The sequence below is a fragment of the Rudaeicoccus suwonensis genome (assembly GCF_007829035.1).
Taxonomy (GTDB): domain Bacteria; phylum Actinomycetota; class Actinomycetes; order Actinomycetales; family Dermatophilaceae; genus Rudaeicoccus; species Rudaeicoccus suwonensis.
In genome coordinates, this window is record NZ_VIVQ01000001.1 from 169444 (window position 1) to 395960 (window position 226517).

The following is a 226517-nucleotide window of genomic DNA, read 5'->3' on the forward strand; positions in this document are numbered from 1 at the left end:
CGGCGAGTTGTGCGTGGGTGCCGGACATAAGTCGCCGATGCGGCGAGCAGCGTCGTACAGCTCTGTCGCTCACACCTTGCACGCGCGAAGGCCCGCCACCCCGAAACGGGACGGCGGGCCTTCGCGTTGCGCTACGGGTGGGTCATTCGCCCTTCGCGGCAGCCTTCAGCTTGCTGCCGGCGGTCACCTTGGCGGCGTTGGAGGCAGGGATCTGGATCTCGGCGCCGGTCTGCGGGTTGCGGCCGGTGCGGGCCGCGCGCTCGACACGCTCGATGGTGAGCAGGCCCGGGAGCTGGACCTTCTCGCCACGGCCGATGGCCTCCAGGATGACGTCGTTGAGTCCGGTGATGACAGCGGTGGCGTCCTTGACGCTGACGCCGGTGCGCTGCGCAATCGTGCTCGCGAGGTCAGTGCGGTTCATGAATGGTCCTGTTCGTTATCTCGTATGCCGCGGCGCGATGCCGCAGCCCCGTCGAAGTGGCAACTCCGTCGGTTGGCCGACAGATTGTCAGGTGACTCCAGGTCCGACGATTTCCGCGTCATTGCTGGGGTGTCTCCCGTCATTACGGTAGACGCCAACGTGGCGAAGGTCCAAGACACCCCGCACTCGGCGCGTTCAGTGTCGCGGCGAGGCCGGCTGATCGAGGACGTCGTCGTGCTGGCGCCGCGCGCTGGCCGACGTCGTGTCGTAGGACGCGCCGTCGGCGATGGTGCCCTGCACGACGGGGCCGGGCTTGGTGCCTACAGCAGCCTGAAAACCAGCAACCACAGCGCTTTTCGCTGCTTGACCCGCCCCGCGGACGGCGGCCTGGCCGGCCGCTGCAGCGACTTCGGGGCCCTTCTGTTTGATCTGTTCGGTGGTCCTGGCGCGCTGCGCGACCACTGCCGGGTTGTTCCACGCCTGCCCCGCCAACTGCTTGATCTGCTCGTAGCGATCGCGGCCGGCGCGGGCGCCGATCACGTAGCCGGCGGCGACGCCGACGATGAGGCCCAACTTGCTCATCGTGTGTTCCTTCCGTGTATGACGTTGCCGCCGACCATACCCGCGCGCTCGACGAGGGACCTGTCGTGCAGGGATGCGGTTGTGCTGGGCACTTTCCGCAGCGCCGTAGGATGTGTGCTCGCCCGGGCTTCTGCCGGGCCAGGAGGGCTCGCATAGTGGCCTAGTGCGGCGGTCTTGAAAACCGCTATGCGTTCACGCGCATCGTGGGTTCGAATCCCACGCCCTCCGCCATCCGACGGCATGCGCTCGCCTGTTCGGGTTTCCGAGGTGCCCGTCGGTGACGAGCCGTACGCCGAAGGGTGCCGCTTCGGCAGGACCCTCGCGGACAGTCACAGATTCTCCACATCCGTCGACTGCTAGTCACCAATCGTTCACTGCGCCCGTGCTACCGTCGTCGTGGTTGCAGTTGCAGTTCCTCGTTTGGACATGCCGATGCCCGCCCCGTGCGGGCGTTTGTGTTTGTGAGCAGACGTTTCACCCTCCTGGGGGGCATGCCGCAGCACCCACGCAGCGTTCGTAAAGTGCGGCGCGGCGTAGCCAGGAAACAAACAGATTGAGAGTTACCCCCCATGGCACAGGGAACCGTCAAGTGGTTCAACGCTGAAAAGGGCTTCGGCTTCATTGCTCAGGACGGCGGCGGCCCGGACGTTTTTGTCCACTTCTCCGCGATCCAGACGCAGGGCTACCGCAGCCTTGAAGAAGCGCAGCGAGTCGAGTTCGAGATCACCCAGGGCGACAAGGGGCCGCAGGCCACCAACGTTCAGCCGGTCTGATTTCGCGGTTCAGACTTTGATGATCGGGCGCTGAAGCCCGATCAGCACACAACCCCGGCACCTGTGCCGGGGTTGTGTGTGTTCACGGCAGGTGTAGGTGCGGGGAATTCGCCCGCCCAGGTGACGCGGCTGCGGCATACGTCGTGCTTGGCTCGTGTCCATGGTCAACGTGACGCGCAGCTTCCCTGTCCGAGTCGATCACGAGCGGGCGCTGAACTACCTGCGCGACTTCGGGAATGCCACCCAGTGGGATCCCGGCACCGTCAGCTGCGATCGCATCGGCGATGCGACTGCTCCGGTCGAGATCGGCTCGCGGTGGCACAACACTTCGAAGCTGCTGTTCGTCACGACGGAACTGACGTACGAACTGCGCGAGGAGTCACCGACACGCCTGCTGTTCGTCGGCACCAACAAGACCGCCACGTCGTATGACGACATCACCGTCGAGCCGTCCGGCTCCGGCACATCGCGCGTCACCTATCACGCGAAGGTCGAATTCAACGGTGCCGCCAAACTGAGCGACCCGCTCATGGCGCTCATCTTTCGCAAACTCGCAAAGGAAACCGTCGCCAAGCTCACCGCGACGCTGGAGGGCCTGACCTGACCCGCCCTGAGTGCTCGAGTTGATCCACGACGTGCGGCTGTGTGTCGACGACACCGGAGGCCACAGGTCGAAGGAGCGCTGCCGTCGTCAGCAGCGCCCCTTCGCGTGTGACGCGGTTCGAGTGACCCGCCGGTCAGCAGGAGTCGGAGGTGTTGGTGATCGAGTTCTCCGACGGGGCGGACGAGCCGGAGCCCGACGGAGCCGACGACGGTGCCGCGGCGGCGGCTGACGAACCGGTCTTACCGGGGGTCGGGCCCTTCGCGTCGTGCGGCTGCGCCAACGCCTTGGCGACCGTTGCGCGGATCGCCGCATAGTCCGGGTTGTTGTTGCTCACCGGGTTGGAGATGTCGACGCTGCGCAGGTTGCCGTTCTTCATCGTCTCGGCGAGGCTGGCGAATGCCGGCAGGTCGTCCTGGGGTATGTCGAGCGTGATGTTCTTCTTGGCCACGCTCATCAGATCGGTGAACTTGGTGACCATCTGCACCGGATTCGCCTGGGCGATCAGCGAGTTGATCATGCACCGTTGCCGCAGCATGCGCCGGTCGTCGCCGTTGGCCGCACCGACGCGGCTGCGGGAGTACCACAGCGCCTGGTAACCGTTGAGCTTCTGATAACCGGGCTTGATCAGGCCGGTGACGCTGCCGGGCACGATCTGCCCGTTGACGATCCTGCCGCCGATCGGGATGCCGTTGTAGCTGGAGTTGGGGTCCGGCTGGACGTTGACGTAGACCCCGCCCATCGCGTCGACCAGCTGCTGGAAGCCGTCGAGGTCGATGACGGTGCTGTAGTCGATCTTGAGTCCGGTGATCGCCGAGACCACGTCACGGGTGGTGTCGAGGCCGGGGTTCTGCTCGTCGGTCGGGAACAGGTTGCGGTGCGTCGTGGCCGCCTGCTGCCAGACCGCGTCCATGATGCACTGGCCGTCGGCGCAGGTGAATCCGTTCGGGTAGACCTTCGACAGTGGGTTCGACGCCGGGAACGGCACGTGGCCGAGGTTGCGCGGGATGCTGATGAGCGTGGTGTCACCGGTCTTGGTGTTGATGCTGGCCACGATGAGGGAGTCGGTGCGGATCCCGGTGCGATCGGCTCCGGCATCCGATCCGACCAGCATGATGTTGACCCTGGGGACCTTGGCCCATGGGTTCGAGCCGCCGCCGGGTGTGGCCGCCGCAGCACCACGTCCGTCATACCGCTGGGTGAAGATCGTGTTGAAGGTGTCCTTGGTGACCCAGACGTAGCGGGTGGCCTCAGCCGCCGGCGCGGCGACGATCAGGCACATCGCGGCGGCAAAAACACGATGCAGCCACCGCGTCTGTTCCGGCCAGCGGAAATTTCCCGTCGTCGATGCGGTGAGGACGATGCCGGCCAGCCACCACAGACCACCGCCGACGCTCAGCACGAGCAGCAACACCAGCCCCTTGTGGGTCAGCAGTCGGGCGGCACCCTCCACGACTCCACCGCTGAGCACGATGATGCCGAGGATGATTGCCGCGAGGGCGGCGACGCCCACAAAGATGAACCCGAGGTTGCGGCGTTTTGTCCACAGCAGGCCGAGGCCGGGCCAGATGACACTCACAGCGGTCAGGGCCAACGCCCTGCGCACCTGTTGCGCCTGACTCATCCGGCCGACTCGTAGAGCACGCCGCGAGGGCGCTGTTGTGCCACGGGGACGCTCGGCCGGCCGGGCTTGCGCGCCCAGCGGTGTTCCCGCGGTGACCGGCGAAGCGGACCGCGCCCCCGGCGACGGGACGGGCCGGCGACCGTTCTGCGGGCGACCGGACGGCAATGGGTGCCGTGCCGGGGGTCCGTCGGGGTCGAATCGGCCCGTCATACGCCTGCCTTCGTGGTGAGGTTGATCGGTGGGACTGCGCGAGATGATGTTGTCCGGGGCGGCCGGGTCCTCGTTATCGACCCGTGACCTGAATGGAATGTTCTCATGGAATTTTATGGATGGTGTGCACCTGGGCACCGATCCTCGGACCCCGCGGGGCGAAGTCGCCGTCGCGATTCACTGACACAGCCGCCGTCCGCCGCCGCGACATCGAGTGCGCCAGGGCGCTCTCGCACCGGCACGCCGACCGAGACGGCACCCGTTTTGGTGTCGGCCCTGCCGGTTGGGTAGCCTTGCGTCGCTTCACCATGGTGCAACGTCGGGTCGGCAGATTTCAAAATCTGTCTCCCGCGCCCGACCGATCTGGTGGATCTGGAGGCGTCGCCTAGTCCGGTCTATGGCGCCCGCCTGCTAAGCGGGTTTGGGGATAAAACCCCATCGAGGGTTCAAATCCCTCCGCCTCCGCGTACGTCCGCAGCCGCGGCGCCCCGACTCAGGGGTGCCGCGGCTGCCGTCGTTGGAGGGAATCCGAGATGTATGTCGCAGGCGTCGTGCCGCTACTCCGCCTGATGCCGCGCGCTGGTCTGGCGGACGGCCTCGTCTACGGAGTCGACAGCGGGGTCGGTGACGCCGCCGGTGTGCACTCGGCTCAGCTCTGTCGGCAGCGCGTCTGCGGCAGCTTCGTCGATCGACATCGCGGGGGCGAACCACTTGCGCAGCAGCACGAACCGGATCACCGTGGCGATCACATTGCCGCCGAGCTGCACCACCGACTGCATCGCGTGCGAGGAGTGCGGGTCGTGGCGGGTCAGCAGCCAGAGGGCCCCGGCGGTGCACGCCCAGGTGATGACCAGCAACACGAGACTCTGCAACTGCACCTTGGTGGCGCCTTCACGCGTCTTCACTCCGAAGGTGAATCGCCGGTTGGCCGCGGTGTTGACCGCGGTGCAGATGATCAGCGCCAGGATGTTGGCGATCTGCTCACCCATGGCAAGGTTGAAGCCGAAGAAGAGCACGACATTCAGCACGGTGCTGGCGACGCCGACAGCCGCGAACTTCACCAGCTGACCGCCCAGTTGGCGGCGCGAGGTGGGTGGCGACGTCATACGGAAACCTTTCCTGCAGATTGATCGGGCCCCGTGGAGTGTGCACCTGAAACGTCCGCAGCGTTCTCAGGAATCTCGGCGCTCTCGGCGAGTTGCCGATCCGGCAGCCAGATGGCGAAGACGGTGTCACCGGGCTGGGAGGTGACCCTGACGGTTCCGTGATGTGCGGTGACGACGGCGTGCACGATCGACAACCCCAGTCCGGTCGACCCCTCGGTGCGGGTGCGGGCGCTGTCGCCGCGGGTGAACCGCTCGAAGATGTGCGGCACCAGCTCCGGCGGTATGCCGGGGCCGTTGTCGCGCACCAGAAACAGCACGCCGGCACCTTCGCGGCGCACCGACGTCGTGACGACCGTGCCTTCCGGCGTGTGACGCCGCGCGTTGGCCAGCAGGTTGATGAGCACCTGGCGGATGCGCGCCTCGTCACCCTCCACCTCGAGTGCCTCGTCCGGCAGATCCAGATCCCAGCTGTGATCACGGCCGGCAGCGTGCGCATCGCTGACGGTCTCGATGACCAGCGAGGTCACCTCGACAGGCTTGCGCTCCAGGGGCCGGCCGGAGTCGAGTCGCGCAAGCAACAGCAGGTCCTCGACGAGCGCGGTGATCCGAATCGCCTCGGATTCGATGCGGCCGAGCGAATGCACGACGCCCTCGGGGATCGGCTCACGCTCGCGGCGGGAAAGCTCGGCATACCCGCGGATCGAGGCCAGGGGAGTGCGCAACTCGTGGGAGGCATCGGCGACGAACTGCCGCACCTGCATCTCGCTCGCCTGCCGCGCGGTGAGCGCCTTGTCGATGTGATCGAGCATGCCGTTCAGTGCCGCGCCGACCTGGCCGACCTCGGTGCCCTCGTCAGTGTCGCGGGGCTGGACCCGCTCGGTCATCTCGACCTCGCCGGCGGACAACGGCAGCTTGGACACGCGCGTCGCGGTCGCGGCCACCCGTCGCAGCGGCTCGAGATTGCGCCGGATGATGTATGCCGCGAGAGTGCCGACCAGCACCACTCCGGCGCCGCTGAGCAACGCGATGGCGATGGCGGTCTGCTGGATGGTTTTGTTGTTGGTGCCCAGCGGCACACCGATCACGGTCACGACCGGGGTGGTCGACGGCAGCGCCGAGAACGCGCCGGTCGCGAGGTTCTCTTGCTGGGGCTGTCCGGTGGGGGATGTCGCGTATGCCGGCTGGAGGGCGATGAGGCGATACTCGCCGAGAGAGCCGCCGAGGTCGACGCTGCGGGGGGTGCGCCCGATTCCTGCCGTGTTGATCTGCTCGACGATCGACGCGCTCAGGACGTGCCCACGTCCGCCTTCGATGGCATACGCCATTGGTGACGGCGAACCTTCGAACTGGTCATAGAGCACGGTCGAAGGACCGGTGAGATCGACTCGGAGGTAGTCGCCACCGGCGCCGAGGCCGCCACCACCGAAGCCGCGCGCGGCAGCATTGCCCGGGCCGCCTCGCTGCGCCTGCATACCGGTGGCGGATGCCAGTAGCTGGCCGTCGGTCTGACGCAACAGCACGCGGTTGAGTTCGACGACGGTCAGACCGCCGACCGCGAGGCTGACCGCAAGGAAGAGCAGCAGCACCCAGGCGACGAGCTTGGTGCGCAGTGTCCACCGCGAGGGGTGGAGCAACGCAGACATCAGCAGACCTCCGGCATACGCCCGCGGGGACGTCAGTTGGCCGGCTTCAACACGTAACCCGCGCCGCGCATGGTGTGGATCATCGGCTCACGGCCGGCGTCGATCTTCTTGCGCAGGTAGGAGATGTAGAGCTCGACGACATTGGCCTGCCCGCCGAAGTCGTAGTGCCACACGCGGTCGAGGATCTGTGCCTTGGACAGCACTCGGCGTGGGTTGCGCATGAGATAGCGCAGCAACTCGAATTCCGTTGCGGTGAGCGAGATCTCGGTACCGTCACGCATGACCTCGTGGCTGTCCTCGTCGAGGGTGAGGTCACCGACGGTCAGCATCGAGGAGGACGACTCGGTCAGCGCCACCGAGCGCCGCAGCAGCGCGCGCACCCGGGCCACGACCTCCTCCAGCGAGAACGGCTTGGTGACGTAGTCGTCGCCACCGGCGGTCAGTCCGGCGACGCGGTCCTCGACGGCGTCGCGCGCGGTCAGGAAGAGCACCGGCAGCGTCGGGTCGTCGTCACGCAGCCGGCGCAGCACCTCCATACCGTCGAAATCGGGCAGCATCATGTCGAGCACGACGGCATCCGGCTTGAATTCCTTGGCGGTGCGCACGGCACTGGAGCCGGTGCCGGCGCTCTTGATGTCCCAGCCTTCGTAACGCAGGGCCATCGACAGGAGTTCGGTCAGATTGCTCTCGTCATCGACGACGAGAACGCGCACGGATGATCCGTCAGGCCGCTTGAGGCCGGGTGCAGTGCTCATGGTCCGCAAGTGAACTCGCACCTCCTATGTGGGTGCCAGGGCGATTCTGTGAAGTGGCTGTCTGATTCTTGTACGACCCGTTCAGTATGTCGCAGCTGCCGCCGCACGTCATCTGCGTGGCTGCGGTCCGCGCGCGGGAGGTTGGGGGCGCACCCCGGACGTCATACCGGCCGCGAACCTCCCGCGGCCCGAGCGCGGGAGGCTGGGGGATCAGATCGGGTGGATCACGTCGTGGCGGTCACATCGCGCAGGCCCTTGCGCATCTCGGGTGCCTGCAAGCGCGCAGCGTCGCTGTCCGAATCGTTGTCGAGCTCCTGGGAAGCGCGCTCGGCGGCGACGCGCTCGGCATACAGCTCGATCTCCTTGCGCTTGGTCTCCGCATCCCAGCCGAGCACCTCGCCCATGAGGTCGGCGGCGTCCTGCGCAGCGTCGACCCCGCGGTGCTTGGTCTCGATCGACATGCGGGTGCGCCGGGCCAGGACGTCGGTGAGGTGCAGTGCGCCCTCGTGCGATGCGGCGTACTTCAACTCCACCCGGAGGTACTCCTCCGCGGACTTCACCGGTTCGAGCAGCGACGCGTCGTCGTCGGCCAAGGACAGCAACTCGTGCAGTTTGGAGCCGTAGCGGTTGAGCAGATGCTCGATCCGCCACTCCGGCAGGCCGGTCTCGCGCGCGATCTCGTGCTTCAGATTGCGCATTGCGGCATACCCGTCGGCGCCGACGAGTGGCACATGCTCGGTGACCGACTCCTTGATCTCGCCGAGATCCTCGGCCGCCGCGTCGATCGCGTCCTTGGCCATCACGCGGTAAGTCGTGTACTTGCCGCCGGCGATCGAGATCAGACCCGGGCGCGGGCGAGCCACTGCGTGCTCGCGCGACAGCTGGCTGGTGTCCTCGCTCTCGCCGGCCAGCAACGGCCGAAGACCTGCATAGACGCCGAGGATGTCGTCCTTGGTCAGCGGCACCGCGAGCACCGAATTCGCATGCTCCAGAAGGTATTCGATGTCCGAGGCCGTCGCGGCGGGGTGTGCGAGGTCGAGGCTCCAGTCGGTGTCGGTGGTGCCGATGATCCAGTGCTGACCCCACGGAATGACGAAGAGCACGGACTTCTCGGTGCGCAGGATCAGGCCGACCTCTCCGGCGATGCGGTCACGCGGCACAAGGATGTGCACGCCCTTGGAGGCACGCACACGGAACCGGCCGCGACCGCCGCTCATCCGCTGCACGTCGTCGGTCCAGACGCCGGTGGCGTTGATGACGACCTTGGCCTTGACGGTCGTGGTCTCGTCGGTTTCGACGTCACGCACGACGGCACCGGTGACCCGGTCCGCCTCACGCAGGATCTCGATCACCTCGGCCGAGGCAAGCACCGTTGCGCCGTAATAGGCGGCGGTGCGGGCGACCGTCATCGTATGGCGCGCGTCGTCGGCCTGGGCGTCGTAGTAACGCACCGCGCCGACCATGGCGTCGTGCTTGAGGCCGGGGAACAGCTTGAGGGCGCCGCCGCGTGTGAGGTGCTTCTGGCGCGGCACCGAGCGGGCACCGCCCATCTGGTCGTACATCGCCAAACCCGTTGCGACGTAAGGGCGTTCCCATCCGCGATGCGACAGCGGGTAAAGGAAGGAGACGGGGTGCACCAGGTGCGGGGCGATGGTCGTGAGCATCAGTTCGCGTTCCTTGAGCGCCTCTGCGACAAGGCTGAAGTTCATCTGCTCGAGGTAGCGCAGTCCTCCGTGGAACAACTTGCTGCTGCGGGAGGACGTGCCGCTGGCGAAGTCGCGAGCCTCGACCATGGCGGTGCGCAGACCGCGGGTGGTCGCGTCGAGGGCGGCGCCCGCGCCGGTGACGCCGCCGCCGATGACCAGCACGTCGAATTCGCCTCGGCTCAATTCGGCCCAGGCTTTGCTGCGCTCCTGCGGCCCAAGCTTCGCGCTGAACGGCTGCATGACCATGGACGGCTCCTTCGGGGCGACGGGATGTGGCTTCAGCTTAGTTTCGTCCGGCTCGTGTTCTGCAACACGCAGTGTCCTCAGGGGAACTAGCGGTTGCGGCGGTTGCGGCGGGCGCCAGCACGGGACATCTGGGACTGCAGCATCGCCGATACATGGGGGTGTCGGGCGAGTTTCACGATACGCGTGGAGCGTCCGGCGGCGCGCCCAGCAGCCATAGACAATCTAAGGTTTCCTGAAAATTTGTCTCGAATTTCAACGACAACCGTGCACGATGTTATGAGATAGGTCACACTAAGTTTTCAGCCCACAGGGGCTCCCAGCACACGCTCCCAGTTCCCACAGAGAGGCCAGTCGACACTATGAGTTTGGGTTCCATCTTCTTCAGCGAGCTGATTGGTACAGCCATCCTGATCCTGCTCGGCGTGGGTGTCGTCGCCAACGCAGTGTTCCCCAAGAACAACGGCTTCGGCGGCGGCAACCTGATGATCAACTTCGGTTGGGGCTTCGGCGTCATGGCCGGTGTCTATGCCGCCTACAAGTCGGGTGGCCAACTGAATCCTGCTGTCACGCTTGGCATCTGGGCCTCCGGCGCGAAGACCTTCGTGCCGGGTGTCGACGTCAATGCCGGCTCGATCGCCGTCTACATCTCGGCCCAGCTCATCGGCGCCTTCATCGGAGCCGTGCTGTGCTGGCTGGCATACAAGAAGCAGTTCGACGATCGCGGAGACGCCCCGTCGCTGATCTTCTCGACCGGCCCGCAGATCAAGAGCACCCCGTGGAACCTGGTCACCGAGATCCTGGCGACCTTCGTGCTGATGTTCGGCGCCCTGTCGTTCGGCGCGTGGAACGGTGGCAAGGGCACGATTCTCGAAGCTTTGCCGGTGGCCTTCCTGGTCGTCGGTATCGGTGCCAGCCTCGGCGGCCCGACGGGATACGCCATCAACCCAGCCCGTGACCTTGGTCCTCGCATCGCCCACGCGATCCTGCCGATCCCCAACAAGGACTCCAGCAACTGGGCCTACGCGTGGATCCCGGTCGTCGGCCCGATCATCGGCGGCATCCTCGGCGGTCTGATCTTCCACTGGTACCACGGCTGATCGTTGGTTCAGGCCGCCAGTTGCGGCCTGGACCAACGGCATTCGTCATGACCTTGACCCGGCGTTGATCGCGATCTGACTGCCGGTTCAGAGAACGACGCGGTGGCGCCCGAACGTTGTCACCGGTGAGTGTTCAACGAGTTCCAACCACAGGAGTGAATGAAGTGAGCAAGTACGTTGCAGCGATCGACCAGGGCACCACGAGCACCAGGTGCATGATCTTCGATCAGGATGGCGCTGTCGTCGCCGTCGCGCAGACCGAGCACGACCAGATCTTCCCCAAGGCCGGGTGGGTCGAGCACAACGCCATACAGATCTGGGACAACACCCGCAAGGTCTGCGCCGAGGCCATGGCCCACGGCGACATCTCGACCTCCGACGTAGCGGCCATCGGCATCACCAACCAGCGTGAGACGACGGTGGTCTGGGACAAGACGACGGGCCAGCCGGTCTACAACGCCATCGTGTGGCAGGACACCCGCACGGACAAGATTTGCCAGCAACTGGCCGGCGACGAAGGTGCCGACCGGTTCAAGGCCAAGGTCGGATTGCCGCTGGCGACATACTTCGCCGGGCCCAAGGCGCGGTGGGTGCTCGACAACGTCGAGGGCGCTCGGGAGAAGGCTGAGGCGGGCGACCTGCTGTTCGGCACCATGGACACCTGGCTGATGTGGAATCTCACCGGTGGTGTCGACGGCGGCATCCACGTCACCGATGTCACCAACGCGTCCCGCACGCTGATGATGGATCTGGCGACCCTCGACTGGGACGACGACATCGTCGCCGAGATGGGCCTGCCGAAGTCGATGCTGCCCGAGATCAAGTCCTCCTCGGAGGTTTACGCCAACGCGCGTGATAAGGGCGTGTTCGCGGGCGTGCCGCTCGGCGGCATTCTCGGCGACCAGCAGGCCGCGACCTTCGGGCAGGTTTGCTTCGAGCCGGGCATGGCCAAGAACACCTATGGCACGGGCAACTTCGTGCTGCTCAACACCGGTGAGGAGCAGGTGCTGAGCAAGAACGGACTGCTCACCACGGTCTGCTACAAGATCGGCGACAGCAAGCCCATCTACGCGCTCGAAGGCTCGATCGCGGTGACCGGGTCGCTCGTGCAGTGGCTGCGCGACAACCTGCAGATCATCAAGGCCGCTCCCGAGGTCGAAGACCTCGCCAGGTCGGTGGAGGACAACGGCGACGTGTATGTCGTGCCTGCGTTCTCCGGTCTGTTCGCGCCGCACTGGCGGTCGGACGCCCGCGGAGCGATCGTCGGCCTGACCCGGTTCGCGAACAAGGGTCACATCGCTCGTGCGGCCCTGGAAGCGGTGGCCTTCCAGTCCAAGGAGGTCGTCGATGCAATGAATGCCGACTCTGGTGTCGACCTGACCGAGCTGAAGGTCGACGGCGGCATGGTCGTCAATGACACGCTGATGCAGTTCCAGGCGGACCTGCTCGGCGTGCCGGTGGTCCGGCCGAAGATCACCGAGACCACTGCGCTGGGTGCGGCATACGCGGCGGGTCTGGCGGTCGGCTTCTGGAAGGACGAGTCCGACCTCACCAAGCAGTGGGCCGAGGACAAGCGTTGGGAGCCGCAGATGGACGGCGCCGAGCGTGACCGTCTGGTGCGTAAGTGGAACAAGGCAGTGCAGCGCACGCTGGACTGGGTCGAGGACGAGGACTGACTCGGCGCAGAGGCCTGATCTGACGACAAAGGATCGTCATACGTGCTCGGAAGCGAGCCGTATGACGATCCTTTCGTCGTCCGGGGCAACCGCGGGGTCGGGTTTCAGCACCGTGCCGTGGGGACGACGATCGTCCGTCAGCGGTAGGCCACGGTGATGTGGTGAAGCGTGTCGTTCTCCTCGGTCACCGCGAAGTGCCCGGTCGGGTCGGCCCACGTGGTGGTTCCACCCGGAGTCGTGACCGTTTCTTCGGCCCAACCGAGACTGGTGAACACGCGTGACCAGTACGCATCGAGCGCCGCTACCTGTGCCTGCGGGACGGTGAACGTGGTGCTCGTGATCGGGGTCCAGGGCATGCCGGCAGGCATCGGGATCTGCCAGAACGTGCCGTCGGAATCCTCGACCGGCAGCGGGCCGGTGTAGCTGACGCCAGGCGTGAAGTTCGGCGGAGTCGCCCATGCGACGAGGCCGCTCGTCGGTGTCGTGATGGGATTTGATCCGGCGCCAGGGCGAGAGCCGGGTGTCTGTTTCGAGCCACCCGCGGAATCGCCGGGGGAGGTCGAGGCTGTTGCACGAGGCGTGCCGGTCGGCGTGACGATGGAGGAGCCGTTGGGCACCTCTGAACCTGCCGCCGCGCCGTTCTGCTGCTGGGTTGCCTCGGCGTGCGCGCCCGCCGTCGCGGTGCCGGGTTCTGCGGTGCGGCCCGGCTGCCAGGCGACATAGCCTGCGGTGCAGATCACCGCTGCTACCGCCGCCGCGGATGTCGTGACACGGAGCCATCGAGCATGGCGACCGCGCTCGCGTGGCGACGACGGCGTGGATCCGTGTGTGGATCCGGGTGTGGCCGCTGCTGTCGACGCGGGCGCAGACGTGGACTCCGGCGTCGACATACGTCGGGTGAATTGCTCCGCGCGGGTCTCGTCGAGGATCTCCGGCGTGATCTGGTCGGCCTTGGCGGCGAAGGCGGCACGCAACCGAGCTTCGAGGTCGACGTCATGGTCGTCAGGTGTCATTGCGCACCTCCTTCGAGCAGCGTTGTCAGGGTGGCCATGGCACGGCTGGCCTGTGATTTGACGGTTCCTTTGCTGATGCCGAGCGCGTCGGCGATCTGCGACTCGGACAGGTCCGACCAGTACCTCAGCACCAGCACCTCACGCTGGCGTGGCGGGAGTTGCCGCACTGCGCGCAATACCTGCTGGTGTTCCTCGGCGAGCAGGACGTCGCTGTCCGCCGGCGGGCTGATGTCGGGTTCTGCGACCTTGAGATGTGCTCGAACGGTGCGCCGTCGACGCAGCGTGGAGCGGGCCTGGTTGACGACCGACCGTCGGAGATAGCCCACGGCAGCGGCCGGATCGCGCAGCGATGCCTGGTGCCGGTGCATCCCCAGGAAGGCGTCTTGAACCACGTCTTCGGCAGTGGCGAGATCGTCGACGAGCAGGCGGGCCAGCCGCACCATCGGCAACTGATGGGTGCGATAGAGCTCAGTGAGGTCGAGCGCGTCGGACATCGGCGCGGTTGCATCGCGATCCGCTGAACTGCGGGCCACCGCCCCTCCCCGGTTCGTTCCGACGTGCCACCCGATGGTGGTCCCGTAGACGGCAGTCACCGGGGCCGACCTTGCAACGACGATAACCGAGATCCACGCGCGGCAGACACGTCATCGGCCGATGCCGTATGACGCTCAGCGATGCTCGCGCGGTAGTCCCTCATATGGTGATGGACGCCCGAAGCCGGTGGAGGTTGCATCCGGATCCGGCCAGATCACTGCCCTCACCGCGTTGTATCGCGCACGCTCAGCGGACATCAGCTCGTCGGTCGACGGACGCTCTGCAGCGCCCCGTGTCCCCGGGGCACTGCGGAGCACCGCCCATCCGGCCCTCTGCGCTGCCCCGCGTGCTGGGGCAGAGCAGAGTGAGTCGGTGATGTCCGCGTGAGTTGGTGATGTCCGCCGCGAGGGCGTCTCCGCACGCAATCGGTCGTCGACCGGGGCGACTGATGAGAGATGGGCCCCGTCGCTGGTGCCGCAGGCCGCAGGCCGCAGTTTCAGTTCGCAGTCCGCAGCTCTTAGCGCTCAGTGCGCTTGCGAGCCGTCGTCCGCTTCGCGGCGGTCTTCTTTGCCGCAGTCTTCTTGGCGGCCGTCTTCGCAGCCGTCTTCTTTGCGGTGGCCCGGGTTGCGCCGGCTGGAGCGGTCGTCCGAGCGTGACGGCCGGTCGACGACGCTGCAGCTGAGGTGCGCTTGGCTGCCGAGGTCCGCTTGGCTGCGGGCGTTCGTTTCGCTGTGGACTTGCTGGTGGAGGTTTTGCGAGCGGCCCCCCGTTCGGTGCGGGCGTCCTCGCCTGCGATCTCGCCGTACTCGTCTTCGAGGTGCGCACGAACGAACCACTGGAACTTCTCAAGTTGGCCGGTGTGGCCGATCATCATGTCCTCACTGATGGGATCGAGATCGCCGAGCTCTTCGATCACGGAGCGGTTGGTCTCGACGACTCCGTCATACACCTTGTTGAGCGCCGCGAGGTGGGCGATGGCGGTGCTTCGGCCGAGGGAGTAGTCGTCCCAGTCGCGCAGGGCGATGATGTCGCTGGCGCGACCTCCCGGTGCTGCGCCCATGGCGGCGATGCGCTCGGCCACTTCGTCGGCATACCCGCGGACGAGGTCGACCTGAGGGTCGATCATCTCGTGGACTCCGATGAAGTTGCGGCCCACGACGTTCCAGTGCACGTGCTTCAGCGTCAGATGCAGGTCGTTGTAGCACGCGAGGCGAGCTTGCAGCAGGTCGACGACACGATCGTTGTCGCGCCGGGAGAGCCCAGGAACGGAGTATGTCGGGGAGGCCATGGTTACCTTTCGATGGACGTGCTGATCGCGATGAACGTTCTGATCAGAAATTCGCCTGATCGGAAGTTCCACCTTATGCACGGCGCGATGGCGGCAGCCGGTTCCGGCGCCAGCAAATCCGCTGTGCCGGCGGCACAATCCATGCGATGTAACGGCCTTCGCGGATCGCATCGCCTGTTGGTGCTGATATGAGCGCAATTCGGAGATCACGGGTTGCGTCGTGGAGGGCTGCGTGTCGCAGTTGAGTTACCCGTGATCTTCGATCAACAGCGCGTCGGCGAGATCGCGAGTCTCGTTGATGAGTAGGGCGTTTCGTTCATCACTGCCCAGGGCGTGTGCTCGCGCATCTTCGGGTGTGCGACCGAAACGCTCGTGGCGCGCCGTCAGTCTGGCGCGTCGGACGTCCGAAGGCAGATCGACAAACCAGACCTGGTCGAGCAGTCCGCGCACCTGACGCCACGGTTCGTCGGGATGCAGCAGGTAGTTGCCCTCGGTGATGATCAGTTCGGCGCCAGGAGGGATCTCGATTGCGCCGGCGATCGGCTCCTCGAGTGATCTGTCGAACGCCGGAGCCCAGATCGATCTAGCCGCGACACTTTGCTTATCACGACGCGAAAAACGCTGTGGATAAGGCGTTTTCGGGAAATCGCCATTGAACTGATCCTCGCTGAGGGGCACGGCGGGTTGTCGCAGCCGGTGCAGAAGCGCGACGTATCCGTCGGCGTCGAAGGTCTCCGGTGCGCCTTTCACCGATGCGAGCCCGCGCTCGTCGAGACGTGCCTGGGCCAAGTGGAAGCCGTCCATCGGTACGACCACCGTTGCGATGCCGACTCGGTTTGAGGCGTCCGAAAGGTGTTGCGCCAGAGTCGATTTGCCGGATCCCGGAGGTCCCGTCAGACCGATGATCATGCGCCGAAACGGTGTTGGCAACTCGTGCGCGACGTGAGCAGGCGCGTGCCCATGAGGCTGAGACTGACCAAGCGCTGGCTGAGCCGGAGCCGCAGATGAGAGCAGTTCGCTGATGCGCTCCACCGCCGTGGAAACAGTGAGTGAGCGCATCCGTCCAGCCTGGCGATCGGATGATCGAATGTCCATGCAGCGTGGGACGCGGCTTGCCGACACTGTCCACCTGTCGGGCGCGTGGCCTGCGTCGGATGCTGGGCGAACCTTTGACCAGGCCGGCAGACGAGACCAAACCTGGGGGCTGCAACGAACGTGAATTGGTCAGGCCGTGCGGCGGTGAATTGCGATTGATGAGGTCGAGCTCGCTTGCGGCGTCAATTGGTTACGCGGCGCGGGGGTGGGTGATGTGGTGTGTCATTCGGCCGGGGGTGAGGTCCCAGGTGACGGTGTGGTTGGTGGCGTGGGCGGTGAGGTTGTCGCGGTGGACGATGGTGTGGTGGCGGGGGCATAGGAGTGCGGTGTTGGTGAGGGTGGTGTGTCCGCCGGCCCACCAGGGGTGGATGTGGTGGGCGTGGCACCACTGGGGTGGTCGGTCGCAGCCGGGGAAGGTGCAGTGGCGGTCGCGGATGATGACGGCGGTGCGCAGGCCTGCGGTGACTAGGCGTTTGTGGCGTCCGACGTTTAGTGGTTCGGATCTGCTGCCGAGGACGACGGGGATCAGGTCGGCGTCGCAGGCGAGTTGTCTGGCGGTGGTGGGGTCGATGATGTCGCCGGAGCGGGTGGGGAAGAGGCCGTGTCGGGTGTCGGGTGTGGTGCGCTGGTGGTGGTGAGGGCTTCTTTGACGATCGCTGCGTGTGCTGGTGACAGGTCAGCGATGAGTCGGATCATGCCGGTGGGAAGTTCTTGCCAGGTCAGGGTTTCGACCTGCTGGTGATGGTCTTCGTCGTCGGAGAGGGTGTGTTCACCGAATGCGGCGATGACGCGCCGGGTGAGCGTGCGCAATGTGTGGGGTGTCGGGTCGTCCAGGGCGAGGTACCAGGAGTGGATCTGCGAGCGTTCGACGGTGGGGAACAGTGGCGTGATCTTGGCGGCTTCGCGCAGCGCGGTCGCTGCTGTCGTGACGGACACGGCACCCTCACGCACGGCTGTGGTGATCGCACTGTTGCGGTTGTCCCGTGCGGCGCCGGCGAGTTCGGCGATCGCGCGGGCTTGGTGACGATTGATGCCGGGGTGAGTGCACGGACCTAGTGTGTGATCGACGCAGCAGTCGATTGGGCGATCGTGCCCCGCTCGGCTGCGTCGATGGTGGCGACTGCCGTGATGGTCTCGGCGCGGCGGCTCAGGTGCAGCATCACCGCCGCCAGCGCGCTCAGATCGGCATCGCCGAGGTGGTGCATCGCCGCCGGCCACGCATCCAGCGACTGCAGGAACGCTTGCGCTGACGCGAGAAGATCACCAGCCGTACCTGGGGCTGCTGGTGCGGCATCCGCGGCTGACGCTGGCAGGGGAGTTTCCGGCAATGACGGGACGTGGTCGATGGTCATGTCCGGTCTCCTTTCCTTGGTGTGCGACTACGTCTATTAGAACAAACGTTCGAGTCAAATACAAGAGGCGAGGAGCACGAATGCCATTTGTTTTCAGGTATTTTCGAGCACTGCTATCCACAGCGTGAACTGCGAGAGCGAGTTATCCACACGGTGGCGAGTCAGGCCTTCCGGCCGTCGTCGACGCGGTGATACAACGCGCGCACACGTGGAGCGCTGTGCTCGGGTGTCCGAGCTTTTTCGTTGTAGGACGATCACGCCAAGCGGGATGCTGGTGTTGGAGAGGCTGCGTCCCCGTGCTGGTAGGTAGGTGGACCCCAGGTCGGCCCCGATGTCACCGAGCACATGAGGGTGTCGGTGCGCCCTCGTGGTCACGTGATCACGTGTCGTTGAAAACTGAAGTGGTCTGTCGCTCGTGCGGGCCCAGCGAAGCGGACACCGACTCAAGGACTAACGCGAGGAGTTGGCTACTTCGGTCGGGTGAGGTCGAAACGCTGGTCGGCCGAGATCCCGAAGTATGCCGTGGGCCCTCCGGCCCGCATGGCGGGGTCGGCCGCTGCGGTATCGAATATGCCTTCCACCAGAAGAGATTCATCGATGTGCACCCCGACGACCTCACCGACGACGAACCAGGATCCGACAGCGTCTCCCGCGACATCGGTGAGTTGCACGATCTGCGCCACCCGGCACTCGAAGTTCACCGGCGACGCCGCAACCCGCGGCGCGCCGACGACCTGCGATGCCGCCTCCTCGAGCCCGGACGCCTCGAACTCATCGACGTCGGCCGTCGTCGACGTCGCATTCATCTGTTCCGCGAGACCGCGGGTGACGAGATTCCAGGTGAACTCGCCGGTGGCCTCGCAGTTGGCCACGCTGCCCTTCCAGCCGTTGCTGGAGAAGCCGATGAGCGGAGGCCGGTAGTTCAGCGCCGTGAAGAACGAGTATGGCGCGAGGTTTCGTCGACCGTTTGCGTCGTGGCTGCCGATCCACCCGATCGGCCGCGGCGCGATGATCGAGTTGAACGGATCGTGCGGCAGCCGATGGCCTTCCGAGGGCCGGTAGAAATGCACCCGCTCACATCTCCTCGTGGGTCAGCGGGTCGCCACCGAACAGCCGCCCGTCGGGTCGGCCGAGAGCGGTGATGGCCTTCAACTCCGTTGCAGTCAGCTCAAATTCAAAGATGTCGAGATTAGCGCTCTGGCGTTCGGGGGTCGCCGACTTCGGCAGTGGCAACGACCCGAGCTGGTGATGCCACCGCAGGATCACCTGTCCCGGCGTGACGCCGTGAGCACGCGCAGCCTCAGCGACCGGCGGTTCGTCGAAGGGAGCCTGCCGCTTGCCCATCGGGCTCCACGCTTGTGTCTGAATCCCCAGCTCCGCATGAACTTTTCGCATCTCCTCCTGTGGGAAATACGGGTGCAGCTCGATCTGGTTGACCGTCGGCGTCACACCGCTGTCGTCAATGATGCGTCGCAGGAATTCGTCCGTGAAGTTCGAGACACCGATCGAGCGGACCAGCCCGTCGTTTCGGGCGGTGACCAATGCACGCCAGGTCTCGACGAAGCGGTCCACACTCGGGTTCGGCCAATGGATCAGCTGAACATCCAGATACTCCAGGCCGAGCCGATCGAGCGACCCGCGGATCGACGCCAGTGCCTCGTCATACCCGTGGTCACGCCCGGGGATCTTGGACTGGATCTGCACGTCGTCCCGCGGCACGCCGGAACGGCGCAACGCCTCACCGACCTCGGTTTCGTTCTCGTAGTTCACCGCCGTGTCGAGCAGCCGGTAACCGGCTTGAATCGCACTGGTGATGGCGACGATGCCGTCCTCGCCGCGCAACGGGTACGTTCCGAATCCGACGGCGGGCAGAGTGTTCGAGTCGTTGAGCACGTATGTCGGGACCATGTCGCCACGCTACGCGCCGGACGTGCTGGCTGGTGGTGTCGGCTGCCCCGGAACGGCACTGCACGCGGTACCGCCGGCCCCGAATGGCATTGGCCCCGACGGGCTTTGGCCGACGGCGTGGCACCGGGCCCGGGGCGCCGCTGCGGCGTTCCCGGGCCCGGCAAGGCGAACGATCTAGTCGCCGAGGCGAGCTTTCAACCCATCCAGCTCGACCTGCAACTGCGTCGGCAGGGCGTCGCCGAACTTGGCGAACCATTCTTCGATCTGCGGGATCTCGGCGCGCCATTCCTGCGGGTCGACGCGCAGGGCGGCCTCGACCTGCTCGGGCGTCATGTCGAGACCGTCGATGTCGAGCGACTCGGGAGTGGGGACGTGGCCGATCGGTGTCTCGACGGCAGCGGCCTTGCCCTCGATGCGCTCGATGACCCACTTCAGCACGCGGGAGTTCTCGCCGAAGCCCGGCCACAGGAACCCGCCGTCCTCGTCGCGACGGAACCAGTTGACGTAGAAGATCTTGGGCAGCTTGCTGGCGTCGGCGTCCTTGCCGACGTTGATCCAGTGCCCGAAGTAGTCGCCGGCGTTGTAACCGATGAACGGCAGCATCGCCATGGGGTCGCGGCGCACGACGCCAACCTGACCGACCGCCGCAGCAGTCGTCTCGGAGGACAACGTGGCGCCCATGAACGTGCCGTGCACCCAGTCGCGGGCCTCGGTGACGAGTGGCACGGTGGTCTTGCGGCGACCACCGAACAGGATCGCCGAGATCGGCACACCACGCGGATCGTCATACTCGTCGGCCAGGATCGGGCACTGGTCGATCGGGGTGCAGTAGCGCGAATTCGGGTGCGACGACAGCTCGCCGGAGTCAGGCGTCCAGTCCTCGCCCTTCCAGGACGTCGCGTGTTGCGGCTCGTTCTCCAGGCCCTCCCACCAGACGCCGCCGTCGTCGGTGAGTGCGACATTGGTGTACACCGAGTTGCCCTTGGCGAGAGTGCGGATGGCGTTGGGGTTGGTCTTCTCGTTGGTGCCGGGCGCGACTCCGAACAAGCCGAACTCGGGATTGACCGCATACAGCCGGCCGTCGTCGCCGAAGCGCATCCAGGCGATGTCGTCACCCAGCGTTTCGACCCGCCAGCCGGGGATGGTCGGCTCGAGCATCGCCAGATTGGTCTTGCCGCAGGCGCTGGGGAAGGCGGCCGCGACGTAGTAGGTCTGCTGCTCGGGCGAGATGAGCTTGAGGATGAGCATGTGCTCGGCCAGCCAGCCCTCGTCACGGGCCATCGCCGAGGCGATGCGCAGCGAGTAGCACTTCTTGCCGAGCAGCGCATTGCCGCCGTATCCCGAGCCGTACGACCAGATCGTGCGCTCTTCGGGGAACTGCACGATGTACTTCGTCTGGTTGCACGGCCAGGCGACGTCCTTCTCACCCGGCTGCAGCGGCGCGCCCAGCGAGTGCAACGCCGGCACGTAGCGCGCGGACTCGCCGAGCTCCTCGATGCGGTCGAGCACCTTCGAGCCGCAACGGGCCATCACACGCATCGACGCGACGACATACTCGCTGTCGGTGATCTCGACGCCGAACATCGGCTTTTCGGCGTTCAGGTGCCCCATCACGAACGGTATGACGTACATCGTGCGTCCGGTCATGCAGCCTCGGTAGAGGTCGGTCATGATGGCCTTCATCTCGTCCGGCGCCATCCAGTTGTTGGTCGGCCCGCAGTCCTTCTCGTCGACCGAGCAGATGAACGTGCGGTCCTCCACGCGTGCGACGTCGGTGGGGTCGGACGCGGCGTAGAAACTGTTCGGGTGGGTCTGCTCGTTGAGCCTGGTGAACGTGCCCGCGGCGACGAGCTTGTCGGTGACCTCGGTCCACTCCTGCGGCGATCCGGTGATCCACTGGACGCGGTCGGGCGTCGTCAGGGCGGCGACCTCGTCGACCCAGGCGGCGAGTGCGGCGTGAGTTGTGCCACCAGTGGCGGTTGCGGCGGGTGTGTCTGTGGTCATCGGGTGGATCCGTCCTGAAGGTGTGGCCCGGAACGCGGGCGCGGAAAAGGCGTGTCGAGCGCTGTATGGCGGGCGACTGCTTGCGAACGTACGCCGTGCCACACAGTCCCCCAGTGCTGCGGCCGGATCGGAATTGTGATCCAAGTCACACAAACTGTGGGGTTTGTGCGTTTGGTGGTGACAGTTGTTGAGGTGAGGCGCCGTGGCGCCGATCCGGGCGACAAAACCGAACAGGCCGAGACGTGCAGGCCCGGTCGGCGACCGTCAGGAGTGCGGGCGCGAACCGCACGGCGCGGCCTCGCGTCGGCCCGACTGTCCGAGCTGTATGACGAAGTTGAGCCCTCCCGCGGTGACCGGCCGTGACCGTGAACAGGAAGAATGACGTGATGAGCACACCGGATTCGGCACAGTCCACCTGGACCAGGTGGACCACGATCGCGCCGATCGTGGCACTCGTACCGCTTCCGTTCACGTGGGGGCGCAGTCTCGGGACGATCTGGATCGTCATCGTCGCGGTGCTCCTCGCCGCTGCGGTGCTCGCTGCGGTGCACCACGCCGAGGTCGTGGCGCACCGTGTGGGCGAGCCGCTCGGATCGTTGGTGCTCGCTGTCGCGGTGACCGTCATCGAGGTCGCACTCATCGTGACGCTGATGGTCTCTGGTGGTTCCGAGGCATCCACGCTTGCACGGGACACGGTGTTCGCCGCTGTGATGATCACGTGCAACGGCATCGTCGGCATCTCGTTGTTCGTCGGCGCGATGCGGCATCACACCGTCACCTTCAACGCCGAGGGCACGGGAGCTGCCCTGGCCTGCGTGATCACGCTGGCCGCTGTGTGCCTCGTGCTGCCGTCGTTCACCTCGAGCGTCTCCGGGCCGGAGTACTCCGGATCGCAGTTGACGTTCGCGGCGATCGCGTCGTTGTGCCTGTACGGCTTGTTCGTGGTCACGCAGACGGTTCGCCACCGAGACTTTTTTCTGCCGGTCGACCGGGCCGACTACCGGCCCCTGGCGAGGGCGAATAGTGGCCAGGAGGGCGTGGAGCAGGCAGCTGCGAGCGCGGACGACCCGCTCACCCAGGAGGACGACGGAGAGCACGCCATGCCTCCGTCCGGGCGCGAGGCCACGTTGGCGTTGGTGTTGCTGCTGATCTCGTTGGTCGCCGTTGTCGCACTGGCGAAGGTCGAGTCCAAGCCGATCGAGAAGGGCGTCGAATCCCTCGGCCTGCCGCACGCTTTCGTCGGTGTCATCATCGCGCTGTTGGTGCTGTTGCCCGAGACCCTCGCCGCAGTGAAAGCCGCACGACGTGACCGGGTGCAGATCAGCCTGAACCTCGGTCTCGGATCGGCGATGGCGTCCATCGGCCTGACCATCCCGGCGATCGCACTCGCGTCGATCTGGCTGCCGACCGACCTGCACCTCGGGCTGGGGCCGACCCAGCTGGTTCTCCTCGCCATCACCGCCGTTGTGGGGGTCCTGACGGTGGTGCCCGGTCGCGCGACGCGACTCCAAGGCGGCATACATCTGGTGTTGCTTGCCGCATTCATCTTCCTGGCGGCGAATCCCTGAGTCCGGGCGGTGGGCGGCGTCACCTGTGCCCGGCCGCACAACGACGGCTGGGCCGCTGCGGGGGCTGTTGCTATGCGATGACTCGGAGGATGGTTGCGGCGGAGGAGAACAGAAACTCCTCCGCCGCAACTCTTTCGGCACGAGCTGTCGGTTGGGGACACGCGACCCTCACCGTCAGCTACTGCTTGCCGAACTCCTCCCCATGTATCCGAAGTGATACTTGTGAACTCGGACGGCTTTAGTAGACCACGGGTTCGGCAAGGTTTTCTCCCCGATGAAGTAATTGTTTGGTAAATTTGAGTATCTGATAAGGTACTAGCATGAGTGACGTTGAGCCGCTCCGCGTTCCTGACTTCACCGAGCGCCTTCTGCTCGCAGCCGATGAAGCGCGGATGAACGCAGCTCAGGTTCGTGACGGTCTACGCGCCATCGGCGTGGAGACAGGCGAGAAGTCGATCTACAAGTTGTTCAACGGAACGATCAAGAATCCGACCACCGCCACGCTCGCGGGACTGGGCAAGGTCCTGGGCACCGACGTGCGATGGTTCTGTGAGCCGGACGACGACGGGTCGCTATACCGCGCGCTCAGTTCCCACTGGGCGTTGCAGCGGCGCGTGGACGACATGACCGAGGGCCCAGAGCGCGACTAGCGTGCACGCGCCGCCCATGAGCACGGTGGGCACGGCGACCGGACAAAAGGCTGCCAATGCGATGCCGACGACGAATCCGAGCGGTTCGAGCGCGTCGGTCGCCAGAATCATCACGGCCGTGACCCGTCCGCTGATGGCTTCTCCGCCCTCGTCGTCCGCCTTGGCGGTCACGGACCGCAGGTAGCCGCTGAGGAACGGTCCGGCCGGTCCGAGGCTCAGTCCGAGCGCAGCCATGACGACGAGATCTGTCGTCCAGTTCGACACGACGCCCAGCGTCACAACGCACAGTCCGCTGACGGTGGCCATCGCGCAGGCCAGCACCAGCCGGGTGCGTTCGGGGCGCGACTGAAGTGCGAAGCCCACCAGTGTCGCGATCGTCATACCGATGCCGAATGCCGTGATCGTTGCGCCGTACTGCTGTCCGCTCCAGCCGTCCTGCCGGGCGCGGAAGGGCAGCGTGACGAGCAGAACCACCGCCATCGCGACGGTGATCGCTGCCTGGACGAAGAGCGTGCGCGACAGCACCGGATGCGCGCGGACGAAGTCGAAGCCGCCCTTGATCCGCCGGACCGGCGCCGCGTCGGACGAGCTTGCGACAGCAGAGACTGCGGGTGCCGGATCTGGCAGCGCTTCGGAGGTCGTGGAATCGGACGATGCGGCGTGGGTGGCGAGGTTGGATGCATCGGTCTGCGGCGTCGCGATGTGACTGAGCTGGAACAAGATCCCCAGTGCGACGACTACAGCGACGGCACCGGCGACCGCGGGGGCTGAAATGCCGCCCTGGCCCAGCAGATAACCCGCCACGATGCCACCGACCGCCTGCGACAACCGCTGCGTTCCGCGCTCGACGACGACAGCCGAGGCCTGGCCGTCGGCCGGTAGCAACGCGATGGGGTAGGTCGTCATGGCCGGCTCGTGGACCCCGGAGATCACACCGATGAGCGCCCCGATGGCAGCGACCGTGGCGAACGGTGCGGCTCCTGTGTGAACCACGACGATCCAGGCGATCATCACCACGGCCCGCAGGGCCAGGGTGATCAAGGCGACCTTGCGCGATGTATGCCGATCGACCCAGTTGCTACACAGGATGAGAACGAACGCGAGTGGCACTCCCGTTGCCAGCAGAATCCCGGCTGAGGCCCAGTCGGAGTGGGTGCCGGCGATGATCCACCCCAGCGTCACCAGCCAGACGGCGTTGCACAGCTCGTCCAGAAAGTAAGCGAGCGTGAACCACCGATAGGTGCCTTGCCGAACGACCTGAGGAACTGACCACTCACCGTTCGAGGACGTCATGAAGCCGCGTCGTCGAAGGCGACGGGGTAAGGCACTGCGTGCGTTACGACGAAGGCCGCGCGGGTGTCCTCACGGCCTTCGGCGTCCTGCTGTTTGGAGATGGACAACCATTTCTGGCCGACGGCGTTCAGATCTGCGGACAACTGGGTCAGTTGTTCGACGGTGAGCGCGGTCATCACGTAGTCGTAGCGTTCGACGGCCCGGCGCCACTCGGTGGGCCACTCACGGGCGCGATCGATCCATTCCTGCAGCACCTGGCTCTCGGCCTGCAGGGTCGAGCGCAGCCACGCGCGGGCTTCGGGCGTGTAGTCCTCGGTCTCGCTCAGTTCGCCGAGCCGCACACCACCGGGCACCGCGTGCCAAATCCGTTGGCGCACAGGCGCATCCGGATTTAGCGGGGCGACAAAAGAGATCCTTTGCAACTCGCGCATGTGAAGGTTCAAGCTGGCTTCGCTGATGCTCGTCAAAGTGGCGAGTTTCCTGGCTGTCATGTCGCCGAAGATGAGCAAAGCGTCGTACGCGCGAGCTCGGAACGGGTTGGCCATGACGCGCAGGACGTCCCTGGTCGGCTCGGGGGTCAACTCGGAATCGTCACTCATGATCTTCAAAGCTTACTGACGAGTGTCGAATTTTCTTCATATCCTGGGCACTGAAAGCCCTCAGGACTGTCGGGGGTCGGGGCTTTCGATCACTTAAAACACACAAGGAGAACATCATGCGCACCAACCAGAACACTGTCTTCGCCGGCGTCAACGGCACCGGTCGCTTCGTCAACGGCACCGGCCGGGATGTGAACGGCACTGGCCGCTTCGTGAACGGCACTGGTCGTTTCGTGAATGGCACCGGTCGCGATGCCAACGGCACCGGTCGTGGCGTGAACGGCACCGGTCGATTTGTGAACGGTACTGGCCGCTGACGGGCCCACATAGGGCATTCTGACAGTTGTCAAGATTTTGCGGTTGACTACTCAAACGCACTCACACAGGGAGAACATCATGCGCACCAACCAGAACACTGTCTTCGCAGGCGTCAACGGCACCGGTCGCTTCGTCAACGGCACCGGCCGGGATGTGAACGGCACTGGCCGCTTCGTCAACGGCACTGGTCGTTTCGTGAATGGCACCGGTCGCGACGTCAACGGCACCGGTCGTGGCGTGAACGGCACCGGTCGATTTGTGAACGGTACTGGCCGCTGACGGGCCCACATAGGGCATCCTGACAGTTGTCAAGATTTTGCGGTTGACTACTCAAACACACTCACACAGGGAGAACATCATGCGCACCAACCAGAACACTGTCTTCGCCGGCGTCAACGGCACCGGTCGCTTCGTCAACGGCACCGGCCGGGATGTGAACGGCACTGGCCGCTTCGTCAACGGCACTGGTCGTTTCGTGAATGGCACCGGTCGCGACGTCAACGGCACCGGTCGTGGCGTGAACGGCACCGGTCGCTTCGTCAACGGCACCGGCCGCTGAGCCGCCGGTAGGACCTGATGAACACGCCGCGACCCCGGGGCGTACGGACGATCGAGTGTCCGGACGTCCCGGAGACACGGCACCAGAAATCCCGTCCAATCTGCTGGTGATCAGCAGATCTCGTTCGCGAGGATTGAGGCACTAGCGGTGCGTTCGCTCTTGAGCGGCGGCGCCGTCTGAACAGGTGTAGCCGGCAAGAGTTCAGTCGCTGGCGGGGCGAGTCATCGACAACACATCGAGGACACGATCGAGGTCGGCCTCGCTGATCCGGTCGGGCACGTGACCGCGCTGTATGACGACCTCCCGGATCGTCTTGCGTTCCTTCAAGGATTGCTTGGCGATGGCAGCGGCTTCGTCATACCCGACGTAATGGTTGAGCGGTGTGACGATCGAGGGGGAAGATTCGGCGAACTCGCGGCAGCGGTCGACGTCGGCGGTGATGCCCGAAACGCACCGATCGGCGAAGAGCACCGAGACCTTCGACAGCAGGGCGATCGACTCCAGCAGGTTGCGCGCGATCACCGGCAACATCACGTTGAGCTCGAAATTGCCGGCAGCGCCACCCCACGCCACGGCTGCGTCATTGCCGACAACTTGAGCGCAGACCTGGCACACAGCTTCTGCCAAAACGGGATTGACCTTTCCAGGCATGATCGAACTACCTGGCTGCAGATCGGGTAAGAAGATCTCCGTCAGCCCCGTGCGCGGGCCGGACCCCATCCAGCGGATGTCGTTGGCGATCTTGGTCAGCCCGACCGCCAACGTCCGCAGTACACCCGACAGTTCCACGAGCGAGTCACGCGCGCCTTGCGCCTCGAAGTGATTCGTCGCCTCGGTCAGCGGCAGTCCGAGCTCGTCGGCGAGTCGCGCGATCACCGCGGCAGCCAGGCCGGCCGGTGCATTGATGCCGGTGCCGACAGCAGTGCCGCCCAGCGGCAGCGAGCCGACTCTGGGCAGCACCGACTCCAGCCGGTCGACGCCGAAGCGGACCTGCGCGGCATACCCACCGAACTCCTGGCCGAGGGTGACCGGCGTGGCGTCCATGAGGTGGGTGCGTCCGGATTTCACCACCTCGGAGAACCCGACCTGCTTGTCGGACAACGCTTTTGCCAGATGAGTCAGCGCCGGGATCAGGTCGCGGGTGACCGATTGCACAGCAGCGATGTGGATCGCAGCCGGGAACTGGTCATTGGAGGAAAACGGATCGTTGACGTCGTCGTTGGGATGAACCGGTTCACCCGACGCATCCTGGGCGAGGGTGGCGATCACCTCGTTGGCGTTCATGTTCGACGAGGTGCCACTGCCGGTCTGGAAGACGTCGATGGGGAACTCCCCGTTCCACGACCCGTCGGCGACTGATGCGGCTGCGGCCGAGATGGCCTCCGCCTTCGCCTGGTCAAGGTCGCCGCGTTCGGCGCGCTCCCGGGCGGAGGCGCCCTTGATCAGCGCGAGCGCAGCGATGAGTGCGGGGTCGATGGGTCGCCCCGAGATCGGGAAGTTCTCGACCGCGCGCTGGGTCTGTGCGCGCCACTTCGCCTCTGCCGGCACGCGCACCTCACCCATCGAGTCGTGCTCGACGCGGGTTTTCTCGGATCCGGTCATGCTGCTGCCTCCTGATTCGTTCGGCTCACATCAACCGTCCGCCGGTGATCTCAAGGACGGTCCCCGTCATGTATGACGACATCTCGCTGGCGAGGAAGAGCACCACGGACGCGACCTCGCCCGGCTCACCTGCGCGACCCATCGGGATCTCGGCCATCTTCTGGTCCCAGGCCTTCTGCGGCATCGCCTCGGTCATCGCGGTGCGGATCAGGCCGGGCTGCACGGCATTGACCCGCACGCCCTTGAAGGCGACCTCCTTGGCCGCGGCCTTGGTGAGGCCGACGATGCCGGCCTTGGCGGCCGAGTAGTTGGTCTGGCCGATGAAGCCGACCTTGCCAGATATCGACGACACGTTGACGATGGAGCCGTGGCCCTGCTCGCGCATGATCGCTGCGGCCGAACGCGTGCCGTTCCACGTGCCGCGCAGGTGCACCTGCATCACGAGGTCGAAGTCGTCCTCGGTCATGTTCCGCATGGTCGCGTCGCGGGTGATGCCTGCGTTGTTGACGAAGACATCCAGCGAGCCGTATGTCGCAACCGCCCTCTCACATGCAGTCTCGACCTGATCCAACGACGTGACGTCACAGCCGATTCCGATCGCCTCGCCGTCGAGCTCGGCCGCGGTCTGCTGGGCGGCCGCGGTGTCGAGGTCGGCGATCACGACCTTGGCGCCATGGGCGACGAAGGTCTGCGCGATCGCGTGTCCGATGCCGTTCGCGCCGCCGGTGACGACTGCGACCTTCCCCTGCAACAACTGACTCACCCGGTCTGCCTCCTGAGATGGTCGGCGACCCACCGGCCACCGACAGCGTGTATGTCGATGTCGTGCAGTGTGCGCGAGCGCGCTCAACGAACGCTCGGCACGTGGCCGGCAGGTACGCGCACATCAGCACTCGGTCATTGCTGACCTCATGCACCAGTTTGCGCGCGTCGGGTTCAGTCCAGTGAGCCGGCCTTGATCGGAGCGCGTCCGACCGGCGGCTTTGGCCGGGGAGTCAGGGGTTGCGGGGTGTGGGCCGGGAACGAGACGCCCTTGTCGACGTGCAGCACGAACTGCTCACCATGGTGCTTGAGTTCGATGTAGGAGTCGCTCCCGTCCTCCAACTGGTAGGTCGTGCGTTCGTGCGTGACGTCGATCCGGATCTTGCACTCGCGCCACCGCAGGTTGAACGCCAGGCGACTGATGCCCTTCGGCAGCGCCGGGGCGAAGCTCAGCTGCCCGTGGTGGTCGCGCATTCCGCCGAGCCCGCACACCAGTGCCAGCCACGCGCCCGCGAGTGAGGCGACGTGGACACCGTCCTTGGTGTTGTGCTCGAGATCGCGCAGATCCATCAGTGCGGCCTCGGTGAGGTAGTCGTGCGCGAGCTCGACGTGCCCGACTTCGGCCGCGAGCACCGCCTGGGTGCAGGCGGACAACGACGAGTCGCGGCAGGTGATCGCCTCGTAGTACTCGAAGGCGCGTGCTTTCTGCTCCGGGGTGAATTCGTCGCCGCACCAATGCATCGCCAGGATCAGGTCGGCCTGCTTGACGACCTGCTTGCGGTAGATGTCGAAATACGGGTAGTGCAACAACAGCGGGTAGGAATCGGAGGTGTTGGTCTCGACGAAGTCCCACACGTCGTGGTCGGTGTAGCCGCAGTCCTGCTGATGCACGTTGCGTCTGTCGTCGAAGGGCACCGCCATCGTCTCGCAGGCGGCCCGCCAGTCGGCGACCTCGGCTTCGGTGACGTGCAGTTTCGCCGCCGCATCGGGCCAGCGTTCGGTGGCATCGGCGGCATATCGGAGGTTCCGGGCAGCCATGAGGTTCGTGTAGACGTTGTCGTCGGCGATCGCGCTGTACTCATCGGGCCCGGTCACGCCGTCGATGTGGAAGTGCCCGTCGTCGCCGTGGTAGCCCAGGTCGGCCCACAGGCGTGCCGTCTCGACCAGCAGCGGTAGCGCCGTGGTCCGGTCGAACTCGTCGTCGGCTGTCCAGAAGACGTATCGCGCCGCGGCCACCGCGATGTCGGCGTTGATGTGGAAGGCGGCGGACCCGGCCGGCCAGTACGCCGAGCACTCCTGGCCGGCGATGGTCCGCCACGGGAACGCGATCCCTTTACGCTTCAAGGTTTTTGCACGCTCGGCGGCGAGAGTGGCGATCGACTGCCGCCAGCGAAGCGCATCACGTGCGGCGTTCGGCGCGGTGGAGGTCAGCACCGGCAGGACATACATCTCGCTGTCCCAGAACGCGTGCCCGTCATACCCGGGGCCGGTCAGCCCCTTGGCAGGTATGGCGCGCCCCTCGGCGCGGGCGCCGGCCTGCAGCACGTGCCAGAGTCCGAACCGGACCGCCTGCTGCACGACCGGATCGCCGTCGACCTCGACGTCGGCACCGTCCCAGAACTCGTCGACATACGTGCGCTGTTCCTCGACGATGGCGTCCCAACCGGTGTGCAGCGCCGACGACAGCGCGGCGTCGACCTGGTCGCGCAGCGCAGGCAGCGTGCGCCGTGAACTCCAGCCGTACGCAACGAATTTGGTGAAACCGACAGACTCGCCAGGCTTGAGCTGGGTGCCGATCGTCGTGCGTGACCAGTCCGGCTCGACGTACGTGTGGCTGTCGACGTCGGAGCGGTGCAGCACGTGGTCGCAGGCCGCTGCCATCCGCAGCCCGCTCGCTCGTGTGCGGTGGATCAGCAGGGCTCTGCTGTTGCTGGCGGCATGCTCCTCGGCCACGAGCGGATCCTTCAGCGCGGCAGCAACGCGGGGGTCCTTGGACGTGACCGGAAGTTCTTCATTCGCAACGAGTTCGGACTGGATCACGATGCGCACCGGGTGGTCGATCGCCTCGACCGAGTAGTCGATCGCGAGGATCGCGCGCTGGGTGAAGGACACCAACCGGGTCGAGCGCACGCGCACCTGCCGACCGGACGTGGTCTCCCAGACCAACTCGCGGTGCAGCAGTCCGGTGCGCATGTCGAGAGTGCGCTCGTGATGGCGGACCACGCCGTATCGCAGATCCAGCGGCTGGTCGTCGACCAGCAGCCGGATCAGCTTGCCGTTGGTCACGTTGACGACGGTCTGGCCTTCCTCCGGATAGCCGTAACCGGCCTCGGCATACGGCAGTGGACGCTGCTCGAAAAAGGAGTTGAGGTAGGTGCCGGGCAGACCGCTGGGGTCGCCCTCGTCGAGATTCCCGCGGATGCCGATGTGACCGTTGGCCAGGGCGAAGACCGATTCGGACTGGGCGAGGTTGCCGGGATGCATCCCGATCTCGCGGACCTGCCACGGTTCGACAACGAACTCGCTCTTGGTGTCATGCATTGCCATCGTTGGACTTTCGTGGTGCGAGAAGGTCGGCCAGATCGCGCACAACGATGTCGGCGCCGTGATCCATGAGGTCCTTTGCGTGGTCCACTCGGTCGACGCCCACGACGTAGCCGAAGTGGCCGGCACGTCCTGCGGCGACCCCGGAGGTCGCGTCTTCGAAGACGACGGCCTGGCTTGGCGACACTCCCGCAAGCCGTGCACCGGCGAGGAACGAATCGGGTGCCGGCTTTCCCTTCAGATGCTGCTGCGTGAGTGTCACGCCGTCGACCCGTCCCTCGATGTATGTCGCCAGCCCGGTCACCTCGAGCACCTTCTCGGTGTTGGCGCTGGACGACACCACGAAGCGACGCAGACCGGCCTCCTGTGCGGCCTGCAGGTAGCGACGGCTGCCGTCATACACCGTGACGCCGTCGTGTTCGATCGCGTGCTGCACCTGCTCGTTCTTGCGGTTGCCGAGACCCCAGACGGTGGCGGCCTCCGCCGGGTCGTCGGGGTCGCCGTCCGGCAGGTGTATGTCGCGGGATTCCAAGAAGTCGCGGACGCCGTCCTGGCGTGGTTTGCCGTCGACGAAGTCGTTGTAGTCCTTGTCGGTGAACTCCTGAAAGTCGTTGCCATCTTTGGCTTTCAGGTAAGCATCGAAGGTTTTCTTCCATGCGGCGCGGTGCACGCTCGCGGTGTCGGTCAGCACACCGTCGAGATCGAACAGGCAGGTCGTGATGGTGTCCGGTAATCCGAGCATCGGTCATCTTTCAGGCGCGACATGCCCCGTCGGCAAGTCGTCGGTGGGGCCGATCCGCTTCGCAGGCTAATGCAGTTGGCCGGAGATGCCCGGAGGGCTTGCCGCGATGTCCGACGGTGGGGCGGTCATGACGCCCCACCGTCGAACATCGAGTCTCGGGTCAGTCAGGTGGTGGGCTGCTGCCCGGCAAGCTCGGCGATGTCTCGTCGCATTGCCTGGGGGTCGTCGGCGGTCGCCAGAACGGCTTCGACCACCGGATCCTCGACATCGATGATCGCGGCCAGCAGGTGGCCGGCCGTCAGTCCGGTGGGTCGACGGCCTTCCTCGCGTGCAGCTATCGCCTGCGCGCGCAGACCGCCGAAGAGTTCGCGCTGCAGCTGGCGAAGGCTCGGCGTGAGATTGCCGAAGCCCCGGAACCGTCGGCTCTGCGGTCCGCGGCTGCCTCGGCCGCGAGGTCCGCCGAAAAACTCCCCGAACGGCCCGAATTCGGCGCCCGGCCCGAAGCTTTCGCGATCCTCGGCCGCGCCGCGACGGTGCGGACCACCACGCCAGGGGCCGTCATGTCCCCGGTCGTCACGGGGGTGGCCGCCGGAGGCGTCTTCGTCATGACGGTGTTCGTCACCGTGGTCGTGGCGGCAGTGTTCGTGGTGCGGTCCGCGGTGACGACGGTCATCGCCCTCGTCGCGCGGTCCGCGACGACGGCCGCCGCGCTCGCCTCGTTCCCGCTCGCCGGCGCCGCGCTCGCCGCGGTCTCGATCACGGCCGCGAGTTCGACCGCGCCCCGACGGGCCGCGGCGCTCGCCCCACCCGTCGGCGAGGTCATGCCCGAAGGTCTCGCGCACTGCTGCCCGGACCTTGTCCAGATCGATGCCGATGGCGCGTAACGCCTCCCGGTCTTCATCAAGGTTGCTTGACGTGTCGGTCGGTGTCTCGGTGGCTCCCTCGTCGTCCTGATGGCGGTCGGCGACGATCACGCGGGCATCGTCATACGTGATGCCATGGCGAGACAGGACCTTGAAGGCCGAGCCGCGCACGTTGGTGAGCAGGCCCAGCAGGATGTGGTCGGGTCCGAGTTGCTCGTGGCCGAGTTCGGACCGCTCGGTCATCGCCTGCATGAAGGCGATCTTGATCTCTGTGTCAGATCGGTTGAACATGTTGTGCTCCTTGAAGATTCGTTGGCCCGGTGACATTCATCGGGCGTGCTTCTGATGAACGGCCTGGCGACTGACCTGAAGTACGTCGGCGATGGCTTGCCAGCTCCAGCCCTGTTCGCGGGCGTTGCCCACCTGGACGTCTTCGAGCCGGTCGGCGAGCGCACGTAGTGCGCGCACGGCGGCGAGTCCTCGGGCCGGATCGGTGCTGGCGGCTGCCTCTGTCAGTTCCACATCGTCGTTCATACGCGTCAAGTTATCCTGACTTGCTGAGATGTGTCAACTATTCATGACATCGGGATGGGGACAGCTCGGTCGAGTGCGGCACTTGGCCATCGGTGCGGGTCAAGCGGGTCCATCGGCGGGGTCGTGCGCGGCTCGCGAGTTGATCTCGCGAGGGAGTCACGTTTTTGCCAGGAACGCCCAGCGCTACCGAGCGGCGCGCGCACCTAGGGTGAAACAGGCTCCTCGGGGGCTGAGCTTGCTTCGGTCTGCGTCTAGGGAGGATGCAACATGTCCGCGAATGCTGCTGGAGGTACGCCGAGAACGAACAACAGCAACGGCAAGGTAATCGCCGCAAGCGTGTCGGCCGCCGTTGGTGCGTTCTTGTTCGGATTCGACTCGGCGGTCATCAACGGAGCTGTCGACGCCATCGGCAGCGGCTTCGAGCTGAACCCCTTCGTGAAGGGCTTCACGGTCGCCATCGCACTGCTCGGCTGTGCTGTGGGCGCTTGGTATGCCGGTCAACTCGCCGACCGCATCGGCCGCAAGAAGGTGATGCTCGTCGGAGCCGTCATGTTCGGTGCGTCATCGATCGGCGCGTGCTTCGCCTTCAGCGTCTGGGATCTGATGCTCTGGCGGGTGATCGGCGGCATGGGCATCGGCGTCGCGTCGGTGATCTCTCCGGCATACATCTCCGAGATCGCACCCGCTCGCATGCGCGGTGCACTCACCTCGGTGCACCAGTTGGCAATCACCATCGGCATTTTCGCAGCACTGCTCTCGGATGCGGTCATCGCCAACACCGCCGGTGACGCTTCCAAAGCCGCGTGGTGGGGGATGACCGCGTGGCGCTGGATGTTCCTCGTCGGTGTCGTGCCCGCGGTGGTGTACGGCGCGCTGTCGTTCGTGCTGCCTGAGTCGCCTCGCTATCTCGTGCGCGTCGGCGACACCCACGAGGCGCAGTTGGTGCTTGCTGACATGGGCGAGCGCGACCCCGAGGCCAAGGTCGGTGAGATCCGCGAGTCCATCGGCCAGGAGGACCGCACCAGTTTCGCCGACATCGCCGGTCCGCGACTGGGACTGCGACCACTCGTGTGGGTCGGAATCATCCTGGCCGGGCTGCAGCAACTGGTCGGTATCAACGCGATCTTCTATTACTCGACCACGCTCTGGAAGTCGGTTGGTTTCTCCGAGAGCGACTCGTTCAAGACGTCGGTGATCACCTCAGTCATCAACGTCGCGTTCACCTTCGTTGCGATCCTGTGGGTGGACCGGTTCGGTCGCCGGCTGCTGCTGCTCGTCGGATCGGTCGGTATGACGGTGGGTCTCGGCCTGGCGTCGGCTGCCTTCTTCACCGCGCACAAGGTGCATGGTGACGTGACGCTCCCGCATGCCTGGGGCATCGTCGCACTCATCGGGGCGAACCTCTTCGTCATCTTCTTCGCCGCGACGTGGGGGCCGATCGTGTGGGTGCTGCTCGGCGAGATGTTCCCCAACACCCAGCGTTCCTACGCACTGGCGATCGGCACGGTCAGCAACTGGCTGTGCAACTTCCTGGTGTCGGTGTCCTTCCCCTGGCTGTCCGACCGGATCGGTCTGGGCTACATGTACGGCATCTACGCGGCCTTCGCCGTCATCTCGTTCTTCTTCGTCCGTAGCAAGATCCCGGAGACAGCCGGCCACGAACTGGAGTCGATGACCGGCGAGACCCGTCAGGCGCACGCTTGACCGCTGGTATACCAGCCGTATGACGATGCTGCTGCGGCCTCTTCCCACTGACGAGCTTGCCTCCTGGCGAAGCGCAACGCATGACCACTTGGTGAACGTGCAGACGGCAGCGAACACATATGGTCGCGAGGACGCCGAGGCACGTGCCGGCCAACTGCTGGACCAGGCGGTTGTGGACGGTGTCCTGGCCGCTGCCCACGAGGTCTGGCAGGTCTGCGACGACAACGATGTCGTCGGATCCGTCTGGGTCGCGGCGGTGCATGACGATCCATCCACCGGGCGATTGATGAGTCTGCGGATCGATCCAGCGGCGGTGCCGCACGTATGGCGCCTGCTGCAGTCTGCCTACGCCGACCGCTGGAAGGCGTTGTCGTTCACGGCGTTTCGTGGCGACGACGTGATGGCGGCACTGGTTGACACAAGTCATCCGACGCTGATCGCGACTGGCATGCAGTCGCGCGTCGACGACGCGATCGAGGCCGTCGCCCACGTCGACCTGCGTCCGATGACCCCGCCGCGGTTCCGCGAGTTCATCGAACACAGCGTCGAGCACTACGCCGCCGAGATTCTTGCTGCCGGCGCTTTTGCAACAGCAGAGTCCGCCCATGCCAATGCCGTCGAATCCTTCGAGCAGCTACTGCCCGGAGGGCTCCAGACACCTGGACAACTGGTGTGGTCGGCATACGACGGCGGACACGAGGTCGGGATCCTGTGGGTGGCGCTGAAAGCGGACCGCGGCTTCATCTACGACATCGAGGTGGGCGAGCAATTCCGTCGGCGCGGATATGCCACAGCCATCCTCGCCGCTGGGGCGCGCGAGGTCCGCACCAGCGGGCACGAATATCTCGACCTGAACGTGTGGGGCCCGAACACGGGGGCCAAGAGTGTGTACGACCGCGCCGGGTACATCACCACCGTCGAGAGCTTCCAGGCCTCTCTCGGAGGTCACTGAAGATCCGCTGAGATCGAGAAGCGGCAACTATTGCAGTGTGCAATAATTGAGCCTCCCGAACCTGAGATGGAGGATCAGTGATCGCAGCAGAGGCCGAATCCGCGATGCTGCGTGGTTGGACCAGGCGCACCCTGTCGGGAGTGCGTTCTGCGCCATACCTGCGCAAATGGCTGATCCTGGGCGCGATCATCGGCGTGGTCGCCGGTCTCGGGGCAATCCTGTTCTATTACGGCCTGACCTGGGGCACGCACTTCCTGCTCACCGATATCGGCGGGTTCAAGCCCGCGTCGACCTCGGGCGAGGGTGGCTACCACGACCACAGCGGGTTCAGTCGGCCGTGGGCGATTCCGTTGCTGGTCGGCGCCGGCGGGCTCGTCTCCGGCCTGATCGTCTTCACGTGGGCACCGGAGGCGGAGGGGCACGGCACCGATTCGGCGATCAAGGCCGTGCACAGCGGGCCGAAGTCGGTGCGTCCGCGCGTCATCATCGTCAAACTCGTTGCCAGCATCGTCACGATCGCCAGTGGTGGTTCCGGTGGCCGCGAGGGCCCGACCGCCCAGATCTCGGCCGGCTTCGGATCGGTGATGGCGCGAGTGCTCAACCTGACACCGAAGGACGCCCGCATCTGCGTCGCAGCCGGAATCGCCTCCGGCATCGGTGCAATCTTCAAGGCGCCGCTCGGCGGAGCCTTCCTCGGGGTCGAGTTGCTCTATACCGAGGACGTCGAGATCGACGCCCTGATCCCGAGTGTGGTGGCGACCGCCGTCGGCTACGGCATCTTCTGCAGCGCGACCGGCGGCTTCACCCCGGTCTTTGGCAACAACCTGCACGTCAACACCGGACACCCTTGGCAGTTGGTGCTTTTCGCCCTCGTCGGCATTGTTGCTGGTCTCTTCGGCAAGCTCTACACCTGGTCGTTCTATGGGTTGACCGACTTCTGGAACCGGATGAAGATGCCGCGTGCGGTGAAACCCGCCATCGCTGGTGTGCTCGTCGGTTTCATCGGCTTGGCCGTCCCCGGTGCGCTCGGCACGGGTTACGGTGCCCTGCAGGGTCAGATCATCACCACCGTCTTCTTGACGATGCCGCTCTGGCTGGTGATCGCGTTGCCCTTCGCCAAGATTCTCGCGACCGGTATGACGATCGGGTCCGGAGGCTCCGGCGGCATCTTCGGGCCGGGGATGGTTATCGGAGGTGCGAGTGGGGCACTGCTGTGGCGAGCGATCCACCCGTTCGGGGTCGGCGCCAACCTGCAGACATCCTTCGTCATCGTCGGTATGGCGGCGTGCTTCGGTGCGATCGCGCACGCGCAGATTTCGGTGATCCTGATGGTCGCCGAGATGACCGGCAGCATTGCTGTGCTGCCACCGTCGATGGTCGCAATCGCGTTCTCCTGCTTGGTCGTCGGATCGATGACGATCTACCGCAGCCAGCTGATGCGACGCTCCGACTCGCCCGCACACCGATTCGGGTTCGGTCTGCCGGCCGACAAGGTGTTGCCGGTGGGCGAGCTGGCGAAGCCACCTCGTGTGGTGCTCCCCGCGGCCACCACGGCACAGGACGCTCTCGAACAGATGCGCACGGCGCACGTCCCGGGAGCACCGGTTGTCAACGACGGTGGCGAATTCCTCGGAGCGGTGCAGGTGCGCGATCTGGCGGACGTCGAACCGACCCGTATGTCGGCGCCGGTCGGGCGGATCGCGAACGGTCAGGCGATGACACTGCCCTGGGACGCGGGGCTGGATGCGGCGCTGGATGCACTCCCCGGCACCAGCGGTGGGTGGTTGACCGTGCTCGACGACCACTCCAAGGTCACCGGGATCATCTCCGCTGCCGAGATCGTGCGTGGCTGGCAGCAGACCATGCAGCGGTCGGTGCGCGAGATCGCCGCGGTGGGTCACGAGGGCAAGGTCGTCGATGTGCAGGTCGCGCAGCACAGCGCCGCCGTCGGCCGACGATTGCGTGAGTTGGGCCTGCCGACGCAGGTGGTGGTGTTGTCGATCATGCGCGGTCGCGGGTTCGTGATCCCTGCCGCGGACGAGCGCATCGAGGCGGGGGACCGGCTCTCGGTGCTGGCGATGGATGGCGCCAAACATGTCGTGGAGACCGCATTCGGTGAACGGCGCGCGGATTCGACGACCGGATGACGTGACTCGGACACAACACCGCCCGGTCAGGATTCTGGCCGGGCGGTGTTGTGTCGAGCTGACGTGTGTCGGCAGCTGACCGGTGGCGGCAGCTGGGCGGCGACCGGCGGCGGCTGGCCGGCGACCGGCGGCGGCTGGCCGGCGACCGGCGGCGGCTGGCCGGCGACCGGCGGCGGCTGGCCGAGATGACCGTTACTTACGAGTATCGCCGCGCGAAACGGAACGGATCGACATCTCGACCACCGGCATGGGACCGGCGAGACAGGTGAGGCCAGCGGGAGGACGTCCGCACCATGAGGCCCGGCCGCCATCACCGAAGCCGTCAGAGGGGAGCGCGCACTGCGCGGGCTTTCAAGCATGACGGGGACCCATCAGGACTTCCTGACCGGGCGGTGCCTGCGTCCGATGGTTCTACGGCATACCGCTCAGTCGGACGCCCGGGCGAGAAGCTGTGCCTCGTCGGACTCCATCTGCTGCACGAACTCGCGCTTGCCGGCCTGCCAGGCGTCCTCGGTCTGGTCGGTGCGCCAGTAGCCGGAGATCGACACCTGGTCGCGCGGCAGGCCGCACTCGACGAACAGGAACCGGCGCAGGTCCTTCACGAGGGCAGCATTGCCGTGCACGAACGCGCGCACATCGCCTTCGGGCAGCCCGGCGGCGCGCACCGCGGCGGCGAGCGGCTCGCCATACGTGCCGCCGTGCTCGTCCCGGTGCACCCAGGTGACGTGGGTATGGGGGCCGGTGCGCAGCGGGACGTGCGTGGTGGAGTCGGCGACCTCGACGAATACCTCCGTGCGGGCATCGAGCGGCAAGGCGTCAAGGGCGGCCGCGATCGCCGGGGCGGCGGCCTCGTCGCCCACGAGCAGGTGCACGTCGGCGGCCGGGTCCGGAGCCCAGCCACCACCGGGACCGAAGAAGGCGATGGGGTCGCCCGGCTCGGCGGCTGCCGCCCACGGCCCGGCCAGGCCGCTGTCGCCGTGCACCACGAAGTCGATCGCGAGCTCGCGCGTCTGCGGGTCGAACGACCGGATCGTGTAGGTGCGGGTGACCGGCCACTGCTCCCGCGGGTGGTCCTCGCGGATCTGCTCGGGATCGAACGGCCAGGTGTAGTCGGCTCCCTGCGGCGGGAACAGCAGCTTCACGTAATGGTCGGTCTGGGTGAGCTCCGGCAGCGTCGCCAGATCGTCACCCGTGACGAAGACCCGGATCAGATCGCGCGTGAGTCGCTCACTGCGGAGGACGTGGACATTGCGCGCTACTCGAGTCTTGGCCATGAAATAAGGCTAACCTCACTCCTTCTCGGGGCGTTGTTGGGCCAGCTTGTCGACGTTCTTGTGGGCGGCCTCCTGCGCCTTCTCGACCTTGTCTGCGTATTTGCCCGACGTCTTGTCGTTGAACAGCCCCGCGAGCTTGTCGATCGTGCTCGACACCTTGTCCTGGTTGTCGTGCGCCAGCTGGCCGGCCTTCTCTTTCGCCTGCTTCGCCGCCTCGGTCGCCTGCCTCTTGATCTGCTCGCTGTCAGCCATGCTGGGCTCCGTTCATCGGGATGACCTCCACTGCGCACGGGCTCCTGGTCGGCGACCGTGGGTGGAGTTATGGGTTTCAACGCTACGTCGGCTCGAATGGTTCGTCACGTATGCCGGAGGACTCCGTCAGCTAGATTTCCAGCGGTGACCACATCGCTGCCGCCGGTCGTCCACACGCTCGCGGCGGGGCCGCGCACGGATCTGCAGATCCTTGCACTGCAGGGCTCGACGATCGAGCATCGAGGCGATCACCTGGTGATCCGGTCGCCACAGAATCCGGACTTCCACTGGGGCAACTACCTGCACATCACCAGCGGCGACGTCGATGATGCAGCGCGCTGGATCTCGTTGTTCGACAAGGCTTTTCCCCATGCTGCCCATCGTGCTTTCGGTCTGCCGGCGTTGCCGGCGCGCGACGCGTGGGCGGCATACGGCATGGAGGTGTCGACCGACGACGTGCTCGCCACCCGTCGTCTGCCGGAGCAGCGCCCGCTGCCTGCAGGATATGCCGTGCGGCAGTTGACGACGTCTGCCGGCTGGGAGGCGCAGGTCGCCGCAGAGCTGGCCGACAACGCTCGCTCGGGGGAGTTCGACCAGCACGAGCACGAGCGATTCGTGCGCGCTCAGATGGCGTCGCGCCGGGCGCTGTCGGAGTCGGGCCGTGCAGCCTTTTTCGGAGCCTTCGCCGGCGGCGGAGAACTCGCCGCCGACCTCGGCATCGTCGATCTGGGCGGGACAGCGCGCTATCAGTCGGTGGGGACCCGGGAGGCTTTCCGACAGCAGGGCCTTGCCGGGCATCTGCTCGGAGTGGCGGCGCGCTGGGCGCACGAGCGCGGCGCGCGCGAGTGGGTCATCGTCACCGGTTCGACGAATCCGGCGGGCCGGCTGTACCGCTCCGTGGGTTTCGACCTCGACGTGCAGATCGTCGCCGCATACCGGAAGCCGCCGATCGCCCCGGGCCCGAGCGCGTAGTCGGGTGGACCGCTGCAGGCCAAGAGGTCGCGGCCGCCCACGTCACGGGACCGAGAACCACGAAAGCCTCCCACCCGTGGGTGGAAGGCTTTCGTATTCTGTCTCAACACAGAGTGCACCCGTAGGGATTCGAACCCCAAACCTTCTGATCCGTAGTCAGATGCTCTATCCGTTGAGCTACGGGTGCGTGCCGCTCGCTTGCGCGGGCAACGACGACATACTTTAGCGGAGCATCGGCGCAGACATGAAATCGACCTTCACGCTCACGCTCCGAACGGCGCGACCGGCATCCCGCCGACACCAGGGCGGGCGCTGAAAACTGCTCCGGCCAAAGGCTGTTCGCCATCCGGGATGTTCTCGCGAGTGGTCGTGATGAACAGCGTCTGCAGGTCGTCACCACCGAAGGTGCACGCCGTGACATTGCTGACGCCGGGCACCTCGACAACCTCCGACAGCTTTCCGTCGAGGTAGCGGTGCACACAGCCACCGCCATACAGCGCAATCCAGACGCCGCCCTCTTGGTCGACCCAGAGGCCGTCCGGATTTCCGGCCACCTCATCGCCGAGGGTGACCCACGGGCGCGGGTCGGTCAGGCCGCCGTCGGGCGACCAGTCGAACGCCTGGATCATCCGGGTCGGGGTGTCGTTGTAATACGCCGTCCCACCCTCGGGTGACCAGCCGATGCCGTTGGAGATGGTGACATTCGAGAAGACCTGGGTGGCCATGCCGTCCGTGGTCAGGCGGTACATCGACGCGCCGCCTTCGTGCTGGTCGTAGGCCATCGTGCCGCAGAAGAAGTTGCCGGCCGGGTCGCAGCCGCCGTCGTTGAAGCGCACTGACTCGTCGCTCCACATCGGTTGCATCGTCTGCAGATCCGACAGGTCATTGCGTTCCGACAGTGCGAAACCGCGCTCGACGGCGACGATCGCGCCACCCTTGCCGCGCGGCCGCAGCGCCGCGGCCACCTTGCCGACGTGCACCCGCTCGACGTTTTCGCCGCGAACGGTCAGCACGTCGCCGTTCATCATGTCGACGTACTTCAACTCGCCAGGGCCCTGCATCGCCCATTCCGGCCACCAGATCGGCCCTTCGGCGTGGAAGGCGTGCGGTTGTGCGATGGGTTCGGCGCGCATGCCGGTCAGCCTACGAGACGGCAGGTATGCCGCAGCCGACCGTCGCCGTGCGGTGTCGCGGTCGCTCCGCGGATCAGACCTTCTCGGCTTCCTGGGTCTCTGGATTCCACTTGGTGATGTGCTGCGCCTGCCAGCCGCGCGACTTCATCGCCTCCCGGGCAGCGGTGCGATAACGCGGGGTGAGTCGCTCGACATACAGCTTGCCGTCCAGATGATCGGTCTCGTGCTGCAGGCACCGTGCCAGGGTGCCGCCGTGGGCCTCGACGACGACCTCGTTGCCGTCGAGATCGGTGCCGGTGACCCGTGCCCACGACGCGCGAGCGGTCGGGAAGTATTCACCTGGCACGGACAGGCAGCCCTCGATGCCGCCTTCAGGATCGGGGTCGCCGGGCGGCACGACACCCTTCTCCAGGATCGGGTTGATGACGACGCCGCGCTGTTCGACCTCGGTCTCGTCGGCGCAGTCGTAGACGAAGATGCGCAGGCGCACTCCGACCTGGTTCGCGGCGAGGCCGGCACCGTTGGCGGCGTCGAGTGTGTCGAACATGTCGGCGACGAGCGTGCGAATCTCGGGCGTGATCTCGCGGACCTTCTTGGTCGGCTGATGCAACGCCTTGTGCCCGATGACCGTGATGGGACGGACCGTCATACGAAATTCCACTCCTGCTGTCGACTGCCGCCGGATCGGCGGCCCGCTTCGACCCTGAAGGTTAGTCGTCCGGCGCGGCCGGGCGGGCACTCGCACTACGATGGCGGCGCCGAGCAGTCATCACAGCAATGATCGAGGTAGTGCGCCATCAGCAGTGACAGTGTGCAACGAACGCCCGATCTGCGGTTGCGTGATGCTCTTGACGCCGAGACGGCCGGAGTCTCCAGTGCCTCATTGGTCGTATCGGTCGATCGGCTGATCGGCCGGTATCGTGCCGGCGGGGCGGCGTCCGCACCGATTCTGGCATCCGCGATGGATGTGCTCGCCTATGCCAACTACCGCATGCCTGCGACGCTGGCCGCATGTCGGAATGTGTTGTGGCACAGTGCTTCTCGCATCGGGGAGGTCACTTCGGTGGTCGACCTCGGTGGCGGCACGGGAGCCATGGCGTGGGCTGCGGCGGAGGAATGGCCGGACGCGTCGGTCACCGTGCTCGACCAGGCGGGCGAGGCAATGGCGCTGGGTCGTCGGCTGCGGTCGGCAGAGCCCGGCAGCGTGGAGTTCCGCACGTGGCAGGCGGGTTCGCCGGTGCCGGCGGCCGATCTGGTCACGATCTCGTACGTGCTCTCGGAGTTGCGTGACGCCGACCGCTCATCGATCGTGCTGAGTGCGATCAGGGCGGCAACTCGCGGCGTGGTGATCGTCGAACCGGGCACGCCAGACGGGCACCGAAGGGTGCTCGCCGCGCGAGCTCTGTTGTTGGAGGCCGGATTACGCGTTGTCACGCCATGCCCGCACCAGCTCGCGTGCCCGATCGCTGCGCCCGACTGGTGCCACTTCAGCGCACGCGTCGAACGGTCGGCGATGCATCGACGGCTCAAGGGTGGTGATTTGGGACACGAGGATGAGAAGTTCTCGTATGTCGTTGCAGTTGTTGACGGTTCGACCGATTTGTATGCCGCAGACGGCTCCCGCGTCATACGTCATCCGATGAAGCGCAAGGGCCTGGTGGAGTTGCAGTTGTGCAGACCGGACGGCTCCGCGGGCCGTCAGATCGTGACGAAGAAGGCCGGTGTGGCATACCGAACGGCACGCGATGTCCGCTGGGGCGACGACTGGCCCGCCGACGATCGAGTCAACGGCGGCTGAGCCCTGACAGCCGACGCGGTCAGACCAGGCCGTAGAGCCGGTCGCCGGCGTCGCCGAGCCCCGGCACGATGTAGCCGTTCTCGTTGAGACGCTCGTCGATGGCCCCGGTGACCAGCGTGATCGGCACCTGCACATCGCCGAGCGCCTTTTCGAGAGCGGCGATGCCCTCGGGTGCCGACAGCAATGTGACGGCGGTGATGTCGTCGGCGCCGCGCTCGACCAGATAGCGGATCGACATCGCCAGGGTGCCGCCGGTCGCGAGCATCGGGTCGAGCACGTAGCACTGTCGCCCGGACAGATCGTCCGGCAGCCGGTTGGCGTAGGTGATGGCCTCAAGGGTCTCTTCGTTGCGCTGCATCCCGAGGAAGCCGACCTCGGCACTCGGCAACAGGCGCACCATGCCTTCGAGCATGCCGAGACCCGCCCGCAGGATCGGCACCACGAGCGGTTTGGGAGAGGACAGCTTGATACCGGTGGTCGGCGCGACCGGAGTCTCGATGTCGAACGGTTCGACCCGCACCTCACGAGTGGCCTCGTAGGCCAGCAGCGTCACGAGCTCTTCGGCGAGTCGGCGGAACGTGGGACTGTCTGTGCGCTTGTCGCGCAGGTAGGTCAGCTTGTGGGCGATCAACGGGTGTTTGGCCAGCTCGACGCGCATGCCGCAAACTCTAGTCGTGACCGAGCCGACTCCGACCTTGTATGACGCTTGGATGGGTGAAGCGATCGAGCAGGCGCAGCTGGCACTGTCGACGCGCGACGTGCCGGTCGGCGCGGTGATCCTTGACAGCGGCGGCGGGGTCCTGGGCGTGGGCCCGAATCGACGGGTTGCTGACGTCGACCCGCTCGCGCATGCCGAGATCGTCGCAATCCGTTCAGCGGCAACGACATTGGGTCATTACCGGCTGGACGGCTGCACTCTCGTGGTCACCCTCGAGCCCTGCCTCATGTGCGCCGGAGCGATCATGCAGTCGCGCATCGCGCACATCGTGTTCGGTGCCTGGGACGCGAAGGCGGGTGCCTGCGGAAGCGCGTGGGACGTCATACACGACAACAGCAGTCCGCATCGGCTGACCGCGGTGGGCGGAGTGCGCGAGCAGGAGTGCGCAGCGATGCTGACCGAATTCTTCCGGGCCAGACGGCGATCCCGCACAGCGGAGTGACAGAAGGCAAACCGGTTGCGGGCCGGCGCTGCCCGATCACCAGTCGGGCGATGCGTTCGTGGCAGCGGGTTCGTCGGCGGCGTCGTTGAACGCCAGCAGTGCCTTGACGATTTCGCGACGACGGCTGACCGGCATCGCCTCCACGATGCGGGCGATCTCGGCCCGGCGCAGATCCGTCGCGCGTTCGACGATCCGGTAACCCGCGTCAGTCGCCGCGAGTTGCACCTCGCGGCGATCGTTGGGGTTCTCGGTTCGGCTGACCAGGTCGGCCGCCACCAGACGGTCCACCGTGCGCAGTGCCGTGGACGCGTTGACGCCCAGGCTGCCCGCAAGCTGGTTGAGCCGGACGGTGCCCTCGTTGGTCAGCACGACCAGCAGCCGGAACTGCGTCATGGTCAGCGATTCGGCGACCTCGGCCAGGGAACGGGCGGACACACCGACCAGCACGCGGGATGCGGTCAGCAGCGCCGTGACCAGGTTGTCGCTGTCATCGTCAGCGCGTTCAGGCTGGGTCGCCGAGTGACTCATGTCTGGAGATGTTACGCGGTGCGTGCCTATCGTTGCTGACTGCAATTATGGCGGACGGAAACAAATTCACAGGAGAATTTCGCCGCATCGCCGCAGCAGTTGTCAGTACCGTCGATGAGGCCGCAGTGAATCACGGGAGCCCGTCGCATCCCGGCAGCAGCAGCATCGCCTTGAGGAGGAACACCCAATGAGTTCAGATACCGACAGTGCTCCGTCCGGAGCCAGCCCGTCATCAGGCAAAGAGTCCAGTCCGCAACTGAACCGGCACGTCGGCCGGATCGGCCTGCTGTTTGCCGGTGTCGGATCGATCATCGGATCCGGCTGGCTGTTCGGGGCGATGAACGCCGCGCAGACCGCCGGTCCTGCGGCGATCATCTCGTGGGCCCTGGGCGGCGTGATGATTCTGCTCATCGGCCTGTGTTACGCCGAGTTGGGCACGATGTTTCCGCTCTCCGGCGGTGTCGTTCGCTTTCCGCACATCGGGTTCGGATCATTCGCCAGCTACATGACCGGGTGGATCACCTGGGTGGCATGTATGTCGGTCGCGCCAATCGAGGTCGAGGGCGCGTTGACCTATGCCACGAAATACGCGGACTTCACGACCGCCAAGACGGTCGACGGATCCACGGTGCACACGCTCACCGGGCTGGGCCTGGTGGTCGCGGTGATCGCGATGGCAGTTTTCGTGGTCATCAACTATTTCGGCGTCCGCTGGTTCGCGCGGATCAACAACGTCCTCGTCTGGTGGAAGCTCGGCATCATCACGATCGTGATCGTGGCCTTCCTCATCGCGCACTTCGACACCGGAAACTTCCACTCCCATGGCTTCGCACCGATGGGGATGCACGGTGTTTTCACCGCGATCGCCACCTCGGGAATCGTGTTCTCCTTCCTCGGTTTCCGGCAGGGCATCGAGTTGGCCGGCGAGACCGACAACCCGCGGCGCAATGTGCCCTTCGCAGTGATCGGCTCCGTGCTGCTGACGGCGCTGATCTACGTCCTGCTGCAGGTTGCCTTCGTGGGTGCGGTGAGCCACGGCGACATCGCCAAGGGATGGCACAACGTCAGCTTCACCGACGACTTCGGCCCACTCGCGGCGATCGCGACTGTGCTGGGCATGGGCTGGCTGGCGACCCTGCTTTACATCGACGCGATCGTGTCCCCGGCAGACACCGGCCTGATCTACACCACTGTCACCTCGCGCATCTCCTACGCGATGGCCCGGAACGGCAATGCGCCTTCGGCACTGGCACGGACCACCAGCAACGGTGTGCCACTGGTGAGCATGCTGCTGGCGTTCGTGGTCGGACTCGTGCTCTTCTTGCCGTTCCCGAGCTGGCAGCAGCTTGTCGGCTTCATCACCTCGGCGACCGTCCTGTCGTTCGGATCCGGCCCGCTGGTGCTGGTGAACTTCCGCAAGCAGTTGCCCGACCACGAGCGGCCTTTCCGGCTGCCGGGTGGTCCCGTCATCGCCTTTCTTGCCTTCTGGTCGGCCAACCTCATCGTCTACTGGACGGGCTGGCAGACCAACGAGAAGTTGTTCCTCGCGGTGCTCCTGGGTGTCGTCCTGCTCGGCGTCATGGTTGCGGTCAACGCGGCCAAAGGCCAGCAGCCGCAATGGGATTGGAAGTCCGGCACGTGGTACATCCCGTGGCTCGGTGGGCTGGCGCTCATCTCGTGGCTGGGTGACTACAGCGGTGGCAAGGGCGTGCTGCACTTCGGCTCCGCTTTCCCCGTGACCTTCGTGTTCAGCGCGATCATCATGGCCTGGGCGTACTACGTGCGACTGCCCAGCGACCGGGTCGACCACTACATCGAGCAGTCGCGCGAAGAGGCGGCTGTGGAGGAGCAGACCCTGACCTCCGCGCACTGAGCTCACTCTGGCGTCTTGGTGCCGCTCGACGGCCACCCGGACACCGCCACATCGACAGGCGCCGACGCAGCGATGCGCCGGCACCCGCCGATGTGGCGGCTGGCGGCACCCGCTATTTCTCACCCGCCACTTCCATCACCTGCACGTGGTTGAGATGACCCTTACTTACGGGTACCGCGCACCTGAGCGGAAGTAATCGACATCCAAGCCAGCTTCACCCAAATCCGAGCGTTCTCCGTCGCCGTACCGCCGGTGACGGGCGACGTCAGTCCTGCCAGGGATAGAACGGCGGCATGTCGCGCGAGACCAGGCTGCCGAAGTCGGCGTCGCGCTTCTCGTTGAACGCTGCCACGCCCTCGACGCCATCACCGAAGCTGGTGTAGTACATCGCCAGTGAGTCGACCCGGTGCGCTTCGACCGGGTGCGGCTGAGCGCTGTTGCGCCACATCATCTGTCGGGTCAGTGCAACACCGACCGGTGAGTGCCCGTCGACGAACCGGTGCGCCAAGGTGTACGCCGCGGGCAGTAGTTCGTCGGGGGAGTGCACCGCGCGGACCAGGCCTGCGTCATACACCTCGTCGACGGTGAGGATGTCGGCGGTGTACGTCCACTCGAGCGCTCGCGAGATGCCGACGATCCGCGGCAGGAACCACGACGAGCACGCCTCCGGCACGATGCCGATCCGGCCGAATACGAAGCCGATTCGAGCCTTCTCGGAGGCCAGCCGAATGTCCATCGGCAGGGTCATGGTGGCGCCGATGCCGACGGCGGGCCCGTTGATCGCACCGATCACCGGCTTGGTGCAGGCATAGATCGCGAGGCTCACCCGGCCGCCGGTGTCACGCACCCGCTCCAGAATCCGCGGATCGTCGAGCCGCTCGTGCATGTCCTGCAGCGTGGGTGCCGGGTCGGTGCCGAGGCCGAAGACATTGCCCTCGACCGAGAGATCCATGCCGGCGCAGAACGCTCGGCCCGCTCCGGTCACGACAACCGCGCGTGCCGCATCGTCGTCGTTGACGTGGGTGAAGGCTTCGACGAGCTCGTTCGCCATCTGCACGGTGAAGGCGTTGAGCTGCTCGGGCCGGTTGAGGGTGATGGTGCAGATGCCGTCTGCAACGTCGTAGGAGATCGTGTCGAAGCTCATGCACCGAATCCTTGCGTATGACGGGGCGATCCGCCCGTCACCGTCTGCTGGTGATCGCCTTGTAACCGACGAACACGATGCCTACCACGACCAGTCCGATGATGGCGTCGACGAACAGTCGGAAGATCAGCGGCACTACGACGACGAGCACCAGCAGCGCTATCAGCAGCTTCGCTGCCAGTGGCCAGTCACGCATGAGTTCGTCCTTCGTTCGGAAGTGAGCCGTCCGGTGCAGTGTCTCACTACGCCGGCCACCTACAGCCGTGCGTTGGCGTCCAAGGGCACCGGAGGGACGGCCGTGCCGGAGTCATGACGTTGTCGGTGGTAGTCCTCCCACGGCAACCACTTGTCGGTGAGAGCCTGCCCGATGTCGACGCCGACGTTTCGAGCGAACAGCAGCGCCATCGCGACCACGTCGGCGCACTCTGCCGCGACCGCGGATTCGAGTTGCTCCGGGGTTTTGTCGCGGTTGCGACCCTGCCCCGAACTCGCCAGCCACGCCTGGCTGAGTTCGCCGAGCTCCTCGGTGAGTTTGAGTAGCAGCCACTCCGGCGATCGGTTGACGGCATACACCTCGGCGTAGCCGGCGGAGACGATCTCGAGCCGTGAAGTCCACTCAGTCAGGTCCACCGGTGCAGCATGTCAGACGGCACCGACGGTGTTGGGCCGACTCCGCCTTCTGACTCACGGCTCGGTGGTCGGGCCCGGCTTCTGTGCAAGCACGTAGGCGCGCTCGCTGGCGACCTCGATGCCGGGGTGCGGCAGCCGCGTCGTCACCGACACCACGTCGAGTCCGGCATCGGCTATCTCGTCGATCACCTGCTCGGGTTCGAGGAAGTAGCCGTCGATGTCGACGCTGTGCCCGAACCATGTGTGCATGTGGTTGGTCTCGCCCGGCGCGAACTCCTCGCTGCGAATGTGGAAGGCCACCAACGCAATTCCGCCGGAACGCAGCACCCGGTGGACCTCCGAGAACGCCCTGGCTCGCTCGCCCGGACTCAGATGGATGATCGAGTAGAACATCACGACGCCGCCGAGCGATTCGTCCGGCAGAGCCAGGTCCGTCATCGAGGCGACCTCGAAACGGACGTCCGGCGCATCGTGCTCGGCGATGGCGATCATCGCCGGTGAGATGTCGATGCCGAGGGCGTCGGCTCCGATGGACGCGAGATGACGCGTCACGTGGCCGGGACCGCAACCGAGGTCGGCGATCGTGCCGTGGTCGCACATCTCGACGACCGCCGCCAGCAGCGCGCGATCCAGCGGTTTCCCGCCGAGCTCGTCGCGCAGGGATTCGGCGTAGTCGGTGGCGATCGTGTCGTATGTCGCCGCAATCCGTCCGGGGCGCTCATCGGTGGACATGGCACCAACCGTAGGCCCGGGTACCGCTGAACGGCAGGCGATTCAGGCGTTCACGTCCACCGGTGTGTCGCCGGGGACGGTCGCGCCGCTGTCCGCGTGCGGTGGCTCTGAGCTCACATCCGGCGGAGCTCAGCCATGCAGAACGACCGGCGTCAACGTCTCGCCGAGCAACCGCACTCGGCCCGGAATGTGGCCGTTTGCAGGGGCATTCACGGTCACGCCGTCGATGCCGGTCTGCATGAGGTCGGCGAACTTCTCGGCGACCTGCTCCGGTGATCCGACGATCGCGCTGCCCGGTCGGGAGGCTGCGGCGTTCGGGTTGCGCTCGGCATACGCACGCAGTTCGGCTTCGGCCTCATCCGCGGTCGGCGCGATGCACGCGCTCGTCTGATAGCTCACGGTGATCTGCGACCGGTCGCGACCGAGGCGCTCGCAGTGTTCGTCGAGAGCTTTGAGCTTGCGTGCGATGTCCTCGCGGGCACAGATGAGGTTGGATTCGTCGGCATACTGCGCGACCATCCGCAGCGTCTTGCGCTCGCCGCCACCGCCGATCATCACCGGCACCTTGCTGAGCGGCGCGGGGGAGTTGACGGCGTCCTTGACGTGGTACCGCTCACCGTCCAGCGACACGGTCTCGCCGCGCAGCATCGGCAGGATGATTTGCAGGGCCTCCTCCAACTTCTCGAATCGGTCTGTGAACGTCCCGAATTCGTAGCCGAGACTGTCGTGTTCGAGCTCGAACCAGCCGGCGCCGATACCGAGCTGGGCGCGACCTCCGGACACGACGTCGAGTGCGGTCACCGTCTTGGCGAGCAGGGGTCGGGTTGCGGTAGGTGTTGCCGGTCACCAACGCGGACAGGCGAACTCGCTCGGTGTGCTGGCTCAGCGCCGACAGCAGCGAGTAACACTCCAGCATGGGTTCGCTCGGTGCACCGAGCATCGGCAGTTGGTAGAAGTGGTCCATCACCAGCACGGTGTCGAAGCCGGAGGCGTCGGCTTCTTTCGCCTGTTGCACCACGGTCGGGAACAACCGCTCGGCGGAAGTGTCGGGGTAGGAGAAATTCGGGATCTGGTAACCGAGCTTCGTCATACCACAGGACGTTACGCCTGCCGCTCGGTCAGCGAGCCCGAGTGGTCGCTCGGAAAATCATCCGGCAGGTATGTCGTATTCAGGACGTACCGTTCGTCGTGTGGGTGTATGACGGCGGACGAGCCGCCGCACCGACCCGAAATGGAGCAGCCATGACGCAGTACCTCATCGCGTTCAACGACGAGTGGGTCCCCGAGCACACGCTGGAGCAGTTGCACGCGAAGTCGCGCGCCGGCCATGCGGTGCTGGAGGACATGCGGGCGGCGGGGGTCTTCGTGTTCAGCGACGGCGGACTTGATGCGGACACGATCGTCGGTAGCGCCCGCGCTCAGGACGGCCAGCCCGTCTTCACCGACGGCCCGTTCGCCGAATCCAAGGAACACCTCGGTGGCTTCTGCGTCGTCGAGGTGTCGAGCGACGACGACGCGCGCTATTGGGCAGGTCGTCTCGCCGTGGCGCTGGACTGGCCCCAGGAGATCCACCGATTCCCTTCCGGCATCAGCGAGATCGCCGAGCGCGGCAGCCGCGCAGTTGAGGAGGTCTGAGTCATGCCCCGGTATCTGATGTCCGTTCATGGTCCCGCCGATCGCGGCGAGTTCGGCGACTACCCGAGCAAGCAGGACATGGAGCAGGCGTTCGCCGACACCGGCGTCTTCAACGACATGCTGGAGCGCAAGGGCTATTTCGTCTTCGCCGATGGGCTTGCCCCGGTCGCGACGGCGACCACGGTGGACGGTCAGGGAGCAGCGCCGGTGCTGCACGACGGGCCGTATCTGGAGGCCAAGGAACACCTCGGCGGCTTCTGGATCATCGAGGCACCTGATCTTGATGTAGCGCTCGATCTCGCGGCGCAGGGCTCAAAGGCATGCCGTGGAATTGTCGAAGTGCGGCCGTTCATGTCGCCCGTCGACGCCGAAGACCTCATGGGGCAGTGACGCAGGTAGCTGAGGCGATCACCCGGGTCCACCACGCGGAGTGGTCCCGGGTGGTCGCCGGACTCGCCCGCAGATTCGGTGATCTGGACGTCGCCGAGGATGCGGCTGCCGAGGCGTTCGCGGTTGCCGTCGAGCGGTGGCCCGTCGGCGGCGTACCGGTCAATCCGGGGGCGTGGCTGACGACCGTTGCGTCGCGCAAGGCGCTGGACCGACTGCGCCGTGAGTCCCACCGCGACACCAAACAACGGGAGGCAGCGATGCTGTCCGATGAAATGGCGCCCGGGCTTGGGACGGCGCCCGGTCCTGTCGCCGACGATCGGCTGCGGCTGATCTTCACCTGCTGCCACCCCGCGCTCGCCATACCTGCTCGGGTCGCTCTGACGCTGCGGATGCTCGGTGGTCTGTCGGTTGCCGAGATCGCCTCGGCGTTCCTTGTGCAGGAGACCACGATGGCCCAGCGGATCACCCGGGCGAAGGCCAAGATCAAGGCCGCGCACATTCCCTACCGGGTGCCGCTGGCCGCTGACATCGCCGATCGCAGCGCGGCGGTGATGACGGTGCTTTTCCTGATCTTCAACGAGGGCTATCTCGCAAGTGGTGGGGGCGATGCGCTGCGGGTCGATCTCACCGACGAGGCGATCCGGCTGACTCGGCTGGTGCGTGAGCTGCTGCCGGACGACGGTGAGGTCGCGGGGCTGCTGGCGTTGATGCTGCTGACGGATGCGCGCCACCGTGCGCGGGTGTCAGCGACCGGTGAGCTCGTCACGCTCTCCGAGCAGGATCGCGACCTCTGGGATGCCGGGTTGATCGCCGAGGGCTCGAGCTTGGTGCGCGAGCGGATTGCGGCCGTTGCGGCGGGTGGACCGTCGCCCGGCCGATTCCAGCTGCTGGCGGCGATCAATGCGGTTCACACTGCGGCCGCGTCCGTCGACGACACCGACTGGGCGCAGATCCGGACGCTCTACGACCGGTTGGTGCTCATTGATCCATCACCCGTCGTGGCGTTGAACCGGGCTGTCGTCATCGCTGAGATCGACGGTGCTGCCGCGGGTTTGCGGATCGTCGACGGACTGGGTGAGCCCCTTGCGGCGTACCACGCCTTCCACGCGACACGTGCCGATCTGTTGCGCCGGTTGTCGCGACGGGAGGAGGCCGTCGCTGCTTATGACCTCGCGATCGACCTGGCCGGGAACGTTGGCGAACGCGCCTATCTGCGCCGTCGTCGGGACGAGGTGGCCGGCGATGCGTGAGCCTGTCGCGATGTCGGATGACGCCTCTAGAGTCGATGTATGACGACCACACCCACCGCGGGCCGGCTCGAGATCGTGCTCTTTCACCATGTCCAAGGTCTCACGCCTGGGGTTCAGGCGCTCGCCGGGACGTTGCGCGCGGCCGGGCACATCGTGCACACCCCGGACTTGTTCGACGGGCAGACCTTCGCCTCGATCGAGGACGGTTTCGCTGCGGTGCAGGCCAAGGGAGGCGTCGAGCAATGGGCTGACGCTGCAGTGGCCGATCTGCCGAATGACATTGTCTACGCTGGTATTTCGCTCGGCGTGATGTCTGCGCAGCGGCTTGCTCAGACGCGGCCGGGCGCTCGTGCGGCGGTGTTGCTCGAGGCTTTTGTTCCGCCGACCGAGTTCGGCAACGGCTGGCCGGAGGGCGTGCCGGTGCAAGTGCACGGCACGGAACACGACCCGTTCTTTGGTGAAGAAGGCGACATCGACGCGGCTCGGCAGGTGGCCGATGAGGTGGCTGTCGCGGAGCTGTTCGTCTATCCCGGCGACGTGCACCTGTTCACCGACGCCTCGCTCCCGTCCTACGACGCGGCCGCGACCGCGCTGGTGATGGAGCGTGTGCTCACCTTGCTCGACCGAGTCCGGGCTGTATGACGCAGCACCCGCTGCCCGCATCGGCGATCCGTTGTGTGGCGGTGGTCGCTGGCGGATGCCGGTCAGTTCGACACGAGCCGGCGATGTGAGCCAGTGGGGCGCGGCATACGGTGCGTCGTTCGCGGGTTTGTGCGCAGGAACCATCGACGACGTCCTCGGTGATGTGGACGGCGGACGGCTGCTCGATGTCGGATGTGGCACCGGTGGTCTCGTCGAGACCGCACTCGCGCGGGGTATCGACACCTACGGAGTCGACGCGGACGCTGAGTCGTTGGTGCTCGCGAGTCGTTCGGGGCCTGGCCGGCTGTGCCAGGGCAGGCTGCCACAGCTTCCGTTCGCAGACGGCTCGTTCGAGACGGTCACAGCCAACTTCGTCATCAATCATGTGCGCCAACCACGTTCAGCTGCAACGGAACTCGCACGCATCACCGCTCCCGGTGGCCGGGTGGTTGCGACGATCTGGCCAGCAGGGCGCACTGAATGGGGCGGTCTGATGGCTGACGTTTTTGCTGCTGCTGCAGTCGTTCCGCTTGAGGGCGGGCGGCTACCTGAGGGCGAGGATTTCGAGCTTTCCTGCGGTGGACTGGCTGGTCTGTTGCGCGGGGCGGGACTGCGGGTGACAGCCGCGCGCGAGATCGAGTGGGTCTGGCACACGACGCCCCGAGCGCTGTGGTCCGGCGTCGCGGGAGGTGTCGCGACAGTCGGCCGCACCTACCTCGCCCAGGCACCGGCAGTGCAGCGCCGGGTGAAGGAGGAGTTCTTCGCACGTGTCGGGTCGGGCGGCAGGGACAGTGAGGTCGCTTTTATCAGCACGGCTGTGTATGTCGCCACCGTCGCAGCCTGCAGTGTTTAGCCGTCGATCACCAGGTGCTCAGTGGTGCGAATTGCGCCCAGTCGGTGGGTAGGTCGAGCGGGTCCCAGTTGTTGGGCGGTTCCCATGTGGCCCAGTGGGATTCGGCTGGAACCCCGTCTCGTTCGACCAGATTCTTGACTCGAGCGAAGTCGGCTCGGAGTGTCGCGGCTTCGGCATCGGTGAAGCGCCCGTCGAGCACTTCCTGTTCGAACTCGGTGACATCCTTCTCCTCGATCGTGCCGTCCGGAGCAATGACCAGGTCGAGTTCCTGATCGGTGCCGTCGATTCCACCGCTGAACCGTTGGATCGGGCGGATCATGTCGATGTACCAGCACTCGAGCTCACGATTGTCGCCATGCCAGAAGACACTGACCTGCCACGGCTGGCCGAAGCGGGCGATCGTGAGCTTTCCGTGACCGGTCCAGCGCTGAGCGCCCCGTGACTTCCACGGATGTTCACCGAGGGGGTGGCCGTCGGGGAAGCCGAATTCGGCCCCGGGCGGAATGAACGTGACGAGGCGATCGCCGGTGTCTTCCACGACGTACTCGCACGTGGCCATCCAAACCGCGTCCCGGTGGATCTCGCGAGTGAGGATGACGTCGCCCGGCTCCCAGCATGTGCCGCTGAACTGTTTCACCGGGCCGACGATACGGCGCGATGTCGCATCAGCCCTGCGGTCGGCATACCTGAGTGGAGGTCTAGCGTCTTTGCCATGGCACGTGATGCAGACGAGCGGCAGCGGCTGGGCAGGGCGTTTCAAGTCGGAGGCGCGAGGTACGACAGGTTGCGGCCGTCATACCCGATCGACGCGGTGCGATGGCTGGTCGGGTCGACGGAGCCGCTGCGCGTCGTCGACATCGGAGCAGGCACCGGCAAGCTGACCGCGCAGATCGTCGATCTCGGTCATGCCGTGACAGCGGTCGAGCCCAGCGCCGACATGGCCGATCAACTGACTGCGCATCTGCCCGATGTCGCGGTGTCACACGGGTCGGGTGAAGCAACCGGGTTGCCCGATCGAAGTGCTGACGTGGTGGTCTACGGGCAGGCCTGGCACTGGGCCGATCCGGTGGCTGCATCGGCGGAGGCCGCGCGAATCCTGGCTGTGGGTGGTCACCTGGGGCTGATCTGGAATTTCCTCGATCTGCGTGATGCACGTATGGCGGCGCTGGACGCTGCGAGCCACGATCTCGATCAGGGCAGCACCGAGAACTCGTCGTCGGCGAAGTCCGTCGGTGCACAATTCGGTGAGCCGGCGGTGCGCGAGTTCATCTGGTCACTGCCGACATCGACGCGCGACCTCGCCGACCGGGTGACGACGCGCTCGTACTACCTGGCTGCCGACAAGCCGGGACAACAACATCTGCGGGAGTTGTGCGCTGAGACGGTGGAGCGCGAATTCGGCCCGATCGGGGACACCGTGGTCGAGGTGCCGCACCGCACGATCGCCTACCGTTTCGCGATCGGCTGACCTGCTGCGCCATCGTTCGTGCACTCTGCGCTGCCCCACATCCTGGGGCAGCGCAGAGTGCCTTCGATGGGTGTTGTCGCTCGCCTCACGAGGTCCTGGTCGTGTCTCCCGCTCTGACAATGGGCGGATGCATCGCCTTCGATCGCCTCGACCTGGTCCAGCCAGGACTGGGGGCCGCTAAATCTCTTGCGAGCGGGAGGGGTGCGGGTGATGATCGCACTTCGTGGGAGGTAGACGATGACTCGGCATTCGCATGCCAGGGGAGTGCGGATGGACTTCGCATCCGCGCCCGACTCCGTGCGTGATTGGGCCAATGACCACCTGGGTGGCGACCTGAGTGCGGTGACCGACTGTGTCGGCGGGATGTCGCCGGGACCTGCTGCTCGTCTTCGATCTAGTTCGGGCAGAACGGCATTCGTGAAGGCGTGCGGCCCCGAGTTGAATCCGGTCACACCCGAACTGTTGCGCGATGAGGCCCGGATCCTTGCGTGCCTGCCGGACCATCCGAACCTGCCTCGTCTGCTCGACGTGTATGACGACGGCAACTGGGTCGCGTTGCTTATCGAGGACCTGCCGGGCGCTGTTCCCGATGTTCCCTGGTCATCCGACGATCTCCGTCGAGCGAACGATGTGCTGTCGGCGCTGCGTCCCGTACTTGACGGCATCTCCGCGGACTGGGTGCCGTTGGCGACGGAGAATGCACCGATCTTCACCGATGGTTGGAAGTTGCTCGCGGATCGACTCGACCAGGTCGACCCATGGTGGGCCAGACATCATGACGCGTTGGCGGCGCATGCAGAGCGGGCGGCGGCGCTCATCAACGGAGAAACGTTGCTGCACTGGGACATTCGGGCGGACAACATGATCTTCGGCGATGGCCGCGACGTTCTGATCGACTGGGGTCAGGTGCGTCGCGGAGCTGATTGGATCGACCATGCGTTGCTCGCAATGGATTGCGCGATGAGTGGAGCCTCGATCTCCGCGGCGACGTGTTTCGCGCGGCAGCCCGACTTGGCCGACCGTGATCCTTCCGACCTGATCGTGCTGATGGCTTCTGCAGCGATGACGCTCGCTGCGCGCTCGACGGAAGAAGCACCGCCGGGCCTGCCCACGATCGTGGCCACTCGCGCTCGGTGGGCCGAGAACCTCCGCCGCGAACTCGAGAGCTGCGGAATCCGGTGAGTTGGGTCAGCTGGGAAAGAGCGCCTCGCGCCAGACTCGATGTGTCACTGGCATTTGTTGTGCGAAGTGCTGCTCCATTTCAGCGGCGACCTCTTGGATTTCGACGAGGGCATCGGGGGCGGAGCGCAGGTTCAGAAAGTGCATCAGGTTGCGCGGGTTGACGGTGGCCCAGAAAGACGTCATGACGTTCACGGGGAGAACGTCGCGAGCGACTTCTCGCGCGATACCGGCGTCGAGCATGCGGTGGTAGGCCACGTAACAGTTAGCAGTGTTTGCGGTGATGGTGTTGCGCACCAAGTCGACCTGCTCTTGAGAGCCGGACTCGAATCGGTATGCGCCGACCTTGCCCTCCTGCCGCAATGGTCGTGAGGCTGGTGGCAAATAGAACACATCCGGAAGTACGGTATAACGACCGCTGATTTCGTTGAACGAGAACGTGCGGTGACGCATGAATTCCCTCGCAACGAACAGCGGAGTGGTCACGATGAACGTGAACTGCCCGTGTTCGAAGGGGGAGGTGTGGTGGTTGCGCCAGAGGAACCGAATCAGTCCCTCGATCCGCCCAGCTTCGGCTTCTTTGGCGTGGGCGGCTTCGTCTTGAGACACCCACGCCGCGCGCGCGACGTCCAAGTCGCTCGCGGACGCGCGATAGAGCTCCACGGTCGATGTACCTACAAACTGGGGCTGCGGATCTGAGGTCACTCGAGGAGTATCACTCAGGGCAACCTCGGCTCCACCACCCGGCACTCTGATCATTGGTGGGCTGGTCTAGCCGATCTTGTCGAGCGAGTGCGGGACTTCCTCGGCGATATCGACCCTGACACCGGCTATCTGGCCGACTGAAGAGCAGTCAAATGTGTCACTCAACGGTTGGGTGCGTGCAGAAATTGCGACTATGAATTATGGGAATCATCGCTTTTGATGAGGTGGTTGTACAGAAAGTCGAGGGTGTGTTGGAGGGCATCGGTGCACGTGCTGGTTTGCGCGAAATCGTGCCTTCCGCCCTCGATCAGCATGAGTTCATAAGGCACGCCGACCTCGTCGAGCGTTTCGGCCAGTGCAACGCTTTGTTCCATCGGAACTACCTGGTCGTCGGTCCCATGAACGAGGAACATCGGCGGCGACTGCGGGCCGATGCAATCACTCGGCTTGTACCAGTGACCGCCCTCGTCGTCCGGAGGCCCAAGAGTGGCTCGCATCGGCGAGCCGGACGCGCGGAACTTCGATGAGCGCAGTGGATCGTGTATGCCGTACCAACTGGCGACCGCTCGGATCGGCTCGGCGCCCTCATCGGCGGACGCTCCCGCGATCGTGACGATGGTTGCGCCTGCGGAGTTGCCCCACATGCCAACGTTGGTCGGGTCGATGTTGAACTCGATCGCATGTGCGCGGATGTACCGCAGCGCCTCGCGGACATCCTCGACCGGCTGGGGAAATTTCACCAGGTTGCTCGTTCGGTATTCCACGCTGGCGATCGCGATGCCCCGCTGGGCCAAGGGCACCAATGCCGGGAGATACCGGGCGCGGTGAACATTTCGAAAGCCGCCGCCTTTGACGAAAACAACAAGCGGAGTCGGTGTCTTCGTGACGGGCTTCAAAAAGTCGAAATGGAGTTGTTGCCCGCCGGACAGAAGATGATCACCCTCGAATTGGGTGTAGACCAGATCGGGATACGACTCGACAAAATGATGTGTCGGCGGCGTCAGTTGCACCGTAAAAGACCGAACCACAAAACCTCGTTCCAGCAAAAGTCCTTCAATCAATTGAGTCAATATGTTACGCCTCGGTTGTACTTCAAGGCGCATCGTGCTGGGCCGCTCCTGGCGTGCCCAGCCGCGCTACAGGCCGGAAGCGCGATACGGCGGGTCGGGCTCAGTGAAGCCTCCGGCTCAAGAGTTGAGTCACGCATGGTGGTGCATCGTGGTCGTCTTCGGCGCAACCCATGTCGACGGGGTCACTGGACAATCGATGACACATGGCGTGTCGCGTACGGTGACGTCCTACACGTGTGATGACACGGTGGGCCGATCGGTGTGACGGTTGCTTAGCCTGTGACCGGTGTCCGGCCGTCAAATGGCGGGCTTGGCACAGCGGCGTTTGTAGCAGAGCATGAGTTGATGGGGCGGAGGGAAATGCCAACGATGAACCACCACAGGGCGGAAGATTTGCTGCCAATCGCGGATGCTGTTCGACCCGATTTTCCTTGGCTCTGGTGGGCTCGCAATGACAGCGCCCGCCTTGCCGGAATGGCTGCGCCGCCGGATGGATTCCCATTCGGATTCTTGAAAGAACGTGGACTGGACACGGTCGTGTCGCTTGTGGGAGTGACTGCCTACGATCCAACTCCCCTGGGTAAGTGCAGCTTTGAGTTGGAGGACCTCCGGGGCGGCTCAGAGCCTCGCAATCCAGCAGCAGAAGGGGCTGAAGTTGCTCGCGCCGTCTCTGCCGTTTCGGAGCTCATTCGCAAAGGCCACGGCGTTGTCGTGCATTGCCGAATGGGTGTCGGACGAACAGGATTGGTCCTCGGTGCGTTTCTCGTCGCCAATGGGCACCATCCCGACAAGGTCACCACCTGGTTGGATGATGTGCAAAAAGCGAGAGGTGTCGGTCAAGTCCCTGGTAGTGGTGTAGCGGGGTGCGTTCTCCTTGTTGAGGTTTTAGGTGGTGAGTTGGGGTAGGTGATCAGCTCCGATCTGGGGTTCGGTGCCGGGCGTGGGGGTGATGCGGCATCGGGTGAGGATGTCGAGGCCGAGGTAGCGGCGTCCTTCTGCCCATTCGTCGGTTTGCTCGGCCAGGACGGCTCCGACCAGGCGCACGATCGCGGCCCGGTGGGGGAAGATGCCGACGGAGTCGGTACGGCGGCGGATCTCCCGGTTGAGGCGTTCGGTGGGGTTGTTGGACCAGATCTGGGTCCACACGTCTTTGGGGAACGTGGTGAACGCCAGGATGTCCGCGCGAGCAGCGTCGAGGTGGGCGTGCACGTCGGGCAGCTTCTCCTGGACGTAGTCCAGGAGCCGGTCGAACTGGGCATGCACGCTGGCCGTGTCGGGTTGGTCATACACCGAGTGCAGCATCGCTTTGACTGCTGGCCACATGCTTTTCGGTGTCACGCTCATGAGGTTCGCGGCGTAGTGCGTGCGGCAGCGTTGCCAGGACGCGCCGGGTAGGTTCGCGCCGATCGCTTCCACCAGGCCGTGGTGGGCGTCGGAAGTGACCAGTCGGACACCGCTCAGGCCGCGGGCGACCAAGTCGGCGAAGAACTCCTTCCACGCCGGCCCGGTCTCTGAGGTGGCTACCCGTAGGCCGAGGACTTCGCGGTGCCCATCACCGTTGACACCAGTCGCTAACAAGGCGACGGCGTTGATGACGCGCCCGCCTTCACGCACTTTCATCGTGAGCGCGTCAGCGGTCACGAACGTGAACGGACCCGCATCACTCAAGGGCCGGTGCCGGAAGTCCTCGACGATGCCATCGAGATCGGCTGCCATCCGAGACACCTGCGATTTCGACAGTGAGTCGATGCCCAATGTCTTCACCAACTTGTCCATCCGGCGGGTAGACACCCCGGCCAGGTAGCAGTCCGCGACCACGGTGATCAACGCGGACTCGGTGCGTTTGCGTCGTTCCAGCAGCCACTGGGGAAAGTAGGTCCCGGTGCGTAGCTTCGGGATCGCGACGTCGATTGTGCCGACCCTGGTGTCCAAGGGCCGGTGACGGTACCCGTTGCGTTGCGCGGACCGCTCGGGTGAGGGACGACCGTACTCGGCGCCCACGACCGCGTCAGCGTCCGCGGACAACAACGCGTTAATCACCGTTTGCAACAGACTGCGCATCAGATCCGGACTGGCTTCGGACAAGGCCTCGCTCAGCAAGCTGGCAGGGTCGACAATATGTGGTGCGGTCATCGTGATGACTCCATTCGAGAGTGCAGTGAGACGTTCACTCGAAGGATCACGCGGTGGCCGCACCCACGTCCACTACCAGGACGATCACGGCGACCGCGCTACACCACTATGCGGGACTCAACTGAGGTGTCAAGGGATGGCCGGAATCGCCTTGGCAGCGCGCGATGTTGGTCGAGTACGTCGGTCGCTGAGCGCCTGACGGTGATGATGTGTTCACCAGAGGCGCAAGACACCCGAGTGCTGCGCTGCGGGCATCAGCGAGTGTCACGAAATTTCCGACACGAGCCGTGACTGGCACACAAGTGCCCTGCACAGTCTCGTCGGGGGCAATTGCGTGCCAGTCGCACTAGCGGAGGTCCATTGTGTGCCAGCGATGACGGTGCTGAGCGGCATTCTGTGGGTGGCTGCCTCAACGACGGCACATCGGCGACGCAACGACGGCACATCGGCGAAGCCGACGACACACATATGGTTATCCACAGCCGGCTGGGATGGTTGGCCTGTCCACCGCGGTCGCGGCTGCGCCGACCTCGGCATACGCCACCGGGTCATCGTGGTCACATGCCTCTTCACCAACGTTGCCCGCCCCGCACGCCTGTCCTGCTTGAAGGCCCGTTCACCACCGCGCAAGGGCTTGCCGCAGGTGTGACCTACAAGCAATTGCGGGGGCCGGCGTACGAGGCGGTTCACCCAAGGCGGGGTGTCTGGGTGCGCGCTCGCACGCCTCGCGATCTGGGCTTCTGGCTCGCAGCGGACCGGCTGATCCTGCCGCCGGATGCCGCGCTGAGTCATGCGACGGGCTTGGTGATGTATGGCGTGCCGCTGGCAACCACCGGTCCTCGCCATTGGTCCACCGCGACGTCGGGCCGGACTCGATTGGCCGTGCGATTGCATCGGGTGAACTGTCTCGGCATGACCACGGTGGTGCGTGGCGTGAGGGTTCTTTCTCCGATGGATTGCTTTGTCGGCGCCGCTTCCGAGATGTCGCTGCTGAACATGATTCAGGTCGGGGACTGGCTGTTGACGCACGAGCACATATCGCTGGCGCAGGTACGGGCCTGCGCCTCGACCCGCAGCGCGTTCAGGATCAGATCCGCCGCTGAGTGGATGCGAATCGGTGCCGAGTCATTCCGCGAGACCAGCACACGAGTCATCTTGAGGCTGTCCGGGCTGCCTCAGCCCGAGGTGAACATGGACATCGTCGACGCTGCGGGACAGTTCGTCGCGCGCGGCGACCTGCCGTTTCCGCGGTGGAAACTGCTCGTCGAGTATGACGGGTGGTATCACGAACGATCGGCGGAGCAACGGCAACGCGATCTTCTGCGCCGCGAGGCGTTGGAGCGGCTGGGCTGGCGGCATGTGGTGCTGACATCGCAGGACGTTGCTCATCCGGATCGCCTCGTCGGCAGGGTCTGGCAGATGCTCACAGTGTGCGGGTACCGCGGGCCGGCACCCCTGTTCGACCAGGTCCGATGGGAGCGCTTCCTTGCCGCTCCACAGCGGAAGCGGTGAGGTCGCGTGGGCCAGTGCGTGCCAGTCGTGCGTTCTGGAGTGAACAATGAACTCTGCGGCACTCGCGAGTGGCGCGCCCGCGCCCGTGGTGGCTGCGAGTGGCGCGTATGTGCCCGTAGTGGCTGCGAGTGTCACGTAACTGACCCGCATCGCGCTGCCCAGGGCTATTTCGTGCCACTGGCGTGGAGCGAGGGCTCGTGCGCGGCAGTCGCGTGTTGGTTGGGGTGGCGGCACTCGCGAGTGGCGCGTATGTGCCCGTGGTGGCTGCGAGTCTCACGGAACTGACCCGCATCGTGCTGCCGAGGGCTATGTCGTGCCACTGGCGTGGTGCGAGGGTTCGTGGGTGCCAGTCGTGGGTGCCGCGGTGTGTGCATGGGGAGTAGTGCCGGGCCAATCGCGAGTGGCGCGTATGTGCCCGTGGTGGCTGCGAGTGTCACGTGACTGACCCGCATCGTGCTGCCCAGGGCCATTTCGTGCCATTCGCGCGGCGCGATGGCTATTTCGTGACACTGGCGTGGTGCGATGGCTATTTCGTGACACTGGCGTGGTGCGAGGGGTCGTGCGCGGCAGTCGCGTGTTGGTTGGGGTGGCGGCACTCGCGAGTGGCGCGTATGTGCCCGTGGTGGCTGCGAGTGGCGCGTAACTGACCCGCATCGTGCTGCCGAGGGCTATTTCGTGCCATTCGCGTGGTGCGAGGGCTCGCGGGTGCCATTCGCGTGGTGCGAGGGCTCGCGGGTGCCACTGGCGTGGTGCGAGGGCTCGCGGGTGCCACTGGCGTGGTGCGAGGGCTCATCGGTGCCAGTCGTGGGTGCCAGTCGTGGGGTGCATGGGGAGTAGCGCCCGGCCAATCGCGAGTGGCCAGCCCGCGCCCGTCGACGTCGCCGAAATTGGCCTCGCAAACGCGGAACATCCGACGCCCAAGCAAGGTTGAGTCATATAGACGCAAGTTTGCGGAGTCGCGATTTGACACCACGACCGCCGCAGGAGTTGAGTCGGGTGCAGTCAAGGACGCCGTAGGGCGCGGGCGACTGCGCGCGACGCGACGTTGCGGCATACAGAACGAATCATCAACTGCAAGGAGCATTTCGATATGGCACGTGCGGTAGGCATCGACCTCGGCACCACCAACTCAGCCGTCGCTGTCCTCGAGGGCAACGACCCCGAAATCATCGCCAACGCCGAGGGCGGCCGCACCACGCCGTCCGTCGTGGCGTTTGCCAAGAACGGCGACGTCCTGGTCGGCGAGATCGCCAAGCGCCAAGCCGTCACCAACGTCGACCGCACCATCCGCTCGGTCAAGCGCCACATGGGCACCGACTGGAGCCAGGAGATCGACGGCAAGAAGTACACCCCCCAGGAAGTCAGCGCCCGCATCCTGCAGAAGCTCAAGCGCGACGCGGAGGCCTACCTGGGTGAGGACGTCACCGACGCGGTGATCACCGTCCCGGCATACTTCGACGACGCCGAGCGTCAGGCAACCAAGGAGGCCGGCGAGATCGCGGGCCTGAACGTCCTGCGCATCATCAACGAGCCGACTGCTGCGGCGCTGGCCTACGGCCTGGACAAGGGCAAGGAGGACGAGCTCATCCTCGTCTTCGACCTCGGTGGCGGCACCTTCGACGTCTCGCTGCTCGAGGTGGGCAAGGACGAGGACGGTTTCTCGACCATCCAGGTCCGCGCGACCAGTGGTGACAACAAGCTCGGTGGTGACGACTGGGACAGCCGCATCGTCGACCACCTGCTCACGACGGTGAAGAACACCACCGGCGTCGACCTGGCCAAGGACAAGATCGCCATGCAGCGTCTGCGCGACGCCGCTGAGCAGGCGAAGAAGGAACTGTCCTCCTCCACCAGCACCAACATCAGCTTGCAGTACCTCAGCATGGGCGAGAACGGCCCGATCCACCTGGACGAGACGATCACCCGCGCGCAGTTCGAGCAGATGACCAAGGACCTGCTGGAGCGCACCAAGGCTCCGTTCAACAACGTGATCAAGGACGCCGGTGTCAAGGTCGGCGACATCGACCACGTGGTGCTCGTCGGTGGTTCGACCCGTATGCCGGCCGTCGCCGAGGTCGTCAAGGAACTCACCGGCAAGGAGCCCAACAAGGGCGTCAACCCCGATGAGGTCGTGGCCGTCGGCGCCGCGCTGCAGGCCGGTGTGCTCAAGGGTGAGCGCAAGGACGTGCTGCTCATCGACGTGACCCCGCTGAGCCTCGGTATCGAGACCAAGGGCGGTCTGTTCACCAAGCTGATCGAGCGCAACACCGCGATCCCGACGAAGCGTTCGGAGGTCTTCTCGACCGCCGAGGACAACCAGCCGTCGGTGGAGATCCAGGTCTTCCAGGGTGAGCGCGAGATCGCCAAGGCGAACAAGCCGCTCGGCAACTTCGAGCTGTCCGGCATCGCCCCCGCCCCGCGCGGTGTGCCGCAGATCGAGGTCACCTTCGACATCGACGCCAACGGCATCGTGCACGTGTCCGCCAAGGACCGCGGCACCAACAAGGAGCAGTCGATGACGATCTCCGGTGGCTCCGCGCTGCCGAAGGAAGACATCGAGCGCATGGTGCGCGAGGCCGAGGAGCACGCCGCCGAGGACAAGAAGCGTCGTGAGGAGACCGAGGCCCGCAACACCGCCGAGCAACTGGTCTACTCCACCGAGAAGTTCCTCGCCGACAACGCGGACAAGATCCCGGCCGACACCAAGGCCGAGGTCGAAGAGGCCAACAACGACCTCAAGGCCGCGCTCAAGGACGAGAACGTCTCCGCCGAAGACATCTCGGCCAAGACCTCCAAGGTCAACGAGGTCTCCCAGAAGATGGGTGCCGCCATGTATGCCGCATCGCAGTCCGAAGCCGCGCCCGCCGACGGTGCTGAGACTCCGGCACCCGAGGCCGGAGCAGCCTCGGCTGACGACGACGTGGTGGACGCCGAGGTCGTCGACGACGAGGGTGACACCAAGTGACCGACCCCACCAAGGGTCCGCAGGTGGGCTCCTCCTTCGAGGAGGAGGAGCCCACCGGTCCGGTGATCCGTGACAAGCGCCGCCTCGACCCGGAGACTGGAGCAGTGCGCGAATCCGGAACGACAGCACAGCAGTCCGCGACCGCCGATGCGTCGACGGATGACGCAGCAGTTGGTGCCGACGAGGCCGCGGGCGCAGCTGTCACAGGTTCCGACGTGCACCCCGACACGGCGCTCGCCGCGGACCGCCTCGCGGACCTGCAGCGACTGCAGGCGGAGTACGTCAACTACAAGAAGCGTGTCGACCGCGACCGTGAGGTGCAGCGCGATGCTGCCGTCGCACGTGTGCTCGAGGCGCTGCTGCCCGTGCTGGACGACATCCACCTGTCCCGCCAGCACGCCGATCTCGAAGGCACGCCCTTCGAGAAGATTGCCGACAAGCTCGAATCCACGCTGAACAAGCAGGGATTGGAGACCTTCGGCGAGGTCGGCGAAGCCTTCGACCCGGCACACCACGAGGCATTGATGCACATCGAGGCGGAGGTGCCCGAGGGCGCCACCGCCACCACGATCGTGCAAGTGATGCAACCGGGCTATCGCATCGGCGACCGCGTCATCCGACCGGCTCGCGTCGCCGTCGCGGATCCGTCCTGAGCCAGCCTTCAGCATCGAGCGGCGGCGACGGCAGCGCCCGTAACCGCCGCTCGATGCAGCAACTTTCAAGGAGTGTGAATGGCTAGTCAGGATTGGCTCGAGAAGGATTTCTACGCGATCCTCGGGGTCCCCCAGGATGCCTCGCAGGCCGACATCAAGAAGGCCTACCGCAAGCTTGCCCGCAAGTGGCACCCGGATCAGAACCCCGGCGATGCTGCAGCCGAGCAGAAGTTCAAGGACATCGGTGAGGCGAACTCCGTGTTGTCCAACGAGGAGCAGCGCCAGGAGTACGACCAGCTGCGTCAGATGGTCGGCGGCGGTGCACGATTCACTGCCGGCGGTCCCGGTGCTGGCACCGCCGGCGGCTTCGAGGACCTGTTCGGCTCGATGTTCGGCGGCGGTGGCGGCGGACAGAACGTCCGCTTCTCCACCGGCGGTGGCGGCCAGTCGATCAACCTCGACGACATCCTCGGTCAGTTCGGCGGAGGGTATGGCGGTGGGTCGCCGTTCGGCTCGCAGTCGCGCGGTGGTTACTCGGCACCCGCAGCGGGCGCGAATGTCGACGCTCGCACGACACTGACCTTCCGCTCCGCGGTCGAGGGTGAGACCGTGTCGCTGCAGTCCGCCGACGGACAGACGATCAAGACGCGAATTCCCGCCGGTGTCAAGGACGGTCAGACGATCCGCCTGCGCGGCAAGGGACAGCCATCGCGCAACGGCGGACCGGCGGGCGACCTCATGTTGCACATCAGCGTCGGCTCGCACCCGGTCTTCGGCAGGGACGGCAACAATCTCACCGTCGACCTGCCGGTGACCTTTGCCGAGGCGGCGCTGGGCGCGACGGTCGCGGTGCCCACCATCGACGGATCCAGCGTCAAGGTGAAGATCGCGCCCGGCACGCCGTCCGGCCGCAAGCTGCGAGTCAAGGGCCGCGGCATCCAGGCGAAGTCGGGTGCCGGCGACCTCATCGCGACCGTGCAGATCGTGGTGCCACAGCGACTGACCGACGAAGCAAAGGCCGCTGTCGAAGCACTGCAGCAGCAGGAGAATGACATCGACCCGCGCGCCCAGCTTTTCGCGAAAGCGCAGCAGTGACAATGCAATCCGAAGATCTGCCGGTCTATGTCATCTCGGTTGCCGCCGAGTTGGCAGGGCTGCACGCGCAGACGCTGCGCCAGTACGACCGCCTCGGGCTCGTGACGCCGTCACGCACCCGCGGCGGCGGACGGCGCTACTCGGCCCGCGACGTGCAGATGCTGCGCGAGGTGCAGCGGCTGTCGCAGGAGGAGGGTGTCTCCCTCGCCGGCATACAGCGCATTCTTGAGTTGGAGTCGGAGGTGCAGCGCCTGCGGGATCACGTCGCCGAGCTCACCGCCCAACTCGACTCCGCACGCGCCATCGCCCAAAACCGTGTGTTCGCAGCCGGACCCGACGGACAGATCGTGGCGCTGCGACCCGGTCAGCGCCCTGCCCGCGCCACGTCGGGCACCTCGCTGGTCGTGTGGCGGCCGGCCCCGCGATCCTGACGCGGCCGGTTTCCCCGGCGCGGCCGTCACCCGAAACCAGCGGTCGTGGAGCGCACGTTCCTCACGTGGCCGATCGGGCTGACTCCGCGTCCGCGTGCACCCGCATCGCGTCGCCGGATTGCTCGCGAGCGAGACGCTTCATGCCGTCTGCAGGGTGCACCGGCTGCGGCCACTTGGGAGCCAGCGAGTCTCCCTCGCGCACCCCGCTGATCCGCCGTCTCAGGAGCGGCACCACCTCATCGCGCAACCACAACGTCTCCTCGCGCAACGCCCGCCGCCACGGACGCGGGTGGTACGGCGGCAACTCGACCACCTTGAGACTGTGGGGGATTCCGAGTTGCTGCAGCACGTGCGCCGCCATCCGTTTGTGCCCCGCCTTGGACATGTGGATGCGGTCAGCGCTCCACATGCGGCGGTCGCGGAAGTCCTCGTAAAGCGCGTGGTCGATCAGCACGGCACCTGTGTCGCGGGCCAGGTCGCGCACACATCCGTTGAAGAACGCCAGTCGTCGGCGCACAGGTTCCCACACCGGAGCCGCAGTCGGGTCGAACGCGGTGAACAGGACCAGCTGCGCGCCACTGCTCGCGAGTCGGCGCAGTGCGAGCTCATAGCGGCGCATCACCGCGGCCATGTCGACGCGAAGCGCGATGATGTCGTTGCCGCCGGCGTAGAAAGACACATGCGTCGGAGCCAGCGCGATCGCCGCATCGATCTGCTCCGCGGCCACCTCGTCGAGCAGTTTGGAGCGGATGGCCAGATTGGCGTACTCCCAGTCGCTGTCGGCCCGGCCAAGTTGTCGCGCCACACGGTCTGCCCAGCCTCGGACACCGTTGGGGTACAACAGATTCGGGTCGCCGACACCTTCGGTGAACGAGTCACCGATCGCCACGAAACGTCCACCCATCGCCACCAGAACGTAGGCCGCTCGAGTGGCGGGACTGCCAACATCCGGTGACCGGCAGACGACATGCGTGAGGACCGTAGCCGTCGCTCGATGACCGCGGGCATCGTGGCACAGTGGGGCGGTGACCGAGTTCCTGCTGGTGTTCCACGACCGCGACGATGCGGAGGCGGTCGCCGAAACGTTGTCCGAGGATGCCTTCGAGTCGGTCCGGGTCGTGTCTGAATCGCTGGCCGGAGAAGACGATGCCGAAGACGTCGACTGGGTGGTGCATGTGGTGGCAGCCGTCGACGCGTCGACCGAGGACGCGCGGGCACTTTCGCCACGGCTGGCTGCGCTGGCCGAGAAGTATGACGGCTGGCTCGACGAGGGTGCCACGACCTCGTTGCGCTGAGAAGCCGCCGGCCCGGCACGTGCCGGGCGGTTAATTCGATGGCCGCGGGCGTGGCCGCCGACCTACGGTGGGCCGGTGATTCGAACGATCGATCCGATGGACGACGACGCCATGCGCCAGGTCTTCGAGGTGGGCGTCGCGGCCAAGTCGCTCGACCGACCGTGGTTCGAGGCGATGCCGTATGACGCCTGGCTGGTCGGTCGGCGCACTGTCGATGACGAAGAGCGAGAAGTGTTGCTCGGTTCATTCGGAGCCGATGGCAGTTGCCGCGGAACTCTGCTCGCTTTCATCCCCACCGGTGACAACCTCGACAAGCTGTATGTCGACCTCGACGTCGATCCTGCCGTTCGCCGTCACGGCGTCGGCCGCGAATTGATCGGCGCCGCAACCGAACTCGGTCGGCAGCACCGGCGTTCGTGCCTCATGGTCGATGCCTACGTCCCGGTCGAAGGCGACCGGCCACACCCGTACGACGCCTTCGCGGCGGCAGTAGGGTTTCGCCCTGGCTGGATCGAAGCGACGCGTCATCTGCCGTTGCCGGTGGCCCAGCGGCGGCTCGATCACCTTGGTGCGCAGGCGGCTGCGGCATACAGCCCGGGCTACCGGATCGAGACGTATGCCGGGGGAGTTCCCGAGGCACTCCTGCCCGATCTCGCACAGTTGATGAGCCTGCTGGCGGTGGACTCTCCGTCGGGCGAGATCGACTTTGAACCGGAGCAGGTGACTCCGGAGCGGTTGCGACACAACTACGAGCGCGAGGAGCGACAGGGCTGCATCCGACTGTCAGCCCTGGCAATTCACGAGACGAGCTGGGCAGTGGTGGCGCAGTCCGACATCATCCTGCCGCCCGGTGAGACAGTTTCAGCATCACAGATCGGCACCTACGTGCACCGCGACCATCGCGGCCACCGGCTCGGTCTGGCGGTCAAGGTCGCGAATCTGCAGTATTTGCAACGGAATTACCCAGGTCGCCGGTTCGTCCGGACCTGCAATGCCGACGACAACTCCTACATGGTCGCCATCAACGTGACACTCGGCTACGAGCTGGTGGAGCGGCTGGTGACCTGGGTGCGGGACATCTGAGCGGACTGGGTTGCGACCTCCTGCAGCAACTCGACGGTGCGCTGCGCGGCCGGATTCGTGCTGACGGCATCGCGCACCAACAGTGCGATCCGGCGTCGTGGCGTGGGGTCGGTGACCAGCTTCGCGCAGGTCCCCGCAGTGAGCGCGCCGAGCGTGAGCGCGGGGACGAGGGTGACACCCAATCCCGCATCAGCCAGTGCGATGGCGGTGTGGTGGTCCTGGCAGCGAGCGGCGAAGTGTGGAGTGATGCCGGCGCTACGGACTGCCTGCCGCTGAATCTCGCCGCAGGTCTGTGCCGGGTTGCTCTCGTCGACCCAGGTCTCGTCGGCAAGCTCGGCCATCGACACAGTGTCGTGATCTGCCAGTCGGTGGCCCACCTGCATCACGACGTAGTACGGCTCTGTCGTCAGCTCGACGCGGGTGTATCCCTTGGGCGCGTGTGGCGATTCGGCAGGGTCCTCGGTGATGATCTCGACATCCACATTGGGGTGCCCCACCTGTGGCGCGATCTCGTTGAGGTCGATCGCCAGGTGGAGTTCTGGAAATTCGGCGAGCAGCTGGCGCGCGACGATGGGGACCCATTCCTCGCCCGCGGAGGCGAAGCACGAGATGGACAAGCTGGTGGTGCGTCCGTCGCGTAGGTCCCTGACTCGCCCGTCGAGCCGCGCGAGCGCGTCGATCGCCTGGTCGCTCTCGGACGCAAGGAGCCTGCCGGCTGCTGTCGGCGCGATGCCGCGACCGACTTTCTCGAACAGGGTCAGGCCGGTCTCGCGTTGCAACTGGGTGATGTGCTGGCTGACTGCCGACGGTGTGTACCCCAGATGGGTGGCGGCGGCTTGCACCGAACCACTGGCGACGACGGACCGGAAGACGCGAAGGCGATGAACATCGAGCATGCATCAACCATAAAGCACAACTGAATGATGATGCAGAAACATTCGCTGGTGCTTCCGTATATTTCGCTGGATAGTCGACTCATGACCACCGCACACGGCTTCGCCAGCCCAGACCCCACCGACCGCGACCTGACACGAATCACCGCTGACCTGAACGCATCTCGCGCCATGTCGACAACACGAATCCGTGTCCGCGGATCGCTGCTGCGGGCTGTGCGGATGTTCGCGCTGCGCTTCGCCGCGATGTGGCGCGATCACCGTGAGGCTCAGGAGCGACTGGCCATCATGCGTGAGCCGTGGACATGGGAGCACGCTCACTGGGTGCCGGGCGAATGCGGCATGGTGCTGCATGGAAGTACGCCGCCCGGGCATGGCCGTCGTGGCCCGGTCACCACCGGAGGCTGGTGCGCGTGCCATCTGTTGGAAGCCGAGCTATCGATCGAACGCGAATTGCGTCTGCAGCGCCGGTGAGGCCGGGTCCGGGTAAACGCCAAGGGCGGTTGCGACCGATGTGGTCGCAACCGCCCTTCGTCGAACAAAGCGAGTCTGCGTCAGGACGCCACAGCCTCGGCCAGTTTGCCCAGGGTGTCTTCCATGTCGTCGGCGCTCAGGAGCGGAAACAGGCCCTTGGCCAGCAGATCCTTGTCGGTGACCTTGCTCCAGTCGTAGGTCTGCGTGACCAGCGTGGAGTCCGGGCCCTGCGGTTCGAGCTCCCACACCCACTCCCACCCGGGCGGCTGAGTGCCGGCAGGCGCGGTCTGCCAGGCGAGCAGTTTGTCCTTCGCATAGCCGGTCACATGGTTGTCGGTCTGGTATTCGCCGCCCATGTGGTCGCCCGCCATGTTCATGGTGAACACATCACCCACCTGCTGGATGCGCTGGGCCTTGTCCGTGCTGCGCACGAAGCCGGAACCGTCGAGCGCCACGTGCTTGTCGGGATTGGTCAGCACGTCGAAAATCTCAGCCGCCGGCGCGTCGATGGTGCGGGACACAGTGATCTTCTTGTCGTCACTCATACCCTCCACCCTCGCCTTTCGGGTGCCGACGGACAACCACCCGAAGGGGCCGGCCAGCGCGTCGGTGCGGCGAAAGTCGGCGGCGGCGGACACGATCGCGAGATATCGTGCATGTCCGCCGCCGGTTTGTGCGGCGAATCCATCGGAAGTGACGGAACGTCATGGGACAGCGCGCACGCGCGGGTTGCGGGGTGGCCGATTCGGCCTGCTTCGTGCCGGTGCTCCGCGGCGTCAACTGAACCCAGCTCGACATGTGGGTGCGGTCGGCGTCGTCGCTTCGCCATACCCATTTTCTTCAGGCGGCGCGTCCGCTGACGCTGCACCGCCCGACCCCCCGATGGAGCTCAGATTTATGAATCCTCTGACCGAACAACAGATTCGCGCCAGCCTGGTCAACGCCACCAAGCGCGAGATCACCCAGGCAAGCATCCCCGACCTGGCGGCTGTCCGCTGGGATCGCCTCGACTATCTCGGGTGGGTGGACGTCAAACGACCCCTTGCGGCATACGTCGTGATCGAACTCGACCGCGGGCTCACCGGCATGATGCTGCGTGCACCGGGCACTGCGGGCCGTCGCGCGCGGGCGATGTGCGCGTGGTGTCAGGACGTGACGGCGACCGACGACGTGACGTTGTATGTCGCTCGCCGGGCCGGTGCGGAAGGCCGTCAGGGCAACACCGTCGGCACGCTCATCTGCACGCATTTCGAGTGCTCACGCAACGCGAGACGTATGCCGAGCGCCACCGAGGTCGGCAGCAATGATCCGGCGGCGCGGCAACTCGTCGTCGACCGCAGGATCGCGAGCGTGCAGAAGCGATCACGGCGATTCGTCGAGCAGTTGTTCCAGTAGCGCTGCAATTGCTCGGCATTCAGTCGTTCTGAGATGTTCGAATCAGCGCGTCGGCGATCTGCTGTTGACGCGCTGAGTCGGCGACGGACGCCAACACCACGACAGCCCGCCCGCGGTCGATGTTCACCCCGAGGTATGACGAGTATCCGCCGGTCTCGCCGTTGTGCCAGTGAATGTGTTGCCCGTCGACGGTTTTCAGCATCCAGAACAGCCCGATGCCGGACTGCTCCGAGGTGCGATGGCGTTCCTGCAATGCCATCTGCCCCGGCGCGGTCCGGCCGAGCACGCTCTGCGCGAGTCGGGCCATGTCGGTGATCGTCGACACGACGCCGCCGGCGGGCGCGTAGCCGCCCAGGCGCCACGGCCAGGTCTGCCTTCCGTCGCGAGTCCAGCCGGCGTGCACGCCGCCGCGCGGCGGGTTCACCGTCGTCCGGGTCATCTGCAACGGTCCGAGGATGTGGGTGGCGAGGCTGTCGGCATACGTGCGGTTGTCGGCGTGCGCGATCGCCTGACCGAGCGCGGCGGCTCCCAGGTTGGAGTAGTCGAAGCGACCCGGCGTGGCACGGCGGGCTGCCCGCGCTGCGGCACGCCGAAGGCCGCGGATCGTGGAGCCGGCATACGGGTTCGTGCCGAACGCCGTGAACGCCAGCGACTGCCCGAAGACCAGTGGTGATCGCGGCAACTTCGGCAGGCCGGAGGTGTGCGTGGCGAGTTGCTGCACGGTGATGGTGCCGAGCGCGCCCTCGCACTCCGGATCGAGTGCGCTCAGCGGTGTGTCCTCGGCAAGATCCAGCGCAGGGAGGCGATCGGCCACCAGCAATCCGGTCAACGCCTTTGACAACGAACCGATTTCGAAGCTCGTGTCCGCGTCGGCGTCGATGTAACAGAAGCGCGGGGGCGCGTCCGTGGTGACGACCGCGGCCGCCACCGATCGGGTGTGGTGACCTCTTACAGCCTCGTCGAGTGCCGCGGCCAGTTGTGGGTCACCGGTCGCTACGCCGGTCGTGTGACTTGCCCGGCTGAGTTGGCCCACCACCCATCGGACGACGGCGCACAGCGCTGCTACGCCCAGCGCATCACCGATCACGGTGCCCGTGGTTTGCAACGCCGACAACATCGCGGAACCTCCCCTGGAAACGCAGATCATGCGGCCTACGGTGATCCTGGCGGATCAGACCGACCAACGACTAACTTGAGCGGAATAGACTCAACTTTGACGGCGTTGAACATATCGAGATGTATGCCGGGCCCGCCGCCTCGCCGGACGACCCATCCGGGGCGGCGCGGATCGGCATACAGGACAGACATTTTCCGGAATTGAAGGAGTTCACTCAACGTGGATCTGCAGCTGACCACCAAGGCGCAGGAAGCCATTTCGACTGCCGTGCAACATGCAACGACCGCGGGCAATCCGCAGGTCGAACCGGCTCACCTGCTGCTCGCGCTGACTGAGCAGACCGACACGACGACCGCGCCGCTGCTGGAGGCTGTCGGCACGTCGGTTGCCGGTGTGCGCCAGACCGCCGAGCAGGCGCTTCGCGGGCTGCCGGCCGCGCACGGCAATGCCGTCGCGCAGCCGACGATGTCACGCGCCTTCGCCAACGTGCTTGAGCAGGCGCGTCAGGCGATGGCCGCGATGGGCGACACCTTCGTGTCGACCGACCACCTGCTGCTCGCGCTCGCACGCACCGGCGACTTCGGCCTTGACGCCGACGCGGTGGCAGCCGCGATCCCGCAGGCGCGCGGCGGCGCCAAGGTCACCAGCGCCGAGCCCGAGGGCACCTTCGACGCGCTCGAGAAATACGGCACCGACCTGACCGCCATCGCGCGTGAGGGCAAGCTCGACCCGGTCATCGGTCGTGACTCCGAGATCCGCCGGGTCGTGCAGGTGTTGTCGCGCCGCACCAAGAACAACCCCGTGCTGATCGGCGAGCCCGGCGTCGGCAAAACCGCCGTCGTCGAGGGCCTCGCGCAACGCATCGTGGCCGGCGACGTCCCGGAATCGTTGCGGGACAAGCGTTTGGTGAGCCTCGACCTCGGCGCGATGGTCGCCGGGGCGAAGTTCCGCGGTGAGTTCGAAGAGCGCCTCAAGGCGGTGCTGGAGGAGATCAAGGGCTCCGGCGGGCAGGTCATCACCTTCATCGACGAGCTGCACACCGTCGTCGGCGCCGGAGCCACCGGCGACTCCGCGATGGATGCCGGCAACATGCTCAAGCCGATGCTGGCACGCGGCGAGCTGCGCCTGGTCGGCGCGACGACGCTTGACGAGTATCGCGAGCACATCGAGAAGGATCCGGCGCTCGAGCGACGCTTCCAGCAGGTGTATGTCGGAGAGCCTTCCGTCGAGGACACCATCGCGATCCTGCGCGGTCTCAAGGAGCGTTACGAGGCGCACCACAAGGTCGCGATCGCGGATTCGGCTCTGGTCGCTGCGGCTTCGTTGTCGGACCGCTACATCACCTCACGACAGTTGCCGGACAAGGCGATCGACCTCATCGACGAGGCGGCATCCCGGCTGCGCATGGAGATCGACTCGTCACCGGTCGAGATCGACCAGCTGCGACGCGTCGTCGACCGTCTCAAGATGGAGGAGTTGCACCTCGAGGGCGAGACCGACGACGCCTCCCGTGAGCGGCTCGAGAGGCTGCGCGCCGACCTCGCCGACAAGCAGGACGAGCTCGCTGCGCTCAACGCGCGCTGGGAGTCGGAGAAGGCCGGCCTCAACAAGGTCGGCGAGTTGAAGGCGCAGATCGACGAACTCCGCACACAGGCAGACCGATTGGAGCGTGACGGTGACCTGGGCGGAGCTTCGAAGATCCGCTTCGGTGACCTGCCGGCTTTGGAGAAGCAGCTCGACGAGGCCCAGGCCGCGGAGGCCACCTCATCGACGGCGGGCGCCTCTGGCGAGGGCCCGATGGTCAAGGACGAGGTCGGCGCCGACGACATCGCCGATGTCATCTCGTCGTGGACCGGCATACCTGCCGGCCGACTGCTGGAGGGTGAGACCGAGAAGCTGCTGCGGATGGAGGACCACCTCGCCGCGCGACTGATCGGTCAGAAAGCCGCGGTGCAGGCGGTGTCCGATGCAGTGCGACGTTCGCGTGCCGGTGTCGCCGACCCGGATCGCCCCACGGGGTCGTTCCTGTTCCTCGGCCCGACCGGTGTCGGCAAGACCGAGCTGGCCAAGTCGCTGGCGGACTTCCTGTTCGACGACGAGCGCGCCATGGTGCGCATCGACATGTCCGAATACTCCGAGCGGCACGCCGTCGCCCGACTGATCGGCTCCCCGCCCGGCTACGTCGGTTACGAGGAGGGCGGCCAGCTGACCGAGGCCGTGCGTCGCCGGCCCTACTGCGTCGTGCTGCTCGACGAGGTCGAGAAGGCACACCCGGAGACCTTCGACATCCTGCTGCAGGTGCTCGACGACGGCCGGCTGACCGACGGGCAGGGCCGCACGGTCGATTTCCGCAACGTCATCCTCATCATGACCAGCAACCTGGGCTCACAGTTCCTGATCGATCCCACCCTCTCGCAGGAGCACAAGCAGGAGCAGGTCATGGCGGTGGTGCGGCAGACCTTCAAGCCGGAGTTCCTCAACCGGCTCGACGAGGTCGTCATCTTCGAGCCGCTGGCCAAGGACGAACTCGAGCACATCGTCGACCTGCAGGTGCAGGCGCTGGCGATGCGGCTGGCCGAACGCCGGATCACCCTGGATGTCACCGCCGCCGCGAAGCAGTGGCTGGCCGATGAGGGTTATGACCCGGCATACGGTGCTCGTCCGCTGCGCCGACTGGTGCAGAAGGAGGTCGGCGACCGACTCGCGATGGCGCTGCTCGGTGGCACCGTGCGCGACGGTCAGGCGGTCATCGTCGACAAGGACCCCGACGGCGCGGGCTTGACCCTGCGCTGAAAAGAGTTGTGCAGCAGGGCATCTCGCCGGTGCGGTTCAGTTGAACCGCACCGGCGGTATGCCTTTGCAAGCGATCGGCGAGTCGCCAACACTGACCGGAATGTGTGGCCGAAACCCTCACTCCTATTCGTCTACGGCCGCCGATGATAAGATTGATATCTCATAGGAGGTATACGGGATGACGAATCTTCAGATTCCAGCATCGATCCGCAAGCTTGAGGAGCTTGAAACCTCTGTGCTGTTCGATGTGGCCAGTCAGGCCGCGACCGAGCTTGGTGGCACGTATGTCTGGCTGGAGGATCACGCCGGGTCGGAGAGTGAAGCCGAGCAGTGGAGAGCCGCCGATCTGCAACTGCGCCGAGAGCGCCGCGAATTGCACCCAGATGATCGTGAGGCGGTGATCGCCGCGGTGTGCCGGTGGGGGAGTGAGTGTCGACGGCTCGATGAGCAGCACGGGCTTCGATGAGTGAACTGTTCCATCCGGATCCGCAGTGGTTGCGGGATCGGTGGGAACGCAGGGTCCGGGATCGGATCTTTGATGGCGCGAGGTCCTCACCCTCGCCGGTGGTGGTCTTGGTCGGTGGTCAGCCAGGGGCTGGCAAGACGGCGGCCGCTGCACGGTCTGCACAGCTGCACCCGACCGAGCGTCTGACTGTTCTTGAGGGCGATGACTACCGCCAGTTTCATCCTGATTACAAGCGGCTGGTTCGACTGGACCCGTTGCGGATGCCAGCGGTGACGCAGGAGGTCTCCGGACCGATGGTTGCGGCGGCGGTCAACCACGCCCAACGGGAAAAGATCAGCGTCACGATCGAAGGAACCTTCCGCGACTCGGAGCTGGTGACTGCCACCGCTGGTGAGTTTCACCAAGCGGGGTTCTACGTGCACGCCGTTGTCGTTGCTGTTCAGCCCGTGCAATCGCTGATTTCGACGGTCGACCGGTACGTCAGCGCGATTGAGAACGACCGTGACGGGCGCTGGACCCCTGTGGCTGCCCACGATGCTGCCTTGAGCGGTATGCCTAGGACAGTCCGTGCCCTTGGTGAGAGTCAAGACGTCGACCAAGTGACCGTCATGAGGCGTGATGGCAGCGTGGTGCTCGATCTTCACCGACCAGCATCGGTCGAGCGCGGCCGCAACGCTGCTCACGCCGTGCTTGAGGAGCATCGTCGGCCTTTGGCGTCGGTCGAGCGTGGCATCTGGCTGCAGCTGTATGACCAGCTGGATCGTACCTTTCGCGACATGGCTGTGCTGCGGGAGATTCGCCATGACGATCAGGTCGAGCGTAGTTGGCGTCAGTTGGAGCGGGCACGTTCATACATCCTTGCCACCACAGGCAACTCCTCCTCGACGCACCGTCCAGGTCCGGTGCTCGAGCAAGCACCACACATTGGCAATCAACTGCGGCGGGAGAGCGACCGTGAGCGGCGAGGTCCCCAGGGTCTGTGATCGGGTACGCACGGCCCTTAGCTCGATCGGTGCGCCGCGAAGCCAGCTGCGTGAAATTCATCTGTGCGTCTCAGCGACGCGCGAGAGCGGTCGCGAAGGTCGGTGACAATGGCAGGCCGTCACCGACGAGCAGGCACATCTGCAAAGCGTGATAAGTGTCCGGTCGGCCCTGCCAGGTCACCGATGCCGGTCCATTGTGTTCGTCGAGTTCGTGCCGCCACGAGCCGGATTCGCGGTCGATGAGATGTTCGACGGCGTAGGCCCACCACTGCTCGGCGGCGGTGAACCACTGCTGCTCGCCCGTTACGACGCCGAGTGCGTATGCCGCTGCGATGGCTTCGCACGCCACCCAGTGCATGCGCGCGTGCACGACCGGCTTGCCCGACCAGTCGGTCGTGTAGACGAAGCCGTCCGCGCCATCGACTCCCCACCCGTCGACGATCGCACGAGTCGCCAACTGTATTGCGGCGCCGGTGAATTCCCCGACGTATGACGCATCGGCGATCCGATACGCGGCATCGACAGACAGCGCAAGGCGCGCCCATTCGAGGGCGTGTCCGACGGTTGCGCCATACGGCCGAAAGGGGTCGGCGGGGGCCTCGCGGTTGTAGTCCGGCAACGGCTGCCAGATGGCATCGAAGTGCTCCGGAATGCGCCAGTCGCGAGCAGCCGCCCACGAAGCGACGCGCCGGGTCACCGCGGCCGCGCGGTCGAGGTACGACCCGTCGCCGGTGACGTCGGCGACGGCGAGGAATGCCTCCACCGTGTGCATCGCCGCGTTGACGCCACGGTAGGCCTCCTCGTCCGACCAGTCGGCCGAAAACCGCTCGTGCACAAGGCCTTCGGCGGCATCCCAGAAGTGCTCCTCGTGCACCCGGCGGGCGTCGTCCAGCAGCGCCCTGGCCCCCGGCCGGCCGGCCGCGACGGCACTGCTTGCCGCGAGCAGCACGAAGGCATGTGCGTAGGCCTGCTTGCTCGAATCGACCGCCGCTCCGGTGTCTGCGTCGATCGCCGCAAACCAGCCACCGTTGACATCATCCGCGAAATGTGTTGTCAGCGTGGCAATTCCGTGGTCGAGGACGGCAGCGAATTCTTCCCTCCCGGACAACAACCCCAACGCGGCGACATGCGTCATACGGCAGTTGATCCACAACTCCAACGGCCGCGAGACGATCTCACCGTCGTCGCCGAGCCAGCCGAAACCGCGCTCCACCTGCGCCCGGCGCGTGAGGTCGAGCAGCCGCTCCGCCTCCACGCGCATCGCCGTCCGCACGGTCGCCGTCACCTGCGCGCTCATCGCTGCAACTCCTGCGCAAGCACCTCGGGCGCCTCCCACAGCAGCATGTGCCCCTTGTCGGGCAGCACCGTCACATGTGCGTCCGGTAACTCTTCGCCCAGCCGTCGCGCCAGCACCGGCGGGGTCAGCTTGTCGCGGCTGCCGACGATCACCTCGACCGCAAGATCACGCAACGCCGCCAGCGAGGCGACCTCGTCGTGGGCCATCAGCGCCTGGTAATACGCAGCAAAGACATTCGCCCGGGTGCCTCGCACGATCGCCGTCGCCGCGCGCACGTCCTCGTCACGTGGCTGCTTGCCGAAGGCTGTCTTGCGCTGGCCCTTCAGCGTCATGGAGCGCCCCAGTCGTAGCGGCACGTGGCGAAGTGTGCGCATGAACGCCTCCTCGCCCGGGCGTCCGGTTCCCCGCAGACCGCCCGCCGCTGTCGAGACCAGCAGCACCCGCTCCACTCGCGTGGCCACTTGTTCTGGTGCCACCCCGGCATACGCCAGCACCGTCATACCGCCCATCGAGTGCCCACCGAGCACGAAGCGCGAGTCTGCCGGCAGCAGCTGATCGATCACCGTCTGCAGGTCGTGACCGAGCCGCCGAACGGATTCGTCACCGACCTTCCGGCCCCCATGAGCCAACGTCGAGTCGCCGTGACCGCGCTGATCCCACAGCACGACCCGCACGTCGTCGGGCAACAGATCGACCACCGGCAGCCAGGACCGGTGGCTCAGCAACCACCCGTGCGCCAGCACGATCGTCCTCGGCTTGCTCGTCGTCGATTCCGTCGCCGGTTCGCGCACGTATGCCGCAAGGCGTGCCCCGTCGTCAGTGGTCACCGTGTGCAGGCGCAGTCCCGTCATACTGCCCATATCTACACCCGTTGTGTTCGCGCCCGCGTGGAACCGGACGGCGCGCGGCGGCGTCAGACACCGAGAACGGTCCGCGACGGCGTCCACCAGATAGGTTTCCCTGCATGCGACGAACCCTCACCGCTGTCACGGTGCTCACTTTCACAGCCGCCGCCCTGACCGGCTGCAGCGGCGGAGGGAAGTCGGCGACCGCCTCGTCGGCGGCCGGGCAGAGCCCGCAACAGTTGCTGCAGACGGCGCAGACGACGCTCAACAACACCTCCGGCGTGCACATCAAGCTCACGTCGGCGAATGTGCCCAAGTCGGGCAATCTGCTCGGTGGTGAGGGCGACGGCTCCCATGCCCCGGACTTCAAGGGCACCATCACGCTGCAGGTGCTCGGTGCCACGCTCAACGTGCCGGTCATCGCGACCGGCGGCAAGGTGTGGGCCAAGACGCCGCTGTCCACGAGCATGCAGGTCATCAACCCGAGCACGTATGGCGCGCCTGATCCCTCGGTGCTGCTGTCGAGCAATGGCGGGTTCTCCTCGCTGCTGACCCAGACACAGAACCCGACCTTCGGCGCCAAGAAGCGCGACGGCAAGGACATCGTCCAGCAGGTGACCGGGTCGCTGTCGGGTCAGGCGCTGAAGCTCGTTCTGGCGATCGGCAACCCGGAGGCGACCTACCAGGTCGACTATGAGATCACCGGTGGCGGACAACTGCGCACTGCCACGATCGACGGCGCGTTCTACTCGGGCACCGCCGACACGACGTACACCATCACGCTCACCAACTACGGCGAAAAGGTCGTCGTCACGGCGCCGTAGCGCGCCGCGCCGCACTGACGGCATACACAGATCGAGCAGCTCCGCGCTGCACCGGCACCATCGGTCGGTATTCGAACCCGGGAGGATGACGAGCGTGCCGGCAGACGTCCAGCAATCTGGCACCCACCGCCCGCGGGCGCTGCTCGCGACAGCCTCGGTTGCGGTCGCGCTCGCGGCCGCCGACACCTATGTCGTGGTGCTCGCGCTGCAGGACATGATGCAGGGCGTCGGCCTGGGCATCGACGCCCTGCAACGTGCCACCCCGATCATCTCCGGGTTCCTGCTCGGTTACATCGCCGTGCTACCGCTCACCGGACGGCTCACCGACATCGTCTCGCGCCAGCGGGTGCTCGTCGGATGCCTGCTGTTGTTCGTGATCGGCTCATCGGTCACCGCTCTCTCGGTCGACTTGTCCGTGATGGTGACCGGCCGGTTCCTGCAAGGAGTGGGCGGCGGCGGCCTGGTCCCCGCGACGCTCGCGCTGGTGGCCGAGCTGTGGCCGGCGGGCCGCCGGGGCACCGCGCTCGGTGTCGTCGGCGCCGTGCAAGAGGTCGGCAGTGTGCTCGGCCCCTTGCTCGGCGCGCTGATCCTGGCGGTGGCCGACTGGCGAATGATCTTCTGGGTCAACGCGATTGCGGGTGTGCTGCTCGCGGTGGTGATCACGGTGATCGGGCGCGGTGCGACGGCAGCACCCCGTGTCGCCGCGAGGGTTCCGCGCTGGTGGAGCGCACTCACGGCAGTTGTGGCGCTCGCGACCGTGGCCCTGCTCGGCCTCGCCCTCTGGGCGCCGGACTTCCTCACGACCTCGATCCAGTGGGGTGGCCCGTTCGTCCCGTATGGCGACAGCACTGCGCGTCTCGCGACGCCCATCGGCGTCTGGGGGCTGTGCGCACTGGTGGTGCTGCTGACTTTGTCGGTGCGCTACTGGTGGCCGGTCGCACGGCGGATCGACGTCATCGGCGCGATTCTGATCGCGGCCGCGCTCGGAGCGCTGGTGTTGACCTTCGCCGCCAGCAATCCCGAGACGCAGGTCGTCGGCCCGATGGGCTACTGGCTGCTGCCGGTCGCCGCTCTCGCATGTGTGCTCTATCTGTGGCGCCACCGAGCCTTGGCCGACCCGCTCATCGCCAAAGGAGTGGTCACCGGACGAGTGCGTCCGGCGCTGCTGGTGTCACTGTGCGTCGGCACGGCGATCGTGGCGATCGTGGTCGACATATCGGTGCTGGCGCGCCTGACGGTGACCGACTCGCAGACGACCGCCGCACTGGTGCTGGTGCGGTTCCTGGTCGCAGTGCCGGTCGGTGCTCTCGTCGGAGGCGCCCTGCTTCGCAAAGCCGCCCCAGGCATGGTCGCCGCGCCCGGTCTGTTGATCAGCGCGCTCGGACTGTTCCACATGTCGACGTGGGGCAGCCCCGAGCTGAAGTCGTGGCTGGCGCCGACCGTCGTGCTCGTCGTGGTGGGATTTGGAGTCGGTCTGGCAATCGCACCGGTCAACGACGCTGCCTTGCACGACGCCCCGCCGTCCGCACACGGCGTCGTGTCCTCACTGGTGGTGGTCGCCCGGATGATCGGAATGGTCGTCGGGCTGGCACTGCTCACCGCCATCGGGCTGCACCGCTTCTATGCCAAGGTGCAGTCGCTGACCGATCCGACCGGCGCGCAGATCACCGCTGCCGGGGTCTTGCAGGTGCAGACGGTCTTCCTCGGCGCAGGGATCGTGACCTTGATCGCGGCGGTGGTCGCAATCACCCTCGGGCGTCATACATCTCGTGGGGCCACTCGACCCGTATGACCCTCAGATCGTGATCTCGGTGGCTATCTCGACCGTCGACGTGTCCGGCAGGTGGAAGCTGCGGGTCGGTGTGTCCGACAGCCGCGACAGCCCGATGAACAACCGGCCCCGGACCGGTCCGAGCAGCCCGTGCCGGCCGCGATGCAGCCGAATGCGAGAAAGCACGTATGTCGCATGGCTGATCTTGCGGCCACGCCTGCGTTCGGGCAGCTGGACCTGACGCAGCGCACGCGGCAGATCGACGACGTCACGGAATCCGTAGCGCAACGTCACCTGCGACAAGCCCTCGATGTCGTCACACAACGCCTCGATGCTGGCGCGGTCCTCGGCCGAGACGAAGGGCACCTCCTCGAAGATCACCCGCACGATGAGCACCTGCTCCTGCAGGCAGTGGTTGAGCTCGAGGTTGGTGCGCAGTGCCAACGGGGCCGTCGTGCTGTTGGTGTGTGGATAGATCACCAGGCCGGGCACCCGCGTCGGCTGTTGCTTGCGCAACGACACCAGGAAGTCGCTGAGGTTGCCCTCGTCGCGGGTGCGCTTGTCGGTGACGATGCGTGCGCCGTGCCACCAGACCGTCATCACCGTGACCAGAGCCGCCGCGATGAGCAGCGGCAGCCAACCGCCGCTCACGATCTTGGTCAGGTTGGCGCTGAAGAAGCCCACCTCCAACGGCAACACCAGCACCGCGAACACGACCAGCCGCCACCAGGGCCACTGCAGGTGCAGGCGCGCCAGCAGCAGGAACAGCGTCGAGGTCAGCACGAAGGTCCCCGTGACGGCCACGCCGTATGCCGTCGCCAGCGCCGCCGACGAGCGGAACGTCAGCACGACGGTCAGCACGCAGATGAACAGCACCAGATTGACGGCGCCGATGTAGATCTGGCCGCTCTCCTGCGTTGATGTGTGCGCAATGCGCAACCGTGGCAGGAAGTTGAGCATGATTGCCTGCTTCGCAACGGAGTAGGCCCCGGTGATCACGGCCTGGGACGCGATGACCGTCGCGACCGTCGCGACCACCACGACCGGGATCCGCGCCCACGACGGGGCCATCGCGAAGAACGGATTCGCGATGGCGCTGCGGTCGTGCAGCACCAGCCCGGCTTGGCCCAGATAGCTCAGCGCGAGCGACGGGAGGACCACGAACAACCACGCAGCCCGGATCGGCGCTCGGCCGAAGTGGCCGAGATCGGCATACAGCGCCTCGGCTCCGGTGATGGCGAGCACGATCGCGCCCATCGCGACGAAGGCGGTGCCGAAATGCGTTACGACAAAAGCAATTCCGTATGTCGGTGACAGTGCCTCGAGCACCTCCGGATGCTGCACGATCTGCGGCACCCCGAGCACGGCCACCATCACGAACCACACCAGCATCGCCGGGCCGAACAACCGCGCCACCCTTGCGGTGCCGAATCGTTGGGCGGCGAACAGCACGATGAGGATCGCGGCAGAGACCGGCACCACGATGTTCGGCAGGCTCGGATCGGCGACCTTGGTGCCTTCGACGGCCGACATCACCGAGATCGCCGGCGTGATGACGCTGTCGCCGAAGAAGAGCGAGACGCCCAGCACGCCCAGCCCCATGGCGAATGCCGCGAGCCGTCGCCGTGATCCGGCATGCCGACGCACCAGTGTCGCGAGCGCGAAGACTCCGCCCTCGCCGTCGTTGTCGGCGTGCATGACTGACATGACGTATTTGAAGGTCACGATCAGCAGCAGCGACCAGATGACCAGCGACACGATGCCGAAGACGTCGCCGCGCGTCGGGTGGACCGCGTCGTTGTCGACGGAGAAGGCCGTCTGGAGGGCATACAGCGGGCTGGTGCCGATGTCGCCGAAGACGACGCCGAGTGCGGCGATCGTGAGTGATGCGGTGGCAGCGCCACGCGTCCCCGATGTGCTCACCTCTCGACCGTAGGCACGCTGTCTGGATGTTGACCGGCGGGCGGTCAGAACTCCGCCGAGCCGGTGAACTCGTAGTCGACGAAATCGGGCCGAGCCAGCTTGCGCTCGTAGGCGATGACGGATTCCGGCCACAGGCTTCGGTTCTCGCCGCGCTCGTCGAGATACCAGCTGTTGCAGCCGCCGGACTTCCAGACGGTGTCATCGCTGCGGCGGGCGATCTGCGCCATGTGAGCCGGCACGATCTGGGGGCGCACGGCCACCGCGGTGACCCCGCGCTTGTCCCGCTCGTCGAGCAGGGTGTCGATGAGCCGGATCTGTGCCTCGATCATCAGCAGCACCGACGTGTGTCCGAGACCGGTGTTGGGGCCGAGCAGGAAGAACAGGTTGGGATAGTGCGGCACGGTCACGCCGTAGAACGAGTCGATCCCGGCATCCCAGTCGTCCGCCAAGCGGTGCCCCTGCAGGCCGGTGACGTCCAGGTGCCGGTACGAGCCGGCGACGTCGAAGCCGGTGGCGAAGACGACCGCGTCCAGTGTGTGATGGGTGCCGTCGGCGGTGATCAGACCGGTCGCATCGGCGCCGGTGATGCTGGACGTCTCGAGCGTGACGTCATCGCGCGCCAGCGTCGGGAAGTAGGTGTTCGACATCGTGATGCGCTTGCATCCCATCGTGTATGACGGGGTCAGCTTCTCGCGCAACTCCGGATCTTTGACTGCCGAATGCATATGGTGCAGAGCGACTTTGGACATCGCCTTCAGCAGAGCAGGCTGTTTGGTGAAGGCCAGTGAGCGCACCTCGTTGTAGGCCTTGATCCGGGCCCGGTGCAGCTTGGTCAGCCAGGGCCGCTTCTCGTAGGCGTCGATCAGCCACTCGGGGAATTCGGGGTCCAGCTTGGGCAGCACCCACACCGGCGTGCGCTGGAAGACGGTTAGGTGGGTGGCGTCCTCGGCCAGATGCGGAATCGCCTGCACGGCGCTGCAGCCGGTGCCGATGATGCCGACCTTCTTGCCGAACATCGTGGCGTTCACATCCCACGCGGCGGTGTGCATCACCTCGCCGGCGTAGTGCTCGATGCCCGGTATGTCGGGCAGCACCGGGTCGTGCAGCGCTCCGACCCCGAGCACCACCGCTCCGGCGACGATGTGCTGGATCTCGCCGGCGGAGGACGCAACGGACAAGTGCCAGGCGCCCAAACCGTCGTCATACGTCATCTGCTGCACCGTGCTGTCGAAGCGCACCTGCTCACGTATGCCGTACTTCTCGACGCAGAACAGCAGGTAGTCCTGGATCTCGTCGGCTGTCGCGTAGGCGCGCGACCAGTAGGGATTGGGCTCGAAAGAGAACGAGTAGAGGTGGCTCGGCACGTCGCAGGCGCACCCGGGGTAGCGGTTGTCGCGCCAGGTGCCGCCGATCTCGTCGGCCTTTTCCAGCACCAGGTAGTCGCGTCCCGCAGCTTTGGCGGCGATCGCCATACCGACCCCGGAGAAGCCGCTGCCGATGATGACCAGGTCGTGGTCGACGCGTGCGCTCATGAGTCCCGAGGCTACCCGGCCGTAGCCGATGGTCCCGGGACCACGCTCGGCTGGTTCGCCGCGAATCCGGGGGTTGCGGGTCAGTCGCTCAGGGTGACCAGCACCGGCGCATGGTCCGAGGCGCCCTTGCCCTTGCGTTCCTCGCGATCGATCTCGGCGTCGGTGACCCGCGCAGCGAGCGCGGGGGAGCCGAGCGCGAAGTCGATCCGCATGCCCTGCTTCTTGGGAAACCGCAGCTGCGTGTAGTCCCAGTAGGTGAAGGTCCGCGGCTCCGCTGTGAACGGTCGCACCAGATCGGCGTAACCGGCGTCGACGACGGCACGGAAGGCGGCGCGCTCCTCGTCGGTGACGTGGGTCTTGCCCTCGAAGAAGGCCGGATCCCAGACGTCTTCGTCGGTGGGTGCGACATTCCAGTCACCGGCGAGCAGCACCTGCGCGTCGGCGTCGGCGCTGAGCCAACCCGCTGCGGTGGCGCGCAGGTTCGCCAGCCAGTCCAGCTTGTAGTGGAAGTGCTCGTGCCCGATCTCGCGGCCGTTGGGGATGTAGAGCGACCAGACCCGGATGCCGCCACACGTCGCGCCGAGTGCACGGGCCTCGGCGACAGGTGGCTCGCCGTACGTCGGCATGTTCTCGAAGCCGACGCGGACGTCCTCGATCCCGACGCGCGAGATGACAGCGACGCCGTTCCACTGGTTCAGGCCGTGCATCGCCACCTCGTAGCCCGCGGCGCTGAGCGGCATCGTCGGGAACTGGTCGTCGCGGCACTTGGTCTCCTGCAGCAGCAGGACGTCCAGGTCGTGCCGTTCCAGCACCCCGAGTACGCGGTCGATGCGGGAGCGGACGGAGTTGACGTTCCAGGTTGCGATGCGCACCCGTTCAGCCTAGGCGAGCCACCTACACTCACCAGTCATGGCAACCGCACTGGTGACCGGAGCAAGCGCAGGCATCGGCCGGACGTTTGCGGTCCAGCTCGCCGCACGGCGGCACGACCTGGTCGTCGTCGCCCGCAACGAGGGCCGGTTGCGCGAGCTGAGCGCGCAGTTGGAGCGCGACCACGGCATCGCCGTCGAGGTGCTCGTCGCCGATCTGTCGCAACGTGAGGGGATGCAGGTCGTCGCCGATCGACTGGCCGACCGGGACCGTCCCGTCGACCTGCTCGTGAACAACGCCGGCTTCGGCCTCAAGCAGCCCTTCCTGCGCAACGACGTGCAGGACGAGGAAGAGATGCTGACCGTCCTGGTCCGCTCGGTGCTGGTCCTGTCGCACGCCGCCGGCCTGGCAATGCGCGAACGTGGCCACGGCGCCATCGTCAATGTCTCGTCGGTCGCGGGGTTCATGGCTTCCGGCACGTATGCCGCAGCCAAGTCCTACGTCACGGTCTTCTCCGAGGGGCTGTCGCAGGAGTTGGCCGGCACCGGCGTCACCGTCACTGCGCTCTGCCCCGGGTTCACCCGCACCGAGTTCCACGAACGCGCCGGCATCAGAGGCCACGGCATACCCGACTTCATGTGGTTGCAGGCCGACGCACTCGTGCGTGACTGCCTCGACGACGTCGACAAGGGCAAAGTCATCTCGGTGCCGGGGTGGCAGTACAAAATCGCATCAACCGCACTGCGGGTCCTCCCCCGTCCACTCGTCCGTAACGGACTCCTCGCGCAAAGGCATCGTCCACAGTGAATTCCATTGAAAACACACGTGATCGACTTCTCTCGCTCATCAAGGATCAGGCGATCGTCCACGGGCGGGTGACTCTGTCCTCCGGCAAGGAAGCCGACTACTACGTCGACCTGCGCCGCATCACCCTCTCCGGTGAGGCGGCTCCGCTGGTCGGTGAGGTCATGCTCGACCTGACCGCCGACCTCACGTATGACGCAGTCGGTGGTCTCACCATGGGCGCCGACCCGGTCGCCACGGCGATGCTGCACGCGGCCGCTGCACAAGGCAGACAACTGGACGCCTTCGTCGTGCGCAAGTCCGGCAAGGCCCACGGCCTGCAGCAGCGAGTCGAAGGCCCCTCGATCAAGGGCCGGCGCGTGCTGGTCGTCGAGGACACCTCCACCACCGGCGGGTCCGCGCTCGATGCGGTCGCCGCCGTGCGCGAGGCCGGAGCCGAGGTCGCCGCGGTTGCGGTGATCGCCGACCGTTCGACCGGCGCGAGCGACCGGATCGAAGCCGAAGGTGTCAGCTACCTGACGGCCTACGGACTCGCTGATCTCGGCCTGGAGTAGCCGCCGCAGCGCGGGCCAGACACTATAATCTCGTATTATGAGATCCATAGAGCACTAGTGGAACACTGGAGGTTCCGTCCGGCGCAGCAGCCGGCATGACCAGTGAGGTGAGCCCATGACCGAGTTCGTCGCGCTCGCGCTGACCGGTCGCCGGGTGGTCGTTGTCGGCGGAGGTCCTGCGGCCGCCTCGCGCGCCCAAGCACTGCTCGCCGAAGGTGCCGTTCTGCGAATCGTCGCGCCGACCCTGTGCGAGGACCTCGCCGGGCTGTATGCCGATCGCGCGACCGACGTGCAATGGATCGACAGGCAGGTGACAGCCTCAGATCTCGACGACGCGTGGTGGGTCAGCGCACCGGAGGCCGATGCATCAGAACGTGCCTCACTCGAAGCGTGGACCGACCAGCGGCGTGTCTTCCTCGAAGCATCGAGCGCCCGCGTCGTCGATCAGGGTGATCTCGACTCTGCAGTCTCGGAGGCGTCGATCTCGTTGCGGCACAAGGGTGCTCACCTCGGCAAGGTCGTGCTCGTCGGAGGTGGGCCCGGCGCCGACGACCTGATCACCGTCCGCGGCCGCCGCGAACTCGCCCGCGCCGACGTGGTCGTCACTGACCGCCTTGCGCCCGTCGGGCTGCTGCGCAGCCTGGGTTCCGATGCCGAGGTGATCGACGTGGGCAAGACGCCCTACCACCATCCGGTGCCGCAGGACGAGATCAACGCTCTGCTGGTCGAACGCGCGCAGCGCGGCGACTATGTCGTGCGGCTCAAGGGCGGCGACCCCTTTGTCCTCGGCCGTGGTGGGGAGGAGATCCTCGCCTGCCGGACGGCCGGCGTGCCGGTGGAGGTTGTGCCCGGAGTGACCTCGGCTTTCGCTGGTCCGGCTGCGGCCAATGTCCCGGTCACTCATCGCGGCGTTGCACATGGCGTGCTGGTCATCTCCGGCCATGACGCGGTCGACGCCCAGGTGCTCGCCGACTGGCCGCACACCATCGTGGTGCTGATGGGCATGGGCCGCTTGCGTGAACTGTCTGCTGCGTTGATCGCCGCCGGCAAACCCGCGGATACGCCTGCATCCGTGGTGCAGAGCGCCTGGAGCGAGCAGCAGCGACAGGTCGTGGCCACTCTCGGCACGATCGCCGACGCCGTCGAGACGGCTGGCATCACCAATCCAGCGGTAATCGTATTCGGTGACGTGTCAACGGTTCTCGGCGACGAGGCTGCGGACGGCGGGCGTGCCTGAACGCGCGATCGTGCTCGTGGCGCACGGCACCGACAACGCCGGTGGGCGACGGACGGTGCAACTTCTGACCGAGGCTGTCGCCCGGGCTCTGCCCTCGACCCGCGTCGTCGACGCGTATGTCGACGTGCAGCACCCGAAGGTCGGCGTCGTTGTCGAATCGCTTGTCGCAGAGGGACTTTCAGTTGTCGTCGTGCCGCTGCTGCTGTCCACCGGCTACCACGTCCAGGTCGACATCGCCGACGCCGTTTCGCCGCATGCTGCCGCGACTGCTGCACCTGCCCTCGGTCCGCATCCGCTGCTGGCGCAGCTCCAGCGCGACCGGCTGATCGACGCAGGTGCTGAGCCCGGCGACGCGGTGGTGTTGGCTGCGGCAGGGTCGTCGAGGCCGGAGGCCACGACCGCGACCGGCCTTGCCGCGACCTACCTCCAACAGGTGTGGCGCGGGCCGGTCACCGTCGGATTTGGTTCAGCCGCAACACCTTCGGTGGTCCAAGCGGTCGCCCAAGCGCGACGCGACGGTGCCACACGGGTGGCGGTTGCGGCATACCTGCTGGGCGAAGGGCAGTTCCACGACCGCCTGTATGACGCAGGTGCCGACGCGGTGACGGCGCCCCTCGGCAATGACGAGCGCATCGTGCAGATTGCGCTGCAGCGAGCCGACGAGGCTGCCGATGCCTACGGTTTCGGCAGATTCAGCCAGTAGAGCTCGCGCAGTTTCGCCTCCGGTGGACGCTTTGCGCCGCGTCGCCGGTCGCTGAACCGTTCCGAGGCTTCGTTGACGACGCGGTCGATATCTGCGGACTCCTCGTCAGTCAGCCACACCCTGCGTACCTGCGCGATCGTGAGCGAATCGGCGTCATCGCCACGCTCGATGAGAGCGCGCAGCGTCGCGTCGAGTTGAGCCACGAAGGCGCTCAGCATGTGCCCGGCATCGCTGACACTCGCCTCGCCCATGGCGCTCTGGTCGATCTTGATGGAGTCGGCGGCCATCTGCCATGGGCGTTCGCGGCCATCCGCAGAGAGCACGCGCTCGACGATGCCCCACTTCTCCAGCGCGCGCAGGTGGTAGCTCATCGCCGACGGACTGACTCCACAGGCCTGGGCGGCCTCCGTCGCGGTGATCACCGGTTGCTCCGACAGCAGATTGAGCACCTGCTGCCGCACGCCGTGGGCCAATGCCCGCATCGCCTTGGGATCCTCGAGGGTGAGCACCCGCTTGGGCCGCACCGCCTGCTCGGCGTGATCGGTCTGCGGAGCGTCTTCGTTGGTTGCCACTGCGGTCCTACTCACCAGAGTGTGTGATCTCGACGGGCGTTCGCGGACATGTCCTCATCGTGCACCAGAACCCGTGCCGCCGACGGTGCTTTGCGGTCAACCCGTGAGTGCCGTGAAATTCGACGCCGTCTCGAGGCCGACGTGATGTTGCAGGGACCGTTCGGTTTGGGGCGAGCCTGCATCCGACCGCCCACGGTCGGCTACGGCGTCTCTTGCCGTGAATTAATTGAAGCACTACCTTCATAAATGTGAAAGAAAACGTTCACATATCGGTATGGCGGCTTCGTGATGCCCAAATCGTCATACCCGCGAGGGCGTTGTCCGTTCTGGGCGACAGCATCCTGGCGGTCGTCTTGCTGTTGCGGATCAATGACAGCGGGGCGGGGCCGTGGGCTGTCACTGGCCTGCTGGTGGTCGAAGCGCTCCCGTTGATCATGCTGATGGGCGTCGCGGGACACGTTGCAGATCGTCGTGATTCGCGTCGCGTGCTCACCGTCGGCATCGGCGTGCAGGTCATGGCGTGTTGCGCACTCGTCTTCGCTTCGCGGCTTGTAGTGATCTACCTGCTGGTCGCCGTGGTGCAGACCGCGCAGGCGTTTGTCGGTCCAACGTGGACGGCGCTGGGTCCACGCATCGTCGGCGAGGATCGGGTCGGTGAACTGATCGCGCTGCAACAGGGCGTCACGATGTCGCTCGGCCCCATCGGCGGAGCGATCGGCGCGGTGATCTACGGCGTAGTGGGCGCGAAGCTGGCCGTTGCTGCCGACGCTGCAACCTTCGCAGTCCTGTTGATCGCGGCGCTCGCCATACGCACCCGTCGCAACAGCGTCGTCGACAACGCGACCGATGGATCCGCACCGCGAACGGCGTTGACGACGGCCGGGGTTCGTGTCGTGCGGGCCGATCCCGTGGTGTGGCCTCTGCTGATCGCGTCACTTCTCGTGGTGCTGGTCCTCGGCGGGGTCAACGTCGTGGAGGTCTTCCTGGTGCGAGACGTGCTGCGGATGTCCGCCGGCTGGTACGGGCTCGGCGAACTGGTGTTCACGCTGGGTGCCGTTGCCGGATCGGTGCTCGCCGCCCGGGTCCGTAGCGACGGTGGCCGGGTGCGCGGGACGTTGTGTGGCTTCATGGCAATCGGTGTCGGTGTGCTCGTCGACGGAGTGAGCCCCTGGTACTGGCTGGTGCTGATGATGTCGGTGGTCATCGGTGTCGCGTGCGCGCTGATGAATGCGTGCTTCGGGGCGTTGTTCGTCGGGCGAACCGCTGATGCCGACCGCGGAAAGGTCAGCGCTGCGATCAACGGTCTGATGCAGGTCGCGAATGTGGTGTCGCTGGTCGCCTTCGGCGGACTCGGCTCCTGGCTCGGAATCCGTCAGGCATTCGTGATCGGCGGATGCACTGCTCTCGTTGTCACCATCCTGGCGCTCGGCACGCTGCGCGTCCGCAAGGTCAGCCCCGTCATACAAGGCGATGTCGTGAGCGTCAGTGGTGGTCGGTGATGTCTTCCGCAGCGGTGATCACTTCAGCAGCGATTGCCTTGGCCTCTCGCTGGTGCTTGACGTATTCGTAGAGCATCGGCAGCACGGACAGGAAGACCACGACCAGCATCGCGATGTCGATCTTGTCCGCCAGGCCGGGAAAGGCCTTGCCCAGCAACATGCCGGCGATCGTGACGATCAGCACCCATAGCACCGCGCCGACCGCTGACCAGGTGAAGAAGCGCCTGCGATCCATCCGGCTTGCTCCGGCGACCAGGGTGATGAAGGTGCGCACGATCGGCACGAAGCGGCCGATGACCAGGGCTTTGTTGCCGTGCTTGTCGAAGAAAGCGCTGGTCTGCTCGAAGTACTTCTTCTTCAGGATCCGCCCGTCACGCTCGTAGATCGGCGTGCCGACCGCGCGGCCGATCTCGTAGCCGGTCACATTGCCGGCGAAGGCGGCGATCATCAGCGAGGGGATCGACACCCACAGCGGCACGTGGAAATGGAACTTGTCGCTGGAGCTGAACAGTCCGATCGAGAACAACAGCGAGTCGCCGGGCAGGATCGGGAACAGCACTCCGCACTCGATGAACACGATCAGCAGCGAGACGAAGAAGAACGCGCCGCCGAACTGGTTCAGCAGGTGTTGGGGGTCCATGAAGCTCGGGCCAAGGGAGTGCATCACGCCTGCAAGGGTACGGGAGCGGATTCGGTGCGGCGTCCGTCGTCGGGTCGGCTCGCAGCGTCATCACAGCGATGTATGACGCAACCCACTGGTCCCGTGCGTGGCGGCGTCCTCTTCGAACGCGGTCGCCCCGAGCAGGTGCTCGGCGATCCGCAGGAGGAGCGCACCCGACGGTTCTTGTCCCGCTTTCTGCACTGAGCGCACCTGGTCCGCCTGCTCACGTCAGCTAAGTGGCCGCGATGACGATTACTTACGGGTAGGGCGCGATCTGGCGGAACTTATCGACATGTCAGCCACGTGACTGGCGACAAAGGGCGTCCAGTGCCAGGGCCAGTCCGTCTCGCGCGGGTCAACGCGTCGCTGGCGCAGGAGGTGACCACGGCTTCAGCCAATCGGTGGCCGGCCAGGCTTCGACCGCGGCCATCAGTTCGAACATCGTTGCGCCGTCGATGGATTCGCGGATGATGTCAGCGTGACCGGCGTGCCGGGCGAGTTCCTCGACCATGTGCAGCAGCACCCAGCGGATGCTCCAGAAGTCGATGTCGCGCGGCCACCATGGCGCATCGCGCGGCACGGGAACGCGCTCGTCGAGGTTGTATGCCGGCACCTCGTGGGCCACCCGGTCGATGACGGCCTCGAGTTCGGCCAGCAAGGTCTCGCGAGTGTCGTCGTCGGTGAGGCGGAACTGGTCGAGGTGCTCCTGCATCCGGTCCTCGCGGGTGGTCGTGTCTCCCGGCGCCGGCCACGGCCCGGGGGCCGCGCCGGCCCGGTCCAGCCAGCCGGCGGCGCATCGCGCGCTGTGCTTGACCAGCGTCGCGATGCTGAGTGTCGAGGTCGTCGGATGCGAACGCAGTTCGGTGTCGGACAGCCCGAAAGCCGCCCCCACCAGGCCCAGCAGTTGCTGGGTGATGAATCCCGCGAGCAGTCGGGCTTCGTCGTCGGTCTGTGGTGCGTGGCCGGGCATGGTGTCCTCCTTGGTCGGGCTGTTGCCGAAACCACGATGAAGCCGCTATAGGACAGTTTCTGTCCGTTGATTGCGTAACACTTCTGGCATGGCAGAAACGACCGCACGACTGCTGCAACTGCTCGGCCTGCTGCAAGCGCAGGCCGTGTGGGGCGGCGACGAACTCGCGGACCGACTCGGCGTCACGACCAGATCGGTGCGCCGCGACGTCGAGCGCCTTCGCGAGCTGGGTTACCCGGTGCAGGCCAGCCGCGGCACCGGCGGGGGATACCAACTCGGCGCCGGTCGTGCGCTGCCGCCGTTGCTGCTCGATCAGGACGAGGCCGTGGCGGTCGCAGTGTGCCTTCGGCTTGCCGCGGGTGGCACCGTCGCGGGTGTCGGCGAGGCCGCGCTGCGCACCATGACCAAGCTCGACCAAGTGATGCCGGCCGCCATACGTGCGCAGGTGAACGCCGTGCGCGAGGCGACCGTGACGATGGACTACCGGCCGATCAAGGTTGCCGCCGATGACCTGCTGGTGTTGGCCCGCGCGATCCGCGAACACCATCAGGCGCGCTTCGACTACATCGCACGCGACGGCGCAGCCAGCTCCCGCCGGATCGAGCCCTACCGAGTCATTGCGACCGGACGGCGTTGGTATCTCATGGCTTTCGACCTCGACCGCGATGACTGGCGCTCGTTCAGATTGGACCGTATGACGCAGGTCCGCGCCTCGACCTTCGTCTTCAGGCCACGCCAAGCCCCCGACGCCGAGGCCTTCGTGCGGCGGTCGATGAGCGCCGGCTACGACCACGAAGCGACCCTTCGATTCGCGTGTGCCGCTGATGAGATCGCCGAACTCGTCGGAGGCTGGGGCGAACTCATCGCGACCGGCGCCGAGTCGTGCACCCTGCACGTCGGCGCTCACGACCTCGACATGCTCGCCTGGTGGTTGCTGCGACTGCCGGTGGATTTCGAGGTGCTCGACAACGCGGAGCTGGTTGCGGCATACGGCAGGTTGGCCGAACGCTCCCTGGGGATAGCGCAGGCCGGCGGTAGCCGCGCGGATTCGGCGACGGGTGCGCACCGGTGAGAGGCTGAGCGCCGTGGATGAGCAGGTGGGCGTCGGGCCGTGGCCGGGACCGTGGCCGATGTCGGCGGACGGCAGCCCGGACCCCAAGTATGACGAAACCCTCCTCGCCGACGGTGATCGACGCAATGTGGCCGATCGCTACCGCTACTGGGCGCACGACGCGATCGTCGCCGATCTCGACCTGAGTCGCCACGAATTCCACGTGGCGGTGGAGAACTGGGCACACGATTTCAACATCGGTTCCGTCATACGCACCGCAAATGCATTCAACGTCAAGGCATTTCACATCGTCGGCAAGCGTCGCTGGAACCGCCGCGGCGCCATGGTGACCGACCGCTACCAGCACGAGTTCCACCACCCCGACGTCGCCGACCTCGCGCTCTGGGCGAGCGCGGACGGCATACCTCTCATCGGCATCGACAATGTGCCCGGCAGTCGTCCGATCGAGACTTTTGCACTGCCACGGAAATGCGTGCTGGTCTTCGGTCAGGAAGGCCCGGGCCTCACCGACGAGATGCAGGCTGCCTGCACCGACGTGCTGCACATCGAGCAGTTCGGCTCCACGCGTTCGATCAATGCCGGTGCGGCGGCGGCGATCGCCATGCACCGTTGGGTGATGCAGCACGTGCACGGCAACGCCTGAGCCGACCGGCCCGGCCGGTCGCCGGAAATCCGATCGACGAAGGTGTCGATTTCGATCGACGTGAACCGTCATGGTGGTGTCACCGCTTCCATCCGAAGGAGAACCATGAAGCGCTATCTGGTCCTGTTGCCCGCACCCGAGCAGGAATGGGCTGCACTGCCGGCGTCGGAGCACGAGAAGGGTCAACGAGCACACGAGCGGTTCAACAAGGCGCTCGCCGACCGCGGCCACCGCGTCGTCACCGCCAGCCCGCTCACACCGTCGTCCGAAGCGATCTCGATGCGGCCCGACGGCACCGGCAAGACCATCGTCAGCGACGGCCCTTTCACCGAATCCGTCGAGCAGATCGTCGGCTTCTATCTGATCGAGTCCCCGGACAAGGACGACCTCGTCGCGATCTGCAGCGACCTGGCCTCCACCGGTGATCTGATCGAGCTACGCGAACTGGGAGGGCATGAGTGATATGACGAAATACCTTGTCATCATTGCGCATTCGCCGAACGGTTGGACGGATGCGAGCCCTGAGCAGCGACAGCGCTGGCACCAGAACCACATCGACTTCCACCGCGTCGTCGGCGAGCACCTGCTCGCGGGCGAGGCGCTGGCCGGTGTCGACACCGCGACCACCCTGCGTCACGGCGACGCCGGTTGGGCCATGACCGACGGCCCGTATGCCGAAAGCTCCGAGGTGATCGGTGGTTTCTATCTGCTGGAGGCCGATCATCTCGATCAGGTCACCACCTGGTGTGAGCTGCTGCCGGACTGCTACGCCCTCGAGATCCGGCCGTGCGTCACGGTGGACGGACTCGACGGTTAGGTGCCCGATCTCGAGACCGTCTGGCGCGAGGAGTGGGGCCGCCTGCTGGCCCTGCTCCTCGCTCAGACGCGTCGGCTGGATCTGGCGGAGGATGCACTGGCCGACGCCTTCGAGGCGGCGGCCCGTCGGTGGCCGATCGACGGACCGCCAGAGTCGCCGGCGGCGTGGCTGGTCACGGTGGCCCGTCGCCGGATCGTGGACCGGCAGCGTGCGGAGGCGATCGCAGCCCGCAAGATGCCGCTGATCGCGGTCGAGGAGCAACAGCGGGAGTCGACGGTCTCCGACGACGGGCACGACCTGCTGCGACTGGTCCTGCTGGCCGCACACCCCGCGCTCGCGCCGGAGGCCGGGGCGGCGCTCACCCTGCGACTGGTGCTCGGAGTGGCGACGGCCGACATCGCGCGGCTCTTCCTGGTGTCGGAGCCGACCATGGCCGCCCGTCTGACGCGGGCACGCAAGAAGGTGGTGGCCGCGGGCGTGCCCTTCGCCATACCGGAGCCGGAGGTGCTTGCGAGCCGCCTCGACACCGTCGCCCTGGTGGCCTATCTGGCGTTCACCGCGGGCTACGCGCCCGGCAGCGGGCCTGACGTCGTCCGGATCGACCTCGCCGGTGAGGCGATCCGCCTCGTGGAGTTGGTGCGGACGAATGACGTTGCAGCAGAACGTAATCCGGCTCTTGTCGGGCTGCACGCCCTGATGGTGCTGCAGCATTCGCGCCGGTTTGCCCGCACCAGCGCTGACGGATCACTCGTGCTGCTGGACGACCAGGATCGCCGGCTGTGGCGCTTCGACGAGATCGACCGGGCGCTGCACCTGATGACGCCGCTGATCGGTCGGTCGAGCACCCTGTCCGCGGTCGCTCAGTCGTTCCTGCTGCAGGCGATGATCGCGGCGGTGCACGCAACGGCGCCCACCGCCGCGGATACGGACTGGGTGCGAATCGCCGCACTGTATGCCGAACTCGAGGCGTTGACGGGATCGCCGGTCGTGCGGCTCAATCGCGCCGTCGCGGTTGCGCAGGCGCAGGGCCCGGCGGTCGGGCTCGGCATACTCGACGGTCTGGACGACGAACTCGGCGGTAGTCACCGGCTACCCGCTGTGCGCGCCGAACTGCTGGCCCGCGCCGGCCGGTCGGAGGAGGCGCTTACGGCATACAGCCTCGCGATCGAGCGCTGTGACAACGCGCCCGAACGCGCGGCGCTGCTGAAGCGGGTGCAAGCGTTCGGCTCCTGTCACGTCGACCCCGGCAGCGGGCCGATCCCGGTAGATGTCGCATCCGCGACACAGTTCCCCGGGTCGTGAAAGACTTCAGGCCGACGCAACAACACACCGCTCATAGAGGGAGTTCCGCCATGCCGATCGCGACACCTGAGGTGTACGCCGAGATGCTCGACCGGGCCAAGAAGTCCGGCTTCGCCTACCCTGCCATCAACGTCTCGAGCAGCCAGACGCTCAACGCCGCGATCAAGGGCTTCGCCGACGCCGGCAGCGACGGCATCATCCAGGTGTCGACCGGTGGCTCGGAGTACTTCTCCGGCCAGGGCGTGAAGAACATGGTGGCCGGCTCGCTCGCGATGAGCGCCTTCGCCCACGAGATCGCCAAGTCGTATGACGTCAACATCGCCCTGCACACCGACCACTGCCCCAAGGACAAGCTCGACGGGTTCGTGCGGCCACTGCTCGCGGCCTCGATCGAGCGGGTGAAGCAGGGCGGACTGCCCTACTTCCAGTCGCACATGTGGGACGGATCCGCGGTCGAACTGCACGAAAACCTCCAGATCGCAGAGGAATTGCTGGCCCAGTGCAAGGAGGCCAGGATCATCCTCGAGGTCGAGATCGGCGTGGTCGGCGGCGAGGAGGACGGCGTCGAGGGCGAGATCAACGACAAGCTCTACTCCACCCCGGAGGACGCCATCGCCACCGCGAAGGCACTCGGCACCGGCGAGCAGGGCTACTACATGACCGCTCTCACCTTCGGCAACGTGCACGGTGTCTACAAGCCCGGCAACGTCAAGCTGCGCCCGGAGGTGCTCAAGAAGGCCCAGGAGGCGGTGCACGAAGAGTTCAAGACCGCCGACGACAAGCCCTTCCACCTGGTCTTTCACGGCGGCTCCGGTTCTGATCCCAAGGAGATCGCCGAGGCCGTGTCCTATGGCGTCGTCAAGATGAATGTCGACACTGACACGCAGTACGCCTTCGCCCGGCCTATCGCCGGCTGGATGCTGGAGAACTACGAGGGCGTCCTCAAGATCGACGGCGAGGTCGGTGACAAGAAGAAGTACGACCCGCGCGCGTGGGGCAAGGCAGGGGAGACAGGTATGTCGGCGCGCGTCGTCGAGGCGTGCGAGAACCTCGGCTCCGCGGGCAAGCACGTCTGAGAGGGCGCACATGAGCAACCTGTTGGGCATTCCGGAGACGAAACTCCCTGTCGATCCTGCGGTTTCGGTGCTGGAACAAGGCGTCGACCCGCGCGATGTGGCTCGCTCTTATCCCGCATCGTCGATCGCCTGGGCGACCTTGGCAGAAGACGCTCTGGACGACGGCGACGCGATCGAGGGATACGCGTTCGCGCGCACCGGCTACCACCGCGGCCTCGACTCGCTGCGCAAAGCGGGCTGGCGCGGTCAGGGGCCGGTGCCCTGGGAGCACGAACCCAATCGTGGGTTCCTGCGCTCCCTTGCCGCGCTGTCAACGGCTGCCGGGGCGATCGGCGAGACCGAGGAACAGCGCCGCTGCGCCGACTTCTTGCGCGATTCCTCCGCGACCGGTGCTCGGGAACTGGGCCTTTAAGAAAGACTCACCATGAGTTCGCGCGAAGACAGGCCGGCCACGGCGCAGGATGTGGCAGATCTCGCCGGGACCTCGCGCACCGCAGTGTCGTTCGTGCTCAACGGCAAGGCGGATGGGAATGTCGCCCTCGAGGTGCAGGAGCGTGTCCGGGCAGCGGCGCAAGAGCTGAAGTACTCTCCGCACCCCGGCGCCCGCAGTCTGCGGACCCAGCGCACGCATCTGATCGGCATCGTCACCGACACAATCGCGTCGAGTCCGTTCGCCGGACGGCTGATCGCCGGAGCGTCGCGCTGTGCGCTCGAAAATGGCTATCTGGCAGCTGTTTTCGACAGTCACCAGCAGCCGGAGGTGGAGGCACGCGCGGCGCAGGAGTTTCGCTCGCGCCGGGTGGACGGCCTGATCTATGCGTCGATGAATCTGCGCGAGGTGAGCGACGTCGCCCGCGCCGGCCTGCCGACCGTGCTCGCGAATTGCTTCATGCCTGGCGACGAGCTCGAGTCGGTCATCCCCGACGAGACCAGCGGCGGCGCGGAGGCAGCCGATGTCCTGCTGTCTTTCGGGCACCGTCGCATTGCGACCATCACCGGTTTGACCAATGCGGCAGGCGAGCCCGACGTGGCAGGCGAGTGGCGCACTACTGCCTTCCAGCAGCGACTGGCCACGGCCGGCATCTCTCCGTCGGTGAGCCTGGTGCCAGGCGACTGGTCCATCGACGCGGGCTATCACGCGGCCATGCAGATGCTCGACGTCGTCGCAGATGAACGCCCGACGGCGGTCTTCTGCATCAACGACCGAATCGCGGCCGGCACCATGCTCGCTGCTGCCCGGCTCGGGCTGACGGTGCCAGGCGACCTGTCCATCCTCGGCTTCGACGACCAGGAGGACCTCGCGGCCAACCTGGTGCCACCGCTGACGACCTTCGCCCTCCCGCACACGGAGATGGGCGTCGCGGCGATGCTGCGCCTCATCACGCTCGTCACCGCGACCGCCCCGAACAAGATCACGTCCGGTGCGAGCAATCATCAGACTGGCGGTGTCGAGCACACGCCGCGCCGACGATTGCTGCCGTCCCAATTGGTCGCCCGCGACTCGGTCGGACCGCCGACACGCTGAGCAACCGCCTGGTGGCTGCAAGCCCCGATCGGGACTGCGCCGGTATGACACATCCCGTCCGACTCGACAGCCTCGGCATACGCTAGCGGCATGGACGGCCGACTACTGGTGCTGGGCGTCGCCGCGGAGGGCGAGGAGCTCTACCGCCACGTGTTGCGGATGCCGGGGCAGACCCTCGCAGCACACGTCTCCCGCCTGGGCTGGACCGATTCCGAGGCCGAGAACGCCCTCGAGCAGTTACGCGCCCGCCGGCTCGTGCGCGTCACCGACATCGGCCAACTCGTCGCCGACCATCCGCGGGCCGCGCTCGAGCGGGTCGTCAGTGTCGAGGAGGCGCGGCTGGCCACGCGCCGGCAGGACCTCGCCCGGGTGCGTGACGCCATCGACACCTTCGCCGCCGACCACCGCGTCGGTCAGGAGCTGTCGTCTGCCACGCAACCCGCGCGGGAGCGGGTGGATCGCGCGGTCCTGGCGTCCGTGCACGAGCACCTCGTCGCCTCGACGGTCGGCGTCATACGGCAGGCGTGCCCGGCGTCGCCGCTACGCCTGATCGGCGACTTTCCGACGGTGCGTTCGCAGCTCGAAGCCGGCCGCGAGCAGCGCTCGCTCTATCTGCCGGGCGCCGTCGACGACGACGCCGACCGGCTGGCGCAGTGGGCCGCGGCAGGGGATCAGCAGCGATTGGCAGCCCAATTGCCGTCTGAATTCGTGTGTTTCGGCGATGAGGTCGCGCTGACGACCACTGAATGGGGTCGCGCCGATGGTGACTACGTGGTGCTGCGCGATCCGATGGTCGTCGCCGCCTTCGTCGAGCTCTTCGACCGGTTGTGGTCGGTGTCGACGGCGCGCGACTCCGACGACGACTCGTCGGACCGGCTGGTGGAGTGGATGCGCCAGGGGCTCACCGACGAGGCGATCGCCCGCGTCATGGGTGTCTCGCTGCGCACCGTGCGTCGCAGGATCGCCGCGCTGATGCGCGAGCACGCAGTCAGCAGCAGGTTCCAGCTGGCGCTGCGCATCGCCGAACGCGACCGCTGACACAGCCCTGCGGCATACGTTGTCGGTGGCCGGCGGGTTGGGCACGACGCACGGGCAGGTGATCAGCCGGGTAGCCTGATGCACTGCTTGATGGAGGCGCTCGGCATACGGCCCGCGGCCTTCGATCCTTACTCTCGATAGGGGCAGCAGCAATGCCAGCGATCGTGCTCGTCGGTGCGCAATGGGGCGACGAAGGCAAGGGCAAGGCGACCGACCTGCTCGGTGACCGGATTGACTACGTCGTGAAGTTCAACGGCGGCAACAATGCCGGCCACACCGTCGTCATCGAACAACCCGACGGATCCCGTGAGAAATACGCGCTGCACCTGCTGCCCAGCGGCATCCTGTCGCCGGGCGTCACGCCGGTCATCGGCAACGGCGTTGTCATCGATCTCAGCGTGCTGTTCGAGGAGCTCGACGGTCTGCAGGCGCGCGGCATCGACACCTCCGCGCTGCGCATCAGCGGCAACGCCCACGTCATCCCGAGCTACAACCGGGTCCTCGACAAGACGATCGAGCGCTTCCTCGGGTCGCGCAAGATCGGCACCACCGGCCGCGGTATCGGCCCCACCTACGCCGACAAGATGAACCGCATCGGCATCCGGGTGCAGGACCTGTTCGACGAGTCGATCCTGCGGCAAAAGGTCGCCGCGGCACTGGAGTCCAAGAACCAGATCCTGGTCAAGCTCTACAACCGGCGCGAGATGGCGGTCGACGAGGTCGTCGACGAGATGCTGAAGTATGTCGACCGGCTACGTCCGATGGTCACCGACACCTCACTGGAGATCTCCGAGGCGCTCGACGCGGGCAAGCTCGTGTTGTGTGAGGCCGGTCAGGCGACCCTGCTCGATGTCGACCACGGCACCTACCCCTACGTCACGTCGTCCAGTGCGATCTCCGCCGGTGCATGCACCGGGGCGGGCATACCGCCGACGAGGATCGATCGGGTCATCGGTGTCTTCAAGGCCTACACCACGCGCGTCGGCGAAGGCCCGTTCCCGACCGAATTGCTCGACGACTCAGGCGAATACCTGCGCAAGACCGGCGCCGAATTCGGAGTCACCACCGGGCGTCCGCGCCGCTGCGGATGGATGGACACCGTCATCGGGCGCTACGCCTTCCGCATCAACGGCATCACCGACTTCGTGCTGACCAAGCTCGACGTGCTCTCCGGGCTGGAGACTGTGCCGGTCTGCGTCGCGTATGACGTCGACGGGGTCCGGCACGATGAGATGCCGATGAACCAGAGCGACTTCCACCACGCGACACCGATCTACGAGGAGTTGCCCGGCTGGTTCGAGGACATCTCGCACTGCCGCTCCTACGAAGAGTTGCCGGCCAACTGCCGCGCCTACGTGGAGTTCGTCGAAGCGCGGATCGGTGCACGCATCTCGGTGATCGGTGTCGGTCCGGGTCGCGCCGAGGTCATCGTGCGGCACAACCTGCTCGGTGACGACTGACGTGACGACCGACGCGCTGACCGCGCTGGCCGCCCGCACCGTCAGCGGCAAGACGCCGCCGCTGGTCTTCCGCATCACCATCTGGACCCTCGCGCTGCTGTTTCTGGGATTCGCCGTCGCGGGTGCCGTCGGCTGGTGGCGGCTGCGGTCGGTGGCCGGCCGGTCGCCGGAGAGCATCCGGCAGCAGGGCCGGTACGCCCAGGCCGGCTGCCTGCTGGTCGGTGCGATCCCGGCCGCGCTGGTCGGGTTGTTCCTGCTGCAGTGGGCCATGGCGGTCAGCTGACGACGGCTGTGCCCGCCACCGGATGTGCCGGTGTCTCACGCGCGGGCGGGTGGTCGGGAGCTGCGGCATACAGCCCTAAACTTGGCGGTCGTGACTGAGCAACTCGATGACTGGGTGTCCCGACTGGCCGACGACGTGATCGCCGACGCCAAGGCCAAGGAGACCAAGGTCGTCTGCGCCTCCGGGCTGTCGCCGTCCGGCCCGATCCACCTGGGCAACCTGCGCGAGGTGATGACTCCCCACCTGGTGGCCGATGAGGTGCGTCGGCGCGGCATCGAGTGCGAGCACATCATCAGCTGGGACGACTACGACCGGTTCCGCAAGGTGCCCGATGTGCCCGGTGTGACCAGCGACTGGGAGCAGCACATCGGCAAACCGCTGACGAGCGTGCCGCCGCCGCAGGGCTCTGCTGCCTCGAGTTGGGCCGAGCACTTCCGGCTGCAGTGCGAGCAGAGCTTGGCGGAGCTCGGCATCGAATACCGCGGCATCAGCCAGACGCAGCAGTACACCAGCGGCGCCTACACCGAGCAGATCCTGTTCGCGATGTCGCAGCGCGCCGAGATCGACAAGGTCCTCGACCAGTACCGCACCCTCGGCCCGGCCAAGGCCAAGCAGCAGAAGCTGTCCGCCGAAGAAGCCGCAGCGGCGGCCGAGGCGGAAGCAGGTTCCGGCGCGGCTGCCGAGGACGACGGCAGCAGTGGCACGGGCTATTACCCGTACAAGCCCTATTGCACAGTGTGCGGCACCGACTTCACCACCGTCACCGCGTATGACGATGCGAGCACCGACCTCACCTACACCTGCCGCTGCGGCCACACCGAGACGGTCGAACTGCGCAGCTTCCGGCAGGGCAAGCTGGTCTGGAAGGTCGACTGGCCGATGCGCTGGTCGTATGAGCGGGTGCTGTTCGAGCCGTCCGGCGTCGACCACCAGTCGCCGGGCTCGTCATACGTCGTCGGCAAGGAACTCGCGCCGATGTTCGGCTGGGAGCGCCCGCTCGGGCCGATGTACGCCTTCGTCGGCATCAAGGGCATGGCCAAGATGTCGTCTTCCAAGGGCGGCGTGCCGGTCGCGGCCGACGCTCTGCAGATCATGGAACCGCAACTGCTGCGGTGGATGTACGCCCGGCGCAAGCCGAACCAGGCGTTCAGCATCGCCTTCGATGCCGAGATCCAGCGCATGTATGACGAGTGGGACTCGCTCGTGGTCAAGGTCGCGAACGGCTCCGGCCAGGCCGGTGATGTCGCGGCCTACACGCGGGCATCCTCGGTGGCGCACTCGGTGCTGCCGACGACACCGCGGCCGGTGTCGTATCGCACGCTCGCGTCGATCGTCGACATCACCACCGGTGACCAGGAGCAGCTGCTGCGTATCGTGACGTCCCTGGATCCGGCCGACCCGGTCAGTTCGGTGGAGGCGCTGCGACCGCGGCTGGACTGCGTCGAGCGATGGGTGGCCACGCAGATGGCCGACGAAGACCGCACCGTCGTGCGTTCCGAGGTGGCGGCGGCATTGGAGTCGTTGAGCGATCTCGAGCGCTCCGGCATACGAATCCTATTGGAAGGCAACGACTCCGGGCTGCCGCGACTGGAGGACGCCTGGTCGCTCGAGGGCCTGACGCACCAGGTGTATGCCGTGCCGAAGGTGCAGCGCGGTCTGGCCCCCGACCAGATCGTCAAGGGCGACAAGGAGCTCGCCGCAGCCCAGCGGCAGTTCTTCAAGCTGCTCTACAACCTGCTGGTCGACAAGGACACGGGTCCTCGCCTGCCGACATTGCTGCTGGCTGTCGGTCCCGAGCGAGTGCGGAGTCTGCTGGGCGGTTGACGCGCTGGCGCGACTCAGTCGTCCAGCGGCTGAGTCGCGTTCAGTGTGCACCGGTTTCGTGGTCGCCGTGGCTGGCCGGCTCCAGCTGAAACGTGGAGTGGTCGACGTCGAAGTGCCCCTGCAGGCAGGCCTGCAGTTCGTCGAGCAGTTGCGGCGCGTGACCGTCGCCGAAGCAGGTGTCGTCGACGACGACGTGCGCCGACAGCGCCGGCAGGTCGGAGGTCACCGTCCAGACGTGCAGATCGTGCACGGCGTGCACGTGGTCGACTTCGAGGATGTGCTCGCGGACGACGGCGATGTCGACGCCCTCGGGCGCCGCCTCGAGCAGCACACGGCCACTGGCACGCAGGAGACCCCAGGCGGCATACAGCATGAGGGCGACGACGAGCAGTGAGGCGATGGCGTCGGCGCGCACGAAACCCGTTGTCAGTATGACGATTCCGGCGATGACGGTGCCGACGAATCCGTAGAGATCGGTCAGCACGTGCTGGTAGGCACCCTCGACATTGAGGCTGGTGCGGTTGGCGCGTGCCAGCAGCCAGGCGGCGACGACGTTGATCGCCATACCGACCAGCGCGACGACCAGCACCGGGCCACCTTCGACCGGCGGCGGGTCGATGAGTCGCTGTATCGCTTCGAAGCCGATGATCGCCGCGACGACCAGCAATGTGATCCCGTTGCCGGCGGCGGACAGGATCTCGGCGCGCTTCCAGCCGAAGGTCCATGAGCCGGAGGCCGGTCGGGCGGCCAGCCGCATGGCCCAGAGCGCGGCGGCGATGGCGCCGATGTCGCTGAGCATGTGCCCGGCGTCGGACAGCAGTGCCAGCGATCCGGACGTGAAGGCGACGATGACCTCGCCGATCATGAACACCGTCAGCAGTGCCAGCGCGCCGATCAGGTAGCGCTGGTCGGCATCGGAGCGCACCCCGTGGTCGTGACCGTGATGACCGCCGTGAGCGGCGCCATGATCACTGCCATGTGGGTGGTCGTGCGAGTGCTCATGGCCGTGACCAAGGGGCGAATCGCCTTGCCGGGCGGCACTTTCGGGCCCTGTGTTGACCGGGGCGATGCTGCCTCGGCCGGTGGTGCCGGGGCCGAGCGCGTCTGACGACACAGTGCCGCTGCACAGAGGCACCTTCTGCTGGCTCATGTCGGCTCCCGGTAGTGGTGTTCGTTGTCATTATCGACATATGCGCATATTCGCATATGTCGATTCACGACTATAGTCGAGCGCATGCCAGAGCCCAAACCGTCCGCGGACGAGGATGTGCACTCCGGTGATCTGACCGATGGGCAGGTCGATGCGGCGGTGACGGCCTTCTCGCTGCTGGCGGATGCCACCCGGGTGCGGATTCTGTGGGCGTTGCGCGATGCGGATCTCGACGTCGCCTCGCTGGCCGAGGTCGCAGGATGCCGCCCGACGGTGGCCAGTCAGCATCTGGCGAAGCTCCGCCTTGCGGCGATGGTGACCGGAACTCGCGACGGACGACGAATTGTCTACAGCCTCAACGGTTCTCACATGCGGACGCTGCTGACGGAGGCGTTGTTCCACGCCGACCATCAGGTGCGCTGAGGCGCAGCCGGCCACCCAGATGTGCTGAGGGCAGTCACCCTCGCGCAGGGGTCGTCAATCCGCGTCGCGGATCCGCTCGTGGTGGTGGATGACCTCGTCGATGACGAAGCGCAGGAATTTCTCGCTGAACTCCGGATCGAGCCCGGATTCGGTTGCCAGTGCTCGCAATCGGGTGATCTGGCGCTCCTCACGGGCTGGATCCGCCGGCGGGAGGTCGTGCTCGGCTTTGTACTCGCCCACCGCCTGGGTGATGCGGAAGCGCTCGGCCAGGATGTGGATCAGCGCCGCATCGATGTTGTCGATCGAACGCCGAAAGGCCGCCAGTTGCGCGTCGGCGGTGGTCATGACCCGCTCACCCGCACCACGGTCATCCGGTGCGCAGCCCGGGTGAGCGCGACATACAGCACCCTTGCCCCGCCTGGGGATTCGGCGATGATGGCATCAGGATCGACGATCACCGTCGCATCGTATTCGAGGCCCTTGGTCGACATCGGGTCGATGAGCAGCACGCGGCCACCGGCGAAGCTGTCCGCGACGGTGGCCAGGGCCGCCATGTGACGGGCGGGGCTGACGATCGCGATCGATCCGTCGACCTGGTCGAGCAGGTCGCCCACCGCCGAGGTGACCACCGAGGGCAGGGCGTGCGCCGTGCTGTCGAGGTCGACCGGGTCGACCCCGGTCTCGCGCACCGCCTGCGGGATATCGGCATCGGGCACCGTCTGACGAATGAGCCGCGCCGCGTAGTCGAAGATCTCGCGTGCGTTGCGGTAGTTGGTGTCCATGTGGAAGGTCTGGCGCGGCTTGGTGCCGAAGGCCTCCTCGCGCGCGGCGGCCGCCTCGGTCTCGACCGGCCATGAACTCTGTGCCGCGTCGCCGACGACGGTCCAGGACGCATAACGGCCGCGGCGCCCCAGCATCCGCCACTGCATCGGTGAGAGGTCCTGGGCCTCGTCGACCAGAGTGTGCGAGTACTCCTCGGCCTTGCCGATCCGCCCGGTCAGCAGGCGTTCACGGTGGTCGAGCGGTGTGCGTTCGTATCCGACCTCCTGCACCGGCACGGCCCGGCCCGGCTGAAGCTCGCTGACCCCGAAGCTGTCGAGTTCCTCGATCTCGTAGAACCCACGCTCCTCACGCTGCGACTCCGGCACCAGCCCCAGCTTCGCGCTGAGGTCGTCGACAAGCGCGACGTCGGCGACGGACCAACTGCCGTCGGCCAGTGCGACCTGCATCGACTCACGCAGCAGGTGCGCGTCCGTACGGCTCAGGATTCCGTCGGTGTACCGGTGCACGCGGCCTTCGTCGGTCAGCCAGAGCAGCACCTCGCGGGGATCCAGTGGTGGCCACCAGGCGCGCACGAACGCCTCGACCTCGAGGTGATCGGTGAACCGGTCGACGAAGTCGGACTTCTCGTCGGTGCGCACCTGTGCCCATGCCGCATCGGCAAGCGCCTGCACGACGGCATCTCCGGCGGAGTTGTGCTGGTGGCGTTGCAGGACCTGGCGCCGGATGCGCCGTAGCTCGCCTGCATCGATGCGGATCGGATGTCCTGCGACCATCGCGCGGAACTGGTCGGGAGCCTCCGGTGCCAGGTCGCGGGCGGCGCGCGCGAGCACCTGGCGGATCCGTGGCGACCCCTTGATCGCGGCAGCGGCGGGGGAGTCGAGACGGGTGGCCGTCATACCGTCGACGACATCGCCGAGAGAGCGCAACGTCACGCTGTCCTCACCGAGTGAGGGCAGCACGCGTTCGATGTACGCGGTGTATGCCGCAGACGGTCCCACCACGAGGATCCCGCCGGACTCGTAGCGTCGTCGGTCGGAGTACAGCAGGTATGCCGCACGGTGCAGTGCCACGACGGTCTTGCCGGTGCCGGGCCCGCCGGTGATCTCGGTGACCCCACGGCTCGAGGCACGGATCGCCTCGTCCTGGTGCCGCTGGATGGTGGCGACGATGTCGCGCATCTGCGCGCCACGGGTCCGGGTGAGAGCCGCCATGAGGGCTCCGTCACCGACCACCACCATGCCATCGGGAGCTTCGGGCACCATCAGGTCGTCCTCGACACCGAGCACGACCGCGTCGCGGCACCGCAGCACCCGACGACGGATCACGCCCTGGGGCTGGACCGGTGTCGCCCGGTAGAACGCGGATGCGGCGGGCGCTCGCCAGTCGATGACCAGCGGCTCGTAGTCGTCGTCGCGCACGCCGATGCGCCCGATGTATCGCACATCGACGTCGGCGCCGTCCGGGCCGGGTTGGTCGAGATCCAGGCGCCCGAAGACGAGGCCTTCGTATTGAGTCTCCAGGGCCTGCCGCCGGCGACCGGCGTTGAAGACCAGCGCGTCGCGTTCGAACAGCCCGGTGATCTCTTCCTCGCGAGCCTCCCCGGTGCGGTCGGTGCGCCCCCGGGCGAGACCCTCGGCCTCGACGAGAGAAGCCCGTTCACCGGCCTTGACGAGCTCGGCATACACGCGGTCGACATACCGCTGCTCATGGGCGAGTTCAGCGGTGACCTCCGGCGATGGTGCGGTCGGACGATCACTGGCGACGCTCACATATCCCCCAAGGCGATTCGGGTGCTTTCGTCCCACGCGGCCCGGGGCGAACAATGAAGTCTAGACCTCGCGGAAGGCCGCCATCCGGGGGTTCGCGATCTGGTCAGATCAGGCCGTTCTTGGCGGCGAGCACCCCGGCTTGAAACCGGGTGCTGGCATTGAGGCGGTCCATGACGGTGCGCACCCGACGCTCGACGGTGCGCGGTGACACTCCGACCTGCCGCGCGATCGCCAGATCGGAGATCCCACCGGCCATCAAGCGCACGATCTGCCGGTCGCGTGGTTCAAGCAGTTCGGACCCGGTGTCCGGCTCGAGGTCGGCGCGCCACGGCATACCCAACCGCCAGGTGAACTCCAGACAGCGCAGCACCCAGTCGCTGCCCGATTTCGGGTTCAGCAGGATGCCGACCGGAGACCCGTCGCGATCTTCCAGGTCCAGCAGCGCCATGCCCTGATCATTGACCGCGCCTGAGAATGGCAGGCCCTTGGTGAGGCGGATTTCGTCCCCGGCCTCCTGCCTGTTGCGCATCACCTGATCCATGCGTTCGCCGGTCAGAAAAGCCGGATCGACGTTGAGCCTGGTGTGCAGCAGTTCGCCGCGACTGTTGAAGAACGGCGTGGCCGAACGTTCGGCCGGCGCATCGCGCAGATACCTGCTGAGCGGAGAATCGGTGCGATTGCTGATCGCCCAGCGCTCCGCGGTCGCAACGATCTGCTGCAACGCCTGGGCGCTCTCCTCGATCGACACCAGCGGCGCAATCTTGAGCTCCTGCCCGGTGCTGGCGTCCGACCTGGCGCGCAGATAGATGTGTGTCATCAGCTGAGAGGTCGAACGCATCAGCCGCGCCCGCTGCTCCAGCTGGGCGGCATACGCGGGGAGCGCGACATCGGGGGAGACGACGTGCCAGTTCTCGGCATCGATCTGCCGGATCAGGCCCCGCGCCTTGAGCTCGGGCAGGTAGGCGTCGAGTTCGCTTTGGCTGAACCCCTGAGAGAGCAGGGTTCCCACGGTGACCTTCGGCGACTGCAGCATCGCCAGATAGATCGGCGCGACATCGTCGTCCGACGGATCGACGGGTGCGGATGTGGTGCGTGAGACGGTCGTGCGCTTGGGCACAGCAGCCTCCGGTTGATGGCGGGTTGTCGCCAATGACGATAGTCCGACAGATTCGGATTAACAACGACGCGCGGCTCGTGCCATAGTTGACGCATCAACCTTAGGGTTGTGCGAGCGTGGCAGAGTCGCCGAGTCCCCCCTCCGGCTGACCACCATGCTTGCGGTGGGTCCCTCCCGAGAGACCTCCCCCCTGACTTTCGGGAGGGGCTCACCTTCTTCCCCCCCCTTCAGGCCGCGCATCGTATGACGCTGTCTTTACGCGGACGGGATCTGTGCGCAGAGCCGGCGTTGCGTAGGCTGAGCCGCTGTGAAGGCACTCGTGATCGGCTCCGGAGCCCGTGAGCACGCCCTTGTCCGTGGCCTGTTGGCAGATCCGGAGGTCGCGTCGGTCGACGCCGCTCCGGGCAACCCCGGGATCGCGGCCATCGCCCCCGTTCATCCGTTGCCCGGCCTCAGCGACGGTCCGGCGATCGCCGCGCTCGCCGCTGAGATCGGTGCCGACCTCGTGGTGATCGGACCGGAAGCGCCGCTGGTGGCAGGGGTCGCCGACACACTGCGCGACGCGGGCTTCGCGGTGTTCGGGCCGTCCGGAGCTGCTGCCGCACTCGAAGGCAGCAAGGCTTTCGCCAAAGAGGTCATGGCGGCGGCCGACGTTCCGACCGCACGCTGCTACGTGTGCACCTCGGGCGACGAGGCACGAGCGGCGATGGAGGCGACCGGTGCGCCATACGTCGTCAAGGACGACGGACTCGCGGCCGGAAAGGGCGTCGTGGTCACCGATTCGCTGGAAGCTGGCCTCGCGCATGCGCAGGCGTGTTTCGACGCCGGTGGGCGGGTGGTGATCGAGGAGTTCCTGGAGGGTCCTGAGGTCTCGGTCTTCTGCATCACCGACGGTGAGACGGTGATGCCGCTCGAGCCGGCGCAAGATTTCAAGCGACTCGGGGACAACGACGAAGGGCCGAATACCGGTGGTATGGGCGCATATTCGCCGCTCACCTGGATTCCTGACGACCTCGTCGACGACGTCATGACGCGCATCGCCCAGCCGACCGTCGACGAGATGCGTCGTCGCGGCACGCCGTTCGTCGGCGTGCTGTATGTCGGGCTGGCGCTCACCGCGGCGGGCCCGCGAGTGATCGAGTTCAACGCCCGTTTCGGTGACCCTGAGACTCAGGTGGTGCTCGCCCGGCTGCGCACCCCGCTCGGTCGGCTGCTGACGGCAGCTGCCGACGGGAGCCTGGACGAGCAACCACCGCTCGTATGGCGTGACGACAGCGCCGTCACGGTGGTCGTCGCGAGTGCTGGCTATCCGGCCGCACCGCGCACCGGCGACCCGATCACCGGACTGTCGGAGGAGTCGGCCGAGGCATACGTCCTGCACGCCGGCACCGCTTTGAATGCCGATGGAGAACTGGTGTCTGCCGGAGGCCGGGTGCTGTCAGTCGTCGGTCTGGGTGACTCCGTCGACGAGGCGCGCAAGGCGGCATACGAGCGCGTCGCTCAGGTGAAACTGACCGGTTCACAACACCGCAGCGACATCGCCGCGGCCGTCGCGCCTGCTGCGTCTGCTGCTGACTGAACCTCACCCTCACCTCGCACCGACGTCCACTGGCCCGCGAGTTGAGCGCAAATCTCACCCGTTGGCGCGAGGCCGGACGATCGCTGGAACACTGGTGCCATGACCGCTCCGCTCGACCTGCCCGGTTATGCCCACATCTACTCCGGCAAGGTGCGTGATCTGTACGCCCCGCTCGACGGCGCGGGAGCACCGCGCGACGACCAGGTGCTGCTCGTCGCGTCCGATCGCATCTCTGCTTACGACTTCATCCTGAGTTCGCAGATCCCCGACAAGGGCAAAGTGCTGACGCAACTGTCGCTGTGGTGGTTCGAGCAGTTGGCCCCGCTGGTGCCCAATCACGTGGTCTCGACCGATGTGCCGGCAGCCGTCGAAGGACGCGCAGTGCTGGTGGAACGTCTCGACATGGTGCCTGTGGAGTGCGTCGCGCGCGCCTATCTCACCGGGGGTGGCCTCACCGAGTATCAGACCGACGGAACCGTCTCCGGCGTCGCGCTGCCGGACGGGCTCGTCGACGCGTCCCGTCTGGACGAACCGATCTTCACGCCGTCGACCAAGGCGCCCGTGGGCGAGCACGACCAGCCGATGCCGTATGCCGATGTCGTCGCCACGGTCGGCGAGGAACGCGCCGCCCAGATCCGCGATCTCACTGTGCGAATCCTGAGCAAGGCCAACGAGATCGCAGCTCCTCGCGGCATCCTGATCGCTGACACGAAGGTCGAGTTCGGATACCGCGACTCCGGTGAGTTGGTGCTTGCCGACGAGGTGCTCACCCCCGACTCGTCGCGCTTCTGGCAGGCGGCCGCATGGGCGCCGGGAACCCGACAGGCGTCATACGACAAGCAGTTCGTGCGTGACTGGCTGACGTCGCCGGAGTCCGGCTGGGACCGCGAGTCGGGTCAGGAGCCGCCGGAGTTGCCGGACTCGGTCGTCGAGCAGACCCGTGCGAAGTATGTCGAGGCCTACGAGTCGATCACCGGTCGTTCCTTCTGACTCCTGGGCAGTCCGGCCTCCTGATGCTTTGTCTGTGATGCCTGGTCAACCGACGACGGCCGTTTCGACGCGTCCTCGCCTGCTTATGAGGCACCATGGCGCCCACCCCACGACAGATCCCGCAGAATGGGCTCGGTAGATACGAGCGTCCTCGGGAGAGGCAGAGACACCATGGCGCGCAAGACGCTGCACCGGCACGAGGCCGTTGAACGGCACATCCGGTCCAGGGTGGCGAGCCTTTCGGCGGGCGATCCCATCGAGTCCGATGCTGAACTCGCCGAGTTGTTTCAGATCAGCCGGATGACTGTTCGGCAGGCAACGCAGCGACTTGTTGCGGAGGGCGTGATCTACCGGATCAACGGAGTCGGGACCTTCGTCGGCGCGCCGCAGGTGCACCGCCACCAGAGCAATTTGCGTTCCTTTGCTGACGAGATGGCGTTGCGCGGTTTGGCAGCGACATCTCAGCTGCTGTCTCGCGAGACCAGGCAGGCGTCCAAGGGGGAGTCCGCGATGCTGCGGCTGTCGCCGCGGTCCAAGGTGCTGCACCTTCGGTTCCTCGGCTTCGCCGATCAACAGCCCATGGTGATCGAAAGCTTCGTGCTGCCAATGCGTTTCGCTTCGTTGCTCGACACGACTCCGAGCAGCGCTTCGCTGCGGGAGCAACTCATCGAGCACGGGATGACGGCCCGCAGTGTCGTCGGCACACACTCCGCCGAGGTCGCGACACCGGAGGAAGCGCAGCTGCTGCAGCTTCCGTTGGGCGCGGCGCTGTTTGTCGCGCGCCACGTGAGCCGGACCGAGGATGATCAGCCGGTCGAGATCACTGAATCTCGTTATGCCGGAAGCCGGTTCACCGTTCACGTCGAGTCGGACGCTTAGCCACGATCGGGCGCGTTCCGCGCACATCGATGAGTGACGCGGGGTGTCGCCACGGTTGCTGGTGTTGCTCTGCCATCCGCTGATCACGTCGTCGTCTGTATCGCGGCCCTGCCGATCGCGTTCGCCTGTCCGTCAAATCTCGACTGAGTGTCGGCATACCAGCCGACGAACACCACCACCCACGATCAGATTCGACGCCCTTCTGCAGTGCCGCGATCCGTCGCCCAGCGGGCAGCTTTCTGGTGATCCTCTGCCTGGAATTGGCCACCACTATAGACAGGTAGAAGGATCGACGACGTCGTGCCCTCACGGAACTGTCGTCGGCGTGATCGACGCTTGATGAACGGGATATGAGCCCGCCATGACTGAACCTAACACGATTTAAGTCCAGAATACCAGGTTTTGCCAATCCGCTTGACGATGGCGGGAAAGCTCGCCTACATTCCTCGCGTATCTAGATGGGTGAGTTGCATCACAAACGCGATGGCGTCGTGACGTTGCCAAGAGATGCAGATCCTCACCCACCAACCAGAGGAGACCCGATCGTGCTCATGCACAGCTATGCCGCAGCAGGGCTGCGAACGGAGATCTCTGCGCCATGTTGAGCTTCCCGGACGAGTGGGTATGGGACTTCTGGAGTGCGGATGACGGCGACCAGTTCCACTTGTTCTTCCTGTACGCGCCGAAGTCGCTGGGTGACGAAGGTCGCCGGCACCGCGCCGCGCGTATCGGTCACGCCGTGTCGACGGATCTGGTGTCGTGGACACGACTGGCTGACCCCTTCGGAGCGGGTGAGCCCGGCTCGTTTGACGCCACGGCGACGTGGACCGGCAGCGTGGTTCGCGGTGACGACGGCGTCTGGCGGATGTTCTACACGGGCAGCCGATTTACCGGCCCGGAGCCCGCAGTGGCGAATGTCGAGACGGTGGCTGTCGCTGTCTCCGACGACCTGATCACATGGCGTAAGCAGCCCGGTCCGGTCGTGCAAGCGGATCCGCAGTGGTACGAAACCCTCGGCTCGTCGAGCTGGCGTGAGGAGGCTTGGCGCGATCCTTGGGTCTTCCGTGATCCGTCCGGTGACGGCTGGCACATGTTGGTCACCGCGCGCGCCAATCACGGTGCGATCGACGACCGGGGTGTCATTGGGCATGCGATCTCGAGGGACCTCAGCCGGTGGGAGGTCGTGGAGCCGCTGACTCAGCCTGGTGAGGGCTTCCAGCACATCGAAGTGCCTCAGGTCGAGTGCATCCAGGGGCAGTGGGTACTGGTGTTCTCCTGTCCGGCGGACGCGCTTGCCGGGTCGAGGGCCACGCAGGTGTCCGACGCCGGAACCTGGATCACGGCCGTGTCCGACCCGACCAAGGCCTTCAACCTGGAGATGGCCCGTCCCTTTACCCGCCACCAGTTCTACTCCGGACGGGTGCTGCGTGATCGGTCCGGAGTCTGGTGCCTGATCACGTTCGAGAACTATGACCAGTCAAGCAATTTCGTCGGGGTCGTCACAGATCCGGCTCCCTTCCGACTTGAGCTGAGTCCGACCACCAGTGTCGTCGACGTCGAGCCGCTGGACAGCTCCTCTTCTCACCTCATCCCTGGACGAATCAGGCGCGTCCAGGACACCGATTTCCACCACCCCACGCCTGCATAACGCATCCCGCCGCGGATGCCTCGTCCAAGGAGAAACATGAAATCCACTCGCACGACCCACCGGCTCGCCGCCTGCGTCGCGGTCGCATCGGTCGCTCTGGTCGCTGGTTGCTCGACCAGCGGCAGCAGCAGTTCGTCGTCTGCATCAGCCGGCAGCGGCAAAGGCACGATCAGCATCTGGGCCCACAGCGGCCAGCCCGGTGAAAACGCCGCGCTCGAGGCGGCGGTGGCCGGATTCAACAAGTCGCACCCCACCATCCACGCGAACCTTCGCCTGATCTCCGCCGACACCTACACCACGACTGTCACCAACACCCCGAAGAGCCAGCTGCCGGATGTGCTGGAGATGGACGGGCCGACGGTAGGAGCGTTCGCCTACAACGCCAAGCTGGCACCGCTGAAGCAGTTCGTGTCGGCAAGTGTGGTGAGCAACGCGACGGCGGGTGCCATCGCCGAGGGAACCTCGAACAACACGCTGTACGCACTGCCGATGTACGACTCGGCGCTGGGGCTCTATGCCAACAAGAAGATGTTGGATGCCGCCGGGGTGAAGTACCCCACCTCCACCGCTGATGCGTGGACCCCTGCGGAGTTCCTCAAGGCACTGCAGGTCCTGGCCAAGGCGAACAAGTCTGGCAAGTCCCTCGACATCGATGAGTCCAGCCTCAACCAGGAGTGGGGTACCTACGGGTTCTCCCCGGTGATCCAGTCAGCGGGCGGCAACCTGATCCAGAACGGCAAGGCGACCGGTGTTCTGAACTCCGCGGCGAGCATCAAGGCGATGACCGAGTTCGCATCGTGGAAGCCTTATGTGGATCCGAACGCGGACGGTAATGCATTCCAGGACGGTCGAGTCGCGCTCAGCTGGAGCGGACACTGGGAGTACCCGGTGTACTCCAAGGCCATCGGCGCCAGCAACCTGCTCGACCTTCCGTTGCCCAACTTCGGCACCGGCTCCAAGACGGGCGCCGGGTCGTGGACCTGGGGCATCGGCGCGGCCACCAAGGACGGTTCAGCAGCCGGTCAGTTCCTCGACTACCTGCTGGACGACCAGAACGTCACTGCGATGACAAACGCCGACGGGGCTCCGCCGGCCACCAAGACCGCGTTCGCAGCGGACAAGCTCTACCAGCCGGGCGGCGGGCTGGCGCTGTGGGGCCAGAACCTGCAGCATACCTGCCCGGCCTCCGCGATCACCTCGACGTGTGTGGCCATCTACCGACCCGTGACCGCGGGCTACCCCACGATCACGTCGAACTTCGCCACCGCCCTCGCAGCGATCTTCAACGGTGCCGATCCCAAGACGGCTCTTACGAACGCCGCAAAGGCGATCGACCAGAACTTCTCCGACAACAACGGCTACCAGCAGTAATCGCATCGGGTGAGGGCGCGGTGGTCATCGCGCCCTCACCCGCAGGAAAGAGAGAGTCATCGTGACCACATTGATGACAGCGGATGGCAACCCGCGCAGCACCAAACGTAGGAGTCAACGTCGGCCCGACACCTGGGCCGGAATCGGGATGTCATTCCCCGCGCTGTTGGGACTGGTCCTGTTCATCGCGATCCCGTTCGTCTACGCGATCATCTTCTCGTTGCAGAACATCCAGGTGTCGCAGGCGCATCCAGCGAAGTTCTGGGGCTTGACCGAGTACGTCCGGTTGTTCACCAATCCGATCGATTCAGGCCCATTCCTGAGGGCCATGCTGAATAACTTCGTCTTCGCGGCCGTTGTCATCCCGGTGCAGACCGGCTTGGCGCTGGCTCTCGCGGTCTTGCTCAACCGCAAGCTCAAGGGCGTGAAGATCTATCGCACGTTCTTCTTCATGCCGGTGGTCTTCCCGATGGCGCTCGTTGCGGTGATCTGGCGACTGATTCTCGATCGCAGTTCCCAGGGGCTGCTGAACTCCGCGCTCAACGCCGTGACCTTCGGGCACGTCCAGCCGCACGACTGGCTCGGTTCGTCCAGCACGGCGCTGGCGTCGGTCATTCTTCTGTCGATCTGGCAGGGCGTCGGATTCCAGATGATCATTGTCCTGGCCGGGCTGCAGGAGATCCCGCAGGAGCGCTATGAGGCGGCGTCCCTGGACCGGGCCGGTGCGTGGCAGCAGTTCATCCACATCACGGTTCCGGGGATCAGGAACACCCTCATCTTCGTGGTCCTGTTGACGACCATCTTGTCGTTCCGGGTCTATGACCAGGTGTACATCCTGATCAACACCGCAGGCGCCAACCAGAACGCCACCCAAACCATGCTGTTCCAGGCAACGAACGCAGTCTTCAACGAGAACGACCTGGGCCAGGCATCCGCGATCTCGGTGATCCTCTTCGTGATCGTGGTCATCATCACCGTCGTGCAGCGCGCAGTCCTGCGGCAAAGGAATGAGTCATGAGCACCCACGCAGCAACACGCACCGGCAAGAAGGCCCGCGACTACGTCTTGATGACCGCAGCCGCCATTGTGATGTTCGCGCCGATCTACTACCTGTTGATCGGCAGCCTCAAGCCTTCCAACAAGGTGCTCAACGGGTTCGCCGGATTCATCCCGACGGATCTGTCCTTCCACAACTACTCAGCCGTCTTCAGTGCCCTGGACTCCGGTGCCACGGGGTACTTCGGCCAGTTCTTCATCAACTCGTTCCTGATCTCGCTGGTCATCGTGCTCGGTGGCCTGCTGGTCAACTCGATGGCGGGGTACGCCTTCGCACGACTGGACTGGCGGGGACGCGACAAGTTGTTCCTCGTCGTAGTGTTGCTGTCGATCGTGCCGTTCGAGTCGGTGGCCGTGCCGCTCATGCAACTGATGTCGAGTTACCGGGACAGCCTCATCGGTCAGATGCTGCCGTTCATCGTCAACCCGTTCTCGGTCTACCTCTTCTATACGTTCTTCCTCGACATCCCCAAGAGCATGGAGGAGGCCGCCCGCCTGGATGGGCTGGGACCGGTCGGAACGTTCTTCCGGATCATCGTCCCCAACTCCAAGCCGGCATTCGCCACGGTCGCGATCCTCACCTTCCTGACGTCGTGGGGGCAGTTCCTGTGGCCGTCCCTGATGACCTCGAACCCGGCCGTCCGCCCACTCCCGCTGGAAATCGGTGTGTTCTCTGCCCAGACGCCACCGAACTGGGGTCAGATCTTCGCTTTCGGCACACTTCTCGTGCTCCCGGTGCTGGTGATGTTCCTGGTCTTTCAGCGCTGGTTCGTTCAGAGTGTCGCCGGATCGGCGATCAAAGGATGAGGACGGATCTCACGACTCCTGCCCAGAAGCCGTCGCGCCGGAAGGCAATCGCTGGTTGAGGCGTCACACGGTCGCGTCCGCCGAACGGTTGGTGCATCGATGACCGCGCATGACGACGTCGATCACGAGCAGCACCATCACGACCGCGAAAGCCGCTGTGCTGCCGTGTGAATCGAGGATCGGCAGCAGCAGGAACGGCAGCAATGCCGTGACCAGTCTGGACAGCGAGTATGCCGCGCCCGTGGTGGTTCCACGGATCGCTGTCGGATATGAATCCGCAAGGTAGACGTGGCACGCGTTGGAGAACAGAGTCGACGCGCAGCCGTAGAGAAACCCGGCGCGCACGATCGTGGTGGCGTTGTCGGTGAGTCCGAAGCACGGGCTGAGTCTGAAAGCGCCTGGTGTCAGGAGGTTTCAGCGTGACATCGGGATCCTGCAGGGTGTGCCCCTCGGCACGCGGCTGCTGTCCGAAGCGTGTCGTGATGGTGTCGGCCGCGGCATACCTGCCATGGGCTTCGCGCCAGCGGGGCGACTCCGACAACGCGCGTCGCACGAACCACACGACCAGCGAGCCGACTGATCTGATGAGGAACAGGGAGCGCCAGCCGTCGATGCCCGCCGGCTGCAGCGGATTCGGCTAGCGCGCGAGGAAGGCGCCGGGCGCTCGATTGGGCCGACAGCGTCGGCCCGTTCACCTGATGAACGTTGCTGCCTCAGCCGAGGTGCACCCGTGCGTTGCGGAACATCCGTAGCCACGGGCTTGCCTCCGAAGGCGCCCCGTCGGTCCACGACAGCTGGATGTTGCGCTGCACGCGTTCTGGGTGCGGCATCATCGCGGTGAATCGGCCGTCCGGCGTGGCCACCGCGGTCAGCCCGTCCGGTGAGCCGTTCGGGTTCGCCGGGTATGTCGCAGCCGGCGCACCGGTCGCATCGATGAAACGCATTGCCCGGTGGACGCTTTCGAGATCACCGCGCTCTGAGAAGTCGGCGCGGCCCTCGCCGTGCGCGACGGCGATCGGCAGACGGCTGCCCGACATACCGGTGAAGAAGATCGAGGGGGAGTCGAGGATCTCGACCTGGCTGAGGCGGGCTTCGTACTGCTCGGAAAGGTTGCGGGTGAACCGCGGCCACGCGTCTGCACCCGGAATCAGCTCGGCCAGGGCCGCGAACATCTGGCAGCCGTTGCAGATGCCCAGGCCGAAGGTGTCGGCACGCTGGAAGAACGTGCCGAAGACCTCGCGGAGCTGATCGTTGAACAGCACCGACCGGGCCCAACCCTCACCCGCGCCGAGGGTGTCGCCGTAGGAGAAGCCGCCGCAGGCGACCAACCCGACGACGTCGCTGAGGTCATGACGGCCGGCCTGCAGGTCGGTCATGTGCACGTCGAGCGCCTCGAATCCGGCGCGGTGGAACGCGAACGCCGTCTCGACGTGGGAGTTGACGCCCTGCTCGCGCAGGATTGCGACCCGCGGCTTGGTCGACAACGACAGGTATGGCGCCGCGATGTCGTGCGTGGGGTCGAAGGACGGCGCCACCACCAACGGAGCGTCGAAAACCCCTGCTGCTGAATGCTCTTCCTCGGCGCACTGGGGGTTGTCGCGCAGTGCGCTGATGCGGTGTGACACCTCGTCCCAGGCCAGCGCCAGGTCGCGCACCTGCTCGTGCAACAGGGTCTCGCCGCCGACCGTGACTGTGAGGTGCCCGTCCTGAGTGGGCCGGCCGATGAAGTGGCAGACCGCGCTCAGACCGGTGTCGGTGAGGATCCGCTCGACGGCGGCGTGCGCCGACGCTGGGATCTCGAGAACGGCGCCGAGTTCCTCGGCGAAGAGAGCCTCGGTCGAGGGGACGTCGATGCTCACGCCGCACCCGCTCGCGAATGCCATCTCGGCGACGGTCGCCCACAGGCCACCGTCCGAACGGTCGTGGTACGCGGTGAGCAGGCCGTCCTCCCGCAGCCGCCCCGTCAACTCGACGAGGCCCAGCAACAGCTGCGGATCGTCCAGATCCGTTGGTGCGCCTCCGAATTCGCCCTGCACCTGCGCCGCTATCGAGCCGCCGAGGCGATTCTTGCCCGCGCCAAGATCGACGAGCAGGAGTTCCGACTCGACACTGCCGTCCCTGGTCCCGTCGCCGCTGCCGCGCAGCTGAGGCGTGAGGGTGCCGCGCACATCCGGCAACGAAGCGAAGGCGGTGACAACCAATGAAACGGGTGAGCGAACCTCGCGCGCCTCGGCCGTGTCGTCATCCGTCCACCGCGTGCTCATCGACAAAGAGTCCTTGCCGACCGGCACGCTGATGCCCAGGGCCGGGCACAACTCCAGGCCGACCGCCCGCACGGTGTCGTAGAGCGCGGCGTCTTCGCCGGGGCGACCAGCGGCTGCCATCCAGTTGCAGGACAGCTTCACGCCGGTCAGCTCACTGAGTGGCGCAGCCAGCAGGTTGGTGATCGCTTCGCCGACCGCCATCCGGCCGGAGGCCGGGCCGTCGACGGCGCCGATCGGGGTGCGCTCACCCGACGCCATCGCCTGTCCGCCGAAGCCGGTCAGATCGGACAGCGTCACGGCCACATCTGCGACGGGCACCTGCCAGGGTCCGACCATCTGGTCGCGATGGGTGAGGCCACCGACCGTGCGATCCGCGATCGTCACCAGGAAGCGCTTGCTGGCCACGGTCGGGTGACGCAGCACGGCATACGCGAGGTCGCGAGCCGAGGCGTGGTCGATCGTGAACGGCGTTGTCGTGTGCTCGACCCGTGTCACGTCGCGGGTCATCCGCGGCGGCTTGCCCAGCAGCACCTGCATGGGCATGTCGATCGGTATGTCGCTGCTGCCGGGTTGCTCGACGCGCAGCACGCCGTCGTCCGATGCGGCGCCGATCACCGCATACGGGCAGCGCTCGCGCTGCGCCAAAGCGGCGAAATCCTCAAGCGAATCCGCAGCAATCGCAAGCACATAACGCTCTTGCGACTCGTTGCACCAGATCTCTCTGGGGGACAGGCCGCGCTCCTCGAGAGGCACCGCCGTCAGATCGAAGGTCGCGCCGAGCCCGGCGTCGTCGACGAGTTCGGGGAAGGCGTTGGACAGCCCGCCGGCGCCGACATCGTGGATCGCGAGGATCGGGTTGTCGGCACCGAGCGACCAGCAGTGGTTGATGACCTCCTGCGCACGACGCTCGATCTCGGGGTTGCCGCGCTGCACGGAGTCGAAGTCGAGTTCGGCCGCATTGTCGCCGGATGCCATCGACGATGCCGCGCCGCCGCCCATGCCGATGCGCATGCCCGGACCGCCGAGTTGCACCAGCAGTGATCCGCTGGGGAAGCGGACCTTCTGCGTCTGGTCGGCGCTGATCGAGCCGAGACCACCGGCGCTCATGATCGGCTTGTGATAGCCACGTCGGATGCCGTCCACGGTCTGCTCGTAGACGCGGAAGAAGCCGCCCAGCCCGGGGCGCCCGAACTCGTTGTTGAAGGCAGCCGCGCCGATGGGGCCGTCGACCATGATGTCCAGCGGCGTCGCGAGGTGAGCGGGCGCGCCATACGTCTCGTTCTCCCACGGCTCCTGGGTGCCGGGCAGGTGCAGGTTCGACACGACGAAACCGGTCAGTCCGGCCTTCGGCGCGGACCCGCGGCCGGTCGCACCCTCGTCGCGGATCTCGCCACCTGCCCCGGTCGCCGCGCCGGCGAACGGAGAGATGGCAGTCGGGTGGTTGTGCGTCTCGACCTTCATCAGCACGTGCACTTCATCGGTGCGTTCGACGTATCTGCTGGGTGCATCAGGGGATTCGGGCACCCACCGAGTGATGGTGCCGCCGCGCATGATCGAGGCGTTGTCCTTGTAGGCGACGATCGTGCCTTCGCCGGCGACTGCTTCGGTATGCCGGATCATGTCGAACAGCGACGACGTCTGCGGCTGATCGTCGATCACGAAGTCGGCATTGAAGATCTTGTGGCGGCAGTGCTCGGAGTTGGCCTGCGCGAACATCATCAGCTCGACGTCGCTGGGGTTGCGGTGCAGATCGGTGAACGACGTGACGAGATAGTCGATCTCGTCGGCGGACAGGGCCAGCCCCAGTTCGACGTTGGCGCGGTCCAATGCACCACGGCCGTCGCCCAGTACGTTAATGCGACGCAGCGGTTCGGCATCGGGTTCGTCGAACAACACCTCGGCGTCGGCGCGCGAGTGCAGCACCGTCTGCGTCATCCTGTCGTGCAGCAGGGCCGCCACAGCAGAGCGCTCATCGGGGCCGAGTTCGCCTGTCGACACAGCGAATTCGGTGACCCGCTCGATGCGATGCACCGCGAAGCCGCAGCTGTGCGCGATGTCGGTGGCCTTCGATGCCCATGGCGAGACAGTGCCGACGCGGGGGGTGACGACGAAGGTCTCGTCGACCTCGTCGCTCGCGCTGTATGACGGGCCGTAGGTCAGCAGCTCGCCCAGTCGCTGCTCGGTCGCCGGGTCCAGCGGCTGATCGGTGGCGACGAAGTGGATGAAGCGGGCACTGACCGCGCTGATCTGGGGTGCGACGGCGCGCAACCGCGCCAGCAGCGCAGCCGCGCGGAACGACGACAACGCCGTGCCGCCGTCGAAAGTGGTCAGCGCCAGGCCGTGGGTCGGCGTCATGGGGTGTGCGGCTCCTCAGCGAGGCGGTGGTGACGCTGTCAAGGGTATCGACACGACCGGCGTGGGTTTCAGCCCGCGTGGGACCGGCCTGTGCGGGCCGTGGAGCTGGATGCCGTCAGCGGGCTGCGCCATACACGTGGGTGAGCCGCAACAGCAGGGGGACACGCCGGTCGTCGACCATGGCCTGGCGGTATTCGGCCCAGTCGTCGTGTTCGCCGGCGATGTTCCGGTAGATGTCGACCAACTCGTCCGCGCTGGCGTCGTCGGGGCTGGTGCAGACCGGCAGGAGCGTGGCGTCCGCGTCGGCAGCGGCATACGACCACCCGGACGTGTCGCTGACGAGCACGGTGGCCCGCGGATCGCGGCGCAGGTTGGCGGTCTTGGCGCGGTCATCGGTGATCGAGACCCGGATCAGGTCGCGGTCACGGTCATAGCAGTAGCTGACATTCGACAGCTGCGGCCGGCCGTCGCGCCGGATGGTCGCGAGCACGGCGAGCTTGTTGTCGGAGATCAGGGCACGGAGCGCAGCTGAGGTCATCCCTTCATCATCCGCGCCATCCGGTGTGGTGGCCAGGAAGCGCCGGTCGAGCGGGTCAGTCGCGCACAGATCGGCGGCGGGAGCGCGGCTGGCAGTGCTTGCACCAGAACAGGTTGCGGCTCGCCAGTTCGGTCGTCGAGATGGGCGTCCCGCAGACCAGGCACGGCTGGCCGGCGCGACGGTAGACATAAACCTCGCCGCCGTGCTTGTCGACACGCGGGTCGCGGCCGGTGGCCTCCGGCGAGTGCTCGGGTCGCACGGTGTCGATGCGGCCGTCTCGCACGCCCAGCGGCATGAGCTCGACCAGGTCGTCCCACAGAGCGTCGAATTCGGCGTTGCGCAGGAACCTGCCGGCCATCATCGGGTCGATGTTGTGACGGAAGAGCGTCTCGGCGCGGTAGATGTTGCCGACGCCTGCGAAGATCTTCTGGTCCATCATCAGCACGCCGATCGGACTGGCAGACTTACGGATTCGCGCCCGGGCGACGTCGGGGTCGGCATCCGGTCGCAGCGGATCGGGGCCGAGCGAGGCGACCGTTCGCTCCTTGTCGGCCGGGCTGCTCAGCGCGCAGATCGTGGCGCCTCGCAACTCCATCGTGACGTCCGGGTCGAGTGCGCTCATCCGCCACCGGGCGTTCTCGGTGGCGGGGTCGGCCTCGGCGAAGAAGAAGAACTTGCCGATCAGTCCGAGGTGGATGTGCACCTGCTCGTCGAGGTCCTCGAAGCGGAGGTACATGTGCTTGCCGAAGGCCTCCGCGAGTTCGAACTCACGCCCGTCGACCACCGCGGCTGCGTCGAACCGGCCCTGCGGACTGGTCGAACGCACCTCGCGGCGGCCGAACTGGCGGTTGAGTTCTCCGGCGATGCGGTGGGTGACGTGTCCTTCCGGCATCCGTCCATCGTCCTACACCGCTCCGGCGCTCCGGATCGACCGTCGGGGTGCCGGTGTGGTTGCGGCGACGGTGGCGCGTAGCCCAGGGTATGACGCGCACGTCGCGATGCGAGCAGCGAACTCAGCTTCTGCGCCAGTGGCCAGAATCCGATGGTGGAGGTGAGGATTCGGCATCATCGACGGTGAACGGCCTTGCCTGTTTTCGCAATTCGCCACCGGGTCGCACTGCGGTCGGAGCTGCGAGGCGTATGGCGCGCCGCCTCACCTCGTCGACGTCGATGGGCGAATTGGAAGCGATCACAACGTAGTTGCCGAAACGGCGACCCTTCATCACGTCATTGGTGGCGAGCACGACCTGGTGTCGCCACTGTGCTGCGACTCCTGCCAGCACTCGCGCGACGTGGCGCCGGTTCGGCTCGTCAGCGAGGTTCAGCAGTGCCAGGCCACCTGGTTTCAGCACCCGCGCGAAGCCACCCAACGCTGCGTCGGTCACCAGGTCGGCCGGCACGCGGCCACCGTCATACGCGTCGAGGACGACGGCGTCGGCGGACGAATCCCGCAGCGCCGCGAGCCCGCTGGCACCGTCGACCGGCCGGATCCGGATGCGGTGACCACGAGGTAGCGGCAGTTGTCGGCGGACCTCCTCGGTCAGCGCGGCGTCCGGCTCGAGCACGATCTGCGGCGAGCCGGGGCGGGTGTGCTGGATGTAGCGGGCGAGGGTGAGACCGGCGCCGCCGATGTGGGTGACGCCGATCGGGCCGGGCGGCAGCAGGTCGATGCCGAGGGCGAGCTGGGCGACATACTCGAAGACGAGCAGGCCCGGGTCGGCTAGGTCGACGTGCGACTGCGGATGCCCGTCGCGCATGACCGTGACGCCGCCGCGTTCGTCGGTGACGAAGCCGAACTGTTCAGAATTACTCTCGGCATGCGGCACCCCGAGATCGTATGACGCAAGCGGCGGCGCGGGCGCCGCCCGGACAGATGGGAGCACATGTGGCGCAGCGCAAGATCGACCCACACACCGGGCGTGCAGCGGTGCAGGCGTGGATGGGCGATGAGACGGTCGACCGGCAGACGCTCGCGACCGCGGTGCGTTTCACCCTCCAGGAGCTGGCGCTGCAGGCTCCAGGGCGCAGCGTCGAGGTGAGAGTGCCGCCATACGGCGCGGTGCAGGTCATCGAGGGGCTGACACATCGACGCGGAACGCCACCGAACGTCGTGGAATTGCAGGCAGATTCATGGCTTCGTCTGGTGGTCGGTGATGCCACGTGGGGGCAGGCGGAGGCGGCGGGTTGGGTCTCGGCGTCGGGCTCGCGAGCCGACCTGTCGGCATACCTGCCGTTGATGCGGCGCGCATAGGCTGGCTGTCATGCGATTCGGGATCACGATTCTGCCGGAACACCGCTGGAGTGAGGCCGAGCCGAAGTGGCGGGCCGCGGAGGACATGGGTTTCGACCATGCGTGGACCTATGACCACCTGGTGTGGGCCGGACTGCCGGATGCGCCGTGGTTCGGCACCACCCCGACACTCACGGCTGCGGCGCTCGCGACGAAGACCATCCGGCTCGGGACGTTCGTGACGTCGCCGAATTTCCGTCACCCCGTGACCTTTTCGCGGGACGTGCTTGCGCTCGACGACATCTCCGGCGGGCGGTTCATGTGCGGGATGGGCACCGGGGGAGACCTGGATTCCAGACTGCTCGGCGAGGCGTTGACCCTGCGCGAACGCACCGACCGGTTCGCGGAGTTCGTGGTCTTGCTGGACCGGATGCTGACCTCGGATCACGTGAGCTTCGATGGGGCCTTCTTCGCCGCCGACGATGCGCGTTCGCTGCCGGGGTGTGTGCAGCAACCGCGGGTGCCCTTCCTGATCGCGGCCAACGGGCCAAAGTCGCTGCGGCTGGCTGCCGAGAACGGTCAGGGCTGGATCACCTACGGCAAGGCCGCCGACACCGATGAGCAGTGGTGGCAGGGGCTTTCGGAGTTGAGTGCCCGCCTCGACGACGCGTTGGCGGCTGCAGGACGCAGCGACGACGCGGCGTTCGAGCGTCACCTGAGCGTCGACGGCCGCCCGCAGTTCTCGCTGGAGAGTGTCGATCGGTTCGAAGATCTTGCTGGGCGCGCCGCGGAGGCAGGCTTCACCGACATGACGATCCACTGGCCGCGCCCAGACGCGCCGTATGCCGGATCGTTGCGCACCTTGGAAGCCGTTGCGGCACAGTCGCTTCCGCGGTTCCAGAGACAGTAATCCGTGCCGAGTCGTTACGCGCTCGCCGCGCGCGGTGACTGCCCCGAGTCCTTCCGGTGACCTTGCTCAATGATTCGCTGCGCGAGGCACTGAACGGCAGGGCACGGTTGCTCACCGTTGCGATGGATCCCAGTGGCGGAAGCCGGCCGATTGCGCTGTCTGCTCGTCCTTGAAGTACATCTCTGCTTCGACGTCACCGAATGACGGCGAATCCGGCCCGTGGAACAGCATCGTGTCGGCGTCGCCCTTGAACCAGCCTTCTGGTCCGGAGCCGTCGTCGGAGGGGAACGCCGAGGCCGGGCCGAAGGGGCCGTCACCCTCGTGGTCATCGGAAGCAACGTCATCGGAAGCGGCATCCTCGGATGCGGCCGTGGCAGTCGTGGTAGAGGTCGCGTCCTTGGCCGCAGCCTTCGGTGTGGCGGCAGGTGCGTCGAACTCTTCCAGCGGCAGCGGTGGGGCGTCCCAATCGTCGCGGTTTGAAGCGGCGGCGGCAGGCGCCGGCGCTGCCCCAGCTGTGGGCTCGACCGTGGGCGCTGCCTCCGGCTCCGACTCGGCGGCCGGTTCCGGCTCAACGGCGGTTCCAGCTGCCGGGGTGTCATCAAGAGCAGGCGGTGGGGTGTCCCAGTCGTCACCAGAAGCAGTTGCGGCGGGAGCGGGTGCAGGGTCGGTCGTGGCCGCGGGTGCTTCGTCGAGTGGGGGTGGTGGGGCGTCCCAGTCGTCACCAGAAGCAGGGGCGGCGGGAGCGGGTGCAGGGTCGGTCGTGGCCGCGGGTGCTTCGTCGAGTGGGGGTGGTGGGGCGTCCCAGTCGTCACCGGTGGCAGTGGCTGCCGGAGCCGACTCAGGTTCAACCGCGTCCGCCGGGGTGTCATCGAGTGCGGGTGGCGGGGAGTCCCAGTCGTCACCAGAAGCAGGGGCGGCGGGAGCGGGTGCAGGCTCGGTCGTGGCCGCGGGTGCTTCGTCGAGTGGGGGTGGTGGGGCGTCCCAGTCGTCGGCAGCCGCAGCAGCTGGTTCCTGAGCCGAAGCCGCAGATGCGGCCGGCTCGGCGATGTCAGCAGCAGGTCGCTCAGTGGACGGTTCGTCAGTGACCGGTCCGACCGGCTTCTTGTCGACCGGCTTCTCAATCGGTTTTTCGTCGACCGGCTCTGAAACGACGTCGGCTGCGGTCACCGACCCGCCCGCCAAGCGCCGCTTCTCGGCATCCGCGATTCCGTGGATGCCGACCGAACCGCCCCGGTTGGGGTCACGCAGCAACAACCATGCGGCAACACAGATCGCGGCAACGATGACGATCAATACCAGCCAGACCACTTCGACCATCCTCACCTGGGGGCTGTCACAGAACTGCCGCAACCCTAGCCAGTCGCCCGGCCGGGCCGCAGATCCGTCATACGTGACGTGGTCAAGTCTTCGTGAGGCACGCGTTACCGTTGTGGTGTGCCAGAAGAGCAGGTCCCGGCGTCCACCGCCCCTTCGCAGTCCCCGCAGCCCGAGACAAGCGACGGTCGTTCCGGTCACGACGGGTCGAGCGGTTCCGAGTCGCCCGCAACGGCTCAGCTGGTGATGACCCGTCGGCGCGTGCGCCGGACACCGAACTTCGGCATCTTCATGATCACCGGCGGATTCATCGGATTCCTCGCCGGCGCGATCATCGCATCTCGCGGAGAAGACGCGACCGGATACTCCGATCGGACAGGCATCGCGCTCATCGGCGTGCTGATGGCGGCCTTCGGCGTGCTGATCGCCACGATCGTCGCTCTCGTCATGGAGAAGCTGCTCAACCGGGACTGACCCCGCCGGCGCCGACGCCAACAGTGCCGAGGGTGGCGGTCGGGTGAGCACCGTCATACGTGCGTGTCACACTGGAGCACGTGGCTCGCGGTGACGGACGGCTGACGCACGACCTTTCCGACGACGACAAGGGCCCGCAAGACGCCTGCGGGGTCTTCGGTGTCTGGGCGCCTGGTGAGGAGGTCGCCAAGCTCACCTACTTCGGGCTCTACGCACTGCAGCACCGCGGCCAGGAGTCAGCGGGTATCGCCACCAGCGACGGTCAGAGCATCCTGGTCTACAAGGACATGGGCCTGGTGTCGCAGGTCTTCGACGAGTCGAGCCTGAGCTCGCTGCGCGGGCACCTGGCCATCGGTCACACGCGGTACTCCACCACCGGCGGCAGCACCTGGGAGAACGCCCAGCCGACCCTTGGCGGCAGCGATCGCGGCACGGTCGCGCTCGCTCACAACGGCAACCTGATCAACACGGCCGAGTTGCGCACCCTGGTCGACGAGCGTCTCGGTGGCCGCGCTGCCCGCGGTGAACTGGCCCGCGGCAACACCTCGGACACCGCTCTCGTCACGGCACTGCTGTCCGAGAACCCCGACCAGCCGCTGGAGGAGACCGCGCTCTCGGTCCTGCCGAAACTGCGCGGCGCATTCTGTTTCGTGTTCATGGACGAGCACACCCTGTATGCCGCCCGCGACCCGTATGGCGTGCGCCCGCTCGCGCTGGGCCGACTGGAGCGCGGCTGGGTCGTGGCCTCCGAAACCGCAGCGCTGCAGACGATCGGCGCCTCCGTCATACGTGAGGTCGAGCCCGGCGAGATGATCGCCATCGACGAATACGGTTTGCGCACACACCGATTCGCGCAGCCGCAGACCAAGGGCTGCGTGTTCGAGTACGTCTATCTCGCCAGGCCGGATGCGGTGATCAACGGTCGTGTGGTGCACGAGGCGCGCGTCGAGATGGGCCGGCAACTCGCGCGTGAGCACCCGATCGATGCCGACATGGTCATCGGTGTGCCGGAGTCGGGTGTGCCCGCGGCGACCGGCTATGCCCAGGAGTCGGGCATCCCGTTCGGCCAGGGATTCGTCAAGAACGCCTATGTCGGCCGCACCTTCATCCAGCCGAGTCAGACACTGCGCCAACTCGGCATCCGCCTCAAGCTGAACCCGCTCGAACACGTGATCAAGGGCAAGCGCCTGGTTGTGGTCGACGACTCGATCGTGCGCGGCAACACCCAGCGGGCGCAGATCCGGATGCTGCGCGAGGCCGGTGCTGCCGAGGTGCACGTGCGCATCTCGTCGCCGCCGGTGAAATGGCCGTGCTTCTACGGCATCGACTTCGCCACCCGCGCCGAACTCATCGCCAACGGTCTGGGTGTCGAGGAGATCCGCGCCTCCATCGGTGCCGACTCGCTGGGTTACATCTCCGACGAGGGCATGATCGCGGCGACCGAACAACCCGCGGCCCAGCTGTGCAGTGCCTGTTTCACCGGTGACTACCCGATCGCTCTGCCCGAGGACGGCCGCATCGGCAAGCACGTCCTTGAGACCCTGCCGATCGAGGTGCGCACCGGGCACGACAGCTCGATCGACCTCGATCCCGCCGACCGCCGCCAGGATGCCGACGGCGTCTCGCTCGGTGTCTCCGGTGGTGCTGAAAACGCCCTGCTCCAGCCGTGAAGGACACCATGACCGACAGTGCAGCCACCGAAACCACACCGATCACGTATGCCGGGTCCGGTGTCGACGTCGAGGCCGGCGACAAGGCTGTCGAATTGATGAAGGAGTCGGTGCGGCGCGCCCAGCGCCCGGAGGTGCTCGGTGGTCTCGGCGGATTCGCCGGACTGTTCGACGCGTCGCTGCTGGCACGTATGTCGCATCCGGTGCTCGCCACCTCCACCGACGGGGTCGGCACCAAGGTCGCGATCGCGCAGGCGATGGACAAGCACGACACGATCGGCTTCGACCTGGTCGGCATGGTCGTCGACGACATCGTGGTGTGCGGCGCGGAGCCGCTGTTCATGACCGACTACATCGCGACCGGCAAGGTGGTGCCGGAACGGATCGCGGCGATCGTGAGCGGCATCGCCGCCGCCTGCGCGCAGGCGAACGTTGCCTTGGTCGGCGGTGAAACCGCGGAGCACCCCGGACTGCTCGAAGCCGACGAGTATGACGTGGCCGGTGCCGCGACCGGGATCGTCGAGAAGACGGACCTGCTCACCCCGGACCTGGTCGAAACCGGTGACGTGGTGCTGGGTCTGGCCTCGTCGGGCCTGCACGCCAACGGTTTTTCGCTGGTGCGGCGCATCATCGGTGCCGCGGGTTGGTCGCTGGATCGCGATGTGCCCGAGTTCGGCCGGACCCTCGGCGAGGAGCTGCTCACGCCGACCCGCGTCTACGCCGCCGACCTGCTCGAGCTGCTGCAGACCGTGCCGGTGCACGCGTTGTCGCATGTCACCGGCGGAGGCCTCGCGGCCAATCTCGCGCGCGTGCTGCCAGCCGGTCGCACCGCCGTCGTCGACCGGTCGACGTGGCAGATGCCCGCGGTCTTCTCGGTGTTGCAGGAACTCGGGCGGGTGCCGCAGGCAGACCTCGAACGCACCCTCAACCTCGGCGTCGGCTTCTGCGCGGTGGTGCCGGCGGATGCCGTGGACACGGCACTGGAGACCCTGGAGGGGCTCGACATACCGACCTGGATCATGGGTCAGGTGCACGACACCGCCGACGTCGATGCGACGACCGCCGAGGTCGTCACCGGCGCGAAGGGTGTCGACGCGGGCGGAGCACAACTGGTGGGTTCATTCCAGCGCTGAGGCCGGCTGACGTGAGATGCCGAACGTGAGATGCCGCGACCAAAAGCACGCTGCCCTTCGCACCGATCCGGTGGGAAGAGCAGCGTGGATGCGGCCACGTCAGGTCGCGGGAGGCTGAGATTCAGCGGCGATGGGACGCCCAGTCGGCGTAGTCGCCGTAGTCGTCGTCTTCGCGCGCATCATCGGCACTGGGGTTGTCATCAACCCGATCCGAAGACTTCGAGGAGCGAAGTTCGCGCTCCAAGGCGTTGAGGTCTGTATCGGGAGAGAAATACTTCAACTCCCGGGCAACCTTGGTCTGCTTTGCTTTTGCCCGGCCGCGCCCCATGGCGAGACCCCCTCGTGTGTGTTGCCAGGGCGCCGGACGGAGCATGAAGCACCGTCGGGGACCCCGGGATCCTCGGTTTATGTCGTGGGCTAACGGTACCTCAGCCGGAGATGAATCCGAGCACCGACCGGGCGCCGCTGCCGAAAAGGTACACCGAAGACCGAGCAACTGCTCACAGGTCGGCGTCGTCGTCCTTCGCGCGGGTGCGGATCAGCGCCGTTACACCGCCGATGACGAGGATGGCCACGACCACCGCGACGATGATCAGGACCGGTTCGTTGTTGGTCTTGTTGGTGGGGGTCTGCATGGTCGGTGTGGGCGAGGAAGTCGAGGTGAATGACATGTTCAAGCTCGACGACGACGTGCTTGCCGGTGCTGAAGCCGACATGGACGCGCCCGCGCTCGACGTGCCTGCAGCCGCTGCGACGGTGAAACCGAAGGTGCCTGACACCGGGTGGCCGTCGGCGGAGGTGGCACGCCATACGACGGTGTAGTCGCCGCTGGCGAGGTTGCTCTTCAACGGCTGTGTGACCACGGCACCGGAGACCGTCGCCCGGCCGGTCTGGGCGACGGCGCCAGTGCTGCTGCGGACCTGCACCTGGGTGCCGGTGTCGACGACGGATTCGTTGAAGGTGAGCGTCACCGTGGCCGGTGCATGCGCCACCGTGGTGCCCGCGCCGGGAGTGGTCGACACGAGTTCGTCGTGGGCGGACGCGCTCGACGCGCCGGCCAGCCACAGGATCGGCAGGAGGAGAGCGGCACCGAGAACAGTCAGATGTCGTCGCATGCGGTCAATTGTGCGGGTTCACGTATGACGCGGACCCACCGGGAGCGGGAGCCGCGTCATACGTGACGGTCGGGTTTGTCAGTACAACTGCATGGGACCGTCAGTGCAGTTGCGCGGTGACCCCGCCGGAGAACATCGAGTCGTGCAGGGTGATCGAGGTCGCCTTGACCCCCACGGGCATGTCGAACGCGAGCACGCCGGAGACGGAGTTGCCGGGGTTGATGTTCTGGAAGAAGACATCATTGCCTTCGATGGAGAGATCGGCCGTCGAGTCGGCGTCGTACGACTTGCCGGATGCGTCCGAGACCGTCTGATCGGAGTCGGAGAAGGTCTGCGACTCGTCACCGATGTTCTTCACCGTGACGTAGATCAGCGTGTATGACCCCTGTGCCTTCTGCTCCAGGTATTCGCTGCCGACGCTCGTCTTGCCGGTGACCACCTTGGTGACGGTGAACTGGAACTTGCCGTCGCGCACGGCGGTGCCGATGCCGGGCTTGGCCTTCTTGGTGGCCGTGGGACTCGCAGCCTTCGAGGTCGTCGCGGTGGTGGGAGCACCGGACCCCGCCGGGGCGTCGGCGGTCGGCGGGGAGGCGGCGGTGTCGTCGCCGGACTTCTTGCTACCGCCGTTCGCGGCGCTGATGCCACCGACGATGACGACGAGCGCAATGAGGCCGGTGAGGATCTTGTGACGGGCGAACCAGTTGCGCTTCGGCGCGGGTGCCGGCGGCATCGGCGGGGCCTGATAGCCACCGGGCGGCGGCTGCTGCCCGGCCCAGTTCTGCGGATCCTGCGGCGGTTGTGGGGGAGTGCTCATGATGACGGGGTTCCTTCACTACGAGGTGGATTCGATGGTTCAAGTCCACCGCGGCACGTCCTGTTGCGACTTCCGCCGAAGCGCTCGTCCTGGCTCCCCCAGTCGGTGGAGCGGGCTCGTCCGATCGAGGGAGGCGGCGATGTGGGTGCTGCCACCTAGAGTGCGGCCATGAGCATCGGAACGCGGCACGTGTCGTGGAGCTGGCCGCGGGTGCGGCGCGCCTCGGTGACGACGCTGATCGTGTTCACCGCGATGTGCTCAGGTGTGTACGCGGTGGGCAACGCCCAGCACCGGTCCGACGGCCTCACCACCGAGCAGCAGGTGCACGCAGCGCCGCTGAACAACCTGAGCACGGTGTTCATGCTGGTGTCGCTGGGCTGCGCCATTGCGCTGATCTGGCGGCATCGATGGCCGGTGTGGGTCGGGTTCGCGGTCAGCGCGCTCACGATCGCGCTGCCGCTGGATGGGTTGACGCCGCTCTTTGCGCTGTATGCCGTGGTCGTCGGTGTCACCGGTCGTTGGATGTGGGCGAGTGTCGTGCTGGCGTCGGTCGCCGAGATCGTTTCTGTATGGCGCGACGGTGGCGGCACACGCGCGACCTCGTGGTGGCGCACCTTGTTCGGTATGTCGGACCGCGCGGGTTTCCCGTGGTGGCTGGTGCTGCTCGTGAGCGCGCTCGCAGTCGGAGTGACCTGCGGGCTCGCCGTGCTCGTGCGCAGCCGGCGTGCGCTGCGCAGCAGCCGAGCGAAGGAGACCCGCACCAAAACTCAGCTGCACCAGTTGGGGGAGGAGGTCGCTCGGCAGGCCGAGCGCGAGCGGATCGCCCGGGAGGTGCACGACGTGCTGGGGCATCGCCTGTCGCTGTTGGCAATCCATGCCGGTGCGCTCGAGGTGGCCTCACCGGACAACTCGGCGATCGCGCGTAGCGCCGCGCTGGTGCGTGAGGGCGCGCAGTCGTCGATGCAGGATCTGCGGTCGCTTCTATCGGTGCTGCGTCAGCCGGGTGATGCCGACGTCGCGGCAGCTGTGCCCGGATTGCGTGATCTGTCGTCGCTGATCGACGAATGCCTTGCAGCCGGCACGCCGGTCGCGTCGTCGATCTTCGTCGACCAGTCGGTCGCTCTCGATCAGCGCGTCGGGCACAGCGCCTACCGCATCACCCAGGAGTTGCTCACGAATGCGCGCCGCCACGCGCCCGGGCGACCGGTGCGGCTGCAGGTCGATGCACGACCCGAGGCGGGCGTGGAGGTCAGCACGGTCAACGCGTCGCCTCATCCGCACGACCGGCGGATCAACCCGGGCAACGGGTTGACCGGGCTGCACGAGCGCGTGCAACAGGCCGGTGGCCAGTCATGGGTGTGGGTCGACGACGACGGAAACTTCCGCACGCTCGTGCGGTTGCCATGGGTGTGGAACGGCGGGCAGAGCGATGAGTGACGTGACGGTGCAGGACCAGCAGGCCCAGCCGATGCGACCGACCCGGGTGCTGTTGGTCGACGATGACCCGTTGGTCTGCGCGGGCATCGAGATGATGCTGTCGGCCGCCACCGACATCCAGGTTGCCGGCGTCGTGCACGACGGCGACGAGGCCGTGACGGCTGCGCAACGGCACTTCCCCGACGTGGTGCTGCTCGATGTGCGGATGCAGCGGATGGACGGGATCACCGCCACGGCAGCGTTGCGGTCGCTGCCGAATCCGCCGAGGGTGATCGTGCTGACGACCTGGGATGCCGACGACGTGGTCATGCGCGCGATCGATGCGGGTGCAGCGGGCTTCCTGCTGAAGACCGCCGCCCCTCGCGAACTCATGGATGCCGTGCGCAATGTGGGCGCCGGCGACGGTGCCCTTTCCCCACAGAGCGTGCGAGCCGTGTTCGAACACCTGAACTCCCGCAACGGCGGCGACTGGCAGGCGGCTCGTGTGGCGGCAGAGCAACTGACCATTCGCGAACTCGAAGTCGTACGGGCCGTCGTCGAGGGGTTGAGCAACGCCGAGATCGGCAGGCGGCTGTATGTCGGTGAGGCCACCGTCAAGACCCACCTCGCCTCGGCTCAGCAGAAGCTCGGAGCAACCAATCGGGTGAGCGTCGCCGTGGCGGCAGTGCGCGCCGGTATCGCCTGACGGCGTCCGACCCGCTGGCTGGGTCGTGGCGGTGTGACCACGGTGGCGTGCCGGGGACCGCAAAAGGCCCGCCTGCGAGGAGGCGAGCCTTCGGCATACGTGCTCGGTGGCCAGAGACGGGGTCGAACCGCCGACCTAACGATTTTCAGTCGTTCGCTCTACCAACTGAGCTATCTGGCCCTTCGGAAAGGGATGGCGACCCCGACGGGACTCGAACCCGCGACCTCCGCCGTGACAGGGCGGCGCGCTAACCAACTGCGCTACGGGGCCTTGCGGCCATGAAACATCATCGCAAATGCGATGCGCGTATCCCCAACGGGATTCGAACCCGTGCTGCCGCCGTGAAAGGGCGGTGTCCTAGGCCGCTAGACGATGGGGACCTCGTTCTCGCAACCAGTCCTCAGCATCAGCCGCCTCGGCTGGTGTCGAGGACGTCATGACTATAGGGGGTCGGACTGGCATCCACCAAAACGAGGTCAACCGGCTGCCCAGTCGAGCAGTTCGGGGAGGGGCCACGTGTTGACGATGCGGTGCCTGGGGACCCCCAGCCGTGCCGCGCGCTCGCAGCCGTACTCGATGAAATCCAGTTGGCCGGGCGCGTGCGCGTCGCTGTCGATCGAGAACAGGCAGCCCGCCTCGATGGCCATGCGCACGAGGTCGTCGGGTGGATCGCAGCGCTCTGGTCGGGAGTTGATTTCGACCGCGACGCCCTCCTCGGCGCACGCCGCGAAGACCCCTGCCGCATCGAAGGACGACTGCGCCCGTTTGCCGCGGTCACCGTCGACGAGGCGGCCGGTGCAGTGCCCGAGGATGTTCGACCGCGGATGGCGCACCGCGGCGATCATGCGGCGGGTCATCGCCGGAGCGCTCATCTTCAGCTTGGAGTGGACCGACACCACCCGCAGATCCAGCTTCGCCAGCATCGCGTCGCTCTGGTCGAGTTCGCCGTCATCCAGGATGTCGACCTCGATGCCCTTGAGGAGGGTGAAGTCGGTTGCGCCGTCGGCGAGTTGTTGGTTGATGCGGTCGATGAGCGCGAGTTGTGTTCGCAGACGCTCGGCAGTCAGCCCGTTGGCGACCTTCAGTCGCGGCGAGTGGTCTGTCAACACGAGGTACTCATGGCCGAGTTCCATTGCCGTTGCGACCATTTCGGGAATCGGTGATCCGCCGTCACTCCAGTCCGAGTGGCAGTGGCAGTCACCGCGTAAGGCCGCGCGGACGTCCTCGCCACCTTCGATCAGGCGTCGGGGTGACGTGGCCTCGAGGTCGATCAGATACTGCGGACGGGTGCCGTGCAGGCACGCAGCGATGACGGCTTCGGTGGCCTTGCCGATACCAGGAAGATCGGCCAAAGTGCCCTCGGCAGAGCGTCTTTCGAGTTCCGCGCGGGGCGTCTTGATGACGGTGTCACAGGCGTGTCTGAAGGCCTGGACGCGGTAGGTGCCGGCCCGAGACCGCTCAAGTAGGAACGCGATGCGCCGCAATGCGTCGACAGGTTCCATCGCGTCGTCGTTCAGTTGGTCGGGCATGCCTCCGTCAGCACGCCCGTTCGCACTGCCGTTGCCGTCGTTTTTCGTGTCGATCTTCGAGTCGTCGCCCACGGTGCCATACGCGGTCGCATTTGCGTCGTCGCGCCCGGTCTTCGTCATACACCTCAGCTTGGCATGGGGTCTCCGGTTAGGGTTCCTGATCGTGCGAGCTTCGGTGCTGATCGCGCTGGTGGTGGCCGGCGCTGCGTGGGCGTGGTGGGCCCGTCGGCGTATGCAGAAGCGTCAGTTGGCATGGCTGGTGCGCGCTGCCGGGGCGAGTGCGCGACGTGGGGCGATCATCACGGCGATGTCGCAGTCTCTGGCGGCGTTTGTCGCTGTCGTGGTGCTCGCCTTCTCGGTGTGGGTCGAGGAGGCACACCGGGTGTTCTGGTTGCGAATGCCGTTGGCAGTGCTCGTGATTGCGATCTACGTGCCGTATGCCGCAGTCCTTGCGCCGGTGCGTGTCAACGTCAAGAACCTGCGCCGCACCCCGCAACGCCGGATGGTCGAGTCCGGCGCGCGCCCGGATGTGGCCGACGCCATTGCGCGAGCCGGCCGGCCATTCGCATTGATCGGGTCGCTGATCTTCCTTGCGGCAGTCACCGTGCTGGTCTGGCACCACCTGCGCAACTGACATTCCCTGCCATCATGCGTGCGTGGTGTCCACCGGCGCCACACCGAGGCACCTGGATCCGCCGGCGCCACCTGCGCAACTGGCATCCACCGGGATCACGCGCCCGTGGTGTCCGCCGGCATCGCTGGTGTCCGCTGGCATCGCTGGCGCACCTGGGATGCGCTGGCTGTTGTTGTGTCTTTCACATGGCGGAGGTGTCCTCAACTGACCGCAGTCGTCATCTCGGTCGTTAGCGGCACGCTTCCGCCGATGACCGTCGTCTTGTCGGCCGGCTTGGTTACGTAGGTGCGCAATCCCGGGCTGGTCCAGGTGCACACACCATCGGCGGTCATCGTCACCTGCCAGGCGGTTTCGTGCTTGGCCCGATGGTGATGCCGGCACAGACTCTGCAGGTTCGCCGGACTCGTCGGGCCTGCCGGCCACGGGATGACGTGGTCGGCATCGCAGTACTTCGCCAGCTGCACACAGCCGGGGAACCTGCAGTGCTCGTCACGCTCCCGCACGAAGCGTGCGATGGCAGCTGTCGGCCGGTACGTTTTCGACGTCGACTCCACCAGCGCGCCGCTGTCGACGTCGACCAGTCGTCGGGCCACGTTCGTGCCGACGAAGTTCGCAATGTGCACCACGTGGTCCGCCGAGATCACGCCGATGCCAGGTAAGACAACGTCAGTGAAAGCAACGTCTGTAGGGTTCGCGCTTGTTGGGGTGTGATCGTCACGGACCGCCCAATCACAGTGCTGGATCTTTGCTTTCATCTCGAGCAGCTCAGCCAGCGCGCGATCCCAGTCGGGTTCACCATCCCAGTCGCAGTCACGGTCGTCGTGCTCGTAGGCGTCGTCCCAGTCGTCGTCCCGGTCGTCCGGTGGGTGGTCGTCATACCTCAGCCAATGCGCCCGGCCGGCGGCGACCTCGGCATACGGGTCGGGGAACAGTTCGTCGTGCAGCGCCGCCACCCGGGCCAGCGAATCAGCATTGTCTGGTTGGTCGAGGTTGTCTGGTTGGTCGACGTTGATTGGTTGGTCAACGTTGTCTGGTTGGTCAACGTTGATTGGTCGGTCGACGGGCACGTCAGGCAACACTCCGGTGGGCGGGCTGGCTGGGCGGTCGCCAGGCGGCGATGCTGTGCGGTCGACAGGGAGCTGGAAGACGACTGTGCTCCGGAGCTCGACGTTCTGCAGCACAAGGTCACTCAGGGCGTCGGCACGGCACTCGCCGAGCGTCTTGTCGGTGGTGGTGTCCCGGTGCAGCTGTCGTGCCAGTTCTTCGACCGAGGCCATGATCGCCGCGGCCTTGTCAGCAGGCAGTAGGCATGTCATCTCGCACAGGCCGGGAATCGAACTCGCCCGAGTGAAGACGCCGATCTCTTCGCGTCTGCGTTTTCGCGTCGCTGATTCGGCTGCGACCGGGTCTAGTTTCGCCAGCAGACGCGCGACCCGCCGGGCGATCTGCGTCGTCGTCATACCGCCGATTCCGCGGTCGAGCAGGTCGGACTCGACGGCGGCGCACACATCATCCGGAGCGAACTGCAGGCCGCTCAGCACCTTCGCCATCTTGGCGTGCTCAAGTCGGCCGTTGCCGACCTCGCGGAGGAGGCGTGGCGTCAAGGTCGCCGCGTCGACGGAATCCTGCAACCGGACATCGACCTGGCGAGGGCTCCAGCCGAGCAGTGGGCCGAGCTCGGTGGCGATCCAGTCGTCGGCCCAACCCAAGGGATGACGCACCTCGCGCCATGCACCGGTGTCTTTGTCTCGCGCCGATTCGATGGTGGCGACCTGCGCGATGCGCAACGATTGGGTGCCCTGCGCTGAATTGACGACCGACTGCAGCGTTTCGATCTGAGTCAGCAGAGCCTGCGATGACAGAGAACCGGAGTCCTCGCCGGCGACGTCGAAGGCGGTGATCAGCAATTCCCTGGCAGCCGCGATCAACTCACCCGACGTCGCAGCAGCGATCGCATCGGTGTTGAGTAGCAGAACGTCCTGAGCCATGATTAATCGTACATATGTTCGAACAAAGATGCAAGCTCGTTCTTCAACTCATGGCCATGCCTCAAGACATCGGCGACTGTTCGCCATCGGACTGTCACGTCTGACGACGTCGGTGACGATGGATCCGTCGAGCACTATCGATGGTGCCTCTGTCCGCATGAGAGTCCGCCGATCGAGCGCTTGTTGAAGGCGAAAGCTGCCGACCAGGCAACAGGCTGGCAATGACCAGGCGGTGATGTCCGCAAACCTCAATTGGTGAGATTGAGGTGCTTCGGTGCTACCTGCGTGAATGGATCGCCGGAGGACGCAACCAACGTGACTGTGTAGTCGCCCGTGGGAAGCGGGGGCATCCCGCCATTGCCAATGCACGTGGGCGTGGTCTGGGTCGGCTGTTCGGTCATGGTGCAGGTGCTGTACGTCGTCGACACCGGCACCTGCAGCGTCGTGATACCGGTTGCCAGTATCGGCTGCAGTTCGCAGTCGTCAGGAAAGGCCGGAGTGATCGTCAGATGTGATCCGTTCAGCGCGGTCTGGACGTTGATGGCGCAACCTTGACCCGGCGGGCCGTCGCTGAAGGCGATTGTGTGGCCGGACGAGTTCTTGATGGCGAGCGTCGCCGACACAGTCTGGCCGGCTTTCATCACCGAGCGACCAAAAGTGAAGCAATACGACAGGCTGTCGACGCCCGAGGGACCCATCGGTTTCGACCACTGGCATGGGGCCACCGTCGCGGAACTGTTCGGCATAGAAGCACCACAACCTCCGACGCAGAGCACTAGTGCGCCGATGAGGCCAGCCGTCCTCAGCGGTGCGTTGCACCGGACCATCGCATCACCTCGTTCGAACCGCGCCCGCAAGCCTCTGAACGACAAGACGTTTTCAAGGTAGCCCGAGGATTGCTCAGAACGAAGGCCCAGCGATTGTTTGCTGCGATTGCCAGCAGTCTCAGCGCGTGGCTGTGCCACTGATCAACTGCGCGAAACGCTGCAGGTCGACATTGCCCCCGGAGATGATCACGCCGACCCGTGCACCTTGCAGTTGCGGCGCGAGTGAGCGCGCTGCGGCATACCCGAGCACGCCGGTCGGCTCGACGATGAGCTTGCAGGTCTGCGCGAGAGACGCCATACCGGCGATCAATTCGTCGTCGGAGACTAGGACGATGTCCTCGACGAGTTCTCGGATCACCGGGAACGTATGACGCCCCAGCGCGGTCGTCTGAGCGCCGTCGGCAATGGTCCGCGGGACCGGAATGCGCACGATCTCGCCGCTGTCGAAGGACCGCTTGCCATCGTCGCCGGCGGCTGGCTCGGCGCCGAAAACCCTTATCGTAGAACGGATTCCGTGAGCCGTGATGGCCGATCCGCTGAGCAACCCGCCACCGCCGAGCGGCGCGATCACGACATCCAGATCTGGCACGTCCTCGAGCAGTTCGAGGGCTGCGGTCCCCTGCCCGGCGATGATCGCCGGGTCGTCGAAGGGCGGCACCAGTGCACACCCGTCGCGGTCGGCCAACTCGCGGGCAATGGCCTCTCTGTCCTCGGTGTGCCGGTCGTAGGTAACGACGTCTGCGCCATACCCACGCGTGGCGGTGAGCTTCAGCTGTGGCGCATCGGTGGGCATGACGATCGTCGCCCGGATGCCGAGCAGGCTGGCTGCCAATGCGACCGCCTGCGCATGGTTGCCCGACGAAAAAGCAACGACGCCAGCATCTTTCGCGGAGTCACTGAGCTGACTCAATGCGTTGTACGCACCACGGAATTTGAAGGCGCCCATCCGCTGCAGGTTCTCGCACTTCAGGTGCAACGAGACCCCGAGCTCGGCGTCGATCCGCCGCGAGGTGACCACCGGCGTTCGGTGTGCGACGCCCGAAATGCGATCCGCGGCCCGCTGTATGTCCGACAGCTGCACCATGTCCGGCAGCCGCAACGTCAGTCGGTCGCCTTCTCGGTGGAGTCCGCAGCCTCGGCGGGGGCGTCGGCGGCCTTCTCATCGGCCTTCTTCACGGCGGCGGACTCGCCAGCCGTCTCGTGATCCTTCGCCTGAGCGCCCGAGTCGCCAGCCGTGGAATCGGCAACCGACGCAAGCTTGTTCACTGCCTTCGGCGCCACGCGGGCCGCCTGCTCCTTGCCCTTGTCAGCGAGCTTGGCGGCCTTCTTGCCTGTCGCGTCCTGCACGGTCTTGACCGCGAAGATGATGCCGGCGACGCCGACCGCCATGACCAGGCGAGGGTGCTTCACGCCGCGCTTGACCAGGACGCTCTCGACCTTCGAGTCGACTTTCAGCCCGATGCCGGACGTGACGAGCATGAGGCCGCCGGTGACGGCGCCGATGGCCGAACCTGCCTCGATCGCGGTGCCCAGCGAGTCGCCCTCGGGCACGCCGTCCTTGTGCTTGAAGTTCAGGTATGCCGAGCCGGCCGTCCCCGCGGTGTTGGCCAGGCTGAGACCCCTGCGCAGCAGCCGCGGGAATCGGGCCGGGCGGATCAGGGTCACGACCCCCGCGATTCCGGCAGAGGCGAGGTTCTGGGCGACGGGGGACTGCAAGGCGGAGGGCTTGGAAGTCGGCATACCGACACTCTAAAGCCCGCACCGGAACGCTCGAGGACCGAACTGGCGCTGCGTCAGGCGCGACGGCTGGACGGCACCGGAACCCACGCGGACCCGACGGCTTCCGCTGCGCCGGGTACGCGGGTCGGGCCGCTCGGCGCCGGTTCGTCAGCTCGCGCTCGCCGAGCGCTCCTGCGCGGCCGGCGTCGTCGGCGTCGTCGGCGCCACGGTGACTGCGGCGTGTGCGGCCCGCAGTCGGCCGCCCATCGTCACGGCGAGCAGGCACGCCAGCGCACCTGCCGTCACCGTGACCGCGAATGCCGGTGTCTCGCCACCGATGTCGGCCAGATGCCCGGCGACGGCTGCCCCCAGTGCATAGCCCAACCCGGTCGTCGCCGCGAGGAACGTCATCGCCGCGCCGGTGCGACCCGGGGGAGTCAGCTGCTCCCCGAGCGTGAACGTCGTGATCATGTATGGCGCAACGCAGCATCCCAGCACCACCAGCGTCGGCGCGAGCGTCTCGAGCGACCGCACGAGCAGCAATGGTGCGGCCAGCACCAGCAGGCCACCGGCCGTAGCGCGCCAGCGGGTCACATAGGTGATCCGGGCTGGGACGGCCGCCATCCCGATGCCGGCGGCGACACTCCCGACGCCGAGCAGCGCCTGGACGAGCCCGGCGATGCTCTCGTCACCGGCGGCCTTCGCCACGACGGTCGTGCCGGTCTGCACCGAGCCGAAGACGGTGCCGATGATGAGCTGCGCGACGCCGAGGATCAGCAGCGCAGGTGTCAGCAGGCGGCCTGCGCCTGCGACACGGGTGTGCCGGGAGGGCCGCCCACCCGCCGTCGGATGAATGGCGAACCAGCTGCCGAAGATGCCGAGAAGCACTGCGGCACAGACCAATCCGATGCCGGGATCGGCGATCGCCCCGATGGTCCCCACGAGCGCCGGGCCCAGCACGAAGGACGCCTCGTCGGCCGAGCCTTCGTAGGAGAAGGCGGTGTCGATCAGGCGGGCGCTACCCGCGTGACTGCTGCGTGAGTTGATGATCGGACGCCACCGGACCCGTGCCAGCGGCCCCGCCTGCGGCATGAAGAAGCCCGCGGCAGCGGACGCGACAGCCGCCCATGCCCAGGGGAGGTGCGTCTCGGCGGCGACGACCAGCGCGATGAGTCCGGCCGCGCTCAGCAACGACTGCGCGAGGACAACCGGCCGCTGCCCGAAACGGTCGGACAGTCCGCCGAACAAGGGCGCACCGATGGCATTGGCCACCGCGAGCGCCCCAGCACACGCACCGCCCGCGCCGAAGCTGCCGGTTGTGTGGGCGACGAGCAGCAACGCACCCATCTGACTCATCGCGAGGGGCAGGCGGGCGAGGAAGGCCACGACGACATACGTCGGGCCGGTGAGGCCGAACAGGTGACGGTATCGGGCGACGGGAGACACGGGTTATTCGCTTTCCGGGACGATGCGGACGGTGCGTGACTTCCCACCACCAGTCACGCCAGACCCTGTGCTCGGGCCCAATTCTACCCGGGTTTTCGCTCAGTCCGTTCCGTATGCCGCGAGCGACTCCTGTGCGGTGCGGAGTGCGGCAGCGCGGTCGGCTGCGACCAGCCCCACTCGAGTACGTCGATCGAGCAGGTCATCGACGTCGAGTGCGCCCTCATGGCTCAGGGCGAAGTCGAATTCGGCTGGAATTGTTGGAACTTCGTCGCTGATCATGGCCAGTCGCCCGGGATCTGTCAGCAGCAGCGGGGCTTCTGCGCCATACCGTCGGATCAGGCGCGACGGCGCATCGATACGTGCGAGCTCGTCGCGCGACGCGGCGCCGACGAGCGGTGTCCGAGCGGTGATGCACGGGCCGCCGCCGAGGTGGCGCTCGCGGACCACACGGTCGACGGCGTCCTGCGCCATACGGCGGTAGGTCGTCAGCTTGCCGCCGACCACCGTGACCATGCCGTCCGGTGCGACCAGCACCGCGTGCTCGCGGGACAGGTCCGCGGTCGCGCCGTCGGCTTCGATCAGCGGGCGCAGACCGGCATACGCGCCGATCACATCGTCGGTGGTGATCGCGCGGTCGAGGACGGCGTTGACGGTGGCGAGCAGGAAGTCGACCTCGCCTTGGGTCGGTGTCGGCTCGTCCGGCACGGGTCCGTCGACTGCCTCGTCGGTCAGACCGATGTAGGTGCGTCCGTCAAGTTGGGGCAGAGTGAAGACGAAGCGTCCGAAATGACCCGGAACAGGAGCATTCACAACGCAATTCGCGGCTCCCACAGCTTCGGAGCGAACGACCAGGTGGGTTCCCCGTGAGGGCCGCAGCGAGATGCCCGGTGCCAGTTGATCCGCCCACACACCGGTTGCGTTGATCACTGCGCGGGCCCTGATGTCGTATGCCGAGCCGGTGAGCTCGTCGCGGACGCGCGCACCGTCGCCGGTCGCCTCGAGGGCGCGCGTCCGGGTGAGCACCCGTGCCCCGTGCGCCGCGGAGGTCCGGGCTACGGCGACCACCAGCCGTGCGTCGTCGGTGAGCTGAGAGTCCCAGCCGAGCGTCGCGCCGCGCAGGCCGGACCGTCGCAGGCCGGGAGCGTGAATCATCGCCTCACTCATGCCGATTCGCCGAGGTCGCGGGAGCAACGAGCCGGGTGTGTGCGCGACCCGGCGCAACAGATCGCCACCGACGAAGCCCGCATACGTCAGCGCGCCGGCGTGCCGGGGATCGTCGACGAAATCGGGCACCAGCCATGGGACCGCCCGCGTGAGATGAGGTGCCGTTCGGGTCATCAGCACACCGCGTTCGACCGCGCTCTCGTGCGCGATGCCGACGCGGCCCTTGGCCAGATACCGCAGCCCACCGTGCGCGAGTTTGGAACTCCACCGCGACGTGCCGAACGCCAGGTCGTGTGCGTCGATCGCCACGACGGACAAGCCGCGGGTGGCGGCATCGAGTGCGACGCCTGCACCGGTGATGCCGAGGCCGATCACCAGGAGGTCCACGACGCGCCCGTCTGTAACTTCGGCGAGCTCGCGCTCGCGCCGCTGCCGGTTGAGCCGGCTGTCGCCGGTCATCGCAGATATCCTTCGACAAGAAGCCGAAGCTGGTCGAAATAGTCTGAGGCGTCGTGGTTTTCATCGACCATGGTGGGGACCGAGAACGTGAAGCCATAGGCGGTGAGCAGGATGCTGCGAGCCAGCAGCAGCGGATCGGCCCGGCGGACGGTGCCAGCTGCCTGCGCCGCCTCGATGGTGGTGACAAGGCTGTCGATCAACGCGTCACTGGACCGGCCACGCCGGTCGAACAGATAGGGGATGACGAGTTCGGGGTCCACCTCGACGATCTTGCGGAACAACTCGTTCGAATGGATCTCGGCAGCAGCGTGTGCGACACCTGTCGCGATGACAGTGGCGGTAGGGGTCGGCGTCTCCGTACCGATCAGGCGGGCACCGACATCCGCCCATTCCCGCGTCATGAGGTCGGCGCTGAGCGCGGCCAGGTCTGGCCAGCGACGGTAGACCGTCATACGCGACACTCCTGCGCGGCGCGCGACATCGGTCATCGTCGTGCGTCTCCATCCCACTGCGAGCAGACACTCCCGCGCGGCATCCAGCAGCACGGTGTCTGTCGTAGGGGTGTTACTGATCGACGTCATCTGTCACACTGTAACATCATGGGAAACGACATGCACTGGTCACGATGGGGCGACCCGGGCCACACCGGAACGCTGCCGGAAGCGGCAATCGCGTTGCTGGAGCTGGCTTTCGGGCCGATCGAGCCGCGCGCGACGATCCCTCTCGAGGATGTCCGGTTGCCGCCGGCGCGACTGGACGCGGAGGTTCTTGCGGCATACGTCGGCGTGGTCGGCGAGCTGAATGTGAGCACTGCGGACGAGGCCAGGCTGCGGCATACCCACGGCAAATCGACCCCGGATCTGCTCGCGGCGCGGGAGGGTGACTTTGCCGCGGCGCCCGATGCGGTTGTCCGCCCGGCTGATCACGACGAGGTGCTCGCCGTGTTGCGGCTCAGCCGGACGCTTCGCGTCGCTGTCGTGCCGTATGGCGGTGGCACGTCCGTCGTCAGCGGACTGTCCGCAGACGGAACGACTTTCGCTGGAGTCATCGCGCTGGATCTGGCCCGACTGGATCATCTGCTCGCGGTCGACGTCGTCTCATCCACTGCAACATTGGAAGCGGGCGTGCTGGGCCCACGGGCGGAGGAACTACTCGCAGAGCACGGTATGACGCTGGGTCACTTCCCGCAGTCGTTCGAATACGCCAGCATCGGTGGCTTCGCCGCGACGCGTTCCAGCGGCCAATCGTCTTCGGGTTACGGCAGATTCGACTCGATGGTGGTCAGCCTGAAGGTCGCGACACCTGACGGCACCTGGGAGCTCGGTGTCGCGCCGGCATCGGCTGCCGGGCCGGACCTGCGTCAGGTGGTGCTGGGCAGCGAGGGGGCCTTCGGCGTCATCACCGAGGTGACCGTCGCTGTCCGACCGGTGCCAGCCGAACGCGCCTACGAAACGTGGCGATTCGCGTCCTTTGAAGGCGGCGCCGATGCCATGCGCGCACTGGTGCAAGGCGATGTCAATCCGACCGTGCTGCGCCTGTCGGACGAGCTCGAGACGGCAGTCAACCTGGCCAAGCCGGAGCAGATCGGGTCCGAGAGCGGTGGCGGCGCACTCATGCTCTGCGGTTACGAGGGCACCGAGCAGCGGGTGCGCAGAATGCGGGAGGAGCTGTCCGCCGTCCTACGCGAACGCGGCGGCACCTTCGTGGGGGAGCAGGACGGTCGCGACTGGGCGGCGGGCAGATTCAGTGCGCCATACCTGCGGGATGCGTTGCTGGACAACGGGGTTCTCGTCGAGACGGTGGAGACAGCGACCACGTGGAGCAATCTGCCGAGGCTGTATGCCGCGGTGCAGGAGGCTCTCGCCGCGGCGCTCACGACGGAAGCAGGGGCGCCGATGGTGCTGTGCCACATCTCGCACGTGTACCGCACCGGGGCGTCGCTGTATTTCACTGTCGCGGCCAAGGAGTTGGTCGACGGGCGTGCGCAGTGGGCGCTGGCGAAAGCGGCGGTCGGCGACGCGATCGTTGCGGCCGGAGGGACGATCACCCACCACCACGCAGTGGGCCGGGACCACAAACCGTGGCTGGCTGCCGAAATCGGGGACCAGGGCGTGGCAGTGTTGCGAGCGGTGAAACAGGCACTGGATCCGGAAGGGATCCTGAACCCAGGAGTGTTGATCCCATGAGCGCTGACCCGAGCGAGGACACGAGCGAAGCGAGGCCCGCAGGGAGGGGAAGAGGCGCGACAGAAGGCATGAGCGCTGACCCGAGCGAGGACACGAGCGAAGCGAGGCCCGCAGGGAGGGGAAGAGGCGCGACAGAAGGCATGAGCGCTGACCCGAGCGAGGACACGAGCGAAGCGAGGCCCGCAGGGAGGGGAAGAGGCGCGACAGAAGGCATGAGCGCCGACCCGAGCGAGGACACGAGCGAAGCGAGGCCCGCAGGGAGGGGAAGAGGCGCGACAGAAGGCATGAGCGCTGACCCGAGCGCGGAGTCTCCTGGTTTCCGCGCTCCCTTCCACGTGATTGTGAATCCGATGGCCGGCGGCGGTCGGGCGGTGCGCGCCGCGCGGGAGGTGGTCGCCGATCTGTGTGACATGGGTGCGACCGTGCGCACCACCTTCTCGCCGAGCATCGATGCAGCCGACGGGATCGTCGAGACGACGGCTGAGCGCGGTGAGCAGGCGGTCGTCGTCGGTGGTGACGGCTTCGTCAGCAGCCTGGCCGGCAGCTTCGCGGCTCGCCGGCTCGCGTTTGCGATCGTGCCGAGCGGCCGCGGCAACGACTTCGCCCGGCAACTCGCGATCCCCGCCAACGTGCACGACGCCGCAAGACTGGCATTCAGCGGTGTGCCGACGCCGGTCGACGCGATCGACGCGGGCGGCACCATCGTGGTCGGTAGCGTCTATGCCGGGGTCGATTCGCTCGTGTCGAGCATCGTCAACAGCAGCACCCGGCTGCCTCCAGCGCTGCAGTACCAGCTGGCATCGATGCGTGGTCTGCTGGGTTTTGCGCCGAGGAACTACGTCGTCACTGTCGACTCTGAAACCTATGAATATGAAGGGTTTACGGCGATCGCTGCGAATTCCGGCTACTACGGCAAGGGTATGCACATCGCGCCCGAGGCGTCGGTGCACGACGGCTTGCTCGATGTGGTGATGATCGGTGCGGGCAGCCGGATGAAGTTCATCCGATCCTTCCCGCAGGTTTACAAGGGGACGCATCTGCAGAACCCCGAGATCCGCAGCGCCCGTGGACGATCCGTCCGGATCGAGGCGGTCGGCGTCGAGGCGTATGCCGATGGCGAACCGCTCGGCGATCTGCCGATGTCCGCCACAGTGCTGCCGGGCGCCCTGACGGTGCTGTTGAATGAAGATCGTCCATCGGATCATTCGTAACGAGCGGAGCGTCATCGCATGACTGCCAAGGGCTACTGGATCGCACGCGTGCAGGTCGACGATGAGGACGCCTACGCGCAGTATGTCGCCGCGGCCGGTCCGGCGTACGCCGCGTACGGCGGGCGTCTGCTGGTGCGCGGCGGCCGCTTCGAAGCGGCCGAGGGTGACTCGCGGCCCCGGAATGTCGTCATCGAATTCGACTCGTATCAAATGGCGTTGGACTGCTACAACTCCGCAGCGTATGCCTCTGCGCGCGAGATTCGGCAGCGAGCCGCCGACGCCGACATCATCGTCATCGAGGGGTATGACGGTCCGCAGCCGACTGTCTGAGCAATTCGTGATCCGAGTACTTCGTGATCCGAGTACTTCGTGATCCGAGCACTTCCGTGGTCGGCGGCGATCCCACGCTGATCGCAGCATGTCGCTGGGGCAGTGCAGAGTCAGCGGTGGGTGGTTCGAACCTCGGTGTGCCCCTCTGCAGTCAGTCTCGAGCTGCGGTCGGCTCTGGTTGCAGTGAGTTCTGGTTGCGGTCAGTTCTGGCGGTCAGTTCTGGACGAGGGCGCCCATCGCGTGCACCTCGGAAATGTCGCTGCCGGTGATGAACGACCACGGCGCGGTGAAGAAGCCGTTGTCGCCCCAGTCGGTTCCCCAGCTGTTCTCGATCGTCACGCCGGTCTGGTCGTAGCCGACGATGGTGACCTCGTGCCCGCCGATGACCGCCTCGCTGGGTGACGGGTCGTAGTTGTAGTCGCTGCTGTTGAGATTCTCGAAGCTGCTGCGGGCGTTGAATCCGATGACCACCGGCTCGCCCTGCGAGATCGCGCTCTCGATGTTGGTCTGCAGGTCGCCCGAGGTGGTGAGGTCCTGGAATCCGGACAGCTCGTAGTTGGCGGCGTTGGTGATCTCGGACTGTGTGGGCAGATCGGTGTAGTCGGTCGTGCCCTGGGTGTAGTCCGACTGTGTGTCGATGCCCTGCTGCTGCTCCATCGGCAGAGCGATGGAGGCGGTGGTCCCGTCGTCCTGACCGTTGTCGTCGTCGGAGACGATCTGGGAATAGATGTACATCGGCGCCATCGGCGCACCCGAGATGCCTTCCTCGTTCATGAGGATGCCGTAGCCGGAGTAACCCGTCGCCCACGTCACGCACGACCCCACCTGGCCCTGGTTGCCCGGAGTGAGGGCATACGACTCGAGGCTGTAGCTGGACGGCACCGAGCTGCTGTCGAGCGCGTGCACCGCGAGCGCGCGGCCGCTGCTGGTGTTGCGGTGCTTCATGGACTCGGCCAGCGCGATGTTCAGGCCCATGCCGTGCCGGACGTGTTGTATGACGCCGGTCGTGCGGTGTGACGGCGTCGCTGCGTTCGGCGCGGCCATCGCTTGCGGGGCGGTCAGGGTCAGGGCACCGACTGCGGCGATCGCGCCGAGCAGGGGAGTCTTGCGCATGGGTTCAACCTCCGGAGAGCGCTGCTCGAAGCGGGTGAGCTGGCAGCAGGGGAATGGTGGTGAACGGGAACGTATGGGCACATGCGCCCGCCACGGCAGGGGTCTTGTCGATTGCTGACCCAGCTCTGGCCGTAAATTGGCAATCTGTTGACGCGCGCCGCGCGATCGCGACCGACGCAAGACGTAGCGCCGACGAAACACTGACGCACTCGACGGTTGGACCGCACGGGGCGCGGGGGTCGCCGTAGCGGCGGCTCGCGGAATTACTCGCCCAAGGCGTGCCGCATGGGCAGCAGTTTGGCCTCGGACTCGGCCAGTTCTGCACTCGGCTCGGAACCCGCGACGATGCCGCAACCCGCGAAAAGTCTTATCCGGGAAGAGCTTTCGATGATCCCGCAGCGCAGCGCGATACCCCACTCGCCATCACCGTCGGCGTCGATCCAGCCGACCGGCCCGGCATACCGCCCGCGGTCCATCTGCTCCAGCTCGGCGATCACGTCGCGCGCTGACAGCGTCGGCGTCCCACACACCGCGGCGGACGGGTGCAGTGACGCGGCGAGGTCCAGCGAGGACACGTCTTCGTGCAACACCCCTGCGACATCCGTCGCCAGGTGCATGACGTTGGGCAGGTGCAGCACGAACGGCGACTCTGGGACATTCATCGACGAGCAGTGCGGCCGGAGCGCGTCGGCGACCGAACGGACGGCGTACTCGTGCTCCTCCAGGTCCTTGCTCGACCGCGCGAGCGAGCCGGCAAGCGCCAGGTCGTGCTCGTCGTCGCCGGTGCGGCGAATCGTGCCGGCCAGGATTCGCGAGGTGACCAGCCCCTTCTCGCGGCGCAGCAGCATCTCCGGGGTCGCCCCGATCAGCCCGTCGACGCTGTAGGTCCACGTGTTGTCGTATGCCGCTGCCAGTCGGCCCAGCAGGTGGCGTGGATCGATCGCCGTGCCGGTGTCGATCACGATGTCCCTTGCCATGACGACCTTGTCCAGATCGCCACGCTGGATGCGCGACACGGCGGCGGCGACCGCCTCGGTCCATTGCTCACCGGTCAGTGCGCCGTCGTGGGAACCGGTGACCACCGGAGCCGACGGTGGCGCGCTCCGGCGAAGTTGGACCTCGCCCGGCAGATGGGCCGGAGCACTGACGGTGGTGACCCACGAGACGCCGTCACGTCGCCCCACCACCGTGCTCGGCACATGCAGGATCCCGCCGGCGGGGGAGGCCGCGGAGAACGCGAACGAGCCGACCGCGACCAGGCCGGAACCCGGCAGGCTGACCTCGGCCCGCACCACTGCACTGTCGACCAGGTCGCGCCACCAGGCTTCGGCATCGGCGAACCGCGAGGTGCCCGTCGTGTGGATTGCCGCCGCTCGTCCCCACCCGACGAAACCGTCGCCTTCGCGCAACCAGGTCACGGGGTGTTCGGCACCGGCAGGCAGCAGGGCGACGAGATCGCCCGGGTCGGCGATCCGCCGGGTGCGCACCACCAGCGGCGAACTCGAAGCAAGGAGCGGCATGGTCACGACCGGCAACACTACGCCCGCGGATCCGGCGATCAGCATCACGTGCCCGGTGCCGACCGCCGCACCTGACTGCGCCCGACCGCACCACCTTCAGCCCGCCGCCGCGCGGAACGAGCCTCGTCATACCGACCCGACAGGATGGGCCAAGGCATGGCACAGCGGCCATGCGCGAGGATGGCGCCTATGAATCGCGCCACGCTCGACAAGCGCCCCGCCGAAGTCGCCCGGATGTTCGACGACGTCGCTGCGCGCTACGACCTGACCAACGACGTGCTGTCCCTCGGCCAGGACCGGCGCTGGCGCAAGGTGGTGCTCGACGCGGTCGATCCGCGACCTGGTGACATCGTCCTCGACATCGCCGCGGGCACGGGCACGAGCAGCGAGCCCTTCGACGCCCGCGGTGCGCACGTCGTGCCGGCCGACTTCTCCCTCGGGATGCTGCGACAGGGCAAGAAGCGTCGCCCCGACCTGGCGTTCACTGCCTCCGACGCGATGCGCCTGCCGTTCGCCGACGGCGTCTTCGACGCGGTGACGATGTCCTTCGGGCTGCGCAACGTTCAGGACCCGGTCCTCGCGCTGCGCGAGTTCCAGCGCGTCACCAAGCCCGGCGGCGTGCTCGTGATCTGCGAGTTCTCCACCCCGGTGAACCGTGCGTTCCGCAAGGTCTACTCGGAATACCTCATGGGTGCTCTGCCCAAGATCGCGCGACGGGTCGGCTCCAACGCCGAGTCCTACGTCTATCTCGCCGAGTCCATCCAGGCCTGGCCCGACCAGGCAGGTATGGCGCACCGTCTGCAGACCGCCGGTTGGTCCGAGGTCGAATGGCGCAACCTCACCGGCGGCGTCGTCGCACTGCACCGCGGCACCAAGGCGGCCTGACCTGGCGCGACGCTCGCGCGCAGGTTCGGCACTTAGGAATGCCTTAGTAGGGAAGCAATCGAGCCGAGGAATACAGTGCTGGGGTTCGTGAAGTCCTTCACAAGCTAGAAAGATTCACCTGTGAGCCTCCCCGGCCTTTCGCATGCCCCGGACGAGACCGCTGACGTCATCATCGTCGGCGCCGGCCCGGGTGGGTCTGCCACAGCTGCCTACCTGGCCATGGCCGGCCTTGACGTCCTCCTGTTGGAGAAGACGCACTTTCCCCGTGAAAAGGTCTGCGGCGACGGCCTGACTCCGCGCGCGGTCCGTGAGTTGATCACCCTCGGCATCCCGACGCCCGAGAACGACGGCTGGATCAAGAACAAGGGCCTGCGCATCATCGGCGGCGGCATGCGCCTGCAGCTGGACTGGCCCGACGTGGCCAGCTTTCCGCCGTACGGCCTGGTCCGCACCCGCCAGGACTTCGACGACATCCTGGCCCGCCACGCCGTCAAGCACGGCGCCCGGCTGCGCGAGGGCGTCAACGTCAACGGCGCGATTCGTGACGAGCGCACCGGCGCGATCATCGGCGTCGAGGCCAAGGAGATGGGTGCCGACGAGCGCCCCACCGGCCGCAAGCTGGCCTATCACGCACCGCTGGTGATCGCTGCCGACGGAAACTCCTCGCGGTTGTCGCTCGCGATGGGCCGCGAGAAGCGCGAAGACCGCCCGATGGGCGTCGCGGTGCGTGCGTACTACACCAGCCCGCGCCACGACGACGACTATCTCGAGTCGTGGTTGGAGCTGTGGACCACCGACCCGTCCGGCAAGCGCGTGCTGCTGCCCGGGTATGGCTGGATCTTCGGCGTCGGCGACGGCACCAGCAACGTCGGCCTCGGAATCCTCAACACCTCCAGTGCTTTCGGTCGCACCGACTACAAGGACGTCATGCGTCAATGGGTCGCGACGATGCCGGAGGAGTGGACCTACAACGAGGAGACCATCACCGGTCCGATCCGCGGTGCCGCGCTGCCGATGGGCTTCAACCGGCAGCCGCACTACGCCGACGGGCTCCTGCTGGTCGGCGATGCCGGCGGCATGGTCAACCCGTTCAACGGCGAGGGCATCGCCTATGCGATGGAGTCCGGCAGGCTGGCCGCCGAGGTCGTCGCGCAGGCCTTCGCGCGCACCGACGACGCCGGCCGTGAGCGCGTGCTGCAGACCTACCCCCGGGTGATGAAGGACGCGCTCGGTGGGTACTTCACTGTGGGCCGTCTGTTCGCCCAACTGATCGGCAATCCCGACGTGATGAAGTTCGCCGTGCGTTACGGCCTTCCGCGCAAGACGATGATGCAAGTCTTGCTGAAGGTCATGGCCAATCTCGGCGACGAGCACGGCGGCAAACTGGACGATCGCGTCATGTCGGTCCTGTCGAAGGTTGTGCCAGCGGCATGAGCGGCTGTATCGATAGCACCAGCAGCGTCATACGGAAGGAATCTGTGCGATGAGCTACTCCTACGCACCGTTGTTGTTCTTCGCGGGCATCGGGTTCGTCTTCGCGGCCTTCTCGGTCGGTATGGCGGCGCTGACCGGCCCCAAGCGTTACAACCGCGCCAAGGTCGACGCCTACGAGTGCGGCATCCAGCCGAGCCCGCATGCCGACGGCGGTGGCCGCGTGCCGATCAAGTACTACCTGACCGCGATGTTGTTCATCGTCTTCGACATCGAGTCGGTGTTCCTGTACCCGTTCGCGGTGTCCTTCGACCGGATGGGCCTGTTCGCCCTGGTCGAGATGGTGCTGTTCGTGCTGACCGTCTTCGTCGCCTACGCCTATGTATGGCGTCGCGGCGGCCTCGAGTGGGACTGATCCGAGTGCACCGCACCAGCGACGTGACCGACTTCAACAGCGAAGCGAGGGCTTGCTAGTCATGGGTCTTGAAGAGAAGCTGCCCGCCGGATTCCTGCTCACCACCGTGGAGCAGGTCGCGGGGTACATGCGGAAGAGTTCGGTGTGGCCGGCGACCTTCGGGCTGGCGTGCTGCGCGATCGAGATGATGGCTGTCGGCACCCCCGACTACGACATCGCGCGCTTCGGCATGGAGCGCTTCAGCGCCACCCCGCGCCAGGCCGACCTGATGATCGTGGCCGGCCGGGTCAGCCAGAAGATGGCGCCGGTCGTGCGTCAGGTCTACGACCAGATGCCGGAACCCAAGTGGGTGATCTCGATGGGTGTGTGCGCCAGCTCCGGCGGCATGTTCAACAACTACGCGATCGTGCAGGGTGTCGACCACGTCATACCGGTCGACATCTACCTGCCCGGCTGCCCGCCACGTCCGGAGATGCTGCTGCACGCGATTCTCGAGCTTCACAAGCAGATCCAGGGCACCAAGATGGGTGTCAACCGGGTGGAGGCCGCCCGCGCCGCCGAACAGGCCGCGCTGAACGCCACCCCGACGCACGCGATGAAGGGACTGTTGGCGTGACAGCGCAGCGCGCACACCAGCTGGAGGGCCGGGTATGAGCAACGACAAGCCGACCACCGACCCGGTGACCGGACCGGTCAAGACGCCCCCGACCGAGCCCAAGCCGGAGACCGAGGCTGTTCAGTCCGGCGCGGTCGCCGGTCGCGAACTCGACCACGACGCACCTGTGCAGGTCGCGCACCGCACCGGCATGTTCGGTTCGTCGCTCGGCAACGACACCTCCGGGTACGGCGGCCTGAACCGTCCGGTGCTGTTCCCGGGTGCGGCCACCCGCCCCTACGGTTCCTACTTCGATCAGATCGTCGACGACCTGATCAGCGCGCTCGGCTCGGCCGCAGCAGACGCGGCGATCGAGCGCGTGGTCGTCGATCGTGGCGAACTCACGATCTTCGTGCAGCGCGAGCATCTCCCCGTGGTGGCGCAGGCACTGCGTGACGAGGCGAGCCTGCGGTTCGAGACCTGCCTCGGTGTCTCCGGGGTCAACTACCCGCAGGAGACCGGCCGCGAGTTGCACGCGGTCTACCACTTCCACTCGATCACCAATGGCAGCAAGCGCGTTCGCCTCGAGGTGACGGCGCCGGACGGTGACGCCCACATTCCCTCGATCGTCCCGGTGTACCCCGGCGCCGACTGGCACGAGCGCGAGACGTGGGACATGTTCGGCATCGTCTTCGACGGTCACCCCGCGCTGACCCGGATCCTCATGCCGGACGACTGGCCCGGCCACCCGCAGCGCAAGGACTACCCGCTCGGCGGAATCCCGGTGGAATACAAGGGCGCGACGGTGCCCCCGGCAGATGATCGGAGGTCGTACAAGTGAGTGCCGACCCGAGTGAGGACACGAGCGCAGCGAGGCCCGGAGCGAGGGGCAGAGGCGCGACAGACAACATGAGTGCCAACCCGACGACCGCAAAAGACGACGCCTTCGGGGCTTCGACCCCGGGCGACACCGACGACGACACCACGGTGCTCAACGCGACCGGCGGCGACTGGGACGACCTGGTCGACGAGGCGGCCGCGCTGCACGAAGAACGCATCGTGGTCAACATGGGCCCGCAGCACCCGTCGACGCACGGCGTGCTGCGCCTGATCCTCGAGCTCGACGGCGAGACCGTCACCGAGGCCCGTGCCGGTATCGGCTACCTGCACACCGGCATCGAAAAGAACATGGAGTTCCGCACCTGGACCCAGGGCGTGACCTTCTGCACGCGCATGGACTACGTCATGCCGATCTTCAACGAGGCGTCGTACTGCCTCGCGGTCGAGAAGGCGCTCGGCATCACCGACCAGATCCCCACACGGGCGAGCGTCATACGCGTGCTGATGATGGAACTCAACCGCATCACCTCCCACCTGGTGTGCCTTGCCACAGGTGGCATGGAGATGGGCGCGACGACCGTCATGACGATCGGCTTCCGTGAGCGTGAGCGGATCCTGAGTGTCTTCGAGATGATCACCGGTCTGCGGATGAACAACGCGTACATCCGCCCCGGTGGCGTCGCCCAGGACATCCCGGCCGGATGCATCGACAAGCTGCGCGAGACAGTGCCGCTGGTCAGCAAGGGCCTGCACGAACTCGAGTTGCTGCTCAACGAGAATCCCATCCTCAAGGGCCGCACCGTCGACGTGGGCTTCCTCGACCTCACCGGCTGTATGGCGCTGGGTATGACCGGGCCGATCCTGCGGGCGACCGGTCTGCCGCACGACCTGCGCAAGGCCGAGCCCTACTGCGGTTACGAGACCTACGACTTCGAGGTGGCCACCCGCGACACCTGCGACGCCTACGGCCGCCTCCGGGTGCGCATCGACGAGATGCACCAGTCGCTGCGCATCGTCGAGCAGGCCATCGAGCGCCTCGACGCCGAGCCCGGCCCGGTCATGGTCGAGGACAAGAAGATCGCCTGGCCGGCGCAGCTGGCCGTCGGATCCGATGGTCAGGGCAACAGCCTCAACCACATCCGCGAGATCATGGGCGAATCAATGGAGTCGCTGATTCACCACTTCAAGCTGGTCACCGAAGGCTTCCGGGTTCCCCCGGGCCAGGCGTACGCCGCGATCGAGAGCCCCAAGGGCGAGATGGGCTGCCACGTCGTGTCCGACGGCGGCACGCGTCCTTACCGGGTGCATTTCCGTGACCCCAGCTTCAACAACCTGCAGGGCGTCGCCGCGATGAGCGAAGGCGGCTCGGTCGCCGATGTCATCGTCGCGGTCGCGAGCATCGACCCGGTGATGGGAGGAGTTGACCGATGAGCACCACCACTGGCCAGGGCCACCCGGAGGCGCACGTGGAGCATGACACCAAGGCTCCCTTCCACGAAAAGACTCCGCTGCACGCGAGTGAGACGGCATACAGCCCGGAGCAGTTGGCCGCGCTGCACACCGACGCCGACGCGATCGTCGCTCGCTACCCGGTCAAACGCTCGGCGTTGCTGCCGATGCTGCACCTGATCCAGAGCGTCGACGGATACATCACCGGTCGTGGCGTGACGTTCTGCGCGGAGAAGCTCGACCTCACCGACGCCGAGGTGTCGGGTGTTGCGACCTTCTACACGCAGTACAAGCGTCACCCCAACGGCGAATACACCATCGGTGTCTGCACCAACACCCTGTGCGCGATCATGGGCGGCGACCTGATCTTCGACGCGGTTTCCGAACACCTGGGCATCGGCAACGACGAGACGACCGAGGACGGCAAGATCACCCTCGAGCGCGTCGAGTGCAATGCGGCGTGCGACTACGCGCCCGTGGTCATGGCCAACTGGGAGTTCATGGACAACCAGACCCCGGAGTCCACCAAGCAACTGGTCGACGACCTGCGCGCCGGCAAGGACGTCCGACCCAGTCGTGGTCCGAACAAGGTCTGCACCTTCAAGCAGGTCTCGCGCACGCTGGCCGGATTCTCCGACGGCCTGGCCGACGAAGGTGTCGGCGCCGGCGGTCCCTCGCTCGAGGGCCTTGAGGTCGCCAAGCAGCACGGCTGGCAGGCCCCGGGCAGCGGCGACGAGGTTCGCGGCGAGCACCAGGCCGAGGCCACCAGCAACGACGCGGGCGCGAACCCGCAACCAGGTCAGGCACATTCGGGTGCCGAAGGGCATGGCACTCCCGAGTCCGCGAAGGACGAGAACTGATGGCCACGACACTTACGCCGATCCTCACCCGGTTCTGGGACGACCCCCAGTCCTGGACCATCGAGACCTACAACAAGCACGAGGGCTACCAGGCGCTGCGCAAAGCGCTCGGCACCCCGCAGGAGGACCTGGTCGCGATGACCAAGGACTCCGGGCTGCGCGGTCGAGGCGGTGCCGGCTTCCCCACCGGCCTGAAGTGGTCCTTTCTGCCGAAGCCGGACGGCGGCCCGCGCTACCTCGTGGTCAACGCCGACGAGTCGGAGCCGGGCACCTGCAAGGACATCCCGCTGATGATGGCGGCACCGCACTTCCTCATCGAGGGAGTCGCGATCACGTCATACGCCATCGGCTGCAACCACGCCTTCATCTACCTGCGCGGTGAGACCGTGCACGTCTACCGCCGGTTGCTGCGCGCAGTCGAAGAGGCGTATGCCGCAGGCCACCTCGGCACCGACATCCACGGCAGCGGCTTCGACCTCGACGTGACGGTGCACGCGGGTGCGGGCGCATATATCTGCGGCGAAGAAACCGCGCTGCTGGACAGCCTCGAAGGTCGTCGCGGTCAACCCCGACTGAAGCCTCCGTTCCCAGCGGTCGCGGGCCTCTACGCGCGACCCACTGTCGTCAACAACGTCGAGTCCATCGCCTCGGTTCCGCCGATCGTGTTGCACGGCGCCGACTGGTTCTCCGGCATGGGCACCGAGAAGTCCAAGGGTTTCGGCATCTTCAGCCTGTCCGGTCACGTGACGCGCCCCGGCCAGTACGAAGCCCCGCTGGGCATCACCCTGCGCGAGCTGCTTGACATGGCCGGCGGGATGCGGAACGGTCGCCGGCTGAAGTTCTGGACGCCCGGTGGTTCGTCCACCCCGTTGTTCACCGACGAGCATCTGGACGTTCCGCTGGACTTCGAGTCCGTGGCAGCGGCAGGCTCGATGCTGGGCACCCGTGCGCTGCAGATCTTCGACGAAACCGTCTCGGTCGTGCGTGCGGTGAGCCGCTGGATCGAGTTCTACGCCCACGAGTCCTGCGGCAAGTGCACCCCGTGCCGTGAAGGCACCTTCTGGCTCAAGCAGATCCTGGTCCGCCTCGAACAGGGCAAGGGCACTCAGGACGACATCGACAAGCTGGTCGACATCTGCGACAACATCCTCGGCCGCAGCTTCTGCGCCCTGGGTGATGGCGCCACCAGCCCTGTCACCTCCGCGGTGCAGTACTTCCGCGAGGAGTTCGAGACCGGCATGCACACCCCGTGGTGGGAAGCCTTCCCGCCCGAGCGCAGCGTGCTCTTCGACACGAAGGAGACCGCGTCCGTATGACGACCGTCACCTCCCCCTCCGCCGGCGGCAACGCCGTCGACAAGGGTGGCAATGCCGCACCGCCGATCGCGCCGGACGAGATCAGCCTGACCGTCGACGGCGTCGACGTGAGCGTGCCCAAGGGCACTCTGGTGATCCGCGCCGCCGAGAAGATCGGCGTGCAGATCCCGCGCTTCTGCGACCATCCGCTGCTGGACCCGATCGGCGCGTGCCGCCAGTGTCTGGTCGACGTCTCGACGCCCGGCCCGGACGGCTCGCTGCGCGCGATGCCCAAGCCACAGGCGTCGTGCACCCTCGAGGCCACCGCGGGCATGGTGGTCAGCACCCAGGAGACCTCCCCGGTCGCCGACAAGGCGCAGCACGGCGTCATGGAGTTGTTGCTGATCAACCACCCGCTCGACTGCCCGGTGTGCGACAAGGGCGGCGAGTGCCCCCTGCAGAACCAGGCGATGAGCAACGGCCGGGCCCGCTCGCGCTTCGAGGACATCAAGCGCACCTACCCCAAGCCGATCAACATCTCCAGCCAGGTGCTGCTCGACCGCGAACGCTGCGTGCTGTGCGCCCGCTGCACCCGGTTCTCCGACCAGATCGCCGGTGATCCGTTCATCGCGCTGATCGAGCGGGGTGCCCTGCAGCAGGTCGGCATCTACGAAGAAAAGCCGTTCGAGTCCTATTTCTCCGGCAACACCGTGCAGATCTGCCCGGTGGGTGCGCTCACCGGCGCGGCATACCGGTTCCGCTCCCGGCCGTTCGACCTGATGTCGACGCCGTCGGTGTGTGAACACTGCGCCAGCGGCTGCTCGATCCGCACCGACCACCGTCGCGGTGTCGTGCTGCGCCGGATGGCGCTGGAAGACGTCAACGTCAACGAGGAATGGAACTGCGACAAGGGCCGCTGGGCGTTCAAGTACGCCACGGTCGATCGCCTCACCACTCCGCTGGTGCGGTCCGAGGACGGCACGATGCGCGTTGCCGGCTGGCCAGAAGCGCTGCAGGTGGCCGCCGCCGGTCTGGCAAAGGCCAAGGCGGGGAACGGCGTGGGCGTGCTGACCGGTGGCCGGCTGTCCGTCGAAGACGCCTACGCCTACAGCAAGTTCACGCGACTGGCGCTCGGCACCAACGACATCGACTTCCGTTCCCGGCCGCACTCGGCCGAGGAGGCCGACTTCCTCGCCCACCAGGTCGTCGCGACCGGTCCCGAGGGCGAAGGCGCGGCGGCTGCCGTGACCTACGCGGACCTTGAGGACGCGCGCTCGGTGCTGCTGGTCGGCTTCGAGCCTGAGGAAGAATCACCGATGATCTTCCTGCGGCTGCGAAAGGCTTTCCGCAAGCAGCACACCGCCGTGTTGTCGATCGCGCCATACGTGACGCGGGGTCTGGAGAAGATGGGCGGCACGCTCATCCCGGCAGCACCCGGCACCGAGGCCGAGGTGCTCGACGCCATCGCCGCAGGCACCGGTGAGTTCGCCGACATCGCCGGCCGCATCGACGCCGACTCCGTGATCGTGGTCGGCGAACGTATGGCGACCGTGCCCGGCGCGTTGTCGTCCGTGCTTGCGCTCGCGCAGGCCAGGGACGCCCGTGTCGCCTGGGTGCCGCGTCGCGCCGGTGAGCGCGGTGCGCTCGAAGCCGGCGCGATCGGTGGGCTGCTGCCCGGCGGCCGCCCGGTCACCGATGCCGCTGCACGTTCTCAGGTCGAGACGGTCTGGGGCGAGTCGAATCTGCCCGGCACGACCGGTCGCGACACGGCGGCGATCGTGGCAGCGGCCGCTGCCGGCGAGCTCGACGCTCTGGTCGTCGCCGGTGTCGACGTCGACGACCTGCCCGACCCGCAGGCCGCGAGCGCCGCACTGGACGCAGCCTTCGTCGTCTCGCTCGAGTTGCGCAACGGGACGGTGCAGGCACACGCCGACGTCGTGCTGCCCGTCGCCGCGCAGCAGGAGAAGGACGGCGCCTTCCTGGACTGGGAGGGCCGGGTCCGTCTGTTCGAGAAGGCGATCGAGAGCACCGACATACCTGATCACCGAGCCCTCGACCTGCTCGCAGCCGAGTTGGGTGAGTTCCTCGGCACCCGCTCGGTCGAGCAGATCCGCAGTGAGCTCGCCGAACTCGGCACGTGGACGGGGGAGCGCGCCGCGCGTCCCCGGGTGCGTCCGACCGCGATCCCGCGGCCGCTCATCGGCGAGGCGGTGCTCGCGACCTGGACCCACCTGCTCGACGAGGGTGTCCTGCAGGCGGGCGAGCCCTACCTGGCCGGCACCGCACACGCAGCGGTCGCCCGGGTCTCGGCCGCGACCGCCGACGGCGTCGGTGTGCTCGACGGGGACCGTCTCACGGTGTCGACCAAGACCGGCGAGATCACCCTGCCGGTGGTCGTCACCGCCATGCCGGATCATGTCGTGTGGGTGCCGACCAACTCCGAGGGCAGCGCCGTCCGGCGTGCCCTGGGCGCTGACGCGGGCTCCATCGTGACCCTCGCCAAGGCAACCGCCGACCTGCACCACTCCAGCGACGACAAGGAGGGTCAGCAGTGAGCGTCGTCTCGCTGGCCGGGCCTGTGCTGGCCGCCTCGGCCGACAACCCGGCAGCCAACTTCAACGACACCCCGTGGTGGTTGTCGCTGATCAAGGCCGTGCTGCTGTTCGTGTTCCTGCTGATCAACACGTTGATCGTGATCTGGTTCGAACGCCGCGTCATCGGCCGGATGCAGCAGCGTCCCGGCCCCAACCGCACCGGCCCGTTCGGTCTGCTGCAGACCCTCGCCGACGGTGTGAAGCTGGCGCTGAAGGAGGACCTGATCCCGCGCAAGGCCGACAAGCTGATGTTCATCCTGGCGCCGACCATCGCCGGGGCCATGGCCTTCGTGTCGTTCGCGATCATCCCGCTGTCCGGCAACGTCTGGATGTTCGGCCACTACACGCCGCTGCAGCTGACCGACACCCCCGTTGCCACGCTGCTGGTGCTGGCCGTCGCAGGTGTCGGCGTCTACGGCATCGTCCTGGCCGGCTGGGCGTCCGGATCGACCTACCCGCTGCTGGGTGGTCTGCGTTCCAGCGCCCAGGTGATCTCCTACGAGATCGCGATGGGCCTCGCGCTGGTCGCGGTCTTCCTCTACGCCGGGTCGATGTCGACCAGCCAGATCGTGCTGGCGCAGAAGGGCCTGTGGTACTGCATCCCGGCCTTCTTCTCCTTCATCGTCTACATCATCACCATGGTCGGTGAGACCAACCGTCTGCCGTTCGACCTCGCCGAGGGCGAAGGCGAACTGACCGGTGGCTTCCACACCGAATACTCCTCGCTGAAGTTCGCGATGTTCTTCCTCGGTGAGTACGTCAACATGTTCACCGTCTCGGCGCTGGCGACCACGCTGTTCCTCGGCGGTTGGCAGGCGCCTCCCGGAATCGCGGCCATCGACGGCGGCCTGTTCAACGGCGGCTGGTGGGGTCTGCTGTGGTTCACCATCAAGCTGTGGCTGTTCATGTTCTTCTTCGTCTGGCTGCGTGGCTCGCTGCCCCGCGTCCGCTACGACCAGTTCATGCGCCTGGGCTGGAAGCTGCTGATTCCGAGCACCCTGCTGTGGGTCGTCGCGGTCGCCTTCCTGCGTGCATCCGACGAGGGCTTCCTCGGGCACAAGATGGTGTCTTTGGGAGGCAGGAACATCCATGCGTCCACGCTGTATGTCGTCGCGGTGATCATCGTGCTCGTCGTGGCAGGTGCCTGGATCGTCGACTACAAGGCTGCGGCCAAGGAGAACGCCGTGAGCACGCCGCCGGCCGAGGTCGACCCGTTCGCGGGTGGCTACCCGGTGCCGCCGCTGCCCGGCCAGCGCCTGGTGGAGCCGGTGCCCGCGCTCGCCGCGGCCCGTCCGGCCCCCAACGAATCTGCCCAGCAGACCACAGCGACCGAAAGTGAGGTGGACCGTGGCTGAGGACAACAAGAGCGACACCGCCAAGGAATCCGGCGGCTTCCTGTCCGAGCTGTTCGCGCCGGTGGCCGGTTTCGGGGTGACCTTCGCGACCATGTTCCGCAAGGTCGAGACCGAGGAGTATCCCGAGGAGAAGCGGCCCACTCAGCTGCGCTACCACGGTCGTCACCAGCTCAACCGTCACCCCGACGGTCTGGAAAAGTGCGTCGGTTGCGAACTGTGCGCGTGGGCCTGCCCCGCGGACGCGATCCTCGTCGAGGGCGCGAGCAATGACGACGCCGCCGGCGAGCGCTTCTCGCCCGGTGAGCGCTACGGCCGCGTCTACCAGATCAACTACCTGCGCTGCATCTTCTGCGGGTTGTGCATCGAGGCGTGCCCGACCCGTGCGCTCACGATGACCAACGAGTACGAGCTCGCCGACAACAATCGCGCCGACCTGATCTTCACCAAGGATCAGCTGCTGGCGCCGCTGCAGTCGGGCATGCTGCCTGCCCCGCACCCGATGGTCGAGGGCATGGAGGAGCGCGACTACTACCAGGGCAAGGTCTCCGGGCCCACCCCCGCCCAGGAGCAGTGGGTCGCCGAGCACACCAGCGCTGAGCACGAAGACCAGGAGAGTGCTGTATGAGAACCCACCTGGGCGGCGCCGAGGGCACGCTGTTCTTCTTCGCCGCGCCGCTGTCGGTGATCGGCGCCCTCGCCCTGCTGTTCGCCCGCAAGGCGGTGCACGCAGCGATGGGCATGGCGCTGACGATGATCACCCTCGGTGTGTTCTACATCGCCGAGCAGGCCGAGTTCCTCGGCGTCATACAGATCTTCGTCTATTCCGGTGCCGTGATGATGCTGTTCCTGTTCGTCATCATGCTGGTCGGTGTCGATTCCTCCGACTCTCTCGTCGAGACGATCAAGGGTCAGCGGGTCGCCGGTCTGCTGCTGTCGCTCGCGGTCATGACCAGCCTGCTGGTCAGCGTCGCCAACATCGCCTTCGGCCCGACGACCGGGCTGACCGCCGTCAACCGCCAGGGCAACGTGAGCGGCATCGCCAACCTGATCTTCGGCCCCTACGTGTGGGCATTCGAGGTGACCTCGGCGCTGCTGATCACCGCCGCGCTCGGCGCGATGCTGCTGGCCCACCGCGAGCGGCTGCGCCCGAAGGCCTCGCAGGCCGACTGGTCGCGCACCCGCATCCGCGAGGGCGTCAACGTCGCGGGTCTGCCGGTGCCGGGTGTCTATGCCCGGCACAACTCGGTCGACACCCCGGCGCTGCTGCCGGACGGCTCGCCGAGTGAGTTGTCGGTGTCGCGTGTCCTGCGCGCCCGGGGCCAGGTCGGTCAGGCCGCCACCCTCGTCGAGACCGCCACGGAGATCGAGACAGAGGCAGGCGACATGTCGCACAAGGAGATCGGGGACCAGCGATGACCGTCACCAGCTATCTCTACCTGTCGGTGGTGCTGTTCGCCATCGGTACCGCTGTGGTGCTGCTGCGCCGCAACGCGATCATCGTGTTCATGGGCGTGGAGCTGATGCTCAACGCCGCCAACCTGGCGTTCGTGACGTTCGCCAGGATGCGCGGCACGCTCGACGGCCAGGTCATCGCACTGTTCGTGATGGTGGTGGCCGCCGCTGAGGTCGTCGTCGGCCTCGCGATCATCATGGCCATCTTCCGCGCACGCAGGTCGGCATCGGTTGACGACGCCAACCTGCTGAAGCTGTGAGTTCAGGAGACATTTCGTGACCATGCATGACGCCACAGGTGTGGCTTCAGTCGGCTGGCTGATGATCGCCCTGCCGCTGCTCGGCGCTGCCGTGCTGCTGCTGGGCGGCCGCAAGCTGGACAAGGCTGGCCCGTATCTCGCGGTCGCCTGTTCGTGGGCCGCCTTCGTCGTCGGCCTGCTGATCATCTGGCACCTGCACGGCCTCGGCGCCAGCGAGCGATCGCTGCACCTGCACCTGTACTCCTGGATCCCGGCGGGCAGCTTCAGCCTGAACGCCGGACTGCTGATGGACCCGCTGTCGCTGACCTTCGTGATGCTGATCACCTTCGTCGGCTCGCTGATCCACGTCTACTCCCTGGGGTACATGGAGCACGACGCGGACAAGCGCCGCTTCTTCGCCTACCTCAACCTGTTCGTCGCCTCGATGCTGACGCTGGTGCTGGCCGACTCGTATGTGCTGCTGTTCGTCGGCTGGGAGGGCGTGGGCCTTGCGTCATACCTGTTGATCGGCTTCTGGAACTGGAACCCGGCCTACGCCACGGCAGCCAACAAGGCGTTCTTCGTCAACCGCGTCGGCGACATGGGCATGCTGCTCGCGATCTTCCTGATGTTCTCCACGTGGCACCAGACGACCTTCGCGGGCGTCGACGCGTCGGTGGCGGGCACCAACAAGGGCACGCTCGTCGCCATCGGTATCTGCCTGCTGGTCGCAGCGTGCGGTAAGTCTGCGCAGTTCCCGCTGCAGTCCTGGCTCGGTGATGCGATGGCCGGCCCCACGCCGGTGTCCGCGCTGATCCACGCCGCGACGATGGTGACCGCCGGTGTCTACCTCATCGTGCGCAGCCACGTGATCTTCAACGCCTCGCCGGATGCTCGCCTCGCGGTGTGCATCGTCGGAGCGATCACGCTCTTCGGCGGCGCGGTGATCGGCTGTGCCAAGGACGACCTGAAGAAGGCACTCGCCGCGTCGACGATGTCGCAGATCGGCTACATGGTCCTGGCGGCGGGCCTCGGTCCGGTCGGCTATGTCTTCGCGATCTTCCACCTGCTCACGCACGGCTTCTTCAAGGCCGGCATGTTCCTCGGAGCCGGATCGGTCATGCACGGCATGAACGATCAGGTGAACATGCGCCGCTTCGGTGGCCTGTCCGCGGTCATGAAGATCACCTGGCTGACCTTCGGTGCGGGCTTCCTGGCCATCATCGGATTCCCGCTGTTCTCGGGTTTCTGGTCCAAGGACAAGATCATCGAGGCATCGTTCGTCGGATCCGGCTGGAAACCATGGGTTTTCGGTATGACGGCCCTGATCGCCGCCGGTGTGACGGCGTTCTACATGTCGCGGTTGTTCTTCATGACCTTCCACGGCAAGCGTCGCTGGACCGACGATGTCCACCCGCACGAGTCGCCGCTGACAATGACGATCCCGATGATGATCCTCGCGCTGGGCTCAGCCTTCCTCGGTCTCATCCTGGGCCCGACCAACATCATCACCGACTGGCTCAAGCCCGTGGTCGGCAAGGAGGACGGTCACGCCGTGATCGGGGAGTACCCCCTGATGGGATTGACCTTCGTGCTCATGGTGATCGGTATCGCGCTGGCCTGGAAGATGTACATCCGGGACGAGGTGCCGGTGACGCCACCGGTCGGCTCACTGCTCACGCAGGCCGCGCGCCGCGACCTCGGACAGGACGACCTGAACCAGGCCGCCTTCCAGCGTCCGGGTCTGCACCTGACGCGCGCGCTGGTGTTCTTCGACAACAAGGTCGTCGACGGTGGCGGCAACGGTCTGGCTGCGGGTATCGGAGGAAGCTCCGCCCGCCTGAAGAGGATGCAGAACGGTTTCGTGCGCTCCTATGCCCTGACGATGCTGGTCGGCGTCGTCGCAATCCTCGGTGTGGTCTGGGTGGTTCAGTGATGTCCAACTTTCCGTGGTTGACGACGCTCGGCGTCATACCGCTCGTCGGAGCGGTCGTGGTGTCGGTGCTGCCGCGCAGCTCGGCCCGGCTCGTCCGGCCGATCGCGCTGGCGTTCTCGCTGGTCACCCTGGTTGTCGGCATCCTCGCCGCGACGCAGTTCAAGCTCGGCGGTGGGCACCCGCAGTTCCAGCTCGCGGAAGTGCACAGCTGGATTCCGCAGTTCGGGGTGTCCTATGCCCTCGGTGTGGACGGTATGGCGCTCAGCCTCATCCTGATGAGCCTCGTGCTGGTGCCGGTCTCGATGCTGGCGGCCTGGAACGACGTCCCCGAGGGCGGCCGTCGTGAGCAGACCTACTTCGCACTGATCCTGGTGCTGGAGACCTTCATGGTCGGCGTCTTCGCCGCGACGGATGTCTTCCTGTTCTACGTCTTCTTCGAGGCGATGCTGATCCCGGTCTACTTCTTGATCGGGCTGTTCGGCGGGCCGCGCCGTCAGTACGCCGCGGTGAAGTTCCTGCTGTTCTCGCTCGCCGGCGGTCTGATCATGCTGGTCGCGGTCATCGGGCTGTACGCCCAGGGCCCCGGCGGCAGCCACGGCTTCCTGGTCAGCACGCTGACCGGCCTGCACATGTCGACCACGACCGAGCGCCTGCTGTTCGTCGGCTTCTTCATCGCCTTCGCGGTGAAGGCTCCGATGTGGCCGGTGCACACCTGGTTGCCTGATGCCGCATCGGAGTCCAAGCCCGCCGTGGCCGTGCTGCTGGTGGGTGTGCTCGACAAGGTCGGCACCTTCGGGATGATCCGTTTCTGTCTGCAGTTGTTCCCGCAGGCCAGCCACTGGGCGACGCCGGTCATCATCGTGCTGGCGATCATCTCGATCGTCTACGGTGCGATCGCCGCGATCGGTCAGAACGACATGATGCGTCTGATCGCCTACACCTCGGTGAGCCACTTCGGTTTCATCGTGCTGGGCATTTTCGCGGTCACCAACACCTCGCTCATCGGGTCGCAGCTCTACATGATCAACCACGGCTTCACCACCGCGGCACTGTTCCTGTTCGCCGGCTTCCTGATCGCGCGCGGAAAGAGCAAGAACATCACCGACTACGGCGGCTGGCAGCGGATCACCCCGGTGCTCGCCGGCGTCTTCCTGGTCGCCGGTCTGTCCGGTCTGGCGCTGCCGGGCCTGAACTCCTTCGTGTCGGAGTTCCTGGTCATGATGGGCACCTTCCAGCGCTACAAGGTCGCCGGTGGCATCGCCGTGATCGGCGTCGTGCTGGCTGCGCTCTACGTTCTGCTCATGGTCAAGAACGTCATGACCGGACCGAAACCGCAGCTCGTTGCGGCCGCAGACGGCACGTTGGCACTGAACGAGGACGGTTCTCGTCCGCACACCGGTGTCAGCGCGACGCTCTTCGATGAGCCGGAAACCCAGATGGAGGACATCCCGGCGGAGGCAAAGGTCCGCGGTTCGGCGATCCACGACCTCAACATCCGCGAGAAGGTGGTCGCGGGTGTGCTCGTGGCCTTCCTCGTCGGCCTCGGGTTCTTCCCCAAGCCCGCCCTCGACCTGCTGCGCCCAGCCGTCTCGGCCACCTTGCAGCATGTCGGCGTCCACGACCCCGCACCTGCACACGGTGTGGCCCAAGACGGGAGCAGCAAGTGACCGCCTCCTTCACCCAGGCACACATCTCGTATGCCGCTGTCGTGCCGATGCTTGTCATCTTCGGCGCGGCCATGGTGGGTGTGCTCATCGAGGCCTTCGCGCCCCGCCACCTGCGGTATTACGGCCAGGTGGCCCTGACGCTGGTCGCGCTGGTGATCAGCTTCCTGACGCTGATCCTCAGCGCGCGCCACCACGAGGGCCTGACCGCCGCGTCCGCAGTGGTCATCGACGCCCCCGCGGTGATGCTGCAGGGCACGATCCTGGTGCTGTCCTTCGTGGCTGTGCTGGCGATGGCCGAGCGTTTCGACGGGCCCGGCGCAGACGCCTTCACCCAGTCGGGCTCCTCGGTGCCCGGGTCCGCGATGGAGACCAACGCGATCAAGCTCGGCGCGACGACCACCGAGGTCTTCCCGCTGACGCTGTTCTCGATCGGCGGCATGATGCTGTTCGTCGCCGCGGGCGACCTGCTGCTGATGTTCATCGCTCTCGAGGTGCTGTCGCTGCCGCTGTACATCCTCACGGGCCTGGCGCGTCGTCGCCGTCTGCTGTCGCAGGAGGCCTCGCTGAAATACTTCCTGCTCGGTGCGTTCTCGTCGGCGTTCTTTCTCTTCGGCTCGGCGCTGATCTTCGGCGCGACCGGCACGATCCAGTTCGGCCCGATGGCGACCGCCATCTCGACCGTGACCGGACGTGACTCGATGCTGATCCCGGGTGTGCTGCTCGTTGCGGTCGGCCTGTTGTTCAAGGTCGGCGCCGTGCCCTTCCACTCGTGGACCCCGGATGTCTACCAGGGCGCACCGACTCCGGTGACCGGCTTCATGGCTGCCTGCACCAAGGTTGCGGCCTTCGGTGCGATGCTGCGCGTGTTCTATGTCGCGGTCGACGGTCTGCGCTGGAACTGGCAGCCGGTCCTCGCAGTCGTCGCGGTGCTCACGATGGTGGTCGGCGCGGTCTTCTCGGTCACCCAGACCGACGTGAAGCGACTGCTGGCGTACTCCTCCATCACCCATGCGGGCTTCCTGCTGATCGGCATCGTCGCCCTGAACAAGACCGGCCTGTCCGGCATCCTGTTCTACCTGGTGGCCTACGGCTTCACCACGATCGCAGCCTTCGCCGTGGTCGCGCTGGTGCGTTCGTCCGGCTCGGAGGCGACGCATCTGTCGCAGTGGACCGGACTGGGTCGCACCAGCCCGGTGCTCGCGGCCGTGATGTCCTTCCTGATGCTGGCGTTTGCCGGAATCCCGCTGACGTCCGGATTCACCGCGAAGTTCGCGCTGTTCTCCTCCGCAGTCGGCCACGGCTCCACCTGGCTGGCGGTCGTCGGTGTCGTGGTGAGCGCGGTGACAGCCTTCGTCTACGTCCGGCTCATCGTGCTCATGTACTTCTCCGAGCCGAACGCGGACACGCACGTGCTGACCCCGTCACCGCTGACCGGCGTCTCTGTCACGATCGGTGTCGTCGCGACGCTGGTGCTCGGCGTCGCTCCGGCACCGCTGCTGAATCTGGCGCAGCATTCCGCGCTGTTCATGCGATGAGCGAAGCCAACTCCTCGATCCCCGACGCGACACCCGAGCTTGCTGGCCGGCTGATCGAGGGGTTGGCCGAGGTCGATGCCCGGTTGCACCAGGTCGTCGATGTCGGTGACGAGTTCATCGCCGGCGCCGCGCGCCACCTGCTGGCCGCGGGTGGCAAACGGTTCCGCCCGATGCTGACGCTGCTGGCTGCCGAGCTCGGCACAGGTCGCAACAGCGAAGTGGTCGATGCTGCCGCCGGTGTCGAGCTCACCCATCTGGCGTCGCTGTATCACGACGACGTGATGGACCAGGCGACGGTGCGGCGTGGTGTCGTCAGCGCCAACCACGCCTACGACAACTCCACGGCGATCCTGGTCGGTGACCTGTTGTTCGGGCGTGCTTCGGAATTGGTCGCCGGCCTCGGTCCGGATGCCGTCCTGATCCAGGCGCGGACCTTCGTGCGGTTGTGCATCGGCCAGATCAACGACGACCGGCAGGCAGCCGGTGATGGCGATCCGATCGAGCACTACCTCGGGATCCTGGCCGACAAGACCGGCTCGCTGATCGCCACCGCCGCGCGATACGGCGCGATGTTCGCCGGTTGTCCGGACACGACGATCGACATACTGACCCGGTATGGCGAACTCGTCGGCATCGTCTTCCAGCTCGCCGACGACGTCCTTGACATCACCTCGGAGGCGACTGAGTCCGGCAAGACGCCGGGCACCGACCTGCGCGAGGGCGTCGCAACTCTTCCGGTGCTCTATGCCAGGGGTTCGACCGACCCCGCCGACCAGAGGTTGGTCGAGCTGCTCAGCCGCGGACCGCTGACCGACGACGCCGAGCACGCCGAGGCGCTGCGCCTGTTGCGCGTCCACCCGGCCGTCGAACAGGCCCGCCAGCACACTGTGTCCGTTGCCAATGACGCTGCCGCCCTGCTGGACCCGCTCGGTGATGATGACGCGCTGCGTGTGCTGCGCGCGCTGCCTCGCCAGGTGGCGTCTCGCTCGGCCTGAGTCGGCGCCCGGCCGCGCGATTGCGACTCGCCGGATGACGCTGATCCTCGGCTTGCTGCCGCTGGTGCTGCTGGCCTCCATCAGCCCGGTGATCTTCCTCAATGCCTCGTCCGTCGCAGCCAGCAGCGGCGCCCGCGCAGTGTTGCGGTTCGTGGTCGGCAATGCGATCGTCCTGACGATCCTCGGCACCCTCAGCCTGGGGCTGCTCGGCGCGGCCGCGGCCTCGTTCGCCCAGCGGGAGCTGGCCTCGCGCACCGCCGACGGGATCCTGGCCGCGCTGCTGCTGGCGTATGGCGCCCGGCTGCTCGTCGCCGAGATGCACCACCAACGCGCCGCCGACCGCAGTATGGGCACGGCGCCCGCGCCCCAGGGTCTGGTGTCGTGGGGAGTGCTCGGCATGGCGACCAACTTCACCACGCTGCCGCTCTACATCGCGGTGGCCCAGCGGCTCGGATCGTCAACGCTGCCAGGGTGGTTGGCGGTCGTGACGCTGGCCGTGGTCACGGTGCTGGTGCTGACGCCGGCATGGCTGCCGGGTCTGCTTGTGCGGGTCGCTCCCGCAGCGACGAACGTCTCGCCGCAGACGCGCGCGAAGGTGGCGGCCAGCACGCGCGCTGCCTCGATCGTGGCATGCCTGCTGGGCAGCATCTTCCTGCTGTGGCACGTCGTGTCGCGCAGCGGCTGACCGACGAAGCGACGCGCCTGGCCTCGTCGTCGGCAGATTGCCCGACGCCGAAGATGCACAAGCGTCCAAGTTGTATCTAGGCTGGTGGTATGCCGCGTCTATCCGCCGATCAGCGCCGCGCCGATCTCGTCGCCGCGACCGTCCGGGTCGCTGTTGCCGAGGGGCTGGAGGCGGCAACGGTTCGCCGGGTGGCGCAGGAGGCCGGCGTGCCCTTGGGCACGGTGCACTACTGCTTCGGGTCCAAGACCGCCCTGATCGAAGCGGTCGCCGAGTCCATCACCCAGCCGGTCATCGACGCCGACGCCTTCGACGAGATGAGTCCCGCCGAGGCGGTGCGTGCAAGCCTGCGAACCTACTGGGAGCAGATCGGCAGCGACCGCCGCCGACAGTTGCTGGTCTATGAACTGCTGGCGAGCCTGTCGCGTGGTGACGCAGATGCTCAGGCGGTCGGTCGGCGGCTGCTCCAGCGTGCCTACTCGACGGCGCTGGTGTCCGTCGACCGTTACATCGCGGCGCTCGACCACCCGGTGGCGGTGGACCCGGCCGCGATCTCGAGACTGATCGTCGCGGTCACCGACGGCGTCAGCCTCTCGTGGATCGTCGACAACGACGACGCCGCCGCCTGGCAGACGCTCGAACTGCTCGGACAGGTGCTCGCAATCGCCCTCGCGGCCCTGCCCGCCGATGCCGTGGGGCCGGAACCCGCGTGAGCGTGTGGGGCTCGCTCGGTCCGATCAGCGCGCCGACCGCGGTGCTCGACGTCGATGCCTTCGAGGCCAACCGCGAGGAGATGCTGCGTCGCGCAGCGGGAACCACGATCCGGGTCGCGTCCAAGTCGCTGCGGGTGCGTGGCCTGATCGAACGCATCCTGGCCACCGACGGGTATGCCGGAGTGCTCGGCTACTCGGCCGCCGAGGCAGTCTGGCTGGTGCGGCACGGCGTGCGTGACGTCGTGGTCGCCTACCCGAGCGTGGACACCGCTGCCTTCGCCCAAGTGGCCGCGGACGCCGATCTCGCCCGCGAGATCACCTTCATGGTCGACCTGCCGGAGCACCTGCGGATGCTCGACGCCGCCGCTCAGGATGTGCCGCTGCGCGCCTGCCTCGATGTCGACAGTTCGCTGCGCCTGCGAGGCCTGCACGTCGGCGTGCACCGCTCCAGCGTGCTCGGTGCTGACCTGGCGGTGGCCATGGCGCAGGCGGCCGAACGGCTCACGGGTGTCGATCTGGTGGGCGTGATGTTCTACGACGCCCAGGTCGCGGGTGTGCCCGACTCCAATCCCGCGGTGCGGCTGATGAAGCGTCGTTCGCTGACGCAGCTGACCGGGCGCAGGGCCGAGGTGCTCGACGCGATCGCGTCATACGTGCGCTTGGAATTCGTCAACGCCGGCGGCACCGGCAGCCTGCATACCACCGGCCGCGACCCTCGGATCACCGAACTCGCAGCAGGCTCAGGGTTTTTCACGCCCACGTTGTTCGACGGGTATGACGGCACGCAACTGCGCCCCGCGGCATACTTCGCCTCACCGGTGACCCGCAAGCCGCGTCCGGACGTCGCGGTGACCTTCTCGGGCGGGTATGTCGCATCCGGCCCGGCGAGTGCCTCACGGTTGCCCAGACCGGTGCACCCCACGGGGCTGCGGTATTTCGGGCAGGAGGGTCCGGGCGAGGTGCAGACGCCGCTGCGTGGCAAGGCCGCCCTCGACCTGACGGTGGGCGACACGGTGTGGTTTCGTCACGCCAAGGCCGGTGAGATGTGCTCGCGCTTCAATGAGATCGTGCTGGTCCGGGCTGGTGAGATCGTCGATCGGCTGCCGACCTACCGAGGAGAAGGACAGAACTTTGGCTGAGTGGTCGAACTGGGCCGGCACCGTGACGAGCCACCCGGCGGAAACCGTCATGGTGCGGGACGTGCAGCACCTGCAGGTGCTGTGCGAGGAGGCGTCCCGCAGTGGGCGCCGGGTGAAGGCCGTCGGCGCCGGGCATTCGTTCACCGGCATCGCCGAACCCACCGACATCCTGGTGCGGATGGATCGCATCAGCGGGGTGCGCTCGGTCGATGAGTCGGAGCGCCGCGTCGTGGTCGGCGCCGGCACGCCCCTGCACGTCCTCGGCCCCGAGTTGCACCGTCGCGGCTTTGCGATGACCAATCTCGGCGACATCGACCGGCAGTCGATCGTCGGGGCGCTCTCGACGGGCACCCATGGCACCGGTTTGGGATTCACCGGCCTGGCCGGCCAGGTCACCGGTGTCGAGATGGTGTTGGCCGACGGCTCGCTGCTGCAGGTCAACGACACAGAGAACGCCCACCTGCTGCCCGCGGTCTCGCTCAGCCTCGGTGCGCTCGGCATCGTGACCGCGGTCGAACTCGCCTGCGTGCCACGCTTCCTGCTGCACGCGATCGAGGCGCCGTCGACTCTCGAGCCGGTGCTGGAGTCGCTGGAGGAGACGATTCACGGCGTAGACCACTTCGAGTTCTACTGGTTTCCGCACACCGATCGGGTGTTGACCAAGGCCAACACCCGTGTCACCGACGAGTCACTGCTGGCGCCGTTGCCCGCGTGGCGCAGCAGGCTGGACGACGACCTGCTGTCCAACAGGTTGTTCGGCGTGGTCAACAAGCTGACGACCCGAGTCCCCGCGGCGATCCCGTCGATCAACCAGGTGAGCGGTCGGGCGCTCTCGCGCCGGGAGTACACCGACTGGTCCTACCGGGTCTTCGCCTCGCAACGCGACGTGGTCTTCCGCGAGAGCGAATTCGCCGTGCCGCGCGAGGAGATCCCCGAGTTGCTGCGCTCGTTGCAACGCTGGCTGAACCGCGGCAAGGAAGTCGTGGCCTTCCCGGTCGAGGTGCGTTTCGCCGCGCCCGACGACGTCTGGATGTCGACGGCCCACGGCCGCGAGACCGGGTATGTCGCCATACACCAGTTCCACGAACGCGACCACACGACCTACTTCAAGGCCTTCTGGGCCATGCTGGACGACCACGGCGCCCGGCCGCACTGGGGCAAGCTGCACGACCTGACTGCCGAGGAGTTGCGGCCGCGGTACCCGCGCTTCGACGATTTCGTCGCGCTGCGCAATCGGCTCGACCCGCATCGCACCTTCACGAACGACTATCTGGACCAAGTCCTGGGAGATTGAGGCGGCGCGGATACTTCGCACCAGCCGCCCGACCGAGGTTGTCGGACGCCGCCTCAACGTCGGCTCACAATCGGCTGCCAAGGCGCTGAATCACACACTGTCAGCTCGTGAGCCAGCTGTGGAGACGCTTATAGTCATGCGGTGAACTCGGGGGTGGATGGCTCGCAGCAGGCTGAGGTGCCGATGCCTGAGCAGGGGGGACAGCGGGCCGTCACCGAACCTCGGGGCAGTCGACGGTTGCGGTGGGAGTCGCACATCGGAGCATTCCTGCAGCGAATCGCCGGCGGTTATCTGGCTCTGGTCGGCCTGGGGGTGCTCATCACGCCGGTGCGCTCGCCGAGCGGTTACTCCGCCGTCGCCGCCGCAGCGATCGCGGTGCTCACCGTGGCGGTCTGGTGCTGGTGGTTCGTCGCACGGCGCCGCCGGACCGACCGTTCGCCGCGTGTCACGGGACGGTACGGTCTGGCCTTCGGCGTCGTCCTTGCGGCCGTCCTCAGTGCGTTCAGCGCCGTGATCGCGATCTCACAGACGTATGTCGTGACGTGGGACGCGGGGGTGATTCGGGACGGTGCCGCGGTCCACCGGCTGCCCGCGTATCTCGCGAAGTACTTCGAGATGTACTCCAACAACATCCCCATGCTCTACATCGCTCGGCACGTGCGATCCGCCGGTGCCCATGTCGGCCTGGGGTACTCCGGATCGTTCGTGGTCCTCAACACCGCCTGTCTTTTCGTGACCCTGGTGGCGGTGCACCTCCTCGTGCGCCGGCTGACCGGTGACGGGCCGGGCATGGTGGCGCAGGTGCTGACTGTCGTCTTCGTCGGCATCTCACCGTGGATGGTGGTGGGCTACACCGATGTGCTGTGTATGCCGTGCGTCATGGTCGGGCTCGTGCTTGCGGCGTACGCCGCCCACGCCCGCCGACTGCGCACGCAGACAGCCTGCTATTTCGGGTGCTGCATCGTCATCGGCGTCGGCATGCTGCTCAAACCGACAGCGGTGATCGTGCTGATCGCTGCGGCAGCGGCATTGCTTGCCACGGTCGTCCGACGGCACCGGGGCCGGAGGCTGGTCATCGGGTTGCTGGTCATCGTGGTGGGCGCGGGTCTGTGCGCCGGAACCGAGATGTCCGGTTCGAAGTTCGCGATCGATCGTGTGGGCCTGAGCGGTCAGGCGATCAACTCCAGCCCTGCGACACCGCTCAGCTTCATCGCCGGTGGGTTGCTGGAAGTCCACAGCAAGCACGGCACGACGTACGGCGGCTTCAACTACTCGCTCATCCGGCATGAGAACGGTAAGACACCCGAGCAGGTCGACCGGATGTCCCGACACATCATCCGCGAGCAACTCGAGCAGCGCGGTGTCCTTGGAACCGTGGGCTACGAGTGGTCGAAATCGCGGTGGAACTGGGGTGACAGCACCTTCTGGGCATACCACGAAGGCTCGGACATCACCGCTCGGGTCATCGCTCATGGCCCGCTGGTGGCGACGGTGCGCGCGTGGAACCACCCCGGGGGTCGCTACTACCACCTGCACAACAGCGTCGGGAACGGCATCTGGTTCGGGCTGATCATGATCAGCGGATTCGGTCTGCTGATCATGACCTACCGCAGGGATGTCGCCTTGGTCGCTCTCACCGTGCTCGGCATCGCGTTGTTCACCCTGATCTTCCAGGGGCGTTCGCGATACCTGCTGCCGTTCGTGCCGGCCGTCATCGTGCTGGTGTGTGCGCTGCCCGGAACGCGAGTTGCGCCATACGCTCGCAGGATTGCAGCGCGAGTGCCGTGGAACAGCTCCGCCGGGCAGGCGCCGACCGCGTAGGTATGACGCGCACCGTCATACCACTCAGATCGCGGCGGAGGTGGCGGCTCGTGCGAGACGGCGGGACCGGCCGGCGGCCCGCAGCGAGTCGAAGGTCAGCAGCGCCAGAGCGACCCACACGATGCCGAACCCGACCCAGCGGGCGAAATCCAGGTGCTCGCCGAGCAGCAGCACCCCGCACAGCAGTTGCAGCACCGGCGTGACGAACTGCAGCAGTCCGATCGTCACCAGGGGGACGCGCCGGGCAGCCGCGGCGAACAGCAGCAGCGGCACCGCTGTCACGATGCCCGCGGTCAGCAGCAGCACCGCGTGACCGGCGCCGTGGGTGGTGAAGGTGGTGTCACCGCGCGCGGTGATGACGATCAGCACCACGACGGCGATCGGCGTCAGTACGGTGCTCTCGGCGCCCAGGCTCTCAAGGGCGTCCATCGAGCCGCCGATGCGCTTCTTCATCAGACCGTATCCGGCGAAGCTCAGCGCCAGGACCACCGAGATCCAGGGCGGGTGGCCGTAGTCGATCGCCAGGTAGACGCACGCGACGATGCCGATGGCGACGGCGACCGACTGCATCACTCGCAACTTCTCGCGCAGCACCAGCACCCCGAGCGCGACCGTCACGAGCGGGTTGAGGAAGTACCCGAGCGCCGCCTCGACCGTGTGGCCGGACACGACCGCCTGGATGTAGACGGCCCAGTTGATCGCGATGAGCACCGCGGCGATGGTGATCGCGCCCAATTGCTGTGGATTGGCCAGCAATTCGCGCAGATAGCCGAGTCGCCGCTTTGCCGCCAGGGCGATCAGACAGAACACCATCGTCCAGATGATGCGGTGGCACAGGACCTCCCACGCGCCGGCAGGTTCGAGTGCCTTGAAGTAGAGCGGGAAGACTCCCCAGATCAGGTATGCCGCAAAGCCCAGCAGCGCACCGCGATTCCCCTCCGACTGCTTTTGCGAGGCGCTGGTCACGGCACCGTCCAGGTGTCACCGCCGTGCAGCAGGCTCATCAGGTCGGCGTCCGTAGCGGGGCCGGCGGGGGCGGCAGCGGCGACCTGGGCACGCACGCCGTCGTCATACGTCGGGCGCTCGACGTCGCGGAAGACGCCCATCGGCACGTGCGCCATCGACGGGTCGTCGAGGCGGGACAGGGCGAACGCCACACTCGGGTCGGTTGCGTGCGGGTCGTGCGTGACGACGGCAGCCGGATCAGCATCGGTCTCGGTGACCACCTCGAGGGTGCCGTCGTCACGCCGGACCACCACGCGTGCGCTGTCGCCGCTGCCGGAGCGGATCGGCTCACCCTCGGCGAGTCGCATGATGCGCGCCTCACGGGAGTCGGCGTCCTTGAGCACGTCGAACGCGCCGTCGTTGAAGATCGGGCAGTTCTGGTAGATCTCGACCAAGGCTGCGCCCCGGTGCTGCACCGCCGCCTGCAACACCGACGTCAGCTGAGCACGATCCGAATCCATAGCGCGCGCAACGAAGCTCGCCTCCGCGCCCAGTGCCAGCGAGACCGGGTTGAACGGCTGGTCGACCGAGCCGACCGGCGTCGACTTGGTGACCGCGCCGATGTCGGAGGTGGGGGAGTACTGCCCCTTGGTCAGGCCGTAGATCTTGTTGTTGAACAGCAGAATCGTGATGTTGACGTTGCGCCGCAGCGCGTGGATCAGGTGGTTGCCTCCGATCGACAGTGCGTCGCCGTCGCCGGTGACGACCCACACCGACAGATCGGGGCGGCTGGTGGCCAGGCCAGTCGCGATGGCCGGCGCGCGGCCGTGGATCGAGTGCATCCCGTAGGTGTCGAGGTAGTACGGGAAGCGGCTGGAGCAGCCGATGCCGGACACGAAGACGATGTTCTCGCGGCGCAGGCCCAGTTGTGGCAGGAAGCTCTGCACCGCGCTGAGGATGATGTAGTCGCCACACCCGGGGCACCAGCGGACCTCCTGGTCGGAGGTGAAGTCACGCTTGCTCTGGCTGTCGCCGTCAGCCAGCCGGGGCACGTCGGCGACACCGCTGGTCGGCATACCGAGTTCGATGGTCATGACCTACAACTCCTCCAGCTGGTCGGTGATCACACCGGCGAGTTCGACTGCGGTGAAAGGAAGTCCGCGCACGGCGGTGTGACTGCGCACGTCGACCAGGTAGCGCGAACGCAGCAGCATCGTCAGCTGGCCGAGGTTCATCTCTGGCACGACGACACGGTCATAGGAGCGCAGCACCGCGCCCAGGTTGGCCGGCATCGGCGCCAGATTGCGCAGGTGCGCCCGCGCGACGGATGCGCCGGTGGCACGTGCCAAGCGGGTAGCCGCCGCGATCGGGCCGTATGTCGATCCCCACCCGAGGACCAGCAGTCGCGCGTCGCCGGTGGGGTCGTCGACGGTGACGTCGGGCACCTCGATGCCGTCGATCTTGGCCTGACGCAGCCGCACCATCGTGTCGTGGTTGGCAGGGTCGTAGCTGATCTCGCCGGTGCCGTCGGCCTTCTCGATGCCGCCGACGCGGTGTTCGAGACCTGGTGTGCCGGGGATCGCCCACGGTCGCGCGAGCCGCTCGTCACGGACGTACGGATGGAAAACTGGATTTCCGTTGGCATCAACGGCATTGGGCTCGGTTGCGAAGGTGACGTCGATGGTCGGCAGGTCGTCGAGTGCCGGCAGTCGCCATGGCTGAGAGCCGTTGGCGAGATATCCGTCGGACAGCACGATCACCGGGGTGCGGTACGTCGTTGCGATGCGCACGGCGTCCAGGGCCGCATCGAAGCAGTCGGCCGGTCCGTGAGGTGCGATGACCGCGACGGGTGACTCGCCATTGCGGCCGTAGAGCGCCTGCAGCAGATCGGCCTGCTCGGTCTTGGTGGGCAAACCTGTCGACGGTCCGCCGCGTTGCACGTCGACGATGACGAGGGGGAGCTCCAAAGAGACTGCCAGACCTATGGTTTCGGCCTTCAGTGCCAGGCCGGGGCCGCTCGTGGTCGTGACGCCGATCGCCCCGCCGAAGGATGCGCCGAGCGCCGCCCCCACTGCCGCGATCTCGTCCTCCGCCTGGATCGTGGTGACGCCGAAGCGCTTCATCCGCGACAACTGGTGCAGCAGATCGGAGGCGGGCGTGATCGGGTAGCTGCCCAGCACCAACGGCAGGTGCGCGCGATGCGCGGCTGCGGTCAGACCGTAGGCGAGGGCCTGATTGCCGGTGATGTTGCGATAGGTGCCGGGCGGCATGGTGGCCGGCGCGACGGTGTACTGCACCGAGAAGGCCTCGGTGGTCTCGCCATACGCGTGCCCGGCCCGCAGCGCGGTGAGGTTGGCCTCGAGGATGTCCGGCTGCTTGGCGAACTTCGTGGCGAGGAAGGCGCGGGTCCCGTCCAGCGGACGGGTGTACATCCACGACAGCAGGCCTAGCGCAAACATGTTCTTCGCGCGTTCCTTGTCCTTGCGGGTCAGGTCGAAGTCGGCGAGGGCGTCGACGGTGATCGACGTCAGAGGCACCTCGTGCACCTGCCACGAGTCGAGTGAGCCGTCGGTGAGGGGATTGTCGGCATACGCGACCTTGCTCAGATTGCGCCCCGAGAACTCGTCGGTGTTGACGATGATCGTGCTGCCGCGCGGCAGGTCGCCGAGGTTGGCCTTGAGCGCAGCGGGGTTCATCGCCACGAGCACGTCGGGGGCGTCGCCGGGTGTGAGGACGTCGTGGTCGGCGAAGTGCACCTGGAAGCTGGAGACGCCCGGCAACGTGCCCTGTGGTGCGCGGATCTCGGCCGGGAAGTTGGGCAGTGTCGACAGGTCGTTGCCGAGAACTGCGGTCTCGCTGGTGAACCGGTCGCCGGTCATTTGCATGCCGTCGCCGGAGTCCCCGGCGAATCGGATGACGACGCTGTCGATGGTTGTGCTGATACTCAAAGGGATCTCCTGGCTGGCGTTCAGCTTGCCAATCTACGTCGCGTGCGCGCGAGCGGCCGATGTGGTCTACGTGCTGGAATACCTGGCAACCACCGATCGAGTCGACAGGGGCGTGCGGGCCGTGTCCGGAAGTGATGGCAGCACCACGGTGCCGCTGATGCTGCTGCTGGCGGCCTTCGTGGTGACCTTCCTCGTGACTCGGATGATCACCCGGTTGATCCGGTCGGGGCGAGGGCCGTTCAAGGACAACGTGACAGGTGACGGGGTGCACGTGCATCACGCGGTGCCCGGGCTCTTCCTGCTGCTCGTCGGCGCGGTCGTCAACACCGCCGCGTCAACTCCGGCGATCCGTTGCCTGGGTGCGATCGCGATCGGCGTCGGTGCCTCGCTGGTGCTCGACGAGTTCGCGCTGATCCTGCATCTGCAGGACGTCTACTGGTCCGGCGAAGGCCGAGCCTCGGTGCAGGCGGTCGTGCTCGTCGGTGTCTGTCTGAGCCTGGTGTGCCTGGGATTCGTGCCGGTCACCGGCTCGGACTTCCAGGGTGGTCCGGCCTTCGTGATCCCCACGGTCGTGTTGTTGGTCGTCTCCGTGTGGGCTGCGTGGATCTGCGCGCGCAAGGGGAAATACCGGCTGGCGTTGTTGTCGATCTTCTTCTTTCCGGTGGCCGTCGTCGGCGCGTGCCGGCTGGCTCGTCCCGGCTCGCCGTGGTTCCGCAAGAGGTACGCCGAAGGGTCGCGCAAGCGGCGGCGCGCGATCGCCCGTGTCGAGCGCTCGGACAAGCGGTGGAGCAAGCGGTGGATCTGGTTCGCCGACCTCATCGCCGGTGCGCCGCAGGAGCCTGACGGCGGATCGGGCGATGTCGAGAGGACTTCGACGAAGCGCTCTTAGGGTGGTTGGGATGACGATCGCGTGTTGCCTGCAGCGACATACTCGTCAGTGATCGTCATCTTGGCCATGTGCGTCAGGGCCGTCCGCGGAGTTCCTGCGACCACGAGCGCCACCGTTGGTCAAGGTCGGACTCGTGAGCGACCTCGGTCAGGACCCGTGCCAACGCACCCGGTCTCGCCAGGACGAAGTCGGTCGGCTGCAGGTCCTGTGGCTGCCACCCGACGGCCAGGAGCGTGTCGATCACCCGGTGCGGGCCCAGCACCCCGGGGTAGCCCCGGGCGGGCCGGTCGAGGTGCAGATCCTCGCGGATCGCGGGGCGATCGTCATACGTGACGGTCGTGCTGCACCGCAGGTCGCCGCCGAGCTCGCCGGTGCGGCCCAGCGCGACGGTGTCACGCAACAACAGCCGCCCGCCAGTCGCGACGTGTGCGACGAGCGAACGCTCGACGTCGGCGCCGTCGGACACGACCAGCGGCTTGGCATCCCAGCTGAGGATGCCGTCATCTTCGATCTGAACGCTGTTGTGCCAGAACGACTTGCGCCCTCGTCCGTGGTAGGCGACAGTGCCTGCGATGTCACGCAGGACGAGCTGTATGCCGCTGCCGACGGTGATGGCGACCTGCACCTCGTCGCCGCCGATCAGTGTCGCTCCGGTGGCGACCAGGGCGATCTCGGCGGTGGCGCCGTCGACGCGCACGACGCGTGGCGACAGCAGCCCGGAGCCGAGGTCGAGCCGTAACTCGCCGGCGGTCGTCAGGCGCGCCACGATGCTGGTGGTGGCTGTTGCCGGTTGCACGGTGGTGAGCCTGCGGTGTCGGTCAGTGTGAGTGCGTGACGTCGCCGTGCGAATGCGGCGCCATCGGGCCCGGATCCTGTGCGACGTGTTCGCCGGAGGCATAGTGCCCCAAGGTGTGCCGTACCCAGTCGCAGATCTGCGTGACGGACTCCGTGTCGAGGCGGCTGAGCCCGATCACCGGCCGCCCATCGCGGGCCGAAAACCCTTGCTGCACCATCAGATCGGCGTCGACGCCGACGTATGCCGCAAGGTCGGTCTTGTTGACCACCAGCAGGTCGGCACGGGCGATGCCGGGTCCGCCCTTGCGCACGACATCCCCGCCGCCGGCGACGTCGAGCACGAAGATCTGCGCATCCACCAGAGCTGGTGAGAACGTCGCGGTCAGATTGTCGCCGCCGGATTCGATGAGCACGACGTCAAGCCCTGGGAAGTCGCTCTCGAGGTCTTCGATGGCAATGGCGTTCATGGTGATGTCGTCGCGGATCGCGGTGTGCGGGCATGCGCCGGTCTCGACTGCGCGGATCCGCTGTGTGTCGAGCACACCTGCGGCACGCAGCATCCGGGCGTCCTCGTCGGTGTAGATGTCGTTGGTGACGACCCCGAGTTCGAGCTCGTCGGACAACTGTCGGCACAGCAGCGCGATGAGCGACGACTTGCCGGTGCCGACGGGGCCGGCGATGCCGAGTCGCATTGCGCGGGAGGGTTTTTCAGGCACGGAACAACCTTCGGGTCGACATGGCATGGGCGTGCTGCCACTGTTCCATCAGCGGTGCAGCGGAAGCGGGGATCTGATCGGGGGTGGTCAGGTGAGTGACTTCTTCGACGACGGCGTCGACCTGCGGGGCCGCGCGCAAGGCCCACACGACGGTGTCGGCCGGGTCGCAGGGCGTCAGTTTCAGCGCCGCAGCGCACACCGACTGCACGTCGTCGTGACAGATCACGTGTGCGAGTTCGGCTGCGGTCAAATCGAGTTCGGCTGCCAGCACCGCGACCGCGACCGGGCGAGGCAGCTGCGCCGTGTCCCCGACGGACTCGGTCCCCGTGGTGGCGAGACCAGCTCCGGCATACGGCTCGTCGTGCAGATGCAGATGCAGGTGCCGGTGCAGGCGCAGGTAACCCCGGCCCGCCTCCTGCGCGGTGCCTCGCATCTGTGCGCTGGGTACGCGCGCAGCCCACGCATCGACGACCGGTGCAAGCGGCGACCCGGATCGCACCACGTGCAACGCCACGACTGCTGTGGCCGCGTCGGTCCGAACGCAGGTGCGCAGGCGCGCTGCGATGTATGCCGGGATGCTGTCGCGCCCGAGGCCTCCCGCCAGAGCCGCCTCCAGACCGGCCGACTGGGTGTGCCCACCTGTCGGCAGTCGCGCGTCGGCCAGCAGGAGCGCGGCAGATGACGTGGCCATCAGAACAGCGAATACAGTTGTGCGAGAGGAAGTTCCGACACTGGTGCTGGTTCGACGGTCTCGCCGTCGATGGCGATTGCGAAGCTCTCCGGGTCGATCTCGATGCGCGGGGTCGCGTCGTTGTTGACCATCGAAGCCTTGGTGACCTCGCGGGTGTCGTTGACGGCTTCGAGTCCGCGCTGCAGACCCAGGCGTTCGCGCAGCCCCGCGTCCAGGGCCAGCGGCGACACGAATGACAGTGACACTTCGGCGCCGGCATCGGCGACAAGGGCTGGTCGCATGAGCACGGGCTGCGGGGTCGGGATCGACGCGTTCGGATCGCCGAGAGCGGCCCACACGATCGCGCCTCCCTTGATCACCAACTCGGGACGTATGGCGAAGAACCTCGGATCCCACAGCACCAGATCAGCGAGTCGTCCCGGTTGCACCGAACCAACGATGTGGTCGATGCCGTGTGCAATCGCAGGATTGACAGTGTATTTCGCGACATATCGACGAGCGCGTTCGTTGTCGGCGGGTAACGTCTCGCCGAGTGGTCCGACGCGCGACTTCATCGCGTGGGCGACCTGCCAGGTGCGGGTGATCACCTCGCCGATGCGCCCCATCGCCTGCGCGTCCGAGGAAGTCATCGACAGCGCGCCCATGTCGTGCAGCAGGTCTTCGGCTGCGATCGTGGTCGCGCGGATGCGGGATTCGGCGAACGCCAGATCTTCCGGCACCGAAGGGTTCAGGTGGTGGCACACCATGAGCATGTCGAGGTGCTCGGCGACCGTGTTGACGGTGTGCGGCAACGTCGGATTCGTCGATCCCGGAAGCACATTCGGATGTGAGGCGATTGACAAGATGTCCGGCGCGTGACCGCCGCCGGCGCCTTCGGTGTGGAAGGCGTGTATGCCGCGACCGTCGATCGCGCGCAACGTGGATTCGACATACCCGGCTTCGTTGAGCGAGTCCGAGTGCAGCGCAACCTGCATGCCGTAGGCGTCCGCGGCACGCAGCGCCGCATCGATGGCGGCCGGTGTCGAACCCCAGTCCTCGTGCACCTTGTATGCCGCAGCTCCCGCGAGCGCCTGCTCGCGCAGACCTGCGTCGCTGACGGTGTTGCCCTTGCCGAAGAGCAGCAGGTTGACCGGCACCTGGTCGAGCCCGCGCAGCACCGACTGCAGATGCCATGGCCCCGGAGTCACGGTGGTCGCCCGCGAGCCCTCGGACGGGCCGGTGCCACCACCGCCGACGGTGGTGATGCCGGTCGCGAGTGCCTCGTACAGTTGCGAGGTCGACAGCAGGTGGACGTGCATGTCGATGCCGCCGGCGGTCAGGATCCGGCCCTCGCCGGAGATGATGTCGGTGCTGGGGCCGATGCGCAGCTCGGGGTGCACGCCGTCGGTGATGTCCGGGTTGCCGGCGCGCCCGAGCGCCACGATCCGTCCGTCGCGGATGCCCACGTCAGCCCGCACGATGCCCCAGTGGTCGAGCACGACGACACCGGTGATGACGGTGTCGGGCGCACCCTGGGCGCTGGTGGTGCTGCCTTGCGCCATCGACTCGCGGATCGACTTGCCGCCGCCGAAGACGGCCTCATCGCCATACGTGAGAACGGGATTCGCCGATCCGGCGGTGTCGCCCTCGGAGACCAGATCGCGTTCGATCTCGATCCACAGGTCGGTGTCGGCCAGGCGCACCTGGTCGCCGACGGTCGGGCCGTAGAGCGCCGCATAGCGCGCGCGGTCGAGTTCAGCCATCGAGGGCACCTCGTTCGCCATTGCCGAGTTGGATGCCGGGCACTGTGTGCGCGCCGGCAAGGCGCACGGCGTCGACCTCGCGGCTGACACCGGGCTCGAACCGCAGGCTCGTGCCGGCCGGTATGTCGAGCCGGAATCCGCGAGCGGCGGTCCGGTCGAACTCGAGCGCGGAGTTGCCGTCGGGCAGGTGGAGGTGGGACCCGATCTGCACCGGGCGGTCGCCGGTGTTGACGATGACCAACCGGATCCGGTCGCGGTCGGCGCGCTCGTTGATGGTGATCGTGCCGGCCTTCGCGCGGATCTCGCCGGGGCCGGATCCGTTGGCAGCACTCATGATCGGTCGTTCCTCGGCTGGATCGGGTGGTGCAGCGTGACCAGCTTGCGACCGTCGGGAAAGGTCGCCTCGACCTGCACGTCAGGGATCAGTGCTGCCACTCCGGGCATGACCTCGTCGGTGTGCAGGATGTCGCGGCCTTCCTCCATGAGCGTCGCGACTGCCTTGTCGCCGTCGCGTGCCCGCTCGATGACCCAGGTGGCGAGCAGTGCGACGGCCTCGGGGTGGTTGAGCTTCACCCCGCGTGCCAGCCGGTCGCGTGCGACCATCCCAGCCACGGAGAGCAGCAGCTTCTCGGTGTCGGCAGGGGTCAGGTGCATGCGGGCAGTGTTTCAGGCCGATGTTGCGAGCGCGTTTCGTGTTCCTCCCGCGTCGCCGGCATCGGCGAGACGGGCTCGCAACATCGCCGGTTACCGGTGCAGCGCCTTGCGCGCCAAGGCGTCCCGCCGGGCTGCGCGATCTGCACCGTCGTACCAGTGGATTCCGTCTCAGTGGTCACCCGTTTTTGGCTGCGCGGACTGCACCACACGATGAGGTCATGTCGCGGAGCGTGGAGGCTGGCGGGAGTTGTAACCGCTCAGATTTGCTGAACGCGGTGAGCGGTGATCGAAGTGGCTCAGGGCTGTGTTTCCGTCGCGGTTGGTCGCGATGGGCGGATCCTGGTGTAGATCATGGCAACTGGTGTGAGCAGCAGCCCGGCGACAGTGATGGCGGTGGAGACTGAGGTGCGGTTCGCGAGAGCGCCGAGGGTCGGTCCGCCGACGACTTGGCCAAGGGCGTCGGCCTGGCTGGTGATCGAAATTGTGGTTGATCGGGCCTGTGAATCGATGTTGCGGTTGAGCCACGCCGATTGCACCGGATAGGTGATATTGCTGGCCGCGTCGCGGATCCACATAGCAATGAGCGCGGGCCATAGGGATCCTACGATTGCGAAACCGATGACTCCGCCGGCCTGAACGAGTGTGAGCGCAGCGAGCAGACGGTGGGGGTGGAGCGCGTTGATTCTGTCTGCGGCCAGGTTGTTCGCGACAAGGCTGGCGGCGAGGGAGATCAGCGCCCCGATCAGCGCGAACAGGGTGAACCAGGTCGTTGTGCTGTGGAGCGCGCCAGTGGCGGGCAGGTGGAAGGCGTCGAAGATGTGAATCGTCCATAGGCGGTCGAAGACCTCGGACGATGCGCCGGCGATAAGAGCAACGATGGTGAGTGAGCGCACGACCCCGGGTCGTCTAGCCGCATGAAGGCCGACCCGGAACGTGTCTTTCATGAGCGCCCAGGTGGGGCGGTCGCTGCTGGCGGTGCGCTCGAACCGGGTCTCGGGCATCAACGGGGCCATCACGATGGCCAGCATCAGGTATCCAGCGCCGGCGACCAGCATCGGTAGTCGAAGGTCGACCTGGGCCAATGCGCCGGCGATGAGGATGCCGATGAAGGTCAGCGCGAGGTGCTGCTGTTGGTAGCGGGTGAACAGTGGCTGCACGGCGTCGGCACCGATTTCGTCGGTGATCCAGGCGTCCACGGCCCCTGAGATAAAGGTGAAACCGAGGCCCCAGATGACTTGCGCCAGCATGATCGGCCAGAACGAGGGGAAGATGCCCTGCAGGAGGATCCCGGCCCCCACCACCACGGCACCGATGAGCGCGGACAGTCGGCGTGAGTACACGTCAGCGACGATGCTTGTGGGGATTTCGAACAGGAAACAGGCGGCTTCCATCACCGCGCCGACGAGCAGCAACTGTGCGGGGTTGAGATGGACGACCTGCACTTGGTACAGGAGTGTGAGTGTGAAGGCGACGGTCTGTAGTAGTGACCAGCTGCCTTCCCACCACAGGTAGGCGGTGCGAGCAGGCAGCGGGCGACGACCAATGAACAATGGCACGATGACTGAGTCCTTGAGCAGACTGCGCGCGATGCACGCGCGACAGAGATCACGAAGTACTGAATGACCGTGCGCCAGTGGGCGCGTCGGCCTTCGGCAGGCTCATTGGAGCCTGTAGCCGTGGGTTTCGTGATGGGGCGCATCCAATCCGCGGAGCCGACGGCGTGCACGGCAACGGGACCTTACGAAGGAGCGCACTCTGCTCAAGCTGAACGACGCATGCCGCGACCATAGCGGGCCCTCAATTCTCCGAGCAACCGAAAATCGCTGCAGCACCCTCCGTGCGTTTCATCGACTTGTACGGCTTGCCGGTGAGCGCTTCCACCGGCCCTCAGGCTGGTGGTGTGGTCCACAAGCTCATCGAGGTACCCGCGCCGGGAGGTGTTCAACGGACACCGTCGTCCGACAGCAACCGGTGCGGCACGCCGTGTGCCCTCCGTGCCTTGTCGCACACGGCGATCGCAGTCTCAGCGGCTTCGCCGGTGGCGACGTGGGAGGCGACTTGCCTGGGTCGACGACTTGATCATTTTCTCGAACGTATGTACGATGAGGTATGTCGATCACACCACTGCTGGCCGAGTCGGTGGTGGAGTCTGCCTCCAGTGCGGAGTTGTTGGAAGCGGCGGGTGTGTTGATGGTGCGGGCGTTCGAGGTGATCTGCGGTGATGCTCCCGGGTTGACCCGGGACGAACTCTTGGCGCAGGTCGAGGCCGTGCAGCGGGTGGCGAATTCGGTGGATGGTGCCCGGGTGGTGCGGATGGCGCAGGTCGCTTCGATTGAAGACGTCACCGACCTGTCCGGTGAGACCGAGGGTCCGCCGGTGACGTCGTGGGTGCGGCACCAGTTGGGGTGGACCAACGAGTGGGTCTCTTCCGAGATCGGGGCCCTGCTGGCGTGGGGTCCACGCCAAGCCGATACCCGCCTGGACCAAGCCTTGGACGCGGTCACGCTGACACCGAGACTGTTGCGGGAAGTCGGGGCTGGCCGGTTAGCGGCGGAGAAGATGCACAAGGTCACCGCCGGGTTGGGGTCCGCACCCACGGACGTGGCGGCAGCAGTCGAATCAGCACTCTTAGACCAGGGCATTGGTGGGTTGACCACCACGCAGATTGCCAGGCGGGTCCCGAGGATCCTGGCCGACCTCGACCCGACCGCAGCAGAAACCTCCGGTACGAAGACGAGGGAGCGTGAGGTTGGAGTGTCCTGTCGCGCTAGTCATGTGCCGGGGTTGAGTGAGATCAAGGTCGTGCTGGACTCAGCCCAAGCAGCGCGGATCATGTCCGCAGTCGAGCAACTGGCCCGGCAACTACACCACGACGCGGTCGAGGTGATCAGTTTGCCGCAATGCCGGGTCGATGCGTTGGTGGATCTGGTGTTGCAGAACGTCCACATCGACACCCACCTCACTTTCCAGGTCCCCGTCATGACCGGGGTATTCCCGGCCGACACCACCTCCGCGGCCTCTGTCGGCGACACCACCGCAACCACCACCGGAACTGGTGCGGCGACCGCTTTTGATGCTGCCGCGGCATGCGCCACTGCCACAGGGTCGGCATCCGCCGCAGCCGGTGTCGCTGGCACTGTCACCGGTGGTGCTGTGGTCGGTGGTGCTGTGGTCGGTGATGGTTCGGATACTGCCCGGGCACGGGTCGCGGCATTGTGTGACCGGTTGTTCCCCGACCCGCACACCATGGGCTGGACCCAGGTTCACCGCTGCGAGAACGACCCGCCACCACCCGACGACCAGGACGGGTGGACCCATGGAATGTCGCCGGAACCACCGGACGACGTCTTCGATGATGATCCTGACCATGAAATCGACTGGGACACCGCCCTGGCACACCTGGTCGAGTCGTTACCTGACCCGCCACTGGAAGGCGTCTTCACCGCCGACCCGCACTTCGGTGACTACCCCGACATTGGTGCCCCGACCGACCTGGTCACTGTGCCCAACACGGCCAACCTGGTCGCACCATCACGGCACGTCATGCCGTCGGCGTCAGCGCCGGCAATAGCGGGGGTGGGTCCGGTCATCGTGCCGGGCGTCGGCACGATCCTGCCCTCCCACGTCCACGCGTTGACCAGCACGCTGGGAGTGTCCCTGGCACGCACACTCCTGGACGCGACCACCGGTGTCCTGGTCCAAGCAACCTCCACCAAATACCGCCCCACCGCCGGCATCGCCCGATTCGTCAAAGACCGGGACCAGCACTGCCGGTTCCCCGGCTGCACCCAACCCGCCACCTACTGCGACGCCGACCACGTCACCCCCTGGCCGGGTGGTGCGACCACACCGGCGAACCTGCAGTGCCTGTGCCGGCATCATCACCGGGTCAAGCACCAAACCCGGTGGCAGGTCACCATGACCACCGAGGGTGTGTGCACCTGGACCAGTCCTGGCGGACGCGAATACCTCACCCGACCCGCCGACTGAACTAGACAGACACGGTCGCCGACTGACGTGCACGGGAACGCGACCACCTGATTGAACCGGCGCCTCACCTAATCGCTCCACTGATACGCGGTCGAATCGCGGGCGCGTGAACTGTCGCGGGTTGAGCCGTCGCGACAGTTGTCCGGGCTCGTCTTGGCCACAATTCCCGCTGATCGCGGCGATCGAAGCGCAACACAGGTGGACAGGTCCGAAGGGCAGGCCGTGTCCCTGGTTAGGCTTCCGGCGTGTCATCTGGGTTGACCGGCTATCTCGTGCTGGCAGGTGTGGGCGTCGTCGGCGCCCTGCTTTTCGCTGCCTCGATGACCGCGCGACGCCTGTTGGCGCCCCGCGCACCGAGCCCGGCGAAGCTGACGACCTACGAGTCGGGCGTCGATCCGGTCACCGGTGGCTGGGCCCAGAGTCACATCCGCTACGTCGCCTACGCCTTTCTGTATGTCGTCTTCGCCGTCGATGCGGTCTACCTCTTCCCCTGGGCGCTGGTGCTGCGCAATCACCGCCTCGGCGTCGTCAGCCTGGTCGAGATGGGCATCTTCATCGCGGTCGTGCTCGTCGGCCTGCTGCACGCCGCACGTCGTGGCCTGCTGACCTGGTCGGACCACAAGGAGCCGCAGTGACCACCGACCTGCCCATGCCCCGTGTCGGCGCCGCGCAAGTGGCGGCGCCCAAGCCGATGCGCTTGGTGCTCAACTGGGGCCGGCGCTACTCGCTGTGGGTCTTCAACTTCGGACTCGCTTGCTGCGCCATCGAATTCATCGCGGCGTCGATGGCCCGCCACGACTTCATCCGACTCGGCGTGATCCCGTTCGCACCCGGTCCGCGCCAGGCCGACCTCATGGTGGTCTCCGGCACCGTCACCGACAAGATGGCGCCGGCCGTCCGCCGCCTCTACGACCAGATGCCCGAACCGAAATACGTCATCAGCTTCGGCGCCTGCAGCAACTCCGGCGGCCCTTACTGGGACTCCTACTGCGTGACCAAGGGCGTCGACCAACTGATCCCGGTCGACGTCTACGTGCCGGGGTGCCCGCCGCGCCCGGAGGCCCTGCTCAACGGGATCCTCGTGCTGCAGCAGCAGATCGCCGGCGAGAAGCTGCGCGGCCGTGCGCTGCGTGACCGCCTCGGTCCGTATGCCGGTCGTCGCGTCTCCGCGGCAGAGGTCTCCAGGCCGCTCGTCGCGCCACCGGAGGTAGCTCAGTGACCGATGAGGCGAGTGCTGCGGCATACCAAATCCCTTGGAAGACATGTGAATTCGGTGACTGGTCCGCCACTCTCGAGCAGCAACGCGAGGACGGTTTCACCTTTTTCGACTTCATCACTGCGGTCGACGAGACCGACGCCGAGCCCGCCGGATTCGACGTCGTCGCCCACCTGTATGACGTGACGCCCGGCCACCTGCGCGAGATTTTCGTGCGCACCCGCGTGCCGGACGGTCAGGCGATTGCGAGCGTGACCAGCCTCTGGCCGGGCGCCGCATGGCACGAGCGCGAGACCCACGAGATGTTCGGCATCGCCTTCGAGGGATTCACCGACGCCAGCGGGTCCGGGCTGCGCCCGCTGCTGCTGCCGGACGGTTTCGACGGCACGCCCCTGCGCAAGTCGTTCGTCCTCGTGGCTCGCGCGAGCAAGCCATGGCCCGGCGCCAAGGAGCCCGGTGGAGACAGCAAGGACGGCAAACCGGCACGCGCGCCGCGTCGTCGCATGCAGCCTCCGGGCGTCCCCGACGAGAGTTGGGGGCCGCGATGATTTCGGCCGAAAACCGTTGCCATCCAGCCAAATCGGGTGATCGGGCGTGACTCTCTCAGAGATCGTCGTGCGCGCCGTCTGCGTGTTGGTGGCCTTCCTGGTGCTGCCCTTGCTGGTCGGGCAGACCGAGCACAAGGTCATGGCTCACATGCAAGGCCGCCTCGGGCCGATGGAGGCCGGTGGCTTCCACGGCTGGGCGCAACTGGTCGCCGACGGCATCAAGTTCTCGCAGAAGGAGGACATCGTCCCGCTGGCGGCTGACAAGCGGGTCTTCCGCCTTGCGCCGGCCCTCGGAATCGTCGCTTACCTGCTGGCGCTGGCCGTCATACCGTTCGGTCCCGGGTTCTACGGCGCCACCGTGCCGGCGAGTCTCGTGTTCTTGCTGGCGGTGACCGGCTTCGGCACCGTCGGCACCCTGATGGCCGGGTGGTCCAGCGGCAACAAGTACGCCCTGCTCGGCGGTCTGCGCAGCGCGGCCCAATTGGTGTCGTACGAGTTGCCGTTGATCCTGACGTGCGCATCCTTCGCGATCGCCGCCGGTTCCCTGTCGCTGACCGGCATCCTGCACGCTTGGTCGCCGTGGTGGCTGCTGTGGCAGTTGCCCGGCGCGGTCGTGCTCGTGGTGGCGGCCACCGCCGAGTTGCAGCGGCCGCCGTTCGACATGCCGGTCGCCGACTCCGAGCTGGTGATGGGTCCCTATACCGAATACACCGGGCTCCGCTTCGCGCTGTTCCTGCTGGCGGAGTACGCCGGCATCGTCGTCATGTCGCTGCTGCTGTCGGTGCTCTATCTCGGCGGCTGGCACGGGCCGTTCCCCGGAACGGTCGGCTGGCTGTGGACCCTGCTCAAGGGTTTCGTCATCGCCGTGCTGATCATCTGGGTGCGCGTCGCCTGGCCGCGGCTGAGGGAGGACCAACTGCAACGGGTGGCCTGGCTCGGACTCGTGCCGATCGCGTTGTTCCAACTGGCATTGACCGCAGTCGTCGTGGTGGTGATGAACCGATGAGCACATTCCTGTCCGGTCTGGCCAAGGGCATGGCGACGACCGCGCGCACGATGACGCAGCACGCGCACACCCAGCAGTACCCACACGTGCACCCTGACCTGCCCAACCGCAGCCGCGGCGTCATCGCCCTGCTGGAGGAGAACTGCACCTCCTGCATGCTCTGCGCGCGCGAGTGCCCCGACTGGTGCATCTACATCGACTCGCACAAGGAGACCGTCGAACCCGGCCCCGAGGGCGGCCGGGCGCGCCAGCACAACGTGCTCGACCGGTTCGCGATCGACTTCAGCCTGTGCATGTACTGCGGCATCTGCATCGACGTCTGCCCGTTCGACGCGCTGTTCTGGAGCCCGGAGTTCGAATACTCCGAGACCGACATCCGCAACCTGCTGCACGAGAAGGACAAGCTCGGCGAGTGGATGCCGACGGTGCCACCGCCGGAGGCCACGGCCGTCATCGCCACTGATGTCACAGCCGTCGCCGCTTCGACCGCTGCCCCTGACTCCGCGCCGGTCGACTCCCCAGCCGTCGATGCCGATCCGGGTGAGACACCGTGACGACATACGACGTGTTGTTCACCATCGCCGGGGTCATCAGCGCCGGCTCCGGGATCCTCGCCGTCGGCACCAAACACCTCGTGCACGCCGCGCTGTGGCTCGTCGTCAGCCTGACCGCGTTGTGCGGCTGCTACCTCGTGCTCGGCGCCGAACTCGTCGCCCTCGTGCAACTCCTGGTGTATGTCGGTGCCGTCGTCGTCCTCGTGCTCTTCGCGTTGATGCTCACCCGGGCCCCGATCGGCCGCAGCCACGACCACGACACGTCCCTGCTGCAGCGCGCGGCGGCCCTCGTCGTCGGCGCCGCCACCGCGGCCCTGCTCGCAGCGGTCCTGGTCGCTGCCTTCGGCACCCAGACCGTCGCTATCCATGGAGGCACCAGCCAGCAGCTCGCCACCCAGTTGTTCGGCACCTGGGTGTGGCCCTTCGAGTTGCTGTCCGCCTTGCTGCTGGTCGCGCTCGTGGCCGCTCTCGCGTTGTCCCGCCTGCGGATTCGCACCCGCGCCGACGTCGAGGCGGGTCAGTCGTGATCCACCCGCTGCTGCCGTTCACGCTCGTCGGTCTGTTGTTCGGCATCGGGCTGTATGGCGTGCTCGCGCGCCGCAACGCCGTGCTCCTGCTGATCGGCGTCGAGCTCATGCTGGCCGCCTCCGGACTGCTGTTCGTGACCGTCGGATCGCTGACCACCGATGCGATGCGCTCCGGTCAGGTGCTCACGATCTTCGTCATCACCATCGCGGCCGCCGAGATCGCGGTCGCGCTCGCGGTGGTGCTGGCGGTCTTCCGGGCCCGCGGCACCATCGATCTCGCCCAGGCGGGTGAGGACGACTGATGCGCGCCTCCACCGTGCTCGCTTCTTCCGTGTTCGATCAGCACACACTCGCGCTGCACCTCGGCATCCAGCCCAGCCATCTTGCGATCCTGCTGCCCGCAGCGGTCGCCGCCCTGGTCGTGCTCGTCACCCGCGGCAGTTCACGTGCAGCCTTCGTCGTCGCCGCAACCGGCAGCTTCCTCGGGCTGCTCGCGGCGATCGCGCTGCTCGCACAACAGGTCAAAGGCGGCGCAGTCGTCGACCCTCGCACCATCGGCGCGCTGCCGGTCGGCACGGATCTCGGCATACCGCTGCGGCTACACGTGAACGACCTCGCGGCTCTGGTCTCGGTGGCCGTCGCGCTGGTGTCGTGGACTGTGCAACTGTTCGCACGCTGGTACCTGTTCAGCGACCCGCGCTATCGCCAGTTCGCAGCAACGGTGGGCCTGTTCACGGCCGCGATGCAACTGGTCGTGCTCTCGGGCGACGTCCTGCTGACCGTCGTCGGTTGGGAACTCATGGGCTGGTGCTCGTATCTGCTGATCGGTCACGAGTCCGAGCGGGGGAAGGCCAGACGTGCGGCATACAAGGCGTTCATCGTCACCCGGTTGGCCGATGCACCCTTCCTCGTCGGCCTGGTGGCACTGGCCATCGGAGCCCACAGCACCTCGATCAGCGCCATCGTCACGCACTGGAGCACGGTCGCCCACGATCACCACGCAGCGCTCGCCGCGGCGATGATCTGCATCGTGTGCGGAGTGGCCGGCAAATCCGCGCAGTTCCCGTTCCAGGACTGGCTGCCCGACGCGATGGAGGGCCCGACCCCGGCCTCGGCGCTCATCCACGCCGCCACCATGGTCGCCGCCGGCACCGTCGTCCTCGCCAGCCTGCTGCCGCTGCTCGAGCGCTCCGACCCCGCGCGACTGGTGCTGACGATCTCGGCCGCGATTTCCACCGTGCTCGCCGCCGTCCTCGCGTTCTGCCAGCACGATCTGAAGAAACTCCTCGCATGGTCCACCGTCTCGCAGGTCGGTCTGATGTTGCTGGGCCTGGCGGTCATGCCGGTCGGTGGCACGGCATCGCTCGGCATCGAGCACCTGCTGGCCCACGCAATGTTCAAGGCGTTGCTCTTCCTCACCTTCGGCTGGCTGGCCGTGCTCGCGGGCGGCACTGCAGTCGAACGCTTCTCGGGCGCGCTCAACCGGCATCGCGGCCCACGCACCCTGGTCGGCATCGGACTGCTGTCCCTCGCCGGAGTCCCGCCGCTGATGGGCTTCGTGTCCAAGGACCTCATCGTCGACCAGGCCGCCCGGCAGGCGGTCGACGGCAGCCTGGTGGGGCAGATCGCGTTCGTCGCACTGATCTGCGTGGTCGCGCTGACGGCGGCATACACCACGCGGGTCTGGCTGATCCTCACCCGCCGCACGGGCAGCCAGCGAGTGCAGACGCTGCGCGCGATCGAGGACTCCTACGACGTGCGCGACGTCGGCATCGTCGAGATGCTGGTCGGCTCCGCCCCGGTCGACGCCCACGGCCGTCCGGTCGAGATCCCCGAGCCGGAGCCCGAGCCGGAGCCTGTGTATGACGACGAACCCGACCCCTCCGTTCCCAGGCCCGGCGCCGGTGCCCGCGCCGGGCTGCAACTGCTGGCGATCTTCGCGATCGTCGGCGGTGCGCTGGTCTTCACTCCGCTGCTCGACATCGACTGGCGGCACTCCGACGGGTGGCTCATCGCGGCCGCTCTCGTGCTGATGGCCGCCGTCGCCCTGCTGGTCCGGTGGATGTCGATCGGCACCGTGTATGGCGATGCCGCCGCCCGGTTGCCGCTGCCGTTGCGCAGCAGCGCCTCCCGTGGCCTGGATGTCGATGCTGTCTACCAGCGTGCCGTCGCTCGCCCGGTGCTGGCGCTGGCCCACGCGGTCAGTGGTGTGGAGAGTCGACTCGACCGCACCGTGCAGTCGGCACCCGCCGTCACCACTGCGCTGGCCCGCCGCGGCGCGTCCTGGCACACCCGCAAGCCCGAGACCGGTCTGGTCGCGGTCGCTCTCGGGCTGGTCATCGCCGCGCTGGTCGGAGCGACGCTGTGGTGATCGCGCTCCTTGCGGCACCGCTGGTGCCGATCGTCCTGGGGCTCGCCCTCATCGTGCTCGACCGGTCACCTCGCGTCATCGGCGCCCGGACGGCCTTCGTCGCAGCGATCGTCGCCACTCTCGTCGCCCTCGGCTGCTCGATCGCCGTCGCACGGCAACGGCCGACCCTCGACCAGGCATGGGTGCCGCAGATCGGGATGCGTCTGCACCTAGGTGTCGACGGCATCAGCGTGCCGTTGCTGCTGCTGACCGCCGCCGTCGGTGTGCTGGTCGTGTTGCATGCCCGGCACGAGCAGCCCGGCGGCGGCACTCCCGGCACCTACTTCGGCTGCCTGCTGCTGGTCATCGGCGGCGGCATCGCCAGCTTCGTGGTGCAGGACGCCATCAGCTTCTTCCTGGCATTCGAGGTCGTGCTGATCCCGATGTGGGTGCTCGTCAACCGCTTCGGCGACCCGCGCGACGCCGACGAAAGATCACGCGCCGCAACGACATTCGTGCTCTACACGGTCCTCGGGTCGACGCTCATGCTGGTCGGCATCCTGGCTCTGGTGACCTCGGCCGGCACCTCCGACCTGACCCAGCTGGCGCACCACCACCTGTCCGCCGGCCGGCAGACCATCATCGCGGTGATCCTGCTCGTCGGTCTGGGTATCAAGGTGCCGCTGTGGCCGTTGCACTCCTGGCTGCCGCGCGCGCATACGGTCGCGCCCACCGCGGCGTCAATGCTGCTCGCCGCGGTGCTGCTCAAGATGGGAACGTATGGCGTGGTGCGCCTCGTGATCGCGCCGTTGCCCGAAGGCGTGCAGCGGCTTGCGCCATACGTCGGCACGCTCGCCGTGATCGGCATCGTCTGGGGCGGTCTGGTCTGCCTTGTGGAGCGCAGTCTCAAGCGCCTGATCGCATGGTCGTCCGTCGCCCACATGGGTTTCGTGATGCTCGCCCTGATGAGTGGAACGGTGATCGGTGTACAGGCGGCGTTGTTCGCCAACATCGCCCACGGCATCGCTTCGGCGCTGCTGTTCGCGGTGGTCGGCGGGCTCAAGAAGCGTTGGGGCGGCGACGATCTCGACACCGCTCGACGTGCCTTGCGCGACGCGTCACCGCGGTTGTCGCTGGCCCTGGTCATCGGCCTGGCGGCCTCGTTGGGACTACCCGGACTGGCCGGATTCTGGGGTGAGGCGCTGACCATCCTGGGCGCGTGGAACCCCGGCGGTGACCGTTCCACGCTGTGGTTCCGCGTGCTGGCCGCGGTTGCGGTGCTGGGCGCAGTGCTGGGCGCGGCGTACTGCCTGCGTGTGCTGCGCATCGTCTGGATGGGTGACACCGAACGCACCGCGCCCGCCGAACCCGAGGTCGCCACCGACGCGCGCGGCGTCGAGATCGTCGTGCTCGGCACGCTCGCGCTCGCGACCATCGTGCTGGGAGTCCTGCCCACCATGCTGCTGCACACCACGTCCGGGGCAGTCACCCATCTGGTCTCGGCGGTGCTGCGATGACGATCAGTTACGACTGGTGGCTGCTGGCGCCGGTGCTCGTTCCGGCGGTCGGAGCCGTGCTGCTGCTCGTGCTCGACGCGATCGCGCCACGCCTGGGCCGGGCCCACTGGTGGCTCGCGACCGTCCTGCTGCTTGCCGCGGCCGCGACCGTCGTCATGCGTATGCCGCACGGCGACGCCACTCGCCAGACGCTGTGCGTGCGTGGCGGCTCATGCTTCTACGCGCTGGACCACGTCGGTGCCGGATTGCAACTGGCTGCACTGGTCGGAGCCGCCGTGATCGCGCTGCTCGCCGGGCCGATCCGGGTTCCGGCTGAACGAGCGGCCGTGCAGGCAGTGCTCCTGCTGGCGTCGGCGGCGGGCGCCGCCGGCGTCGCCGGCGCGCGTGACCTGGGCTCATGGCTGGTGCTGCTGGAGCTTGCGACGATCCCCTCGATCGCCTTGGTGGCGCTGCGGGGTCGGCGATCGGCGACCGACGGATCGCTCGCGCTGCTGACGACCGCGCTGGTGAGCTTCGCCATCACCGTCATGGGTGCAGCGCTGTGGTTCGCCGCCACCGGCTCGGCGATGATCGACAGCGCTGCCGTGCAGACCGCGATCTCCGACCCGGACAACCGGCGCGTGCTGATCCTGGCGATCATGTTCATCGTCGCGGGGCTGGCCTTCAAGCTCTCGCTGGTTCCCTTCCACACCTGGACCCCCGAGGCCTTCGGCGGCGCATCGGTGCCGATCGGCGGATTCCTGGCGGTCACGTCCAAGGTGGCCGCGCTCTCGGCATTGCTCGTCATCTTCCGGACGGTCCCGCTGATCGGATCATCGTCGATGGTGACCGTCGCCGTGCTGGCGGGCCTGTCGATGACCGTCGGCAACGTCATGGCTTTGCGTGAGCGGCAGACCCTGCGCTTCCTGGCCTGGTCGACGGTGTCGCAGGCCGGCTGGGTCGTGCTGCCGCTCGCATCGACCGCTGGTTCGGCGATCCGGGCATCCGCTGGCTACCTGCTGGTCTACGTGCTCGCGACGATCGTGGTCTTCGCGGTCGTCACGGCGCTGGCGCATGCCGACGGCCGCGACGAGGCGACGGCGCTTGCGTCATACGGCGGGTTGTTCCGTCGCCGGCCGCTGCTGGCGCTCACGCTGTCCTTGGCGCTGCTGGCGTTGATGGGGCTGCCACCCGCGCTCGTCGGCCTGGTCGCCAAGGTGCTGGCCTTCGAACCGGTCGTCGGCTCCTCGATGTGGCCCCTGGCGATCGTCGCCGCCGTCAACGCGATGCTCGGTGTGGCGGTCTATCTGCGTTGGCTGCGGATCCTGTTCGGTGCCCGCCGCGAACCGGTTCATGCCGGGCAGGTCCACCCGGTGCACCAGGTCGTGCTGCTGCTCGGTCTCGTCGCGCTGGCCGTCACGAGCGTCGCTCCCGGGCTGCTGCTGGGACTCGTCGGCCACTGAGACCGGGCCTGGAACAAAGGGCACGCAGCCAGGCGTTTTGCCCGATATGCACCATCACTTCAACGGCCTGAAGACCGCCGCCCTCTTCGGCGGCATCTGGGCGATCCTGCTCGCGATCGGCGCGCTGGTCGCAGGAGGCCGCTACATCTGGATCTTCGCGCTCATCGGTGTCGCGACAACGGCATACAGCTACTGGAATTCCGACAAGATCGCGATCAAGGCGATGCGCGCCTATCCGGTCAGCGAGATCCAGGCTCCGGTGATGTACCGCATCGTGCGCGAGTTGTCGACGGCGGCCGGCAAGCCGATGCCGCAGCTCTACGTCTCGCCCACCCAGGCGCCGAATGCCTTCGCCACCGGCCGCAATCCGCAGCACGCCGCCGTGTGCTGCACCGAGGGCATCCTGCAACTGCTGGACGAGCGCGAACTGCGCGGCGTGCTCGGCCACGAGCTCATGCACGTCTACAACCGCGACATCCTGACCTCCTCGATCGCCGCCGCGCTCGCCGGCATCATCACCTCGGTGGCGCAGATGATGATGTTCTTCGGCATGTTCGGCGGAGGCGGTAACAACGACGAGGACCGTCCCAACCCGATCGCGATGCTGGCCATGGCCTTCCTCGCGCCGGTCGCCGCGAGCGTTATACAGATGGCGATCAGCCGGACCCGCGAGTACGACGCCGACGAGGACGGCTCCAAGCTCACCGGCGATCCGCTCGCACTGGCGTCGGCGCTGCGTAAGTTGGAGGCCGGTACCGCTGCTGTGCCGCTCGCACCCGAACCCAAGGTCGTCAACGCCAGCCACATGATGATCGCCAATCCCTTTCGCGCGCAGGATGTTTCGCGGTGGATGTCGACACACCCGCCGACAGAGGCTCGCATCAAGAGACTTGAGGACCAGGCATACGGCCGACAGATCCGCTGAGGTGACAAGCTACGGGTCATGGCACCTCTGACTCGTACCGAAGCGCAGGAACGCGCCGCCCTCATCGACGTGACCAACTACGAGCTGCACCTCGACCTTGATCGAGGTGATGAGCACTTCGGCTCGAGCAGCCGGATCCGGTTCACCAGCACCAGACCGGGCGCCGCGACCTTCCTCGATCTGAAGGCGCACAGTGTGGAGTCGATCTGGTTCAACGACGGACCGATCGACCCGGCTACCGTGCGTGACGGCCGGGTCGTGCTGGCCGACCTGCAGGCCGAGAACGAAGTCGTGGTCGAGGCGACGATGAGCTACGGCAACGACGGTCAGGGTTTGCACCGCTCGGTCGACCCGGCCGACGGGCGCCACTACGTCTACGGCATGTCCTTCCTGGATGCCGCGCCGCAGATCTACGCCTGCTTCGACCAGCCCGATCTCAAAGCGCCTTACGACGTGCTGGTTAACGCACCGCACGACTGGACCGTCGCCGGCAACGGCAGCGCCAGTCAGCATGAGCCAGGCGGCTGGCGCCTGGCGACGACCAAGCCGCTCTCGACCTACTTCTTCACCATCTGTGCCGGACCCTATGCCACCGTGCACGACCGGCACGACGGCATCGACATGTGGCTGCACGTGCGCCAGTCACTGGGGGAGCAGTTGCTGGAACAGGCCGACGAGATCTTCACGATCACCAAGCAGTCCTTCGACTACTACCACCGACTGTTCGGCATCAGGTATCCATGGGGCGACTACCACCAGTTCTTCGTGCCCGAGTTCAACGCCGGAGCGATGGAGAACCCCGGCTGCGTCACCCTCCGCGACGCCTTCATCTTTCGGGGTGCCTACACCCGTCAACGTCAGCTGACTCGCGCCAACACGATCGCCCATGAGATGGCGCACATGTGGTTCGGCGACCTGGTGACGATGCAGTGGTGGGACGACCTGTGGCTCAACGAGTCGTTCGCCGAATACATGGCGCACCGCACGTTGGCGGACGCCACCGAGTATGACGATGCGTGGGTCGACTTCGGCATCGTCCGCAAGGTCTGGGGCTATGGCGTCGACCGCGGCCCGTCCACCCATCCGATCGCCGGTGCGCCCGCGCCCGACTCCGATTCGGCGCTGACCAATTTCGACGGCATCTCCTACGCCAAGGGCGCATCAGCGCTGCGGCAGCTGGCGGCATACGTCGGCGACGACGCCTTCGTCGCAGGGGTCCGGGATCACCTGACCACGCACAGTTTCGGCAACGCGACGATGCACGACTTCATCGGTTCGATGGAGCGCGCGAGTGGTCAGGATCTGTCGGAGTGGACCGCCGGCTGGTTGGGCACTGCGCAGGCGGACGAGCTGCGGCTCGACCTCACCAGCGAGGACGGCTCCGTCAGATCGGCGAACCTGGTGCGCTCGGCACCGGCAGCACACCCGGCGTCGCGGCCGCACGTGCTCGACATCGCGACTTTCACCGACGGCAAACAGACGGCACGTATGCCGATCCGCGCGACCTCCGACATCACGCCCGTCGAGGCGCTGGTCGGTCTGCCGACACCGTCGATCGTGCTGCCCAACGCGGGAGATCTGACCTGGGCCGAGGTGCGCCTCGACCCGGCGACCCTCGCGGCGCTGCCCACGCAGTTGCCGCTGATCGACGACGCGCTGGCGCGACTGACGGTGTGGTCGGCGCTCGTCGGCGGTATCGCGCGTGCCGAGGTCGACCCGCGTCAGGTGGCCGAGGTGTTCGCAGCGGCGTGGCCGAGCGAGAGCAACACGTCGATCACCGGATTCATCGCGGCGTGGGCCGGCGTGAGATTGCCGTATTGGTATGTCGCAGAAGGTGATTCGGCCGCTGTCGAGCGTCAACTGGCAGGCGCCGGTGCGCAACGACTGGCGGCGGTCGACCCGGCGTCCTCGGACGCGCTGGTGGCTGCATCCCTGATCGTGGCGACCACCGACGACGCCGATCTGCTGGCGCGTTGGGCTGCCAACGACGATCGTCCCGCGATCGCGTGCGGTGATGACGACTTCGGCTGGACCGTGGTGAAGCGCCAGGCACTGCTCGGTCTCATCGACGAGGCCGTCATCGATGCCGCCGCGCAACGCGACAACAGCATGTCCGGCAAGCTGTCCGCCCTCGGTGCGCGCGCTGCGCTGCCGAGCGCCGACGCCAAGCAGTGGGCGTGGGAGCAACTGGTCGGTGACCAGCCGTTGTCGAACTACGAGGCCAGCGCCATTGGGGGCGCGTTCTTCGGCGGCGCCGGTCAGGTCGAGGGGGTGCGGGAGGTGCTTGCGCCATACGTGCCCAGGTATTTCAGCGACCTGCCCAGACTGGCCGGCAAGTATGGCGAGATGGCTCTCGCGAACCTCGTGCACCTCTCGTTCCCGGCACAGTTGGCGGATCCGTCGGTGGCCGCCGAGGCGCGTCGCGCGCTGGAGTCCGGGGAGTTGACCGCCGGCATTCGCCGGGCGTTCGTCGACGGACTCGACGAATTGGAGCGCGTCATCGCTTCGCGCGCGGCGTTCAGCGGCTGACCGTCGCGCAGACCGAAGCGGTCACGGACCCGGGCTCGAGCGCGGACGCGGCTTCAACGGACGGTGCTCGAGGTCAACGAAGTCGCCGTGATCGCCGGCGTCAGGCGCGTGACGAACTGCCCGACGTCTCGACCGGCCGGGCAGCTGGCCCGGGCAGGGTGGCCAGTGGCAGGCCGCCCGGGCGGGCCGCTCCGGTGGGCCCGGTGCGGGCCGCATCGCGGCAGGTCAGCGACCGAACTGTGCTCGCAATTCGCGCTTGAGCACCTTGTGGCTCGGGCCTAGCGGCAACTCGTGCACGATCTCCACGCGGCGTGGGTACTTGTGCGCCGCCAGCCGCTCCTTCGACCAGGTGATGAGCGCGTCCGGGTCGACCACCACCCCGGTCTCCGGCACCACCACCGCGCAGATCTCCTCACCGCGCTCGGCATCCGGGACACCGATCACCGACACCTGTGCGACCCCGTCATACCGCTGCAGGGTCTCTTCGACCTCGCGCGGATAGACGTTGAAACCGCCGCGGATGATGAGATCCTTGGTGCGATCGACGATCGACAGGAAGCCGTCCTCGTCCCGCATGCCGATGTCGCCGGTGCGGAACCAGCCGTCCTGCAGGGCGGCTTCGGTCGCCTCCGGATTGCCGAGGTACCCCGCGAAGATGTTGTGCCCACACAGCACGACCTCACCGCGCTCGCCGACCGGCAGCAGCACGACGTGGTCGGTGATCGCCGGATCGGCAACCTCCGCCTCGCAGCCCCACACCGGTTGCCCGACCGTGCCGGGCCGCGGTGGCAGGTGTGACAGGTTCGTCGTCGCCGTCGGAGACGTCTCTGACAAGCCGTAGCCCTCACGCACCGTCGCGCCGAACTTCGCCTCGAACGCTTCCAGCACAGCGACCGGCAGCGATGCGCCGCCGGAGTTGCACTCCTGCAGTTGCGGCACCGGCGTGACCTCGTCCGCATGCTGCAACAGCTGGATCAGCATCGTCGGCACCGCTGACATCCGGGTGATGTTCTCGTCATTGAGGATTCGCAGGACTTCGACGGGTTCGAAGCGCGGCACGAGCACCAGCGTCGCGCCCGCACGGAAGGTCGCGTTCAACGAGATCGACTGTCCGAAGATGTGGAACAGCGGCAGCGCCCCCAGGATCATCTCGTCGTTGCCGACGTTCCCTGTGTCGAACGCAGCAACCGTCGCGTTCATCACCAGGTTGAGGTGCGTCAGCATCGCGCCTTTGGGCCGGCCCGTCGTGCCCGAGGTGTAGAACACCACCGCCACATCGTCCGGCTGCCTGCTCACGTATGTCGCAAGCGGGTTGCGTCCCTCGGCCATCCCGACGAGTGACGCCTCATCGATCCCGCACTCGCCTGCGGCGGCGATCGCAGTCTCGGCGAACCACGGATGGTGCAGCAACAGCCGCGCACCGGAGTTCTGCACCAGGTAGGCGGCCTCGGTGGGGCGCAGCATCGGCGGCACCGGCACGACCGTGGCGCCGGCGGCGATGATGCCGTAATACGCCCCGACGAACTCGATCACGTTCGGCGCGAGCAGCGCCACCCGGTCGCCCGGCTTGACGCCGCTCGCGACCAAGGCATCGCCGTACCGCAGTGCGAGATCCCACACCTGCGCGTACGTCAGCCGTCGATCTCCTTCGACGAGAGCGACTTTCGTCGGCCGGCGCCGTGCCGGCTCGGCCAGCACGGACGCCAACGACAGCGTGCTCACGGAACGACGACCGACAAGATCTCAGCCACGCACGCCGGCTTCGCGCCACCTTCGATCTCGATGGTCGCGCGAGCCGTCACGGTGAAACCGAGCGACGACGGCTCGACCGACACCAACTCGAAGCCGCCACGCACCCGCGAGCCCACCGGCACCGGCGTCGGGAAGCGAACCTTGTTGGAGCCGTAGTTGATTCCCATCTTCACACCGCTGACCGTGTACACCTGACCGGCGAGCATCGGCAGCAGCGACAAGGTCATGTACCCGTGTGCGATGGTCCCGCCGAAGGGTCCGGCCGCGGCCTTGTCGACGTCGACGTGGATCCACTGATGGTCACCGGTTGCCTCGGCGAACTGGTTGACCGCCTCTTGCGTCACCTGGTGCCAGTCGCTGTAGCCCAAGTGTTCGCCGACACCGGCCTTCAGCTCGTCGATTCCGTTGAAAGTACGCATCATTCAGTCCTTCGGGCCGCCGGCGACATACAGCACCTGGCCGCTGACGAAGCCGGCGTCCTCGCTGCAGAAGAAGGACGCGGCTGCCGCGATGTCCTCGGGGCGTCCGACCCGCTGCACCGGGATCTCCTTCGCGGCGAACTTCTGCATGTCCTCGAAGTCGACACCCACGCGCTTGGCGGTGGCCGCCGTCATGTCGGTGACGATGAAGCCGGGCGCGATCGCGTTCGCGGTGACGCCGAACTTGCCGAGTTCGATCGCGAGGGTCTTGGTGAACCCCTGCAGTCCGGCCTTCGCCGCGGAGTAGTTGACCTGGCCACGGTTGCCCTGCGCAGAAGTGCTGGAAAGATTGACGATTCGCCCGTAGGTGGCTTCGGTCATGTACTTCTGCACGGCGCGCGTCATCAGGAAGCTGCCGCGCAGGTGCACCGCCATGACGGTGTCCCAGTCGTCGACGCTCATCTTGAACAGCAGGTTGTCGCGCAGCACACCGGCGTTGTTGACCAGCACGGTCGGGGCGCCGAGTTCGGCAGCCACGCGCTCGACGGCTGCCGCGACGGATGCCTCGTCGGACACATCGCAGCCCACGCCCAGCGCACGACCGCCGGCGTCGGTGATCTGCTGTGCCGCTGCCTGACAGGCGCCCTCGTCAAGGTCGAGGATGGCCACCGCCATGCCGTCCTTGGCCAGGCGTGTTGCGACGGCGGCACCGATGCCGCGTGCCGCGCCGGTCACGATCGCTGTGCGAGTGGTGTCTTCGGTCATGGGTGACGTGTCCTTCGATTGTTGGATTCGGTTGTGGTTGGTGCAGATTCAGCGTGGCTGATCGAGTTCGTCGATGCGTCCTTGCAGGCGCTGCATGCCGCTCAGCCATTTGTCGGTGTTCGCGCCGCGGAAGCCGAAATAGTCGCGCACCTCCGGGTGGGGGAGCACCAGGAACTCTTCACGCTCGATCGTCTCGACCAGCGCCGTCGCGACGTCTTCGGGTTGCAGGGCGCCGTCGTGGCCGATGACCTCCGCGAGTGCGCCGTCGCCGGGCCCGGGATACATGTCGGTGCGCACGCCCTGCGGGCAGATCGCGTGCACCTTGATGCCGCGGTGCCCGTATGACGCGGCCAGCCACTCGGCGAAGGCCTCTGCGCCGTGCTTGGTGACGGCGTACGTCGGCTGTCCGAGGATCGTGAGCAGGCCGGCCGCGGAGGCTGTCACGACGAAGCGGCCGTGACCTCGTTCGAGCCAGCCCGGGATGAGCAGTTGCGCGGCGCGCACGTGCGCCATCACGTTGACCTCCCACGAGGCGGCCCACTCGGCCTCGGTGGACGCCAAACCCTCGCCGCGCGCGATCCCGGCGTTGCCGACCCAGACGTCGATCTCGCCCAGTTGTGCGGTGGCTTGAGTGATCAGGTGCTGCACGCCGCCGGCTGAGGCGCAGTCGCCCGAAACGGCATGTGCGCCAATGGATTCCGCAGTCTCGCGCAGTGGTTCTTCGAGCACGTCGGCGATGACCACCCGTGCGCCTTCGTCGCGTAGCCGGGTCGCGATGGCTCGGCCGATGCCGCGTGCGGCGCCGGTCACGACGACGCCTTTGTCCTGCCAGTCGGCCATGCGGCGACCACTCCCTCGGAATCGCGATGATGCGCTGACTAAGCGCTTGCTTAGCGTGTCACGGTGCGGCATGCTCGTCAACGAATCAACCACGGTGGACAGCAGGAAGGTGCGAGACGTATGACGTCCGAGGCGGCGCCGGCCGGCGACAGCACCTCGCGTGACCGGTTGTTGGATGCGGCCCGGGATGCTTTTGCTGCCAAGGGGTTTCACGGAACCACCACTCGTGACATCGCCGCCGCAGCCGGTATGTCGCCTGCCGCGCTCTACGTGCACCACCCCACCAAGGAGTCGCTGCTCTTCGAGATCTCCCGCGCCGGCCACGAGGCCACCGTCGCCCGTCTGAGCGCAGCGCGTGCGGCCACCGTCAGCCCGACCGAGCAGTTGCGCCTGATGGTGCGCGAATTCGTCATCGGCCACACCGCGCGGCATACGACGGCACGGGTGGTGAACTACGAACTCGAGGCGCTCACGCCCGAGCACCGTGTGGTCATCGACGAGTTGCGGCACGCCATCCAGCAGTTGATGCGTGAGGTGCTCGCCGCCGGCGTCGAATCCGGCGAATTCGCTTGTGCTGACATCGGTATGACAGCCAACGCGATCATGGGTATGTCGATCGACGTCGCCCGCTGGTATCACGAGGACGGCGACTGGAGCGGCGAACGCATCGCTGCGCATCACGCGGACACGGCGGTGCTGATGGCCGGCGCTTCGTCGTCCGGTTGACGGTGCGCCGCGTCACACAAGGCAGGAATCCGGTGCCCGCGGCGCGATCCGTGCGACGATCGGCTGTATGAGACATTCGCGTCGTGTGTCCAGCGCCGATCGGCTGCAGCAGGCGATCGACCGTACGGCCGACGTCAATCCACAAATCGCGGCTGTCTGCACGCCGTCGCCGGACGCCCTGGACGACGCACGTCGTCGGGACACCGAAGAACCACGGAGCGCGCTGCACGGCATACCGGTCCTGGTCAAGGACAACATCGACACTGCCGGCCTGCCGACGACGGCGGGTTCGCTGGCGCTGGCCGACGTGCCGCCACCGTCTCGGGACGCCACGCTGGTACGCCGACTTCGGGACGCCGGCATGGTGTTGCTCGGCAAGACGAATCTGAGCGAGTGGGCGAATTTCCGTGACGGGAATTCCGTCAGCGGCTGGAGTGCCTACGGTGGCCTGACCCGCAATCCGTATGCGCTGAACCGGTCTGCGGGTGGCTCGAGTTCTGGCAGTGGCGCCGCTGTTGCGGCGGGCATCACACCGTTCGCGATCGGCAGCGAGACCGACGGTTCGATCACGTGCCCCGCTGCATTCAACGGATGCGTGGGACTCAAGCCAACGGTCGGTCTCGTGCCGCGGGACGGAATCATCCCGATCTCCCACTCGCAGGACTCACCGGGACCGTTGACCGCCACTGTCGCGCAGAGCGCAGCACTGCTTGCGGTGCTCACGGGTCAGGCGTATGACGCGGCGGTCGGACAGGAGCGATTGCGTGGTGTGCGCATCGGCGTGCCGCGAAAGACGTTCTGGGGCTACAGCGACCACGCGGACGGCCCGGCGGAACGGGCATTGCAACTGTTGTCCGAGGCAGGTGCGACGATCGTCGACAACGCCGATCTGCCCGCCGAGCTGGGCTGGCAGGACGAACTCCTGGTCATGCTCGCCGAGTTCCGTGCCGGCCTGGCCGACTACCTCAGGACCCGCTCAGGGGATGGCCCGCGCACCCTCGCCGACATCGTGCAGTTCAACAAGGCACACGCCGCCGAGGAACTCCCGCACTTCGGGCAGTCCCTGTTGGAGGAGGCACTGGTCGCGCCGGACCTGAACGACCGCCGTTACCTCGATGCCCTCGAGCGGTGCCGGGCTCAGTCCCGGGGTGGCGGAATTGATGCGGTGCTACGTGAGCATGACCTGACCGCGCTGGTCAGCCCGGCCTGCCCGCCGGCATTCCTCATCGACCACGTCAACCCCGAGCACACAGCGGGAGCATGTTCCACTCCTGCGGCGCAGGCGGGATACCCGTTGCTGACGGTGCCGTCGGGCGTAGCCGCCGGCCTGCCCGTGGCCGTGACGTTCTGGGGAACGGCTCACAGCGAGCAGTCGCTGCTACGGATCGCTGCGGCATACGAGGCGGCACGAGATGGTGACACCGGCCCTTTGCCCGCACCCGCCTTTGTGCCGTTCGTCTGAGTAAGCACGCAACCGGGCCTCGCCTGCAACGGCTGGCAGCCTGGTGCCGATCCTCATCCGCAGACAGCCATTGACGGCCTGAACACGTCGATCAGTGAGCCTCCCTGCTGCATGACTTCGGCGCGTTACGCGACCACCTCTGTCGGTCGGATCACTGCCAGGTGGTGTCGCCACCGCCATACTGCATCCCCGGCGGAGGGGTGAGCGTCCAGTCGGGAGCCGGTAGTCCCTTGGCGCGGAACTCCTCGGCGACCTGGCGCTGGAACGGAAAAGCCCACTGCGGGTCTTGCGGAAGGCTGCGGATGCTGCCCCAGCATTCCTGCGCCTCGGCGTCGGTCAGCCGGCGGATCCCTGCCACCGCCCCCTCGGTCATCTTCGCCGCAAGCTCGGGCTTGCGCTGCGCCGTCTTGTCGATGTATCTGACAACCTTGTCGGCCCTCATCCTGAACGCCGTCATGGCCGCTCCCCACGATGTATGACGAAAACCGTTGCTGTCAGCGGTAGTTCGTGAACTGCAGTGCGACGTCGAGGTCTGCGGACTTCAGCATCCGCTGCACCTCCTGCAGGTCGTCGCGCGACTTGCTGGTCACCCGCAGCTCGTCGCCCTCGATGCGCGACTTGACCGACTTGGGGCCCTCGTCGCGGATCAGTTTGGAGATCTTCTTGGCGTCCTCCTGGCTGATGCCGTCCTTCAGTGCGGCCTCGAGGCGGTACTCCTTGCCGGAGATCTTCGGCTCGCCGTCGTCGGACAGGTCGAGCGCCTTCAGCGACACTCCGCGTTTGACCAGCTTGGTCTGGAAGACGTCGAGCACTGCGAGCACACGCTCGGGCGCGTTGGCCTTCATCAGGATCTTCTCGCCGGACCAGTCGATCTCGGCGCCCACGCCGCGGAAGTCGAACCGGGTCGAGATCTCCTTGGCGGCCTGCAGCATCGCGTTGCTGACCTCCTGCTTGTCGGTCTTGCTGACGATGTCGAACGACGAATCTGCCATGGCCCGCTCCTTGGTCCGGTGGTGTCTGGGATCTCCCGCCGAGTATGCCGGGTGCCCACCGGCTCCCGTCGACCCGCCCGCCGGTCGCCCAGGGCAGTGGTCGATTGGCCTACAGCTGCCCGCCCTTGTATCCTCGTCCACGCACTTGCCAGGTTGCCCGAGCGGCCAATGGGAGCGGACTGTAAATCCGTCGCGAAAGCTTCGAAGGTTCGAATCCTTCACCTGGCACCAGTGACATCACGAAGGCCCGGACCGTTTCGGTCCGGGCCTTCGTCGTGTCGTATGACGAGCGCGGCGTGCGGCTGGAGCGCCGCGCCGGTCATACCGTGCGGGTCACTCCTGCAGGTAGCTGATCGAGAAGTCCGTGCCGCCCGACAGGGCGCTGGTCTGGTCCTCGTACCCGTTGCTGTTGGAGGCGTCCAGGGCGGTCGGGCTGAAGTCGCCCAGGGCGCTGCCGTTGACGGTGGATCCGGTGAAGTCGACCTCGCCGAAGTCCGGGTAGGACGCCGTGGGCGATTCGATGATGAAGTCGGCGCTGGCGTTCGCACCGTCATACGACTGGGTGGTCGTCTGCGTCCAACCCTGCGTGTTGTCGGTGAGGATCAGCGTGTAGGACTCACCGCTGCGGTTCACGGTGGCCGTGATGCTGTCCCCGGCCTCCACGGTGTTGCTGTAGTACACCGGGTTGGCGGGGTACATCTCGTACCACCCCTGGTAGACCGGGGATCCGGAGGAGCAGTCGGTGGCAACGCCGGTCTGCTCGACCGAGGAGCTTCCGTAACTGTCGATGCCGACCCACGGGGCCATCAGGTCATTGGTGGAGTTGCACGTGACGCTGGGCTCGGTCCACGACGTGGAGGTCGAGGTGAAGCCGGAGCCGGTGGCGACCATGCCGGACCAGTTGCCGCCGTTGATGTTGAAACCGTGACGGGCGTGCGCGTTCACGAGCGATGCCGCGCCGCCGATCTCGTGGCGCGAGGCGCTGATGCCGCCGAAATGGGCTGCTGCCAGGCCGGCGGTCTTGGCGCCGTCGGCGAACGTGTGGGCGGCGGCGGCGGGAGCGGGCTGGGCGGCGTGAGCAGCGCCGGTGCCGGTGATGCCGGCGGCGGCGAGAGCGATGACGCCGGCGGCCACGGTGAGTGTCCGGCGGGTGTGGAGAGTGCGCATCTGTTCGAACTCCTTCTGGGCTTTCGCCTGAGATGCTGGTGTGACCAACGTCGAGGGTTCACACCGGCGTAATTGGTGTCAGCGCGAAGCGGTGGCCCGCGCCGATCAGTGCTGACGAATCAGTGCTGACGAAGCTACGCACGCCGGCCCCGGTTGAAAACCGTTGAAAACCGATGTTTTACATCCGCGCTGGCGAATCTTGACCGTTCACTGACGTATGCCGGAACGGCGTTGCCCGCGCCATACGTGCCGCTGACCGAAGGCTCCGGACACAGAAGCGGCCCCAGAACCATGATGGTTCTGGGGCCGCCCCTGTTGGCAGCGGTGCCGACAGGTCAGGGATGTCGTACCGTCAACCTCCCGAGATCACTCCTGCAGGTAGCTGATCGAGAAGCTGTTGCCGCCGGACAGGGCACTGGTGTGGTCCTCGTAGCCGTTGCTGTTGGAGGCGTCCATCGCGGTCGGGCTGAAGTTGCCAAGGGCGCTGCCGTCGACGGTGGCGCCGGTGAACTTCACCGAGCCGAAGTTCGGGTAGGACGCGGTCGGCGACTCCATCACGAAGTCGGCGCTGGCGTTCGCGCCGTTGTAGGACTTGGTGATCGTCCGGGTCCAGCCCTGTGTCGTGTCGGCGAGCGTCAAGGTGTACTTCTTGCCGCTGCGCGAGACAGTGGCGGTGATGTGGTCGCCGGCCTTGACGGTGTTGCTGTAGTACACCGGGTTGGCGGGGTACATCTCGTACCACCCCTGGTAGACCGGGGATCCGGAGGAGCAGTCGGTGGCGACACCAGTCTGCTCGACCGAGGAACTGCCGTACCCGTCGATGCCGACCCACGGGGCCATCAGGTCGTTGGTGGAGTTGCACGTGACCTTCGGCTCGGTCCACGAACTCTTGGTCGAGGTGAAGCCGGAGCCGGTGGCGACCATGCCGGACCAGTTGCCGCCGTTGATGTTGAACCCGTGACGGGCCCGAGCGTTGACACCCCTCGCTGCGCCGCCGATGTCCCGGACACCGAAATGGGCTGCTGCCAGGCCGGCGGTCTTGGCGCCGTCAGCGAACGTGTGGGCGGCGGCGGGAGCGGGCTGAGCGGCGTGGGCGGCTCCGGTGCCGGCAATCCCGGCAGCGGCGAGAGCGAGCACGCCGGTGGCGACGGTGAGGGTTCGACGGGTGTGAAGGGTGCGCATCAGGATCTGAGCTCCTCGGACAGGGTGGCGGCCCCAACAGGCGTTCGGGCCGAACGGTGGCTGAAAGCTACGCCCGTCGTAGTCGCACAGGCATCATCCGAACGCCAGAATTTACCGTCGTGGGGGCGAATCTTGTCCGGCCCTTTACCCAGTCGGTTCGGCGCGGGTCCAGGGCTGATCCCAGCAGCGGTCGCCGGCGTCGAAACCGGCTGCAATCACGCTGCTATCAGCGCGATTCCGGCGAGCACCACCACAGCGCCGAGGAACTTGCGAGCCGGTCTCGGCTCGTGGAACAACCGCCACGCCAGCAGTGACCCGATCACGATGCTGGACTCGCGAGCAGGTGCGACCAGGGCGACCGGCGTGGTCTGCATGGCGATCAGGACAAGTACATAGGCCAGCGGCGACAACAACGCGACACACACGATCTCGCGCCAGTACCTGCGTGACACCGCGCGCAGATCCGCGCCTCGTCCGCGCATACCCGGCAGCAACCCGATCGACTGCCAGGCGGTGCTGAACGCGAAGTACGGCACCGGTGCCAGTGCCAGTGCTGTCATCGAGTGGTCGTCCCACAGGGTGTAGCTCGCGATCATCACGCCGGTGAGTCCACCCCAGAGGATTCCGCTCGATGCCCGATGCCGTGGCTTTTTCTCCGAAGCCGGTGGCCGAGCGCTCGCGACCACCACGACCCCGGTGATCACGATGACCCCGCCCAGCACACCGAGCCATCCTGGCCGTTCGGCAAGCACGACGATCGCGAAGATCATCGTCAGCAGTGGCCCGGTGCCACGAGCAACGGGATAGACAACACCGAGTTCTGCTTTGTTGTAACCGGTTTGCAGGGTCAACCCGTAGGCGATGTGAAAGACACCGGACAGCAGTGCGGCCCAGATCAACGACCAGGTCAGCGACGAATTGGTGCTCGCGAGAACGATGAAGCCGATCGGCAGCCAGATCACCGCGGACAACAATGCATAGGAGAACACGAAGACGTAACCGCCGCCCTCGACGCGTTTGGCGGCGATGTTCCACGTCGCGTGCAGGACTGCTGCGGTGAGCACGAGTGCAAGGGCATGAGCCGACACCCCAACCACCCTATCGGGGCAGCGGCGGCACGTTCGTCAAGCCGTGAGCCGACGCCGCCCCGCGCTCGCCTTATCCCTGGCTCACGGCAGCTCGCCTCAGAGCTGGGCGATCGGTGCGGTGATCAGCTCATCCGGTATGCCGAAGCCGTCGACCAGAGTCAGCACCTGCGGACGCAATTCCGCGCACAGTTCGTTGACCGACGCGGTCACCGCACGGGAGCGGCTGCCGCTGATCCGGCCGTGCTCGAGGAACCACGCACGGTCGGCCTCGATCGAGCTCAGCGCGTAGAGCGTCAGCACCCGCCCGAGCAGGTCTTTCGCGGCTCCGTCGGCCATCGCTTCGTGGCTCTCCAGGGCGGCGTCGAGCACACACCGGTCGATGTGCGCGCGAGCGGCGAAGAGCACATGGTCCTGTGCTTTGTTGAAGATGTCGAAAGCGTTCTCTTTAGTGGCTTTTCGCAGCCGGTTGCCCAGGGTTTCGAGTGCGTGGTCGGCTCTTTGCTCGAACATCGACATCGCCCACGGCAGGCTGTCGGTCGCGCTGTCGTCGTCGCGCCCGGTGGCGGTGTCGACCAGCCGCTGGATGCCGGCGCGCCGTGCGGTCCGCTCGACAATGCGACCACCGAGTTGTGCCGCGATCTTGCCAACCATCCCGGCGGAGTCCAGATCGCCCCACATCTCTTTGTAGTCGGTGAGCAGTCCCTTGGCCGTCAGCTGCAACAGGACGGTGTTGTCGCCCTCGAAGGTGGCGAAAACGTCGACGTCCGAACGCATTTGGGTGAGTTCGTTCTCCGCCATGTAGCCGGCACCGCCACATGCCTCACGACACGCCTGAATGGTGTCGACCGCGTGCCAGGTGGTGACCGCCTTCAGCCCCGCGACACGGGTCTCGAGCTCGCGCTGCGCCTCCTGCCGCTCCTTGGCGGCGGGGTCGTCCGCGGTCAGAACCGGTGCGACGTCGCCGTGCAGCTCCTGCAGCCGCTCGGTGACGGCGTTCTGCGCGAAACTCAGTGCATACGACTTCGCCAGGCGAGGCAGCAGAACCCGTTGGTGCGCAAGGTAATCCAGCACCACGACCTCTTGATCGTCGCCGGGTGCGGAGAACTGGCGACGGGTGCTGCCATAACGTATGGCGATTGTCAGCGCCTTCTTCGCGGCCGCGCCGGAGCCGCCACCCACGCACACACGGCCACGCACAAGCGTCCCGAGCATGGTGAAGAATCGGCGGCCCGCGCTGTCGATGTCCGAGACATAGTTGCCGTCGTCGTCGATGTCGCCGAATGCGTTGAGCAGATTGGCTTTCGGCACTCGCACGTGGTCGAACGCGAGGGTGCCGTTGTCGACGCCGGGCAGCCCGCCCTTGTCGCCGTTGTCGCCGATCGTGACGCCGGGCAGTGCCGCGCCGCCCTCGTCGCGGATGGGCATCAGCACCGCGTGCACACCGTGGTCGCCTTCGCGCGTGATCAACTGGGCGAAGACCACCGCCATACGGCCGTCGACGGCGGCATTGCCGATGTAGGTCTTGGTCGCCGACGGGGTGGGGGAGTTCACGACCAGTTCGTGGGTCGAATCGTCATACGTGGCAGTGGTTTCCAACTCCTGCACGTTGCTGCCGTGCCCTACCTCGGTCATCGCGAAGCAGCCCAGCAGCTTCGCGGTCATGATGTCCTCGAGGTATGCCGAGTGGTGTCGGTCGGTGCCCAGTCGCGCGACCGCGCCGCCGAACAGCCCGAACTGCACCCCGACCTTCACCAGCAGCGACAGGTCGCCCAGTGCCTGCATCTCGAACAGCACGCAGGACGCCGCGTAGTCGCGCTCACCGCCATACGCCACGGGGAAGCCGACGCGACCGAAGCCTTCACCGGCGAGCGTCTTCAACGACGCGGTCGTCAGCGCCCGGTGGTCGGCGACCGACAGGCCCGTCGGCGCGAGCATCCAGTCGGCGGACAACTGGTCGCGCGCCTCGCTGCGCAGATCCGCCCACCGCCCGTCCAGGGCTGTGATCAGTTCGCTTGCAATGGGATTCGTCACTTCGACTCCTCTGTCGAGTTGCTCAGCACGCCGGTCAGTCCGACTGCTGCGAAATCTGCGAGATGGGCGACAACGCTCGCCCGCGGGGCGCGGTCGGGGTCGGCCAGCCATCGGTCGGCCGATTCGCGGACAAAACCGATCAGACCGTGCGCCCACAACCTCGCCGGTTCGACGTCCTTGCCGGCGATGGTGAGCGCCGCGGCGAAGATCGGCTCGAGGACTCCGGCGATCGTGTCGCTGAGCCCGATCACCGGGTCCTGCTCCGGCGGGATGTTCAGTTGCGGTCTCCGCACGACGAACCGGTAGACCTCCGGATCGCGTTCGACCTGGCGCAGGTAGCTGTCGATGACGGCCACGGTCATCTCACGGGTGTGACCGGACGTGAGCTCGTGGGCCGCGGCATGCGCCGCGTCGACATCGGTCAGCGACTTGTGCAGGTCGGTCAGGATCCGGTCGTCGACGCTTTCGCACACCGCGAGATACAGCCCGAGGCGATCGCCCATGTGCCGGTAGATCACGGTCTTGCTGGTGCCCGCCTCGGCGGCGATCTCGTCCATGCCCACGGTCGCTCCGTGCTTACGTATGGCGCGCAGCGCTGCCTCGGTGAGCTCTCGTCGACGCTCGGCGCGGTGCTGGGTCCAGCGGGTGTCGCGCCCGTCGACGCGCACCGCGTCAGGGATTTCGGAAGTGCTCGCGGCATTCGATGCGTCGCTGCGCGCCGCCGATCGGCGGGACTGCTCTGTCTGGCCCATGTCCGGCAGAGTATCCGAAACTCGACGTACCTGCTACTCTCCGTATCGGTAATTATTCGCTCAGCCGACCTTCATCGGAGAACTCTCATGAGCCCACGTGACGTCTACGTCCTCGGTGGTAACCGCATCCCCTTCGTCCGCTCCGGCGGCAAATACCTCAAGGCGTCCAACCAGGACATGCTGACCGCCGCCATCGACGGTCTGGTCTCGCGCCACGACCTGTCCGGTGAGCGCCTCGGCGAGGTCGCGGCGGGTGCCGTCATCAAGCACGCGCGGGATTTCAACCTGACTCGCGAAAGCGTGCTGGGCTCTCACCTGTCGCCCCAGACCCCCGCGTATGACGTGCAGCAGGCCTGCGGCACCGGCCTCGAGGCGACGATCCTGGTGGCCAACAAGATCGCCCTCGGTCAGGTGGACTCGGCGATCGCCGGCGGCACCGACACCACCTCCGACGCTCCGCTGGCCATCAACGACGACCTGCGCCGCACCCTGATGATGGTCAACTACGCCAAGACACCGCAGCAGCGGCTCAAGGCGCTGACCAAGATCCGACCGGGCCAGTTCGCACCTGAGCAACCCAAGAACGCCGAGCCGCGCACCGGTCTGGCGATGGGTGATCACCAGGCGATCACCACAAAGGAGTGGGGCATCAGCCGTGAGGCACAGGACGAGCTCGCGGCCCTCAGCCACCAGAACCTCGCCGCGGCATACGGGCGCGGCTTCTTCGACGACCTGGTGACCCCCTATCTCGGTGTCAGCAAGGACAACAACCTGCGCCCGGACTCCACGCCTGAGAAGCTGGCCAAGCTCAAGCCGGTGTTCGGCAAGGGCGAGGGCGCCACCATGACGGCCGGCAACTCCACCCCGCTGACCGACGGCGCATCCGTCGTGCTGCTCGGCTCGGCCGACTGGGCGCAGGAGCGCAAGTTGACCCCGCTGGCCCGCTTCGTCGACGGTGAGACCGCTGCGGTCGATTACGTGCACGGCGGCGAAGGCCTGCTGATGGCGCCGCCCTACGCGATCGCCCGGCTCCTGCAGCGCAACGGCCTGACGTTGCAGGATTTCGAATTCTACGAGTTCCACGAGGCATTCGCCTCCACGGTGCTGTGCCATCTGGCTGCGATGGAGAGCCCGGAGTTCTGCAAGGAGCGCCTGGGCCTGGACGAGCCGCTCGGCTCGGTCGACCGCAGCAAGCTCAACGTCAACGGCTCGTCGCTGGCGGCCGGTCACCCCTTCGCAGCCACCGGCGGCCGCATCGTCGCCTCGCTGGCGAAGATGTTGCACGAGAAGGGGTCGGGCCGCGGCCTGATCTCCATCTGCGCGGCGGGCGGTCAGGGTGTCGTCGCGATTCTGGAGGCAGTGTGATGGCTGACGGCTACAGCAACTTCGTCAACAAGAACCCCCTCGGCAAGAAGCTCGCCGGTCAGTTCGGACTGCCCAAGCCGCCGGTCCTGCGTCGCTACGAGCCGGGTCAGGAACTCACGACCGGGCCGGTTGCGATCGGGTCCTTCGACGGCGGGAAGGTCGCCTCGGCGCTCATCGACATCGTCGAGTCCTCCGGTGCCGTGGTCGTCGACGCGACCCCCGAGGCGACCTACGAGAAGGGGTCGCTCGGAGCCGCGGTCTACGACGCCACCGGCCTGCGGACCATCGATGACCTCGAGATCTTGCGCGCCACGCTGGCACCGGCGGTCAAGGCGCTCGGCAAGAACGCCCGCGTGCTGATCATCGGCACGCCGCCGGCCGAGCAGGATCGGCCGGAGGCCGCGGCCACGCAGCAGGCGCTCGAAGGCATCATGCGGTCGATCGGCAAGGAGTTGCTGCGCGGCGCCACCGCCAACCTCATCTGGTTGTCCGGCGACGCCTTCGACGAGCCCGAGGTGCTTGCTTCACCGGTGCGCTTCTTCCTCTCGAGCCGATCGGCATACGTCGGCGGTCAGCCGCTGCGCGTCGGCAAGGCCGTCGTCCCGCAGGTCGCGGACTGGCGGGCGCCGCTGCAAGGTGAGGTCGCTGTCGTGACCGGCGCTGCGCGTGGGATCGGCGCCAAGATCGCGGAGGTCTTCGCCCGTCAGGGCGCAGCGGTGATCGTGGTCGACATTCCCGCGGCCGGAGAGTCGCTGTCCAAGGTCGCCAACAAGATCGGCGGCGTCGCGCTGCAGCTCGACATCACCGCGCCCGACGCCGGTCAGAAGATCGCCGAGGCAGTGGCCCGCAAGGGTGACAAGCTCGCGGCCATCGTGCACAACGCCGGCATCACCCGCGACAAGTTGTTCGTCAACGACGACGCCGCCCGCTGGGGGAGCGTCATCGCGGTCAACATCAAGGCGGAGATGGCCATCAACGCCACGCTGCTCGACCCGGCACTTCCCGGTGGCCTCAAGGACGGCGGTCGGATCATCGGCGTCGCCTCCACCTCCGGCATCGGCGGCAACCGTGGCCAGGCGAACTACGCGGCGTCCAAGGCCGGGGTCATGGGTCTGGTCCGGGCGGAGGCACCGGAGCTGGCGCCGCGGCAGATCACCATCAACGCGATCGCCCCCGGGTTCATCGAGACCGAGATGACCGCCAAGATCCCGCTCGCCACCCGCGAGGTCGGTCGCCGGATCAACGCGCTGATGCAGGGTGGTCAGCCGGTCGATGTCGCCGAGGCGATCGCCTTCCTCGCCGAGCCGGGCTCGGCGGGCGTGACCGGCCAGGTGCTGCGCGTCTGCGGCCACAGCCAGCTCGGGGCGTGAGCGCAGTATGACGAAGGTCATCGAGTTGAGCGGTCCTCCGTCGCTCGGTCGGGTCTACGCCAAGGCGGTCGCGACCTCTCGCGGCCGCCGCGGCGGGGACCTGCCGGACGTCCGCGTCGTCCGCAAGGGTGTGCGCGTCGATCCTGCGGCGCTCGCCGACTACGACCGGGTCTGCGGGTTCGCGCTGCGCGACGAACTGCCTGCGACATACCTGCACAATCTGGCGTTCCCGCTGCAGGTGAGCCTGTTCGCCGACAAGAGGTATCCCTACCCGCTCAACGGCAGCGTCCATCTCGACAACACGCTGACCCAGCATCGGCCGGTGCTGCTCACCGAAGCGATCGACCTGTCGGTGACCGCCGGCAACGCGCGGCCGCATCGTCGCGGGGTGCAGGTCGACATCACCTCGCAGGCGCACGTCGCCGGCGAGCTGGTCTGGGAGGGCCTGGCGACCTATCTGTACCGCGGCCGGCGGATCGAGGGCGCCGAGCCGCCGCGGGCCGCCGAGGGCGACGCACCGGACGGTCCTGGTGCCGTATGGCGCCTGTCGGGCGACCTCGGCCGCCGGTTCTCCGCGGTCAGCGGCGACATCAACCCGATCCACCTGCACCCACTCACCGCCAAGGCGATGGGCTTCCCGCGCACGATCGTGCACGGCATGTGGAGCCAGGCGGCGATGCTGGCCGGTGTCGAGAGCAGGCTGTCTCCGGCATACGTCGCGTCGATGTCGTTCCGCAAGCCGGTGCTCATCCCTGGCACGGTGCGATTCGTCGCGCAGGTGGGTGCCCCCGGCGAGGCGACGCAGCTCGCGCTGCGGGACCGCCGCAAGGACACCGTCCTCGTGCGCGGGGACGTCCGGCCGATTTCGTGATCGAAGAGGTCGTCGGGTAATCTCTTCGCTGCACTGCTGAGCAGGCGACGATGCGTTGCGCTCAGCGGCAGCAGGCCCCTATAGCTCAGTCGGTAGAGCGTCTCCATGGTAAGGAGAAGGTCAACGGTTCGATTCCGTTTGGGGGCTCTGGTGAGCCGGTGCCGGGTTTCCGGTGCCACTTCATCCCAAGGCGGGGTAGCTCAGCTGGTTAGAGCGCACGACTCATAATCGTGAGGTCGCGGGATCGAGCCCCGCTCCCGCTACTGAAATTTGCAAACAGCTAGACCCCTTCTAGACAAGTAATTCCGAGAGCAGGTTGCCGTGGCCAGCAAGAGCGCAGACATTCGCCCCAAGATCACCTTGGCGTGCACCGAGTGCAAAGAGCGCAACTACGTGACGAAGAAGAACCGTCGCAACAACCCCGACCGCGTGGAGTTCAAGAAGTACTGCCCCCGCGAGAAGCGTCACACGCTGCACCGCGAGACCCGCTGAGCGGCGCGGCGCGAGCGCCGCACACCGAGATTCACGAAGGCCGCCCCCGATGCCGGGGGCGGCCTTTCGGCGTCGTCCGCGCGGCCCTCTAAGCTTCGAATCATGGCTGTCAATCCGCAGGTGGAGGGCCGGACCTATCCGCCCGCCGCTCCGTATGTCGTCTCTCGCGCCAAGATCGCCGAGTTCGCCACGGCGGTCGGGGCGGTCGACGAGGCACACTTCGACGTCGCGGTCGCGCGAGGGCGCGGCTACGCCGACGTCATCGCGCCGCCGACCCTGGCGGTTCTGATTGCCCAGCGGGGTGAGGCGGCCGTCATGCGCGACCCGGATGCGGGAGTCGACTACTCCCGACTTGTGCACGGTGAGGAAGGCTTCGTCCACCACCGCCCGCTGGTCGCCGGCGACGAGGTGCAGCCGGTCACGACGATCGAGCGGGTGCGCTCGGCCGGAGGGCACTCGATGATGACGATGCGCACCGTCCTGCAGACCCTCGACGGCGAAGCAGTCACCACCACGACCTCGATGGTCGTCATCCGGGGAGACGAGCAGTGAGCGCGAGCTTCGAGGTCGGCCAGCAACTGCCGGCGCGCACCATTCACGTCGACCGTGCCACGCTGGTGCGCTACGCCGGTGCCAGCGGCGACTTCAACCCGATTCACTGGGACGAGCGCTTCGCCACCTCCGTCGGACTTCCGGACGTCATCGCGCACGGCATGTGGACGATGGGCGCCGCCATACAGGCCATCGTCGACTGGGTCGGCGATGCGGGTGCCGTGACCGCGTACTCGGTGCGCTTCAGTGCGCCTGTGCCCGTGCCGTATGACGGCGGCGCCGACGTCGAGGTGACCGGTCAGGTGAAGAAGGTGCAGGACGACGGCGCCGTCGTCGAACTGACGGTGACCAGCGGCGGCGCGAAGGTGCTGACCCGGGCGCTCGCCACGGTGCGCGGCACCGGACCGGCGGAATGAAGCAGGCCGAAGGGATCCCGCTCGCGCCACTGACCACGATGCGGGTCGGTGGCCCCGCGCAGCGACTCGTCGTCGCCGACACCACCGACGACATCGTCGACGTCGTGCGCGAGGTCGACGACGCCGACGAGCAATTGCTGGTCCTGTCGGGCGGGTCGAATCTGGTCGTCAGCGACGACGGCTTCGACGGGACGGTGCTGCGGATCGCGAGCTCCGGCATCGAGGTCGAGTCCGCGGACGACTGCGGCGGTGTGTTCGTGCGCGTCGCTGCCGGCGAGGAGTGGGACGACGTCGTCGCACGGTCCTGCGACGAAGGTTGGTCCGGCGTCGAGGCTCTGTCGGGGATCCCGGGCTTGGCCGGAGCGACGCCGGTGCAGAACGTCGGCGCCTACGGCCAGGAGGTCGCGCAGACGATCGCGTCGGTGCGCACCTGGGACCGCCTGGAGCAGCGGGTGCGCACGTTCGCTTCGGCCGACTGCGAATTCGGTTATCGCCACTCGGTGTTCAAGGGCTCGGAGTTCCGCGGCGGTGGACGGTACGTCGTGCTCGACGTGCTCTTCCAGTTGCGCGCTTCGTCGTTGTCGGCGCCCGTCGGGTACGCCGCACTTGCCGGCGGCCTCGGGGTGGAGCTGGGCACGCGGGTGCCCCTGGAGGATGCGCGTTCCGCCGTGCTACAGCAGCGGAACCAGCGGGGAATGGTGCTGGCGCAAGCCGATCACGACACCTGGTCGTGCGGGTCGTTCTTCACGAACCCGATCATCAGCCGGCGAGCGTTCGAGGAGTTCGGTGCGCGTGTCGAGACCGGGCTCGGCGACCAGGTCGTGCCGCCGTCGTGGCCTTCCGAGGGCACCGGGGTGAAGGTGCCTGCGGCCTGGCTCATCCAGCACGCAGGTTTCGACAAGGGGTACGGGCTGCCCGGACCTGCCGCACTGTCGACCAAACACCCGTTGGCGATCACCAACCGTGGCGACGCGACCGCCGCCGACGTCGTCGCTCTCGCCCGCGAGGTGCGCGACGGGGTGTATGACGCCTTCGGCATACAGCTCGTGAATGAACCGGTCTTCGTCGGCGTCAGCCTCGACTCCGTTACTTCCTAGCGGCGAGCCCTCAGCCCCGGATCCTTCAGGCCCCTTGTGACCAGCCGCGAGTCGCGTGTCCCGAGTCCTTTGGCCTCATGTGCCTCGCCAGTCCCGTAGGAGTGGGTGGGATGTCGATGTGTTCCGGCTCACGCGCCGATACTCGTAAGTAATGGTCATGTCAACCACGCGTCGTGGGGCAGCGCAGAGTGCGTCGAAGGTGGGGTCAGTCTTGGTCTTGGGCGGCATCCTCGTCAGGAGCCTGACGTGATGCCAGCCAGGTGTCGATGTCGTGGTCTGCAGCCGCCCTGACATCGGCCGGTGCGAACGAGGCGTCGAACGACGAGCGCGCCAGTTTCGCCAAGGCTGCGTCGTCAAAGTCGAGGATGTCGTGGGCAAGCGTGTACTGATCAGCGAGCCGCCGGCCGAACAAGAGGGGATCGTCGGCACCGAGAGCCACACGCGCGCCCGCGTCCACGAGTCGCCGCAGCGGCACGTGATCCGGGGTCGCATAGACGCCGAGCGCGACATTCGAGGTCGGGCACACCTCGAGAGCGACGCCGGAATCGACGACCCTCGCGAGCACTGAGTCCGATTCGACCGACCGCACGCCATGGCCCAGCCGGTCTGGCGCCAGCGAGTCGAGCGTTTCACTGACCGACTGCGGTCCGAGCAACTCGCCGGCGTGCGGCACGCTCCCCAAGCCCGCCTCCCGGGCGATCGCGAACGCCGGTGCGAACTCACTGGTCACCCCACGTCGCTCGTCATTCGAGAGCCCGAAACCCAACACCTGCCCGGCGCCATCGCCGGCATGATGAGCCGCGAGCCGCGCCAGCGCGCGGGCATCCATCGGATGCCGGATCCGCGACGCCGCGACGATGACACCGACGCCGATCGGCAGATCGGTGCTGGCGTGCCGGGCCTCGTCGAGCACGATCTGCAGCACAGGCGTGATGCCGCCGAGACCACCGGCATACGACGTGGGGTCGATCTGTATCTCCAGCCAGCGCGAGCCTTCGGCGACATCGTCCTCGGCGGCCTCGCGCACAATGCGCCGCACGTCCGATTCGTCGCGCACGCAGGCGCGGGCAGCGTCATACAGCCGTTGGAATCGGAACCACCCGCGTTCGTCGCGACCGGACAGTTTCGGTGGCCACCCGCCCTGTTTCAGGGCGTCCGGAAGCCGCAACCGGTGTTTCTCGGCAAGCTCGTGCAAGGTGGCCAGTCGCATCGATCCGGTGAAGTGCAGATGCAGGTGCGCCTTGGGCAGGTCCTGGATCCGGCCGGTGCGGGCCGGGTCTGGGGTGGCAGCGGGCGTCGGCATACGGCAGAACCTACGCGGTGCCCGTCGCCGGACCTCGGGAACCCGTGGCGGCTGCCGTCGGTTGGCTTTGACGTAGGCCGGTCGCGTACACTCGCACGTCGGGTGGTTGACGACAACCATGCTGAGTCATGTCCGCAATCAGCTCGCGGTCATGGTCCAGTGCAAAGGGCACTAGCTCAATTGGCAGAGCACCGGTCTCCAAAACCGGGGGTTGGGGGTTCAAGTCCCTCGTGCCCTGCAAGGACGAACGCACGACCGATTCGACAGCGAAGGATCACTGTGAGCACGAGCACCGCGCCGACGCGTGGCTCAGCCGACGACACTTCGGCGGCACGCGGGATCTTCGGCAAGATCATCCTGTTCATCCGCCAGGTCATCGACGAGATGCGCAAGGTCGTCGTGCCGACGCGCGACGAGTTGGTCAACTACACGATCGCGCTGCTGGTCTTCCTGCTGTTGATGATGGCCTTCGTGGTCGGCATCGACCAGCTGATCATCCACGCGGTGTCGTGGGTCTTTGCTTGACGCGCTGCGCTGAGCAGATGACCGGTGCGTGGCGGGTGTGCCCGCCGACAACGAATCACAAGAAGGAAGCAGGTCAATGACCAACGAGTGGACATCCGAGGCAGCCGGCGACGACGAGGCGCTGGAACTGCGTCTTGCCCGGGAGCAGGCGTCCGAGGGTCCCGCCGACGACATGGTCGACGGTCTGGACAACGACCTGGATGTCGCCGACGGCGACAGCGACACCGCTCAGGCGGAAGCCGCAATGCGTGAAGGCGCCAACCCCGACGACCCGGCCGAGCTCGAGGCATTGCAGCTGGAGGGTTCCGAGGCCGACGACTTCGACGGCGTACAGGCCTCCGACATCCCCGAGGACCCAGAGGTCGAGGCCGAGATCGCCGAGGCCGAGGACGACATCTCGGCCGAGCTCGACGCCGAAGAAGACGAAGAAGAAGTCGACGGTGGCGACGAGCCGGTGGACGTCGAATCCGACGTGGCCGAGGACCTCGCGGAGGAGGCCGCCGAGGCCGACGCCGCGCCCCTGTCGGCCGAAGAGCAGCGCGCTGCCTTCGTCAAGGATCTGAAGTCGCAGTTCGGTGAGTGGTTCGTCATCCACTCCTACGCCGGCTACGAGAAGCGAGTGAAGACCAACCTCGAGACTCGCGTCGTCAGCCTCAACATGGAGGATTACATCTTCCAGGTCGAGGTGCCGATGGAGGAGTTCACCGAGATCAAGAACTCCCAGCGCAAGACCGGCACCCGCGTGCGGATGCCTGGATACGTCCTCGTGCGGATGGACCTCACCGACGAGAGCTGGGGTGCCGTGCGGCACACGCCAGGTGTCACCGGCTTCGTCGGCAACGCCCACCAGCCGTCGCCGCTGACGATCGACGAGGTCGTCACGATGCTCAACCCGGTCTTCGAGGAAGCGCCCTCCGCCGACGGCACGCCGGCGAGTGGCGCCAAGGCCGCGGGTTCCGGCGCGAAGGCCGGCGCTGCAGCCGAGGTCGACTTCGGTGTCGGCGAGTCCGTCACCGTGATGGAAGGGCCGTTCGAGACGCTGCCCGCCACCATCTCCGAAATCAACACCGACACCCAGAAGCTCAAGGTGCTGGTCTCCATCTTCGGCCGCGAAACGCCGGTCGAACTGTCGTTCAACCAGGTCGCCAAGATCTGAGTTGTATGACGCCCGCGCCGTCGCCACCGCGACAGCGCACTGCAACCGGGTCATCGCCCATGGCGTAGGTCCACAACGGTAAGGAAACAGCTATGCCCCCCAAGAGCAAGAAGGTCTCCGGCTTCATCAAGCTGCAGATCCAGGCCGGTCAGGCCACCCCGGCTCCGCCGGTCGGTCCCGCACTGGGTCAGCACGGTGTCAACATCATGGAGTTCGTCAAGGCGTACAACGCCGCGACGGAGGCCCAGCGTGGCAACGTCATCCCGGTCGAGATCACGGTCTACGAAGACCGCTCGTTCACCTTCATCACCAAGACCCCGCCGGCCGCCGAGCTGATCAAGAAGGCTGCAGGCGTCGCCAAGGGTTCCGGTGAGCCGCACAAGACCAAGGTCGCCAAGCTCACCAAGCAGCAGGTGCACGAGATCGCCGAGCAGAAGATGGCCGACCTCAACGCCAATGACGTCGAGATGGCTGCACGCATCATCGCGGGCACCGCTCGTTCGATGGGTATCGACACCGAACTCTGATCCAGAGGGCAGGGTCGGATCCCGACCGCCGTGGCCCGGTAACAGGCCACGGCAGCCTGCGGCTCGACGAGCCGCCGGCATACAGAAGGACGTGGATGAGCCCGCTTCGGCTCGCACAACCACACACTCGACAAGGAGTCTCCATGAAGCACAGCAAGGGCTACCGCGCCGCAGCGGAGCAGATCGACCGCGACAAGCTCTACACGCCGCTGCAGGCAGTGCGGCTGGCCAAGAGCGGCGCCAAGACGAAGTACGACTCGACCGTCGAGGTGGCTCTGCGCCTCGGTGTCGACCCGCGCAAGGCC

Annotated in this window: 223 protein-coding genes, 10 tRNA genes and 1 pseudogene (1 of these 234 running past the window's edge); 132 read left to right on the forward strand and 102 right to left on the reverse strand. The window is 66.6% G+C overall.

Annotated elements, in window-relative coordinates:
• Positions 1-142: 142 nt before the first annotated feature.
• A complete protein-coding gene (locus BKA23_RS00775; protein WP_145224628.1) occupies positions 143-421 on the reverse strand; it encodes an HU family DNA-binding protein in 279 nt (92 codons plus the stop codon).
• Positions 422-616: 195 nt separating this feature from the next.
• Entirely contained in the window at positions 617-1003 is a 387-nt protein-coding gene (locus BKA23_RS00780) for a YtxH domain-containing protein (protein ID WP_145224634.1), read from the reverse strand.
• A gap of 141 nt (positions 1004-1144) precedes the next feature.
• On the opposite strand from BKA23_RS00780, the gene BKA23_RS00785 reads away from it, so the two are divergent.
• The 3 genes from BKA23_RS00785 to BKA23_RS00795 all read left to right on the forward strand — a co-directional run bounded on the left by BKA23_RS00785 (position 1145) and on the right by BKA23_RS00795 (position 2380).
• Positions 1145-1234 (forward strand) — tRNA-Ser (locus BKA23_RS00785).
• A 338-nt stretch (positions 1235-1572) separates the two neighbouring features.
• The gene (locus BKA23_RS00790; RefSeq protein ID WP_145224636.1) at positions 1573-1776 is read left to right on the forward strand and encodes a cold-shock protein; all 204 of its coding nucleotides are present in this window, start codon (positions 1573-1575) and stop codon (positions 1774-1776) included.
• 160 nt (positions 1777-1936) lie between these two features.
• Entirely contained in the window at positions 1937-2380 is a 444-nt protein-coding gene (locus BKA23_RS00795; protein ID WP_145224638.1) for an SRPBCC family protein, read from the forward strand.
• 133 nt (positions 2381-2513) lie between these two features.
• On the opposite strand, the gene BKA23_RS00800 is transcribed toward BKA23_RS00795, so the two are convergent.
• Positions 2514-4001: an LCP family protein gene (locus BKA23_RS00800; protein WP_170226312.1), complete on the reverse strand. Its 1488-nt coding sequence runs from the start codon at positions 3999-4001 to the stop codon at positions 2514-2516.
• A gap of 584 nt (positions 4002-4585) precedes the next feature.
• Between BKA23_RS00800 and BKA23_RS00805 the strand changes: the two genes are divergently transcribed.
• A tRNA-Ser gene (locus BKA23_RS00805) sits at positions 4586-4676 on the forward strand.
• A 92-nt stretch (positions 4677-4768) separates the two neighbouring features.
• Here the strand turns inward: BKA23_RS00805 and BKA23_RS00810 are convergent.
• The 4 genes from BKA23_RS00810 to BKA23_RS00825 form a co-directional block, all read right to left on the reverse strand.
• Complete coding sequence (locus tag BKA23_RS00810) at positions 4769-5317, reverse strand: GtrA family protein (protein WP_145224641.1); 549 nt, start codon at positions 5315-5317, stop codon at positions 4769-4771.
• Entirely contained in the window at positions 5314-6960 is a 1647-nt protein-coding gene (locus BKA23_RS00815) for a sensor histidine kinase (protein WP_145224643.1), read from the reverse strand. The genes BKA23_RS00810 and BKA23_RS00815 overlap by 4 nt, the downstream gene beginning before the upstream one ends.
• A 32-nt stretch (positions 6961-6992) precedes the next feature.
• Positions 6993-7715: a response regulator transcription factor gene (locus tag BKA23_RS00820; protein WP_145224645.1), complete on the reverse strand. Its 723-nt coding sequence runs from the start codon at positions 7713-7715 to the stop codon at positions 6993-6995.
• 224 nt (positions 7716-7939) lie between these two features.
• Complete coding sequence (locus BKA23_RS00825) at positions 7940-9667, reverse strand: glycerol-3-phosphate dehydrogenase/oxidase (RefSeq protein WP_145224647.1); 1728 nt, start codon at positions 9665-9667, stop codon at positions 7940-7942.
• Positions 9668-10026: 359 nt separating this feature from the next.
• Here BKA23_RS00825 and BKA23_RS00830 point away from each other — a divergent pair, with 359 nt between their 5' ends.
• Both BKA23_RS00830 and glpK read left to right on the forward strand, forming a co-directional pair.
• Positions 10027-10764, forward strand: coding sequence for an MIP/aquaporin family protein (locus BKA23_RS00830; RefSeq protein WP_145224649.1), 738 nt, complete (start codon positions 10027-10029; stop codon positions 10762-10764).
• A gap of 164 nt (positions 10765-10928) precedes the next feature.
• Complete coding sequence (glpK, locus tag BKA23_RS00835) at positions 10929-12440, forward strand: glycerol kinase GlpK (protein ID WP_145224651.1); 1512 nt, start codon at positions 10929-10931, stop codon at positions 12438-12440.
• Between the two features lie 137 nt (positions 12441-12577).
• Here glpK and BKA23_RS00840 read toward each other — a convergent pair whose 3' ends face one another.
• From BKA23_RS00840 to BKA23_RS00850, 3 genes are all read right to left on the reverse strand, one after another.
• Positions 12578-13453 (reverse strand): hypothetical protein, encoded by an 876-nt coding sequence (locus tag BKA23_RS00840; protein ID WP_145224653.1) that lies wholly within the window; start codon positions 13451-13453, stop codon positions 12578-12580.
• Positions 13450-14046: a SigE family RNA polymerase sigma factor gene (locus BKA23_RS00845; RefSeq protein ID WP_246104388.1), complete on the reverse strand. Its 597-nt coding sequence runs from the start codon at positions 14044-14046 to the stop codon at positions 13450-13452. The genes BKA23_RS00840 and BKA23_RS00845 overlap by 4 nt, the downstream gene beginning before the upstream one ends.
• Positions 14047-14504: 458 nt before the next feature.
• Positions 14505-15275: a Dps family protein gene (locus tag BKA23_RS00850; RefSeq protein WP_145224655.1), complete on the reverse strand. Its 771-nt coding sequence runs from the start codon at positions 15273-15275 to the stop codon at positions 14505-14507.
• 12 nt (positions 15276-15287) lie between these two features.
• Here BKA23_RS00850 and BKA23_RS00855 point away from each other — a divergent pair, with 12 nt between their 5' ends.
• The gene (locus BKA23_RS00855) at positions 15288-15467 is read left to right on the forward strand and encodes a hypothetical protein (RefSeq protein ID WP_145224657.1); all 180 of its coding nucleotides are present in this window, start codon (positions 15288-15290) and stop codon (positions 15465-15467) included.
• A 54-nt stretch (positions 15468-15521) separates the two neighbouring features.
• Here BKA23_RS00855 and BKA23_RS00860 read toward each other — a convergent pair whose 3' ends face one another.
• The 7 genes from BKA23_RS00860 to BKA23_RS00890 form a co-directional block, all read right to left on the reverse strand.
• Positions 15522-16397 (reverse strand): nucleoside/nucleotide kinase family protein, encoded by an 876-nt coding sequence (locus tag BKA23_RS00860; protein WP_246104389.1) that lies wholly within the window; start codon positions 16395-16397, stop codon positions 15522-15524.
• Positions 16398-16560: 163 nt separating this feature from the next.
• Entirely contained in the window at positions 16561-16944 is a 384-nt protein-coding gene (locus BKA23_RS00865) for an HNH endonuclease (RefSeq protein WP_145228044.1), read from the reverse strand.
• On the reverse strand, positions 16896-17306 hold the full coding sequence (locus BKA23_RS00870; RefSeq protein WP_170226313.1) for a hypothetical protein: 411 nt from the start codon (positions 17304-17306) through the stop codon (positions 16896-16898). The genes BKA23_RS00865 and BKA23_RS00870 overlap by 49 nt, the downstream gene beginning before the upstream one ends.
• Positions 17307-17422: 116 nt before the next feature.
• A complete protein-coding gene (locus tag BKA23_RS00875; RefSeq protein WP_145224661.1) occupies positions 17423-17722 on the reverse strand; it encodes a hypothetical protein in 300 nt (99 codons plus the stop codon).
• Between the two features lie 467 nt (positions 17723-18189).
• Positions 18190-18792, reverse strand: a complete 603-nt coding sequence (locus tag BKA23_RS00880; RefSeq protein ID WP_145224663.1) for a flavin reductase family protein — start codon at positions 18790-18792, stop codon at positions 18190-18192.
• A gap of 4 nt (positions 18793-18796) precedes the next feature.
• Positions 18797-19630: an aldo/keto reductase gene (locus BKA23_RS00885; RefSeq protein WP_145224665.1), complete on the reverse strand. Its 834-nt coding sequence runs from the start codon at positions 19628-19630 to the stop codon at positions 18797-18799.
• A gap of 174 nt (positions 19631-19804) precedes the next feature.
• The gene (locus BKA23_RS00890; RefSeq protein WP_145224667.1) at positions 19805-21634 is read right to left on the reverse strand and encodes a phosphoenolpyruvate carboxykinase (GTP); all 1830 of its coding nucleotides are present in this window, start codon (positions 21632-21634) and stop codon (positions 19805-19807) included.
• 386 nt (positions 21635-22020) lie between these two features.
• On the opposite strand from BKA23_RS00890, the gene BKA23_RS00895 reads away from it, so the two are divergent.
• Both BKA23_RS00895 and BKA23_RS00900 read left to right on the forward strand, forming a co-directional pair.
• Entirely contained in the window at positions 22021-23202 is a 1182-nt protein-coding gene (locus tag BKA23_RS00895; protein ID WP_145224669.1) for a calcium:cation antiporter, read from the forward strand.
• Positions 23203-23522: 320 nt separating this feature from the next.
• On the forward strand, positions 23523-23852 hold the full coding sequence (locus BKA23_RS00900; protein ID WP_145224671.1) for a hypothetical protein: 330 nt from the start codon (positions 23523-23525) through the stop codon (positions 23850-23852).
• On the opposite strand, the gene BKA23_RS00905 is transcribed toward BKA23_RS00900, so the two are convergent.
• Both BKA23_RS00905 and BKA23_RS00910 read right to left on the reverse strand, forming a co-directional pair.
• Positions 23775-25145 carry an MFS transporter gene (locus BKA23_RS00905; protein ID WP_145224673.1) on the reverse strand — a complete coding sequence of 457 codons (1371 nt, stop codon included), beginning with the start codon at positions 25143-25145 and terminating at the stop codon, positions 23775-23777. The two genes, BKA23_RS00900 and BKA23_RS00905, sit on opposite strands and share 78 nt — an antisense overlap.
• Positions 25142-25744: a winged helix-turn-helix domain-containing protein gene (locus tag BKA23_RS00910; protein WP_145224675.1), complete on the reverse strand. Its 603-nt coding sequence runs from the start codon at positions 25742-25744 to the stop codon at positions 25142-25144. The genes BKA23_RS00905 and BKA23_RS00910 overlap by 4 nt, the downstream gene beginning before the upstream one ends.
• A 116-nt stretch (positions 25745-25860) precedes the next feature.
• On the opposite strand from BKA23_RS00910, the gene BKA23_RS00915 reads away from it, so the two are divergent.
• The 3 genes from BKA23_RS00915 (at position 25861) to BKA23_RS00925 (ending at position 26621) form a co-directional block, all read left to right on the forward strand.
• Positions 25861-26061 carry a hypothetical protein gene (locus tag BKA23_RS00915; RefSeq protein WP_145224677.1) on the forward strand — a complete coding sequence of 67 codons (201 nt, stop codon included), beginning with the start codon at positions 25861-25863 and terminating at the stop codon, positions 26059-26061.
• Between the two features lie 79 nt (positions 26062-26140).
• Entirely contained in the window at positions 26141-26341 is a 201-nt protein-coding gene (locus BKA23_RS00920) for a hypothetical protein (RefSeq protein ID WP_145224679.1), read from the forward strand.
• Between the two features lie 79 nt (positions 26342-26420).
• The gene (locus BKA23_RS00925) at positions 26421-26621 is read left to right on the forward strand and encodes a hypothetical protein (protein ID WP_145224679.1); all 201 of its coding nucleotides are present in this window, start codon (positions 26421-26423) and stop codon (positions 26619-26621) included.
• Between the two features lie 201 nt (positions 26622-26822).
• Here the strand turns inward: BKA23_RS00925 and BKA23_RS00930 are convergent, their stop codons facing one another.
• The 6 genes from BKA23_RS00930 to BKA23_RS00955 all read right to left on the reverse strand — a co-directional run bounded on the left by BKA23_RS00930 (position 26823) and on the right by BKA23_RS00955 (position 33668).
• Positions 26823-28223, reverse strand: coding sequence for a class II fumarate hydratase (locus tag BKA23_RS00930; protein WP_145224681.1), 1401 nt, complete (start codon positions 28221-28223; stop codon positions 26823-26825).
• 25 nt (positions 28224-28248) lie between these two features.
• The gene (fabG, locus tag BKA23_RS00935) at positions 28249-28986 is read right to left on the reverse strand and encodes a 3-oxoacyl-ACP reductase FabG (protein ID WP_145224683.1); all 738 of its coding nucleotides are present in this window, start codon (positions 28984-28986) and stop codon (positions 28249-28251) included.
• A 173-nt stretch (positions 28987-29159) separates the two neighbouring features.
• Entirely contained in the window at positions 29160-31532 is a 2373-nt protein-coding gene (locus BKA23_RS00940; RefSeq protein WP_211841555.1) for a glycoside hydrolase family 65 protein, read from the reverse strand.
• Positions 31519-32271, reverse strand: coding sequence for a beta-phosphoglucomutase family hydrolase (locus BKA23_RS00945; protein WP_145224685.1), 753 nt, complete (start codon positions 32269-32271; stop codon positions 31519-31521). The genes BKA23_RS00940 and BKA23_RS00945 overlap by 14 nt, the downstream gene beginning before the upstream one ends.
• Positions 32272-32435: 164 nt before the next feature.
• Positions 32436-33425 (reverse strand): Clp protease N-terminal domain-containing protein, encoded by a 990-nt coding sequence (locus tag BKA23_RS00950; protein WP_170226314.1) that lies wholly within the window; start codon positions 33423-33425, stop codon positions 32436-32438.
• A 36-nt stretch (positions 33426-33461) separates the two neighbouring features.
• Positions 33462-33668 carry a helix-turn-helix domain-containing protein gene (locus BKA23_RS00955; RefSeq protein WP_145224689.1) on the reverse strand — a complete coding sequence of 69 codons (207 nt, stop codon included), beginning with the start codon at positions 33666-33668 and terminating at the stop codon, positions 33462-33464.
• Between the two features lie 267 nt (positions 33669-33935).
• Here BKA23_RS00955 and BKA23_RS00960 point away from each other — a divergent pair, with 267 nt between their 5' ends.
• From BKA23_RS00960 to BKA23_RS18065, 4 genes are all read left to right on the forward strand, one after another.
• On the forward strand, positions 33936-35372 hold the full coding sequence (locus tag BKA23_RS00960) for a sugar porter family MFS transporter (protein ID WP_145224691.1): 1437 nt from the start codon (positions 33936-33938) through the stop codon (positions 35370-35372).
• Positions 35373-35391: 19 nt separating this feature from the next.
• Complete coding sequence (locus tag BKA23_RS00965; protein WP_145224692.1) at positions 35392-36324, forward strand: GNAT family N-acetyltransferase; 933 nt, start codon at positions 35392-35394, stop codon at positions 36322-36324.
• Positions 36325-36401: 77 nt separating this feature from the next.
• Entirely contained in the window at positions 36402-38471 is a 2070-nt protein-coding gene (locus BKA23_RS00970) for a chloride channel protein (RefSeq protein WP_145224694.1), read from the forward strand.
• A 63-nt stretch (positions 38472-38534) separates the two neighbouring features.
• Positions 38535-38660 carry a hypothetical protein gene (locus BKA23_RS18065; protein ID WP_281287517.1) on the forward strand — a complete coding sequence of 42 codons (126 nt, stop codon included), beginning with the start codon at positions 38535-38537 and terminating at the stop codon, positions 38658-38660.
• A 236-nt stretch (positions 38661-38896) separates the two neighbouring features.
• On the opposite strand, the gene BKA23_RS00980 is transcribed toward BKA23_RS18065, so the two are convergent.
• Entirely contained in the window at positions 38897-39745 is an 849-nt protein-coding gene (locus BKA23_RS00980) for a siderophore-interacting protein (RefSeq protein WP_145224698.1), read from the reverse strand.
• 15 nt (positions 39746-39760) lie between these two features.
• Positions 39761-39997, reverse strand: a complete 237-nt coding sequence (locus tag BKA23_RS00985) for an antitoxin (RefSeq protein WP_145224700.1) — start codon at positions 39995-39997, stop codon at positions 39761-39763.
• Between the two features lie 144 nt (positions 39998-40141).
• On the opposite strand from BKA23_RS00985, the gene BKA23_RS00990 reads away from it, so the two are divergent.
• Entirely contained in the window at positions 40142-40969 is an 828-nt protein-coding gene (locus tag BKA23_RS00990; RefSeq protein ID WP_170226315.1) for a GNAT family N-acetyltransferase, read from the forward strand.
• Positions 40970-41083: 114 nt separating this feature from the next.
• On the opposite strand, the gene BKA23_RS00995 is transcribed toward BKA23_RS00990, so the two are convergent.
• The 3 genes from BKA23_RS00995 to def all read right to left on the reverse strand — a co-directional run bounded on the left by BKA23_RS00995 (position 41084) and on the right by def (position 42751).
• Positions 41084-41156, reverse strand: a tRNA-Arg gene (locus tag BKA23_RS00995).
• 76 nt (positions 41157-41232) lie between these two features.
• Entirely contained in the window at positions 41233-42102 is an 870-nt protein-coding gene (locus tag BKA23_RS01000) for an SMP-30/gluconolactonase/LRE family protein (protein WP_145224704.1), read from the reverse strand.
• Positions 42103-42175: 73 nt separating this feature from the next.
• Positions 42176-42751, reverse strand: coding sequence for a peptide deformylase (def, locus tag BKA23_RS01005; protein ID WP_145224707.1), 576 nt, complete (start codon positions 42749-42751; stop codon positions 42176-42178).
• Between the two features lie 162 nt (positions 42752-42913).
• On the opposite strand from def, the gene BKA23_RS01010 reads away from it, so the two are divergent.
• Positions 42914-43900, forward strand: a complete 987-nt coding sequence (locus BKA23_RS01010; RefSeq protein ID WP_246104390.1) for a small ribosomal subunit Rsm22 family protein — start codon at positions 42914-42916, stop codon at positions 43898-43900.
• A gap of 19 nt (positions 43901-43919) precedes the next feature.
• On the opposite strand, the gene upp is transcribed toward BKA23_RS01010, so the two are convergent.
• Positions 43920-44558, reverse strand: a complete 639-nt coding sequence (gene upp, locus BKA23_RS01015; RefSeq protein WP_145224709.1) for a uracil phosphoribosyltransferase — start codon at positions 44556-44558, stop codon at positions 43920-43922.
• Between the two features lie 16 nt (positions 44559-44574).
• Here upp and tadA point away from each other — a divergent pair, with 16 nt between their 5' ends.
• Positions 44575-45060 (forward strand): tRNA adenosine(34) deaminase TadA, encoded by a 486-nt coding sequence (gene tadA, locus BKA23_RS01020; RefSeq protein WP_342783585.1) that lies wholly within the window; start codon positions 44575-44577, stop codon positions 45058-45060.
• Positions 45061-45096: 36 nt separating this feature from the next.
• Here the strand turns inward: tadA and BKA23_RS01025 are convergent, their stop codons facing one another.
• Complete coding sequence (locus BKA23_RS01025) at positions 45097-45588, reverse strand: MarR family winged helix-turn-helix transcriptional regulator (RefSeq protein WP_145224711.1); 492 nt, start codon at positions 45586-45588, stop codon at positions 45097-45099.
• Between the two features lie 187 nt (positions 45589-45775).
• Between BKA23_RS01025 and BKA23_RS01030 the strand changes: the two genes are divergently transcribed.
• Complete coding sequence (locus BKA23_RS01030; protein WP_145224713.1) at positions 45776-47461, forward strand: APC family permease; 1686 nt, start codon at positions 45776-45778, stop codon at positions 47459-47461.
• 265 nt (positions 47462-47726) lie between these two features.
• Here the strand turns inward: BKA23_RS01030 and BKA23_RS01035 are convergent, their stop codons facing one another.
• The 6 genes and pseudogenes from BKA23_RS01035 to BKA23_RS18195 all read right to left on the reverse strand — a co-directional run.
• The gene (locus tag BKA23_RS01035) at positions 47727-48605 is read right to left on the reverse strand and encodes a crotonase/enoyl-CoA hydratase family protein (protein WP_145224715.1); all 879 of its coding nucleotides are present in this window, start codon (positions 48603-48605) and stop codon (positions 47727-47729) included.
• A gap of 37 nt (positions 48606-48642) precedes the next feature.
• The gene (locus tag BKA23_RS17565; RefSeq protein ID WP_170226316.1) at positions 48643-48801 is read right to left on the reverse strand and encodes a hypothetical protein; all 159 of its coding nucleotides are present in this window, start codon (positions 48799-48801) and stop codon (positions 48643-48645) included.
• Between the two features lie 59 nt (positions 48802-48860).
• The gene (locus tag BKA23_RS01040) at positions 48861-49235 is read right to left on the reverse strand and encodes a nucleoside triphosphate pyrophosphohydrolase family protein (protein WP_145224717.1); all 375 of its coding nucleotides are present in this window, start codon (positions 49233-49235) and stop codon (positions 48861-48863) included.
• A gap of 54 nt (positions 49236-49289) precedes the next feature.
• Entirely contained in the window at positions 49290-49967 is a 678-nt protein-coding gene (locus BKA23_RS01045; RefSeq protein ID WP_145224719.1) for a class I SAM-dependent methyltransferase, read from the reverse strand.
• 129 nt (positions 49968-50096) lie between these two features.
• Positions 50097-50783, reverse strand: a complete 687-nt coding sequence (locus tag BKA23_RS01050; protein ID WP_281287553.1) for an LLM class flavin-dependent oxidoreductase — start codon at positions 50781-50783, stop codon at positions 50097-50099.
• 13 nt (positions 50784-50796) lie between these two features.
• Positions 50797-51057: pseudogene (locus BKA23_RS18195) on the reverse strand (LLM class flavin-dependent oxidoreductase); the annotation flags it as partial.
• A gap of 152 nt (positions 51058-51209) precedes the next feature.
• Here BKA23_RS18195 and BKA23_RS01055 point away from each other — a divergent pair.
• The 5 genes from BKA23_RS01055 to BKA23_RS01075 are packed head-to-tail and all read left to right on the forward strand — an operon-like array spanning position 51210 to position 54737.
• Positions 51210-51602: a YciI family protein gene (locus BKA23_RS01055; RefSeq protein WP_145224721.1), complete on the forward strand. Its 393-nt coding sequence runs from the start codon at positions 51210-51212 to the stop codon at positions 51600-51602.
• Between the two features lie 3 nt (positions 51603-51605).
• Entirely contained in the window at positions 51606-51992 is a 387-nt protein-coding gene (locus tag BKA23_RS01060) for a YciI family protein (protein ID WP_145224723.1), read from the forward strand.
• The gene (locus BKA23_RS01065) at positions 51989-53242 is read left to right on the forward strand and encodes an RNA polymerase sigma factor (RefSeq protein WP_145224725.1); all 1254 of its coding nucleotides are present in this window, start codon (positions 51989-51991) and stop codon (positions 53240-53242) included. Before BKA23_RS01060 ends, BKA23_RS01065 begins: the two co-directional genes overlap by 4 nt.
• 39 nt (positions 53243-53281) lie before the next feature.
• On the forward strand, positions 53282-53884 hold the full coding sequence (locus BKA23_RS01070; protein WP_145224727.1) for a dienelactone hydrolase family protein: 603 nt from the start codon (positions 53282-53284) through the stop codon (positions 53882-53884).
• A complete protein-coding gene (locus tag BKA23_RS01075; RefSeq protein WP_145224729.1) occupies positions 53847-54737 on the forward strand; it encodes a class I SAM-dependent methyltransferase in 891 nt (296 codons plus the stop codon). Before BKA23_RS01070 ends, BKA23_RS01075 begins: the two co-directional genes overlap by 38 nt.
• Before the next feature lie 7 nt (positions 54738-54744).
• Here BKA23_RS01075 and BKA23_RS01080 read toward each other — a convergent pair whose 3' ends face one another.
• On the reverse strand, positions 54745-55374 hold the full coding sequence (locus tag BKA23_RS01080; protein ID WP_170226317.1) for a ribonuclease FAU-1 family protein: 630 nt from the start codon (positions 55372-55374) through the stop codon (positions 54745-54747).
• 75 nt (positions 55375-55449) lie between these two features.
• On the opposite strand from BKA23_RS01080, the gene BKA23_RS01085 reads away from it, so the two are divergent.
• Entirely contained in the window at positions 55450-56205 is a 756-nt protein-coding gene (locus BKA23_RS01085) for a class I SAM-dependent methyltransferase (RefSeq protein WP_170226318.1), read from the forward strand.
• Between the two features lie 270 nt (positions 56206-56475).
• Entirely contained in the window at positions 56476-57387 is a 912-nt protein-coding gene (locus BKA23_RS01090) for a phosphotransferase family protein (protein ID WP_170226319.1), read from the forward strand.
• 6 nt (positions 57388-57393) lie between these two features.
• Here the strand turns inward: BKA23_RS01090 and thyX are convergent, their stop codons facing one another.
• Positions 57394-58089: an FAD-dependent thymidylate synthase gene (gene thyX / locus BKA23_RS01095; protein ID WP_246104392.1), complete on the reverse strand. Its 696-nt coding sequence runs from the start codon at positions 58087-58089 to the stop codon at positions 57394-57396.
• 191 nt (positions 58090-58280) lie between these two features.
• Positions 58281-59192, reverse strand: coding sequence for an alpha/beta hydrolase (locus BKA23_RS01100; protein WP_145224738.1), 912 nt, complete (start codon positions 59190-59192; stop codon positions 58281-58283).
• 441 nt (positions 59193-59633) lie between these two features.
• Here BKA23_RS01100 and BKA23_RS18200 point away from each other — a divergent pair, with 441 nt between their 5' ends.
• Entirely contained in the window at positions 59634-60065 is a 432-nt protein-coding gene (locus BKA23_RS18200; protein WP_425473767.1) for a protein-tyrosine phosphatase family protein, read from the forward strand.
• Here the strand turns inward: BKA23_RS18200 and BKA23_RS01110 are convergent.
• The gene (locus tag BKA23_RS01110; RefSeq protein ID WP_145224741.1) at positions 60045-61292 is read right to left on the reverse strand and encodes an IS256 family transposase; all 1248 of its coding nucleotides are present in this window, start codon (positions 61290-61292) and stop codon (positions 60045-60047) included. The genes BKA23_RS18200 and BKA23_RS01110 overlap by 21 nt on opposite strands.
• 561 nt (positions 61293-61853) lie before the next feature.
• Here BKA23_RS01110 and BKA23_RS01115 point away from each other — a divergent pair.
• The 5 genes from BKA23_RS01115 (at position 61854) to BKA23_RS01135 (ending at position 67948) form a co-directional block, all read left to right on the forward strand.
• Positions 61854-62804: a hypothetical protein gene (locus tag BKA23_RS01115; RefSeq protein ID WP_145224743.1), complete on the forward strand. Its 951-nt coding sequence runs from the start codon at positions 61854-61856 to the stop codon at positions 62802-62804.
• A 1090-nt stretch (positions 62805-63894) separates the two neighbouring features.
• Positions 63895-65769, forward strand: a complete 1875-nt coding sequence (gene dnaK, locus BKA23_RS01120) for a molecular chaperone DnaK (RefSeq protein ID WP_145224745.1) — start codon at positions 63895-63897, stop codon at positions 65767-65769.
• Positions 65766-66422 carry a nucleotide exchange factor GrpE gene (locus tag BKA23_RS01125; RefSeq protein WP_145224747.1) on the forward strand — a complete coding sequence of 219 codons (657 nt, stop codon included), beginning with the start codon at positions 65766-65768 and terminating at the stop codon, positions 66420-66422. The genes dnaK and BKA23_RS01125 overlap by 4 nt, the downstream gene beginning before the upstream one ends.
• Positions 66423-66500: 78 nt before the next feature.
• On the forward strand, positions 66501-67517 hold the full coding sequence (locus BKA23_RS01130; RefSeq protein ID WP_145224749.1) for a DnaJ C-terminal domain-containing protein: 1017 nt from the start codon (positions 66501-66503) through the stop codon (positions 67515-67517).
• 2 nt (positions 67518-67519) lie between these two features.
• Entirely contained in the window at positions 67520-67948 is a 429-nt protein-coding gene (locus BKA23_RS01135) for a heat shock protein transcriptional repressor HspR (RefSeq protein ID WP_145228052.1), read from the forward strand.
• Positions 67949-68009: 61 nt separating this feature from the next.
• On the opposite strand, the gene BKA23_RS01140 is transcribed toward BKA23_RS01135, so the two are convergent.
• Positions 68010-68852, reverse strand: coding sequence for an SGNH/GDSL hydrolase family protein (locus BKA23_RS01140; protein WP_145224751.1), 843 nt, complete (start codon positions 68850-68852; stop codon positions 68010-68012).
• Between the two features lie 121 nt (positions 68853-68973).
• On the opposite strand from BKA23_RS01140, the gene BKA23_RS01145 reads away from it, so the two are divergent.
• Both BKA23_RS01145 and BKA23_RS01150 read left to right on the forward strand, forming a co-directional pair.
• The gene (locus BKA23_RS01145) at positions 68974-69243 is read left to right on the forward strand and encodes a ribonuclease E inhibitor RraB (protein ID WP_145224753.1); all 270 of its coding nucleotides are present in this window, start codon (positions 68974-68976) and stop codon (positions 69241-69243) included.
• A 75-nt stretch (positions 69244-69318) separates the two neighbouring features.
• On the forward strand, positions 69319-70326 hold the full coding sequence (locus BKA23_RS01150) for a GNAT family N-acetyltransferase (protein ID WP_145224755.1): 1008 nt from the start codon (positions 69319-69321) through the stop codon (positions 70324-70326).
• On the opposite strand, the gene BKA23_RS01155 is transcribed toward BKA23_RS01150, so the two are convergent.
• Positions 70281-71222 carry a LysR family transcriptional regulator gene (locus tag BKA23_RS01155; protein ID WP_145224757.1) on the reverse strand — a complete coding sequence of 314 codons (942 nt, stop codon included), beginning with the start codon at positions 71220-71222 and terminating at the stop codon, positions 70281-70283. The genes BKA23_RS01150 and BKA23_RS01155 overlap by 46 nt on opposite strands.
• An 81-nt stretch (positions 71223-71303) precedes the next feature.
• Here BKA23_RS01155 and BKA23_RS01160 point away from each other — a divergent pair, with 81 nt between their 5' ends.
• Complete coding sequence (locus tag BKA23_RS01160; protein ID WP_145224758.1) at positions 71304-71693, forward strand: hypothetical protein; 390 nt, start codon at positions 71304-71306, stop codon at positions 71691-71693.
• Between the two features lie 80 nt (positions 71694-71773).
• On the opposite strand, the gene BKA23_RS01165 is transcribed toward BKA23_RS01160, so the two are convergent.
• A complete protein-coding gene (locus tag BKA23_RS01165) occupies positions 71774-72238 on the reverse strand; it encodes an SRPBCC family protein (RefSeq protein ID WP_145224760.1) in 465 nt (154 codons plus the stop codon).
• A 352-nt stretch (positions 72239-72590) separates the two neighbouring features.
• Here BKA23_RS01165 and BKA23_RS01170 point away from each other — a divergent pair, with 352 nt between their 5' ends.
• Positions 72591-73088: an FBP domain-containing protein gene (locus BKA23_RS01170; protein WP_145224762.1), complete on the forward strand. Its 498-nt coding sequence runs from the start codon at positions 72591-72593 to the stop codon at positions 73086-73088.
• A gap of 19 nt (positions 73089-73107) precedes the next feature.
• On the opposite strand, the gene BKA23_RS01175 is transcribed toward BKA23_RS01170, so the two are convergent.
• The gene (locus BKA23_RS01175) at positions 73108-74235 is read right to left on the reverse strand and encodes a serine hydrolase domain-containing protein (protein ID WP_145224764.1); all 1128 of its coding nucleotides are present in this window, start codon (positions 74233-74235) and stop codon (positions 73108-73110) included.
• Between the two features lie 189 nt (positions 74236-74424).
• On the opposite strand from BKA23_RS01175, the gene clpB reads away from it, so the two are divergent.
• From clpB to BKA23_RS01190, 3 genes are all read left to right on the forward strand, one after another.
• The gene (clpB, locus tag BKA23_RS01180) at positions 74425-76998 is read left to right on the forward strand and encodes an ATP-dependent chaperone ClpB (RefSeq protein ID WP_145224766.1); all 2574 of its coding nucleotides are present in this window, start codon (positions 74425-74427) and stop codon (positions 76996-76998) included.
• 178 nt (positions 76999-77176) lie between these two features.
• Positions 77177-77464 carry a hypothetical protein gene (locus BKA23_RS01185; RefSeq protein ID WP_145224768.1) on the forward strand — a complete coding sequence of 96 codons (288 nt, stop codon included), beginning with the start codon at positions 77177-77179 and terminating at the stop codon, positions 77462-77464.
• Positions 77461-78447 carry a zeta toxin family protein gene (locus BKA23_RS01190; RefSeq protein ID WP_145224770.1) on the forward strand — a complete coding sequence of 329 codons (987 nt, stop codon included), beginning with the start codon at positions 77461-77463 and terminating at the stop codon, positions 78445-78447. The genes BKA23_RS01185 and BKA23_RS01190 overlap by 4 nt, the downstream gene beginning before the upstream one ends.
• Positions 78448-78517: 70 nt before the next feature.
• Here the strand turns inward: BKA23_RS01190 and BKA23_RS01195 are convergent, their stop codons facing one another.
• Positions 78518-79744 (reverse strand): AGE family epimerase/isomerase, encoded by a 1227-nt coding sequence (locus tag BKA23_RS01195; protein ID WP_145224772.1) that lies wholly within the window; start codon positions 79742-79744, stop codon positions 78518-78520.
• On the reverse strand, positions 79741-80595 hold the full coding sequence (locus BKA23_RS01200) for an alpha/beta fold hydrolase (RefSeq protein WP_170226321.1): 855 nt from the start codon (positions 80593-80595) through the stop codon (positions 79741-79743). Before BKA23_RS01200 ends, BKA23_RS01195 begins: the two co-directional genes overlap by 4 nt.
• Positions 80596-80708: 113 nt before the next feature.
• Between BKA23_RS01200 and BKA23_RS01205 the strand changes: the two genes are divergently transcribed.
• Together BKA23_RS01205 and BKA23_RS01210 are read left to right on the forward strand one after the other, a co-directional pair.
• Positions 80709-81413, forward strand: a complete 705-nt coding sequence (locus BKA23_RS01205) for an LppX_LprAFG lipoprotein (RefSeq protein ID WP_170226322.1) — start codon at positions 80709-80711, stop codon at positions 81411-81413.
• A gap of 85 nt (positions 81414-81498) precedes the next feature.
• On the forward strand, positions 81499-83205 hold the full coding sequence (locus tag BKA23_RS01210; RefSeq protein WP_145224778.1) for an MFS transporter: 1707 nt from the start codon (positions 81499-81501) through the stop codon (positions 83203-83205).
• A 3-nt stretch (positions 83206-83208) separates the two neighbouring features.
• On the opposite strand, the gene BKA23_RS01215 is transcribed toward BKA23_RS01210, so the two are convergent.
• The 3 genes from BKA23_RS01215 to BKA23_RS01225 all read right to left on the reverse strand — a co-directional run bounded on the left by BKA23_RS01215 (position 83209) and on the right by BKA23_RS01225 (position 87511).
• A complete protein-coding gene (locus BKA23_RS01215) occupies positions 83209-85107 on the reverse strand; it encodes a potassium transporter Kup (protein ID WP_211841557.1) in 1899 nt (632 codons plus the stop codon).
• A 44-nt stretch (positions 85108-85151) separates the two neighbouring features.
• Positions 85152-86639, reverse strand: a complete 1488-nt coding sequence (locus BKA23_RS01220) for a flavin-containing monooxygenase (protein WP_145224780.1) — start codon at positions 86637-86639, stop codon at positions 85152-85154.
• Positions 86640-86719: 80 nt separating this feature from the next.
• The gene (locus tag BKA23_RS01225) at positions 86720-87511 is read right to left on the reverse strand and encodes an exodeoxyribonuclease III (protein WP_145224781.1); all 792 of its coding nucleotides are present in this window, start codon (positions 87509-87511) and stop codon (positions 86720-86722) included.
• 37 nt (positions 87512-87548) lie between these two features.
• Between BKA23_RS01225 and BKA23_RS01230 the strand changes: the two genes are divergently transcribed.
• From BKA23_RS01230 to BKA23_RS01245, 4 genes are all read left to right on the forward strand, one after another.
• Positions 87549-88316 (forward strand): SDR family NAD(P)-dependent oxidoreductase, encoded by a 768-nt coding sequence (locus tag BKA23_RS01230; RefSeq protein ID WP_145224783.1) that lies wholly within the window; start codon positions 87549-87551, stop codon positions 88314-88316.
• Positions 88313-88867, forward strand: coding sequence for an orotate phosphoribosyltransferase (pyrE, locus tag BKA23_RS01235; RefSeq protein ID WP_425473726.1), 555 nt, complete (start codon positions 88313-88315; stop codon positions 88865-88867). The genes BKA23_RS01230 and pyrE overlap by 4 nt, the downstream gene beginning before the upstream one ends.
• Before the next feature lie 115 nt (positions 88868-88982).
• Positions 88983-90104 (forward strand): uroporphyrinogen-III C-methyltransferase, encoded by a 1122-nt coding sequence (cobA, locus tag BKA23_RS01240; protein WP_145224785.1) that lies wholly within the window; start codon positions 88983-88985, stop codon positions 90102-90104.
• On the forward strand, positions 90097-90807 hold the full coding sequence (locus tag BKA23_RS01245) for a sirohydrochlorin chelatase (protein ID WP_145224787.1): 711 nt from the start codon (positions 90097-90099) through the stop codon (positions 90805-90807). The genes cobA and BKA23_RS01245 overlap by 8 nt, the downstream gene beginning before the upstream one ends.
• On the opposite strand, the gene BKA23_RS01250 is transcribed toward BKA23_RS01245, so the two are convergent.
• Positions 90780-91379, reverse strand: coding sequence for a winged helix-turn-helix domain-containing protein (locus BKA23_RS01250; protein WP_145224789.1), 600 nt, complete (start codon positions 91377-91379; stop codon positions 90780-90782). The genes BKA23_RS01245 and BKA23_RS01250 overlap by 28 nt on opposite strands.
• Before the next feature lie 248 nt (positions 91380-91627).
• On the opposite strand from BKA23_RS01250, the gene BKA23_RS01255 reads away from it, so the two are divergent.
• Complete coding sequence (locus tag BKA23_RS01255) at positions 91628-92878, forward strand: MFS transporter (protein ID WP_170226323.1); 1251 nt, start codon at positions 91628-91630, stop codon at positions 92876-92878.
• On the opposite strand, the gene BKA23_RS01260 is transcribed toward BKA23_RS01255, so the two are convergent.
• Complete coding sequence (locus tag BKA23_RS01260) at positions 92862-93542, reverse strand: DedA family protein (RefSeq protein ID WP_145228058.1); 681 nt, start codon at positions 93540-93542, stop codon at positions 92862-92864. The genes BKA23_RS01255 and BKA23_RS01260 overlap by 17 nt on opposite strands.
• 78 nt (positions 93543-93620) lie before the next feature.
• On the opposite strand from BKA23_RS01260, the gene BKA23_RS18070 reads away from it, so the two are divergent.
• Positions 93621-93743: a hypothetical protein gene (locus BKA23_RS18070; protein WP_281287518.1), complete on the forward strand. Its 123-nt coding sequence runs from the start codon at positions 93621-93623 to the stop codon at positions 93741-93743.
• A 151-nt stretch (positions 93744-93894) separates the two neighbouring features.
• Here the strand turns inward: BKA23_RS18070 and BKA23_RS01270 are convergent, their stop codons facing one another.
• Complete coding sequence (locus BKA23_RS01270) at positions 93895-94509, reverse strand: DinB family protein (protein WP_145224793.1); 615 nt, start codon at positions 94507-94509, stop codon at positions 93895-93897.
• 88 nt (positions 94510-94597) lie between these two features.
• Here BKA23_RS01270 and BKA23_RS01275 point away from each other — a divergent pair, with 88 nt between their 5' ends.
• From BKA23_RS01275 to lysS, 12 genes are all read left to right on the forward strand, one after another.
• Positions 94598-95581 carry a helix-turn-helix transcriptional regulator gene (locus BKA23_RS01275; RefSeq protein WP_145224795.1) on the forward strand — a complete coding sequence of 328 codons (984 nt, stop codon included), beginning with the start codon at positions 94598-94600 and terminating at the stop codon, positions 95579-95581.
• Between the two features lie 13 nt (positions 95582-95594).
• Positions 95595-96224: a TrmH family RNA methyltransferase gene (locus BKA23_RS01280; RefSeq protein WP_246104394.1), complete on the forward strand. Its 630-nt coding sequence runs from the start codon at positions 95595-95597 to the stop codon at positions 96222-96224.
• A gap of 105 nt (positions 96225-96329) precedes the next feature.
• Positions 96330-96686 (forward strand): YciI family protein, encoded by a 357-nt coding sequence (locus tag BKA23_RS01285; protein WP_145224796.1) that lies wholly within the window; start codon positions 96330-96332, stop codon positions 96684-96686.
• Between the two features lies 1 nt (position 96687).
• Complete coding sequence (locus BKA23_RS01290; protein WP_170226324.1) at positions 96688-97041, forward strand: YciI family protein; 354 nt, start codon at positions 96688-96690, stop codon at positions 97039-97041.
• Positions 97042-98343 carry an RNA polymerase sigma factor gene (locus tag BKA23_RS01295; RefSeq protein ID WP_145224800.1) on the forward strand — a complete coding sequence of 434 codons (1302 nt, stop codon included), beginning with the start codon at positions 97042-97044 and terminating at the stop codon, positions 98341-98343.
• Positions 98344-98393: 50 nt separating this feature from the next.
• The gene (fbaA, locus tag BKA23_RS01300) at positions 98394-99419 is read left to right on the forward strand and encodes a class II fructose-bisphosphate aldolase (protein WP_145224802.1); all 1026 of its coding nucleotides are present in this window, start codon (positions 98394-98396) and stop codon (positions 99417-99419) included.
• Between the two features lie 10 nt (positions 99420-99429).
• A complete protein-coding gene (locus tag BKA23_RS01305) occupies positions 99430-99831 on the forward strand; it encodes a DUF3151 domain-containing protein (protein ID WP_145224804.1) in 402 nt (133 codons plus the stop codon).
• Positions 99832-99843: 12 nt separating this feature from the next.
• Positions 99844-100944: a LacI family DNA-binding transcriptional regulator gene (locus BKA23_RS01310; RefSeq protein ID WP_145224806.1), complete on the forward strand. Its 1101-nt coding sequence runs from the start codon at positions 99844-99846 to the stop codon at positions 100942-100944.
• Between the two features lie 90 nt (positions 100945-101034).
• Positions 101035-101982, forward strand: a complete 948-nt coding sequence (locus BKA23_RS01315; RefSeq protein ID WP_145224808.1) for a helix-turn-helix domain-containing protein — start codon at positions 101035-101037, stop codon at positions 101980-101982.
• A 152-nt stretch (positions 101983-102134) separates the two neighbouring features.
• Positions 102135-103442 carry an adenylosuccinate synthase gene (locus BKA23_RS01320; RefSeq protein ID WP_145224810.1) on the forward strand — a complete coding sequence of 436 codons (1308 nt, stop codon included), beginning with the start codon at positions 102135-102137 and terminating at the stop codon, positions 103440-103442.
• A complete protein-coding gene (locus tag BKA23_RS01325; protein WP_145224812.1) occupies positions 103432-103725 on the forward strand; it encodes a hypothetical protein in 294 nt (97 codons plus the stop codon). Before BKA23_RS01320 ends, BKA23_RS01325 begins: the two co-directional genes overlap by 11 nt.
• A 90-nt stretch (positions 103726-103815) precedes the next feature.
• Positions 103816-105549 carry a lysine--tRNA ligase gene (lysS, locus tag BKA23_RS01330; RefSeq protein WP_145224814.1) on the forward strand — a complete coding sequence of 578 codons (1734 nt, stop codon included), beginning with the start codon at positions 103816-103818 and terminating at the stop codon, positions 105547-105549.
• Between the two features lie 40 nt (positions 105550-105589).
• Here lysS and BKA23_RS01335 read toward each other — a convergent pair whose 3' ends face one another.
• A complete protein-coding gene (locus BKA23_RS01335; RefSeq protein WP_145224816.1) occupies positions 105590-106699 on the reverse strand; it encodes a cation diffusion facilitator family transporter in 1110 nt (369 codons plus the stop codon).
• Positions 106700-106783: 84 nt separating this feature from the next.
• On the opposite strand from BKA23_RS01335, the gene BKA23_RS01340 reads away from it, so the two are divergent.
• Complete coding sequence (locus BKA23_RS01340) at positions 106784-107122, forward strand: ArsR/SmtB family transcription factor (protein ID WP_145224818.1); 339 nt, start codon at positions 106784-106786, stop codon at positions 107120-107122.
• Between the two features lie 54 nt (positions 107123-107176).
• Here the strand turns inward: BKA23_RS01340 and BKA23_RS01345 are convergent, their stop codons facing one another.
• From BKA23_RS01345 to BKA23_RS01355, 3 genes are all read right to left on the reverse strand, one after another.
• Positions 107177-107467 (reverse strand): chorismate mutase, encoded by a 291-nt coding sequence (locus tag BKA23_RS01345; RefSeq protein WP_145224819.1) that lies wholly within the window; start codon positions 107465-107467, stop codon positions 107177-107179.
• Positions 107464-109674 carry a HelD family protein gene (locus BKA23_RS01350; RefSeq protein WP_145224820.1) on the reverse strand — a complete coding sequence of 737 codons (2211 nt, stop codon included), beginning with the start codon at positions 109672-109674 and terminating at the stop codon, positions 107464-107466. The genes BKA23_RS01345 and BKA23_RS01350 overlap by 4 nt, the downstream gene beginning before the upstream one ends.
• A gap of 103 nt (positions 109675-109777) precedes the next feature.
• The gene (locus tag BKA23_RS01355) at positions 109778-110791 is read right to left on the reverse strand and encodes a helix-turn-helix transcriptional regulator (RefSeq protein WP_145224821.1); all 1014 of its coding nucleotides are present in this window, start codon (positions 110789-110791) and stop codon (positions 109778-109780) included.
• A 307-nt stretch (positions 110792-111098) separates the two neighbouring features.
• On the opposite strand from BKA23_RS01355, the gene purD reads away from it, so the two are divergent.
• From purD to BKA23_RS01390, 7 genes are all read left to right on the forward strand, one after another.
• A complete protein-coding gene (purD, locus tag BKA23_RS01360; protein WP_145224822.1) occupies positions 111099-112370 on the forward strand; it encodes a phosphoribosylamine--glycine ligase in 1272 nt (423 codons plus the stop codon).
• 99 nt (positions 112371-112469) lie between these two features.
• The gene (locus BKA23_RS01365; protein WP_145224823.1) at positions 112470-113360 is read left to right on the forward strand and encodes a phosphoribosylaminoimidazolesuccinocarboxamide synthase; all 891 of its coding nucleotides are present in this window, start codon (positions 112470-112472) and stop codon (positions 113358-113360) included.
• A 171-nt stretch (positions 113361-113531) separates the two neighbouring features.
• On the forward strand, positions 113532-114239 hold the full coding sequence (locus tag BKA23_RS01370) for a GntR family transcriptional regulator (protein ID WP_170226325.1): 708 nt from the start codon (positions 113532-113534) through the stop codon (positions 114237-114239).
• A gap of 598 nt (positions 114240-114837) precedes the next feature.
• Positions 114838-115887 carry a glycoside hydrolase family protein gene (locus tag BKA23_RS01375; RefSeq protein WP_145224825.1) on the forward strand — a complete coding sequence of 350 codons (1050 nt, stop codon included), beginning with the start codon at positions 114838-114840 and terminating at the stop codon, positions 115885-115887.
• A gap of 36 nt (positions 115888-115923) precedes the next feature.
• Positions 115924-117258 (forward strand): type 2 periplasmic-binding domain-containing protein, encoded by a 1335-nt coding sequence (locus tag BKA23_RS01380; protein ID WP_145224826.1) that lies wholly within the window; start codon positions 115924-115926, stop codon positions 117256-117258.
• 61 nt (positions 117259-117319) lie between these two features.
• Positions 117320-118276 (forward strand): carbohydrate ABC transporter permease, encoded by a 957-nt coding sequence (locus BKA23_RS01385; RefSeq protein ID WP_246104395.1) that lies wholly within the window; start codon positions 117320-117322, stop codon positions 118274-118276.
• Positions 118273-119121, forward strand: a complete 849-nt coding sequence (locus BKA23_RS01390; protein WP_145224827.1) for a carbohydrate ABC transporter permease — start codon at positions 118273-118275, stop codon at positions 119119-119121. Before BKA23_RS01385 ends, BKA23_RS01390 begins: the two co-directional genes overlap by 4 nt.
• Before the next feature lie 63 nt (positions 119122-119184).
• Here the strand turns inward: BKA23_RS01390 and BKA23_RS01395 are convergent, their stop codons facing one another.
• The 5 genes from BKA23_RS01395 to BKA23_RS01415 form a co-directional block, all read right to left on the reverse strand.
• Positions 119185-119466, reverse strand: coding sequence for an MFS transporter (locus BKA23_RS01395; protein ID WP_145224828.1), 282 nt, complete (start codon positions 119464-119466; stop codon positions 119185-119187).
• Positions 119467-119834: 368 nt separating this feature from the next.
• Positions 119835-123740 carry a phosphoribosylformylglycinamidine synthase gene (gene purL / locus BKA23_RS01400; protein WP_145224829.1) on the reverse strand — a complete coding sequence of 1302 codons (3906 nt, stop codon included), beginning with the start codon at positions 123738-123740 and terminating at the stop codon, positions 119835-119837.
• Between the two features lie 115 nt (positions 123741-123855).
• A complete protein-coding gene (locus BKA23_RS01405; protein ID WP_145224831.1) occupies positions 123856-124278 on the reverse strand; it encodes a PPOX class F420-dependent oxidoreductase in 423 nt (140 codons plus the stop codon).
• Positions 124279-124333: 55 nt separating this feature from the next.
• On the reverse strand, positions 124334-125170 hold the full coding sequence (locus BKA23_RS01410; protein WP_145224833.1) for an Fpg/Nei family DNA glycosylase: 837 nt from the start codon (positions 125168-125170) through the stop codon (positions 124334-124336).
• A 121-nt stretch (positions 125171-125291) separates the two neighbouring features.
• A complete protein-coding gene (locus tag BKA23_RS01415) occupies positions 125292-126104 on the reverse strand; it encodes a spermidine synthase (protein ID WP_246104396.1) in 813 nt (270 codons plus the stop codon).
• A gap of 59 nt (positions 126105-126163) precedes the next feature.
• Here BKA23_RS01415 and BKA23_RS01420 point away from each other — a divergent pair, with 59 nt between their 5' ends.
• A complete protein-coding gene (locus BKA23_RS01420; protein WP_246104397.1) occupies positions 126164-126529 on the forward strand; it encodes a sterol carrier family protein in 366 nt (121 codons plus the stop codon).
• Between the two features lie 10 nt (positions 126530-126539).
• A complete protein-coding gene (locus BKA23_RS01425) occupies positions 126540-127418 on the forward strand; it encodes an LLM class flavin-dependent oxidoreductase (RefSeq protein ID WP_145224835.1) in 879 nt (292 codons plus the stop codon).
• A 111-nt stretch (positions 127419-127529) separates the two neighbouring features.
• Here BKA23_RS01425 and BKA23_RS01430 read toward each other — a convergent pair whose 3' ends face one another.
• Positions 127530-128726, reverse strand: a complete 1197-nt coding sequence (locus BKA23_RS01430) for a sunset domain-containing protein (RefSeq protein WP_145224837.1) — start codon at positions 128724-128726, stop codon at positions 127530-127532.
• 126 nt (positions 128727-128852) lie between these two features.
• Here BKA23_RS01430 and BKA23_RS01435 point away from each other — a divergent pair, with 126 nt between their 5' ends.
• The 3 genes from BKA23_RS01435 (at position 128853) to purM (ending at position 132009) form a co-directional block, all read left to right on the forward strand.
• Positions 128853-129206 carry a hypothetical protein gene (locus BKA23_RS01435; RefSeq protein ID WP_145224839.1) on the forward strand — a complete coding sequence of 118 codons (354 nt, stop codon included), beginning with the start codon at positions 128853-128855 and terminating at the stop codon, positions 129204-129206.
• 80 nt (positions 129207-129286) lie between these two features.
• Positions 129287-130876, forward strand: a complete 1590-nt coding sequence (purF, locus tag BKA23_RS01440; RefSeq protein ID WP_145224841.1) for an amidophosphoribosyltransferase — start codon at positions 129287-129289, stop codon at positions 130874-130876.
• A gap of 8 nt (positions 130877-130884) precedes the next feature.
• Positions 130885-132009, forward strand: a complete 1125-nt coding sequence (gene purM, locus BKA23_RS01445; protein ID WP_145224843.1) for a phosphoribosylformylglycinamidine cyclo-ligase — start codon at positions 130885-130887, stop codon at positions 132007-132009.
• Positions 132010-132130: 121 nt separating this feature from the next.
• Here purM and BKA23_RS01450 read toward each other — a convergent pair whose 3' ends face one another.
• The 3 genes from BKA23_RS01450 to BKA23_RS01460 all read right to left on the reverse strand — a co-directional run bounded on the left by BKA23_RS01450 (position 132131) and on the right by BKA23_RS01460 (position 133938).
• Positions 132131-132337, reverse strand: coding sequence for a DUF3073 domain-containing protein (locus BKA23_RS01450; RefSeq protein ID WP_145224845.1), 207 nt, complete (start codon positions 132335-132337; stop codon positions 132131-132133).
• A 172-nt stretch (positions 132338-132509) separates the two neighbouring features.
• A complete protein-coding gene (locus BKA23_RS01455; RefSeq protein WP_145224847.1) occupies positions 132510-133124 on the reverse strand; it encodes a copper resistance CopC family protein in 615 nt (204 codons plus the stop codon).
• A 100-nt stretch (positions 133125-133224) separates the two neighbouring features.
• A complete protein-coding gene (locus tag BKA23_RS01460; protein ID WP_145224849.1) occupies positions 133225-133938 on the reverse strand; it encodes a DUF4352 domain-containing protein in 714 nt (237 codons plus the stop codon).
• A gap of 168 nt (positions 133939-134106) precedes the next feature.
• Here BKA23_RS01460 and BKA23_RS01465 point away from each other — a divergent pair, with 168 nt between their 5' ends.
• On the forward strand, positions 134107-135375 hold the full coding sequence (locus BKA23_RS01465; protein ID WP_145224851.1) for a sensor histidine kinase: 1269 nt from the start codon (positions 134107-134109) through the stop codon (positions 135373-135375).
• Complete coding sequence (locus BKA23_RS01470) at positions 135368-136060, forward strand: response regulator transcription factor (protein ID WP_246104398.1); 693 nt, start codon at positions 135368-135370, stop codon at positions 136058-136060. Before BKA23_RS01465 ends, BKA23_RS01470 begins: the two co-directional genes overlap by 8 nt.
• A gap of 107 nt (positions 136061-136167) precedes the next feature.
• Here the strand turns inward: BKA23_RS01470 and BKA23_RS01475 are convergent.
• The 4 genes from BKA23_RS01475 to BKA23_RS01490 all read right to left on the reverse strand — a co-directional run bounded on the left by BKA23_RS01475 (position 136168) and on the right by BKA23_RS01490 (position 137562).
• Positions 136168-136240, reverse strand: a tRNA-Phe gene (locus BKA23_RS01475).
• Between the two features lie 13 nt (positions 136241-136253).
• Positions 136254-136330 (reverse strand) — tRNA-Asp (locus tag BKA23_RS01480).
• Positions 136331-136367: 37 nt separating this feature from the next.
• A tRNA-Glu gene (locus BKA23_RS01485) sits at positions 136368-136440 on the reverse strand.
• A gap of 96 nt (positions 136441-136536) precedes the next feature.
• Positions 136537-137562: a PHP domain-containing protein gene (locus BKA23_RS01490; RefSeq protein ID WP_145228070.1), complete on the reverse strand. Its 1026-nt coding sequence runs from the start codon at positions 137560-137562 to the stop codon at positions 136537-136539.
• Positions 137563-137752: 190 nt separating this feature from the next.
• Between BKA23_RS01490 and BKA23_RS01495 the strand changes: the two genes are divergently transcribed.
• On the forward strand, positions 137753-138223 hold the full coding sequence (locus tag BKA23_RS01495) for a hypothetical protein (RefSeq protein WP_145224853.1): 471 nt from the start codon (positions 137753-137755) through the stop codon (positions 138221-138223).
• Between the two features lie 200 nt (positions 138224-138423).
• Here the strand turns inward: BKA23_RS01495 and BKA23_RS01500 are convergent, their stop codons facing one another.
• The 7 genes from BKA23_RS01500 to BKA23_RS01530 all read right to left on the reverse strand — a co-directional run bounded on the left by BKA23_RS01500 (position 138424) and on the right by BKA23_RS01530 (position 146407).
• Entirely contained in the window at positions 138424-140211 is a 1788-nt protein-coding gene (locus BKA23_RS01500) for an HNH endonuclease signature motif containing protein (RefSeq protein WP_211841558.1), read from the reverse strand.
• A gap of 248 nt (positions 140212-140459) precedes the next feature.
• Positions 140460-140909 (reverse strand): hypothetical protein, encoded by a 450-nt coding sequence (locus BKA23_RS17755; RefSeq protein WP_211841559.1) that lies wholly within the window; start codon positions 140907-140909, stop codon positions 140460-140462.
• A gap of 247 nt (positions 140910-141156) precedes the next feature.
• Positions 141157-142122, reverse strand: a complete 966-nt coding sequence (locus BKA23_RS01510; protein ID WP_145224857.1) for a threo-3-hydroxy-L-aspartate ammonia-lyase — start codon at positions 142120-142122, stop codon at positions 141157-141159.
• A gap of 17 nt (positions 142123-142139) precedes the next feature.
• A complete protein-coding gene (locus BKA23_RS01515) occupies positions 142140-142778 on the reverse strand; it encodes a hypothetical protein (RefSeq protein ID WP_145224859.1) in 639 nt (212 codons plus the stop codon).
• A gap of 147 nt (positions 142779-142925) precedes the next feature.
• Positions 142926-144203, reverse strand: a complete 1278-nt coding sequence (locus tag BKA23_RS01520) for an MFS transporter (protein WP_211841560.1) — start codon at positions 144201-144203, stop codon at positions 142926-142928.
• A gap of 99 nt (positions 144204-144302) precedes the next feature.
• Complete coding sequence (locus tag BKA23_RS01525; RefSeq protein WP_145224861.1) at positions 144303-145826, reverse strand: glycerol-3-phosphate dehydrogenase/oxidase; 1524 nt, start codon at positions 145824-145826, stop codon at positions 144303-144305.
• Entirely contained in the window at positions 145823-146407 is a 585-nt protein-coding gene (locus BKA23_RS01530) for a TetR/AcrR family transcriptional regulator (RefSeq protein WP_145224863.1), read from the reverse strand. Before BKA23_RS01530 ends, BKA23_RS01525 begins: the two co-directional genes overlap by 4 nt.
• 18 nt (positions 146408-146425) lie before the next feature.
• Between BKA23_RS01530 and BKA23_RS01535 the strand changes: the two genes are divergently transcribed.
• From BKA23_RS01535 to BKA23_RS01545, 3 genes are all read left to right on the forward strand, one after another.
• Positions 146426-148012 carry an FAD-binding oxidoreductase gene (locus tag BKA23_RS01535; protein ID WP_246104399.1) on the forward strand — a complete coding sequence of 529 codons (1587 nt, stop codon included), beginning with the start codon at positions 146426-146428 and terminating at the stop codon, positions 148010-148012.
• A gap of 68 nt (positions 148013-148080) precedes the next feature.
• A complete protein-coding gene (locus tag BKA23_RS01540) occupies positions 148081-149223 on the forward strand; it encodes a diacylglycerol/lipid kinase family protein (RefSeq protein WP_211841561.1) in 1143 nt (380 codons plus the stop codon).
• 18 nt (positions 149224-149241) lie between these two features.
• Positions 149242-149553 (forward strand): DUF1330 domain-containing protein, encoded by a 312-nt coding sequence (locus BKA23_RS01545; protein ID WP_145224865.1) that lies wholly within the window; start codon positions 149242-149244, stop codon positions 149551-149553.
• A gap of 213 nt (positions 149554-149766) precedes the next feature.
• Here the strand turns inward: BKA23_RS01545 and BKA23_RS01550 are convergent, their stop codons facing one another.
• Positions 149767-150666 carry a C1 family peptidase gene (locus tag BKA23_RS01550; RefSeq protein ID WP_211841562.1) on the reverse strand — a complete coding sequence of 300 codons (900 nt, stop codon included), beginning with the start codon at positions 150664-150666 and terminating at the stop codon, positions 149767-149769.
• 263 nt (positions 150667-150929) lie between these two features.
• Positions 150930-152186: an isochorismate synthase gene (locus BKA23_RS01555; RefSeq protein WP_145228080.1), complete on the reverse strand. Its 1257-nt coding sequence runs from the start codon at positions 152184-152186 to the stop codon at positions 150930-150932.
• Positions 152187-152375: 189 nt separating this feature from the next.
• Here BKA23_RS01555 and BKA23_RS01560 point away from each other — a divergent pair, with 189 nt between their 5' ends.
• The 22 genes from BKA23_RS01560 (at position 152376) to BKA23_RS01665 (ending at position 177378) form a co-directional block, all read left to right on the forward strand.
• Positions 152376-153071, forward strand: coding sequence for a demethylmenaquinone methyltransferase (locus BKA23_RS01560; RefSeq protein WP_145224867.1), 696 nt, complete (start codon positions 152376-152378; stop codon positions 153069-153071).
• A 120-nt stretch (positions 153072-153191) separates the two neighbouring features.
• Complete coding sequence (locus BKA23_RS01565; RefSeq protein ID WP_145224869.1) at positions 153192-154505, forward strand: geranylgeranyl reductase family protein; 1314 nt, start codon at positions 153192-153194, stop codon at positions 154503-154505.
• A 49-nt stretch (positions 154506-154554) separates the two neighbouring features.
• Entirely contained in the window at positions 154555-154917 is a 363-nt protein-coding gene (locus tag BKA23_RS01570; RefSeq protein ID WP_145224871.1) for an NADH-quinone oxidoreductase subunit A, read from the forward strand.
• A gap of 61 nt (positions 154918-154978) precedes the next feature.
• Positions 154979-155533 (forward strand): NuoB/complex I 20 kDa subunit family protein, encoded by a 555-nt coding sequence (locus tag BKA23_RS01575; RefSeq protein WP_145224873.1) that lies wholly within the window; start codon positions 154979-154981, stop codon positions 155531-155533.
• Between the two features lie 34 nt (positions 155534-155567).
• Positions 155568-156353, forward strand: coding sequence for an NADH-quinone oxidoreductase subunit C (locus tag BKA23_RS01580; protein ID WP_145224875.1), 786 nt, complete (start codon positions 155568-155570; stop codon positions 156351-156353).
• 68 nt (positions 156354-156421) lie between these two features.
• A complete protein-coding gene (locus tag BKA23_RS01585; protein WP_145224877.1) occupies positions 156422-157783 on the forward strand; it encodes an NADH-quinone oxidoreductase subunit D in 1362 nt (453 codons plus the stop codon).
• Positions 157780-158661: an NADH-quinone oxidoreductase subunit NuoE gene (gene nuoE / locus BKA23_RS01590; RefSeq protein WP_145224879.1), complete on the forward strand. Its 882-nt coding sequence runs from the start codon at positions 157780-157782 to the stop codon at positions 158659-158661. The genes BKA23_RS01585 and nuoE overlap by 4 nt, the downstream gene beginning before the upstream one ends.
• Positions 158661-159977 carry an NADH-quinone oxidoreductase subunit NuoF gene (gene nuoF, locus BKA23_RS01595; RefSeq protein WP_145224880.1) on the forward strand — a complete coding sequence of 439 codons (1317 nt, stop codon included), beginning with the start codon at positions 158661-158663 and terminating at the stop codon, positions 159975-159977. The genes nuoE and nuoF overlap by 1 nt, the downstream gene beginning before the upstream one ends.
• Complete coding sequence (locus BKA23_RS01600) at positions 159974-162511, forward strand: NADH-quinone oxidoreductase subunit G (RefSeq protein ID WP_145224882.1); 2538 nt, start codon at positions 159974-159976, stop codon at positions 162509-162511. The genes nuoF and BKA23_RS01600 overlap by 4 nt, the downstream gene beginning before the upstream one ends.
• Positions 162508-163905 (forward strand): NADH-quinone oxidoreductase subunit NuoH, encoded by a 1398-nt coding sequence (gene nuoH / locus BKA23_RS01605; protein WP_145224884.1) that lies wholly within the window; start codon positions 162508-162510, stop codon positions 163903-163905. Before BKA23_RS01600 ends, nuoH begins: the two co-directional genes overlap by 4 nt.
• Entirely contained in the window at positions 163898-164530 is a 633-nt protein-coding gene (gene nuoI, locus BKA23_RS01610; protein ID WP_145224885.1) for an NADH-quinone oxidoreductase subunit NuoI, read from the forward strand. Before nuoH ends, nuoI begins: the two co-directional genes overlap by 8 nt.
• On the forward strand, positions 164527-165321 hold the full coding sequence (locus BKA23_RS01615; protein ID WP_145224887.1) for an NADH-quinone oxidoreductase subunit J: 795 nt from the start codon (positions 164527-164529) through the stop codon (positions 165319-165321). Before nuoI ends, BKA23_RS01615 begins: the two co-directional genes overlap by 4 nt.
• Positions 165318-165617 (forward strand): NADH-quinone oxidoreductase subunit NuoK, encoded by a 300-nt coding sequence (gene nuoK / locus BKA23_RS01620; RefSeq protein WP_145224889.1) that lies wholly within the window; start codon positions 165318-165320, stop codon positions 165615-165617. The genes BKA23_RS01615 and nuoK (BKA23_RS01620) overlap by 4 nt, the downstream gene beginning before the upstream one ends.
• Before the next feature lie 22 nt (positions 165618-165639).
• Positions 165640-167532, forward strand: a complete 1893-nt coding sequence (gene nuoL / locus BKA23_RS01625) for an NADH-quinone oxidoreductase subunit L (RefSeq protein ID WP_145228082.1) — start codon at positions 165640-165642, stop codon at positions 167530-167532.
• Positions 167532-169199 (forward strand): NADH-quinone oxidoreductase subunit M, encoded by a 1668-nt coding sequence (locus BKA23_RS01630; RefSeq protein WP_145224891.1) that lies wholly within the window; start codon positions 167532-167534, stop codon positions 169197-169199. Before nuoL ends, BKA23_RS01630 begins: the two co-directional genes overlap by 1 nt.
• A gap of 47 nt (positions 169200-169246) precedes the next feature.
• Positions 169247-170734, forward strand: a complete 1488-nt coding sequence (nuoN, locus tag BKA23_RS01635) for an NADH-quinone oxidoreductase subunit NuoN (protein WP_246104584.1) — start codon at positions 169247-169249, stop codon at positions 170732-170734.
• Positions 170731-171729: a polyprenyl synthetase family protein gene (locus BKA23_RS01640; protein ID WP_145224895.1), complete on the forward strand. Its 999-nt coding sequence runs from the start codon at positions 170731-170733 to the stop codon at positions 171727-171729. Before nuoN ends, BKA23_RS01640 begins: the two co-directional genes overlap by 4 nt.
• Positions 171730-171763: 34 nt before the next feature.
• Positions 171764-172414, forward strand: coding sequence for a hypothetical protein (locus BKA23_RS01645; RefSeq protein WP_145224897.1), 651 nt, complete (start codon positions 171764-171766; stop codon positions 172412-172414).
• A gap of 89 nt (positions 172415-172503) precedes the next feature.
• Positions 172504-173124 carry a TetR/AcrR family transcriptional regulator gene (locus BKA23_RS01650; protein ID WP_145224899.1) on the forward strand — a complete coding sequence of 207 codons (621 nt, stop codon included), beginning with the start codon at positions 172504-172506 and terminating at the stop codon, positions 173122-173124.
• A complete protein-coding gene (locus BKA23_RS01655; protein ID WP_145224900.1) occupies positions 173121-174263 on the forward strand; it encodes an alanine racemase in 1143 nt (380 codons plus the stop codon). Before BKA23_RS01650 ends, BKA23_RS01655 begins: the two co-directional genes overlap by 4 nt.
• Positions 174256-175557 (forward strand): D-arabinono-1,4-lactone oxidase, encoded by a 1302-nt coding sequence (locus BKA23_RS01660; protein ID WP_145224902.1) that lies wholly within the window; start codon positions 174256-174258, stop codon positions 175555-175557. The genes BKA23_RS01655 and BKA23_RS01660 overlap by 8 nt, the downstream gene beginning before the upstream one ends.
• 141 nt (positions 175558-175698) lie before the next feature.
• Positions 175699-177378, forward strand: coding sequence for a glycosyltransferase family 39 protein (locus tag BKA23_RS01665; protein ID WP_145224904.1), 1680 nt, complete (start codon positions 175699-175701; stop codon positions 177376-177378).
• 24 nt (positions 177379-177402) lie between these two features.
• Here BKA23_RS01665 and rarD read toward each other — a convergent pair whose 3' ends face one another.
• The 3 genes from rarD to BKA23_RS01680 are packed head-to-tail and all read right to left on the reverse strand — an operon-like array spanning position 177403 to position 181271.
• Positions 177403-178344: an EamA family transporter RarD gene (gene rarD / locus BKA23_RS01670; RefSeq protein ID WP_145224906.1), complete on the reverse strand. Its 942-nt coding sequence runs from the start codon at positions 178342-178344 to the stop codon at positions 177403-177405.
• A complete protein-coding gene (locus BKA23_RS01675; RefSeq protein ID WP_145224909.1) occupies positions 178341-179417 on the reverse strand; it encodes a 2-oxoacid:ferredoxin oxidoreductase subunit beta in 1077 nt (358 codons plus the stop codon). The genes rarD and BKA23_RS01675 overlap by 4 nt, the downstream gene beginning before the upstream one ends.
• Positions 179418-179420: 3 nt before the next feature.
• Complete coding sequence (locus BKA23_RS01680) at positions 179421-181271, reverse strand: 2-oxoacid:acceptor oxidoreductase subunit alpha (RefSeq protein WP_425473727.1); 1851 nt, start codon at positions 181269-181271, stop codon at positions 179421-179423.
• Here BKA23_RS01680 and BKA23_RS01685 point away from each other — a divergent pair.
• On the forward strand, positions 181237-182160 hold the full coding sequence (locus BKA23_RS01685; protein ID WP_211841564.1) for a hypothetical protein: 924 nt from the start codon (positions 181237-181239) through the stop codon (positions 182158-182160). The two genes, BKA23_RS01680 and BKA23_RS01685, sit on opposite strands and share 35 nt — an antisense overlap.
• Positions 182161-182233: 73 nt before the next feature.
• Here BKA23_RS01685 and BKA23_RS01690 read toward each other — a convergent pair whose 3' ends face one another.
• The 7 genes from BKA23_RS01690 to BKA23_RS01720 all read right to left on the reverse strand — a co-directional run bounded on the left by BKA23_RS01690 (position 182234) and on the right by BKA23_RS01720 (position 188314).
• Complete coding sequence (locus tag BKA23_RS01690) at positions 182234-182956, reverse strand: urease accessory protein UreD (protein ID WP_170226326.1); 723 nt, start codon at positions 182954-182956, stop codon at positions 182234-182236.
• 22 nt (positions 182957-182978) lie between these two features.
• Positions 182979-183698, reverse strand: coding sequence for an urease accessory protein UreG (gene ureG / locus BKA23_RS01695; protein WP_145224913.1), 720 nt, complete (start codon positions 183696-183698; stop codon positions 182979-182981).
• Positions 183664-184362 (reverse strand): urease accessory protein UreF, encoded by a 699-nt coding sequence (locus BKA23_RS01700; RefSeq protein WP_145224915.1) that lies wholly within the window; start codon positions 184360-184362, stop codon positions 183664-183666. Before BKA23_RS01700 ends, ureG begins: the two co-directional genes overlap by 35 nt.
• The gene (locus BKA23_RS01705) at positions 184362-186104 is read right to left on the reverse strand and encodes an urease subunit alpha (protein WP_145224917.1); all 1743 of its coding nucleotides are present in this window, start codon (positions 186102-186104) and stop codon (positions 184362-184364) included. Before BKA23_RS01705 ends, BKA23_RS01700 begins: the two co-directional genes overlap by 1 nt.
• Entirely contained in the window at positions 186097-186438 is a 342-nt protein-coding gene (ureB, locus tag BKA23_RS01710) for an urease subunit beta (RefSeq protein ID WP_145224919.1), read from the reverse strand. Before ureB ends, BKA23_RS01705 begins: the two co-directional genes overlap by 8 nt.
• Complete coding sequence (locus BKA23_RS01715; RefSeq protein WP_145224921.1) at positions 186435-186758, reverse strand: urease subunit gamma; 324 nt, start codon at positions 186756-186758, stop codon at positions 186435-186437. Before BKA23_RS01715 ends, ureB begins: the two co-directional genes overlap by 4 nt.
• Before the next feature lie 296 nt (positions 186759-187054).
• Positions 187055-188314, reverse strand: a complete 1260-nt coding sequence (locus BKA23_RS01720; protein ID WP_170226327.1) for an MFS transporter — start codon at positions 188312-188314, stop codon at positions 187055-187057.
• A gap of 553 nt (positions 188315-188867) precedes the next feature.
• On the opposite strand from BKA23_RS01720, the gene BKA23_RS01725 reads away from it, so the two are divergent.
• From BKA23_RS01725 to pepN, 13 genes are all read left to right on the forward strand, one after another.
• Positions 188868-190748, forward strand: a complete 1881-nt coding sequence (locus BKA23_RS01725) for an HNH endonuclease signature motif containing protein (RefSeq protein WP_246104401.1) — start codon at positions 188868-188870, stop codon at positions 190746-190748.
• A gap of 257 nt (positions 190749-191005) precedes the next feature.
• Positions 191006-191383, forward strand: a complete 378-nt coding sequence (locus tag BKA23_RS01730) for an NADH-quinone oxidoreductase subunit A (protein WP_145228090.1) — start codon at positions 191006-191008, stop codon at positions 191381-191383.
• A 14-nt stretch (positions 191384-191397) separates the two neighbouring features.
• Positions 191398-191967: an NADH-quinone oxidoreductase subunit B gene (locus BKA23_RS01735; RefSeq protein WP_211841659.1), complete on the forward strand. Its 570-nt coding sequence runs from the start codon at positions 191398-191400 to the stop codon at positions 191965-191967.
• Entirely contained in the window at positions 191964-192512 is a 549-nt protein-coding gene (locus BKA23_RS01740) for an NADH-quinone oxidoreductase subunit C (RefSeq protein WP_246104403.1), read from the forward strand. The genes BKA23_RS01735 and BKA23_RS01740 overlap by 4 nt, the downstream gene beginning before the upstream one ends.
• Positions 192513-192558: 46 nt before the next feature.
• Complete coding sequence (locus BKA23_RS01745) at positions 192559-193518, forward strand: complex I subunit 1/NuoH family protein (protein WP_145224927.1); 960 nt, start codon at positions 192559-192561, stop codon at positions 193516-193518.
• Positions 193515-194072 carry a NuoI/complex I 23 kDa subunit family protein gene (locus BKA23_RS01750; protein ID WP_145224928.1) on the forward strand — a complete coding sequence of 186 codons (558 nt, stop codon included), beginning with the start codon at positions 193515-193517 and terminating at the stop codon, positions 194070-194072. Before BKA23_RS01745 ends, BKA23_RS01750 begins: the two co-directional genes overlap by 4 nt.
• The gene (locus BKA23_RS01755; RefSeq protein WP_145224930.1) at positions 194069-194599 is read left to right on the forward strand and encodes an NADH-quinone oxidoreductase subunit J family protein; all 531 of its coding nucleotides are present in this window, start codon (positions 194069-194071) and stop codon (positions 194597-194599) included. Before BKA23_RS01750 ends, BKA23_RS01755 begins: the two co-directional genes overlap by 4 nt.
• Entirely contained in the window at positions 194596-194901 is a 306-nt protein-coding gene (gene nuoK, locus BKA23_RS01760) for an NADH-quinone oxidoreductase subunit NuoK (RefSeq protein WP_145224931.1), read from the forward strand. Before BKA23_RS01755 ends, nuoK (BKA23_RS01760) begins: the two co-directional genes overlap by 4 nt.
• Positions 194901-196970, forward strand: a complete 2070-nt coding sequence (locus BKA23_RS01765; protein ID WP_145224933.1) for an NADH-quinone oxidoreductase subunit 5 family protein — start codon at positions 194901-194903, stop codon at positions 196968-196970. Before nuoK (BKA23_RS01760) ends, BKA23_RS01765 begins: the two co-directional genes overlap by 1 nt.
• Positions 196964-198466: a complex I subunit 4 family protein gene (locus BKA23_RS01770; protein WP_145224935.1), complete on the forward strand. Its 1503-nt coding sequence runs from the start codon at positions 196964-196966 to the stop codon at positions 198464-198466. The genes BKA23_RS01765 and BKA23_RS01770 overlap by 7 nt, the downstream gene beginning before the upstream one ends.
• A complete protein-coding gene (locus BKA23_RS01775; protein WP_145224937.1) occupies positions 198463-199908 on the forward strand; it encodes an NADH-quinone oxidoreductase subunit N in 1446 nt (481 codons plus the stop codon). Before BKA23_RS01770 ends, BKA23_RS01775 begins: the two co-directional genes overlap by 4 nt.
• 46 nt (positions 199909-199954) lie before the next feature.
• Positions 199955-200833, forward strand: a complete 879-nt coding sequence (gene htpX / locus BKA23_RS01780) for a zinc metalloprotease HtpX (protein ID WP_145224939.1) — start codon at positions 199955-199957, stop codon at positions 200831-200833.
• Positions 200834-200851: 18 nt separating this feature from the next.
• Positions 200852-203362 (forward strand): aminopeptidase N, encoded by a 2511-nt coding sequence (gene pepN / locus BKA23_RS01785; RefSeq protein WP_145224941.1) that lies wholly within the window; start codon positions 200852-200854, stop codon positions 203360-203362.
• Positions 203363-203587: 225 nt separating this feature from the next.
• Here pepN and BKA23_RS01790 read toward each other — a convergent pair whose 3' ends face one another.
• Genes BKA23_RS01790 through BKA23_RS01805 form a run of 4 tightly spaced genes read right to left on the reverse strand, consistent with a single transcriptional unit; the run spans position 203588 to position 207138 of the window.
• The gene (locus BKA23_RS01790; RefSeq protein WP_145224942.1) at positions 203588-205084 is read right to left on the reverse strand and encodes a long-chain-fatty-acid--CoA ligase; all 1497 of its coding nucleotides are present in this window, start codon (positions 205082-205084) and stop codon (positions 203588-203590) included.
• Entirely contained in the window at positions 205081-205533 is a 453-nt protein-coding gene (locus BKA23_RS01795; protein WP_145224944.1) for a MaoC family dehydratase, read from the reverse strand. Before BKA23_RS01795 ends, BKA23_RS01790 begins: the two co-directional genes overlap by 4 nt.
• A 3-nt stretch (positions 205534-205536) precedes the next feature.
• Positions 205537-206298, reverse strand: coding sequence for a 3-oxoacyl-ACP reductase FabG (gene fabG, locus BKA23_RS01800; RefSeq protein ID WP_145224946.1), 762 nt, complete (start codon positions 206296-206298; stop codon positions 205537-205539).
• 48 nt (positions 206299-206346) lie between these two features.
• Complete coding sequence (locus BKA23_RS01805; protein WP_145224948.1) at positions 206347-207138, reverse strand: SDR family oxidoreductase; 792 nt, start codon at positions 207136-207138, stop codon at positions 206347-206349.
• 120 nt (positions 207139-207258) lie between these two features.
• Between BKA23_RS01805 and BKA23_RS01810 the strand changes: the two genes are divergently transcribed.
• Together BKA23_RS01810 and BKA23_RS01815 are read left to right on the forward strand one after the other, a co-directional pair.
• Positions 207259-207864 carry a TetR/AcrR family transcriptional regulator gene (locus BKA23_RS01810; RefSeq protein ID WP_145224950.1) on the forward strand — a complete coding sequence of 202 codons (606 nt, stop codon included), beginning with the start codon at positions 207259-207261 and terminating at the stop codon, positions 207862-207864.
• An 85-nt stretch (positions 207865-207949) separates the two neighbouring features.
• Entirely contained in the window at positions 207950-209326 is a 1377-nt protein-coding gene (locus tag BKA23_RS01815) for an amidase family protein (RefSeq protein ID WP_211841565.1), read from the forward strand.
• Positions 209327-209477: 151 nt separating this feature from the next.
• Here the strand turns inward: BKA23_RS01815 and BKA23_RS01820 are convergent, their stop codons facing one another.
• Together BKA23_RS01820 and BKA23_RS01825 are read right to left on the reverse strand one after the other, a co-directional pair.
• The gene (locus tag BKA23_RS01820; RefSeq protein WP_145224954.1) at positions 209478-209783 is read right to left on the reverse strand and encodes a hypothetical protein; all 306 of its coding nucleotides are present in this window, start codon (positions 209781-209783) and stop codon (positions 209478-209480) included.
• 37 nt (positions 209784-209820) lie between these two features.
• A complete protein-coding gene (locus BKA23_RS01825) occupies positions 209821-210318 on the reverse strand; it encodes a YajQ family cyclic di-GMP-binding protein (RefSeq protein WP_145224956.1) in 498 nt (165 codons plus the stop codon).
• Between the two features lie 147 nt (positions 210319-210465).
• Between BKA23_RS01825 and BKA23_RS01830 the strand changes: the two genes are divergently transcribed.
• Positions 210466-210549 (forward strand) — tRNA-Tyr (locus BKA23_RS01830).
• Positions 210550-210651: 102 nt separating this feature from the next.
• Here the strand turns inward: BKA23_RS01830 and BKA23_RS01835 are convergent.
• The 5 genes from BKA23_RS01835 to BKA23_RS01855 all read right to left on the reverse strand — a co-directional run bounded on the left by BKA23_RS01835 (position 210652) and on the right by BKA23_RS01855 (position 216538).
• Positions 210652-211485, reverse strand: coding sequence for a G1 family glutamic endopeptidase (locus BKA23_RS01835; RefSeq protein ID WP_211841566.1), 834 nt, complete (start codon positions 211483-211485; stop codon positions 210652-210654).
• 366 nt (positions 211486-211851) lie between these two features.
• The gene (locus BKA23_RS01840; RefSeq protein ID WP_145224957.1) at positions 211852-212667 is read right to left on the reverse strand and encodes a G1 family glutamic endopeptidase; all 816 of its coding nucleotides are present in this window, start codon (positions 212665-212667) and stop codon (positions 211852-211854) included.
• 215 nt (positions 212668-212882) lie between these two features.
• Complete coding sequence (locus BKA23_RS01845; protein ID WP_145224959.1) at positions 212883-213755, reverse strand: DMT family transporter; 873 nt, start codon at positions 213753-213755, stop codon at positions 212883-212885.
• A 96-nt stretch (positions 213756-213851) separates the two neighbouring features.
• Positions 213852-215786 (reverse strand): acyl-CoA dehydrogenase family protein, encoded by a 1935-nt coding sequence (locus BKA23_RS01850; RefSeq protein ID WP_246104404.1) that lies wholly within the window; start codon positions 215784-215786, stop codon positions 213852-213854.
• Positions 215783-216538 (reverse strand): TetR/AcrR family transcriptional regulator, encoded by a 756-nt coding sequence (locus BKA23_RS01855; RefSeq protein ID WP_145224963.1) that lies wholly within the window; start codon positions 216536-216538, stop codon positions 215783-215785. Before BKA23_RS01855 ends, BKA23_RS01850 begins: the two co-directional genes overlap by 4 nt.
• Positions 216539-216625: 87 nt before the next feature.
• On the opposite strand from BKA23_RS01855, the gene BKA23_RS01860 reads away from it, so the two are divergent.
• The 9 genes from BKA23_RS01860 to BKA23_RS01900 all read left to right on the forward strand — a co-directional run bounded on the left by BKA23_RS01860 (position 216626) and on the right by BKA23_RS01900 (position 222701).
• The gene (locus BKA23_RS01860; protein ID WP_145224965.1) at positions 216626-217903 is read left to right on the forward strand and encodes an acetyl-CoA C-acetyltransferase; all 1278 of its coding nucleotides are present in this window, start codon (positions 216626-216628) and stop codon (positions 217901-217903) included.
• Positions 217903-219273, forward strand: coding sequence for a 3-oxoacyl-ACP reductase (locus BKA23_RS01865; RefSeq protein WP_145224967.1), 1371 nt, complete (start codon positions 217903-217905; stop codon positions 219271-219273). Before BKA23_RS01860 ends, BKA23_RS01865 begins: the two co-directional genes overlap by 1 nt.
• A 7-nt stretch (positions 219274-219280) precedes the next feature.
• Entirely contained in the window at positions 219281-220144 is an 864-nt protein-coding gene (locus tag BKA23_RS01870; protein ID WP_145224969.1) for a MaoC/PaaZ C-terminal domain-containing protein, read from the forward strand.
• A 74-nt stretch (positions 220145-220218) separates the two neighbouring features.
• Positions 220219-220291 (forward strand) — tRNA-Thr (locus tag BKA23_RS01875).
• Between the two features lie 42 nt (positions 220292-220333).
• Positions 220334-220407: transfer RNA gene (locus tag BKA23_RS01880), tRNA-Met, on the forward strand.
• 58 nt (positions 220408-220465) lie between these two features.
• Positions 220466-220636, forward strand: coding sequence for a 50S ribosomal protein L33 (gene rpmG / locus BKA23_RS01885; RefSeq protein ID WP_145224971.1), 171 nt, complete (start codon positions 220466-220468; stop codon positions 220634-220636).
• A 102-nt stretch (positions 220637-220738) separates the two neighbouring features.
• Entirely contained in the window at positions 220739-221188 is a 450-nt protein-coding gene (locus tag BKA23_RS01890) for an FAS1-like dehydratase domain-containing protein (protein WP_145224973.1), read from the forward strand.
• Positions 221185-221604: a MaoC family dehydratase gene (locus BKA23_RS01895; RefSeq protein WP_145224975.1), complete on the forward strand. Its 420-nt coding sequence runs from the start codon at positions 221185-221187 to the stop codon at positions 221602-221604. Before BKA23_RS01890 ends, BKA23_RS01895 begins: the two co-directional genes overlap by 4 nt.
• Positions 221601-222701 carry a UDP-N-acetylmuramate dehydrogenase gene (locus tag BKA23_RS01900; protein ID WP_145224977.1) on the forward strand — a complete coding sequence of 367 codons (1101 nt, stop codon included), beginning with the start codon at positions 221601-221603 and terminating at the stop codon, positions 222699-222701. The genes BKA23_RS01895 and BKA23_RS01900 overlap by 4 nt, the downstream gene beginning before the upstream one ends.
• A 205-nt stretch (positions 222702-222906) precedes the next feature.
• Here BKA23_RS01900 and BKA23_RS01905 read toward each other — a convergent pair whose 3' ends face one another.
• Positions 222907-224004 (reverse strand): adenosine deaminase, encoded by a 1098-nt coding sequence (locus tag BKA23_RS01905; RefSeq protein ID WP_145224979.1) that lies wholly within the window; start codon positions 224002-224004, stop codon positions 222907-222909.
• Positions 224005-224169: 165 nt separating this feature from the next.
• Here BKA23_RS01905 and BKA23_RS01910 point away from each other — a divergent pair.
• From BKA23_RS01910 to rplA, 5 genes are all read left to right on the forward strand, one after another.
• Positions 224170-224242 (forward strand) — tRNA-Trp (locus BKA23_RS01910).
• 41 nt (positions 224243-224283) lie between these two features.
• Positions 224284-224529 (forward strand): preprotein translocase subunit SecE, encoded by a 246-nt coding sequence (secE, locus tag BKA23_RS01915; protein WP_170226328.1) that lies wholly within the window; start codon positions 224284-224286, stop codon positions 224527-224529.
• 244 nt (positions 224530-224773) lie between these two features.
• Positions 224774-225685 carry a transcription termination/antitermination protein NusG gene (nusG, locus tag BKA23_RS01920; RefSeq protein WP_145228096.1) on the forward strand — a complete coding sequence of 304 codons (912 nt, stop codon included), beginning with the start codon at positions 224774-224776 and terminating at the stop codon, positions 225683-225685.
• Positions 225686-225777: 92 nt separating this feature from the next.
• Positions 225778-226212, forward strand: coding sequence for a 50S ribosomal protein L11 (rplK, locus tag BKA23_RS01925; protein ID WP_145224983.1), 435 nt, complete (start codon positions 225778-225780; stop codon positions 226210-226212).
• A 143-nt stretch (positions 226213-226355) separates the two neighbouring features.
• On the forward strand, positions 226356-226517 hold the start of the coding sequence (gene rplA, locus BKA23_RS01930) for a 50S ribosomal protein L1 (RefSeq protein WP_145224985.1). It continues 561 nt past the right edge of the window; 162 of the gene's 723 nt are visible here — the first part of the coding sequence; its start codon is at positions 226356-226358; the stop codon falls past the right edge of the window.

Excerpts from the sequence above, each read along its gene's own strand:
- nuoK (WP_145224889.1), top strand. The coding sequence starts at position 165,318 with ATGACCGTCACCAGCTATCTCTACCTGTCGGTGGTGCTGTTCGCCATC.
- rplK (WP_145224983.1), top strand. The coding sequence starts at position 225,778 with ATGCCCCCCAAGAGCAAGAAGGTCTCCGGCTTCATCAAGCTGCAGATC.
- BKA23_RS00985 (WP_145224700.1), bottom strand. The coding sequence starts at position 39,997 with ATGGCTGACAGCGAGCAGATCAAGAGGCAGGCGACCGAGGCGGCGAAG.
- cobA (WP_145224785.1), top strand. The coding sequence starts at position 88,983 with ATGACCGAGTTCGTCGCGCTCGCGCTGACCGGTCGCCGGGTGGTCGTT.
- htpX (WP_145224939.1), top strand. The coding sequence starts at position 199,955 with ATGCACCATCACTTCAACGGCCTGAAGACCGCCGCCCTCTTCGGCGGC.
- BKA23_RS00885 (WP_145224665.1), bottom strand. The coding sequence starts at position 19,630 with ATGGTCCCGACATACGTGCTCAACGACTCGAACACTCTGCCCGCCGTC.
- BKA23_RS18200 (WP_425473767.1), top strand. The coding sequence starts at position 59,634 with ATGGCTGCGCCGCCGGATGGATTCCCATTCGGATTCTTGAAAGAACGT.
- ureG (WP_145224913.1), bottom strand. The coding sequence starts at position 183,698 with ATGCCATGTCGACCCGAAGGTTGTTCCGTGCCTGAAAAACCCTCCCGC.
- BKA23_RS01370 (WP_170226325.1), top strand. The coding sequence starts at position 113,532 with ATGGCGCGCAAGACGCTGCACCGGCACGAGGCCGTTGAACGGCACATC.
- BKA23_RS00875 (WP_145224661.1), bottom strand. The coding sequence starts at position 17,722 with ATGACCATCGACCACGTCCCGTCATTGCCGGAAACTCCCCTGCCAGCG.
- BKA23_RS01090 (WP_170226319.1), top strand. The coding sequence starts at position 56,476 with ATGGACTTCGCATCCGCGCCCGACTCCGTGCGTGATTGGGCCAATGAC.
- BKA23_RS00775 (WP_145224628.1), bottom strand. The coding sequence starts at position 421 with ATGAACCGCACTGACCTCGCGAGCACGATTGCGCAGCGCACCGGCGTC.
- nuoN (WP_246104584.1), top strand. The coding sequence starts at position 169,247 with ATGCTTGTCATCTTCGGCGCGGCCATGGTGGGTGTGCTCATCGAGGCC.
- BKA23_RS01585 (WP_145224877.1), top strand. The coding sequence starts at position 156,422 with ATGAGTGCCAACCCGACGACCGCAAAAGACGACGCCTTCGGGGCTTCG.
- BKA23_RS01810 (WP_145224950.1), top strand. The coding sequence starts at position 207,259 with ATGACGTCCGAGGCGGCGCCGGCCGGCGACAGCACCTCGCGTGACCGG.
- BKA23_RS00890 (WP_145224667.1), bottom strand. The coding sequence starts at position 21,634 with ATGACCACAGACACACCCGCCGCAACCGCCACTGGTGGCACAACTCAC.
- BKA23_RS01450 (WP_145224845.1), bottom strand. The coding sequence starts at position 132,337 with ATGGGGCGCGGCCGGGCAAAAGCAAAGCAGACCAAGGTTGCCCGGGAG.
- BKA23_RS01175 (WP_145224764.1), bottom strand. The coding sequence starts at position 74,235 with ATGATCTGCGTTTCCAGGGGAGGTTCCGCGATGTTGTCGGCGTTGCAA.
- BKA23_RS00960 (WP_145224691.1), top strand. The coding sequence starts at position 33,936 with ATGTCCGCGAATGCTGCTGGAGGTACGCCGAGAACGAACAACAGCAAC.
- BKA23_RS00910 (WP_145224675.1), bottom strand. The coding sequence starts at position 25,744 with ATGAGTGACGATTCCGAGTTGACCCCCGAGCCGACCAGGGACGTCCTG.
- BKA23_RS01645 (WP_145224897.1), top strand. The coding sequence starts at position 171,764 with ATGACGCTGATCCTCGGCTTGCTGCCGCTGGTGCTGCTGGCCTCCATC.
- BKA23_RS00900 (WP_145224671.1), top strand. The coding sequence starts at position 23,523 with ATGAGTGACGTTGAGCCGCTCCGCGTTCCTGACTTCACCGAGCGCCTT.
- BKA23_RS01115 (WP_145224743.1), top strand. The coding sequence starts at position 61,854 with ATGCCTCTTCACCAACGTTGCCCGCCCCGCACGCCTGTCCTGCTTGAA.
- BKA23_RS01650 (WP_145224899.1), top strand. The coding sequence starts at position 172,504 with ATGCCGCGTCTATCCGCCGATCAGCGCCGCGCCGATCTCGTCGCCGCG.
- pepN (WP_145224941.1), top strand. The coding sequence starts at position 200,852 with ATGGCACCTCTGACTCGTACCGAAGCGCAGGAACGCGCCGCCCTCATC.
- purL (WP_145224829.1), bottom strand. The coding sequence starts at position 123,740 with ATGACGCCGACCCACGGCCTGGCGCTGACCACTTTCGACGGCGGCACG.
- BKA23_RS01220 (WP_145224780.1), bottom strand. The coding sequence starts at position 86,639 with ATGAGCGCACGCGTCGACCACGACCTGGTCATCATCGGCAGCGGCTTC.
- BKA23_RS01185 (WP_145224768.1), top strand. The coding sequence starts at position 77,177 with ATGACGAATCTTCAGATTCCAGCATCGATCCGCAAGCTTGAGGAGCTT.
- BKA23_RS00965 (WP_145224692.1), top strand. The coding sequence starts at position 35,392 with ATGACGATGCTGCTGCGGCCTCTTCCCACTGACGAGCTTGCCTCCTGG.
- BKA23_RS01165 (WP_145224760.1), bottom strand. The coding sequence starts at position 72,238 with ATGAGTGACGACAAGAAGATCACTGTGTCCCGCACCATCGACGCGCCG.
- BKA23_RS01170 (WP_145224762.1), top strand. The coding sequence starts at position 72,591 with ATGAATCCTCTGACCGAACAACAGATTCGCGCCAGCCTGGTCAACGCC.
- BKA23_RS01535 (WP_246104399.1), top strand. The coding sequence starts at position 146,426 with ATGGGAAACGACATGCACTGGTCACGATGGGGCGACCCGGGCCACACC.
- BKA23_RS01715 (WP_145224921.1), bottom strand. The coding sequence starts at position 186,758 with ATGCACCTGACCCCTGCCGACACCGAGAAGCTGCTGCTCTCCGTGGCT.
- BKA23_RS00915 (WP_145224677.1), top strand. The coding sequence starts at position 25,861 with ATGCGCACCAACCAGAACACTGTCTTCGCCGGCGTCAACGGCACCGGT.
- BKA23_RS00810 (WP_145224641.1), bottom strand. The coding sequence starts at position 5,317 with ATGACGTCGCCACCCACCTCGCGCCGCCAACTGGGCGGTCAGCTGGTG.
- BKA23_RS01560 (WP_145224867.1), top strand. The coding sequence starts at position 152,376 with ATGAATCGCGCCACGCTCGACAAGCGCCCCGCCGAAGTCGCCCGGATG.
- BKA23_RS00950 (WP_170226314.1), bottom strand. The coding sequence starts at position 33,425 with ATGTTCAACCGATCTGACACAGAGATCAAGATCGCCTTCATGCAGGCG.
- purM (WP_145224843.1), top strand. The coding sequence starts at position 130,885 with ATGACCGACAGTGCAGCCACCGAAACCACACCGATCACGTATGCCGGG.
- BKA23_RS01200 (WP_170226321.1), bottom strand. The coding sequence starts at position 80,595 with ATGACGGGACTGCGCCTGCACACGGTGACCACTGACGACGGGGCACGC.
- BKA23_RS00930 (WP_145224681.1), bottom strand. The coding sequence starts at position 28,223 with ATGACCGGATCCGAGAAAACCCGCGTCGAGCACGACTCGATGGGTGAG.
- BKA23_RS01775 (WP_145224937.1), top strand. The coding sequence starts at position 198,463 with ATGACGATCAGTTACGACTGGTGGCTGCTGGCGCCGGTGCTCGTTCCG.
- BKA23_RS18070 (WP_281287518.1), top strand. The coding sequence starts at position 93,621 with ATGACGCAACCCACTGGTCCCGTGCGTGGCGGCGTCCTCTTCGAACGC.
- BKA23_RS00945 (WP_145224685.1), bottom strand. The coding sequence starts at position 32,271 with ATGCTCGGATTACCGGACACCATCACGACCTGCCTGTTCGATCTCGAC.
- BKA23_RS00790 (WP_145224636.1), top strand. The coding sequence starts at position 1,573 with ATGGCACAGGGAACCGTCAAGTGGTTCAACGCTGAAAAGGGCTTCGGC.
- BKA23_RS01410 (WP_145224833.1), bottom strand. The coding sequence starts at position 125,170 with ATGCCGGAAGGACACGTCACCCACCGCATCGCCGGAGAACTCAACCGC.
- nuoF (WP_145224880.1), top strand. The coding sequence starts at position 158,661 with ATGGCCACGACACTTACGCCGATCCTCACCCGGTTCTGGGACGACCCC.
- BKA23_RS01455 (WP_145224847.1), bottom strand. The coding sequence starts at position 133,124 with ATGCGACGACATCTGACTGTTCTCGGTGCCGCTCTCCTCCTGCCGATC.
- BKA23_RS01855 (WP_145224963.1), bottom strand. The coding sequence starts at position 216,538 with ATGGGCCAGACAGAGCAGTCCCGCCGATCGGCGGCGCGCAGCGACGCA.
- BKA23_RS01000 (WP_145224704.1), bottom strand. The coding sequence starts at position 42,102 with ATGCGCGCCGAACCCATCGCACAACCGCACGCCTTCCACGCCGAAGGG.
- BKA23_RS01840 (WP_145224957.1), bottom strand. The coding sequence starts at position 212,667 with ATGCGCACCCTTCACACCCGTCGAACCCTCACCGTCGCCACCGGCGTG.
- BKA23_RS01500 (WP_211841558.1), bottom strand. The coding sequence starts at position 140,211 with ATGGCTCAGGACGTTCTGCTACTCAACACCGATGCGATCGCTGCTGCG.
- BKA23_RS01320 (WP_145224810.1), top strand. The coding sequence starts at position 102,135 with ATGCCAGCGATCGTGCTCGTCGGTGCGCAATGGGGCGACGAAGGCAAG.
- BKA23_RS01315 (WP_145224808.1), top strand. The coding sequence starts at position 101,035 with ATGGACGGCCGACTACTGGTGCTGGGCGTCGCCGCGGAGGGCGAGGAG.
- BKA23_RS00905 (WP_145224673.1), bottom strand. The coding sequence starts at position 25,145 with ATGACGTCCTCGAACGGTGAGTGGTCAGTTCCTCAGGTCGTTCGGCAA.
- BKA23_RS00795 (WP_145224638.1), top strand. The coding sequence starts at position 1,937 with ATGGTCAACGTGACGCGCAGCTTCCCTGTCCGAGTCGATCACGAGCGG.
- BKA23_RS01345 (WP_145224819.1), bottom strand. The coding sequence starts at position 107,467 with ATGACCACCGCCGACGCGCAACTGGCGGCCTTTCGGCGTTCGATCGAC.
- BKA23_RS01285 (WP_145224796.1), top strand. The coding sequence starts at position 96,330 with ATGAAGCGCTATCTGGTCCTGTTGCCCGCACCCGAGCAGGAATGGGCT.
- nuoL (WP_145228082.1), top strand. The coding sequence starts at position 165,640 with ATGCATGACGCCACAGGTGTGGCTTCAGTCGGCTGGCTGATGATCGCC.
- BKA23_RS01140 (WP_145224751.1), bottom strand. The coding sequence starts at position 68,852 with ATGGGTGGACGTTTCGTGGCGATCGGTGACTCGTTCACCGAAGGTGTC.
- BKA23_RS01230 (WP_145224783.1), top strand. The coding sequence starts at position 87,549 with ATGGCAACCGCACTGGTGACCGGAGCAAGCGCAGGCATCGGCCGGACG.
- BKA23_RS01890 (WP_145224973.1), top strand. The coding sequence starts at position 220,739 with ATGGCTGTCAATCCGCAGGTGGAGGGCCGGACCTATCCGCCCGCCGCT.
- BKA23_RS01160 (WP_145224758.1), top strand. The coding sequence starts at position 71,304 with ATGACCACCGCACACGGCTTCGCCAGCCCAGACCCCACCGACCGCGAC.
- BKA23_RS01835 (WP_211841566.1), bottom strand. The coding sequence starts at position 211,485 with ATGCGCACTCTCCACACCCGCCGGACACTCACCGTGGCCGCCGGCGTC.
- BKA23_RS01045 (WP_145224719.1), bottom strand. The coding sequence starts at position 49,967 with ATGTCCACCGATGAGCGCCCCGGACGGATTGCGGCGACATACGACACG.
- BKA23_RS00800 (WP_170226312.1), bottom strand. The coding sequence starts at position 4,001 with ATGAGTCAGGCGCAACAGGTGCGCAGGGCGTTGGCCCTGACCGCTGTG.
- def (WP_145224707.1), bottom strand. The coding sequence starts at position 42,751 with ATGACGGTCCGTCCCATCACGGTCATCGGGCACAAGGCGTTGCATCAG.
- BKA23_RS01510 (WP_145224857.1), bottom strand. The coding sequence starts at position 142,122 with ATGGTGCAGCTGTCGGACATACAGCGGGCCGCGGATCGCATTTCGGGC.
- BKA23_RS01190 (WP_145224770.1), top strand. The coding sequence starts at position 77,461 with ATGAGTGAACTGTTCCATCCGGATCCGCAGTGGTTGCGGGATCGGTGG.
- BKA23_RS00850 (WP_145224655.1), bottom strand. The coding sequence starts at position 15,275 with ATGGCCTCCCCGACATACTCCGTTCCTGGGCTCTCCCGGCGCGACAAC.
- BKA23_RS01765 (WP_145224933.1), top strand. The coding sequence starts at position 194,901 with ATGCGCGCCTCCACCGTGCTCGCTTCTTCCGTGTTCGATCAGCACACA.
- BKA23_RS00820 (WP_145224645.1), bottom strand. The coding sequence starts at position 7,715 with ATGAGCACTGCACCCGGCCTCAAGCGGCCTGACGGATCATCCGTGCGC.
- fabG (WP_145224946.1), bottom strand. The coding sequence starts at position 206,298 with ATGACCGAAGACACCACTCGCACAGCGATCGTGACCGGCGCGGCACGC.
- BKA23_RS01570 (WP_145224871.1), top strand. The coding sequence starts at position 154,555 with ATGAGCTACTCCTACGCACCGTTGTTGTTCTTCGCGGGCATCGGGTTC.
- BKA23_RS01900 (WP_145224977.1), top strand. The coding sequence starts at position 221,601 with ATGAAGCAGGCCGAAGGGATCCCGCTCGCGCCACTGACCACGATGCGG.
- BKA23_RS01820 (WP_145224954.1), bottom strand. The coding sequence starts at position 209,783 with ATGACGGCGTTCAGGATGAGGGCCGACAAGGTTGTCAGATACATCGAC.
- BKA23_RS01405 (WP_145224831.1), bottom strand. The coding sequence starts at position 124,278 with ATGACCTCAGCTGCGCTCCGTGCCCTGATCTCCGACAACAAGCTCGCC.
- BKA23_RS01260 (WP_145228058.1), bottom strand. The coding sequence starts at position 93,542 with ATGCACTCCCTTGGCCCGAGCTTCATGGACCCCCAACACCTGCTGAAC.
- BKA23_RS00895 (WP_145224669.1), top strand. The coding sequence starts at position 22,021 with ATGAGCACACCGGATTCGGCACAGTCCACCTGGACCAGGTGGACCACG.
- BKA23_RS00920 (WP_145224679.1), top strand. The coding sequence starts at position 26,141 with ATGCGCACCAACCAGAACACTGTCTTCGCAGGCGTCAACGGCACCGGT.
- BKA23_RS00940 (WP_211841555.1), bottom strand. The coding sequence starts at position 31,532 with ATGGCAATGCATGACACCAAGAGCGAGTTCGTTGTCGAACCGTGGCAG.
- BKA23_RS01135 (WP_145228052.1), top strand. The coding sequence starts at position 67,520 with ATGCAATCCGAAGATCTGCCGGTCTATGTCATCTCGGTTGCCGCCGAG.
- BKA23_RS01290 (WP_170226324.1), top strand. The coding sequence starts at position 96,688 with ATGACGAAATACCTTGTCATCATTGCGCATTCGCCGAACGGTTGGACG.
- BKA23_RS01795 (WP_145224944.1), bottom strand. The coding sequence starts at position 205,533 with ATGCGTACTTTCAACGGAATCGACGAGCTGAAGGCCGGTGTCGGCGAA.
- BKA23_RS01085 (WP_170226318.1), top strand. The coding sequence starts at position 55,450 with ATGGCACGTGATGCAGACGAGCGGCAGCGGCTGGGCAGGGCGTTTCAA.
- BKA23_RS01860 (WP_145224965.1), top strand. The coding sequence starts at position 216,626 with ATGAGCCCACGTGACGTCTACGTCCTCGGTGGTAACCGCATCCCCTTC.
- BKA23_RS01630 (WP_145224891.1), top strand. The coding sequence starts at position 167,532 with ATGTCCAACTTTCCGTGGTTGACGACGCTCGGCGTCATACCGCTCGTC.
- upp (WP_145224709.1), bottom strand. The coding sequence starts at position 44,558 with ATGCGCGTCGAGCTGGCCAAACACCCGTTGATCGCCCACAAGCTGACC.
- BKA23_RS01525 (WP_145224861.1), bottom strand. The coding sequence starts at position 145,826 with ATGACCGGCGACAGCCGGCTCAACCGGCAGCGGCGCGAGCGCGAGCTC.
- BKA23_RS01550 (WP_211841562.1), bottom strand. The coding sequence starts at position 150,666 with ATGCGCAAGACTCCCCTGCTCGGCGCGATCGCCGCAGTCGGTGCCCTG.
- BKA23_RS01310 (WP_145224806.1), top strand. The coding sequence starts at position 99,844 with ATGAGTTCGCGCGAAGACAGGCCGGCCACGGCGCAGGATGTGGCAGAT.
- BKA23_RS00855 (WP_145224657.1), top strand. The coding sequence starts at position 15,288 with ATGGACGTGCTGATCGCGATGAACGTTCTGATCAGAAATTCGCCTGAT.
- BKA23_RS01205 (WP_170226322.1), top strand. The coding sequence starts at position 80,709 with ATGCGACGAACCCTCACCGCTGTCACGGTGCTCACTTTCACAGCCGCC.
- BKA23_RS01465 (WP_145224851.1), top strand. The coding sequence starts at position 134,107 with ATGAGCATCGGAACGCGGCACGTGTCGTGGAGCTGGCCGCGGGTGCGG.
- BKA23_RS01155 (WP_145224757.1), bottom strand. The coding sequence starts at position 71,222 with ATGCTCGATGTTCATCGCCTTCGCGTCTTCCGGTCCGTCGTCGCCAGT.
- BKA23_RS00830 (WP_145224649.1), top strand. The coding sequence starts at position 10,027 with ATGAGTTTGGGTTCCATCTTCTTCAGCGAGCTGATTGGTACAGCCATC.
- dnaK (WP_145224745.1), top strand. The coding sequence starts at position 63,895 with ATGGCACGTGCGGTAGGCATCGACCTCGGCACCACCAACTCAGCCGTC.
- BKA23_RS01460 (WP_145224849.1), bottom strand. The coding sequence starts at position 133,938 with ATGAGCACTCCCCCACAACCGCCGCAGGATCCGCAGAACTGGGCCGGG.
- BKA23_RS01515 (WP_145224859.1), bottom strand. The coding sequence starts at position 142,778 with ATGCCGACTTCCAAGCCCTCCGCCTTGCAGTCCCCCGTCGCCCAGAAC.
- BKA23_RS01305 (WP_145224804.1), top strand. The coding sequence starts at position 99,430 with ATGAGCAACCTGTTGGGCATTCCGGAGACGAAACTCCCTGTCGATCCT.
- BKA23_RS01130 (WP_145224749.1), top strand. The coding sequence starts at position 66,501 with ATGGCTAGTCAGGATTGGCTCGAGAAGGATTTCTACGCGATCCTCGGG.
- BKA23_RS01675 (WP_145224909.1), bottom strand. The coding sequence starts at position 179,417 with ATGACCATCGAACTCGGTATGCCGACCAGCGGTGTCGCCGACGTGCCC.
- BKA23_RS01490 (WP_145228070.1), bottom strand. The coding sequence starts at position 137,562 with ATGGAACCTGTCGACGCATTGCGGCGCATCGCGTTCCTACTTGAGCGG.
- BKA23_RS01335 (WP_145224816.1), bottom strand. The coding sequence starts at position 106,699 with ATGAGCCAGCAGAAGGTGCCTCTGTGCAGCGGCACTGTGTCGTCAGAC.
- BKA23_RS01390 (WP_145224827.1), top strand. The coding sequence starts at position 118,273 with ATGAGCACCCACGCAGCAACACGCACCGGCAAGAAGGCCCGCGACTAC.
- BKA23_RS00815 (WP_145224643.1), bottom strand. The coding sequence starts at position 6,960 with ATGTCTGCGTTGCTCCACCCCTCGCGGTGGACACTGCGCACCAAGCTC.
- BKA23_RS01470 (WP_246104398.1), top strand. The coding sequence starts at position 135,368 with ATGAGTGACGTGACGGTGCAGGACCAGCAGGCCCAGCCGATGCGACCG.
- BKA23_RS01870 (WP_145224969.1), top strand. The coding sequence starts at position 219,281 with ATGACGAAGGTCATCGAGTTGAGCGGTCCTCCGTCGCTCGGTCGGGTC.
- BKA23_RS01425 (WP_145224835.1), top strand. The coding sequence starts at position 126,540 with ATGCGATTCGGGATCACGATTCTGCCGGAACACCGCTGGAGTGAGGCC.
- BKA23_RS01825 (WP_145224956.1), bottom strand. The coding sequence starts at position 210,318 with ATGGCAGATTCGTCGTTCGACATCGTCAGCAAGACCGACAAGCAGGAG.
- BKA23_RS00980 (WP_145224698.1), bottom strand. The coding sequence starts at position 39,745 with ATGGCCAAGACTCGAGTAGCGCGCAATGTCCACGTCCTCCGCAGTGAG.
- BKA23_RS01340 (WP_145224818.1), top strand. The coding sequence starts at position 106,784 with ATGCCAGAGCCCAAACCGTCCGCGGACGAGGATGTGCACTCCGGTGAT.
- BKA23_RS01380 (WP_145224826.1), top strand. The coding sequence starts at position 115,924 with ATGAAATCCACTCGCACGACCCACCGGCTCGCCGCCTGCGTCGCGGTC.
- BKA23_RS01030 (WP_145224713.1), top strand. The coding sequence starts at position 45,776 with ATGAGTTCAGATACCGACAGTGCTCCGTCCGGAGCCAGCCCGTCATCA.
- BKA23_RS01555 (WP_145228080.1), bottom strand. The coding sequence starts at position 152,186 with ATGCCGCTCCTTGCTTCGAGTTCGCCGCTGGTGGTGCGCACCCGGCGG.
- BKA23_RS01270 (WP_145224793.1), bottom strand. The coding sequence starts at position 94,509 with ATGCCCGGCCACGCACCACAGACCGACGACGAAGCCCGACTGCTCGCG.
- BKA23_RS00925 (WP_145224679.1), top strand. The coding sequence starts at position 26,421 with ATGCGCACCAACCAGAACACTGTCTTCGCCGGCGTCAACGGCACCGGT.
- BKA23_RS17755 (WP_211841559.1), bottom strand. The coding sequence starts at position 140,909 with ATGGGTCCCTCGGGCGTCGACAGCCTGTCGTATTGCTTCACTTTTGGT.
- BKA23_RS01540 (WP_211841561.1), top strand. The coding sequence starts at position 148,081 with ATGAGCGCTGACCCGAGCGAGGACACGAGCGAAGCGAGGCCCGCAGGG.
- BKA23_RS01100 (WP_145224738.1), bottom strand. The coding sequence starts at position 59,192 with ATGCGCCTTGAAGTACAACCGAGGCGTAACATATTGACTCAATTGATT.
- fbaA (WP_145224802.1), top strand. The coding sequence starts at position 98,394 with ATGCCGATCGCGACACCTGAGGTGTACGCCGAGATGCTCGACCGGGCC.
- BKA23_RS01865 (WP_145224967.1), top strand. The coding sequence starts at position 217,903 with ATGGCTGACGGCTACAGCAACTTCGTCAACAAGAACCCCCTCGGCAAG.
- BKA23_RS01035 (WP_145224715.1), bottom strand. The coding sequence starts at position 48,605 with ATGAGCTTCGACACGATCTCCTACGACGTTGCAGACGGCATCTGCACC.
- BKA23_RS01070 (WP_145224727.1), top strand. The coding sequence starts at position 53,282 with ATGACGACCACACCCACCGCGGGCCGGCTCGAGATCGTGCTCTTTCAC.
- BKA23_RS01750 (WP_145224928.1), top strand. The coding sequence starts at position 193,515 with ATGAGCACATTCCTGTCCGGTCTGGCCAAGGGCATGGCGACGACCGCG.
- BKA23_RS00840 (WP_145224653.1), bottom strand. The coding sequence starts at position 13,453 with ATGACACCTGACGACCATGACGTCGACCTCGAAGCTCGGTTGCGTGCC.
- BKA23_RS00955 (WP_145224689.1), bottom strand. The coding sequence starts at position 33,668 with ATGAACGACGATGTGGAACTGACAGAGGCAGCCGCCAGCACCGATCCG.
- BKA23_RS01805 (WP_145224948.1), bottom strand. The coding sequence starts at position 207,138 with ATGGCCGACTGGCAGGACAAAGGCGTCGTCGTGACCGGCGCCGCACGC.
- BKA23_RS01580 (WP_145224875.1), top strand. The coding sequence starts at position 155,568 with ATGAGCAACGACAAGCCGACCACCGACCCGGTGACCGGACCGGTCAAG.
- BKA23_RS01025 (WP_145224711.1), bottom strand. The coding sequence starts at position 45,588 with ATGAGTCACTCGGCGACCCAGCCTGAACGCGCTGACGATGACAGCGAC.
- BKA23_RS01640 (WP_145224895.1), top strand. The coding sequence starts at position 170,731 with ATGAGCGAAGCCAACTCCTCGATCCCCGACGCGACACCCGAGCTTGCT.
- BKA23_RS01600 (WP_145224882.1), top strand. The coding sequence starts at position 159,974 with ATGACGACCGTCACCTCCCCCTCCGCCGGCGGCAACGCCGTCGACAAG.
- BKA23_RS01905 (WP_145224979.1), bottom strand. The coding sequence starts at position 224,004 with ATGCCGACGCCCGCTGCCACCCCAGACCCGGCCCGCACCGGCCGGATC.
- BKA23_RS01575 (WP_145224873.1), top strand. The coding sequence starts at position 154,979 with ATGGGTCTTGAAGAGAAGCTGCCCGCCGGATTCCTGCTCACCACCGTG.
- BKA23_RS01195 (WP_145224772.1), bottom strand. The coding sequence starts at position 79,744 with ATGAGCGCGCAGGTGACGGCGACCGTGCGGACGGCGATGCGCGTGGAG.
- BKA23_RS01615 (WP_145224887.1), top strand. The coding sequence starts at position 164,527 with ATGAGAACCCACCTGGGCGGCGCCGAGGGCACGCTGTTCTTCTTCGCC.
- nuoE (WP_145224879.1), top strand. The coding sequence starts at position 157,780 with ATGAGCACCACCACTGGCCAGGGCCACCCGGAGGCGCACGTGGAGCAT.
- BKA23_RS01110 (WP_145224741.1), bottom strand. The coding sequence starts at position 61,292 with ATGACCGCACCACATATTGTCGACCCTGCCAGCTTGCTGAGCGAGGCC.
- BKA23_RS01545 (WP_145224865.1), top strand. The coding sequence starts at position 149,242 with ATGACTGCCAAGGGCTACTGGATCGCACGCGTGCAGGTCGACGATGAG.
- BKA23_RS00825 (WP_145224647.1), bottom strand. The coding sequence starts at position 9,667 with ATGGTCATGCAGCCGTTCAGCGCGAAGCTTGGGCCGCAGGAGCGCAGC.
- ureB (WP_145224919.1), bottom strand. The coding sequence starts at position 186,438 with ATGAGTGCTGCCAACGGATCCGGCCCCGGCGAGATCCGCGCGAAGGCC.
- BKA23_RS00780 (WP_145224634.1), bottom strand. The coding sequence starts at position 1,003 with ATGAGCAAGTTGGGCCTCATCGTCGGCGTCGCCGCCGGCTACGTGATC.
- BKA23_RS01725 (WP_246104401.1), top strand. The coding sequence starts at position 188,868 with ATGTCGATCACACCACTGCTGGCCGAGTCGGTGGTGGAGTCTGCCTCC.
- BKA23_RS01700 (WP_145224915.1), bottom strand. The coding sequence starts at position 184,362 with ATGGCCACGTCATCTGCCGCGCTCCTGCTGGCCGACGCGCGACTGCCG.
- BKA23_RS01375 (WP_145224825.1), top strand. The coding sequence starts at position 114,838 with ATGTTGAGCTTCCCGGACGAGTGGGTATGGGACTTCTGGAGTGCGGAT.
- BKA23_RS01705 (WP_145224917.1), bottom strand. The coding sequence starts at position 186,104 with ATGGCTGAACTCGACCGCGCGCGCTATGCGGCGCTCTACGGCCCGACC.
- BKA23_RS01530 (WP_145224863.1), bottom strand. The coding sequence starts at position 146,407 with ATGACGTCGATCAGTAACACCCCTACGACAGACACCGTGCTGCTGGAT.
- BKA23_RS01055 (WP_145224721.1), top strand. The coding sequence starts at position 51,210 with ATGACGCAGTACCTCATCGCGTTCAACGACGAGTGGGTCCCCGAGCAC.
- BKA23_RS17565 (WP_170226316.1), bottom strand. The coding sequence starts at position 48,801 with ATGCGTGACTGGCCACTGGCAGCGAAGCTGCTGATAGCGCTGCTGGTG.
- BKA23_RS01275 (WP_145224795.1), top strand. The coding sequence starts at position 94,598 with ATGGCAGAAACGACCGCACGACTGCTGCAACTGCTCGGCCTGCTGCAA.
- BKA23_RS01365 (WP_145224823.1), top strand. The coding sequence starts at position 112,470 with ATGACCGCTCCGCTCGACCTGCCCGGTTATGCCCACATCTACTCCGGC.
- BKA23_RS01060 (WP_145224723.1), top strand. The coding sequence starts at position 51,606 with ATGCCCCGGTATCTGATGTCCGTTCATGGTCCCGCCGATCGCGGCGAG.
- BKA23_RS01685 (WP_211841564.1), top strand. The coding sequence starts at position 181,237 with ATGACGACGCTGTCGATGGTTGTGCTGATACTCAAAGGGATCTCCTGG.
- BKA23_RS01210 (WP_145224778.1), top strand. The coding sequence starts at position 81,499 with ATGACGAGCGTGCCGGCAGACGTCCAGCAATCTGGCACCCACCGCCCG.
- BKA23_RS01735 (WP_211841659.1), top strand. The coding sequence starts at position 191,398 with ATGCCCCGTGTCGGCGCCGCGCAAGTGGCGGCGCCCAAGCCGATGCGC.
- nusG (WP_145228096.1), top strand. The coding sequence starts at position 224,774 with ATGCGTGAAGGCGCCAACCCCGACGACCCGGCCGAGCTCGAGGCATTG.